Here is a 230686-nt window from a genome sequence, read left to right as displayed (position 1 = left end):
TTCCAAATAATAATGTAGTCAATGGGTATTGGAGTGGTTCCTATAGAAGGGTTGCCATAGCCAATGATTTCCTAGAAAATATTGACTTGGTAAATATGCCACAGGAAAAAATTGACAGAATGAAAGCAGAAGCAAGGTTTATCAGGGCAACTCAATATTTTTATTTGTCCCAATTTTGGGGAGATGTACCTTTGATTACAAGTACATTGACGCCTGATGAAGCCAATAATGTGGAGAAGTCTGATAAAGCTACAGTTGTTGATTTTGTAGATACTGAATTGAAAGCCGCGATAGAAGATTTGCCCCGATTTTCATCTTTAGGGGCGGCTGAAATTGGAAGAGCTAGCAAACAGGCAGCCATGGCCTTTTTAGGAAGGCTTTACCTTTCCGAAGAAAGATTTGGTGAGGCCTCAGCTATTTACAAACAAATTATTGATTATGGAGACAATGAGATAGCTGCAGATTATGGCACCCTTTTTACACCTCAAAATGAAAATAGTTCGGAGAATATATTTAGTTCCCAATTTGTTTCAGGCCTGGCACCAAATGCCTTGCCACAGCACGCTTTTCCTGCAGCTTCGAGTGGATGGCATATTGTAAATCCAATGGGAAGCCTGGCAGAAGACTATGGGTTTGATGACGGATCTGATTTTTCTTATGATGATTCCAAATTTATTCAAGAAGACATGGGAGCAAACAGAGATCAGCGATTTAGGGATACTTTTATTTGGAATGAATCGACTTTTCAGGGCAGAAGATATGTTTGCCATCCTGATTCTACCCAGTCTGTTGATCAACTGACCTATTCCAAGCAAGCCACAAGAACGGGGTTTGGTTTAAGAAAATTTTTCGATGAGTCTTTCAGCGGCAACCTTAGAACTGATTATGGCGGCAATATTCCTATTATTAGGTATGCAGAGGTTTTATTAAGCTATCTTGAAGCAGAGTTGGAGGCAGGGAATGTGATAACTCAGGAATTATTGGACCAAAGCATCAATCTGGTTCGGGGAAGAGCATCCGTATCACTACCACCCATTACAGAAACTGACCCATCTAACCTGAGAGAATTGCTTAGAAAAGAAAGAAGGATTGAACTTGCCTTTGAAGGTACAAGACTTTGGGATATATTTAGATGGAATATTGGAGCTGAGGTTTTGACCGGTGACTTTTGGGGTGCGCCATTTCCTGAATCTGAAAGGTATCCTACTACCTCGATAAAACTTGATCCGAAGTTCCGGTGGTATGTTACATCTAAAAATTTCAGGGCTGGTCAGGATGATAAATGGCCGATACCTGAATCCGAAACTAATATAAATCCAAAATTAGCTGACTAATTCGTATGAAAAGAAGAAAAGCCATCAAATCAATTGCCTTAGGAACAGTGAGTTCATCATTGGTATTCACAGAAAATTGGGCTGGATCAATGCCCAAATTGCCTATGAAAAAAGGCAGTCCCCTTAAAAGCCAATGGGGAAACTGGCCAGACATGTCGTGGGTCGGGCCTGAATACTGGGGCAACCGGCTACAAGATTGGGAATTGAGAGACGGCAAAGCTGTTTGCAACCTAAGTGCTAAGAACAGAACGCTTCACAGCCTTACCCATCAACTCAGCAGTAAAACAGGTACTTTCAAAAGTCAGGTGAATCTAATATGGCTAAATGAAAATAAAATTGGTGATCCTACCTCTTATGTGGGATTAAGGATAGGAGCGAAAGGCAAATTTGAGGATTACCGCTCTGCAGCTGTTTTTGGTAAAGGCCTGGATGCAGGTATCAATGGGGAAGGGTCATTGTTTATTGGAGAGCAGGTGGGGACTGAGAAATTACCATTGGATAATGAAATCAATCTGGTGGTGAAAGGAGAGAAAGGTGCTTTAACAATAGAAGCTTTTGACCCTGAAAGTAAGAAGCTGTTAGGAGTATTAAAAATTGAAAATTACAGTGAGGACCTAGGTGGAAATATCGCATTGGTGTCCCATTTTCCTGATGAGGCGCTTTTCGAAGCCTCAGTTGCTTTTTCGGATTGGGAAGTAACAGGTGACAAAGTGATATCGGCAGATGGGCAGTCTTTTGGCCCTATCTGTTTTGCTCATTATACCCTGCATGATGGGGTTTTGAAGCTTGGTGCCCAATTGGCTCCAATAGAAAAAATAGAGAAGAATAAAATTAGCCTTCAGGTAAAGAAAGGCAATGCCTGGACCACTATACAAGACGCCAAAATAGAAGCCTTGGGAAGAGTCGCCCATTTTCGAATAGAAAACTGGAAGGAAGACAGTGCAGTCCCTTACAGAGTGAAAGTGGATTTGCCTTTAAAAAGTGGTGTTGAGCATTTTTATTATACTGGCACCATCGCTGAGGAACCAAAAAATAAAGATGAGGTAAAATTGGCCGTATTTAGCTGTAATGCCGATTACGGATTCCCCGACAATGAAGTAAGCCTTCATTCCCTAAAACATGCACCAGATCTGGCCGTGTTTTTAGGAGATCAGTTTTATGAGGGCACGGGTGGTTTTGGCATCCAAACTTCACCTTTGGAAAAATCAAGCCTGGATTATCTACGCAAATGGTACATGTTTGGCTGGTCTTACCGGGAAATATTCAGACATATACCTGCTGCTTTTATCCCGGATGACCATGATGTTTACCATGGCAATGTATGGGGAGAAGCGGGGAAAGTGGCGCCTACAGATGAGGGCTGGACCTATGTAGCCCAGGATCAGGGTGGCTATAAAATGCCAGCAGAATGGGTGAACATGGTGCAATTGACACAAACAGGCCACCTTCCGGATGCCTTTGACCCTAGACCTGTAAAGCAGGGAATTGGCGTTTATTATACGGATTGGGTGTATGGCGGCATTAGTTTTGCCATCCTTGAAGACAGAAAGTTTAAGTCAGCTCCCAAAAATGTATTGCCGGAGGAGGCCAAAGTAACGAATGGCTTTATTCAAAACAGGGAGTTCGATATTAAAGAATATTATGACATTGATGCGAACCTGCTGGGTGAACGGCAGTTGAAATTCTTAAATCACTGGTCTACAGACTGGAGCAAAGGGGCAGAAATGAAGGCCGTTTTATCGCAAACCAACTTTTGTACCGTAGCGACCCTCCCGGAGGGTAGTATTATCGACAGTATTGTACCTAAATTACCCATTCCAGAATTGGGCGAATATGTACCTGGTGATGCACCTACTTCTGACATGGACTCCAATGGATGGCCACAAAAAGGAAGAGATGAAGCGCTTAGAATAATAAGAAAAGCCTTTGCTTTACACATTGCCGGTGACCAGCATTTGGCCTCGGTAGTGCAATATGGGGTGGATGAATTCAAAGATGCTGGCTATGCTTTTGCTGGGCCGGCATTGAACAATTTATTCCCCAGACGCTGGTGGCCTCCCGTACCAGAAAGCCACGATCCTTTACCTGGAAAACCAAAATATACCGGTAATTTTAATGATGGATTTGGCAATAAGGTGACCGTTCATGCAGTAGCCAATCCTAGAAAAACGGGCGTTAAGCCAGCATTGATTCATGACCGAGCAACTGGCTATGGAATAGTAACCTTTGATAAAAAAGGCAAGAAAATGACCATGGAATGCTGGCCTAGGTATGTGGATCCAAAAGCCAACCCAAATGGACAATATGAAGGTTGGCCTGTTACAGTTTCTCAGAAAGAAAATTATGCAAGAAATGCCACAGGCACCCTTCCTCCTTTGGATTTGAGCAATTGTAATAATCCTATAGTAGCCGTAATTGATGAGCAATCAGGAGAATTGGTATACTCTCTGAGAGTCAATGAAAAGGTTTTCCATCCTGAAGTTTTCCATGAGGGTAGCTACCTGGTTAAAATCACAGATGACAAAACAGGCAATTACATGGTTTTTAATCATTTGAAAACGACTTCTGATCAATTGGCCTTGCTCAAAGTAGATCTTGAATCTACAAAAGCGTAAAACAGTTAGTTTTGAATGGGAAATTTCCTTTTCAACTTATTAGATATAGATAACCTCAAGCTTATCAATTTAAAATGAAAAAGAGTTTATTATTTTCAATACCTGTACTCATCCTTTTTGTGGCTGGCTGCCAGCAAGAAAAACAGGAAGTGGTTCCACCCAATATTATCTATATTCTGGCTGACGATTTAGGCTATGGAGATTTAGGGTGTTATGGGCAGGAAAAAATTGAAACACCAAACATTGATGCTTTGGCAGCATCAGGGATGATGTTTACCCAACATTATTCTGGTGCGCCAGTTTGTGCACCAGCAAGGGCGGTATTGCTTACGGGACAGCATTCAGGGCATTCTCAGGTAAGAGGCAACGATGAATGGGGTAGCAGAGGTGATGTTTGGAACTACCATGCCATGCTAGCTGATTCTACGCTCGAAGGTCAAAGGCCGATTGCCACAGGAACAGTTACGATTGGGTCCATGCTTCAAGGTGCAGGGTACACGACTGCAGTGGTAGGCAAGTGGGGGCTAGGGGCACCCCATACAGAAGGTGTTCCCAATCAACAGGGCTTTGATTATTTCTTTGGTTACAACTGTCAAAGACAGGCTCATACCTTGTATCCTGTTCACCTTTGGGAGAATGACCACAGGGTTTACTTGAACAATGATACCATCGCTCCTAATAAGAAACTTCCCGAAGGGGCTGATCCCTATAATTTGGAAAATTATGGTGATTATTTTCTTACAGAATATGCGCCTGAGGTAATGTTTGATAGAATTACCAATTTTGTAGACGAGCAAAGCAATGATAAGCCTTTCTTTTTATATTGGGCAACACCTATTCCTCATGTGCCCCTTCAGGCACCTGAAAAATGGATTGATCATTATGTAGAGAAATTTGGGGATGAGGAACCCTATTTGGGTGAGCGCTCTTATTTTCCTTCCCGATATCCCAGAGCTACTTATGCAGCCATGGTCAGTTACCTGGATGAACAGGTAGGTGAACTTGTTGCCCAACTAAAGAGCAAAGGGCTTTATGACAATACCTTAATCATTTTTACTTCCGACAATGGCCCCACTTTCAATGGGGGAACGGATTCCCCTTGGTTTAACAGTGGAGGAGCGTTCCGGGAAGAGCGGGGTTATGGTAAAGGGTTCCTATATGAAGGCGGTATACGGGTACCCATGATCGCATCCTGGCCAGGGAAAATCAAAGAGGGCTCAATTAGTGATCATGCCTCTGTTTTTTATGATGTAATGCCCACTTTGGCCGAAGTTGCTGGAGAATCACTGGATACAGCGACTGATGGCACAAGTTTTTATCCTACCTTAATGGGACATGACCAGCCTCAGCCTGAATTTCTATACTGGGAATTTCCTTCCTATGGCGGCCAAATTGCAGTTAGAATAGGAGACTGGAAAGCCTTGAAACTTGATGTTCAAAAAGGAGGATCTTCCTGGTTATTGTTTGATTTGAAAAGTGATCCTTTGGAAATGCATGATGTGGCCGGGGAAAACCCAGATGTACTAAAGAAGGTCAATGAAATTGTAGCAAGAGAACACACAACTTCACCCAATGAAAGGTGGAGATTCGAGGAATTGGATGGGGTTTAATTACAATTAGAGGGACAAGGTCCTTTTTAACTGAAAATACTTTTGGACCATTATCGACCTTTTTCTAATATTCTTAGAAAAAGGTCGATAATGGTTTTTTTTGTTGGCTGAATAGGGGTTAGTTAAGCAAAAATTACATAAATAAGTTTTTTTTTATTTTTTGCTGCAATAGATATGTTGTCAATCTGCTTGATAACCATTAAATTAGAAATGTAATTAATATAAACCCGATAGGATTGAAAAATACAGTCGTTTTGTCGTCAATTTTTATGGCATTATTTATAGCCGCAATGGCTTTGAATAGTTGCTCCAACGAGAATGTCAAAAAGGAAGCCTCAATTCCTGATCAAGTCAGTTATAATTTCCATATAAGACCCATTTTATCTGACAACTGCTTCGCCTGTCATGGGCCAGATGCCAATAAAAGAGAAGCCGGGTTAAGATTGGACAATGAGGCTGGTGCTTATGCCGCATTGAAGGAAAATCCTGATCAGCATGCCATTGTTCCTGGCAATTCCAATAAGTCTCAAGTAATTAAAAGGATTTTTTCGGAAGATGTTTCTGAAAAAATGCCACCGCCTGAATCCAATTTATCAATTTCCGATTATGAAAGGGAATTGATAAAGAAGTGGGTTGATCAGGGAGGAGTTTACGAAAACCATTGGGCTTTTGAGCCTCCGACCAAAAAAACCATTCCAATACCAGACAACGATGAATGGAGTCATAACCCAATTGATGGTTTTATTTATGCAAAAATGGAGGAAAAGGGATTGTCGCCCAGTCCAAAAGCGGATGATAGTTACCTTCTAAAACGATTAAGTTTGGACCTTACAGGTTTGCCTCCTACTTCTGAAGAAGTCAAAAGTTTCTCATCTGGTGAGAAATCGTGGGAGGAAATGATTGATCTTTACCTTGATAAACCAGCTTACGGCGAAAAATTAGCCCTATTATGGCTGGATATTTCCAGATATGCAGATTCTTTTGGCTACCAGAATGACAATATTCGAACCCAATGGCCATACCGGGATTGGGTGATTCACGCCTTTAATCAGAATTTCCCTTATGATAAGTTTTTAACCTGGCAGTTTGCTGGGGACTTGCTTCCTGAACCAAATAGAGAACAACTTTTGGCTACAGCCTTTAACAGAAACCATAAGATTACCGAAGAGGAAGGGGTCATTCATGAAGAGTACAGGATGGAATATGTGTTGGACAAAACCAATACTTTTAGCAAAGTAATTCTTGGTATAACTATGGAATGTGCCCAATGTCATGACCATAAGTATGATCCGATTTCTCAAGAGGATTATTACAACCTTTATGCTTTTTTTAACAATACACCTGAAAAAGGTTTTGAAGGGGGAGCTGGATCTGCAGTGCGGGCCAAGACACCTCTTATGTGGATTGATACAGATGATACGGAGGGAATTTTGGACTTTATTAATCATCCAGACACCAATAAAGTGGCTGTTTCCATCATGCAGGATCTTCAAGATTCTATTCGCCCTACCTTTATTCTGGACAGAGGTTTGTATGATGCCCCAAAGGGTGAGGAATTAACAGCCAAAACCCCGGATGTAATCAAACCTTTCTCTAGCGAACTTCCAAAGAATAGGTTAGGCTTGGTGGAATGGGCTTTTGCTGATGACCACCCCTTAACTTCAAGGGTTTTTGTTAATTTAATATGGCAGGAAATATTTGGGGTCGGCCTGGTGCCTTCTTCAGGAGATTTTGGGATGCAGGGGAAATTACCTACACATCCTGAGTTATTGGATTGGCTGGCAGTGGAATTTCGGGAAAGTGGCTGGGACATCAAAAAGCTTATTAAATTAATAGTTAGCTCTTCCACCTATCAGCAATCTTCTGCTGTAAGTAAGGAAATGCTGGCTATTGATCCGGACAACACTTACCTGTCGCGGTATCCCAGATTAAGATTACATGCTGAATTGATTCGGGATATGGTACTGGCTAGTAGTGGCTTGCTTGCTCCGGAATTAGGTGGTCCAAGTGTGAAACCCTATCAACCTGAAGGCTTATGGGAAGCTTCCAGTTCGGGAAGAGGTGAACTCAATGTTTACCGACAGGATAAGGGAAACAAGCTGTATAGAAGAGGGATTTATACCTTTATTAAACTCACTCTGCCTCCTCCTTCATTATTGATTTTTGATGGAAGTAACCGAGACATTTGTCAAGTAAATAGAAACCGAACCAATACGCCTTTACAGGCTTTGGCCATGCTCAATGATCCATTGGTGCTAGAGGCTTCGAGGGTGCTTGCAGAAAAATTGGTGGTTGAATTTGAGGATGAGATAGCAGCTATAGATGAAGCCTATATTCGAATTCTAGGTCGGCTTCCCAAAGATGATGAAGAGAAGGTGTTGGAAGAATTTTATGCTGAGGAATTGGCAAGATTTCAGAAAGTACCTGATATTGCTGTAAACACTTTACTGGTAGGAGAATCTCCCTCCGTCAAAAGGGAAGCGATAAGGGTAGCCGCTTTAATGCAGGTCATTGTAGCCATTTACAACTTGGAGGAAACCATCACAAAAACCTAAATGTTGCTATTACCCATTACATTATTTCGAGATCAATTGTCTTGGTGTGATTTATTAAGTCCCACAAGGTACTTCAGGAGAAGCATTTATGAATGCCAATTCCACTACCTGAAATGCAGAATAATCCCAACATTATCCTTAATAATCCGGGTTATTAATATGAATGTAAATGTTTAGCAATTAAAACTTTAATAATGAAGAAGGACAATAATTCTTCCAGAAGGAAATTTATATTGAACACTGCGGCCATTGCCCTGGCTCAACCTCTTTTATTTAATGTACCTGGTTTTGCCAAAACAAATAGGAAGAAACTTAGGCATGCCTGTATAGGTGTTGGCGGGATGGGTGGACATGATCTCAGTCGATTTAATGCACATCCTGATGTGGAAATCGTAGCCATTTGTGACATTGATGAAAATCATTTGGCAAAGGCAGCTGAGATCTTACCCAATGCAAAGAAGTTTACAGACTGGCGGGAGTTATTTGCCCAGGAAGCCGATAATTTTGATTCTGTCAATGTAAGTGTACCTGACCACAATCATTTTCCAATTGCCTACACAGCGATCAGCAAAGGCAAACATGTGTATTGTCAAAAACCGATGTGCCATGACGTAAGTGAAATCAGAGACCTTACAGAGGCTGCCGCTAAAGCGGGAATAATTAGTCAATTGGGAACGCAACACGCCTCTGGAAAAGGAGATCGAACAGCCGTACAATGGATTAAAGAAGGGCATATAGGGAAAATCAAACAGGTTTACCTTTGTTCCAATAGGCCAGGGGCTACCGAGGCCTATAGGTTTGTAGGGCCAAGACCTGAAAATGGAGAAGCGGCTCCTGAGTATGTTCACTGGGATCAATTCATAGGCACAGCTCCAATGCGCCCTTATGCGCCTAAAATTTACCATCCTGCCAAATGGAGAGCATGGCAGGATTTTGGAACAGGCTGGTCTGGTGACATTGGCTGTCACATTTTGGATGCGGTTTGGAAAGGAATGGGTTTAAAAGCTCCTATTTCTGTTGCCGCCAAAGTTCAGGAGTCATGGAAAAATTCCACTGAAAGAAATGTAGATACCTGGCCACAGAGTAACCACATTACCTGGGTGTTTCCAGGAAATGAGATGACTGCTGAAAATGAATTGAAAGTGGAGTGGTTTGATGGGGAGTTTTACCCGCCTGAAGAAGTCAGGGCCTTGTTTTCTTTAGAAAATTATCCTGCAGAATCTGCCATGTTAATAGGGACAGAAGGAGCGCTACTTATTCCCCATACCAAAATGCCGGTGCTTTTACCGGAAGCTAAATTTAGGGACGTCAAAAACCCTGTATTAAAAGATAGAGACCATTACCATTATTTTGCAGATTCCTGCCTAAACAATGTAAAAACAGAAAGCGATTTTTCGATTTCCGGACCAATGTCTGAAACAGTTATTTTAGGCACTGTGGCCATCCGGGAACCAGATACTGTTCTGGATTGGGATGCAAAAAAAATGTGTGTCACGAATGTTAAAAAGGCCAATCAGCATTTGTCTAGAAAATACAGGAAAGGCTGGAAAGTTTAAGTTTTGCCAAATTGATTTTTAGGTTCATTTCAATGTGGCCCGATAGCAAATCAAAACGCAATTCATAGGGTTATTAAATGAAAAAGTCCAAGATAAGGTGTTAAGCACGCTTTTTTTTGGACTTTTTTTTTGCCATTTTTTTATTGAGAAGAAACTGATTTTGAAGTGATTTCAACGCACAAAAGATTGCCTATTGCCCATTACGGGTTTAATTTCTTAGCACTCCTGCCATTAAAAGTAGCGCAGCTTGGGGGTTTTTAGGTTAAATTTTTCCAAAAGAAGCAAATCCCCGGTTTTTATATGAATTTGGTTATAGTACCACCCATTGAAATAGGTATAGGTTTAATACATAAAAATCTTTTATTACAACAAATAAATATTTATGTTGTGTTATTATTCAAAATAATATTTGAATAAAATAGAATAGTTTCATATGATTTGATTATGAATCATATTAATAAGTCCATAGTTAAATTTTCACCCAATTAGGAAAATTTAAAATGAATTATTCTGATAGGTGATCAAGAATTCTGAACTCGTTACCTGCAGATGAGGAGGTTCGGAAATAGGATGAAATGTATTAAAAATGAATAGATGAACTTTAAGTGATTCCAACTTTTAATCGTTCAGCTTATACTCATTTCAGCCAATTAAAATAGATTTTACTAAATATCAATTTCTTAATAACCCCAAAAAATCATGAAAAAACCAATACGCTACCTTTTTCAAAAGGTACCTAAAACCCTGCTTATCGGAGGGCTCTTGCAATGTTTTGTCTCGACAAACCTTCTGGCAAAAGGAAGTCCTGATTTACCAGGGATTGGCTTAACAAATGCTGAATTTAACCACTCAATCGCTGAAAATATAAACCTGAAAAATGTTTCAGGAACAGTAACCGACAGTGATGGTGAACCAGTTCCGGGAGCAACTGTAGTCATAGAAGGCTCGACTACTGGTACAGTAACAGATATTGATGGTAAGTTTAGCCTGGAGGTACCTGATAATGCTGTTCTTTTGATCTCCTTTATTGGTTATCAGACCCAAAGGATCAATCCTGGCAATCAAAGCAATCTTTCCATAACTTTACTGGAAGACGCTACCTCATTGGATGAAGTGGTGGTAGTGGGCTATGGGGTTCAGCAAAAAGTGAACCTTACTGGTGCTATTTCTACGGTTGACTTTGATGATGAATTGTCTAATCGACCATTAACCAATGCTTCACAAGCCTTAGGAGGTACCGCTTCCGGTGTTTGGGTAAGTCAAAATTCAGGCAAACCCGGCAGTGATGGTGCACAGATTAGAGTAAGGGGATGGGGGACCCTTAATAATTCCAACCCCTTGATTATTATCGATGGTGTTGAAGGTTCCTTTAGCCAGCTGAATCCAAATGATATCGAAAACATCTCTGTATTGAAAGATGCTGCAAGTGCTGCCATTTATGGATCTAAGGCGGCCAATGGAGTGGTTTTAGTGACCACCAGAATGGGAAAAAAGAACGAAGCAATGCAAGTGAATGTCAATTCCTATTTTGGTATTCAGTCCTTGGGTAGACGATATGATGTAATCAACAACAGTGCTGAACACATGGAACTCACCAACACAGCATTGTTGAATGAGGGGTCTACCCCACTTTTTTCAGAAAGTTTAATCTCAGCATTCAGAAATGGAACCGATCCTTACAAATACCCGAATACGGATTGGTTTAAGGTAATATTCAATACTGCCAATATTCAGGAACACAATGTTTCCATTAGAGGTGGTTCGGAACAATCTTCCTCATTTATATCCTTCAATTACCTCAATCAAGAAGGGATGGTGCCTAACACGAGTTCAGAAAGGTATGGACTAAGGGCAAACATTTCTTCCAATGTCAAAGATTGGTTGACTGTAAGTGGACGGTTTAATTATATCCACAAAGACTCGGATGAACCTTATGCAGATGTCACTTATGGCTCTTTAGGTAGGGTTTTTGAAATGCTAGGTGGTTCAGCGCCTTATATAGCTCCGTATACAAGGGATGGACGATTTGGTTCTGTTCAGGCGATTATTGAAGATGGTAACTTATTGTTTGACAATAGAAATGCACTCATAGACGCTGCCAATGGGCTGACAAATACAGAGGAGAATATATTGACACTGAATTTAAGTGCTGACATTAAATTAACCGATTACCTATCTTTTAAGACCACAGTTTCTTCCAATGGAAATTGGAACTTGATAGACAGGTACAATACCAGCGTTTTTGGGTACACGGATACAGGGATTGAAACCACCACAAGGAATTACAACAGAGAAGGCTTAGAAATCAATAGAACACAAATTTCCAGCATGCAAAACAACCTCTTCTCCACAATTAATTTCAACAAAGAATACAATGATATACATAGTATTTCGGCTATTGGAGGCTTACAATTAGAGACCTTTAAGGTTCAAAACATGTTTTCAAGAAGGTCAGAACCTCCGAAAGAAGGCTTGACTCAGGTGGATGCAGGTACTTCAGGAATCCAGGGGGAAGGAAATATGAATGGTTTCCGCATATTCTCCTATTTTGGAAGAGCAAATTACACCCTGATGAGCAAATATTTATTTGAAGCGAATGTTAGGGCTGATGCTTCTTCCAGGTTTAACAAAGCCAATCGTTGGGGCGTATTCCCAGGCTTCTCTGCAGGTTGGCGATTGTCTGAAGAAGATTTCATCAAAGATATTTCAGCGATTTCTAATCTGAAAGTCAGGGCTTCCTGGGGTCAGTTAGGAAACCAGAATATTTCAGGATATTGGCCTTATTTAACCGTCATCGGTCAAAACAACAACCTTAGCTATAGCTATAATGGTAGTTTTTCTCCAGGAGCAGCAGTAACTGCTTTGGTTGATCAGAACATTACCTGGGAAACTTCGGCTTCTTTGGATATAGGTTTAGAGGTTGGTGTTTTAGACGACATGATTACGCTGGAAGCTGACTATTTTCAAAAAACCACCAAGGATATTTTGGTTCAACTACCTATTCCATCTGTAATGGGTGGTATTTCCTCACCCTTTGAGAATGTTGGTGAAATGTCCAATAATGGAGTGGAGTTCATACTCAATTACAACAATTTGAAATTTGATAGAGATCAATTGGGCTTCAATATGGGGCTGAACATGACGTATATCCAAAATGAAGTCACCAAATTCAGGGGAGGAGATTCTCCCGATCAATTGTACCTATTGCGGGAAGGGTATTCCTTCAGAACCTTATATGGTTACAATGCCATAGGCATTTATCAATCTGACGATGAAGCAAAGGAACACATGCATTCCAATCCATTTACACCGACAGCTGGGAATTTAAAATTTGAAGATTTAAATAACGATGGAAGGTTGAATTTTGAGGATAAGATGGGGCTTGGAAATACACTTCCAAAGTATACTTTCGGAATATCGTCGGGCTTAAAATACAAAGGTTTTGATTTAAATCTTCTGTTTCAGGGAATATTGGGTGTGAACATGTACACGCAGAACAATTTTACGGACCTGGATTGGGAAAACAGGATGATATCTACCCGATGGAGAGATGCATGGTCACCTGAGAACCCAGATTCAGAAAATCCAAGTTTGAAATTTAATAATCCATGGGATGGTTCCCAGTCCTCTTATTGGGTAAATGAAGTGGACTTCATAAAATTAAAGAATGTTCAATTGGGCTATTCTTTCCCTGCCTCCGTTGCAGAAAAATTGGGCTTGCAGAAAATTTACCTTTATGTAAACGGGCAAAATGTATTTTCGATTGCCAGCAAAGGCTATGAAGGCTACGATCCGGAAAGAAATACTTTCGATGCTGGTTACCAGTTGTATCCTACCCCTAGAATTTTATCAGCAGGTATCAATTTAAATTTCTAAGAACATGAAGACCAATAAATATATTCTATACTTTCTATCGATAGTGTTGTTGTTTCCAATGGCAAGCTGCGATGATGATTTTCTTGAATTTTATCCTGAAGATAAAATCACCTCTGCCAACTTCCCTCAAAACGAGGAGGACATTAAGTTGTTGCTCAACGGGGTGTATGCGCTTTTGCGTGAAAATTCAATTTATAATGAAGGCCTTTTTGGGTTTGGTGTGCTGGATGGAGCTACGCCAAATGCTTTCAACTGGGGCAATACGCCTATCGCCAGGGCCGGAAGTGGTCAATTGAATTCAAGTGATGGCAGCATAGTCAATTTCAGATGGACCAGATCTTACGGGATTATTTTCAGGGCAAATTATCTCCTACAAGCTTTGGATCAGATAGATTTGACTGAGGGAGATAAAGTTGTTTACCGCGCTGAGGCGAGGTTCTTGAGGGGGCTGGCCTATTCTATACTTGCAGAAGGTTTTGGCGGTGTCCCTATTATATTAAATGCCATTTCCACTGAGGAGGCAAGGTCTATTTCCAGAGCAAGTCAGGAGGAAACCTGGAATCAGGTGATGGCAGATTATAACATGGCGATTGATAACCTTCAAGAGGACGCACCCGAATTGGGAAGGGCAACAAAAGGAGCTGCTTTGGCCATGAAAATGAGGGCTTTATTGTACCAGGGGGAATATGATCAGGTACTGTCAGTAATTGATGAAATTGATGCGTTAAATAAATACAATCTATTCCCGAGTTACGAAGGGCTGTTTAAGCTTGAAAATGAAAACAATGCGGAAGTGATTTTTGATATTCAATACATTTCCGGTGAGAATTCCCAAGGTTCATTGCATGACCAATATTGTGGGACTGGTACTGGCAGTTGGACCCGAGGAAGTCGGTATGTACCTACTGACGATTTGGTAAATGCTTATGAAACAATTGATGGTTCAGCAGTTGACCCAAACAATCCTTATGAAGGACGTGACCCCAGGCTAGAGTTTACTGTGGTAGTGCCAGGAGCCTATATATTGGGATACAGGTTTCCAAATTACACCTATCCGGGCGGAGCATTCAATCATCCAGGGAATAGGTTAAAGCACTTGAGTGCGAGAAAATACCGCATAGAACCGGAAGCAGATTTACCTCCATCCGGCCAATCTGGCCTGAACAACATCGTCATCCGGTATGCTGATGTGCTTTTGTCAAAAGCGGAGGCGATTATCGAAACCAATGGCGATATAGATGAGGCCATCAACCTTATCAATCGAATTCGTACGGAAAGAGATGATGTGAAGATTACCTCTTTGCCAATGGGGCTTTCTCAGGAAGAAGCACGTGCCAAATTAAGGCATGAAAGAAGGATCGAGTTCGCCTTAGAGGGATTGTATTGGGCAGATATTAAAAGGTGGGAAATTGGTGATGAACTTTATCCATTGGAGATAAAAGACCACAATGGGGATGTGATTGAAACCAAATTCCCGAATGGATACCTCGATTTTTATCGCTTGCTTCCTATCCCTGATAGTGAAATATCCTTAAATGGGAATTTAACACAAAATCCAGGTTGGTAAATAGCGTTTTTATTCCCGGACCATGAAAAAGTATAGCTCATGGTCTGGGTTAAAACCAATAAATACTTGAATTGTAAGTTAACAACAATCAAATGAATGTTTTAAAAAACGCTACCTGGGTATTTTTATTGGCTGGGATTTTAGGCAGTTGCAGTAACTCAGCTACCAAAGAAAAAGTGCCACCTAATTTCGTGATCATTATGGCCGATGACCTGGGCTATGGAGGTCTTGCTTCCTATGGTGATAACCGTCTTCGTACCCCAAATATTGACTACCTGGCAGCAGAAGGCATTCGGTTTTCAGATTTTCATTCCAATGCACCTGTTTGTTCACCCACACGGGCAGCATTGCTGACGGGGAATTACCAGCAAAAAGCAGGTTTAGAAGGAGTTATTTACGTGAGAGGGGAGACAAGAGAGGTAGGCCTAGACAGCAGTCAGGTATCAATAGCAAAGCTATTGAAAACGGCAGGCTACCAAACAGGGATCATGGGTAAATGGCACCTGGGTTATCAACCGGAATTTAATCCTGTACATCATGGCTTCGATACTTTTTATGGGTATTTGAGTGGCAATGTAGATTACCATTCTCATTATGACAATGCAGGCATTTATGACTGGTGGCATAACTTAGATTCAATATATGAAGAGGGCTATGCGACTGATTTGATCAGTGCGCATGCAGTAGATTTTATTGCTGAGAATAAGGAAAAACCATTCTTTTTGTATGTTTCTCATGAAGCACCACATGTACCTTTTCAGGGTAGAAATGACCCTGCCTATCGATTTCCTGGAAAGCAATTTAGCTACCATGGACCCGTGGAGGATACGGTAAAAGTGTACAATGAAATGGTGGAAGTGATGGATGAAGGAGTTGGAGAAATTTTAAAAGCTTTACGGGAAAATGGTCTCGAGGAAAATACCCTGGTATTGTTTATTTCTGACAATGGGGCAGAGGTCTTTGGAAACAATGGCAAATTGAGTGGTCAAAAAGGGAACCTATTGGAAGGAGGGCATCGCGTTCCAGGTATCGCTTACTGGAAAGGAAAAATAACACCGCGGGAGTCTTCCGCCACTGTACTTAGTATGGATGTATTGCCAACACTGCTGGCAATGAGTCAGGGTTCTTATCCTGAAAACCTACAATTTGACGGGGTTGATCTGTCGAAGCACCTTTTGCAAAACGAATTGCTCAAAGACAGAAGGCTATTTTGGAGGTACAGAAACCAAAAAGTAGCCCGACATAAAGAATGGAAGTTATTGCTGTCGGACAAAGATACCATGCTGGTGAATTTAGACAAGGATGCTTTGGAATTACACGACCTGGCCAAAGACAGGCCAGAAATTGTAAAAGATCTCCTCGAAAAACTGGAGGCCTGGGAAAATGAGGTAGGTCCGGTTACAGCTATGAAAACCATTTAATGAACAGAAAACCATACAAACACATGTCAGCAAGAAATTTTATAGGCTTGCTTATAGCCTTATTTATATCCAGTTCAGGACTGTTTGCTCAAGGCGAACAACGACCGAATATAGTACTTCTTCTAGCAGACGACCTGGGATACCGGGATCTAAGCTGCTATGGAAGTACACAGGTAAATACGCCAAACCTGGACAAATTGGCTGCTAAAGGAATGCGGTTCACTGACTTTTACGCCGGGTCTGCAGTATGTTCGCCCTCACGGGCCGCTTTAATGACCGGGCGTTCTTCAGTAAGAGCGGGCATTTACAGTTGGATTCATACTTCGCATAAAATGCATTTGGCCAAGACAGAATTTACCACGGCTGAATTATTAAAACAAGCAGGGTATGCTACCGCGCATATTGGCAAATGGCATTTAGGCTATGACCTGGAAGAGGGTGCCGGACCAGGACCAAATCCAGGAGACCAGGGTTTTGACCATTGGATAGCAACAGGGAATAACGCGATCCCTTCTCACCACAATCCTGACAACTTTGTTCGCAATGGCCTTGCCTTGGGAGAGGTAAAAGGCTACTCTTCCCATTTATTGGCCGATGAAGCCATAGGCTGGCTTGAAAGAAGACCAAAGGATCAACCTTTCTTCATTAACATGTGGTTTCATGAGCCCCACCAAAAAGTGGCGGCACCGGATGTATATTTGGAAAAGCACCAGGACACCGATTTGCCAGCCTATTATGGGAGTATAGAAAACATGGATGCAGCAATTGGTCGGGTTTTGAAGGAGCTGGAAAAACAGGGACTTACAAATAATACACTCATTGTATTTATGTCTGACAATGGAAGCTATAGAGGCAGCAATGGCAGTAATGGTGAGTTGACCAAAGGTAAAACAACCCTTTGGGAAGGTGGTATCCGGGTGCCTGGAATATTTAGCTGGCCAGGCGTAATAGCAGCGGGTACCATTGAAAATCGACCTGCAGGAGTTGTGGACATTTTCCCTACCATTAAAGAGATCATAGGGGAGGAAATAGACCCTAAAATCACAATTGATGGATCAAGCCTATTGCCCATTTTTGAGGAGAAGAGTTTTGAACGGCAAAAACCACTTTACTGGTTTTACCCTCCCTCTCGGCCTATAGCTGTGATCAGGGAAGGGCCTTGGAATCTCATCGCAGATCCGGAATTGGACATTCCTAGAGGGAATATGTTTCAGGAAGCGTATATTGGAATGATCAAGGAAACAAAGTTGCAAAACTTTAGATTGTATAATTTAAGAAATGACCCCAAACAAACAAAAGATGTTTCGGTTGAAAACCCAGAAGTGTTTGAGAAAATGAAAAATGAAATGATCAAATTGAACCAGGAAATTGTAGAAGAAGCGATGGATTGGAGAGATTTTTCATGGACAAATAATTAAAAAATGAATTCAATTAGACTGAGAATGAGATTATTTAAATGGAAGAATTTATGCTTAAGTTTCCTGTTACTAGGAAGTGCATTAGTGCAGGCACAAACCAATAAAAAGTCTGATAAACCCAATATTCTGATCATCTTTACAGATGATCAGGGATACCATGATGTGTCCTATTATGGCACCAAAGATATCCAAACCCCGCATATAGACGCCATCCGAAATGATGGCATGCAGTTGGATTTTTTCTACGCCAACTCTCCTGTTTGTGCACCCACCAGGGCTTCACTGATGTCAGGTAGATACCCCGATCACGTAGGTGTTCCTGGCTTGGTACGATCAAATCCCGCCAACAACTGGGGCTATTTGAATCCAGAAACGATCCTATTGCCTGCTATGCTGAAAAAAGGTGGATACCACACAGCACATATCGGAAAATGGAACCTGGGTCTGGAGCACCCCAACCTGCCCAATGACCATGGCTTCGATTACTTTCATGGGTGGTTGGAAGACATGATGGACGATTACCTGACCCACAGAAGGCATGGTAAAAACTACATGCGATTGAACGAGGAAACAATAGATCCCAAAGGTCATGCCACAGACCTTTTCACCGAATGGTCCGTGAATTATATCAAAGACAGGGGAGAAGAGGAAGACCCATTTTTCCTTTATTTAGCCTACAATGCCCCTCATTTCCCGGTTCAACCTCCAAAGGCTTGGCTTGATAAAGTGAAAAAAAGAGAACCTGGTTTGCCTGAAAAACGCGCCAATCTGATTGCATTCATCGAGCACCTGGATGATGGTATCGGGCAGGTAATTAATGCCCTTAAAGAATCCGGGCAATATGAAAATACCTTAATCATTTTCACAAGTGACAATGGTGGACACCTACCTGATTTGGCCAATAATGGCCCTCTGCGTGATGGGAAGCAAAGCATGTATGAAGGGGGGTTAAGAGTGCCTACGGCAATTTCATGGCCAGGTAAAATACAAGCGGGGAGTTCCTCAAGCCAGGTAAACCTTTCCATGGATATTTTCCCAACCCTCACTGAAATTGCAGGTGTTCCTTTAGATCATGAAATCAATGGAAGAAGCTTTCTGCCCACACTTCTTGGACAAACCATGTCGGAAGAAGCCAGGCCCTTGTATTTTGTCCGTAGAGAAGGCGGTACCAGGTATGGAGGGAAGGCTTATCATGCACTTAGGTTGGGGGATTGGAAATTACTTCAAAACAGCCCTTTTCAACCTATGGAACTATATAACTTAAAAGAAGACCCGTCCGAAAAAGACAATATTATCGCAGAAAATCAGGAGGTTTTTCAAAAATTAAATGCTTATTTAATGTCTCATATTCAAGAAGGTGGCAAGGTACCTTGGCAGCAGCCCGAATAGCATTATAAATTTTAATACATCTCAGAAAAGATAAAAATATGAAACTGTTAAATCCCAAAATAGTCTTAGGTTTAATACTCAGTTGCTTAATGAGCTCAATTTTGCAATCTGAGGCCAGGCAAAAAAACGATCAGCCAAACATTATTGTGATATTTGCAGATGATTTGGGCTATGGAGACCTGGGCGTTTTTGGTCATCCTTCCATCAAAACACCCAATTTGGATAGGATGGCCTACGAAGGACAAAAGTGGACCAATTTTTATGTAGCAGCGCCGGTTTGTACGCCAAGTAGGGCAGGACTTCTTACAGGTAGATTACCCATCCGATCCGGTATGAGTAGTGATAAACGAAGGGTACTTTTCCCAGATTCAAACGGAGGTCTTCCTCAATCTGAAATAACCATTGCCAAGGCATTGAAAGGAAACGGTTACCAAACAGCTGCAATAGGAAAGTGGCATTTAGGGCATAAATCTCCTTTTTTACCTACAGACCATGGTTTTGACAGTTATTTTGGAATTCCGTATTCCAATGACATGGACAAGGTGGAGAAGACAGATCATTTTACCCTTACTGAAAATGAGCGCTATGAGGGTTATAATGTGCCTTTGATGAGAGACGCAGGTATTGAAGAGCGTCCTGCTGATCAACGTACCATTACAAAAAGATATACGGAGGAAGCGGTATCCAAAATTAAGGCCTTTAAGGAAAAGCCCTTTTTCATTTATTTGGCTCACAACCTTCCTCATATTCCATTGTTTAGGTCTTCAGCATTTAAAGATCAATCCCTGGGAGGTATCTATGGGGATGTGATTGAGGAAATTGACTGGTCGGTTGGCCAAATTCTAGCTGCCTTAAAAGAAGAAGGAATTGCCGACAATACCTTAGTGGTTTTTACTTCTGACAATGGACCATGGCATACTTTCAGAACCCATGGCGGAACGGCGGGCTTACTAAGAGGAGCCAAAGGAGGTACTTTTGAAGGGGGAATGAGAGAGCCTACTGTATTTTGGTGGCCAGCACAAATCAAACAAGGTGTGGTTAGGGACATGGCCACTACGATGGATTTATTGCCCACCTTTTGCGCTATATCAGGGACTGAATTGCCTGATGACCGTGTTTATGATGGGTTTGATATCTCTGGGCTTATCAAAGGCACTGGAAAGAGTGAGCGAGAAACTGTTTTTTATTACCGTGGCCAAAAAGTTTTTGCGGTAAGAAAAGGGGATTATAAAGCCCATTTCATTACTCAGCTTGAATATGGAAACCCAACCGCACATCCGGTGACCTTTCCTGCGGTGACCGTAGAGAATAAAGCTTCGGTTTTAGATACTCCTTTATTGTACAATGTGAATGTAGATCCTGGGGAGCGATTCAATATTGCTGAAGACCATCCTGAGATTATTGCTGAAATAAGGAAGGTGATGGCTGAACACCAAGCTGGAATTGTGCCTGTGGAAAATCAGCTTGAAAAGTATTGATCATCAAAGCTTGTCATTGATAAACCTTAAAAAAATGAGAATTTTCAATACCTTTTGTTTTCTCTTTATTGCGCTCATCAGTACTTCGGTGCATGCCAGTCTGCAGCAAAAAAAGAAAGATCCTCCCAATGTAATTTTAATAATTACTGATGACCAAGGTTACGGTGATTTTGGATTTACAGGTAATCCGCATGTAAAAACCCCTGTGATAGATAATTTAGCACAGGAAGGTGTTCGGCTAAATAATTTTTATGTTTCCCCAGTCTGTGCCCCTACCAGGTCGAGTCTAATGACAGGCAGGTATTCCTTGCGAACAGGAGTTAGGGATACTTACAATGGTGGTGCCACCATGGCTACCGAAGAAATCACCCTGGGTGAAATGCTTAAGGATGCTGGGTATGAAACCGGAGCATTTGGGAAATGGCATTTGGGAGACAATTACCCTTTCCGTCCAGGAGATCAGGGTTTTGATGAATCGTTGATTCACCTTGCCGGAGGTATGGGGCAACCTGGAGATTTCACGACTTATTTTCAGAAAGACCGCAGTTATTTTGACCCTACCCTTTGGTACAATGGCAAGCAGAAGTCATTTGAGGGGTATTGTTCAGATATTTTTACCAATGAAGCGATTCGTTTTGTAGAAAATCAAAGTCCCGAAAAGCCATTTTTCTTGTACCTATCTTTCAATGCCCCTCACACTCCTTTGCAGGTGCCCGATGAGTATTACCAAAAATACAAGGACATTGATCCATCTTCGGGATTTGAAGGCAATGGAATGCCTTTACCGAAAATGAGTGAAAAGGACAAAGAAGATGCAAGAAAAGTCTATGCCATGGTTTCCAATATTGATGACAATATAGGGAAGCTAGTGCAGAAATTGGAGGATATGGGCATCTCAGAAAATACCATCCTAATTTTTATGACAGACAATGGACCACAGCAATTCAGGTATGTTGCTGGCATGAGAGGCAAGAAGGGGAATGTTTACCGTGGAGGAGTGAGGGTTCCATTTCTTATCAAATATCCCAAGGGCTTAAAACCAAACCAAGAGGTAAATGCTACTCTGGCGCATATTGATGTATTGCCTACTTTGGCTGAGTTATGCCAGGCAAAAGTGCCAAATGACAGGGAAATTGATGGACTTAGTTTTGCTGGATTATTAGAGGGGAAAAACGAAAATGAAGCGGCATTTGAACAAAGGCCTTTGTTTTTTTACTGGACACGAAAGCTGCCCGAATTGTATGAGAACATAGCCATTCAAAAAGGTCCGTATAAATTGGTGGGGAATATTGGCTATGATGCAGCGCCAAAAGACTTCGAGTTGTTCCATTTGGTAAAGGACCCTTATGAATTAGAGAACATTGTAGCTAGTCATCCTGAGAAGGCAGAAGAACTAAAAAGAGCTATGGATCAAATGGTAGATGAGTTGACGGATTCACCAAACCTGATGGAGGACCATATGCCAATAATTGGAACAAAACATGAGAATCCACTAATATTGAATCGCAATGACGCTTCCGGACAAAGAGGCATCTGGACACAAGAAGAGATTTATGGTTATTGGAATGTTGAAATACTTGAAGGGAATTACAATATCAGGTATAAGTTTATTGAACCGCTGAAAAAGGCAGGTAAAGTAATGCTGGAAACCAAAACACAAATCATCCAATCTCAAATGAGCCAAATGCCAACAGACCTTATAGAATTGAAAAATGTTCATTTGAAGAATTACAAAGGCAGTGTTACGCCCCACTTTATGAGTGGAGGAAAAAGCATTTTCCCTTTGTGGGTGGAATTTGAAAGGTTAGATTAAAAAAGTAAAGGACTTGTTTTAAATCCCAAATAGGCTATAGATATTGAGTAATTATAGAAAAATTGGGGGAAGTCCCTATTATATCAGTTCTGAAGGGGCGAAATATAACAGCCACGGGTGTAGCCGTGGTTCAATGAATGCACGTTAAATGATTTTGGCGGAATTGTTGCTTTTTTTCTGCAACAATACTGACAAATTCTCTCAAGTTAGCTTCATCACGTTTCTTCATTAAAGCAAAAAAGGTCAGCATTAAAATGCTGACCTTTTTTGCAATCTATTTTATGTATTTCTAAGCATTGGCACTTTGAGGCGCCCAATGGGAACAAAGCATTCCTGGCGCAGCTTTTTGAGGATGGGCGCAATCATCCGTTTCATACCTTAGGCAGGAATTACAGTTTTTGTTGTCTTTTAATGCTGCTTTCATTTCGAAGGTATCACATGTATAGCTCTCATTGACTTTCACACCATGAACTTTGCAAACACCACTGGAATCTAAATTTTCACAGTTATTACAGTTACTCGCTAATCTGATAGACATAATTCTTTTGGTTTAAGATTCAATATAAAATTACAATGGAAGTCAGTTAGAATCAATTTAAATAGTTGAAAACCAATTCTTTGTATTTAGACTTCTTAAAAATAAGCTAAAAATGGACCATATTTTTAGGGTTGTTTTTTATTGTAAGCCTTTGAATATTATCTGCTTTAGGGAGTGTGTTTTTATGGAAAAAAATGAATTTGACTTGTGACTTTTTGCGAATAACTTAAACTTCACGGAGTCTGTCAGCAAATTTAAGAAGAAATTAAGCCTAAGGATTCATCGAATAGTCTGACACTACAGGTAACCCAGTGGTTTATACAAACCAAATTTCAATTGTTTTATCTTTTAATTAACAGTTTTTGAATTAATAATATTTTAATAATATTATTTTAACAAATTAATTTGATGCTTTCGTAATTTTTTGCAAAATTTATTATCCAATTTTGGTCGGCTATAAATCTATATCTAAACTTAAGATCGGATAGGTAGAATTTTGTAAATGAGTTACATACAAATTTTTGATCCTTAAACCCGAAATATGCAATAGACAATCTATTATGTGTTGAAATCGCTTCAAAATACCCAATCGTTGCTGTTTTCAATTCTACCGTCAGGTAGAATTGAAAACAGCTTGATTTTCTTGCGATTGCAATACTTCCCGTAAACAGGGGAAATTCTATACATAATAAGGGTTAAATAAATCGATTTATTGACATAATCCAGAAATAAGTATCCCATGCGAATTGATAAAAAAAATTAAAATTGTCTTTCAGTAAAGCCAAAGAATGAGACTATAAATCCAGTTACACTTAAAGCTTAATACATACCCTATGAAAAAAACTATTCCTAAAATGAGCATCCATCGCATTATTTGGGTGCTTGCCTCACTTCTATTTTCGGTAATACTCGTTCGGCCTATTTCGGCCGCTCCGGTGAATCCTGAAAATATTGTTATAGCAGACCTTAAAGGAACTGTTGTGGATGAAACGGGAGCCCCTTTGCCTGGGGCCACCATTACCCTACAAGGAACGACAAAAGGGACGGTGTCTGATATTGATGGTAATTTTTCCATTGATGTACCGGAAAATGGCACCTTGGTAATATCCTTTATAGGGTATAAAACGCAAGTCATTTCGATTGGAAATGAAAGCGTACTGAACGTGCAATTGGTTCAGGATGAATCCTCTCTCAATGAGGTATTGGTGGTGGGATATGGTACCCAGGAAAAACGAGATGTTACCGGTGCTGTATCTTCAATAAAAGGAGACAATATTCAAAACCTCCCTTCATCTGGTGCCGCACAGGCCTTGCAAGGAAGGGCTGCAGGTGTCAATGTGGTTCGAAATGGTGGCGCTCCTGGAAACCAAGGGTCCATAAGAATAAGAGGAACGGGCACACTCAATAATGCGGACCCTTTAATTATCATTGATGGGGTCCCTGGTGGAAACCTTAATGACGTAAACCCAAACAATATTGCATCCATAGAGATATTAAAAGATGCTTCTGCTTCAGCGATATATGGGACAAGAGCAGCCAATGGCGTAGTAATAGTCACTACCAAGCGAGGCGATTTTAACCAACCGCTGAAAGTTGAGTTGAATGGTTACACCGGCGTTTCCAATGCCATCAAGACCATCGATGTCTTGGATGCACCGACATTGGCCAGCCTGAAAAGGGAGCGGTACACCAATGATGGATTAACGATTAACCCCATTTGGGAAAATTCAGCTTACCAAACGCAAAAGACCAACTGGCAGGAAGAACTTTTGGGCCAGGGCACAACGCAGAATGTGGACCTTACCCTCCGTGGAGGAAACAATAATTCTTCCTTTATGCTTGCAGGTGGATATTTTAAGGAAGAAGGGATGATTTCTAATTCTGACTTTAGACGTCTAAGCTTTAGAATAAATTCAGACCACAAGATCAGTGATAAGTTTAAGATTGGCCAGAACCTGCAGCTTGTATCGATCAATCAAAGGAGCCCGAATACTCTTTCGGCCCAAACGGGGGTCCTATGGAGTGCGATACGTTTCCATCCTGGATTGCCGGTGATGAACCCTGATGGTTCTTACAGTTCTTCTCAGATTTCAGGAGAATTTGGAGACATTAACAATCCCATTTTTACACAAAATACACAGGACAATAACAGTACCTCTCACAAAATATTAGGCAATCTTAATGCTGAATATGAGCTAATGGAAGGGCTTAAATTCCGTGTTAATTTTGGTCTCGATGGTTTCATTAGTGATGGTTATAATTTCAATATCATAGTCAATGATCAGATAAGGGCCAATTCCATGAACTCCCTTTCAAGAAGCTATAATGAATACTATTCGGTATTGGCAGAATACTTTGTTTCGTATGATAAAGTATTCAATGACTTGCATAAATTTAATTTTGTAGGTGGCTATACCACCCAGACCTTTAATTCAGACGGATTCAGTGCCAGCAAAAGAGATTTCCTGGATGAGTCATTTGACCAAAGGTTTTTAAGTGTGGGGCAAACCTTGAACGGTATTGATGGTGGTAAATCGTATGATGCCCTTGCTTCCTATTTTGGCAGGGCAACTTACAATTACGACGAACGCTATTTGCTGACTGCCACTTTTAGAAGTGATGGTTCCTCTAAATTTGCACCAGGAAATCGCTGGGGTTATTTCCCTGCCTTCTCACTTGGCTGGAGAATCTCAGAAGAGGATTTCTTTCAAAATGTTGGTTTTATTTCCAATATGAAACTGACCGGTGGTTGGGGAAGTTTGGGAAATCAAAATGTTCCCGGCTTACAATACCTGGCGCTCATTAGCTCGGGAAGAAGGTATTCATTTGGGGGTAATCAAACCGTAGGCGCCGCACAAACCAGGGTGCCAAATCTTGGGATTACCTGGGAAACAGCCCAAATGACAAATATTGGCTTGGATTTAGGCTTTTTAGACAATCGATTGCTAGCCAATTTCAATTACTTTATAAAAGACACCAAGGACATGCTTATAGCTCCTCCCACCATTGGATCCATAGGTACTGCACAGATACCCAACCAAAATCTTGGTGAATTGAGAAATAAGGGACTTGAAGTGGAGGTTTTATTTAGAGAAACCCAGGGGAAACTTACCTATACGGTGAGTGGAAATGCTTCTTTTATCCAAAATGAAGTCACCAAATTGGTAGATGGTAATTTTATAGGTTCAAGATTATACGGCAGGTCCAGCCAGGAATTGTCCAGAACTTATGAGGGTTCACCTATCGCTAGCTTTTATGGTTGGAGAGCGGATGGATTGTACCAAAGTTCCGAGGAGATTCAGAATGATCCTAACATTGCGAATGATCCACGAAAAAGCGGAGGGTTAATACAACCCGGGGATGTGAAGTTTCTGGATTTAAACAGTGACGGAATCATTGATGAGTCAGACAGGGAAATCATTGGAAATCCCCACCCTAAAGTGGTATATGGTTTAAATGCCCAGTTAGGATATGGCAATTTTGACCTAAGTTTATTTTTCCTTGGCAATGCCGGGTTCGATATTTACAATGCTGACAGGATGCAGGGAATAGACCCAACTTACCCTTTCAATATGTATGCAGAAACAATGGACAGATGGAATGGCCAGGGGACAAGCAATGAAATCCCTAGAATGACGACTAAAAGAGATAACCTCAACCACAGGACTTCTGACCTGTTTTTGGAAAGTGGGGATTTCCTTAGGTTAAAAAATGTGGTACTTGGTTATACTTTACCCACACCAATTACCGACAGAATTGGGATTTCAAAGGCCAGGTTTTATGTCACGGGACAAAATGTATTTGTCCTTACAGGCTACTCGGGAATGGATCCTGAGTTAGGATATACAGATGGCAACCTGCAATTGAATGCAGATTATGCGCAATATCCACAAGCCAGAAGCTGGACCATTGGTACAACGATAACTTTCTAATGTAAGAATATGAAAAATTCAATTCAACTTCTTTTGTTGCTGGTATTAATTACTACAGCTTGTGAAGACAATATACTCGATACAACGCCCTATGGACAATCTACTTCTTCACAGTTTTGGAGAAATGGAGAAGATGCTGTAGCAGCAGCGAATGCCATGTATGAGCCACTAGTGGTGGAAGACTTTTACGGACACGCTGAACACACCTTTGACATTCCTTCTGACGATCAGTTCAGGGCGGGAGATCATGGTGAAGACCAGGCCATAGAGTCTTTTACTTTTGATGCAGGTAATCCTCAATTGTATTATAGCTGGAGACACAAATATGAGGTAATCTCCAGGGCCAATGCCGTTTTAATAAACGTTCCAGATATCAGCATGGACCAATCACTCAAAGACAGGACCTTAGGAGAAGCTTATTTTCTGAGAGGATTTATGTATTGGAGATTTGCTGTGATCTATGGTGGTGTGCCTATAATTCTTGAGGAGGATGTCATCGCAAACAATTACAACAAACCCAGGTCTACATTGGAGGAAACCTATGCACAGATTGAATCTGATTTAATAAAAGCTGCCGATCTATTGCCTATTTCTCATGATGCGGATGATTTGGGTAGACCGAATAAAGGTTCTGCCAATGGGTTATTGGCCAAGTTGTACCTGTACCAGAAAGCCTTTGACAAAACCATTTCCTTCGGTCAGAAGGTTTTAGATGGTCCTTACCCATTGGCTGATAATTATCAGGACAATTTCCGGGTGGAAACGCAAAATAATCCTGAGGTATTGTTCTCTATACAAAGTTTGCAAGGATGGCAGGACAATACCCATATTATTTACACCACACCAAGACCCTGGGGTGGTTGGGATTTTCATGAACCAGTGCAGGATTTGATTGAGGAGTTTGAAGACGGTGATCCCAGACTGGATTACACGGTTTATAAGCCGGGAGATATGGTGGATTTGGGTGGAGACAAAGGGGTGACTGAATACACCGAAGACCTTTCTTCTACAGGCTATCACTTCAGAAAATACTCTTCTTGGAATCCTCAGGGAGGGCTTAATATGAGTCATAACAATCCGATTTTAAGAACAGCAGATGTCTTGCTTATGGTGGCAGAAGCCAAAATAAGATCAGGTCAAAATGGAGATGCTGAAATCAATGCGGTCAGGGAAAGAGCAGACAGAGCGGAACTTACTAATGCCACTATGGAAGACCTGATCCATGAACGAAGAGTAGAATTGGCTGGAGAAAATCAGCGTCACCAGGATCTTATTCGTTGGGATAAAGACAATTTGGTAGATATTGTGGCCTTGTATAAAAAAGACCTGGGACCATTAAAGCCGCCAAGAAATTTTGAAAGGCCTAAACATTATCTTTTTGCCATTCCCCAAAGAGAGATCGATTTGAGTAACGGTGTATTGAGTCAAAATTCCGGATACTAATGCTTAAAACAGGATTAATCTTTTGCCTTATTCTTGGTTTGACCCTTTCATGTAATAGCAGTTATGAACAAAAAATAATAGGTGAATGGAGATTGGATTCTGCCTATTACCATTACAATCAATTCAATTTCTCCAGCCAAGGTTGGCATCAGGAAGAAACCTATAGGTATTTACCCACTGGTGAGGCGATCACCAGTGCGGTTAAATCTTCTGTTAGTAACAAGTACTCCATTGAAGACAAACGTCTTAAGTATTTTGATAGCAATGGGGAGCTGGTAAACGTCTATGAAATATTATCCATTGATGGGGAAAACATGGTGTTAAGAACGGACAAAAAGCCAATATTTAAAGGGAAAAACCAAAACAGATTTGAGGTGCGTTACTTTTCGAGGATGAATTAGTGAATAATATTAACCAGAAATATTAAAGGTTATTTTATCTATATTAATCCTGACAATAGTTTGATCCTTAGTCACTAAGGGGTTTATCTTAAAAACTAAATTAAAGATGGTGCTCCTTTATTGGAGTACCGTCTTTATCATAATAGATAACCTTAACAAGGTTAGGCTCAGGAAAAATATGGTTTGTATGTTGACTTAAATAAGCCGATCCATAATAAAATTCCTTTGCCCTTAACCGACCATTTTTAAAGTAAAGCATGGCTTTTTTAGCTCCATGAACCTCTGGCAAGGGGGAATCCATGGCTTTTTTCCCATGAAAATTGATCCATTGGGTAGGCTGGTTGTTTTTAGTGGCAATATGAAAAAATTCCCTTTTTGCGCTTAAATAAACAGGAGCAACTGCCCTGATATCTCCACCCAGCCCAAGCAATTGCTCTTTTACCCGGATTTTATCATCCGCTTCAAATTCCATCAATAAGCCGTAAGCGGCATCATAGGACCCAGTGATCACTTCCGCCTGGTGAAAATTGCCAGCCAAAAAAACTTCCATCAATCCATCCCCATTAAAATCCCCTGCTTCAATGCCAAAGACAGGTGAAATTTGGGCCATATTTGGCAATGCGATGCTTTCAAACCCTTTGTCTCCTTTATTTATTAGAAGGGCTGATGCAAAAGTATTTATGGTTAAAGTGTTTTCGGTTTTTTCTACAAAATTTTTACCTAAAAGAGAAGACAGTTCAGCCTTTCCATAACTGTGAAAGTCGGGAAATTTCTTTTTTAATTGGGGGATTTGCTGGAACAAATCATCCCGTGGGTGGATGGGAAATCTTTTCCCATTTTCAACAAAGGAAATGATGGATTCCAAGTTGCCATTCTTGTCAAAATCTCCCCAATGGATCTTAAGAGGACTTTCTACGCTGGTTTTATACCTGCTATTCAAGCCGAGGTTTCCTATGATATAATCTGTCAATCCATCTTGGTTTATGTCTGCAGCTGTGATACTGTTCCACCAGCCTGAACTCGATTTTATTCCTGGTAGGCCTTCTTTCAAAACCAATTTCCCCAGTTGATTTTCAAAAAGCGTGATATCCATCCATTCACCTACCAAAATCAAATCCGGCCAATTGTCTCCATTGTAGTCCGTCCAAAGGGCGGCTGTTACCATGCCTATATTTTTCAAACCTGGTGCCACCAGATCAGCGACTTCGGTAAAAGTGCCACCCTTATTTTGAAGCAGCTGAGAAGTTCCGGGTAATGGGTAGGAATTGGGTGACAGTCTACCTCCAACGAAGAGGTCCATATCGCCATCTTTATCAAAGTCTGCAGCTGTCACACAGGAGCCACTTGCTGAAATTTCGGGTAGTACAGTTTGTGCCCGTTCATATTTTCCCTGACCATCGTTTAAATACAACCGGTCCTGATAGTGCGCTGATCCAGCTTCAAATTCATTCCCGCCAGAAACTACATACAGGTCCAGGTCCCCATCTGAATCCACATCGAAAAACAAAGCGCCCATGTCCTCAAAATTGCTGTTATCGTCTGGTAGTGGGGTCACATCAAAACCTGAATCCTCTTGTTGGGAAAAGATCACTCCAGATTGCCCAAAGGCTCCGCCGATAAAAAAATCATCCAATTGATCCGCATTAATGTCGGCAACCGCTATGCCTGGCCCAAGTTGCGAGTGTTTGTGAGGCAATAATGGCTGTAGGTTGAAATCAGCATAAAATTTTTCCTGGTGATTAAAAATGGGCAGTGTTTCTGGCCGTTCTTCTGCTACTTCTAATGGATGCGAATGGGATGGCACTTTAGCTTTTTCCTTCTCCAATTCCTTTTTGTTGAGGGTGAGGACCTGCTTACCAGGTAGGGCGTACAATTGATTCACTTGTCCATCCGGCCATTGGATTTGCAGCGAATCAATTTGTTGCTTGTCTCCAAGTCCGAAATGTATGGTTTCGGTTACAGAGGACTGGTAACCTCTTGTTAGATAATGCTCATAATATTGCAATTGGCCATGGGCATAAAGTTTTATTTTTGTTCCCAATGCCTGCAGGTTTCCTTTGTTTCCTACCAGTTTAATTTTTAAATATTGGTTTTTACTGTTGTCCTGGCCATTGTTTTTATAAACCGTAGCCCTACTGTAGGTATTGTTGATGACAAGGTCCAATTGGCCATCGTTATTTAGGTCGGAAAATACCATGCCACTGGAGTATCCAGGTTTGTCGAAGCCCCAATCTATTGATACATCTTTAAAAGTGAGGTCTTGGTTGTTTTGAAACATGAAATTTCCAAGGTGTGCCCCTTCCAATTTTTTAAGCTCTTCAAAAATTGCTTTACTATTTAATTGATGAAAATTAGACCTGTAATCAACGAAATCTCTATTGGTGATGTCACGGGGGTAACCATTGGTAATGAATAAATCCTTCCAGCCATCATTGTCCCAATCAGCCCATAAAGGAGCCCAGCTCCAGTCGGTAGCAGAGACGCCTGCCAGAAAGCTGATTTCAGAAAACTGTGGCAAAGCTTCCGCATTTATTCCCCGGTTCAACTGAAGGGTATTGCGCATAAATTGGGGTTCATAGCCACTTTTAATTTCTGAAGTAAATCGATCGTGCCCCGTTTTGCCAAACATCAATTTTTGACGGTAATTAGTAGGAGGGAGCATGTCCACTTCTATAAGATCTATTTTCCCATCATTGTTAAAATCAGCAACATCGTTGCCCATGGCGGAATAACTGGTATGTTGAAATACATTTCCTGCCACATTCAAAAAAGTACCGTCTTTTTGGTTCAGGTACAAAATGTCATTGGAGAGGTAATCATTGCTAACCATAATATCTGGCCAATTGTCTTCATTGAAGTCCGCAATGGCTAAACCTAAGCCGTATCCCTCCAGGGTAATCCCACTTTCTTTTGAGACATCACTGAAAGTTCCCTCTCCATTGTTTTGGTAAAGCTTGTCGGTATTTAGCATTTCACCATTGATCCTTTTGGGACGAATAATATTTGGCCCTGTTACGTCAGTCATGTTATTCATCAGGTACATGTCCAGGTCTCCATCCCTGTCATAATCAAAAAAGGCAGCTTGGGTGCTAAACCCATTGTCTGCCAGGCCATAGTCTGCTGCTTTTTCAATAAATTTAAAATCCCCAACATTGATGTACAATGCGTTCTTTCTTTTTATTGCTCCATAAGGGCCTGAAAAGCAAATGTAAATGTCTCTTAAGCCATCCTGATTGATGTCAACAATGGTTATTCCAGTAGCCCATTTTCCCTCAGTGGCTACCCCTGAACCTGGTGTTTTATTTTCAAACGCAAAGTCACCTTTATTGGCATAAATCTCACAATTCCCCATATTGGAGGTGAATACAAGATCATCTAGACCGTCATTGTCAAAATCTGCAGCAGCCACGCCTGCTCCGTTATAAAAATATTCAAAGGTAAGTATATTGAAAAATTCATCCTCCAGCAGTGTGTTTTCAAATGCAATGCCTGTGTGAGAAATCGGTAAAGCTGTAAAGCGGTTTCTTTCCTGACATGAATTAAGACCCAATAGAAATAATACCAGGCATGAGCTTGCAATAAGGGAGGGGCTGTTTTTCATTCACTAAATATTGGCATAAGCCGTTTACATTGAAGTAAAACTTCATTTTTTTAATGCCTAAATTTAATGATTAAGGTATAATTTGGTTTGTTTTTGATCGAAATATAAGGTACAATATTTGTGGCAAATGATGTTTAGCGTTATATTTAAACATTAACCACCTTAAAACCATAATTAAACATGAAATATTCAAATTTAATTTTATTTACTCTCCTTTGTGGAGGCCTGCTTTCGGGATGTGGCGGCCCTACAGAAACTGCTTCAGAAGATCCTTACTTTACAGCAGATGACGATCAGGGTGGATTGAATCTGGGTACTGGATTTCAGTCCTATGTAATTGCCGAAGATCTGGGAAGAGCCAGACACCTGGCCGTAAGGGAAAATGGAGATATCTATGTAAACCTTAGGGAAGCGAATGACCAAGGTGGAATTGCTGCAATTAGAGATACTGATGGAGATGGCAGGGCGGATGAGATTGAGTATTTTAGCGATTTTGGCGGTACCGGAATGGCTTTCTACGATGGAAATCTATATGCTTCCAATGACAGCACTATATTTAGGTATTCTTTTATTGGAGACAATTTATTGCCCGAAAATGCAGATGCTCCAGACACAATTGTTTCTGGCTTGCCTGTACAAACTTCACATGCAGCAAAATCCTTTACCTTTGATGATAAAGGGAACCTTTATGTGAATATTGGTGCCCCATCCAATGCTTGTCAGGAACAAGACAGGACCAGGGATTCTCCCGCCATGGACCCATGTCCTCTTCTAGAAAGGCATGGTGGAGTATGGCGTTTTGATGCAACAAAAGTCGGTCAGACACAATTGGAAGATGGCCATAGATTTTCTACTGGTATACGAAATGCTGTAGCATTACAATTCAATCCCCTTGACGGAAATGTGTATGCAGTGCAACATGGTCGGGACATGTTAAACGGATTGTTTCCGGACATGTATACAGAAGAGGAAAGTGCTGAACAACCTGCAGAAGAGATGTTCAGGCTAAGCGATGGGGCTGATTTTGGCTGGCCTTATTGTTATTTTGATCCATCACAAGACATCCGTGTGACTGCCCCAGAATATGGTGGAGACAGAAAAAGTACCGACAGATGTGAAGGAACTGAAGGACCTATTGCTACTTTCCCTGCACATTGGGCACCTAATGACCTGTTGTTTTATACAGGAGATCAATTTCCTGAAAGCTTCAAAGGAAGCGCACTTATTGCTTTTCATGGTTCCTGGAACAGGGCTCCTCTGGGACAAAAAGGGTACTTCGTGGCCATTCAACCTTTTGAGAATGGAGACCCTGCAGGAGAATATCAAAGCTTAGCGGAGGGCTTTGCAGGTGTAGATACAATAGAAGCGCCAAGCGATGCCAAGCACAGACCAACAGGCCTTGCAATGGCCCCTGATGGCACCGTAATAATCTCAGATTCTGTCACCGGAAAGATCTGGCGTGTATTTTATAAGGAAGACAAATCCATGGCTTCAAGATAGATTTCTGCCTAACTTTAGCCAGTACATAAAAAGGGAAGTGTTTTCAAACACTTCCCTTTTTATGTTCCTATCCTTCTAAAACTTCTCAAATCTCCCCACCCAACCCGTCATTGCGAACCTTTTCTGGAGGCTTTGAGGGTGGGAAAAGGTGTGGCAATCTCGCTATTCTGGGATCAGAATTTAATCGTGTCTTCCTTCTGGATTTTTTATCTACTCCCTAAATCTATAAATTGGCCCCGAATTAGAAATGGGATTAACACCAATAAAAATGACTATCAAATTTTATGCTCCACTGTGGGGAAATACCTTGCCTTTTGAAGCGTTTTGTAAAAATGTCAAAGAAGCAGGATACGATGGTGTGGAAATGGATCTTCCTTTGGAGAACAAGCAAAAGGATAATTTGCTGGATATCCTGAAAGATCATGAACTAGAGTTGATTGGCCAATATTTTCAATCTTTTGAAACCAACCCAAAAGCCCTTTTAAATTCTTATGAAAGGTACCTCAATCATCTAATAGCAGCAGCACCAGTCCTTATCAACTGCCAAACAGGTAAGGATTACTTCGATTTTGAAGACAATTTGCCTCTTTTCCAATTGGCCGATAGGCTTTCAAAAGAGTCAGGAATTCCCATTACCCATGAAACCCACCGGGGGAAATGTTTGTATGCCGCTCCAATTGCTAAGAAGTACTTAGAAAACATTGCGGAATTTCGCCTTTGTTTGGATATTTCCCATTGGTGCAATGTGCATGAATCGTTGCTTGAGGACCAGGAGGACATTGTCAATTTGGCAATTTCCAGAACAGATCATATCCATAGTAGGGTAGGGCATGCAGAAGGGCCACAAGTAAATGATCCTCGGGCACCAGAGTGGGAAAATGAATTGTCTGCTCATCTCAATTGGTGGGATAAGGTTGTCCAAAGGCATAAAGAACAAAATACCACGTTAACCATCAATACAGAGTTTGGACCTTTTCCTTATATGCCGACACTACCGTTTTCCGAAATGCCAGTTGCCAATCAATGGGATATCAATGTTTATATGATGAATTTACTTAAAGACAGGTATAATAAATAGCGGGGCTACTTCATTTATTCCAATCACTAAAAACCATTCCTAATATTACCGGTAGATATTATTTTTTGTAATTAGCGGTTTTGGATGTAATTTCAACGCTAGATAACCAAATGGGTCGATCGGTCGGGGAAAATACTGTAAAACCGGCGAATACTAATTGGTGGAATTGCACAAATAACCCAAATTGAAATGGCAATGAAAAACTGATTTTATTATTTTTTCAGCAGCTGTCTTCAAGCCCAATAACCTAAATTTAACTTGAAAACCTATTAGCTAAATTGTATAACTTAGAAATGAAACACACTGAGACTGTTGCCATGTATTTTTTTCAATGGCCGAAAACAAGAAATTTTTTTGCTACACTTTCCATAATATTATTGATGCTATCGGCATGTGGTGAAGCTGAAAAGGAAAACTTGATAACTTCAGTAAATTTTGAAGATCAAAGTTTTGCCCCATTTGTGGAGCCTTCCTTTCCCTACATCACAACATCTTTTGATGGAAGGGATTTGGGAGCCGGTTTTCCTGAAGACAATATCTCTGCCCGCGTTTTGGCCATTAAATTAGGGAATGATGCTTACGCATGTTTTGATACGGATATGTTGCGTTGGTCGGTGGCCTGGACTGGAGACTTTATGCCAATGGTAACCATGGCTCAGGTTTCCTATGCTGATTTTCACAATAAAGGGAACCAAATCCCAAAAATAGGAGGAGATCCTAAACTCGCCACGGGCGTTTACCCAGGTTGGTCCATTGGTGAGCCATCGGTAAAAGACCCAAGAAAACCATCACCTCATCCTGACAGTCCTGCATGGGGAGCCGTACCTGCTGAAATAGGCAGGTATGAAGGTGTTTATCCAGTTGAAGACAAAGTTATACTTTCTTATACAGTAGGGAATACCTTAGTTTACGAATTGCCGGGCAGCCTTGTTCATGAGGGACTTCCCGTTTTCAGCAGAAGATTTGCCATGGCAACTTCTGACAAAAAGACTTTTCTAATGGCTGCTGAAATAACCGATATCACCAATGTAGAATTGACCGACAACCAGGTTTTGGTGTATCATGGGGATAAAGTGACATCCATGGGACTAGCCAATGGCAGTGAAGGGGTTACCCTTTCCGTTGAAGACAATAGGTATTTGGTAGTGGAAGTTGCAGCGCATACTTCAACAGTAGATTTTGAATTATTGCTTTGGAATGGTGAAGCTTCCGAAAAAGATAAATTTAAAGAGGTATTGGTTAATGAATTGTCTACTCTTCCTGATTTTGAAAAAGGAAGCAAGCCTTATTGGGAGGATGAAGTACTGACCAAGGGCCAGATTTCACCTGATACAGCAGCATTTGTAACAGACCGATTGACATTGCCAGTGCCAAATCCCTGGAAACGAAATGTTAGAATGGTTGACGTAAGTTTCCTTAACGAATCTGAGGCAGCCATGGTCACTTTTGAAGGGGATGTATGGAAAATAGCAGGGATAGATAGGTCTTTGGACCGTTTGGTGTGGACCAGAGTTGCTTCCGGACTTTATGAGCCCCAAAGTATAGAAGTGGTAAATGGTGAAATCTATGTTTACGGTAAGGATGGCATCACCCGACTACATGACCTGAATGGTGATGGGGTGGCTGATTTTTATGAAAATTTCTCCAATATCATGGCACAATCTATCGAAACCCGTGAATGGGCCAGCGATATGATGGCTGATCCAAAGGGAGGTTTTTATGTGGCCAAGTTTGGAGCCTTGGATATGGGACCTGAAGCCTCCTCACCTAAGGCCCTAATGGGGTTTAGATCAGCCTCAAATGACGATGGATCTGTGCTAAAAGTTTCAGCAGATGGGAGAAGTATTAGTCAGTTTGCAACTGGATTTAGAGGGCCTTATCTTGGGATTCATCCTGAAAAAGGTTGGTTAACAGGTTCTGACCAGCAGGGGCATTATATGCCATCTACCCCCATTATGCTGATTAGAAAAGGGGATTATTTTGGGGTTCCTGCTACTGCTCATAGGGCGCCTATTCCTGAAACGACTCCTCCTATCACCTGGATTCCCCACGGTGAAGACCGTTCAGGTGTAGGTCAAATTTGGGTTACTTCGGATCAGATGGGCCCACTCAATGGTCAAATGCTTCATTTGTCATATGGTAGACCAGGATTGTTTTTGGTGAAAGTGGACAGTGGTTCATCCGTAGTACAAGGAGGAGCATCCGTGATTCCCGGCATTTTTCCGGCACCTACCATGAAGGGTACGGTTAACCCTACTGATGGCCTTGTTTATTTTGCAGGATTCTCCCTATGGGGACACAATTCTGATGCTTTAAGCGCCTTTCTGAGATTGAGGTACACGGGTAAGGAAAGTTTATTGCCTGTAGATTATAAAGTTCGTGATGGAGGAATATTATTACGATTTGGTCAGGAATTGGATGAGGCGACAGCCAGCGATTTGGCAAACTATCAGGTCAAAAGATGGAACTACCTGCGAACAGAAAAATATGGTTCAGGGCATTACCAATTGGATGGAGAAGTAGGTGAGGAGAACTTGCCAGTATTGGCAGCCCACCTGTCCACCGACAAAAAAGCCGTTTTTCTGGTTGTTCCGAATATTGCTGTTGTCATGCAAATGGAGGTAGCCTTTGACCTTAAAACAGTATCCGGCACCTCTTGGTCTGACAAGGTTTGGATGACCGTAAATGCGGTTAACGAAGCAAATCTCAAGTCGGATGGATTTGAAAACCTTAATCCTGCAGACCTGATCGAAAACTTTGATCCGACCTTATTGGCAGGTGAAGAAGAAGGAAAAGCAGATGCAATCAAAGGAAAAGAAATATTCTTGAAATACGGTTGTATTGCCTGTCATGCGATTGACGACAATGTAGCGGGCAAAATAGGTCCAAGTGTAAAAGGACTCTATGGCGCCAAAAGAGAGTTTAAAGATGGCACAACTGCTATTGCAGACGATGCTTATATCAAAGAGTCCATCGTTGACCCAGGTGCGAAAGTAGTAAAAGGCAGAGAAGGGGAGATGCCTTCCTTCCTGGGCTTACTTTCTGATCAGGACATCGAATCTGTTATCTTGTATTTCAAAACCTTAAAATAATTTGGTAAAGATTAGCTAAAACAGTTTGCGAAAAGCAATCGTAGTTTTTTTAGCTCTCTATCCTATTGCAGAAAAAGCGCACATAAATTTATATGTGCGCTTTTTTTATGATAAATTTAGTAGCTCATTTACTTTTAGTAGTTTGTTGATTGTCAATCGGTTCTTATGAATAAAAAGGCAGAAATTCTATAGCTTTATATTTTAAAACATTAAAGTAATAATGTAAATTGGAAGTAAAAATTGATATGAGACCATTGTTCTACTTAATATTCCTTTGTTTGCCAACTATAATTTTAAGTTGCCAATCTGCTCAGAAAGAGGAGCAAAAATCCAATGCTGTAAGTGAGGTAAAAACGGTATCAGTTAACCTAAGAAAAAAAGTAAAGTCAGAGAGTGAAGCAAATAGCTGGGAAGCGGTTGACTATACTGAATCCTGGGACCCTAAAAAGACGGCAATCATTGTGACCGACATGTGGGACAGGCATTGGTGTGAAAGTGCTACGCAAAGAGTGGGCGCTTTGGCTCCGGTCATGGATAAAACCTTGCGCAATGCCAGGGAGATGGGAGTGACCATTATTCATGCTCCAAGTGGAACCATGGATTTTTATAAAGATGCACCGCAAAGGAAGGCAGCAATGGAAATTCCAAGTCATAAGGCTCCAGAAGGTTTTCCTATCAATGATTGGTGCTATCTGGATGAAAACAAAGAAGCTGCCCTACCCATAGACGATAGTGATGGAGGCTGTGATAAGCCATGTGCGGATGGGGAGCCTTGCGAAGAGATGACCGCATGGACCAGGCAAACAGCCGATATCAGTATTGAAGACGAAGATTTTATCACCGACCAGGGACAGGAAGTTTACAATATTATGGTTGAAAACAATATAGACCATATTGTGGTAATGGGGGTGCATTTGAACATGTGTGTGCTGGGAAGGCCCTTTGCTATCCGGCAGCTGGCCAATCTTGATAAAAATGTGGTGTTAATGCGGGACATGACCGATACCATGTACAATCCGGAAATGCCTCCTTATGTAGACCATTTTGAGGGAACTCGTTTGGTGATAGACCATGTAGAAAAATACTGGGCCCCTACAATGGTAAGTACCGACTTTACTGGAGATACTGCCTTTGCCTTTAATGAGAATTAGTGGAGAGGTAAATGGGAAACTTACCCTTTTTGATAGAAACATCAATCCCCAAATAGTTTAATTCACACGACAATAAAATTAAAACCAAAATGAAATTTACCCCAATTTCAATTGAAGAATATGTAAAAAAGCACTTGAAAAACAACCCAAGTGAAAATGAAAAAGATTTAAGGAAACGGCTTGAAACGGCATTAGCTGATTATAAAAAAGGAGTCAAATGTTCCTGTGGAAATGACATTTGGGTAATCGGTTCTGCAACCCTTGGGAACAGTTGTTTTACATGTATTACTGGGGAGAGCCAGCCAAATGATGATTATGAAATTGAGTCAGCCATTGTACCAAAAAAGGACGCCAAAGGGCGAAGGCACATCGACGATATCCCACCAACCGAAATAAATGGCTTCTTTGATGATGATGGGTATGAAATTAATATGGATTTAATTCAAAAACCATCTTTATGTATTTCCTGTATCAATAACGATAACCCTCATGAAGAAATGCTATGTAATATGACCCGACATGACCAAGAAAACAAGAAGGAATTCATTTGTTTTGCCTATAAAGAAAGGAGTGGATGATAATAATATAGATATTAAATATTTAATGAGCAAGCGGGGGGAGTCCCACTCAAGTAATGTAGTTTTAACTTCATTCAATAACGATTAAAAACATGTTCATTTCCCAAATTGCTCTTACTTATATTTGCCATCATAAAGTAAACCTTAACCATTTCAACCACTGTTTTTGGCTATTGGGGTGCTTGTTTTTATTTATTATAAGCGGTTGTAATAAGAATACGCAAACTGAAAAACAAGAGGGGGGAATAGAACTGGTTACTGTAGATATTTCTCAATCCCGAGCCGGGAAATTATCTGAATTTTTTGCGCCTGAAATCTCCTATATTTGGTTGGAAGATGATTCGGAGAAAGCACAACTTAATGCAGGATTACAACAAATACTATTTCATGGAGATAAAATTTATACCCTTGATGTGTACGGTTGCAAGTGCATTTCAATTTTCAATAAGTCAGGTAAGTATTTAGGAAAGATTGATGCTTATGGGGAGGGGCCTGGTGAATACCTTATGATTGATGGTTTGACAGTTGTAAACGAGGAACTGGTCTTGTTAGGGGTTTATCCCGGAAAAATAATGTGGTTTAGCCCGGAAGGGGAGTTTCTACGTGAATTGACCTTAAAAGCTCCCTTTGGCCCGGGTGTGTTTTCTGAATTTGAAAACCGCTATTATTTGTACAGCTCCGCTAGGAATACAGGAGCGTTTTTTGTCCAAACATTGAATGAAAATTTGCAGGATACCATCAATTTCTTGTCATACCACCCCGAAAGACTTGAAAGTGAGATGTCTGGTAGGAACTATTTTCAAAAAAGCAAGCAACATCTTTATTTTGGGATGACTTTTCTCGATACGATTTTTCAATTCCAAAATCAACAAATGGTCTCCAAGTTTACTTTTGACTATGGGAATTATGGTCAAGATCTTGAACAATTAAAGGGCTTGGAATTAGGAGACAGACTTAAGCTTATTAATAGTCGTGCAAAACTATACTTCCAAGGTCGATACCATGTTTCCGAAAAACAGCTTTACACCATCCTCAGTTACGAAAAGAAAGTTTACAACCTCTTTTATGACCGGGAGGAATCACAATCCCATTTGATTGAGGGTAATCTAATAAATGATATCGATGAAGGGAATGATCTAAAGTCAATAGGATATGGTTTTGAACCGGGGAAAGTGGGGACAAGAATAGCTGGTAAAGACCTTTACCAGACATTGGTAGAAAAGAAAAAGCAAATGGGGAGGGCTGATTTTGAAAATTGGGCTAAAAGTAAAGGTAGAAACTTTGCAAAAACAGCCATGGCTGCAAAAACTTCCGAGAACCCAGTGCTTATTGTTTATACGCTGAAGTGATATTTCTTTAATTGATAGGATATGCCGCTATTGAAAAAGTGAACCCGTAAGTATCACGAGAACAGGAAACCCTGGAAGGGTGAAAATTATTTTTACACGGGCCTGAGCCCGTGTAAAAATAAGATAAGTGCCAAAGCACTACCAGCTTCCGCCTGCACCGCCGCCGCCAAAGCCACCGCCACCGAAGCCGCCGAAACCACCTCCGCCACCACCGCCGAATCCTCCTCCTCCAGAGGAGAAATCTCCGTATTTGCCACTGCTACCTCCGAGCATATTGGCAAGCATTAAGGTGGTGAAGAGCCCTACACCACTACGTTTTCCACCCATATGGTTGTTGTTGTCGTTTCGGTTTCTGATTAAGGAGAGAATCACAAAGCCTACGATCAATATCAGAAACAGTGGCAAGCCTCCTCCTGGTTTGTCCGCGGAGCCCATGTCTTCTGCCTTGTACTCGCCTGAAGCAAGCTTAAAGATCATGTCGGTGGCCTGATCCAAGCCGGTATAATAGTTTTCCGTTCGGAAGTTTGGTACAATCAGCTGATCAACAATTCGCTTCGCCAATGCATCAGGAATCGCACCTTCCATGCCATAGCCGGTGGCGATAAAAACCTTGCGGTCTTTCATCGCTGCCAATATAAGAACGCCATTGTCCTTGTCTTTTCTGCCTATTCCCCATTTGTCACCCAGTTGGAAAGCATAATCACTGATGTCATAAGGCCCAACAGAACTGATCAAAACGATGCTGACCTGCGAAGAAGTGCTGTCGTTATAAGCCACAAGCTTGCTTTCCAGCTGTCGAACTTCATTGTCAGAGAGGGTCTTGGAAAAATCATTCACCAGACGAGGTGGGTTGGGTTTTTCAGGAAAATCCCCTTGCGCCCAGCTCGTAAATGAAAGTGCCAGTAATAAAATCGAAAAGAAAAGGTTTTTTTTAATCATAATGGCTTATTCAAAGGAAATTTCATCAGGGAGTTCATTGATGTCTCCTTCTTTGTCGTAAGGAAAATGTTGTTGAAGTTGTTGACCGGACATTTCTATGCCTTTTCTAAGTCCTTCAGTGAATGCATGTGATTTGAAATGAACGAGCATTTCTTCTTTGATATTTTCCCAGAAGTTTTCGGGAACCACCTTGTTGATGCCTGCATCTCCGAGAATGGCAAACTTATGGTCCACCACTGCAAGATAGAAAAGCACCGCATTGCGCTGGGCAGTTTTGTGCATCTTGAGTTTCTCAAATACTTCAGCAGCCCGGTCAAGCACATCGCCTTTACAGCTGTTTTCGATGTGCACCTGAATTTCTCCTGAAGTTTCCATTTCTGCATTCCTAATGGCATCTGTTATAATGGCACGGTCTGCTTTACTAAATAATTTTTCGGCCATAATAAGTGTATTTAAAATTCTACGGTTGGTGCATTTTCAGATCCTGCGGAAGCTTCAAAATAGCCTTTGCGCTCAAACCCATACCATCCAGCAAATATATTGTTTGGGAAAATCCTAAGATTTGAATTGTAGCCCTGTACGGATTGGTTGAAGTTTCTTCTTGCTACCGCAATCCTGTTTTCTGTTCCTTCCAGTTGCGCTTGCAATTCAAGAAAGTTTTGATTGGCTTTCAGGTCAGGATACCTTTCTACGGCTACAAGCAGCCTGCTAAGTGATCCGCTCAATTGATCCTGTGCACCTTGGAATTTAGCGATGTTTTCGGGTGTAAGGTCATCAGCCTGCAAGGTGATAGAAGTCGCTTTAGCGCGCGCTTCGATAACACCCGTTAACGTTTCTTGTTCAAAGTCAGCGTATCCTTTTACCGTATTGACCAAATTGGGAATCAGGTCAGCTCTTCGTTGGTATTGGGTTTCTACTTCAGCCCACTGACCGTTGATGGTTTCTTCGGTTTGCACAAAGGTATTGTACACGCCTACGGCTTTGGAGTAAACAATGAACCCGATCACTGCGATGATGGCAATAGGAATTAATACTTTTTTCATGGTAAGGATATTTATAAAAACAATGAAGTTATATGACGTAAATTTTGGCCTGAGGTTTCCCTGATTGGGTTTGTTTTCAAGAAAATCAGTACAAAAGAAGCAGATTTTGCCATTTAAGACAAGCTTTTTCGTTCGACAGCCAAGGTGATTTTCCTCCCAAACTTTTTAAAACATTTGGATAGGCAAATTTTGCCACCAAATTTGAAAACACAGGAAAGGCTGTGATAGTTTCCTATCCTACAAATGTTGTGTAACAAAACAAAGCTACTTCAATTATTTCATAAAAAAGCCAATGCCAAAATTAGCGTTTTTGAAGGGTAGTAGCGAATTATAGGAAAAGGCTATGTCTTAAGTGGTTAGCGTATTTACTGATTCTTGTGTTGGATGTCTTGTCTCTGGCCGGTGTCTTCATTTCTTTCGCTGGTGTCTGAGCCTGTCGAAGACAGCGGAACCGAAATATTTATAACCCCACACATAGGGTTCTGAGCGGAGCCGAAGCAAGCGGAGGCGATGACAGCCATTACAAATGGCCACTTTAAGAATCCTTTTCTAAATTCAATTGAACATTGATATAAAGGTGTAATTGCAAATTACACCTAGTAGGGTTTGTAGATGACGTTGACTCGTCATTGCGAGGGGTAGGATTACTTATTTCGGTTTATTAATGTGAAATATCCCGAAGCAATCCACGACCAGAAGAGATTGCTTCGTCGTACCTCCTCGCAATGATGGATTGCGTTTGCATTGTCGTGTTTTCTTGCAATGACGTATGGCGTTTACATCGTTTCACTTTCTTGCAGTGACGTTGACTCGTCATTGCGAGGGGTAGGAATACTAATTTCGGTTTATTAATGTGAAATATCCCGAAGCAATCCCACGACCAGAAGAGATTGCTTCGTCGTACCTCCTCGCAATGACGGATTGCGTATGCATTGTCGTGTTTTCTTGCAATGACGTATGGCGTTTACATCGTTGTACTTTCTAGCAGTGAGGTTCACTCGTCATTGCGAGGGGTAAGATTGCTTATTTCGGTTTATTAATGTGAAATATCCCGAAGCAATCCCCGATCAGAAGAGATTGCTTCCTCGTACCTCCTCGCAATGACGGATTGCGTATGCATTGTCGTGTTTTCTTGTAATGAAGTATGGCGTTTACATCGTTACACTTTCTTGCAGTGAGGTTCACTCGTCATTGCGAGGGGTAGGATTACTTATTTCGGTTTATTAATGTGAAATATCCCGAAGCAACCCCATGATCAGAAGAGATTGCTTCGTCGTACCTCCTCGCAATGACGGATTGCGTATGCATTGTCGTGTTTTCTTGCAATGACGTATGGCGTTTACATCGTTGTACTTTCTAGCAGTGAGGTTCACTCGTCATTGCGAGGGGTAGGATTACTTATTTCGGTTTATTAATGTGAAATATCCCGAAGCAATCCCACGTCCAGAAGAGATTGCTTCACTCTGAAGTAGCCATTTTTAAATTGCCCCAAATGTTTTTGGCCTTTTCGATGGCCTTTTGTTGGATTGATTTGTCTCCGCCAATCTGCAGAATTATTACCCTTCCATCTACTACTAAATATTACGTTAAAAAGAACTGCAAAGATTTTGTAGGATTACCCATAGATGCTAATATCTACACCCCCTAAACCTTATAATACTCCACCGACTTTCCATCAAATCCGGAAACACGGCTTATTAGTTCCTGGCGTTTTTTCTCGTCAAAGGCTTTGAATTTTTTGGCGAAATCAATCTTTTCTGTGAGCATGTCGGCATGGTCGGCACCTGTCACCAATACACTGATGGGTAGGGACCAGGAGAAATAAATGGCTTCTTCTACTGTCAATACATTCGGGACAATGCGTGGCTTGTCGCCACTGTTGAAATGGGTGGTACCCCCAAAAAAACCACCATTGGCCAGGGTTTTCATGGCACAAGGAGCCATTCCTTTTTCTATTAATTTTGGCATCACATTGGTAATAAAGCTCTTGTAATTTGGATCAAAGGCATTGATGGGCATTTGGCAGGCTTCCAGTTCATCCGTGCTTTCCAACATTCTCAGGTGAGCATTGTAATCCGAGTGGCCCGAGAATCCTATATGCTTTACTTTTCCGCTTTCCTTAGCCTTCAAGACATAATCCAGGACCCCATTTTTTAACCTGCTGTCCACATCACCGGGACTGGTCACCGCATGAATCAGCCAAAGATCGATGTAGTCTGTTTTCATCCGACTAAGAGTGCCTTCAAGATGCTCCTGAGCAGTTTTTCCATCTCTTGCTGTTGACTTGCTTTGGATAAAGGCCAGGTCTCTGTATTTGGGTGTAAGAAATTGTCCATACCTTCTTTCCCCAGTTCCGCCTCCATAGGACTCTGCATTGTCGAAGAACCTTATGCCTCCTTCAAGTGCGCGTTCTATGGTTCTTTGCGCTTCACTTTCCTTCATGCGGGCAATATGGGCACCTCCCAATCCAAGCATGGTGACCGACAAACCAGATTTGCCAAATTTCCGCTTGGGAAGTAAATCTCCCAGCCTGTCCCGCATATAGGGACTGGGGATGGCTTTTCCTTCTGCATTGATACTGCTTAGGGGCAACATCATTCCGGCCGTCAATCCGGCCAATGATTTTAAGAATGCCCTTCTTTGGTTATTTTGCTTGTTATTTTCCATGATCGTTTGGGTTAGAATTTAAGATGGATGCCAGTCATTACATTTATTCCCGGCATAGGGAAACCTTTTTCGAGTTGATAAGCTGTGTTAAGGAGGTTTTTGCCTGTGACATAAGCTTTTATCTTGGGGCTTATGGCATACATTCCCCTAAGGTCCAATAAGGTGTAATTTTCATTTTTATCCGTTTCTAATAAGCTGTTTCGAAGTCCTCCAATGACGCGCATGGAGGGTATGATGGTGAATTTTTTCATTTGTAGATCAGCCTGAAAGCTCAGGTTGTGCCTTGGGGCAAACAAGATATTCTTGCTGGCATCCACATAGGCGTAATTGAGCATAACTTTCCAGGACCCCGAAGATTGGTAGCGAATTTGACTTTCCAGGCCTTTGTTTTGGAAGCTATCCGAATTCCTACCTATGGGAGGAGTGTCCATTGGGTTAATCTGAATTAGATTGCTGCCTTTGGCCAGAAATGCCATGAGCTCAAGGCTTAGTTTGCTATCCAGTAAGAGGGTTTGAAAACCTGCCTCATGGTTCCACAATTCTTCTGGTTTCAACAATTCATTGGAAGGTGGGAAAAGGAATAGGTCTACCACAGATGGGCTTCGAAAGGCTTTGGATGAGGAGGCTTTAAGTGTGAAATTCTTACCTGCCTGGTAGGCAATGCCAAAACCGGGAAGCAGCTTTTTTCCATACTGGGAATTACTGACTTGACGAAGGCCTGCATTGATGCTTGTTTTTTCTCCCAGCTCTTGTTGTGCTTGCAGATATAGGTCAGTCTCATGGATCGTATGTTGCGTTCCCAAGCCGGTTCGGGCGGGAGGAGGAAGCGTTTCATTGAAAGCCTTTCCACCAAAGCGCTTGTAATCTATGCCTACGGTAAGGACTTGCTTGGGGAGTAGACTAAGGTTTTGGTAAAAGGTAATGCCCTGATTTTGGTCTTTGGAGGAAAAGCCGGTTTGAAATTCATGGTCGCCAAAATTATGAAAGAGCAGCAATGCTCCGGAAATATTTCCCCAATCATTGCGCAGGGAAAGCGCAGCCCTGCCCCGCAAGTATTCTCGTTTGTCTTCTTCCGACGGGGCTGCAATAGGTCCCGGTTGGTAATAGGAGGCATCAGCCAATTGAAGGTCTCCGGAAAGTGAAAGGGCAGGAGAGAAGGCATAGCCGATTTTGAAGTAGCCTGTGGTATTTTCAAAGCTGTCTGCCGCATCGGCCCGAAAGCCAGAAGTGCTATTGCGGTTGATGGCCACCATGGAATGGAATTTGTCCTGCTTGTAAGCAGCATTGACAGTTCCCATAAAGGTTCCATAAGATCCATAGCCCAGATTGGCTGATCCCTGCCAGCCTTCTATGCTTGCTTTTCGGGTAATCAGATTGATGGCACCACCCATGGCATTGGAACCATAAAGAACCGATGCTGCTCCTCTCTGGATTTCCACTCGCTCTATATCGGAGGCACTGTAGGCATCTGCTATGGGGTGTGCAAAAATGCCCATGTACTGGGGCTGACCATCAATCAATACCAGCACCCTGTTATTGGGGGTTCCGCTAATTCCGCGAATGCTGATATTTCCTCCTGATCCCGGACCTACGCCAAAACCGGCAATGCCCCGGTCATTCAGTAGAAAGCCCGGCACCTGATAAGCCAGCAGGGGTAGCACGTTCAGTTCTCCTGAGCGTTCTATGGTTTCCCTGGAAATGGTGGATATTGAGGCTGCTACTTTACTTTTTTGCCGCGCTATTCTTGTGCCGGTGACTATTGCCTCATCCAGGGATATTATCAGGCTGTCGTTTTCCTGTGCCATCAGCGATGTGGCGCAACAAATAAACAAGAGTCCTATAATGCAACTAATTTTCATTAGTGAGGGATTTAGTGGTGGGGCTCCATGGCCAGTGAACACAAGTTTTAATGTCTGGAAAAAGAACAAAATCGGCTTTTCCTTTCAAGACAAAAGTGTTGACCGAATAATCCTTCAATGTTTTTTTTAACAGGGCTATGGTCTTTCCAGTAACGGCTACATCATCGACCAGTAGCACCCTGCTGCCTTTTGGAAAGGAAGCTTGAAATACTTCTAAAAATTCTGGTGATTCCCTATTGGGTTGATTTTTGTCGTCTCTATAGTTAACCGAAGCAATAAAAAGGGGGCGTTCAAGCTGATGGGCCACCAGGCTGGCAGGCACAATTCCACCTCTACCTATACCAACGATGATATCTGTCGGAGGAAAGGTGAACCCTGCCAGTGCTTTGCTTATCTTAACAAAAGAAACGGGTACTTTAGTATCCATGCTTGTTTGATTTTAGCCGCAGGTTTTATCTTAGGCCCTTGGGTATAATATATTATTTAATCCATTCCCTCTTGACTGGGGAGGAACTTCAAGCTTAGAATATTGATCACCAATAAAATCAAAATACCTGCCGTTGCATTGCTTAGTGAAGTGCTGAAAAATTGAAAAGGGGCAACTTCAAGCAGTGGAATTACAAGCAATAAAGTGGATGAAATTATTTTTGCTCCGGTATAGGCCATGGGAGCAGCAATCCATTTTAATCTCCCCTGAAGCAATACATTTGCCAGGAGGGTAAAAAAGACCAGTTCCACAGTAAGGATACCCATCAAGCCCCATTGTGGATTGCCGGTTATAAGAAAGTTTATCAGCGGTGCCAAAGCGGCAACGATAAGAGCCACACGAAGTCGATAAGCCACTAAAGCCACAAACGGGATGTAGAACATGGGTAACAAATAGGCGCCAATAGGAACACCATTAATAGGAGGGGCCAGGTGCACAAGGATTGGGAATACAATGGCTATAGGCAACAACCAGCCAGCTGTTTTCAAAGTAGACCTGTGGTCAGTTTTCAGGGTTATTTGCATGGTTTCTATGGGGTTTATTACAGATCATGGATAAAGCAACCATTGAATTTGTAGAAATCAAAAGTGCCCATCTTTAATCTGTTGATTTGTAGCATTAATTTAATGAATTCTTTTTGGTTCTCCAATACTGAAGAATTAATTACTGTGTAAAGACAAAAATACATGTAAAATTAATGGTTGGATTGTTGGTCACGGTAGCCTATGTGGGTGTATTTCTACCTGCTTTAAACGTTGGTTCAGTATTTAGTGAACGTGAGCAAGGAATTTATTCCTCGATTTAGGTCTATGAGCATACAGGTCTTGTTCTTGGGTATCTTTTTATAGCAAAATACCAAAAGGATAGGGATGTTGTACAATTCACAAATACTACTGATTTTAAAGGGTACAACTGGAATTTATCGGAAATTCTATACCTCCGTATGGTGAAAAGGCTATAAAGGCAAAAAAGCGTCTGGCACAGGAACATGTCATCAGGTTAAACATCCAGACCTTTGAGTTTAATGATACACAAGTATTAATTTACACAACACCTTTTATTATATAACAGGCATCTCTATCTCTTGTAAATAAATCGCTTTTTTGATTTTATTGTAAAGTTCATCCTTAATCACCGGCTTGGTCATGTAATCGTCCATGCCCAGTTCAAAGACCTTGATCTTGGCTTCTTCAGTAACGTTAGCGGTTACTGCGATTATCGGTACATTGCTTATTGCTGACCCACAAACTCCGGCACGAATGGCCTTGGTCGCCTCAAAACCATCCATTACTGGCATTTGTAAATCCATTAATATTATGTCAAAAGGTTTTAGCTTAAGCAATTCCACTGCCTCTAGTCCATTATTGGTTACCGCGACATTTGCATTTGACCAACCACTCATTATCTTTTTCAACACCAATTGGTTGATGATATTGTCTTCTACGATCAATACACTTTTGTTCTCCAGGTCATAAATACCCGACTTCGCAAAATCAAAAGGGTCTTTTCCCTCACCGTTTATAGGTAGGGTATTGTTTAACTCCAGGCTAACCTTTGTTCCTACTCCTTCTACACTTTGAATGTCTATTTTGCCTTTGTGCAAATCTACCAATGCCCTTACAATACAAAGTCCCAGGCCAAAACCACCAAACTTCCGCTTATTATCATTCTGTCCCTGAATAAAGGAGACGAAAATGCTCTTCAATTTTTCCTCTTTTATTCCCACACCGGTATCCGTCACTTCCACCTTTAATAGCACCTTATCCTTAGGTAGCACTACCGCCTCTACTTTGAAGCCTATTTTGCCATTTAAAGTAAATTTCAAAGCGTTTTTTAGTACGTTTTGGATCAGTTGTTCTGTTCTTCTTCTATCGCCAATCAAAAGCTCTGGAAGTGTACCGACCACCTCGAATGTGAATTCGAGATCTTTGTCACGAGCTTGTTTTTCAAAAGAAGCGGCGATTTGATTTACCAATTTTTTCAAATCGAAGGGCATTTCCTCCAAGCTCAATTCCCCTTTTTCAATTTTCGAATAATCCAGGATGTCATCAATGGATCCCAGCAGGCCCAAGGAAGAATATTGGATTACATCCAGGTTTGAATTTATCGTTGTGTCCTTACTACTCTCTCGGATAGATTGGGTTAAACTAATAATGGCATTAAGCGGTGTCCTTAGCTCGTGGCTGATATTAGAAAGAAAAAATGATTTGATTTCATTGGATTCTTCGGACTTCTGCAAGGCCGTCTCTCTGAGTTTTCCTTTTTCTGATTTTAACAACCTGATACGGTTAGACATGGCTAGAGATAGAAAAATAACTTCCATACCCGTTCCGATTTTAGAACCATTTTCTGTAAAAAAGGAATTGGGAATTAAATTGAAATTATGGAAGATCAGAATAAAAAATCCTACAGTAAAACTAAACATGGCAATGGTGAAAAAGAAATCAATTTTTTCACCTTTTGCATAACTCCTCAAAACAGTAGTGACCAAAAGCATAAGGAAACTAAGTGAATTTACTGCTGGATAATAGATAGTCTTTCCATTGGGAAATAATACTATGCATCCTAAAAGCAATACCAAGACTCCTATTAGAAATTTAATACTTTTATCCAATGTTCGGCTCCATTTTTTTACACCGGTATAAATCTGTACATACCGGCTAAATGCTATCCCTGAAAGAGTGGCAGCAATCAATATCCCATTTTTGTTAAGCCAACCCGATGCCGGATCGATGTATTCGAAAAAGTAGCCATCAAATGACATGTGTAGCAGACCTATAGAAATCACATAAATACTGTATAATAGGAAACTTTTTTCTCCTATCCCAAAATAAAAAAACAAATATACGGCTCCTGCCAAAATCAAAATTCCATAAAATATCCCATGAAACAATTGGTTTTGATAGGAGCTTATTACGAGACTTGTTGGGGTATACAATTTCAATGGAAGGTTGATAACTTCTCCATCACTTTGGTAATTAATATAAATTTTATAGGTTTCTCCAGGTTTCAAATCCAGGGGAAAAATAATTCCTCTGTGAGGAAAGCTTTTTTCTTTAAAAGGGATCAGGTCGCCATTTCTAAAAACCTTGACAGGCTCCCGTTCTGATACCATATAAAGATCCACATGATCGGTAATTGGTCTTCCTGTTTCAAAAAAATAATGAAGCAGGTCTTCTGTGGTGTTTTCAATGGTAAACCTCAACCAAAATTCACTTTCCGTAAAGCCAAGGTTGGTTGATGGGCCTTCGATTGATTTAAATTTCAGGTTCTTTTCCTGAGCCAAAAATTCCTCAAAACTATAATGGCTGTCGCCAACGTTTGTTATTTCCGCATATTCATGAAGTGACACGGAATAGTGTGCATCTTGATCCTTTGCCTGAAATGGTTTTAATCCATAGGAAAATGTATTAACAGAATAAAAAAAATGTTATTAACAAAAAAAGTTAATTTTTATGACGTGAATCATCTTAAATCGAATTAAATGAGTCGTAAATTCAGCTAAAATACAGTCATAACCTACTAATTTTTTTTATTCCAATAGGTCTTTCTTATATAGGTCAGTGATCAAAGTAGTGTTTTTATTAGCAAAAAACTTCGGTTTTGACAAGGTTCATAATCATGGGGCAGCTTGTCAGGATTGGAGCAGCTGTAGGTATCGCATGTTTTTTGGATGGTAAACTTCTTATTGGAGATTCAGGAGGGGCAGGAGAATTTGGCTATTTTTCGCTTATAATTAACCAAGAGACGAAGCGAATTTACCAGTTTTATGAAAATTTTTCTTTGCCAGATACTTAAATCCAGATTCTAAGACATCGGTAAAAAGTAACCATAATTGGCTAACTTTTCCTTATGATTTGATATTGCCTATAGGATATGGAATTCAAAAATCTCCTTTTGTTGTTGGTGCTTTCTTACTGTTGTAAAGGCAAGTGGGAATTCCTATGAATATATTGCAACATAGTTGCATTAGTATTTATTTTGTTTACATTTGTCGAAGGCATAGAGCAAAAGTGGGAAGGAAGATATATTAAAACCCGTTTGAATGCTAATTACTTCTATGCTTGTATGTTTACCCGGTTTTCTTTCAAAAAATTCAAACATATGAAACCTACAAAAGATTTTGAAGTAATCATCATTGGCGGTAGTTATTCAGGACTTTCCGCAGCAATGGCTTTGGGCCGTTCCCTTAGGAATATTTTAATCATAGATGCCGGAACACCATGCAACCGTCAAACACCATATTCCCATAATTTTTTAACACAGGATGGGAGCACCCCACAGGAAATCACGGAAATTTCCAGAAAGCAGGTGGCCAAATATGAAACTGTAAAGTTTTACGAAGGATTGGCAATTGGTGGTAAAAAAGTTGCTGAAGGATTTGATATTACAACAAATCGGGGAGATACTTTTTACACAAAAAAACTAATACTTGCAACAGGAATAAAAGACCTAATGCCTGGAATAGAAGGTTTTGCCCAATGCTGGGGCATATCAGTTGTGCATTGCCCTTATTGTCACGGCTATGAAATAAGAAATAAAAAAACAGCCATAATGGCCAATGGGGACATTGCTATTCATCTCTCTTCATTGGTCAACAACCTAAGCAAGGACATAACGATACTTACTGCAGGTGATAAAACATTTGATGATCAACAGACGCATAAATTAAGTAAGCATGGCATTAAAATACTAGAAAAAGAGATTTCAGCTATTGAGCATGAAGCTGGATATATGAAAAACATTCAGTTTAAGGATGGAAGTAAGGAGACATTTGATGCCGCTTATGCCGCCATTCCATTTGAACAAAATGCTATACCTGTTGAATTGGGTTGCAAACTTACAGAACACGGGCACATAGAAGTGGATCCAATGGGAAAAACTTCTGTGGATGGGGTTTTAGCCTGTGGGGATAACAGTTCTATGATCCGTTCCGTGGCCATGGCTGTATACAGTGGAAACATGGTAGGTGCTGTTATCAATCACGAGCTAACCCAGGAAGGATTTTTATAGGATTGGAGGATTTATTGGCAATTTAAAAGCTGAATTTCTTTTTTTGGAACCTGAATGGCACTTATTTTTTCAATTGAAATCCATAGCTGACTAAAATGAATGCTTTAAAGTTTGCCTTTTTTGTTCAAAACCTTCGCTTATTTATGGGGCATTTCAGGATCTCCTAAATAAATCGCTTTTTTGATTTTATTGTAAAGTTCTTCTTTATTAATCGGTTTGGTCATATAATCATCCATGCCCACTTCCAAAACCCTGAACCTGGCCTTTTGTGTCACATCAGCGGTAACCGCAATAATCGGCACTTTGCTCAAGGATGTCCCAGCTGCTCCGGCACGAATGGCCGTTGTGGCCTCGTACCCATCCATTACAGGCATTTGTAAATCCATCAAAACCACATCAAAAGGTTTGACCTTTAGCAAGTCGATTGCCTCTTGCCCATTATTTGCGATCTCAAAACTTGAGTTTTTCCAATTGCCTATTAAAACTTTCAACACCATTTGATTGAGTGCATTGTCTTCTACGATCAGTATCCTTTTGTTTTCCAGATCAAATACACCTGATTTTGCGTAATCAAACGAATTGGCTCCATCTCTGTTTTTTGGAAGGGTTTTGTTTATCTGTAGGCTCACCGTAGTACCAACCCCTTCTTCACTTTGAACCTCTATTTTTCCCTGATGCAAATCTACCAAGGCTTTTACAATACATAGTCCCAGCCCTAAACCTCCAAATTTTCGTTTATCGTCATTCTGCCCTTGCGTAAAGGACGCGAAAATGCTTTCCAGCTTTTTCTCTTTAATTCCAACACCGGTGTCTGTCACCTGTATATTTAACAAAACCTGTTCATTAGGCATCTCAATGGCTTCTACTTTGAAGCCGATTTTACCTTTTAGGGTAAATTTTAAAGCATTTTTGAGCAGGTTTTGAATTATTTGCTCCATTCTTCTTTTGTCCCCAATCAAAAGCTCCGGAAGGTTACCAACCTCTTCAAATATAAATTCGAGCCCATTGTCCTTTGCTTGTCTTTCAAAGGTGGCAGCAAGTTGATGTACCATTTTTTTCAAATCAAATGGTAATTCCTCCAACCTTAATTCCCCTTTTTCAATTTTAGAATAATCCAGAACATCATCAATGGCTCCAAGTAAACCCATGGATGAATATTGGATTACATCCAGGTTTGAATTTATTGATTCTTCCTTATTTATTTCCCTAATTGACTGCGTCAAACCTATAATGGCGTTTAAGGGCGTTCTTAATTCATGACTAATATTAGAAAGAAAATAAGATTTAATTTCATTGGATTCCTTTGACTTCTGCAAGGCAATTTCCTGAAGTTTTCCTTTTTCTGATTTTAGAAGCCTGATTCGATTAGACATGGCCAATGAGAGAAAGATTATTTCAAAACCAGTACCTATTTTAGAACCGTTTTCTGTAAAAAAGGAATTAGGGATCAAACTGAAATTGTTGAAAATCAGGATGAAAAAACCTACGGTAAAACTAAAGATGGCTAAGGTGAAAAAGAAATCCAGTTTTTGGCCTTTTACATAACTGAGCAAAACAGTAGTAATCAAAACCAACAACAATAGGAAACTAAGCAAATTTACGGCAGGATAATAGATCGCCTTTCCATTGGGAATAAATACTACACAGATTAAAAGAATCACTAAGGCACTCAGCAAGAGATTTAACACTTTGTTTGACCCTTTGCTCCATTTCTGTACATTGGTATAAATCTGTGCATACCTGCCAAAAGCCATTGCTGAGAGGGTGGCAGTAATGAGTATGGCGTTTTTGTTGAGCCAGCCCGATGCTGGATTGATGTATTGAAAGAAATAACCATCTAATGACATGTGAAGCAAAGCCACAGAAAGCACATAGACACTGTATAAAAGAAAACTTTTTTCTCCAATCCCAAAATAAAAAAAAAGGTAAACTGCTCCAGCCAATAGTAAAATCCCATAAAATAAACCATGAAACAACTGTTTTTGATAGGAACTTTGTACCAGACTTGTTGGGGTATGTAATTCCAGTGGCAGGTTGATTACCTCTCCATCACTTTGGTAATGTACATACACTTGATAAATTTTACCGGGTTTTAAATCCAGCTGAAAAATAATTTTTCGGTGTGCGAAGCTTTTTTCTTTAAAAGGGATCAGATCCCCATTGTTCAGTACTTTAACGGGTTCCCCCTCTGTTACTAAATAAAGGTCCACATGGTCTGTGATTGGTCTTCCTGTCTCCAGAAAATAATGAAGTAGGTCCTCAGATGTGTTTTTAATGGAAAGCCTTAACCAATAGTTGCTTTCTGTAAAGCCAAGATTGGTAGATGGCCCTTCGATTGGTTTAAATTTGAGGGTGTTCTCCTGATCCAAAAACTCTTCAAAGGTGAAATAAATGTCCCCTACATTTGTGATTTCCGCATATTCATAAAGGGAAACAGCAAGATTTGCATGCTGATCCTTGGCCTGGAATGGTCTTGATACATAAGAAAATGAATCAAAAGAATAAAAAAATGCAATTAGTCCTAAAAAAATGAGCTTAATGATGTTATTCATAGTTTAAGCAATATAAATATTGGTAAAAGTACGACCAAAAATATTAATTAACCAATGGTTTTATATTTTTACATAAAGGTGCATTTTGTTGTAAGTACCATTAATTCAGTAGTATGAGGGTATTCCTCACCTTACCGGACTTAGGGTTCAAAAACGATAATTAGTCGGGCAAGGTTATAAGTATTCCAAATTCCATGAGGAACGAAGAGGCAGGAGTAAACTATACCTGAATGGGTAGGAGGAAATTGATATGTTATTTCAAATTAAAAAATAAAGAGGTGTAGTTTTTAACTACACCTCTTTATTTTAATTGCTAGTTTCATTCTATTCTCTTCTATATGTTATTTAACATAAGAGATTCTTCTTGAAGCTTTTCTCATAAGTACATTGATTAAATCCTCTGTTGAGCTTCCCATCGATCCAGAAACGGCCTTATTGTAATTTATCAAAAGCTCCCCCTGTTGTGCATTGAAAATTGACATGTTAACTATGGCCTTATTGGTAGAACCATAAAATCCCACTAACACCCCTAAAGCTAACGAAGCACCTTCTGACATGGGTTTAGTGGTTTCAAAGGTTCCCATAATAACCGCATCAACACCAATGATTTGAGCCAACTCTTCGGGTGTATAATCTACCAGATTTTCTGTAAATATTCCATTTCTTCTTAATAAGGCATTGGTGGTGTTGGTGTCTTGAACCTTTACCTTTAATTTATTCTGTTTTTCACGCTTAAGGAACCAAGAATACATGGCTGATTGAATACTTAAACCTTCGGATTCTTCCATTTTCGCCAACTGTTCGGTACTAATATCTTTCATTTGTTTAGGCCTTAAGTTTACAGAAGCACTAAAGGGAACTATCGCAATGATTTCATGTCCTGCTGTTAGTTGATCAAAATCCGGATTTTCATAAAAATGGGTTTGCGCCGGTGCCACAAATGATAAGCAAACCATAAAAATAAACATAAAAATTCTTTTCATTTCAGTACAATTAAATAGTTTAAGATAATTTTTAAAAAGATGTCATAACCAAAATTCAAGCTTACACACTTTAAATTTTGGGTGATGTTAAATAATTTTGGACAAATATGTAGTATTATTTTAGTTAAAACAATTTAATAGATAATGTTTGTAAATCAGGAAGTGAATTACCTATTCTATGGGATAGAGAGGAGTAGTTACAAACGACGCCTGAATGGGGTAGAGCCAATCCACTTGATTTTCAAATGACTCACTGATTTATAATATATCAAAGGAATATAGCGTCCCATCCTTTAGCGTAAACCGAAGTCGTACCATTTCCCCTTTTAAGTCACTTAATTTTTTATTGCCCCAGCGAATCCCGATGTTTAGCCCCGACCCTGTAAAAGGAGTACATTCATCAGCAGTCCAGCCCTCCAGTGGTTCATCACGAATTGCTGAACGCACCTCAACCCGAATTTCTCCCCCTGCATCGGCATTGATGAATAAGTCGCCATCCACCTCAAAAGGGCGTGTAAGAATTCTGCCGAGCGTACCTGCTTGTGAGCGAGCACCGAATAATCGATCCACTTTAGTAGTGGCAATGCCAATGGCTGGGCTACCAGGGCTGTCATGATTTGACTTGTTGCCAGAATAGTAAAACAGCATTTCATCCCCTTTAATGACGGGTTCTGAAATACGTATTTGTCCCGCATCCCACTCATTTTCCTTACCCAAATTTAAAGGACTCTTTTGGGCATTGGCAGGTAATCGGTACCATTGATAGGCATCATCACTCCAGACCAATTCTGCAGTGACTTTTTCTGTTTTTCCAGGGGCGTAGAGTTGAAGAAATCCAAAGAATAAATCCCCCCTTCTAATAACAGTGATACCATAAAAATCGGTCACATCTCCTTCTTCAGGAACCATTACCGTGCGTTCATGCGTCCAATTCACCAAGTCTTCGCTTTCCACGACCGCAATGCGCCGTCTATTTACCTGTTTTATGCCTTCACCTGCATAGGCTTTTGGACGCACAAACACAAACCATCTATTGCGCACTTCATCAAATACAAAATTGTTTCGGGTATCACTGTGGTACCAGACCGCAGGATTTTTAAATGAACTATTGAAAGTCTTTCCATCAGCAGAATAAGATACAAATACACCTCCAGCCTCATTGTGGATAGCAACAAATCTATTCTCAGCTGCATTTGATAAAGGATTAAACTCAACATCTATGTCCTGGGTTTTCTCCCTTCCTAATTTGACCAAGTTTGTTTTTTTATAGGAAGCATCTTTCCGATCAAATACGTTTAAAATTGGTTTTTCCCATTTGATGCCATCCTTTGACTCTGCGTAAGCAATATTGTAGGAGAAAGGAAGTTTGCTATAATAAGAGGCAGAATCCCATACACTGTACCACAGTTTGTACAATTGATCTTGTGGATCAAATAAAACTTTCCCACCCAATAAAGGCCCTGATCCTTCCCAGGAATGTTCTTTCACAACAACTGGATTCCCTGCGTATTTTTCAAGTGGAACAACAAAACGCTCAACCATCCATCGGTCCTCAATTATTCGGTCGTCTATAACAAAATAGGGGCCTTTAGCAGGAAGCTTGTCTAGTTGTTTGTCCGATATGCGCTTTTCCCAAGGTTCCAAATTACTTTTTTGACCAAAAACTTCCGTCAAAGCAAAAAGGCTTAATGCCAAACATCCTATTTTATACAAATACATATTCACCCTTATTAAGTCTTTTAGATAAAATGAAAATACAGTTATAATAAACAACAATAAAATCAATATTTCTGCATACAAGTAGGATAAATCATTCTTTTTATTTGATTTTATGTTAGCTCTTTTGCCTTATGCCTTATTTTGTTTGCCAAGCTAGTTGACCTTATTATAAAGCTATATAAATAAATATAGGTATTTATTCTGGCAACAAAAGCTACCAGATTGTGCATTAAAACATGAGCAGCGTTCTGTTAAAATTTATGTTGAAATTCAGGTGTTCCAATGGTCAAAAAGTCCATTTTATGTCAAATCGACTTTAAAATTCAGTCAGATTGTCATTCTTCAATTGCGCTTCAATTATTTAAAACAACAATCAAATTTATGGCACAAGGTTTGGAGAATTGCTTTTAGCCATATAAAAAATAAAAGTTCGGAATGATAACATTATTGAGTGGTAAACGTAATATTATTCACTATTACGGGATCATACTTGGTTAATGAAAGGTTTTGATTATTTGGGTTTTATCGTCATAATTTTAATTCAATTGTTATGGAGACTTCTTATTTAGATTATTACAAAAGGATTATTAAAAATGTGCGTTTTGATTTGGGTAGGTTAAAAAACGAACTTAACAAAGCCAATCAAATCTTAACACAGCAAGAAAGAGATGCCTTAAAGAAGTGGATGCTTCGCAATGGGCTTTATTCTGAAAAACTGAAAGGAAATGCCTTCTAGTAAAGAAGGCGGTGCTTTATTTTAAAAATCCGAGCTCTGAGACCAAGTGATAACACTGTTATGGTGATAAAAAAATAGTATCCAATAGATAAATTTGATGCCACTCCATCAAAAAATATAATGGCAAGAGAAATTTTGGGCTTAATCCAACCAAAGGAAGAGAAAGTAGTTGGTCATTTCAAGCCTACTTTCCCTTCTTTTTTTCTTTCAGGAGGAGGAAAATGTTTTTTGATTATTTGATTTATTGCCATAGAGATTTTTCTTATCCTATTTTAAGAAGAGAGGATAGCGCCTATTATTCATCCTCAATTTTACTTGAGACCATTGCCGCCAATTTCCATTTACCTTTTACCTTGTGCAGGTTCCCTACTTCATAGCTCTTGTATTTTTCGCCATCGAACGTTATGTTTTGTATATAAACTACAAAAGCCTGTTTTCCATTAACCGAAAAATCAAAATCAGAGGTCTATAAGGTAGCTTTTATTAGATTGGAATTGTTTTCCATATCATCCTTCGTAGACTTGCTAATCTCTTCCCAGTTGTTGGATCTATAACCTGCATTTGTTACTAAAAAGGATACTTCGTTTTTAGAATCCCAATGAGCCGCCCCCGCATCATAATATGATTCATATAGGCCGTGGTTTTGGCAGTTAGCACATTTTTTATGGATGCCTCCTCTGGTGTTTGTGCATAAATCATGGTCACAAGGAACATAAGGAAAATTGTGAGTGTAGTTTTCATGTTTTTTGTTTTTGAATTGAATTATTTCATTTATAGGATACTGGTCCGAACACCTGTTTTTTACAGGTCCTTAAAGACAGGTCGATAGGTTGGCATTCACTTTGTTTTTGACGCAAATAATTCAATAGTAGGAATTAAGGCAGGGACATCCAGAATAAAGTCCATTATTGCACTTTTCGACATCGCTATCATTATCCAGTCAGATCAAACTAAATATTATAAAATTTGTTTAATAAAATATTTTATTCATTTTATATCAAAAATATAGGAGTAATATTTTGCAATATAAATGAATCACCAAATAAAAAAGAATAAAGCCCCTCAAATTTATAGTAAAACTATTTAGCATAAAGGAAAGGTAGATACGGAAATAAGAAATATAGATAACTAAGTTCCTCATCACAATCTGAATTTTGGAGGTAGGGTTTAGAAATTAGATATTATGGATTCGCTCTTAAATAAGATGGTTAAAATTTCAAAAAAAATATGTATATTCATGTTTACTATTGAATCCAAGTAATCAGAGACAATAGATAATGGTAATGATATAAATTCAAGGACCCTATTTATTTTTTTAAGATTAAAAATCGGATAGTCAGTATCAAAAAAATGCAGAAAAAATACCCTGATCACGGTATTTTTAATCTTCCCAACATTTGTACCTTTGAAACAGGTGATAAATACACTTTTCAAGATGGAATTTTTCCATTGTAAATGGTGGGTAATTTTTAAATTATTTTTTTACCCACTATTTTAATTCTTTCTTCGCCGCTATAAATATTGAAGCTTTCTTTTTTTAAAAATCCAATCAATGTCATCCGTTTGTCCTTGGCAAGTGCTACTGCTAAATGGGTAGGAGGCCCGAAAGCCAATACCACAGGAATGCCTGCATTGATGGCTTTTTGAGCCATTTCATAGCTTACCCTGCCACTTAACAAGACAATTTTATCTTTGCCTAAATCAATTTTGGCTTTCAAGCTAGCGCCAATAAGCTTATCCAAAGCATTGTGACGCCCAATGTCTTCCCTAAGCAGTAATAACTCTCCACTATGATCATACAAGGCTGCTGCATGCAGTCCACCGGTATATTTGAACGCTGTTTGGGAGGACTGTAAGTTTTCAGGAATGGCCAGTATGGTTGCAGGATTAATCTGCCATTTTTCATCCAATGGCAAAGCACCGTTTTCACATTTCACGGCTTCAATGGCTGTTTTTCCACAAACACCGCAACTTGAGTTGGTGTAAAAGTTCCGCCCAAGTTTCTTGAGGTCTATGGCATGGCCTTCTACAAATTTGATGATCAATACATTGCCTTTTTCCTCTGGTTTCACTTTTTGACAATACCGCATCAACAAGATGTCCTTGTCACTTTCGACAATTCCTTCTGCAAATAAAAAGCCCAGGGCCAAGTCAAAATCATTTCCCGGACTCCTCATGGTGACCAGCAAATCCTTTTTGTGCCATTCCCCATTGTGCTCAAATTCCAGACGGATTTGCAAGGGCTCTTCCACGGCAATCAAGTCTTGCAACTCTGATATTTCAGAATTGCTGTACTTGTGTATCCTGCTAAAACTTACCAGACTATTCGTCGCTCCCATTGTCCACTTTTTCCAAAAATACTTCTATATATTTAGAGGCAGGGCAATGGCTTTCTTCTGAATTATTCCCCAATGCTACCAGTACATTTCCTTCAGGGAAATAAACGGAAAGGCATCCTGGAGAGATGTCATAGGGTACCACCTGAAATCCTTCAAGAATCCGCTTTTCTCCCTCAAAAATACTTGTCAACTTCACCAGATCCCCAGCTTTGCATCCATACTGATTCATGTCCTCTTTATTCATCATCACTACTTCACGGCTGTTGCTTATTCCCCTGTATCGGTCGTCATAGCCATAGATGGTGGTGTTGAATTGGTCGTGACTCCTAACCGTCATTAATATAAAAGGAGTCTCAGGATTTTTGTTAAAGTTGACAGGGTTTATGGTTAGTCGGGCTTTTTTGTCAGGAGTATTGAAATTCCTTTCTCTTGCACCATTGGGCAGGTAAAATCCGCCTGCTACTTTTACTCTCTCATTATAGCCTTCAAACCCAGGTATGACTTCGGCTATCTTATCCCGAATTAGGCTGTAATCTTGGCTCATTCCTTCCCAGTCGGTAGCGTTTTCTTTACCCAATACCGCTCTGGCCATGTCGCAAACAATGGCCACTTCACTTTTTAAATCAGGGGAAACAGGCTTAAGGTCACCGTGCGACCTTCTAACCCTCCCCGCAGTATCCTCCGTACTGACAAACTGAGCACCATGGCTGCTGAGGTCTTCCTCTGTTCTGCCAAGGCAGGGTAGAATTAGGGCTGTCTTGCCATGGATAAGATGGCTTCTATTGAGTTTGGTGGAAACATGAAAGGTAAGCGCACATTGCTTCAATCCCTCAAAAACTTTCACCGTATCAGGAGCAGCCAGGGCAAAATTACCTCCCATACCCATAAAAACTTTGCCCTTACCATCGACCATGGCCTGAATGGCCCCTACGGCATGCACCCCATCTTTGGTTGGCGGTTTAAAATTGAAAGCATTCCCAAGTCGCTGCATAAAGCTTTCAGGCATTTTTTCCCAAACCCCCATGGTGCGGTCACCTTGTACATTACTGTGGCCCCTTACCGGCAAGGTGCCAGCACCAGGTTTACCTATGGCTCCTTTTAATAAAAGGATGTTCACAATTTCCCGGATGGTATTTTCCGCATTTCTATGTTGGGTGATGCCCATCGCCCAGGCGATGATAATGTTCTTCTTTTCTATAAGAAGTGAAGCCGCTTCCCTAATTTGCTTTTCAGGAACACCACTTTCTAAAATCATTTCAGGGAGATCTGTTTCGGCTATATGTTGACAAAGGGCTTCAATTCCTACCGTTTTTTCGGTAATAAAAGCAGTATCAAACACTTTTCCAGGAGCTTTTTCTTCTGCCTCTAAAAGCATTTTAAGCAAGGCTTTTAATAAAGGAAGATCCCCATTGACTTTTACCTGCAAGTGAAGGTCATGAATGGAAGTTGGCTTTCCGATCCATTCCCAGGGTTTTTGTGGATGGCGGAATTGTAACAAGCCAGTTTCCGGCAAAGGGTTTACTGAAATGATCTTTCCTTCATTATTTTTTAATTCCTCCATTGCTGTCAGCATTCTGGGCGCATTGGTTCCTGGATTTTGCCCCATCACGATCAATAAATCTGCTTTAGGAATGTCATTGAGCACTACAGAAGCTTTACCAATTCCTACGGTGTCTGTTAGGGCTTTACCTGATGCCTCATGGCACATATTGGAACAATCTGGCAGGTTGTTGGTACCAAATTGCCTGACAAAACACTGGTAAAGAAAGGCGGCTTCATTACTTGTGCGACCTGAAGTATAGAATATGGCCTGATCTGGATGGTCAAGGGCATGAAGTTGCGTTGCAATAAGGGAAAAAGCAGCTTCCCAGGTAATAGGGGAGTAATGGGAATCACCCGCCTTCAATACCATAGGCTGGGTAAGCCTGCCTTGTTTTTCCAGCCAATGATCAGATTTTTCCAATAAATCATTGATGCTATATTGCTCGAAAAAAGTAGATTCAATTGTGTTTGCACTTCCTTCCCAGGCAACAGCCTTGGCTCCATTTTCACAATACTCAGCAATTTTGGAAACTTTATCGGCATCAGGGTCTGGCCAGGCACAGCTCGGACAATCAAAGCCATTGGGTTGGTTAAGTTTAAACAGTGTTTTAACCCCTTTACCCACATGTGTTTCCTCCCAAATGCGATAAGCAACGGTCTGTATGGATTTTAGCCCTGCGGCTGTTTCTGCAGGAAGACTGATTTTAACTTTTCTTTTTGGAAGCATCGGCATTTTTGAAAATCTCAGGGGAGTTTGAAATTTATTTATTACAAGGTAAAAAGAATTATAATTTTAAGCTAAAACGAAGTGAATTGTTCAAAATGGGGCTACTTTTCTCAATCCCTTTAAAATATCTATGGTTTTTTATTATTACCGATACTTCCATTTATTATTACAGGATTTTACCACTTAAGAAAAGTATGTTTTTATTTACATGATTAACCTTTATATTTAAATTGCTTAAATCTGAATTTAATTAATAATTAACCTACCCAATGACTCCAAAACTGTTTCCAGTCCTTTGTATAATTTTTATGATTTTCTTTCAGTCCTGTGGAACGGATGTTCAAGAGAAAAAACCTTATAATATTTTATTTATTGCCATTGATGACCTTAGGCCTGAACTGGGGGTTTACGGAAATGACATCATCAAAACGCCCAATCTGGATGCCATAGGTAATTCAGGGACAATTTTTGAAAACCATTATGTTCAGGTGCCTACCTGTGGTGCTTCGCGTTGTAGTATATTGACAGGGATGCTTCCAAGTAGCAGGGAGCATCTGAAAAATTCAGCCATTGAAAAAATGATGGCCGATGTGCCTGAAGGAGAACGACCGGAAAGTTTTGTTCATCACCTGAAAAGAAATGGTTACTATACGGTAGGAATAGGCAAAATCAGTCATTCAATAGAAGGACTAGTATATGGTTATGAAGAAAGCCATGTAGGAGCTAAGGCGGAAATGCCTTTCAGCTGGAATGAGATGCTTTTCGATGCAGGGAAGTGGGGGAATGGCTGGAATGCTTTCTTCGGTTATGCAGATGGCTCCAACAGACAAGGTAAAAAGAAACAGGTCAAACCTTACGAGGCAGGAGAGGTGTCTGATGAAGGCTACCCAGATGGCCTTTCTACCCAATTGGCTATAAAAAAGCTCAGGGAATTGGCCGAAAAAGAGGAGCCATTCTTTATGGGCTTGGGTTTATTTAAACCACACCTGCCTTTTACCTCACCAAAAAAATATTGGGATTTATATGAGCGTGAGGATATTCCCTTATCGCCTTCCCCTGATATTCCTGAAAACATTGATTTGAGCAGTTTACAAAAAAGTGGTGAGTTCAATCAATATGCGCTGGGAGAAGAAAAAGCAGGCTTAGACCACCAATTGTCAGATGAATATGCCAGAAAGCTAAAGCATGCTTATTATGCAGCAGTGAGTTATAGTGATGCATTAGTAGGCAAAGTAATGGCTGAATTAGAAGTGCTAGGACTGGCTGAGAATACCATAATTGTGGTTTGGGGAGATCATGGCTGGCACCTGGGAGACCAAAGGGTGTGGGGCAAGCATACCATTTTTGAAACAGCAGTAAGAAGCCCATTGATAATCAAAGTTCCTGGTATAGCTGCCCGCAGAATTTCTTCGAATATGCCTGTCAGCAGTATTGATCTTTATCCAACATTAATGGAACTAACCGATATCCCTACTAATTTCCCATTGGATGGACAAAGTTTGTTGCCATTGATTAAAGAGGGGAAAGATGAGAACAGAGAAGCGCTTGCTTTTAGCTATTTTAATAACGGCATTTCTATGCGAACAGACAAGTATCGCTTGATGAAATATTTTAGAGAGGAAATGCCAATAGTTGAATTGTATGACCACGTCAATGATCCTTTGGAAACAAAAAATATAGCTACTGAGCAGCCTGAATTGGTTGAGCAGCTCTTGGCTCAATTAGAAAAAGGAGACACTGGACTGTATTCGGAAAAGAACAATTAATCATAAAAGCCAAAATGAAATTTATTCAGAATCGCCTACCCATTTATACGCTACTTTCGACCATTTTTTTAATGGCTGCAGTATCTTGTACCAAAAGCAAGGAAGAAGAAGTCGTTGAAAAGCCAAATATCATTTATATTCTTGCTGATGACCTCGGCTATGGAGACCTGAGCTTTTTAGGCCAGACCAAATTTAAAACGCCAAATATTGATAAGCTGGCAGCCGATGGAATGGTTTTTACCCAGCATTACGCAGGTACCACAGTTTGCGCACCCTCGAGATCGGCACTGATGACGGGATTACATACCGGTCATACTCAAGTAAGAGGTAACAGGGGTTTAAACGGAGGCCAGTTCCCATTAAAAGCAGGAACACAAACCTTGGCGACCTTATTGAAAGAGGCTGGATATGCAACCGGTGCTTTCGGGAAATGGGGCTTAGGTTATCCAGGATCGGTGGGAGAACCACTAAATCAGGGTTTTGATGTGTTTTTCGGTTTTAACAGTCAGACAATTGCCCATAATTATTATCCTAGAGAGTTGTGGGACAATGATAAAATTATAACACTTGAAGGCAATCAAGGGACAGCGCAAGGGCAATACGCACCAAACCTTATTCAGGAACAACGATTGGCCTTTATTGAGAAGAATAAAGACAATCCTTTCTTTATGTTTGTCCCGACCATAATCCCTCATGCAGAGCTTTTTGCTCCTAAAAAATACATGGAAAAATTCCTTACCAAAACAAATCCTGAACCACCTTATCAATATGAAAGTAAACTGGGGCCTGAAACCTATTATAATGGGGTAGATGATCCCGAACACCCACGGTACAAGGAGGGCGGTTACGGTTCTCAGCCTTATCCTCACGCTGCTTTTGCTGCCATGGTAACTTTATTGGATGATTATGTTGGACAGATAGTTAGCAAATTGGAGGAATTGGCTCTTCTGGACAATACAATTGTTATTTTCACATCAGATAATGGCCCACACCTGGAAGGAGGAGCAGATCCTGATTATTTCAATAGCAATGGACCGTTTCAGGGATACAAGAGAGACTTGCATGAAGGGGGTATTCATGTGCCAATGGTTGTAAGTTGGCCTGCAAAAGTTAAAAAAGGAAGTGAAACCGATCATATAAGTGCCTTTTGGGACATTTTGCCTACATTTTCTGACATTGTAGGAATTGAAACGGTAGGGACCTTGGATGGCATTTCATTCCTTCCCACCCTTTTAGGAGCCGATGACCAACCTACTCATTCTCACCTTTATTGGGAGTTTCATGAACAGGGAGGTAAACAAGCGGTGAGAAAAGGCAAGTGGAAAGGAATTAAATTGGACGTATTAAAAGGAAATGAAACGATTCAACTTTATGATTTGGAGCAGGATCCTGGAGAAACCAAGGATTTGGCGGCAGACTTTCCTGTAGTGGTGAAAGAATTAAAAGGCTTGATGCAAAGCTCCAGAAATGAAGACCCTGAATGGCCATTTGAAGTGAAAATTGAAAAGAATGATAAGAACAACTAATATTATTCTCGTTTTAATTTGCCTTGTTGCATTCTTTTCTTGTTCCCAGGAAAACAATTCCTCCAAAGCAAAAGATTACCGAACCTGGGAGCATTATCGTGCTTCAAAAACAGCCGCTCAGTTCTCAGGGTTGGACCAGATAAACAAAGAGAATGTTCATCTCTTAAAACCCGCATGGACCTTTCATACGGGAGACAGTAAGGAAAGAACTCCTATGGAATGTAACCCTATGATCATAGGTGATATTATGTATGTGAGCTCACCCCAGCTGGATTTGATAGCATTGGATGCTGAAAAGGGCAAGGAGCTTTGGCGCTTTGACCCTGAGGTTTACGGTCAGTCAGGGGGGGTAAACCGAGGGTTTTTCCACTACAAAGAAAGAGAGGATTTACGTATTTTTATGGCGGTTGGGCATTACCTTTTTGCCATAGATGGTCATTCAGGAGAATTGGTCACCGAATTTGGGGAAGCAGGTAAGCTTGATTTGCGCAAAAACCTAGGCGTTGATCCCGAATCTCTATCGATCTCTTTGAGTACACCAGGACTTGTTTTTCAAGATTTGATAATAATCGGTTCTGCAACAGGGGAGGGCTACGATGCTTCTCCAGGACATATAAGGGCCTATAATGCCAAAACAGGAGCCTTTAAATGGATCTTTCACACCATTCCAAAAGAAGGTGAGTTTGGACATGATACCTGGCGTTGGCAGGAAGGTGAAAATTATGGAGGTGCCAATAACTGGGGAGGATTGAGTTTGGATGAAGACCAGGGCTGGGTGTATGTTTCTACAGGTTCTCCAGCTTATGATTTTTATGGTGGCAATAGGTTAGGAGAAAACCTTTTCGGTAATGCCATAGTTGCCCTTGATGCAGCTACAGGAGAAAGAAAATGGCATTATCAGGCAGTTACCCATGATATTTGGGATTATGACCTGCCTTGTGCTGCTACTTTAGTAGATATACCGACGGAAAATGGTATTGTGAAAGCACTGGTACAGCCAACGAAGATGGGAGAACTGATCCTACTGGACAGACTTACAGGAAAGTCCTTAATGGACATGGAAATAAAAACTGCCCCACCTTCCTATGTGCCAGGTGAAGTAGCTCATCCCACCCAAAAATTTAACCAGGGAATAACTGTTGTCAGGCAAGGTTTAGACAGCGCAACGTTGACAAATATTTCCGCTGAAGCCAATGCTTATGCCAAAAAAGAGTTTAAAAAATACCGCAATGAAGGCTTGTATACTCCTCCAAGTTTAGAAGGTACCCTTACCAATCCAGCCACAAGAGGCGGCATGATTTGGGGTGGAGCCTCTTACGACCCTGTCAACCAAATGCTCTATGTGAATGCCAATGAAATCCCCATGATTTTACAGCTCCGTAACATTTCTGAAAATCAGGATGGAGAGGGTGAAATTAGTAGGCATTCTGGAAAAAGCACCTATTTGTCCAATTGCTCCAACTGCCATGGTGCAGACCAGCAGGGCTTGGGAGAGGCATTTCCCTCTCTAAAAGGGGTAAAGGAAAGACATACCAGAGAATCTTTAGCTAAAATAATCACGCATGGAAATGGTTTGATGCCTGCATTTCAGGGCTTTGATAAAGACAAATTATCTGCTTTGATGGATTATCTGCTCGAGGTAGCCGCACCTTCAGACCCAATTCATGATATAAAAGAGGAAGCTGGTGCCACAGATCGGTATGTCCTGCAAGGCTTTCGACTTTTTACAGATGAAGAAGGCTTTCCTGGTAGTAAACCACCTTGGGGTACTTTGAACGCTATCGATTTGAAAACCAAAACGATTAAATGGAAGGTGCCTCTGGGGGAATACCCAAAATTAAGAGAACGGGGAGTGCCTGCGACAGGCACCCAAAATTTTGGTGGTTGTGTAGCTACAGCAGGAGGATTGGTTTTTATGGGAGGGACACCTGATGAAATGTTCAGGGCTTTTGATGCTGCTACAGGAGAGATTTTATGGGAATACAAACTCCCTTTTGGAGGCTATGCCGTACCTGCTGTCTATGAAGTTGGAGGAAGGCAATATGTAGTAATAGCAGCTGGAGGAGCGAATAGATTGGGTACCCCAGCAGGAGATGCCTATGTGGCTTTTGCCCTGCCTGAAATGTAAAGTTTATTGGGTATTAGGCCTGTTGCTTATTCCCCTAATAATTCCACATCGAGGGGGGAATTGCTGATTTGAAAATTTAATGCTGATTTGGTGGCAATGAAACTGGCTGAGGAAATTCAAATGGGATAACACCCGTCAATCCTGAAAACTCGAAATCCCCCTTTTCTCCAAAGGGGGCAGGGGGATTTTTTTACGTAAACTTTGAATATTTATAAAATAAATTCAAGCAATTTAAGACTTGTGCTTCGTTTGGAAATGACTCAAGCGATACAGCAAATAGAATAGCCATTTCCTGTTTAAGTTTTGAGAAATTAAAATGGGGTCACCTCCTGAAGCTTTTCAAGAAGTGACCCCATCACATTTAGTATCTATTCACCTATTTAGGTAAACCTATTCCAATATATTCCCCTTCTCATCAATGGTTACCATCGTCCTTTCTCCATTTCTTTCCAAGCGAACACTGAAAATCAATAGACCTGTATCCGTTTTGGAGGCATTTACTCTGGTAATTTCATTTCCAGGGTGTTTTGAAAGCAATATGGTTTGAAGATTTTCCGGCAATGGATCTTCATAAGGGATGGTGTTTGAGAATCTTTTTTCGTCTCCTGCTTCAGCTTTTCTTTCGATGAACGCATTGATCCCATTTTCTTGTTTTACCAAATCGAAAGCATCGTATAATTCACCTATAGCCGTATAGGACTCAAAACTTAGCTTATCCCCATCTATTTTAATCACCTGAAATAATTGGGTGTTTTCAGCTTTACGATCCCTTTCTGCACCTAAGGCGTCCCATCCTTTTTCACTCACACTGTACATTTTTCCGCCACTAACAGAAACTACATAAACAGTTCCTGTTTTGTCCCTTGCATTCATTCCATTCATGACATTGTCCTCTGGGGATACACGACCCCTTGCATAGCTGTGGTCATGCCCTTGTAGTGCCAAATCAACTTTGTATTTGTCGAAAATAGGCTTCCATGCTTTTCTTAATTCATCATTGTCCCTACCTGCTGAGGCAGAAAACAAGGGATGGTGATAGGTCACGATGGTCCATTTTTTTGTGTTTTCTGAAAGTACTTTTTCCAGCCATGGGATTTGTTCTTTTTGCAAAACATTGCTATTAAGGGAGATGATTCGCGCATCCTGGTAATCCATGTAGTAAACAGTTTCCTCTAGACCTGGTACTTTGGGTCCATTTTCAGGAAGTGTAAATTGAGGGCGCCATTGTAAGGAAAGTCTTCTTTTCGCATCTTCTCCATCTAGTTCAGGAATGTCCCCATATTCATGATTTCCTGGTGTAACCATTGAAGGGACCATGCTATGGATAAAGCCTCCGGCCGTAAACCATTCATGCCAATCCTGCTCTCTATGGGCTCTATTGATCAGGTCACCGGCATGAATGATGAATTTTGCATCCGGTGCTTTTCTATAACCTTCTCTGATTAATCTGGCCCAAAGCTCAAGAACATAATTTTGTGCATCTCCTACATATAGGAAAGAAAAAGGCTTGTCATTGTCTCTGGAAGCGGTAGTGAATTGTATCCATTCAGTCCATGACTCACCATCTCCCACCCGATAGCCATACATGGTGTCTGGTTTTAGGTTTTTAAATTGCACAGAATGGTAGTGGGCTTTGACTTTGGCATCCTCTACCTTCAATCCATCCAATACTTCGGTTTCTGCCTCGACAGTTATACCATTCCTCCAGAATTTAGGTGCTCCATCAGCTATGGCAATTTCAGCATATCCTGAGGGAATGGTAGTATCTGTTCTCCAGGTAACGTTTGCTTCAGTTGCTGGGTCTGCACCGAAGTTTAATACAACTCTGTCCGGGTAGTAGCTGGGTTTGCTCCATTCTTCTCTAAAAGTAGGGGCTTTGTAAACCTTGTACTCCTGAGCAATTGAGACATTAATTAGGAAGAACAAAAAGAAGGAAAAAAACACTTGTTTCATTGCGGATGGGTTATTGGTGTAATGCTGTAAATCTAGCTAATTCAATATAATATTTCAAGTTGTATAATTATTATATTTTTATCAAATGAGGAAGAGAATTAATGGTGATTTTATCTGTTTGATTGGTTGTATTAAAAGTATTCATGCAAGTGGGATTCCCTATATAGGTTATAATAGTACGGTTTCCATTCGGTTAAGGCTTACCAATCTTAAACATTTGGCGCGAATTTCTTTATTTTCGCTTAACTCCTTTTACTGCTTGCGCTTCCCATGGGTTTTCAGGCCAGTGATGCTTGGGGTACCTTCGTTTGAGCTCCTTCCTAACCTCATGATAAGTATTGTCCCAGAAACTTTTTAAATCCTGTGTTACCTGAACTGGTTTAAAGCCAGGTGATAATAAATGAATAAGTAGAGGAATTTTACCATTATTGACCTTAGGGGTTAGACTCCAGCCAAAAAGCTCTTGAAGTCTTGCTGCCAACACTGGTGGTTCGCCTTCCATTCCATATTTAATGGATAAAGCGGATCCACTTGGGAGGCTTATTTTTTCTGGCGCTAGCCGTTTAATTTCTTCCTGTTGCTCATAGGAAAGACAATCTCTTAGAATATTGCCCAAGGGTAATTTTTTTAATTCATTGCCGGAACTTACATCCTTTAAGTAAGGTGATAGCCAATTTTTAACTGTTTTGAGCAAATGGGGCGTACTAAAATCGGGCAATGATTCAGGGCCATTCCAGATACGAAGACTCATTATCCTATGTTGTAATTGTATGAATTTATCATCAAAAGTTAGCCAGTTTTCCCCCTCTTGCACAAGCATGTCCAAGAGGGTTTGAAGCATCAATTGTGAATCTGGGTTTTGTAGGCGTTTTTTTTGTAGGACGATTTGCCCGATTTTCCATTCTTCTAGTGCCTGGATCTTGGCTTCCTCCTCATCCCAAAAGACCCTTGGGGTGGATTTTACCATAGGCCTAAGATCTGTGGGAGATAAAGGTGCTGCCATAAATATTTTACCCATGCCTTTTCTTTCATCCATTTGGGCAATAGCCAGCCAGGGTTCATGGGCCAGGTCATCCTTCCTGTCCATATTGGCGATTTTACCATTTGCCAATTGAAATTGAGCCTGATTGCCAGGTCTGGCTGAAGCGATTCTCTCCGAAAATGCCTGAGCTATCAACATCCCTGTGGCATAAGGATCTATGATGGCATTTTCAGCTTTTATACCAAGTATTTGTCTATAAGCTTTGGCCACTTGTTCAATTTTTTTATAATTAAAATGGCTGGACGAAGTAGACCTAAATCTGCGAAGCCCTTCTATTCTCAGGTTGATATCCAAACTTTCTCCTGGGGGTAGGGGGTCTTTTTCTTCTAATACCGCCGCAAGGTCTGTTGCCAGGCCCTCAAGACCTATATCCTGACTACACACAAGTAAATGAGCGATTCTAGGGTGGCAGGGAAAATTGTGTAAGGCAATACCATGAGAAGTGATTTTTCCATCTGCGATAGCTCCCAGGTGCTCCAGTGTACTTACCGCTTGCGACCAATTGCCTTGTGGGGGAGGAGTAATCCAACTTAATTTTGATGGGTCATTGATACCCCATTTATATAGTTCCAGGGCCAAAGATGTTAAGTCAGTTTCTACAACCTCAGGTTGTCTGAAAGGAAGTAATCTTTCCTGACTCCCTTTGGACCATAACCTGAAACAAACGCCGGGGCTTAATCTACCTGCTCTTCCTGCTCTTTGGGTAGCCGTATCCTGTGTTACAGGTATGGTGACGAGCCTGTTCAATCCTGAGTTGGGATTAAATCTACTGGTTCGCATAAACCCGCCATCTATTACGATCTTTATCCCCTCAATAGTAAGGCTGGTTTCAGCAATAGCTGTGGCCAAAACAACTTTTCTCTTTCCTTCGGGGTGGGGGAAAAGCGCTGCTTGTTGTTGGTTGAAAGCCAATTGACCATAAAGCTTGTAAATAGCAAGGTTGTGATACCTTTGACTTAATATTTGTGCGGTCTTATTTATTTCTCCCTGTCCGGGTAGGAATACAAGCAAATCTCCATCATGCACTAAAATGGCTTCTTTGATTGTGTGGGCTATACTTTCGGGTAAGGCGTATAAATCAGTTCCTTCACGATAATTGATGGTCACAGGAAATGCCTTCCCCATACTTTCGACTAAAGGTGCCTTAAGATTGGTCGAAAGGTCTTTGCTATCAAGTGTAGCAGACATTATCAACAATTTCAAGTCAGGCCTGAGTACTTGCTGAATTTCTCTGCTTATGGCCAATCCTAGATCTGCATGAATGCTTCGTTCATGAAATTCATCAAAAATGATTAAACCTACCTCTTCAAGCGCATTGTCTTGTTGCATCATTCTGGTCAAAATTCCCTCAGTAATGACTTCTATCTGAGTATTTTTTCCCACACAAGAATTGAATCTTACACGATAGCCAATTCTTTCTCCGACAGGTTCATCTAGGATTTGAGCCATTCGCTGCGCAATACTAATGGCAGCAAGTTTTCTGGGTTCAAGCATTACTATTTTCTTTCCCTGAAGCCATGGTTCCTCCATTAAAGTCAATGGCGCAAGCGTACTTTTGCCAGCACCTGGTGGGGCATGCAATAGTAGGATAGGAAATAACTGAAGTTGTTTTTTTAATTGAGGGATTACCTCTAAAATTGGGAGTTGGGGAAAGGCCTTCAAGTGTACTTGTTTTTTATCAAAGGTAAAAAAAACAAGGCGGTCTGGAAAGATAATTGCAGCAGGTAAACCAAGTATTGTTGAAATGAGGGTTTACAAGGATAAAAGTGATAAAAAAACTTAGCAATACTGGATTTTGAGCGGATTTAAAGCAAAAAAAAGAGGTTGTTTCTACTGTAGAAACAACCTCTTTTTAAATATTATTTAATGGATGCCTTTGCGCGTCCATATTCCCATTTTACTTCCAAACCATCCTCTAAAACATTATAAACAAGGTTTTCAGTCAGGCTATTGGTTTCACTAGAACTTACAGATACTCTCAAAGCGTCTTTGCTTTCATCGTATTTGGTTCCCCATTGTCCAGTTTGGTTATTGAAAATAAAAGTACTTGAATTTTCTCCTGGGATAATAAAGAAACTGTATTTTCCAGCAGGTAATTTTTCACCTTCAATTTCAATATCTTTACTGGTTTCAAATAACGTGGCCTCATTTGCTCCAGCTCTCCAAACCTTTCCCAATGGAACTAGTTCCCCAAAGATAACACGTCCTTTAACGCCGGGGCTACTGTAATTGACAGTGATTTTGGCGCCATTAATGGTGCCTTCAGCTGTTTTAGCAGGACTGGCTTTTTCCTGAGCAGTTGACATAAAAACTACTGAGAGCAGCAGTAAAGTGGATAAGCCAAACATTTTAATAGTTGATGATTTCATTTTTTGGTTGTGATTTAGGTTATAATAATCGAATAACTAAATGAACGTACAAAATCGCAATTTGTTTTTACACCATTAAATTTTCACCCATGCCTGTTTTTTGTGGCTTTCAATTATTCGCTCACAAATTAACAATTCCCTGTGTCCGTCTGCAAAGGTAGGGAAACTTGGGTTTTCTGGTTGTTTGCCTTCTTTTACGGCAGCATATACCTCCTTAAACATTTGCTTTGAAGTGTCAGGAAAACCCTCATTGTGTCCACCTGGGAATCCTATAAGTTTAGCTGCCTCAGGACTGAATAAAGAAGGGTCTTTCATCAGTTGTTGGTTGGCAGTTTCTCTTTTGCCAATCCACATTTCATTTGGCTTTTCGCTACACCATTCAAAATTGGATTTAGATCCAGCTATTTCAATGTTTAACCTGTTCTTTCTTCCAGCATTTACCTGACTGACAGTTACAGATCCTTTATTGCCATTGTCAAACCTCAACATGACGGTAGCATGGTCTTCCGTATTGATAGGAACCTCTGCGTAATCAGATTCATCGAGGCTTTTCCCGCTATAAGTTTCAATGGCCTTAAGGGGTTTTAACCGGGTTTTATGGACTGTTGAGAAATCAGCCATCACTTCAGTAATTCGTAAACCAGTGACATATTCGGTTAAATCCAAAAGGTGAGACCCTATGTCTGCAATCGCTCTTGAGTCGCCAGATTTATCAGGCTCCAATCGCCAATTGTAATCAGTTTTTAAAAACAACCAATCCTGCAAATAGGAACCCATGATGGAGTAGATATCTCCTAGTTCACCGCTTTCCCTCATGGTTTTCATTTGTCTAACCATCGGATAATACCTAAGGTTAAAATGCACAGCATTGACCAAACCTGTTTTTTTAGCGAGCGCGACTAGTTCTTCAGCATCTTCGATTTTGGTGGCAAGTGGCTTTTCACAAACCACGTGTTTACCTGCTTCTAACGCAGCTTTTGATTGGCGATAATGGAGGAAATTTGGAGTGCAAATGTGGACCACTTTAATGTCCTTATCCTTTAGCATGTCTTCGAAAAGCATGGCCTTTTCTATGCCTAATTGAGCTGCCTTTTCCTTTGCCAGTTCCTCACTAACCTCACAAAGGGTAGCGACTTCAATATTAGGGTTTCTTCTTAGGGCTTCAATATGGGCAGGGCCAATAAATCCTGTGCCTACAACCGCTACTTTGATTTTTTCCATAAGGTTAATATCTTCGGTTTATTTAAAAGGTTAGCCATAAAGATAGAAGGTACATTTGTATTTTTCAATGGTTGCCTGCTTTTACCTGTATTGTTTTTTACCCCAGATGATGCAATAGGCTCGTAGTAGCCTGTTTTGGCCTTTCTCAGAAAGTGATTTCAGCGCAAAATAGAAGGGCTGTTCCATAATAGGGATTCATTATAATAGATTTATATGGAGTCAAAAGTTAGTCCCCAAATGAAACAAATGCACAATAAAATTTTGAATAAAACTTGCGTATTTGTTACTATCGAGTAATTTTGTTACTCCCACTATGTGTGTTACGTGGCGAAGCTATGAAGGATTATTCGGGCCCTCCGCGTAAGTATTGATGATTATGTTTTTTGTTTCTATTAATGTGTATTTTGTACCATTTTGAACCTTTTTATTTATAATTTTTTGATTTGTTAGACGCCCTTATTACCTCCAAAACGCGCATTAAGTTATTGGTGAAATTTTTTTCAAATGCCAAGAACCGAGGATATTTAAGAGGTTTGGCAGAAGAATTTGGTGAATCAACAAATTCAATTAGAATCGAACTTAACCGCCTTTCAAAAGCAGGCTTACTTAGCTGGGAAAATGACGGGAAAACCAAAAGTTACCAAGCCAATGAGATTCATCCCCTTTATCAGGAACTCAAAAGTATCGTAAGCAAATATTTAGGCTTTGATACCTTGATTGAGCAAGTTGTTCAACGGTTGGGCAGTGTAGACAAAGCAATTATTCAGGGGGATTATGCAGAAGGTAAAGATACAGGTACCATCGAACTGACCATAATTGCAAGTTCGATTGATTTGGACTACCTGGAATTTTTAATCACCAAAACGGAGGAAAAGATCAATAGAAAATTAAAAGTGAAAGTCTTGGAAAATGAGCCTGGTAAAGGTGTTCAAGGGCTGATAGTTTACGAACAAGAGCAAGAATGACGGATCAAAAGAAAATATACCTTTCCGTTGTAATTCCTGTATTTCATTCTGAGGCTGGATTAAAAGAATTGATTGTTAGGCTCAAAGGGGTATTGTTTTCGATTAGTGCAGAAGTTGAATTGATCTTGGTGGATGACGGAAGCAGTGATGGGAGCTGGGAAATTATTGCTAATGCCGCTTCAGAAGAATCGTTTATAAAGGGCCTGCGGTTTAGCAGGAACTTTGGACAGCACCATGCTATTTCTGCAGGTCTCAATATGGCTCGTGGTGAATGGATTGTTGTAATGGATGCAGACCTTCAGGATCTTCCTGAAGAAATCCCTATGATGTTAACCAAGGCCCGATTTGGTTATGATGCGGTTTTGGCCAGAAGAACTGGAAGAAAAGAGGATTGGCTTACTAAAATTTTATCCGTTATTTATTATAGGATATTTTATTTTATGTCTGGGATCAAGCAGGATCCAAGGGTTGGGAATTTTGGTGTTTACAATAAAAAAGTGATTGATAGCATCCTAAAGATGAAGGAAACCAATTGGTATTTCCCTACCATGGTTCATTGGGTGGGCTTTAAACAAAGCACTTTTAATGTATCGCATGGTGTTTCTACCAACATAAAGTCGAATTATATTTTCAGCTCTAAATTTCGATTGGGGTTAAATACTTTGCTTGCCTTTTCGGATAAGCCTTTGCGATTAACAGTTAAATTAGGCCTGTTGGTGGCTTTTATTGGGTTTTTGTTTGCATTGATCACTATGTTCCGTTATTTTTCAGGAGCCATTGAAGTTCAAGGTTATACAAGTATGATTGTATCGCTTTGGCTACTTTTTGGCTGTTTATTAACGACCATTGGAATAGTTGGACTGTATGTTGGGAAAACTTTTGAAGGAGTTAAAAAACGTCCCCGTTATATTATAGATCAAAAGACCTAATATGATAAAATTCCTACCTTTTGACACTTCTTTATTTGGATACAGAGTAGGCAAACTTCAGTTGGGTAGATGTCTTCCGGATTTGGATAGCGTAAAAATTCAAGCTGAAGAGTTTGATTTAATTTATGTAATGGGAAAGCCTGGATTGGTGAAATTAGGTGGATGGTCTCCCATAAGTACGCGCATTGATTTAGTGAAAAATATTTTAAAATCGGATTTAGTTAAGGTACCTGATCTCTATGGAAAAGTTGAGCTTTCAGAAATGATTATTTCCGGAAATCTTTCTTCTACGGATCAAAATGAACTGAGAGAGCTAGTTCTTACTAGCGGGCAGTGGTCCAGGTTCAAGCAAGATTTGCTATTGGCAAATCAAGAATACGAAAAATTGTACAGCACTTGGTGGGAGACCATCGTGCTGCAAAAACATAAAGTAATTGTTGCCAGAACCTCTGGAAAACTAGTGGGGTTCATCACTTTTAAATTACTTCGGGGAAGAGGACATGTGGGTCTTTTTGCCGTTAAAGGCAGCGAGCAGGGAAGAGGAATTGGCAGGAAATTGATGCGCGAGGTGTTTTATAAGCTTAATACCTGTGGATTTAATTTGATAGGGCTTTCTACTCAAAAAGCCAATAAAAGAGCCATGGATTTCTATAAAAAAATTGGCTTTCATCCAATAAAAGAAACTTTGATCGCACATTGGCGTCCAGGTTTAAAACCTAAAAAGGTCCATTAACCCTTGCTTGCTAATTTTTACGAGGTAAAGCATTATTCTTCTGAGCTGAAAAGTGACTGGAAGAGGGTTCTTCTAAAGGCGACCAATGCCACCTTGATGCATGATAGGGAATTTTTAACGTATCATTCTGCTGATAAATTTCAAGATTGTTCGGTAATTTTGTACAAGGACAACATTCCAGTGGCCATATTTCCTGCCCACAGGGAAGGAGATCTGGTTTATTCCCACAAAGGCTTGAGTTATGGAGGATTGATTCTTACACCATGCTCTTTCAATCAAAAGCTGGAATGTTATAAATTTTTATTGAAGTACTATGATTCAGTGGGCATTAAATGCCTACAGATAAAGGAAACCCCGTCCATGTATGATGTGAACCATGATGAGTCTACGGCTTATATAATGCATTTGGCTCAGGCCGAAATGATTCAAATGGAGCTTTCTTTGGCCATTAAATTACCTTTAAGAGTGATTAATAAAGGAAGAAAAGCCAATATTAAACAGGCAATTCAGGCAAATCTTGAGGTTATTAAAAGCAAAAATCCTGATTTATTTTGGGAGGAATTACTCTTGCCCAATCTTGAAAACAGGTACAATACAAAGCCCACCCATTCTAAGGAGGAGATGGCATTTTTAATGAAAAAGTTTCCTAAAAATATAGGCCAATTCAATGTCTTCAAAGACAATCAAATTATAGCAGGCGCCACCGTTTACTTTTCGCCAAATTGTCTACATACCCAATATTTAGCCAGCAATAAACAAGGGAGAGACCTGCATGCGTTAGATGCGCTGATCAAATATCTTTGTGATAATTTTGCAGCTCAAAGACAATTCCTTGATTTTGGTCACTCGAATGAAAATAGGGGGTTAAATATCAATAGATCCCTTTTTCGGTGGAAGGAAAGATTTGGAGCAAAATCATATATCCATAGACATTTCCTGGTTCCAACGAAGGGCTGGGGTGCTTTGGATAAGGTTTACACCGAATCTGATGCCTAAGAGGTCATATATCTCAAGTGACAGGTTAAAACAGTTGAAGCAAAAAAATGCCAAATACATTGTCACCTGTTATAAAGATGAATTTTTTTGTGAAAATCATCCCGATGGAAAATGTACCCGTGGTTTCTTTTCTTTGTTTCTACAGGTTGTTTATGGTATAGCTTTTGCCAAACGGTATGGCTTGCCTTTATATGTTGACTTTGGCAATTTAAATTACCCCTATTCACAGCCTGAGGGAAACAATGAATCCAACAACTTTTGGGAGGCCTTAGTTTGTCAACCATCACTTAAATCAACAGATATACTGGTCGTAAATAGGCAGTTTGAAGTATACCCTTTACGTATCTGGAACAGAAACCATCTTCGCCATTTGCATCAATTAATGCGTTCTGGAATCGAATTTAATACAGCCTTAAAAGTTAAATTAGATGAGGTCAAAATTAAGATAAATAAAGTGAAGACTTTAGGCGTTCACTTTAGAAAAACAGATCATTTTTTAGAAGTGCCGCCAGCCAGTGATGCAGCGTTTTTTCGGCAGATAAAAAATAAAATAGATGCATTTGACCAATTGTTTGTGGCTACTGACGACAGCGATTTGCTAGCCAAATTAGAAGAGAAATTCCCAGGGAAAATAATGGCATTTGACTGTGTCAGGTCCACAGGTTCGCTTTCAGTCCATCACAAAGAGGAGTATAAAGATGGGCTACGATTAGCCAAAGAAGCCTTGCTGGATTGCATAAGCCTATCCTATTGTGATGAACTTATTTTGTCCCCCTCCAACCTCTCTTATGCTGCATTGGTATTTAATCCTGAAGTTAAATATACTATTGTCGAAAGTAAAGCCGCCACCTGGAATCGGCTAAAAACATTATTGGCTTTTCATTTGGACAAGTTGGGGATAAGAAAATGGTAGGCAATGATTGAAATTTATCCGGAAATAGTCAATAGTAAAAGCTATTGTCCCCGATGTTTGGAACTGGATAATTCAGGAGCAGGGCTTTATTTTCAAGGAATTTATGTATTGGGTAAATATACTTGTAACGCATGCCAATTAGAATTTTTTGCAACATTACCTTCAGGCCATTCATCACTTTTTCCCATAGCTTTTTCATTGGACAAAATTCACCAACACTTTGATAAAGAGAATGCTAGTTGGATGGCCACTCCACTCATTGATTGTATGGGGGACAATTTGAGTATTGAAGGTAGTTTTCAAATTCATAATCAAGGAGTAGGTAAGGACTTAATTTTGATTAATTGCTTGGATGATTGTTTTGGTCATGTGTTTACCAAGATTTGGAATGTTTATTTAGAGAAAGGCAATCATCAGAATAGTACGATTGCTGTTTTAATACCAGAACAGTGCAGGTGGTTATTGCCTGCAAAAGGGGTGGAAATATGGGCAGTAAATTTAGACCTAAGTCAAATTCAGTTCGGGGTTAAAGGGATGGACATTTGGGTAAAGAAGCAATTTAGCAGGTTTGGTAAAGTATACTTGCATCCTACACCCATACATCAAAATCATCAGCACCTGAATTTTGAACAAATTTTAGGCGTGGTACCATTTAAACTGGATCAATTTTACCAGACTTCTCCGCTAATAACTTTCGTTTGGAGGGATGATAGATATTGGTTAGCAAACCGATTTCTCTATTTTTTGCGTAAATTTTCAAGAAAATATAAGCTTGATAAGTATTTTGCGCCACTTTTTATATGGCGACAAGCTTTTTTACTAAAGAAGCTGACCAAAAAGATCAAACAAAAGCTCCCTGAAACAAACTTTACGATTACTGGTATCGGTAAATCCGGTAATTTCCCATCTTTTATAAAGGATGAGAGAAATAGGGTAATAGACTTGCAGGTAGAAGACAAATGGAATCATATTTACAACAAAAGTCATGTCATCATTGGTGTCCATGGGTCCCATATGTTGATACCTTCTGCATTAGCGGCTGGTTTTATAGAAATCTTGCCTCGATATAAAATTGACCATTTGACTGAGGATATTGCTCAGTCTCATAACAGTAGATTAAGTCACTTTTTGGGGAGATTTATGGATGAATATGCAACTCCCGAATTAATTTCAAAGCATGCAGTGAGCATGGTAAAAAAGTTTCGCTTTGTGAAAAGCAATATGGATTCAGAATTAGCTTAAGCCTTTTAGGGATTAATTATCAATGAATATACTCAAGACTTTTATTAAAAAATATTTTTATTACTTCTCTTACTTCTATCAAATAGTTCGAGGAAGGCTTTTTATTGCTTTTGGGCTAAGTATGTTGGTAGCCTTGATGGATGGACTAGGTCTTACCATGTTTTTGCCTTTGTTGGAAATGGTAGATGGTGGGGATGCCAGCGGTGAAGGCATGGGCCAACTTGGATTTATACTGGAAGGCATGGGAAGTTTAGGAATTCCAATTACGGTTTCAGCTATTCTTTTGATAATGGCCTCCTTTTTTATACTTAAAGGTGTTTTAAAGTTTTTCGAACAGTATTATAGTGTTTTAGTTAGAAGGTTTTTTGTAAAAAAAATGAGGCTTTCTATTGTAGATTTATTTGAAGGTTATTCCTTCAAAAATTTCATTAAACAAGATTCTGGTAGGATTCAAAATACTGCGACTGGTGAAATAGAAAGAATTTTAATAGCTTTTAATAGCTATATGTATGTATTACAGGCTTTTTCAATGATTTTCATTTATGTAGCAATGGCCTTTAGCGTAAATGTGCGATTTTCACTTTTCGTGATGATTGGAGGAGTGCTTTCAAATTTTCTTTACTCTGCCATTTATAAAAGAACGAAAAAACATTCCGTTGACGTTTCGAAAGGGAACCACTATTTTCAAAGTCTCTTAATCCAAAAAATAGCAAATTTTAAGTATTTAAAAGCGAGTGGACTTCTTATTACCTATGGCAATAAGCTTAGAAGTCAAATCAATGCTATTGAATACCATTATAGAAAACTAGGTTTATTTTCCTCAATAATAACGGCTATTAGGGAGCCGATTATTATTGTAATTATTGTTGCTGTTATTCTTTTTGAAGTCAATATAACGGGGGGGAGTATTTCCGGAATAATATTGAGCTTGTTATTTTTTTACCGGTCATTAACCTATTTATTGGCTTTGCAGGCTTATTGGAATTCAGTTATGGCAAATTATGGTTCTCTAGAAAATATAAAGGAGTTTTCTAAAGAATTAAAAGAGGGAAGTGAATCTCATGGTAATACCAAGGTCAAAGGCTTTCAAAACGAAATAAGGTTAGATAAGGTTAGTTTTGGCTATGGGGAAAAGAGGATCTTGGATAGTATTTCATTTTCGGTATTTAAAAATCAAGCCATAGCAATTGTAGGTGAAAGTGGTTCAGGAAAGTCTACTTTGATGAATATTATGGCTGGTCTTTTTTTGCCAGATACTGGGGCAATTACCATAGATGGAAATGATATGAATGAGATCGATAGAAATCATTTCCAGAAGAAAATAGGCTACATTACTCAAGAACCAGTGATTTTTGACGACACCATCTTCAATAATGTGAGTTTTTGGGACAAAGATACTATCGAGAACAGAAAGAAATGCCAGGAAGCATTAAGCAAAGCCTCAGTTTTAGCGTTTGTTGAGACCTTGGACAACAAAGAGGACAGTCGACTTGGTAATAATGGAATTATGGTAAGTGGTGGTCAGAAACAAAGAATTTCTATTGCCAGGGAGTTGTACAAGGGAATTGATGTACTGCTTATGGATGAAGCTACATCTGCTTTGGATTCTGAAACTGAATTTGGAATTCAAGAGAATATAGACAAACTAAAAGGACAAATAACTATAATAATTATCGCCCATCGCTTGTCGACAATTAAAAATGTTGATCGCATCTTTTTATTGAAGGGTGGGAAAATACAGGCATCCGGTGATTTTGAAGAATTGGAAAAAAATTCTTCAGCATTTAAGAAGATGGTTGCTTTACAGGCTTTTTAAAAAATAAATAAATTAATAATGATTCCGGTAACCAAACCTTTTCTACCCCCAATTGAAGATTATGAGCAGTACCTTAAAGGCATATGGTCAAGAAATTGGTTGACGAACAATGGACCTCTAGTCAACGAATTCGAATTAAAAATAAAAGATTTACTAGGATTAAATCATTTTTTGTTTTTAGGCAATGGAACACTTGCACTTCAAATTGCACTAAAAGCTTTGAAAATTAAGGGAGAAGTAATTACCACTCCATTTTCTTATGTTGCTACTACGAGTAGCCTGGTTTGGGAAGGTTGTACGCCTGTTTATGTAGACATTGATCCAAAAACTTTAAATATTGATGCCAATAAAATTGAAGCAGCAATAAGCCCCAATACTTCAGCGATTTTGGCTACCCACGTTTTTGGAAATCCCTGTGAAATAGATGATATAAATAGAATTGCCAAAAAGCATGGATTAAAAGTGATCTATGATGGAGCACATGCTTTTGGTGTTAATTTTAAAGGGAAAAGTATTTTTAGCTATGGTGATATCAGTACCACTAGTTTCCATGCAACTAAAATTTTTCATACAGTAGAAGGGGGAGGAGTTTTTAGCGAGAACCAGGAATTTATTAAGAGGATGGGGTATTTGCGTAATTTTGGGCATGATGGTTTTGATAAATTTAATGGACCAGGTATAAATGCCAAAAATTCTGAATACCACGCAGCAATGGGCTTATCAAACCTACCTTATTATGAATCGATAATCAGGCACAGGAGGGACTTAACTATCAAATACAATAAGTTCTTCAAAAATACAGTCCCCCTAAAAGATAAAATTCAAATTATTCCCTCTGAAAATTATTCGTATTATCCCGTAATCTTTGAAAGTGAGGAATTATTATTAAATATAAAAAATAAATTGGGTCAACATGAAATAGGCTGTAGGAGGTATTTTTATCCCAGTCTCAATGAATTGGATTATGTAAACGGAGACGCACCGATTTCTCAAAATTTAAGTCGAAGAATTTTATGCCTTCCTTTGTATTATGACTTAAGCTTTTCAGAGCAACAGCTTATTTGCGAATTAATAAATGATCAATTTAAAGATTAAAATAGCCAGCTTTATTAATAGGGCTAAGGTTTTTGGTAAACCTAAAATCTTTTGTATAGGGTTTAATAAAACAGGAACTACCTCATTGAAAGTCCTCTTTTCCAAATTGGGTTTTGTGGTAGGTGAACAAAGTGAAGCTGAATTCCTGCTTTCAGAGATTCAAATGGGTAATTTGGAAGGCTTGTTGAAACATATAGAGAAAGCCCAGTTCTTTCAAGATTATCCTTTTAGCACCCCTAATACCTATAAGGTTTTAGATGAAAAATACCCCAATGCGAAGTTTATTTTAAGTGTTAGGGACTCACCAGAGGATTGGTACAACTCTTTAGTGAAATTTCATTCATTAAATTTTAACAATGGAAATTTCCCTACAGTAAAGTCCCTAAAAGAATGTGCTTATATTTATAAAGGATGGATATGGGAGTTTTTAAGCCAGGTTTATGGTTTTGAGGAGGATGAGGAATTATATAACAAAGCATTTTTGATCAACCTCTACTTAAATCATATTGAAGAGGTGAAAGAATATTTCAAAGGAAGAGAGGATAGGTTAATTGTCATTAACCTCCAGGATGAGGGTGGAATAGAGAATTTGTTTCAATTTTTAAATATCAAGGCTTCAATTTCTGAATTTCCTTGGGTAAATAAATCTTAATATATAAAATGGTAATAGCAGGTGCTGGTGGACATGCCATGGAGGTTTTAGATGTATTAGTTGCCCAAAAAAAAGATCAGGGCGCTATTTTCTATGATGATTTTACAGAAAAATTAATTTTTCAAAATGCCTATTCCATTATTAAGAATCAAATCGACATAAAAATCCAATTTGGTAATGACCCTAGGTTTATTCTAGGAGTTGGAGAGGGTAAAACCAGAGCATATTTCACTGAAATGTTTTCTACTTTGGGAGGAATACCCACTGAAATAAGAGCAAAATCTGCAATAATAAGTAGTTATGCAAAACTTGAATTGACAGATGTTTTTAATTTTTGTTTTATAGGCGCGAATGTTGTCTCAGGAAAAGGAACTTTAATTAATTCAGGAAGCCAGATTCATCATGAAACACAAATTGGACAGTTTTCATCTATTAATCCAGGAGTACAACTACTTGGGAAATGTACGATAGGTAATTTTTGCTCCATTGGAGCAGGAGCAATTGTTTTACCTGGAGTGAAAATAGGGGATAATGCTATAATTGGGGCAGGAACCATTGTGACTAAGAATGTCCCTGACAATTGCACAGTCGTAGGTGTGCCAGGAAGAGTAATAAAAATAGCCTGAACTTTTTAATTTATGAAATTAAAAGATAACAACCCCTTAGTAAGTGTTTGCATGATTAGTTATAATCATGAACAATTTATAAATAAAGCAATAGAAGGAATAGTTAATCAGAGATGTTCTTTTGATTTTGAATTTATTATATCGGATGACTGCTCATCAGATAATACACCTTTTTTAATTGCAGAGGAAGTTGGTAAATTCAATAAAAAAATACCAATAAAATATTTTTCCCAAAAATCAAATTTAGGTATAATTAAAAATTTCGTATTTGCCTTAAATCAATGTTCTGGAAAATACATTGCAATTTGTGAGGGAGATGATTTTTGGGTGGACAATGAAAAATTATCAAAGCAAACTGATCTACTTGAAAATGATAGTACATTGGTTGGGAGCTTCCATTTTGTTAAAGTTGAATATGAAGATAAACCTCATCTATCTAATATATTTAAACCTAAGGTTCCTGAAATTATAGGGACAGAGGAGTTAATTGCCCAAAGTTCTTTAATGCATACCTCTTCTTTGTTTTTTAGAAGGACTGCCTTGATTTTTCCAGAATGGTATTCAACTATGCTAAGTGGCGATTTTGCCTTAGCATCAATTCTATCAAAGCAAGGGAATTTTAAGAGAATTAATGATGTAATGAGTGTTTATAGAGTTCATGATAATGGAGTTACTAACTCGAAACGATATAATAAAGAAAAGAAAATTCTCAAAATTTCAATTCTGGAAAAATTAAATGATTTTCATGATTATAAGTATAATGATAAATTTCAGAATGTTATTTATGATTTAAATAATAATAATTTAAATAGTAATTTTTTTATTAAAATAAGAAGAACATTACGGATTGGGTTGATAATAAAGCGTATTAGATTTTGGTTGACTAGAATTTGATATTTAATTTTTCATAAAATGAATATAGATATAAGTGTTTGTATGATAACATACAATCATTCAAAATATGTTAAGAAAGCTATTCATGGAGTGCTTCTCCAAAAAACAAATCTAAATATAGAATTTATAATTTCTGATGACTGTTCTACAGATAATACTGTTGAAATAATCAAGGAAGAATTAAAATTTGTTCCAAATGGATTTGTGATAAACTTTATAGAAAGACGTGAGAATGTAGGAGTCAATGAAAATTTTATCAATGCACTTAATGTTTGTAGAGGGGATTACATTGCAATTTGTGAAGGGGATGATTATTGGTGCGATGAAAATAAATTACTTATTCAATATAATTTTCTTTCAAAAAATAATCATTTTATAATGAGCTTTCATGATGGTTTTATTGTTAATGATTTAGTTGTGACTGATAAAATGATTTTGAACCAATCCACAAAAAGAGATATAAATTATCATGATTTAGCAACAATTTGTTTTACTTTACCAACATTATCTGTTTTTTTTAAAAATATAATAACTAATAAACTTCCCAAAGAAATGTATTTTGTCACAAATTGTGATAATTTTTTATTTTTATATTTAACAAATAATGGTGATGCTCATTATCACAAAGAAATTAATGAAGTATATCACGTGTATCATGAAGGAGGAATATGGAGTATGAAATCTAAATTGGATAGGTCTATTAAGAGTTATAATACTTATAGGCTAGCTTATCAATGTTTCAAGGACAGAAGATTGTTGATTCCGATGTATAATTTTTCAACCTCAATTATTATTTATTCTTTTAAGGAGAAGAAATATTTAATATCAGTTAAATATTATTTTAAAATAATATTAATAATATTTTTTTATCCTAAGGTAATTGTTTTATTTTTATCTAAACAATTAAATTTTTTATTAAAAAAATTTAATATTAAATATTAATAATGTTAGTTTCTATAATAATGCCTGTTTTTAACAGGAGTGAAATTATATTACATTCGATTAAAAGTGTTGTTTCTCAAAATTATCCGTTTTGGGAGTTAATAATTGTTGACGATGGCTCTACAGATAATACTGTTGCTGTTTTAAAGGAAGTATCTAAATCTGATAAAAGAATTTCGTATTATATAAGACCAAAAGAAATGCCTAAAGGTGCCAATTCTTGTAGGAATTATGGATTAGAAATGGCAAATGGAGAATTGATTAAATGGTTAGATTCTGACGATCTATTATTAGACTTCTGCCTTGAATCTCAAGTTAATGTTTTTGTTGAAAATCCTGAAATTTTGCTTTGTCTAGGTTATAGTAAATATTTCAATCATTTAGATGGTTTACTTTGTGAAGATTGGTCAAGACAAAATTTTTCACACAATTACTTTTCTGATCACTTAATAAATAAAATTCGGTGGAATGTTGGTGGACTAATGTGGAAGAAGTCATTGTTTAAATATCCTCCCTATAATAATTTCCTAAAAAATTCCCAAGAATGGTTGATGCACAGTGAATTTCTATATATTCTCGATGAAAAACATATTTATAATTATAGAACTATAGTCTGTTTAGTTAGAAGAGGGAATAGCAGGATGAGTAATTCTAGAACTACTTCTTATTATTTCCACCAATTTAAAGCTAGATTTATCTTGTTGAAAAGATTTTTAGATTTCAGTTTATATGATAATTTTCAGTTGTTAAAACAATGCATTGTTTATCTTTATTATGTTATCACATCACGTAAAAATTAAAATAGTTTGGGATTTAAATATCATATTCTTAATGATGAGAAATTTACCGATTGGGTAATTAATACTTTTAATAAGTTAGATGATAAATCTAATAAGTTTTTATTAATATCAGAGATCCCTTCTTCTAAATATTTTAAAGATGACAGTGTTAAATTTATGTCAAAAAATTATTTTTTAAATCATTTTATTCCTAATAATGAAGATGTAGTCATTTTTTATTTCTTGCATATACATAATATTTCCTTTTTACTAAGACGAAAAAACTTAAAATGTAAAAAAATTTGGATAGGATATGGTGCCGATTATTATTATTACTTATTAAACTCGAGTTCTTTTCAGTCTCTATATTTAAAAAATACACAAAATCTATTTTATTCATTTAATGGGCATTACTTGTTTAAACGAATAGCTTTAGCTATTTTTCAAAAAATATTTCTATATGGAAAAGTATTGCCTGCACTTAAAACTTTGACTCATTTCGCACCAATTATACCAAATGAGTTTTCAATTATTAAGGACAAGTATCCCTCTTTAAATTTTAATTATTTAGATTTTACATTTGGTGATGTAAGTTACCTTAATCAAAACAATAAGTTTCATAAGGGTGAAAATATTCTCTTGGGCAATAGTGCCACTTTTTCTTGTAATCATATTGATATTTTGGAGTCCCTTAATCATTTGGAAATTACAAATAAAATTGTAATTCCTCTTAGTTATGGTCATGCTAAATATAGGGACTTCTTAATTGATTATATTCCTAAAAATTATTCTAGTTTGAATTTTGAAATTCTGGGGAAGTTCCTGCCTTTAAACGATTACAATCAAATACTTAATCAATGTGGTTTTGCCATAATGCCTCATTTGCGGCAACAAGGAATGGGTAATATTTATTCATTATTGTATTCAGGAACCAAATTATTTCTATTTAAAAAAAATCCTGTGTATGAATTTTTAAAAGGTATAGGTGTGTGTTTTTACGCTATTGAGGATTTAATGTCAAATGCTCAACTTTTAACGTCACCTTTAGCACAGTATGAAAAGGAGCAAAATAGAAAGATTATTATTAACCATTATTCAAAAGAAAAGTCCTTTGAAAGGATTCAAAAGATTGTTAACATTTGAAAATTTGTAGAATAGTTAGTCAATTGGATTTTGGAGGTGTTGAACAAAGACTGAAATTAACCACTGGCTTTTTCATTGACAAAACCGATCATGAATTAATCATTCTTGTTTTAGGGAATGGTGGAAGGGTTTGCCGAGAAATTGAAATTATGGGTATTTCGGTAAAAGTATTAAATGAAAAGGTTAAAATTCCAAATGTCAAATTAATATATAAGATTTTAAAATTTTTGCGGTTTCATAATCCCGATGTCATTCATACTTCAGGTGCTGAGGCCAATTTTCATGGCTTATTGGCTGGCTTTATTGTTCAAACCCCTGTCAGAATAGGGGAGGAAATTGGTTTCCCCAATCATGGTTTAATTTTCCGTAAACTTTTTAAGTTTATTTATCTCACTTCTCACCAAGTAATTGCTATTTCCAAAGCTGTTGGCAAACGATTAATTGAATTAAGCGAGGTGAGTAAAATGAAAATAACCGTAATTTACAATCCTGTTGCTATTTTAAATAGAGAAAAGGCCTTAGAAAATGATGATTTTGTTGATAATGTTAATTTAAAATTAGAATGTAACAAAATATTTGTTACTACCTGTCGGCTAGTTCCAATTAAAAATCTTCAACTTTTAATTCAAGTTTTTCATAAATTCTTAAATGTTCAAGGCAACGAAAATTCTGTTCTTTGGATTATTGGAGAAGGACCTGAAAGAGATGAATTAGTAAAATTAACTGAACGGTATCAAATTTCTGATAAGGTTGTGTTTTTCGGATTTATAAAAAATGTCATCCCTTTTTTAATGAAATCCCATGTTTTTATTTTACCCTCTTTGTCTGAAGGATTTTCAATTTCTTTGGTTGAGGCCATGCTTTGTGGTTTACCCGTTATTTCCACCCAAGTAGGAGGACCTTCAGAAATCATTACTTCTGAAAAAAATGGATTTTTGTTTGATCCAAAAAATGGTTCTCAATTACTTTCTTTAATGGAGATGGTTTGTCATATGACCCATGAAGATAAGGAAAGATTAATAAAATATGCAATTGAAAGAGGTGCTGATTTTACAGTTTCAAAATATGGAAATAGTTTATTGAAACTTTATTTTAAATTACGTTCTTAACCAGTTAAGCAAAAGAGATTTTGAATAGGATAAAAATTTTACATTGCGTTGAAACTATTTCTTCTGGAGGAGTTGAACAAACTCTATTGACCGTAATTCGAGGTTTAGACAAATCAAATTATGAACATAAAATTATATGTACAAGGAAAGGTGGTGCAGTTGCTGAAGATTTAGAAAAGGAAGGTGTAGAGTTAATTTCAATTGGTTCCTTTAAACATCCTTTTGAATGGAAGAAGCATCAAAAAGTATTAAGAGTTATTCGAACATTTAAACCTCATATTATACATGGAGCTGTATTTGAAGGGATGACAATGGCTTCAATTGGTGGTTTTTTGGGAAATGTTCCAGTAACGATTCTTGAAGAAACCTCTGACCCACAAAATAGAAGATTTAAAGCAAACTTTCTATTAAAGCTTTTTTCCATACGGGCAGATGCTTTTCAGGCAATTTCAAATGATGTTGGGAATTATTTACAAATGAAAACTGGTGTAAAATCTAAATATATCAAAGTCATTCAAAATGGTGTGTCAATTCCTCAAATTACATCCATGGAAGAAAGGAATCAATTAAAAACACAGTTATTTATTAAAGATTCGGATTTTATTGTTGGTTTCGTAGGTAGATTGTTTAATAACCATAAGCGATTTACAGATTTGCTGAAAGCAATTAAGCTTGTTAATTTACCAAATTTGAAATTATTGTTAATAGGGGATGGTATAGATAAGCAATTGCTTTTAAACGATATAGAATTGCTAAGGATCTCAGCAAACGTTATTCATGTTGGGTACCAATCAAATCCGCATCCTTACTATGACATAATGAATGTATTTTGTGTGCCCTCCTCAAGAGAGGGGTTTGGATTGGTAGCGGCTGAGGCCATGATGCACCGTTTACCCGTCATTGCAAGTAAAGTTGGAGGTTTAAAAGATGTGATTTTGGATGAAGAGACCGGTTTTTTAGTGCCTCCTTTTTCTCCACAAGAGATTGCATATAAAATCCAAATTTTAATAGAAAAACCTGAACTTAGAAAAGAGATGGGAGAAAAAGGAATTATTAGGGCCATGGAAAAATATTCTGCAGTTCGCTATGTCAAAGAAGTGGAAGGTTTATATTTAGCTTTATTAAAAGCCAAAGGGATCTGCATTTAATTTGTTATTATTATATGAACCTTTATCAATCGCAAATTAACATTAAAATTTTCCGAGGGTGTTAGATGTAATCGTCATACTCTTCCTTGCCATTGTCTTGGTAAATTCCAATGCCTCAATGTCCAAGCGGTTTGGTTTACCCTATAAATATGAACTACATTTACATTATTTGTTAGCCTATCATATTTGTTTTAGTGGTGTTTTTAATTGGTACATTATTAACAATGGTGGAGATTCAATAGGATATTGGAAATTTGCGATGGAGCAAGTTGTAATAATAGGAGAGAAAAACTGGTTTCTATACTTCGGAGAAGGTACCACATTTATACTTTGGCTTTGTTATATTCCAAGTAAGTTAATGGGGCTTTCATATTTGACAGGAAATATTCTATTTGGTTTTTTAGGTTTTATTGGAATTAGGTACGTTTTTTTAATGGTTTTTAAATATTTTCCAACCAATTATGAGATTTTAGGAATATCACTCTTTCCAACTGTTTTTTATATTTTAAATTTGCATTTTTGGACTTCCGGGGTTGGCAAAGATGCCATCGCTTTTTGGGCTATTGCCTGGTTTTTATTTTCCATTCAGCAATACAAAGAGAAATGGTGGCAAGCTTCCATTGCCTTTTTTTTCGTTTACATGTGTAGACCCCATATGGGGCAGGCACTTATTGGTGGGGCAGCAATTGCTATTATTTTAGGTACTGATATTAATAGAGCGTATAAGTTTGGTTTGGCCTCACTTGCACTTATTGGGTCAATTTATATGAGTACCTATACTTTGGAGGCACTAAAAATGGAAGATTTTGATTTGGCAACCATAGAAGCATTTTCTGCAAGTAAATCTGGGAATTTAAATACAATTCATGTTGGGTCTGGAGTAGATATTTCTTCGTATTCCTGGCCTATGAAATTGTTTACTTATCTTTTTAGACCTTTATTCATTGATGCACATAATATTGTTAGTTTCATTAGCTCCTTTGAAAACTTGCTTTACTTGTGGTTGAGTCTCTTTATTTATAAAAACTGGTCTGTTGAAGCATTGAGAGACATGCCCTTATTTTTGAAAGCAGCCATGGTCACTTTTATTCCAGTGACTTTTGCCTTTATGAATGCACTAAGCAACTTAGGAATTGCCATGCGCATGAAAAACATGTTGATGATCTATTTTGTGCTTTTTTGTTTTTATTTAATTGTTCACAAAAAACACACGCTTCATCTAAGAAGTATGGATAGGAAGAAGTTCTTTCAACGAAGACAAGCAATTATTGATGCAAAAAAGCAAGAGGCAACCTGAACTTAAAATTGATCAGTTAATGTTAAGCAACTTTTGAAAACAAAAAAACTTCTTTTTCTTCCTAAATATCCCAGAAAAGGGGCAAGTAGTCGTCTGAGAACATTTCAGTTTTTGCCGCTGTGGGAAAGGGAAGGGTATTCCGTATCAGTTAGTCCATTTTTCACTGAGGAGTATCTCTGCAAAATATATAGTCATCAATCTCCAGGATATTTTCATGTTTTGAAATGCTATTTCAGAAGATTTTTTATTCTTTTTTCAGTCTGGAAATATGACTTGATTATTATTGAAAAAGAAATCTTCCCCTATTTGCCTTCAATTGCTGAATGGATACTTTCCAAAATGAAAGGGTATTGGCTAGATTTCGACGATGCCGTTTTTCATAATTATGACCAAAAGAGCAATCGTTTGGTAAGTCTATTGATGCCTAGGAAAATTGATCATGCCATGAAAATGGCTGATATGGTAATTGCAGGCAACAGCTACCTAAAAGCCAGGGCTGAATTGGCAGGGGCACGTAAGATAGAGATTTTACCTACTGTGATTGACCCTAAAAAATACAAAGCAAAGGTTTCAGGGGATTGCAAAATTATCACTATTGGTTGGATAGGGTCTCCAAGTACCTTGAAATACCTGGAATCAATGGAACCTATATTAAACTGGCTCCACGAGCATTATCCCATTAGGGTTTTGTTGGTAAACGGAACAAACAAAATTAAATTTAAAGGTGATATTGAATCAATAATATGGACAGAAGAAGGTGAAGTGGATGCGATACTGAAAATGGATATTGGGATCATGCCTTTACCAGACAATCCTTGGGAAAAAGGCAAGTGTGCTTACAAATTAATTCAATATATGGCCTGTGGTTTACCGGTTGTGGCCTCACCGATTGGAATGAACAAGGATGTAGTAATTCACGGAGAAAATGGATATCTGGCCGGTTCAAACGAAGAATGGATAATCGCTTTGGGAAAACTAATTCAGAACGTCCAATTAAGGATGGATTTTGGAGTAGCTGGAAGAAAGAAAATGTTAAAGGAGTTTACCGTGGAAGGCAATTTTAAAAGGTATAAAAATTTGGTTGAACGCGAATTAAATAAATAAATTCATAAAAAATGTCTGATAGCCATTTTTTATGAATTCCACACCTATGAAAGTACTCTTTATTTCTTGGGATTCTGACCAAACCAATTACCTTGAAAATCTTTTTTTTCCTATTTTTAAAGGATTACAAGAGAGGATGGCTTGTCAATATTATGTTCTTCAATTTTCCTGGGCTGATGCTGTCGAAATTGAAAGGATTTCAAAACTGGCATTGCAATTGAACATTACTTATGAACACCATCCTGTATGGCGTAAACCACATCCTGTCATAGGTAGTTTTTTAACGACACTAAAAGGAGAAAAAGCTATAAAAAAGCTGGTGCATAAATATGGAATTACCCACCTAATGCCTCGATCTACCATGCCAGCCATGATGGTTAACTCAATTTTGGGATGGCTTAAAAAAAGAGGTGTTAAAACTATCTTTGATGCTGATGGATTTCCCTTGCAAGAAAGAATAGATTATGCAGGTTTAAATCAAAATAGCTTGCAGTATAGATGGTTCAAACATATAGAAAATAAGCTATTACAGCATGCTAGCGTTGTTTTAGTACGTTCCGTTTTGGCGAAAAATATCCACTTGGAAAATATTGGGATTCATCACAAAAATAAAATCTTTAAAGTAAGCAATGGACGCAACAAAGCCTTCTTCAAACCCGATTTGGCATTAAGGGAGAGGATCAGGAAGGAACTTTCAATATCTCCATCAACTGTTCTTTGGTTGTATTCAGGAAGTTTAGGGCCTCAGTACCTTTTAGACGAAATGTTGCATTTGTTTGAGACCTATCACAATCAGAACACAGACAGCAAATTTCTTTTTCTTGTTAGGGATAAATCAGGTGTAAGGTCCGCTATTCCGGCTCATTTGAAGGCGGAGATTATCATTAAATCTGTAGATTACAATTTACTTCCAGCCTATTATGCAGCAGCAGACTTTGGCCTTAGCTTGAGGAAGCGTGCACCAAGCCTTGCTGGAATAGCGCCCATTAAAGTAAGTGAGTATTTACTTTCTGGCTTACCAATATTGCTATCTGCTGGAATAGGTGATCTGGAAGAATCAATTGGTAGGGAAAGCTTTTGCTTTATGCACCATGAATATGAAGAAGAAAGGTTTTATAATTGGTTGAACGCAGCGAAAAACATTTCCAGGGAAGAAATTCGGTCAAAAGCCATCCCTTTATTTGATTTAGAAAATAGTCTAAAGGAATATGAGTTGGCTTTTAAGGCTTCTAACGCATAAGTTGATTGGTAGGAGACATAGCTTTTATTGGATTTTTATTAATAGCTTCTTTTTTAATTAATAAAAAATGGGCTAAATATCGAGGCTATTCATCCTTACAAACCAAATGGTTAATTGCTTTATGGATTTATCACCTGGCGATCTGCCTTGTTTTTTACCGATACCTTTTATTTTATGGGGGAGATAGTTATAGGTATTGGAACATTCTTCAAAACTATGGAGATTCATTAGAACCCTGGTGGAATTACTTTGGGACTGGGACTTACTTTATGTATTGGATCAATTATCCCTTTTCTCAAATAGCAGGGTTGGGATATTTATCAGGAACTTTTCTTTACGCATCGCTATCCTATATTGGGTTTTTATTGGCCTTCGATTTATTGAATGCATCTTTTACTCAATCCTCAAAAAAACATTTTCCGCATACCGCGGTGTTCATCTTATTTTTGCCAAATGTACATTTTTGGACAGCTGGAGTTGGAAAAGAGTCATTGTTATGGTTGGGCTTAATAGTGGTGTTGGTGGGGGTTTATCAATTTCCTAAAAAGATTATTTTAATAGCCATTGGTTTATTGTTAACCCTTATGGTGAGGCCTATTCAGGGTTTGGTTTTAAGTGTTTCAGTATTGATGATACTTCCTTTCCATAAAACATTAATTCCTTACCGTAAAAAATTGATTCCTATTTCGATATTCTTAATTGTTTCAATTTTTGCCTATCGCTATGTATTGGGAAGTTTAATTTATGGTTTTAACTTAAAATGGATAGGTGATATATTGGATTGGCAGACCCAATACCTCGCATCCTTTGGTGGAGCCAGTACGATAAACATGAGCGATTATAGTTGGTTTGAAAAGTTCAATACAATCATTTTTAGGCCTTTTATCTGGGAGGGTAAAGATTTTTGGACTTTTGCTGCAGCCATGGAGAATACCATAACCCTTGCGTTTTTTATTCTTGGATTATGGAGTCTTTTTCAGTTAAGGTTCCAAATTAAAATACCATTGTATCTTTGGACAGTTCTGGTTTATGGGATACTGTTATCTTTCCTATTTAGTCTTACCTTAAATAATTTGGGTATCATTATGAGAATGAAAAGTATTTACCTACCATTTTTTAGTATTATTTCACTTCATTTATATTCTGAAGTAGCCAAGAAAAAGGTAAAGAAATGAATCGTCCAACTTTAGTTATCTCATTAGATTTTGAACTTCATTGGGGTCGTTTTGATAAAGTTTCTCTTCAGAATTGGGAAACCTACTATCAAACCACAAGAGCGGTTATTCCTAAATTGTTGTCCTTATTTAGGCAATATGAAGTTGAGGTTACTTGGGCCACTGTAGGAATGCTAATGGCTGAGAGCCCAGAAGAATGGTTGCATTTTTGTCCCACATCAAGGCCGAAATATAAGGACCCGGGCCTATCCGCTTACAATTGGTTTAAAGGAGCTGCTAAAAACAAAAATTGTCTATTCGCACCAGAACTGGTTCAACGTATTATTGAAACGCCTGGTCAGGAATTAGGCAGTCATACTTTCTCACATTATTATACGATGGAAAAAGGACATCTCGATCATGTATTCCGAGAGGATTTGCTGGCTTCAAAAAGGATTGCTCAGGAGAAGTTTGGAGTAGACCTTAATTCCCTTGTTTTTCCTAGAAACCAGTACAACTCAAGTGCCATTCAGGTAGCAAGAGATTTGGGATTTACCGCAGTAAGGACAAATCCTGTAGATTGGTTTTGGAAAGCTCCTGAGAAAAGAGATTTATTGAAGAAAATTTGGAGGACTTCAGATTCAGTGCTGTCATTGGGTAAAAGAACATCTTATCAACTCGATAAAGAGAAGGTCTCCAATCCCGTTTTACTTCCTGCATCACGTTTTCTGAGGCCTTTTAATCCAAAGTTAGGTAGAATCAATAAATTAAAAATTGACCGTATTATTAACGAAATCACTACTGCTGCCAAAAACAATGAAATTTACCATATTTGGTGGCATCCTCACAATCATGGTCACTATCCCGACCAAAGCTTAAATGAAGTTAAACAAATTCTGGAACATTTTTCTGCTTGTAGAGACCAATATGGAATGCAAGCCCGATCCATGAAAGGCATTGCTAAAAGCTTAATTCCCTCCCAATAATACCTCTAATTGTTAATTCTTTTAAAGGATAATTGAGTTTTTTGTTAATAAACTATAGTTTAACCCGGATTCGAAGACATAGAAAAGTATTAAGGGTTGAAGCTAACCTGATAGATTTTGGCAGTATTGTCTCAAAACAGACAATGCTGTCAAAATCCACTCTTAAATTTTTTTTTCTAATCCATGGGGTAAAACCCCATAGCCGTCAGGCTAAGTGTATAAACGTTTGATTTTGAGATAGTTTATCTTTTTTCTTTTCAAGAATAAATTCCATGGGGGCTATTTTCAACACCCTAATAAGGATTTTTTCCATCTGAACGGGATCTTTCAGTGCCATTCTGAGTCTTTGAGCAATCCGGGTTGCATATTTGTAAAACTTCCAGACACTGCAGAGTATTCTTTCCCTTTTGTAGATCTCATTTCCCATCCATTTAAAGATCCTCCAGTTTAGGAGCAGCCAGATCAGTTTGCTATACAATTGACACTCAAAACGTTCTATTTTCATTTCCTTGATCTGGTCTATTTTCGCCTGAGATTTCCAGACCTTGAAGAGGAGTTCCAGCTGCCATCTTAGTGTATAAACTTCCCGTACTTTTTCTGTATCCAGGTCCTTTTTGTCCACATTGGTGATGAAGAAATTGAGCCTACTCTTTGCCCTGTACTCTTGGGACACCTTGTACTTGTAGTGCTTACCCTTTTCTGTTGCCTTTCTTATCCTCTTTTCATAGGTTGCATTATCGACAGGCATGATGACAAGCCGGCAGGGAAGTTTGGCTTTTTTACCCACCAACACGTTCAGTTCCATGTGTGATAAATTGCGTTTTTTCATTATCGCATATAAATTCTTGAAATCCATTTGTTCGCACCCGTCTTCGGCGGTATATACTACAGTCTTGGCGGGAAGTCTGTTGAGGAAAAAGGCCCCTCCCTCGGCAATTTTTTCTAGGTAAGGGAGGCTACAATAGCCAAGATCCCTGATGAAAAGGTCGTTCTCGCGGATGTCATCAGTAAAATCTCTGGAATCCGACAGGTCGTTTTTAAGCCCGTCGGTCAGCCTGAGATCCATTGTTTCTCCGCTGAGCATGTCATATTCGTACTGGACGCTGATCAGGGACTCGCAATTGTCGGACTTGCCCCCGTTGCCACCGCCCCCGTGTCCCTTGTATTTATGGGTAAAGGCTTTTGGAAGAGGAAACTTCGTTGAATCTTTTATCCTCACCCTGTTGAAACGGGAAAGCAACCCCCCAAAATCTTTACAAGTATTAAATTCGGCGGAAAGTAGCCGGTCTAGTATCCGGCGGAAGAAAAGTACGGCTCGGTCATTGAACCTGTCATCAATTGCCTGTTTTGTGATCCCCAGCTCGTATTCCTCCATAAGATCCGAACACACATCCATGAGGCTGAAAGATTTTCCTAAATGATGGGAAAACATCAGGCTCTCGAAAAACAGGTGGGGCTTAAGTTTGGATTTTCTTTTGGAAAAACCTGTTTCCTTGGCAAGACAGTCAATAATATCCGGGTTGAAAGATAAATTAAATTTTTCCGCTAAAACTCTAAATTTTACTGGTAATTTTCTTTGATTTTTGGTCTTTTAGATGGAAATTATATGTATATTTAACTAGGAAAAACAGGGGGGTCAGTGGGGATTGCATTTTTCTGAATTAATAAAAAAAATACCAATTGATATGAAAAAAAGGAACAAAGATCCCAAGGGGGATCTACGTTTTTATTTAATTAACTCATTGTCAATGATTTAACCCGTTAACTTGACGGCTATGGGGGTAAAACCCTTGGCTATTGATTTTATCCTTGTTTCTAGAAGGAGTTAGATGAAATTATGTGATAGGGTTTACTTACTTCATCATGTAATAGAATGGCTATTGCCTATTCCGGTTTTAAATATTAGCATCTATTTATAAAATAGGCAGTAGCAAATCTACTTTGATTCGGCTTTCCATTCAAATCGCTGGATTTTCAAGTGATTAAGCCTCCCAATACGAAATCCTATTATTATTATCCGTATGAAATTAAGCATATAATTTGTAGGCTTGCCTAATATGTATTTATTTTGGTCTTCCTTAAACAGACAACATTATGAACCTATCAGAATTCAAGGCGAGTATACAGAAAGGACAAATGCCGGAGGGTTTAACGGTATACTTGCGTTCGTTATGGCTGGATCAAAATGGCGACTGGAATAAGGCCCACGCATTGATAGATCAAATGGAAGACGCCGATGCTGCATTTTTACATGCTTACCTTCACAGGAAAGAAGGGGACTTGGGAAATGCCTCCTATTGGTACAATAGGGCTGGGAAAACAAGACCGAATATTGGCCTAGATGAAGAATGGGAGCAAATTGTTTTGTATTTTTTAGATAAAAAGACCAAATAAAGAACATTATTTTTTGGACAGGTAAACTTTTGTTTGTCTTTTTTTTGTTATTCGCATAATAATAGAATTCAAATTAGAATTAGATAATGAAAATAGCATTGATTGCCCACGACGGGAAAAAAGCAGATATGGTTCACTTTATAGGTGGATCAAAAAAAGAGCTGGAAGGAATTACGCTTGTAGCCACTGGTACTACAGGTTCACATATAGAGAAAGCAGGCTTCGTAGTTGAAAAATTGCTGTCCGGGCCTTTAGGAGGAGATGCTCAAATTGGTGCAATGGTAGCACAGAAAGAGTTGGATATGGTGATTTTCTTTAGAGATCCTTTGGGGAAACATCCCCATGAACCTGATGTGCAAATGCTAATGAGAATATGTGATGTTCACAATGTTCCCCTGGCCACCAACCTCGCTGGTGCTGAGCTAATGATAAAAAATTTCGATAGATAAGTGACGAATTCTTAGAGTAGTAACATGCAAGACCAAACTATCAACATAAAAAAAATTGGAGTACTTACCTCAGGTGGGGATGCTCCGGGGATGAATGCTGCCATTCGTGCCGTGGTACGTGCAGGATTTTATTATAATTTAGAAGTATTTGGGATATACCGAGGCTATGAAGGTATGATCAATAACGATATCAGAAAGCTGGACAGTAGATCCATTGCTCATGTGCTGGAAAGGGGAGGTACCTTTTTGAAATCCGCGAGAAGCGCAGAATTCAGAACTCCTGAAGGAAGAAAAAAAGCCTACGAAAATCTAAAAAGCCATGGTATTGATGCCTTGGTAGTAATAGGGGGAGATGGTTCCCTTACGGGAGCACATTTGTTTTACAAGGAATTTGGTATTCCTGCTGTCGGACTCCCAGGGACTATAGACAATGACTTATTCGGCACTGATTTAACAATAGGTTTTGATACGGCATGTAACACAGCGATCCAAGCCATTGATAAGATAAGGGACACGGCTACCTCTCATGACCGTTTGTTCTTTGTAGAAGTGATGGGCAGAGATGCAGGATTTATTGCTATAAATGCCGGTATAGGTAGTGCAGCAGCCGCTATTTTGATTCCCGAAAAGAAATTCCCTGTTGAGAAATTAATTGACAGATTAAAATTTAGGGAAAAGGCAAAAAAAGAGAGTAACATCGTCATAGTCGCTGAAGGAGGGAAAAGTGGGGGCGCACAAGAAATTTCAGAGAAGGTAAAAAAAATCTTGCCTTCTTATGATATAAAAGTGACTATTTTAGGACATCTTCAACGAGGTGGAGCACCTTCCTCTTTTGACAGAATTTTGTCCAGTAAATTAGGCGTATCTGCAGTTGAAGGGCTTCTTAAGGGTAAGTATGATGTGATGGTAGGTATCATAAATAATGAAATTGTCTTTACGCCCATAAAAAGAGCGATAATAGATGATAAAAAAGTAGATGAAGAGGACTTACGGATTGCAGGTATACTATCCACCTGATTTACAATTCGCTAATAGTAGTGAGAATATTTTAATCTCTTATTACTGCCCTATTTTATTTTGTTTTATAGCCACTTTCAGGTTAGGGAAACAGCAGAGGTTTTAAGATTTTGCCGTCGTTTCCTAGGTGGAATAAATATTTTGAAGTCAAATTATTATAGACCTACTTTTATTACATGTATTATTAAGTAAAAACAGCCACTGAATTTCAGTGGCTGTTTTGGTTATAAAAAATTTTCATTTGCTATCAATTTTAGTCATATTGTAAGTTAATATGTAATTATATTTAAACAATACCCAAAACAAACCTATCAAATATGAAGAAAAGTACCCAGCACCTACAGCAACGTTATCATGATGAGAAAAGCGCTAAAACTAGCACTCCGGAACGATTCCAGCCATTGTTTGAAGAACCTAAAAATGAGAGACGGTCATTCTTTAAAAAAGCTGCATTAGGAGGGTTAAGTTTAGGAGGAATGATGGCTTTACCGATGGAGGATACCTTGGCACACACCACCTCCAAGGTGAATCGTTTATCTAATCCCTCCGATTTAAGGATTACTGATATGCGCATCGCACAATATGGCAATGTACCTTTACTTAAAATCTATACCAATCAGGGAATTCATGGCTTGGGAGATGTAAGGGATGGTGCTGATAAGCGATATGCCTTGATGTTAAAGAGTAGGATTTTGGGAGAAAACCCCTGTAATATTGAAAAAATCTTCAGAAGTATTGAACAGTTTGGTTGGCATGGCAGGCAAGGGGGCGGTGTTTCAGGTGTAGAAATGGCCCTTTGGGATCTTGCAGGCAAAGCTTACGGCGTTCCCTTGTATCAGTTATTGGGAGGTAAATTCAGAGACAAGGTGAGGATTTATGTGGATACCCCTACTGTACAGGATCCAGATGAGTTTGCCAATAAAATGAAGGGCAGGGTTGACATGGGATACACCATGTTAAAAATGGACATTGGAATAGGCTTGATTAAGGATCAAAAAGATACTTTGACGAATAAGTCACCATGGGGCCCAATGAGAGGTTGGTCGGACAAAGATGTGATGAGTTATACCCAAACTCCCCATCAGTTTACCCATGTTCAAATCACGCCCAAAGGTTTGGAGAAAATGGTGGAATATGCCGCGAAGGCCAGAGAAAAGGTAGGCTTTGAAATACCTTTGGCAATCGACCACTTTGGCCATATGGGATACAATGAGATGATCAAATTGGCCAAGGCGTTTGAACCTTATAATATAGCTTGGTTGGAAGATTTGATACCATGGCAAAATACCGAACAATGGAAACGAATCACTGAATCCATATCAACCCCTACACTTACAGGTGAAGATGCCTACCATAAGAAAAACTTTAAGGACCTTATAGAGAACAGAGCAGTAGATTTGGTACACCCAGATCCGGGAAGTGCCGGAGGTTACCTTCAAACCAAAAAAATTGGCGATTATGCTGAAGAATTCCAAATAGGAATGGCACTTCACCATGCCGCTTCACCCATTACATTTATGGGGACGGTACATGCAGCAGCGGCCACCTATAATTTTATCGGGCTTGAGCACCATTCAGTGGACAACCCTTGGTGGGAAGATTTGGTTACAGGAGTGGATAAACCATTTGTGAAAGATGGATACGTGACGGTACCTGAGTCTCCAGGTATAGGTTTGGAACTCAATGAGGATGAAGTTAAAAAAAGGTTGAGAGAAGGAGAGAAGTTTTTTGCCCCTACAGACGATTGGAATGAAATCAGATCATGGGACAGAACCTGGAGTTAAGCCAATAATTTTCAACCCGGTATATTTTACCGGGTTGAATTTATAAGGTTTGCCTTTTTAATCTCAAATAAGTTTTGTTAATCTTGTAAGAAGAAATGGCCTTGTGGATTTAATCGTTAGCCGCCTACTTCATTGGATTTATCTCCCAATAGCTGGCCTTGGAGGTTTGAAGGCTCTATTGTACAGGAAAGTACTTGTTTTTAAAAAGTTAATTTTAATTAATGGATAATATAGTATGAGATCAAAACAAATTCTTTCGATACTTCTACAACTTGCTGTTGCGGGGCTTGTAATCATTTTCACGGCCTATTTACTACCAGGTATAATGGTCGATGATTTCTTTACAGGTATTCTAATTGCGGCTCTTTTAGCCTTGTTGAATATAACTGTAAAACCAATTTTGATATTTTTCACAATTCCGATAACAATAATGACTTTAGGTTTGTTTTTATTGGTCATCAATGCCTTAATGGTAATGCTTGCGGCTGATATAGTAAATGGATTTTCCGTAGGAAACTTCTGGTGGGCACTTCTATTTAGTTTAGTGCTTTCGTTGGTGAACTCTATCTTAGGGATTTCATTAGGAAGCCGCTTAGGTAGTTGATTTTCAATTATTAATGGCAAATTGGAATCAATTTAAAAGCTGTTTGTATTTGCAAAAGCGAAAAATGTTTCCCATTTTAAAGGTTAATACGAATAACTTGTAATGAACCAAGAGTTTATTCATGGTATGTTAGTAGCTATTAAGTTCAATGAACAATTTTTTTAAGTGAAAACATTTTTTTAAAATGGAAAAGATTGTAAATTATTGAGTAGATACTATGAAGCAGTATTTAATTTTTATTTTATAGTAACAAAAATGCAGCAAAACCGATACTATTAACCCACCTTACAAAAGATGAAATACCCAAACGATGGTTTTTTACCTGAAAATATTGAAAAGTTAAAGCAAGAACTTATTTCTACCAATAAAAGCTTTAAAATTATTCCTAGTGAGGACAATACTGATGAGTATGTCAATTTTTATTTCATAGGAAAATATGAAGGAAAGGAAGTGATTTACGACGCCGTACTTTATACCTTAAGGCTTCATTATCAAAGTGAACTCTATGAATTGGCAGAACATGAGGTGGCTAAAAAATTTCCAAATTATAAAGGAATTAAATATGAGGAGGATGAGAATGGAAACCTTACTCCCTTGAAAACCGAAGAAGAAGAAATAGGTTGGTTCATTACAGAAATGATAATGGATATGGAAGAAGAGGGGACGGTAAGGGTCCAGGAATTTTTAGGCTTGGATACCCATCATGATTTTGGAATAGGTTTAGATGCAGCACTCAACATTGAGTCAATTGATGAAGCGGAACTCGAAAAGTTTATTGAATCATTCAATGACGACACCCTTAAATTAGATGAAACTTTTTACACCTTCGAATCAGAAGAGGAAGAAGAAGAAGATTAAGCGTTGCCAAAAGGGATTTTACCTATAGAAAATTAGATCTGTTTATGCTGAGAGTAGCCTGGTCTACCAAATATGCGCACCAATTACCAAAGGGGCATAGATTTCCTATGGAAAAATATGAGCTCCTCCCAGAGCAATTGGTATATGAAGGTACTTTATCGAATAATAATTTCTTTGAGCCAATTCTATTAGGGGAGTCATTAATTACTTCAGTACACGATCCAGCATATTTCCAAAAATTAAAGCAACTTACATTAAGTAAAGCAGAAATCAGAAAAACAGGCTTCCCATTAAGCAAAGACTTGGTAGAAAGGGAGGTTCTCATTATGAATGGCTCAGTGATGGCCGCATTAAATGCTTATGATGATGGTGTTGGGATGAATATTGCTGGCGGTACGCACCATGCTTTCAAAGATAGGGGGAAGGATTTTGCTTGCTTAATGACATTGCCATTACTGCAAAATACCTATTGGTCCAAAAAAGGGCAAAGAAAATATTGGTTGTAGATCTGGACGTTCACCAAGGCAATGGAACGGCTTCTTTATTTGTAAATGACCCACAAGTTTTCACCTTTAGCATGCATGGTAAACACAATTACCCCATGCATAAAGAACGCTCTGACCTGGACGTTGAGTTGGAAGATAAAATGGATGATAAAACCTATCTTAATTTATTGGATAGTCATTTTAAAAGACTGCTGGATGAGGTTACGCCAGATTTTATAATTTATCAATCTGGCGTAGATGTTTTGGCTACTGATAAACTTGGAAGGCTGGCATTATCCATCGAGGGTTGCAAAGAAAGGGACAGGTTGGTGTTGTCTGTTGCAAAATCCAATAAAATACCCGTAATGTGTTGCATGGGAGGTGGCTATTCCCATAAGATAAGTGACATAATAGAAGCACATGCCAATACTTTTCGATTGGCGCAGGAGCTTTTTTTTTAGGACTAGAATTGGTTGATTTTGAAACAATACCTATGAAAGGGAGGTGATTTGAACAAGGATTTCAGGATTTAAATTACCTTGTATATAGAAATTCAGCTAATTTGTATTTATTACTGTCCTTAGAATTTGTAAAAGATTTAGAATTCTTATATTTGCCTCATTCAATTTAAAATTCATATCAAGTGAGAAAAAATACGACATTATTCAGTGCAATTGCGTTTTTAGGGCTTCTTATCGGAGCTTGTAACCCTTCTGCCACCAACGAAACAGTTTCGGGAGAAGAAAGTAAGACAGATATCGCCGATATTAAAATAGCCTATATCGTTACAGATAGCGTAATCAACAACTTTGAATATTTTAAAGAAAGGTCTGCTGAAATTGCCGAAAAAGGCAATAAATACCAAAGTGAATTGACCAACAGAGCCAAAGGTTTTGAGCAGGAAGTTGCTAGTTTTCAGAGCACAGGTGGCAATATGACCAGAAATCAAGCGCAAGCAAAGCAGGAAGAGTTGATGAAAAAAGAAGAAAATCTAATGACTTACAGACAGAATATAATGGCTGAATTGTCTGCGGATGAAACTGCTTTATACAATGAGGTATACGATAAGATCCAGGTTTACTTGAATGATTATGCTACAGAAAATGATCTGGAAATGATCCTATCCTACACAAGAGGTGGTGGTGTTTGGTATGCAAAGAAAAACTTTGATGTTACCGATGACGTTATATCAGGTATCAATGAAGATTACAAAAATAAAGAAAACAGTAGCTCGGAAGAAAAAGTAGAAGAGCCTGCAACAGAAAAATAAGGGTATTTACACTGATATATTTTAAAGAGCCCGGGTTTCCGGGCTTTTTTATTTAAATTTTGTCCCATTAGCATAGAAGCGTACTTTGCTATTCAATGCTGTGATGTTTATATTCGAAATTATTAGTACCTATTTATTGGCCAATTAATTTTATTTTAAAAATGGAAATTACCAATTTTCTAAAACATCATTTTAGACATTTTAATGCTGCGGCTCTAATTGATGCTGCTGAAGGGTATAAATCTCATTTAGATGAAAATGGGAAAATGATGATTACGCTAGCCGGAGCCATGTCCACTGCCGAGCTAGGTATTTCTTTGGCTGAAATGATCCGTCAGGATAAAGTACATATCATCACCTGTACTGGGGCAAATTTGGAGGAAGATGTGTTTAACCTGGTAGCTCATGATTATTATGAGCGAATCCCCAACTATAGAGACCTGTCTCCCCAGCAGGAACAGGATTTGGTTGACAGACACATGAACAGGGTAACAGATACCTGTATTCCAGAAATGGAAGCCATGAGGAGAATTGAGCATGTGATTCTTGAAGAGTGGCAAAAAGCAGACAAAGCAGGTGAACATTTTTTTCCTCACGAGTTTTTTTATAAAATATTGTTGTCAGGAAAGCTGGAAAGTGAATACCAAATTGATCCTAAAAATAGCTGGTTGCTAGAGGCTGCAAAGAAAAACATACCCATAGTAGTTCCAGGTTGGGAAGATTCTACCTTGGGCAATATGTTTGCTGGGCACGTGATAGCTGGAGACATTAAAGATGTGCATACTGTAAAAGGAGGGATCCAATACATGATGTATCTGGCAGATTGGTATACCCAAAATGCGACAGAAGAAAGTACGGTTGGGTTTTTTCAAATAGGAGGAGGAATTGCCGGCGATTTTCCTATCTGTGTGGTGCCGATGCTTCATCAGGATTTGCAGCGTGATGGAATACCTCTATGGGGCTATTTCTGTCAAATTTCTGATAGTACTACCTCTTATGGTTCCTATTCTGGGGCAGTACCAAATGAGAAAATCACTTGGGGAAAACTCGGTATTGATACACCAAAATATATTATTGAATCAGACGCTACGATTGTAGCTCCGCTGATTTTTGCTATTGTATTGGGACAATGAAAAGTTTAATATGAACAAAGTATTGGTTATATTTTTAAGAGCAAGCACAATTTTGGTGCTTGCTTTTTTCGTTTTCCATAAATCTGATGGACAAACAACGGATTTAAAACGTGTTTTTTCTTTTGAATATGACGAGCAACAGCCACTTTTAGCTCCAGATGGAACCCTATATTTCACCTTGGCATTTCATCCGAATAATATAGGAGGTAAAAGAGATCCAGGTGATGTTTGGTTTGCACCAAATAATGATGGCGTCTTTGGGGCTCCTCTGTCTGTTCCTGAACTGTCTACTAGATATTATGATTTGCTTATTGGGTTTATTGACCAAGCTTCAGCCCTTGTTTATCACGCCAACCTAAACAATCAACAGGTAATTCAGCGATACATATGGGACGGCGCTAGCTGGAGTAGAGAGGAAGTGGTGCAAATACCTGGTTTTAAAACCGAGGGAGATTACTTTAGTGCTGTACTGGATCCTAGTGGATCCTATATGCTTTTATCAATGAACTCCTTTGGAAGTTATGGGAATGAGGACATCTATGTTTCCAAGGGAAATGGCAATACATGGACAAGACCATTAAATCTCGGGGCGACCATTAATACAGTTAGCCAGGAACTAAGTCCCCAGATTACCATGGATGGTGATACACTGTATTTCTCCACCAATGCTTCTGATAGCGAAAAGAGCATGGAGATCTATTGTAGCAAGCGATTGGATGATTCCTGGCGAAATTGGAGTCAACCAAAACTGTTGAAATTGTCTGAAATGGAAGGAATGGATATGTACTATCTTCCAGACACCAAAAATGGAAGGTTCTTTTTTACCAATACGCAGACCAGCGATGGTTTTGGGAATATATATTTTAATGGAGTGGCGTCCATGCAAAGCACCAATTCCCTCCGCCAACAGCGCAATAAACTGGATAATGAGCCAGATTCAATAATTATTGATAGTTCAGCTTTTGCTAAAAATGAAGACCTATTGTCCACCGATAATGATTTTAATAGCACAAATGAATCGCCATTGGAAAATACAAATATTGGAAGTTTAAGGGAAAATTTGGATAGCCTAACAACTGGAAAAGGACTTGTTTTGAAAGGTTTATTGTTTCAAAGAGGTTCCGTGGAGTTGGTTAATAAAGAATCTTTGACGACTTTGGATGAGTTATCTGCCTATTTAATGGAAAATCCTAAAAAGATTATATCTATAGAAGGGCATACGGATAGTTATGGCAATGAGGTTGTTAATGCGCGATTGTCATTGGCGCGGGCAAATAAAATAAAGGAACTCTTGTTGGAAAAAGGGGTTCCTGAAGTCAGGTTGTTAACAAAAGGTTGGGGAGGAAAAAAACCAATAGCAAGCAATTCGAATTTGGCTGGTAGAATAATGAATCGAAGAGTTGAGATATTTGTGCTTTCTAAAGAACAATAAAATGACTTATTTAAAAAAGTTTAATGTATGCTTATCCATTTTTTTACTAATTATTGCGACCATATCATGTAATGAAAAAACAAAGGACAATGCGGTCGCTAAAGATTTGTCCACCAAGCCTTGGGAAATGCGTCCCTTTGTGAAAATAGATGATAAAAATCCTGTGCTTAATCCAGGGAACCTGACCTTTACATGTCCTATTTTGGAAATGCCTGTAAAGTGGGAGGAAAAGGATGTGTTTAATCCTGCAGCCGTTGTTAAAGATGGTTTGATTAACCTTCTTTACCGGGCAGAGGATAGTATTGGCAGTAATAACGGGACTTCTAGAATTGGGCTTGCATTAAGTGATGATGGCCTAAATTTTAACAAGTTACCTGAACCGATATTTTATCCTGACAATGACAGCCTAAAAACATTGGAATGGGATGGGGGAGTAGAAGATCCAAGGATTGTAGAGGCTGAAGACGGAAGGTATATCTTGACCTATACTAGCTATGATGGGGAAGTTGCTCGGCTTATGTTAGCTACTTCATTAGACCTAAAAAACTGGAAAAAATATGGCCGGGTTTTGAAAGGAAAATGGAAAGATACCTGGAGTAAAGCAGGTGCTATAGTGGCTGAAAGAAAGGGGGACAAGGTAATTGCAAAGAAAATTAACGAGAAATACTGGATGTATTTTGGAGATACAGACCTTTTTCTTGCCTATTCTGATGACTTGATAAACTGGAGCCCATTATTGGAAGAAGGGAAGCTTAAATCGGTACTTAAACCTAGACCCGGATATTTTGATAGCAGATTAGTAGAGTCTGGTCCCTATGCTTTGCTTAGAGAAGAAGGGGTTTTACTATTGTACAATGGTATGAACCTGGGAGAAAATGAGAACCGTGACACTACCCTCGCTCCGGGTACTTATTCGGCAGGGCAAGCTTTGTTTGCTAAAGACAATCCAGGTAAATTGATTGACAGGTCAGAAACTTATTTTTTGACCCCTGAAAAGCCCTATGAAACAGAGGGACAAGTAAATTTGGTTTGTTTTATAGAAGGAATGGTTCCTTACAATGGAAAATGGTTTTTATACTATGGAACAGCAGATTCCAAAATTGCAGTCGCAGTTTATGAGGGAGATTGATTTCTAAAGCTCCGTGTATTTCAATTGTCATGGTTAATGCCGTTTCCATAAAGATGGACCTTGGCATAGGTTTAACCCGGATTCGAAGACGTGGAAAAATGTAACGTAATGAAGGTAACTTGAGCTATTTTGGTGATATTAAGTATTTTACTTTTCCATGGTAAAACCCATGGCTATGGATTTCATTGTCAAATAAAAGGGCTATTGCCTATTTCGGGTTTAACCCGAAATAGGCAATAGACATTCTATTACGTGCTGAAATCGCTTTAAAATCAGCCACTTCGTTGCTGTTTTCAATTTCACCATAGCGGTGCTATGCTAAAATCTCCAAACAGCCTGATTTTCTTGCGATTGCAACACTCATCACGAATTCTATTACATAATCCGGGTTTAACTTTCTGACAATTAAAAACATAAAAAAGGGAAGGCTTCCTATTGGAAACCCTCCCTTTTTTATGTTTAGTCCCTATTAAAATAGAGGACCTTAGTTCATCATTGCTGGTGACCCTCCTTCACTTTCTTTTAAATCTTCATTGGTAACCCCTCTTTTCTTCCTTCTTCCTCCATCAACACTCAATTTACCGATTCTGTAAGAGAAGTTTATTTTGAAATTCATGAATTTCATTCCCGTTACACTACTTTGAGTGATGGTAGGTGTTACTAATTCATTTCTCATTTTAAACTCAGGAGTAAAGAAGTTTTCAGCTCCAAAACCAATGCTTCCACGCTTTTCGGCAAATTGCTTGTTCAAACTTAGGCTATAGATACCGAAACCTCCTGCTGAACCTTGAAGTTGTACTCTCCTTCCACGGTAAAAACTAAAGGCTTGAATCTGCCAGTCTCTCGGTAAGGTGTAATTACCAAATAACCTTCCACTTATTACAAACCCATCATTTTGAGCTCTCAATTGTGGATCTGATAGTCCATTGTCCAATTGAGAAAAATACCCATCAATGGATCCATTCAAAGAAAACTTACCTGAAATATTAACATTTGAAAAAATACCCAAACCATAGGCCCTTTCATTGCCAATATTATCGTAAGTGGTAAAGATAACATCATCATCCTGGATCGTCCTCACTGGCTGAATTGAACCTGTAGTATTCCTTAGATAAGAGGTGAAGTTTAGGGAAGTTCCCTTAATAAATGTACTGTAGGACAATTCATAATTGTCTGTCATTTCAGGATCCAATAATGGGTTTCCCTGAGTGATTTGCTGTGGGTTTGCAGCCTCTATATTGGGGTTAAGGTAATTCAATGATGGTCTTTGAATCCTTCTGTTATAGGCGGCTTTCAACATATTGCCATTGGCCAATTTTCTTCCAAAGTTCATGTTTGGTACCACTGTTCCGTAGGAAGGAATGTCAGCAGGTAAATCGGAAGAAAGAAAGTCTGCATCTATATTTGTATACTCATATCGAACACCAGTCTTTAAGGTGTAATGCTCTAAAAATCCCAAGGTATAAGACAGGTAGCCAGCAGTTACATTTTGGTTGTAATTAAACTGATTGGACAAGTCAACATCCTCATCTTCTATGTATTCCCCATCAGCACCTTCCGCACGGAAATAAGCAAAATCACTGGTCGCTTTTCTAAGGATGTTTTTAGCACCATATTCAATGATTTGTTCATCTTTTGACCCAAGAGGTGTTACATAATCAACCTGGACTGTAAACTCCTCGTTGAGGTTGTCATTGTCATTTCTTATTCTACTCATTATTTGATCAAAAGACTCGTTGTATATACTATTGACAAAGTCGTTTGTACGATTGCTTCTGGAATAGAGGCCTGAGAAACTAATCTCTTTTCCTTTCTTTTCAAACGATTTGGTGTAATTGTAACTGACATCTACATTGTTTGACAGGTTGTCAGTTCTTACGTCGCTTAATGAGATACTGTCCAAAAGGTCCTCAATATAAGTCTCTGTATAACGGTCATCTTGATTAGTTCTCATATTTCTTAGACCGAAACTGACAGAGGTGGTCATAAAATTATAAGTGTTTATCTCATAATCCCAGCCAAAATTATACCTTCCAAACATCATGTTGTTTCGAGTGTCTGCCTCTTGAAGAACTCTTTTGTTTGGACCATCTGAAGAAAGAAGTGTTTGCTCATTTTCGAAGCTACCCAAAATATTGTAACCCATACGGCCAAACCCACCTAAGGAAAAACCCATTTTTCCTTTTTTCAATGCTGCATTTAAACCAAGATTTGATCCTCTCAAACCAGCACTAGTGTTGATGTTCAAAGAAGCTCCTTGTAATTTGTTCTTTTTGGTGACAATATTAATCACACCACCGGTACCTTCAGCATCGTATTTGGCAGAGGGAGAAGTAATTACTTCTACCGATTTAATTTCCTCAGCAGGAATTTGCTTTAAAGCATCTGCAATATTGTTGGCAACAATTGCAGACTGTTTGTTATCAATCAATACCAAAATATTGCTACTGCCCCTCATGGATACATTTCCATCCAAATCTACAGTTAGCATTGGTACCCTTCTCAATACATCGGAAGCATCACCACCAGCGGTAGTTTTGTCATTTTCTGCATTGTAAATGGTTCTGTCTACCTTTTCTTCTATCAAATTTCGTTGACCTTGTACAGTGACTTCTTCAAGTGAAACAGCTGACTCACTAAGTCCAAGATTGCCTAAAAATAAGGATGGGGTACTTGGTCCTACTTCTACACCCTCCCTTACAAAAGAGTCATAGCCAACGAAACTAAGTTCTACTCTATATTTCCCCGCTGTTTTTACATTAAAAAAGAATTCTCCATTGTCATCAGCAACCCCTCCAGCAACCGATGTCTCAGACGCTGCGTCTTTTAAAAGGGCTGTAGCATAAGGAATAGGTTCTCCTGTGGCTTTGTCAATGACTTTACCAGAGATTTTAAATTCCTTCTTTTCATTAGCCTTTTGGCCAAAGCTATCTATGGATTCCACAGACAAAAATATTATCGTAATTAGTAATAGTTTGGTTAGCCTTTTCATTTGTATGATTTTCCCAATTTGGTGTATGTCGTTAAATACCTCAACAAAGAAAATTTTTTCCTTTTACATTAAAAAACCAAATAGATAAGTAGGGTTGATCAATCGACAAAAACCGCTTTTTACCGGACTAAATAAAATCTGAAAATTTTCTTTGTAGTTTATAGATGTAATCTGCCTATTAAGCGGTTACTTTTCCCATTTGGTAGATTCGCCCATTGCATTTAATATCTTTCTTTTATGTTTACATCGGATTATTACATTTTAGGAGTGAAAAAACTCCAAATTTATATTTTATGACAAATTCAATTAAGCCAAGAAAGATCACACTCCTCATCCATGTTTTGGTTTGGTTATTTATAGCCATTGTGATTTTTGTAGTTAGCCCGCTTTCATGGAAAGTGGACTTGCCTATAGAGTATTGGTTCAAACAAGGGCTTACCCTAACTTTCCTAATGTTGGGATTTTACCTCAATATGTATTTATTGGTCCCCAAATTACTTTTTAAAGGTAAAATTTGGGTTTTTGTTGTTGTTGGTATATCAATCACGCTATTGTTTTTATTTTTAATCATTCAGTTTGAAAATCTTTTTAACCTTCCTGAATTGATGCACAATGCTTTCAGACCTGAAAAACCTTATTTGCCTAAGCCTAGAAATTTCAGTTACGATTTGTTTACCATACTACTTTTGTTGTTTGGTTTAGGAATTAGTACAAGTATAGTGGTCGTTGAAAAGTGGCAAATAGACGCAGGTTTAAGGAGGCAAATGGAGCAAGAAAAAGTTTCCTCTGAACTGTCTTACTTAAAAGCCCAAATTAACCCTCATTTCTTTTTTAATACCCTAAATAACATTTACTCACTCACTAATATTGATGTTGAAAGAGCCCAAAAAGCAATTTTAAAACTTTCAAGAATGATGCGTTATGTGCTGTATGAAACAGACAAGGATACAACCTATTTGAGTAAAGAACTTGATTTTATAAGAGATTATGTAGATTTAATGCGCTTAAGGCTGTCAGATAAAGTGAATTTGAATTTGGATATTCAGGAAAAAACCGAAGACATACCTATTGCACCGATGCTTTTACTGCCTTTTATTGAAAATTGTTTTAAGCATGGTGTCAGTGCCAAAATGGAGAGTAAAATTGAGATATTTATAAGCCAAAAAGGAAAAGTCCTCGAACTTAAAACTGTAAATTTGAAATTTCCAGCAAATCCTAAAAGCAAAGAAGAAATAGGAAGTGGTATAGGCCTAACCAATACCAGAAGACGATTGGATTTGATTTATGGAAATAAATGTAAATTGACAATTGATGAGGATAATCCTGAAAATGAATACCGAACTCAATTAAGAATAGATTTGTCATGAAAATCAAATGTGTCGTTGTAGATGATGAGCCATTGGCATTGGAATTGGTTTGCAACTTTGTGAGCAAAACGGGTTTTTTGATTCTCGAAGAGAAATTTGACAGTGCCCTTGACGCTTTGTCTTATATCAATGACAATCAGGTTGATTTGATGTTTCTGGATATACAGATGTCTGATTTAACAGGCATGGAATTGGCCAGAGTACTTGAGGGAAGAAAAGGAAAGCAATCGCCTAAAATAATTTTCACTACCGCCTACAACCAATTTGCCATAGAAGGGTACAAGGTAGATGCACTTGATTATTTGTTAAAGCCATTTGGATATGAGGAGTTTTTAAGTGCCAGCCAAAAAGCCCTGAAGTATTTTGAAAAACAATCCGATAATAAAAATACCATAGCCGAAGATTATATTTTTTTAAAAGTCGAATACCAATTGGTCAAAGTGATGCTAAAAGACATCGTTCTGGTAGAAGGGTATAAAGATTATGTTAAAGTTCATTTGGTAGGTAAAAATGCACCACTGCTTTCCTTGACGACATTAAAAAGCATGGAGGAATTGCTTCCTGAAGGACAGTTTATGCGGGTTCATCGATCTTTTATCATTTCACTTGACCAAATTATCAGTATTAGTAAAAGCACTGTGAACATGGGTATTATGAATATAAGTGTTAGTGAAGGGTATAAAGAGGGCTTTTTGCAGTTTATTAATAAATGGATCAATTGATAATCGACACTGTTTAAATCCTGATTGCGAACATTTTTATTTGGGGAATTTGTTATGCAAATGGGTGTGGCAATCCCTTTTTGCCGAGAATTCCAATGATTTCTAGAGCTCATAGTCTTTCTTAAACCTCCTGATTACAATGGTATTTTGGAATTTGGTCTAAATCAGGTCAATAAAAGATCTATTTTCTATATCGGTTAAAAATGAAAAAGGCTTGAAAATTACTCTTCAAGCCTTTTTACGGTAGTTGTTGGTTTACTTTTCTATTTTACTTTCCACAGGTATTGCCCATAGCCAGCAGCTTTCATCTCATCCTTAGGAATGAATTTCATGGCCGCAGAATTCATACAATACCTTAAACCTGTAGGCTCAGGACCATCGTTGAATACATGACCAATATGGGAATCACCAAATTTACTTCTTACTTCTACTCTTACCATTCCATGCCCCCTATCGGTAGGTTTTTCCAGATACCTGGCATCTAAAGGTTTGGAGAAACTTGGCCATCCTGAGCCAGATTCATATTTGTCGCTCGAACTGAATAACGGGGCACCTGAGACGATACATACATATATACCTGATTCCTTATTCCCGTTGTAAACATTATCAAATGAACGTTCTGTAGCATTTTCCATGGTTACCTGATATTGAAGATTGGTTAATCTTTCTTTCAGGTCTTTATTAGACGGCTTTGGATAGTTACCAGCTTTTGGGATTTCCCAATGTTCACCTATAAATCGGTCTCTTCCAGAACCTACCCTGTAGGATTTATATGCGGCAGGTTCTTTTTTATAGTAATCTTGATGGTATTCTTCGGCAGGATAAAAATTAGTATACTTAACAATAGGAGTAGCGACAGGTTTATCAAAGATTCCAGAAGCATCAATGTCCTCTTTTAGAGATTCTGCTACTTTCTTTTGTTTGTTGTCATGATAAAAAATTGCAGACTGATACTGGCTTCCTCGATCATAAAAACTTCCTCCTTCATCAGTAGGGTCATATTGTTGCCAGAAAATATCGATGATCTCGCTATAACTTATAACATCTGGATCGAAGGTTACCTGAACGGCTTCCTTATGGCTGGTTTGGCCAGAAGAAACCTGCTTATATGTTGGGTTTTTTTCTTTGCCTCCCGCATAACCGGAAACCACAGAAAGAATGCCGTCTATTCCCTCAAAAGGGGATTCTATGCACCAGAAACATCCGCCGGCAAAGGTGGCTTTTTCCGTGTTTCCAGGATAGGAATCTAAATTAACTGTTTTAATCGCTTCAGCCGATTTCTCAGAGCCATTACAAGAAGTAACAGCGATTAAAAGTAGCGAAAAGGCCACTACCATTGATTTTATAGGATAATTCATAAATTGATATTTTTTAATCCAAATTAGAAACGGGAATTGTTCTGGAATTGTTCAAATTTGATTTTACATGTGCCAGTAATGGGTTATATGCTTTTCTTGTATTTGCTATTTTACCTCCTTAAAAGCTATCCATCAATATACGCTAATCAATGCCCATTAGGTTTGAATTACTTGGTAAAACTTTATTAATCCCTTTGCTACGTTACTAATTCCACTTCCAATACTAAATGATAAGTATTTTGGAATTAGATTCAGGCAAATTGTTGATATTAAATACCCTTAATGGCATCGTTTTTGACCCCTATTATAGTACGATTAACTTCTTTGGGTCAGCCAAATATATGGCTAACCCAAAGTGAAAATTTAATATTGAAATTAAACCAACAACAATTATGAAATTTAATGCAATTTATTTCGGTACTGGAGCAGCATTATTCCTAATGTTCTCCTCATGTAGTGAAAACAAAACTGCTGAGAATCATTTGGAAAGAACTAAAAATGAAGTGGAACAAAGGAGCGCTGAGGCCAAAGAGGAATTGAACGAGACCTTTGATTCCCTCAAAAGTGAAATAGTCAAAGAAAAAACAGAATTGAAGGAAGAGTTGGAAAAACTGAAGCAAGAGATAAAAGAAGAGCAGATTGATCCTGCGAATTCCTCAATTGACAAGTTTCTGGCAAGGGCAGATAAAAGTATAAAAAACCTCGAAGTGAAAGCCAGAGAATTTGAAAAAGCTTCAGATAAACGAAAAAGTCAAATAAAATCTGAATTCATAAAATTAGAAAAAGAGGCTGAAAAAAGTCTTGAAAAGCTAAAGGATGAACTTAAGGAATTATAAATAGAAATTGTATCTATTCAATATTTCGGGGCTATTCCCTCTCAGTAAGGAGGGAATAGCCCTTTTTTATCGGAGAAGGATGAAGGGATTATTATGCCAAAAAAAACACTGATATTTCGTTTATCGGGAATGTACATGGCCTGATTTTTCTTAATGAATCACGTTTACATGCCGAAAGGTAAATAGCAATCATACCCATGTTGATCCATTGCAATTGCCTGATTTGATAGAGGAAACCAATGGAATTTGCTATAGCGTGACCTGGCAGAATTTAATTGAATTATTTGGTTTATCTTTAAACCTAAATTACTGGCTCAAAACTTGGTATCAGAAATAGCACATCTATGAAAATTAAGAAAATTTTTAACCTTGAAATTCTTTTGCTTATCACGGTGATAATTAGTTTAATCTCCTGTACAGGTAACAAAGATTTACCAACCTCCGATGACATTACTTTTGAACAGGTTTATGTTCCTGTAATTCAAGGAAAAACTACAGCTATAGCCAAGCTTCATTTGAAATTAGAAAAGCAGGATATTCTAAATAGCCTTGAAATAGCTGTAGAGACTGATACCGATTTTACGGATTTGTCAATAGATATGGTGAATGAGGATGGGATAGAGGAATCACTTCAAGGTGAATTTATCAAAGGTGAAAATGTTTGGAAGTTGCTGGAGGAGAAAAGTTTTCCAGCTGGAAATATCGATTTTACAATTCACGTAAGTATCCCTGAAGATACTCCTTTAAAAAGTAGGTTTAAGCTTCAGATACCAATGTTAGAGATCTCTGGGGAAAAAGTAAAACCTAGAGGGCAGGAAAATGCATTGGCCTATAGGATTGGTAAAGCACTTCGAAATGAAGGTGATGATGGGGTTGCCGCATTCCGAATTCCTGGCCTTGCCACGAGCAATTCTGGGACAATATTGGCTGTTTATGATGTTAGGCATGATGATTCTTCTGATTTACAGGGGGATATTGATGTAGGTTTGAGCAGAAGTGTAGATGGAGGTAATACATGGGAATCCATGCAGATTATTATGGATATGGACGAATGGGGAGGGCTACCTCAGAACCAGAATGGGATAGGGGATCCATCCATTTTAGTTGATGAAGCTAGCGGGGATATTTATGTAGTTGCCCTTTGGTTGCATGGAAAACCTGGGACAGCAGCATGGAGAAGTTCAGAACCTGGTCTGACGCCTAAAGAAACAGGGCAACTGATGATTGTGAAATCAGAAGATGATGGGCTGACTTGGTCTGAGCCTTCAAATATTACGCAACCGATGAAGGATTCTTCCTGGCAATTGTTTTTCAATGGACCTGGAAAGGGCATTAGCATGAAAGATGGCACCCTTGTCTTTGCTGCACAGTATAAAGACCATGAAGAAATTCCACATAGTACCATTATCTACAGTCAAGATCAAGGTGAAACCTGGCAGGTTGGGACTGGAGCAAGATCAAAAACTACTGAAGCTCAGGTCGTAGAATTATTGAATGGCGAGCTAATGTTAAACATGAGAGATGATAGAGGTGGTTCAAGAGCAGTATATACGACAGCTGATATGGGTAAAAGCTGGCAAGAGCACCCTTCCAATAGAAATGCTTTAATTGAGCCAATTTGCATGGCAAGTCTTATCAGGTACAATAAGGATTGGTTGTTCTTTTCTAACCCTGCAGCCACTGATGGTAGGTATAATATCACCGTAAAAGCAAGCAATGATGAGGGACTAACCTGGCCAAATGCCAATCAAGTTTTATTGGACGCTCAAAAAGGCTGGGGGTATAGTTGCATGACCATAATAGATGAGGAAAATCTGGGGATAATATATGAAGGTAGTCAAGCACATATGACTTTTCAAATTTTACCAATTTCTGAAATTATTTCAATTGATTAATAATAAAAAGTAACTTTAAATATATCTAATTATAAATAATTACGTTAATATTGGTTACAATTTTATTAAGTTCCAAAATGTTAAAAACAGCGTTCTTAAAGAATTAATTGTTTAAAATATAGAAAAATATAAAATTCTGTTTCTTTTTTTTATAAATTGTTATCTTTGATAGTTATGCCTTTTTTATGTAAGGGTAATAATATAAAATTAATAGATATTAGTAAGAAAATAGTGCTAGACGCAGATTTTGATTTTGATGTGTTTTTTAATTTATCGCCGGAATTACTTTGCGTGGTTAGTTTTGATGGTTGTTTTGAAAAAATCAATCCTGCATTTCAAAAGGTTTTGGGCTACACAGAGGAGGAACTAATAGGAAATCCCCTAGGTAATTTTATTCATGAAAATGATAAAGAGTCTACTCATAAAATCAGGGAGAATTTAAAAATAGGCTCTAGATTAAATAATTTTGAAAATCGATATTTGTCCAAATCAGGAGAAGTATTATGGCTATCGTGGACATCTAAACTTGTACCTGATAAAAAGTTAATTTTCGGAATAGCCAGGCTTATCAATCCAAAAAAGGAAATAGAGGCCAAAAGGAATGAATTGATCAAAGAGCTTTCAAGTACCAACGAAAAACTCAAACAATTGACAATCACTATTTCTCATGATCTAAGGTCCCCTGTCAATAATTTACTGGCTCTTTTTGAACTTTTGGAGATGGATAAAATTCAAGACGAAGAAAATTTAGAAGTCGTGGACCTGCTTCAACAATCTACAATGGGGTTAAAAACCCACCTTGATGATTTTCTTACTTCACTAAAGAAAGATGAGTTACTGGTTATTAAAGTTGAACAGCTTTCTTTTCAAGAATTGTTAAACCAATCAACAAGCGCCATCAAATCTTTAATAAAAAATTCCCACGCAAAAATTATTTCTGATTTTTCGGAAGCTCCAACTGTTAGTTTTAATAAAGCCTATTTAGAAAGTCTTTTTTTAAATTTAATATCTAATTCCATAAAGTATACCAGGCCTGATATAGAGCCAATAATTAAAATTCGTTCCTTTTCTAAAGCCGGTATTACCAGACTTTCTGTTAAAGACAATGGCATAGGGTTCGATATGGAGAAAGTGGAAAAGAAGATATTTGGATTTGATCAGAAGTTTCATGACAATGAAGAAAGCCAAGGCATAGGTTTATATTTGGTGCACAATTATGTTACCGCTCTTGGGGGTAGAATAGAGGTCAAGAGCAAGCCTGAAAAAGGAACTGAATTTATTGTTTATTTCAAAAACCAATAATTGATACTTAAGTAAGAAAATCAATTTCCTTTTTATTATTGTGACGCATATTTTTTTGATTTTTTTGTATCAAAATGATTTATTTTCTCTTTACATCCGTTACCTAACTATATTGTAATGTCAATTTGTACAGTATCACCATAATTGTGCAATTGGTGTGGTTCTTTTTGAAGCAATCAAAAATAGCAACGAAGCAGCTAATTTTAAACTGGAATTTTCTCTATCTTCTCAGAAAGTGATTCCATTGGGTAATAAAAAGGACAACGTACATTACGGGGTCAAGCAGAAATTTTGTCATTAATTGATTTATGAAAGCATCTAATCAGATTGTTATTCTAGGAAATGGTATTTCAGGGGTTACTTGTGCAAGGCACATTAGAAAAGTAGACAGTCAAGTGAAAATTACCATTGTTTCTGGTGAAACGGATTATTTTTTCTCACGTACAGCCTTGATGTATATCTACATGGGCCATATGAAGTATGAACATACCAAACCTTATGAAGATGATTTTTGGAGTAAAAACCGAATTGAATTAAAATCTGGATGGGTTAAAAAGGTGGATTTTGACCTTAAGTCTTTGTTATTTGAAAATGGAGAAAAGCTTTCCTTTGATAGATTGGTTCTAGCTACTGGCTCCAAACCCAATAAATTTGGATGGCCAGGTCAGGATCTTTTGGGCGTCCAGGGATTGTACAGCATGCAAGATTTAAACAGCATGGAAAAACGTACAAATGTCATCTCTCGAGCTGTAATTGTAGGTGGTGGTTTGATAGGCGTTGAAATGGCTGAAATGTTCGCCACTCGAAAAATACCTGTTACTTTTTTAGTCAGAGGAAAATGCTTTTGGGACAATGTATTGCCTCCCGAAGAAGCGCAATTAGTCGCCAGGCATATTAAAGAACACCATATAGACCTAAGGTTAACTACCGAATTGTCAGAAATTTTGGATAATGGCAATGGAGAGGTAAAAGCTGTTAAAACCTCTACTGGAGAAATTATCCCTTGTGAATTCGTTGGCTTAACAGCTGGGGTCAGTCCTAATATAGATTTTTTGAAAAATTCAGGCTTAAAAACCAATAGAGGAATAGTCGTCAACAAGAAATTTCAAACCAATATTCCTGAAGTTTACGCCATAGGAGATTGTGTTGAATTTACCGAAGCCCCTGGGCCTGATAGGAAAAACATTGAACAAGTATGGTATACGGGAAGGATGCATGGGGAAACACTGGCCTACAACCTTACACATGACAGACGGGTAGATTACCAACCAGGGATTTGGTTTAACTCTGCTAAGTTTTTTGATATTGAGTACCAAACTTATGGGTTTTTACCAACTTCCTGGGGTGAGGATAAATGGTCGTTTTACTGGGAGAATGATACAGGGAAAATGGCTATAAGATTGCTGTTCGATGCAGAAGACCGCATTCTAGCCATCAATGTATTCGGTTGGAGGATGAGACACGAATTTTTTGATACCGCCATTAAGGAAGGATGGAGTGCCGATAGGGTTATGAAACAACTGGGAGAAGCCAGTTTTAATCCGGAATTTTATAAAAACCACCATATGGAAGTGGTCAATAAATACAACCTAGAAAAGGGCAGAGATGTGCAACTTGCAAAAAAATCAATTTTTCATAAATTATTTGGATCCAACTCATGAAAATGCTACAAAAAATAGGAGTGTTGCTTACCATATTAGGTTTGGTGATCTTCACGGTAATTCCTTTCCTGGGCAGTTACCAATTGGATGAAGAGACCACTATTGCAGCCACAAAAGACATTCATAGCGAAACCATGGTAGAAGTCCTTAAACCCATGTTTGGGAAACGGTATACTTCCAATTTTGCTTTTATTTCTTCATTTAAAGATTACTTTAATTCCTATAATGAGACCTTAAAGAGTAACCAGGAATGGGATAAGGTTATTTGGGATGATTATGCTTTTTCAATCACTAAAGCAGCATCAATAGGACCAGTAAATGAGCATCCTTTAATGTTCTTATCCTTATCCATTGGACTTACAATTTTGGGAGGTCTTTTATATATTTTGCCCTTGTACCGTGGAGTTCCGGAAGGGATAAAGAATAACGGTATATTCTTTTCGTCCATGATGGCCAGAGGATGGCTAGGCATGATTACAGGCTCTTACCTGATCCTTTTTTACATCCTACTTTACTGGTTTCCAGAATACCTTACAAATTTAGTTTTAATGGTGGATCCTATAAGTCAGTTTCTTTCAGGAGGGCCTGCCAGCCAATGGTTTTTATATGGCTTTATTTATTCATTTGCCATTTTGGTGATGGGTATCAGGATGTTCAGAAAATACAAAGGAAATAATTACCAATTGATTCGAACGACTTCAGTAATGTTTTTTCAATTGTCATTTGCCTTTATCTTACCTGAAATTTTGGTTTTATTCAATAAACCCTGGCATGATTTCAAAAACATATGGCCACTAGATTATTCTTTTTTCTACGAATACCGATTGGATGGAATGATCAATTCCGGTGCTCTGGGAATGTTTATGCTTATTTTTGGGATCCTTTTAATAGTAGTTGGCGTTCCATTGTTCACTTATTTATATGGCAAGAGATGGTATTGCAGCTGGGTGTGTGGCTGTGGTGGATTGGCAGAAACTTTGGGAGACCCTTACCGTCAATTGTCCGATAAATCTTTAAAATCCTGGCAAATAGAACGGTACCTTATTCATGGTGTTTTGGTTTTTGCCGTTGTAATGACTGCATTGACCATTACAAATTATTTTATGAGTTTTGAACTATTAGGCCAAGCCACTGACCAATTGCATTCCATTTATGGATTTGCCATCGGTTCCATTTTTGCGGGCGTGGTCGGAACTGGTTTTTATCCTTTCATGGGGAACCGAGTATGGTGTAGATTTGGTTGTCCTTTAGCAGCCTATCTTGGATTGGTGCAAAGATTTAAATCCAGGTTTAGGATTACCACCAATGGAGGTCAATGCATTTCATGTGGCAACTGCTCCACTTATTGTGAAATGGGAATTGATGTTAGGTGGTATGCCCAAAGAGGCCAAAACATTGTCCGTTCTTCTTGCGTAGGTTGTGGGGTCTGTTCTGCAGTTTGCCCACGAGGAGTTTTGAAGTTGGAAAACGGTAAAGAAGAAGGGAGGATTAATGATATGCCGATTATTATAGGCAATGATTCAGTTAAAGCAAAAATTTAGAAATGTTGATAAATTTGTTTTTGGGGATATATGGCCTTGCCATGTGTTTTATATTATTTTACAGTTTTGCGCAAGCAAATTTATTATGGCATTTTTTTAGATTTAAAGACATTAAAATGCCCTTGGCTACCATTGAAAACAAATCACTTCCCTTTGTGACGATTCAGTTGCCTGTTTTCAATGAAAAATATGTGGTGGAAAGACTTATTCATGCCATTGCCAAAATGCAATACCCCATGAACAAGCTTGAGATTCAACTGTTGGATGATAGTACGGATGAAACTTCAGACATTATTAAAGAATGTTTGAAAAGGTATCCCGAGGTTGACTTCAAGTACATTCACAGGATAGATAGAGCTGGATTTAAAGCCGGAGCATTGAAAGAAGGACTGGAGGTTGCGAAGGGGGAGCTTATAGCCATTTTTGATGCTGATTTTGTCCCAGATCCTCAATTCTTATTAAAAACAGTTGCCCATTTTGAAGATGAAAAAGTTGGGATGGTTCAATCCAGATGGGGGCATCTTAATGAGGATTACTCACTTTTTACCCGCCTTCAGGCTTTTGCTTTAGATGCCCATTTTATGGTAGAGCAAATGGGAAGAAATGCACAGAAAGCCTTTATAAACTTTAATGGAACAGGTGGCATTTGGAGAAAGTCCTGTATCCTAGACGCGGGTAACTGGCAAGCAGACACACTTACAGAGGATCTTGACCTCAGCTACAGGGCACAGCAAAAAGGCTGGGAATTTGTATACAGACCAGATGTGGTTTCTCCAGCTGAGTTGCCACCGGTGATGTCAGCCATAAAATCCCAACAATTTCGCTGGACAAAGGGTGGTGCCGAATGTGCGAAGAAGCATTTAGGCCACGTATTAATGGGCACTTTTCCAATGAAAGTGAAATTACATGCGGTAGCCCATTTATTGAATTCAATGATTTTCATAGCGATACTATTGGTAAGCTTGTCAAGTATTCCAGTTTGGTGGGGTTTTTATAAAGGCATGATGCCATTGGAATATTTTAAACTTGCCGCTTTTTTCCTCTTTGGTTTTGTGATCATTGCATCCGTTTACTTTTTTGCCAATCTCAACCTAAAGAATTTTACCATTAGAAGTTTCTTTAGATTTCTATGGGAGCTTCCTGTTTTCCTAGCTGTTTCAATGGGACTTTCCGTCCACAATGCACAAGCGGTTTGGGAGGGTTTGACGGGAAAAAAATCTCCTTTTGTTCGTACCCCCAAATATAACTTAACAGGAAAAGGAGAAAATTGGGTAGGCAATACCTACAATCAATTAAAGATACCACCTACGGCTTATTTTGAAGCTGTTTTAGCTTTGGTGTTTATCGCAATGGTTATCTTCTCGCTTTTAACAGCTACCTATGAAATGCTAGTTTTTCACAGTATGCTGGCAGTGGGATTTACCTTGGTAAGCATCACCTCCTTTAGAAGTTATTTAGCAAGCGCCAGATAACATTATTTGAAATAAAACAGTTTGTTAAAGAAGTCTCAAAATAGATTTTTAGATTTAATTTATGTTGATAGATGTAATTATTCCAGCTTTTAATGAAGCCAATGCTATTGGTAAAGTAATTGCTGATATCCCTGATTTTGTAAGAAACATCATCGTGGTAAACAACAATTCCAAGGATGACACTAAAAAGGTCGGGCTGGAGGCTGGAGCTATAGTCCTGGATGAACCTCAAAAAGGTTATGGAAAAGCTTGCCTTAAAGGTTTGTCTTATTTGGAGCAGATGGATTCTCCTCCCGAGCTGGTCGTTTTTCTGGATGCCGATTACAGTGACTTTCCTGAAGAAATGGAAAAACTCATTCAACCTATTTTAAATGATGACATGGATATGGTCATTGGGTCAAGAGCCAAAGGCAATAGGGAAAACGGGTCAATGACCTTGCCTCAGGTTTTCGGTAACTGGTTGGCAACAAAATTAATGTGTAAGTTATTTGATGCGGAATTTTCCGATTTAGGGCCATTTCGTGCCATTCGCTGGGAGAAATTGAAAGCCATAAACATGCAGGATGAAGATTATGGATGGACCATAGAGATGCAAATAAAAGCTGTAAAAAGTGGTCTTTCTTACACTGAGGTGCCCGTAAATTATAGAAAAAGGATTGGTGTATCTAAAGTTAGTGGAACAGTAAAAGGCGTTTTTGGTGCTGGTTATAAAATTCTTTACACCATATGGAAGTATAGATAATAGCTATAAATTCCTCTTAAAATACAGATGCCAATTTCGGTTATTTTCCTTAAATTAAACCAGGATTATGCAATAGGGATTTCCAACTTCATCTGGTGGTGATTTCATTACCTAACAGATTGTCTTTTGCCTATTTTGGGTTAAACATTAAATTAAAGGTTATGAGAGGTTTAATAGGTTTGTTTGTAGTATTGCTAGGGTTTTCTTGTAATAGTAGGTCACAAAGGGAAAATGTTGATTTTAAAGAATGGGGGGATTATTGGTTTCAAGGCCAGGCAGAAATCAATAGCTATAACCTTACCCAGTACCGTTATGGAGAAGCCAGAGAAGGTGAAGCAGTACTTATTTTTGTAACCGAGGACTTTTCAAGAAAAAAGCATGTGAAGCTGGATGACCCTGATGCTGCAGGAAGGGATAAAATTTCGGTGCTCAAAATGAATCAAACAAGGGAATTTGTTACGGGTATTTACCCCTACCACATGATGCTTTCGGCTTTCACGCCTATTAAAGAGGCTTCCCAGGGATTGAAATTCACTTCCTCCTCTCAGGAATGGTGTGGACAGTCCTTTACCCAACTTAACTTGAAAAGCGGGGATAGCTACAGCGGGGAATTGTTTTCTTATTTTGAAGATGAGGGTGAAACGTCCTTTTCGCTAAATGGCATTGCTGAAGATGACCTTTGGAATCTGATTAGAATAAACCCAAATCAGGTCCCTATTGGTAGTGTAATGATGTGGCCTTCACTCATTCATCAACGTTTTACCCACAGGGATTTTATCGCTGAAGAAGTCTTTATTAGAGCTGTTGATATTAGTGAAAACAGAAGCCAGCTTGAAGTGACCTATAGTTCCGGAAACCGCGTATTGCGCATCAATTATGAAAAAGAGTTTCCTTACCAAATATTGGGATGGGAAGAAGAATTCACGAATAAAAATGGTAAAAAAGAGGTGACCAAGGCGGAGCGAAAAGGCACGAAAGTCATTGACTACTGGAATAGAAAAGCATTGGAAGATGAATTTCTTCGCAATGAGTTGAAACTTAATAACTAAGCACAGATTTTTGAAAACCTATTTCTCTCTTTTATTATATTCCTTGGCAATAGTGGGAATGGGGTATTTTTTACCTCGTACTGCATTTATTCCGCAATTGACTTTGTTTTCGCTAAGCTTTGGTGTGTATCTGTTTTTGGTTCACTCGGCTAAAAAACACAAGTATTCTTTTGGTTTTATTTTCCTAAGTGCACTCGTATTAAGGTTACTATTGATAGGGGCCTGGCCGGTGCTTTCGGATGACTTTTATAGGTATTTTTTTGATGGGCAATTAATTGGCAATGGAATTAACCCCTACGCCGCCTTACCAGGAGAATTGCTAGCAAATGGCGCAATTCCGAAAAATGTTTACTGGGAAACATTGCTGAATAAAATGAATTCACCCAATTACTTTTCAGTTTACCCACCATTACACCAATTGTTTTTTTGGATCTCCACTTGGGTTGGGGAGAATGTTTTCCTCAACATCGTTTCTTTAAGAAGTATATTGCTGATTTTTGAAATGATCAATTTGTGGTTGATAAAAGAAATATTAACCAGTTTAAAACTACCCAGATACCGATTGGCTTGGTTCGCGTTTAATCCACTTGTAATTATGGAGGTAACGGGCAACCTTCATTTTGAAGGGATGGTATTGACGGGACTTTTAATGGCGCTGTTTTATTATAGCCGTAAAAATGAAAAAATGACAGCCTTAGGATGGAGCCTGGCGATAGGTCTTAAATTAAGTCCACTGCTTACAACCCCAGTCTGGTTAAAGGCCTGGAAGAAACCTGATTTCATAAAATTTGCATTAATTACTAGCGGATCGCTATTGGTTTTGTTTGCCCCGCTGTTAATTGGCGGGCATTTGAACAATTTCTATACCAGTTTCCGTCTTTACCAAAGCACTTTTGAGTTTAACGCCTCCATATATTATGGAATAAGATGGCTTTCAGGTTTTTTTATAGATTACAATCCCATAGGTACACTTGGACCAAGCCTCAATTTTTTAGCAGCAGTCTTGCTATTGGCGATTGGTTTGATTAAAAAGAACACAAGTACTTCCGATTTAGCCACCAAAATGGTTTGGATGTATCTGGTCTTTTTACTGGTTCAGACCACTGTTCACCCTTGGTACTTGATTCCTGCCCTGGGCATCAGTCTATTTACTGCCAACTACCTATTTATTGTTTGGAGTGGTTTGGTTTTCTTGTCGTATCATGCTTATATGGAACATACCTATAATGAAAACTTATGGCTGGTTTTTATTGAGTATTCCTTATTACTGATCTTTGGTCTGCTTATTGGATATCGCTATTTTAAGAACCGACCAAACCATTATTCATCAGTTGGGTAGCCAATTTAGGTCGATATTTTATCAGCATTGTTGCTGGAAAAGTTAAGTAAAATACTATTGGTAAAACAATACAATTAAGCGCCCTCTATATGCTCTTTGAGTTCAGATTCCTCGTCTATTTTCTTTAACAATTCCACCACGTTGTTGACTTTTAATTTTTTCATAATATTAAATCGGTGGGTTTCTATTGTCCGAATACTTTTTCCTAATTTTTCGGCTATTTCCTTATTACCTATACCACTTGCGATCAATTTAAGGATTTGTTTTTCACGTTTGGTAACATCATAGTGATTGACAGCTGTGGCTTTTTTGCTGTATTTTCTATCTTTTACATTTAAATAGTTATTCACCAGTACCTGGCTGATATCACCGCTAAAATATTTCCCTCCATGATGGATGGTTTTGATGGCTTTTATAAATTCTTCCTTGCTGGTGTCCTTTAGTAAATAGCCTGAAGCACCACATTCGATAGATTGTAAAATATAATCTTCATCATCGTGCATTGATAGAATTAAGATTTTTATGGAGTTATCGGTATTTTTCAGTTCTTTTGTAGCGTCCAATCCATTCATTTCTGGCATACGGATATCAATTATCAGCATATCAGGTTTTAGATTTTCAACGACACTTATTGCCTCTTTCCCGTTCGAGGCTTCTCCTACTACTTCTATATCCCCCTCATTTTCTAAAAGGTTTTTGATGCCACTACGCACCACTACATGATCATCTGCTAATACAACTTTTATTTTTTCCATTGCCGAAATATAAAATATTTAATCCAAAGGTACATTAATGCTAATGCTTGTCCCTTTACCTTTCTCCGAATGAATTTCACATTCGCCATTGATGAAGTTTGCTCTTTCACGAATATTGAAAATTCCATGTCCTGAAGTAGAAAAATGTCCTTTCTCTTCAAGCTTTTTTATGTCAAACCCTTTCCCATTGTCGCTGATTTCCAGATTCAGGAATTGTGAATTATGGGAGAGGGTTATTCTTACCTCTTTTGCTTCAGAGTATTTGATAGCATTGTTCACTGCCTCCTGGCATATCCGATAAATATTATTTTCTATTTTTCCTTCTAACCGCGTTAGGAAACCAGTTTTATTTTCAAATATTACAGTAAGATTAGAGATTTTAGTGATTTCCTTGGCAAACTTGTTAAGTACAGGCACAATGCCATAATCAGAAAGCACACTAGGGGTGAGGTTAAAAGAAATTCTCCTTACTTCTTTAATTACATTTTTAAGTATATCTTTAACCGTATTGAGTTTCTCCTTTTCAAAGTCCAAATTTACAGAATGTATGGCTTCCAGGTTAAACTTCATTGCCGATAGCATTTGACCAATGCCATCGTGCATGTCTCTTGAAATCCGCTTACGTTCCTCCTCCTGTCCTTCAAGTATCAAAGCGGAACGGAATTGTTGTTCCTTCACCTTCTGTTCAATTTTTTCTTTATTGATTTCACGCGAAATGGTCTCTGCCTCTTTTTTCTCCGTTTTGTCAGTACATACCATGAGTACGCTGTCAGGTTTACCCTTTTCATTTTGAGTTGGGATGAGGTTTACCTTAAGCCAAACAAAATCGCCTACCTCGTTGACTACCTTGATTTCCCCATTCCATGGATGGCCAGTCAGGATCATCGTTTTTATTTTTTTTAGGTAATCCGCTCCATATCCTTGTTGCTGAACCCAATCAAAGAAATTTTTGGGTCGATCATCTTCAAACTCCATCAACGAAATGAATTTGTCAGAAAAATCAATAAAATCTCCGTCTACTTCACATTTGGCATATACAGTGCAATCATCTACGGCTACATCTACTTCCAAAAGATCCTGATAGGCCTGTTCCAGAGAACTGTACAAAGAACCCAATTCAAGGGTCATTTTCTTTGACTTCTGTTGAGACCTTTCCTGTATTTCGAAAGTTTTTCGTATGGTTTTGGCCGAAGGAATGAAAACAAATAATATTTCAAATAAGATAACTCCCAGCGAAAGTGTTAAGAATAAAGCTTCAATGTTCTTTAGATTCATTACCCTTGTCTTGGCTTCATCATCGTACTGAAATACGATCAAATCCATTCCTTTTAGGAAATTGGCTTCATGCGCTATCACAATTTCAGCCCCTTTAATAATCCTTTCTTTGGGCGTATTGATATCTTTTTGGAACAATCTAATAATGTCCTCCGTGGTGCTTACAATGATCTCAAAGTCTTGTTTGATTGTATTATATAGCGCAGCGACTTTTTTGCTGTTTTGAGCATTCTCTCCAATTGAATTGTCCCCAAATTGCAGTGCTTGATGGACGTCTTTCCATTCTTCCAATGCCCCCTCAAGTTCTTTCAGGGTTTTTGTGTTTTTTGTAGGGTTGGAAGTGTTCGCCAATAATAATACACATTTACTTATCTTTTGGCTGAGCATGCGCTGTCTGCCCGATAGGTTAATCACCCGGGAGTCATTTTCCTGTTCACTGATAAATTTTTGAATCAGAATTTGACTAACAATGATACTTAGTGCAATAGCACATAGTGCTACAAGGTAATACTTACCAAGTTTATTGAATTTTGGTTTTCTGGACAATTCTTGATTTTCCATTGCGGGTATTGCTGGTTAAAAATACGTAAAACCACTTAGAATTCCCATCTGCTGGAAGAGAAAGAAAAAATGGTAAATAGGATACATTTTTCAAATCCTGTTTACCATTTATAAGAGCTTGTTTAATAGGTAGTTTAATCCTCGAAGCCAATGTAAACATATCCGTCCTCAACCTTGATAGGGTAGGTGGCGATATCGCAATTGTCTCCATTAAGGTTTTTTCCAGATTTAAGCGAAAAAGTTTTCTTATGGAAAGGACAAGCTACTTTGGGTTCTCCTTCTTCAGAGCCAATCATGCCGCGTGAAAGGGCCATTTGCATTTTGTGAGGGCAAAGGTTCTGACAAGCATACCATTCGTTTCTTCGGGTAAAATTATAAATGGCAATTTGAAGGCCTTTGTATTTTACACAAGCCCCTCCATTTTCTGGTAGAGCAGATACGGGTGCAGCCTTGAACCAAGTTGTAATTTTTGAATGGTCTGCTGTTTTATACATTTCCTGAAGTGGTGTCATTTTTGTCAATTTAGTAATGAAAGAAATTGTAGGTAATGAATTTAAAATTACTACCAGGTAGCAGGTATTTTTTGATTGCGTAATTCTTTGAATTCCACAGAAGGATCACCTTGATCATCATTGATAAAATGTTTGAATTTTGCCCTTAATTCTGGGTTATTGACTACTTCTTTCCACTCACAGGAATAGGTTTGTATCAGAAAACCCATCTCCTTTTCCAATTCTTCTCCGATCTCAAGGGAATCATTGACAACTACCTCGCGAAGATAATCTATGCCTCCTTCTAATTTGTTAAGCCAAGTTGAGGTTCTGGTTAAAGGATCTGCTGTTCGGATATAAAACATAAGGTATCGGTCTATATATTTTAAACAAGTGGCACTATCAACATCATTGATAAGTAATTTAGCGTGTTGCGGTTTTGTACCACCATTACCTCCTACATAAAGGTTCCATCCTTTTTCAGTGGCGATGAGACCAAAGTCTTTGCTTTGTGCCTCAGCACATTCTCGTATGCAACCAGAAACTGCCCCTTTCAATTTATGAGGGGAGCGCAAACCACGGTACCTTTCTTCTACCTGGATAGCAAAGGAAACAGCGTCCTGCACACCGTAACGACACCAGGTTGACCCAACACAGCTTTTTACTGTTCTAAGAGATTTTCCATAGGCATGGCCACTCTCAAAACCTTCAAGAATCAGTTCTTCCCAAATGTCAGGTAGCTTGTCTATCCTTGCTCCAAACATGTCTATTCTTTGGCCTCCTGTAATTTTAGTATAGAGGTCATATTTTTTAGCGACCTGTGCGATCACAATTAATTTCTCGGGACTGATTTCTCCTCCTGGAATTCGCGGAACGACTGAATAGGTTCCGCCTTTTTGAATATTGGCTAAATACCGGTCGTTAGAGTCTTGAATGGTGTCTTGCTTGGTGATAAGCTCATTCCAGGTACTGGCAAGAATGGAGGCTACGGCTGGCTTACATGTCTCACATCCATCTCCATTGCCAAATTGGTTTAATAGTTCATCGTATGTTTTGATGCTTTTTATTTTCACCAAATCCAATAGTTCTTGCCTGGAATAATTGAAATGTTCGCAAAGATTGTTTTTGACATGTTTCCCCATTGCCTTTAGTTGGCTTTTTAACAAGTCATTGACCATAGGCAAACATCCACCACAACCTGTTCCTGCCTTGGTGCAGGATTTTATTTCCTCCATTTTGGTTACCCCATCCTGGTCAATAACCTTACATATTGCCCCTTTGCTTACATTCTCACAGGAACAGATTTGGGCTTCCGGTGGAAGATCGCCAACTCCTGCACCAAGGGATTCCTTGCCACCTCTTGCACCCAGAATCAGGTCTTCAGGATCAGGGGGCAAGGGCATTTTGTTTTGAGTTAGCTGCAAAAGCATCCCGTAAGAAGAGGCATCGCCTACCAATATACCTCCCAATAGCCGTTTGCCATCTTTTGAGATGTTTATCCTTTTGTACTCACCAGAGTTTTTATTTTGGTAGACAATTGGTGTTGAAGGTTCAAGAGTCCCAAAGGCATCTCCAAAACTGGCGACATCTACACCAATAAGCTTTAGTTTGGTAGACATGTCAAAACCGAGGAATGGCCTGACTTCTTTTCCAGTAAGTTGGTTTACCACTTGGGTGGCCATTTCATAGCCTGGCGCTACAAGTCCATAAACCATTTCCTGGTAAGAGGCTACTTCACCTATGGCATAAATATCTTTGTCTTCTACAGTCTGAAGGAATTCATTTACTACTACTCCTCCCCGGGGAGCAAAAGAAAGGCCACATGTTTTTGCCAATTCGTCTCGGGGCTTAATCCCTGCCGAAATGACCAACATGTCCACAGGTAAATCAGACCCATCTTTAAAATCCAATCCACTGAGTTTTCCATTTCCTTTAATCTGCTGGGTATTTTTACTGAGGTGAATATAAATACCCAAGTCTTCCAGCTTGGATTTAAGAATAGAAGAACCCGCTTCATCCAATTGCCTGGGCATCAACCTTGGTGCAAATTCTACAACATGGGTTTCCAGTCCCATGTCCCGTACAGCTTTTGCTGCCTCAAGTCCCAGAAGTCCCCCGCCAATTACTGCTGCTGATTTGATGTTTTTACCAAAGTCCATAATTGCATCAAGATCTTCTAAGGTCCTGTATACAAAAACACCTTTCTTTTCAACACCTTCTATATTAGGGACAAATGCAGCTGAACCAGTTGCCAGAACCAACTTGTCGTAAGGCAATACTGTACCAGTATGGCTGGTTACCGTTTTTTGCTCTCGGTTAATTGCTACAACGAGTTCATTTCTGCGTAGCTCAATGTTGTTCTCTTCATACCAGGAAAGTGGTGCCAGTATCAAGTCGTCAGCGGCAGATCCGGTAAAATAATCACTTAAATGAACCCTATCGTAAGCAGGCCAGGGTTCTTCCCCAAAAACAGTGATTTCAAAGTCACTTGCAGGAGAGGCTTCTCTGAGTTTTTCGCAAAACTTGTAACCTACCATTCCGTTTCCGATTACTACTATCTTTGTCATACTTATTTTATTATGGTTGGATAAATGCCTTTCTAAGTAGCCTGATTAAATTTTACCGCTTAATTAGATCGCTAAGTTAAAAGTTAATTTTTAAATTACGTATAAATACGTAAAAAAATACTTAAATTTGTTTTTGAAAATAAGTAATAAGACTTAATGAAAAATTTAGAAGCTAGATTGTCCATAGTAGGAGCAGGGCCAGGTGACCCTGAATTGATCACCCTAAAAGCCATTAAAGCACTGGAAAGTGCTGACATTGTATTGTACGATGCCTTGGCAAATGAGGAATTGTTAGCTTATGCTCCATCAACTTCCTTAAAGATTTTTGTAGGTAAGAGGGTTGGTTACCATTGCGTCCGTCAGGAGGAGATCAATGAGATGATTGTTAATTGGGCCAATAGCTACGGGCATGTTGTGCGGCTCAAAGGTGGGGATCCCTACGTATTCGGCCGTGGTCATGAGGAACTGGAATATGCTGAAAAGCATGGTATACCGACTACCTATATTCCTGGGATAAGTAGTGCCATGGCTGTGCCTGGTTTATGTGGTGTTCCCCTTACAAAAAGAGGAGTAAATGAAAGTTTTTGGGTAGTGACAGGTACATTAAAGGACCATAGTACAGCCAAAGATTTGTTTTTTGCTGCCCAATCTTCTGCTACGGTGGTTATTCTGATGGGGGTAAATAAGCTTAGGGAGATTGTAAGTATATTTACAGAGTACCGGGGAGTAGAAGAGCCAATTTGTATCATACAAAATGGAAGCAAAGAAAATGAACGTTTCATTTCTGGAGATTTAAATAGTATCCTTTCCTTGCAAGAAAAAGCTGGTTTGGCTTCTCCTGCCGTAATTGTCATTGGTAAGGTGGTAAAGGAAAAGCGAATGAAAGAATTTCTGCAACAGGAATGTCTATTGGATATTGAGGGGAAGGTTTCAGTAATTTAACCTCAATTCTATGAAATCGTTAAGTAACGTTATGGTCCTAACTGGCTTCGCGATTTGGTCAGTATTCTTGCAAAAAAAACAACTATACCGCCAAAATCGTGTCTAATATAATTCTCGAATCCACGGGTTAAAACGTATGGCTACTGATAATGTCCATTTTCTGGTAAGAGTATGATGCTTATTTCCTATTCTGGGTTTAGTTAGCTTATAATTCCTTTTTAGAATAAAGCATCAACTTTCAATCAACTTGAAAGCTGATTTCGGGCTGTCACAAATGGGGCAGGAGTAGCTTTCCGGAAGTTTTATAAAAGAAGTAAATGGCTCTATATTGGATTCAGGATCTCCGTATTTTTCATCAAATATGGAAAGACAACTTGTACACTGGTATTTTTTATGGTTCTTCTTAACCTCTGTAGCTTTAGCATCTTGGTGTTCGGGTGTTTTGTGCATTTCCAGTTGATCATAGTATTTGTAACTTAATTCTATTAGCAAGGGTGGAAGTGTTTCTAAAGGTACTTTTTTGACAAAATAATAATACTCAGAAAGGTTGGGGTTGAAATTTTTTGAATAAAGAATGTTAAAAGTATCAGGATCATTTTCTTTGTCCTTTTCTGCTTTCTCTATGCCCACGGTAGTGAATAGAGCCATAGGCTTGGTTTTGACAGAGAAGCTTAGACCGTAGGTACTTATGTCTTGCTTATCCAGCGCCCGTACAAGGTAATTTTTTAATTCAAGTGCCTCTTCATCCAGCACAGGTAGGTGCCAATTAAGTTCAATTGAACTGTGTCTGATGTTTATTCCATATTTTCCAAGTAGTTTCTCCCAACTTAGCCGGTCCTTTTCAGCTATACCCTTGACAATTATGGATTTCCATGGACTTAAACATATTTTCCCGATGTTGGTCTTTATACAAAGTTGGCAGAGTGCTATTAAAAAGTTGATTGAAAATTTATTGTTTCGCCAATAAAGTCCCAGCCAATATTTTCCTCCAACAATGCGGTTCATTCCTTCATAATAAGGGGTTGTACCTTCAGGATAATCCAGCTCCTGCTCGACTTTCTGGGTGTTGGGTGACACTGTCTCTTCTGCTTTTTGGTAAATTTCATGGTATTTTAAATGGCCTTTCAGTGGGTTTAATTCCTCTATCTCTTTTGCCATTTTTGCCAGATCATAGCCGTAAATGAGGTCTGGAGCACACCAGGGTTTCGTATCAACTGCTGAAAACCTTAAATACAAATACCAATAGTTTTCGACGGAAGATGCCACGAAATTAATGTTGCCTGTAAAAAGGGGTACCAGACTCTGAACTGGGTCAGTGATATTGATTTTTAATTTTGGCCTGTAATCAAAGGTGTCTAAAACATAATGGTACGTATGAGAAGCCAGCCAGTGAGTGGTAGGCATTACATCTATGGCAGGGTAGGAGGATACAATATTTTGAAATTCTTCTCCATCAGTATCGTATGGGGTATCGATTGTGTTAAAAGTGCTGTCAAGGGATTTCAGGTTTTTGATTTTTAATGGAAACAGCACATCCTGGCGAGAACCAAGGTGAATATGATTGGTACCAAGTGAATTGACCGTTTGAATCATTTTTAGAAAATCTCCGGGAGAAATAATTCCACCTTTGACAAATACCCTTACTAAATCTTCTTTTTGCATCTTGTTTTATTATTTTTTACCGTAATGGATGTAAAATATTGATCCAAACAAACGCTCGCCATTTTTTTAACCTTCCCAATAAGTAAATTTATTGGGTTTTATTTATTTACCAAGGCAATGACTCATTCTTCAGAAATACCGATTAGCCAAATGTGCCTGTATTGTCATTGCCTAAATCTCAATAGTTGAAAGCAATGCTTCATCTAGAATTTCCTTGACTTCTGGTTTGCAACTTCCACATCCTAACCCTGCTCCAGTTTGTTGGCAAAGCGCCCTAAATTCCTGGCACCCTGCCTGGATGGCTTTGGTGATGTTTCCTTTTCCTACCTGACCACAAGAACAGACCACTTCTCCAATCATCTCTTCTTTTGAAGTTTTACCTCTTAGGAGTTCTTGACGTTTGGTTGACAATTCGGTCTTCTCTTCAATTAAATTTTTAAATTCTGCAAACTCAGACTTGTCTCCCATCAGTATTGCACCTACCAACCGATCCTTAAATACGATACATTTTTTATAATAAGTTTGAGCTGTATCTATCAAAAGAATTTCTTCATAGCCTTCTGCATGGGCAGGTATTTCTGGTGTTCCAATAGAGCACAAGTCAAGATCTGCAAATTTTAATATATTCATAGGTACACTACCCTTATAGCTGCTAAGCAAATCTCCTGTGATAAATCTTGAAGCGGTATCGGCCTGCAATTCAGCAGCAGCTGTGATCCCATTGAGTTTTCCTTTGTGTTCAGCAATTTCACCCATAGCGAAAATATCCGGATCGCTAGTCTGAAGGTAATCGTTAACTTTAATTCCTCTTCCACAGGCCAATCCCGCTGATTTACCCAATTCAATATTAGGCCTTGTCCCAATTGCATAAACCACCGCATTGCAGTCAATGCTTTGCCCACTTTTAAGACTTGCGGTAATGTTTTTGGTATCCCTATGGGACTCTAGAAGAGACAACTGATTATTCATAAATAGTTGTACGCCCATTTCTTCAAGTCTCTCTCTCAGCAGTGAACTTGCCAAAGGATCCAATTGTCTCTCCATTAATCGGGATCCTAATTGGACGATGGTTACTTTCATATTTATTTCCCGGAGCGCCGCCGCCAGTTCCAGGCCAAGTAAACCGCCTCCTGCTATCAAAACATGTCCCTTATAGTCCAGGTATTCTTTTAAATCATCAGCGTTTTCTCGGTTTCGCATGGTAAATACCCCAGGTAGGTGCATGGGAGCATCTCCCGGGATAAAGGCCCTGCTACCAGTAGCCAGGATTAAGGTTCCATAATGATGCACTTTCCCTTTTTCGTCTGTAACCGTTTTATTTGAACGGTCTATTGATTCAATCCCGTTTTCAACAAATAGCCTGATATTCAGCTTGTCCATTGCTTCTGGTGATTTGAATTTCAATAGATCTTCCCAGTTCTTATGTGCGTTTACATAATCCGGAAGTAATACCCGATTGTAAAAAGGATGCTTTTCCTTAGAAAAAACGTGGATTTCATCTTCCTGATTGAATTCTCGATAGGAATTAATAAAGCGATAAGCAGCAGCACCTGCACCTACAATTACAATTTTTTGCTTTGGTTTTTTATATAGACCAACTTGAACGACTGAATATTTAAAATCAGGTTGTTTGGAAACCGGATCGATTGCGTTGCCTGTTAGGTTATTGGCTCGGGCGAAATCGTTTCCTAATATTTTACCCCAATGCATGGGAATAAAAACCATTCCCTTTTTTATTTTATCAGTGACCTGTGCATGAATCCTTACTTCTCCCCGGATTCCGGAAACCAGCACCGTGCTGCCTTGTTTTATTCCTCTTTCCAAAGCATCGTCTGGGTGAATCTCCACAAATGGAGTTGGAATGTGGGTGTTGAGTTTATTGACTTTGCCAGTACGCGTCATGGTGTGCCATTGGTCCCTAACTCTTCCTGTGGTCAGTACAAGCGGGAAATCCGGTGAAGTTCTCTCAAAATCATTTTTTAAACCTGATACCAATATTTGGGCGCGTCCATTTGGAGTATAAAATTTATGGTCCGTAAATAGTCGTTTTGTGCCTCCTTGAGCCTTATTGAGAAAGGGCCACTGTACAGAACCATGACTTTTTAAATAGTCATAATCTAAGCCGGAAATATCGATGTTGGTATTTTTGGTCAATTGGCAATATTCTGAATAAACCTCAGCCATATTGTTGAAGTCAAAACCTGGAAAATTCATCCTTTTGGCAAAGCGAATTAAAATTTCCGCGTCAGGTAGTGCCTCCCCTGGGGCCTCTTTAAATTGACTTAAGTGACTGATTCTTCTTTCAGAATTGGTCATTGTACCTTCTTTTTCTCCCCAACCGGCAGCAGGCAGCACCAGATCGGCATAGGGAATGGTTTCAGTTTTGTTGGAGATGTCCTGCACCACTACAAACCTGGCTTTTTTTAGGGCGGCCTCTATTTTTCTGGCATCAGGCATACTTACCAAGGGGTTGGTGCAAATGATCCATATTGCTTTGATGGTCCCTTCTTCGATTCCTTCAAATATTTGAGTAGCGGTTTTTCCTGGTGTGGCCGAAATTTCATCAACGCCCCAAAAGTTGGCAACTTCTTCCCGGTGTTTTGGGTTGTTTAAGTTACGGTGACAAGCAAGCAATGTAGCCATACCCCCCACTTCCCGGCCACCCATGGCATTGGGCTGTCCTGTCAAGCTGAAAGGGCCTGATCCTGGCTTTCCTATATTCCCGGTGATTAAATTGAGGTCTATTAAGGCCAGATTTTTATTGACCCCATCGGCGCTTTGGTTAAGCCCCATTGTCCAAAGGGATAAAAATCCTTTGGCATTGCCAATATAAGATGCTGCAGTTTTTATGTCCTTCTCTGGGATGCCACATATATCTGCTGCGTCTGTCAGAGAGGTTTTCATCACCTTTTCCTTATAAGCATCAAACCCGTCAGTATGTTTTTGGATGAATTCCAGATCGATATCTCCCTGCTCGATTATGTACCTGCCCATAGCAAGAAATAGGACTTCATCGGTACCAGGATGAAGTTGTAGGTGGAGATCGGCAATGGAGCAACTTTGAGTGGCACGCGGATCTGCTACAATGATTTTTACATTAGGATTTTCTTCTTTGTGTTTTTCTATCCTCCTCCAAAGAATAGGATGGCACCAGGCTGGGTTCGCACCAGCCACAAAAAAACAGTCTGCCAGCTCTATGTCATCATAAGAGACCGGAACACTGTCTTCTCCCAGGGTTTTAATATAACCCATTACAGCAGAACTCATGCAAAGCCGGGAGTTGGTGTCAATATTATTGGTTTTAAGAAAGCCTTTGGTTAGCTTATTTACCAGGTAGTATTCTTCAGTCAAGCATTGTCCTGAGACGTAAAAAGCTACTGAGTCAGGTCCGTGTTTTTCTATTATAGAGGAGAAAACAGCACTTGCTCTATCCATGGCAGTATCCCAATCAACCCTTTCCAGAGGATGAGATTTTCCCCATCGCATTTGGGGATGAAGAAGCCTGTCCGACTTGTCTTCTACCACGTAATGTAAATTCATGCCTTTGGAGCAGAGCATTCCCTTGTTGACAGGATGATCAGGATCACCCTTGAGGGAAATCCCACCTTTTTTATCCTTACTGACAACAATTCCACATCCTACGCCACAGTATGAACATGTACTTTTATAACTTTTTTCTTCTACTGCTGACATAGTTAATAGTGGTTTGGTGATAATTTAGATTCGGAATAATTAAAAGTCATTTTATTAGGCGATTATATTATTTCAAATCCAAGGCTCGGGTTTAACCCGGATTATGTAATAGGATTCGTAATGAGTGTTGTAATCGCAAGAAAATCAGGCTATTTGGAGACTGAGTCATAGCATTGCTATGGTGAAGTCGAAAATAGCAACGAAGTGGCTGATTTTGAAGCGATTTCAGCACGTAATAGATTTTCTATTGCATATTTCGGGTTTAACTGTTTACCATTTCAGGTTGCAGTGCAGCTTTTTGTAGCAGAGATTTCTCTAAATCTTCCCGAGCCACTTTTTCATCTACTTTGGAGAACCTGATTAAAAGAGAACAGGCACTGACGGCAGTTACCGTAATCCCCATGATGGAAAGCGATTCACTGTAGCTTAAGCCTTCCATTTTGAACAGAAAACCAGCCATTACGGCTCCTACATTGCCACCCGCACCAACGATTCCTGAAACCATTCCGATGGATTTTTTATTGACAAAGGGAACCACAGAAAAGGTTGCCCCCTCTGCCATTTGAACGAAAAGACTAAATACTACCATGGAACCAATTGCCAAAGGCAAAATGGTCATCTGTGAAAATATTACAAGGGCAATGCCTTCAACCAGCAAGACAATTCCCAAAAAGGCTACTCTTCCTCTAAGTCCCCATTTGATGCCTGCTTTGTCTCCAAAAAAGCCACCCAAAGATCTTGCGAATAAATTCATCAAACCGAACAGTCCGGCTATCAATCCAGCCTTTTTCAAGTCAAGATCAAAGAAGTCATGGTAATATATTGCAGCGATATTGTTGATGGTAAGCTCAATACCGAAACAGGCACCGTAAATAAGGAATAAAGCCCAAACTCTTTTGTCTGAAATAGCCTCTTTTAAGGCGCCTTTTTGATTGGCCTTTTTATTGATTTTAAAATCTGGATCATTTTTCCTTAGGTCCTTTATGTTTCCTTCTGGAAAATCTGTCGTCCAGTTGTAATAAGCAAAGGCAGTAAGAATCATTGCAAACCCAGGCACCATCATGGCATATCTCCAGGCGCTGGCTTCCATAAATCCCAATGAAACAAAAACCCCAAAAATGACAGGCATTACAATTTGTGTAACACCCCCACCCATATTTCCCCAGCCAGCTGAAGTAGCGTTAGCTGTCCCTACCACATTGGGGGCAAACATAACAGAGGTGTGGTATTGGGTGATCACAAAAGAGGCACCTATGACACCTATGGCCAATCTAAAAAGCAAAAAGCTTTCATAACTATTGCTGAGGCCAATTAAAATCACCGGAATGGCCCCAATTGCCAGTAGGTAGGTGTAGGTTATTCGTGGACCAATACGATCTACCAGCCAGCCGATAAATAACCTGGCCAACACTGTTATGGATACTGAGGCAATAATAATGTTGCCTATTTGGGATTTGGTTAAATTCAATTCATCCCTTACAATAGCCATCAAAGGAGCAATTCCAAACCAGCCGAAAAAACATAGGAAAAATGCAAACCATGAAAGGTGGAATGCACGCATCTGAGGTGATTTAAAATCTAAAAGATTGATGGTTGTCGCTTTATTGAATTGTGGTTTCATAAGTGTATTTTTTATAGGATCAATAAAATTATGATAGTGTAATAATGGATCATTTACCAGGGTTGAAGTTTTCCTGAATATTGGTGTAAACATTTGCCCCTGCTAAGTGGAAGGTTAATGTCATTGCTTTCGGAAACCTTCCTTGTTGCGCTTTTCTTCTATTTTTTGATTGTCTTGGAAATGGGAGGCCTTCAAATAATATTTCATCCAAATAATTTAGTTAATTTTACGTATTAATACTGAAACATTTTAGTGTTGACAATTTGCTTGTTTGGGGTTACTGGAATGGTTTATTTTCGAATTCTTTTGCAGCCATTTTAACTCTTACAATCAATTAATTATAGTTAAGGCTTGATTCTACCAATGGCTAAGTTTTGTAAGCCTTCTTATTAGCACTTGACTTAAGGAAACGCTAAGATATATTATGTTTTTTAAAATTAAGTAAAAATACGTAAAAAAATACGTAAAAAATTAAAAACACGTAGAATTAAAAAAGGGTCATATTAGACAAGAGCGGCTTTCTGTCAAATGGACACTCAAAACCTAAGCATTGATCTAAATGTAGTAGGGAGAGAATTGAAACCAATAAACTGGAATAGCGTAAGGGAAGACTTTTCCGTTTTTAGTACTTTATCTAAACCCAATCACCTGTCTTTTGGTCTATTTCCAGTCTTCCCTGAGAAGATGGGATTGTGATTTATGTTGAATTATTTGGCATTTCTTACCGTTCTTGTTTCAGAAATCGAATTAAAAACACCATTAATTCCATTCTTCAATTGTTTCTAAAAAAGGGAATCGTTATGATTATTGCAGGTAAAAACTTAATATTAAGATTAATTACAGGAAGTGAAAAATTGAGAATTGTCACCATGAAAAAAATATTGTGTTATCTCTTTTTGGCGGTGTTAATGGTAGCATGTAGTGAACCCGATGAATCAGGAAAAATCATCAATCAGTCGATTGAAGCCCATGGGGGGGAACTTTTCAAAGCTGCCCAAATAAGTTTTACATTCAGAGACAGGCAATACGAAATATTCAAATCACCGAATTCATTCAGGTACTCCCGCTCCTTTGTAGAAGGTGCTCACATTGTAGTGGATGTCTTAAATGAGAAAGGTTTCTCACGAACAATAGATGGGGTGATAGTAAACCTTTCTGAAAAAAACAGTCTCGCTTATACCAATTCAGTAAATTCTGTAGCGTATTTCACCTTTTTGCCCTACGGATTGAATGATGAAGCTGTCATAAAGGAATATTTAGGGGAGGAGGAAATTGAAGGAAATAATTACCATTTGGTAAAAGTAACTTTCAAAGAAAATGGAGGTGGTGAGGATTTTCAGGATGAGTTTTTGTATTGGATTCATCAGGAAACTCACCTTGTTGATTATCTCGCTTATTCCTATCATACCGATGGTGGAGGGTTAAGGTTTAGGAAGGCCATTCATTCCCACGAAGTTTCGGGTCTAATATTGCAGGATTACGAAAATTATAAACCAGAAGATGAGTCCATTTCGGTGGAAGAGCTTTCCGGATTATTTAAAAATGGAGAACTGGAGCTTTTGTCTGAAATTCTATTAGAAGATATCAACGTTCAATTTGTTAAATGATTTATTTCAAGTATTAAAGAATGGATAATAAAAGAGCGTTGGTAATATCTGGAGGGGGAAGCAAAGGTGCCTTTGGAGGTGGAATTGCTGAATACTTAATCAGAGAGTGTAATTTTGACTATGACATATTCGTAGGGACATCCACTGGTAGCTTACTAGTGCCTTTGCTTTCAATTAACGAAATTGAGAAAATAAGGGCGATATATACCTCGGTGACACAGGATGCCATTTTTAGTACCAATCCCTTTATTATTTATAAGGATGGTGGTGTGTACAAAACCCGAATCAATCACTTTGGGACGATAAAAATGTTTTTAAAGGGTAAAAAGACATTTGGAGAGAGCAAAAATCTTTTTAAGCTGATAAAAAAAATCATTACACCTGCCGACTTTGAAAGGATGCAAAACAACAAAGCGGAAGTTTATGTAACAGTATCTAATTTGAGTACCAATACCGTAGAGTACAAAAGGTTAAAAGATTGCTCTTATATAGATTTTTGTGAATGGATTTGGGCTTCTTCCAATATTGTCCCATTTATGAGTTTGTTAGAGAAGGATGGTTGTGAGTATGCAGATGGAGGCTTTGCAGATTTGGTGCCGATTTCGGAAGCCATTTATCGCGGTGCAACTGAGATAGATGTAATCGTTTTAAAAGCCAGGGCAGGTAGGGAACTTAAAAGACCTGTGCGAAATGCCTTGGAGTTGACCACCAGGGCATTTGATTTTATGCTTGATCAGATCAGCAGTGATGATATCAAGATAGGAGAGCTTTTGAGTCATAAACGAGAGGTGAAATTAAACTTTTACTATCCTCCTGCAGCACTCACAGAAAATTCACTTATTTTTGATCCCTACCAAATGAAGAAGTGGTGGCGCCAGGGAAAGAATTTTGCCAGAGAGCAAAATCCTGTTTGCAAATGCATAAAAGTAGGACAAGAAGAGTAAACCTTTTATAATATGATATTGCTATCTAAAATTTTATCCGTTTTTGTGATCGGAATTCTCTTGTTTAACTTGAATTTGAACCCAAAACCCAAGTTATTTGTAATTGGGGACAGTATTTCTATCCAATACGGCCCTTATCTGGAAAAATACCTTAAAGGTATTTATGAGTACGATAGAAAGAGAGATGAGGGAGCTGATTCTGGGAATTTGGATGTGCCTCAAGGTGCCAATGGAGGAGATTCTGGTATGGTTTTGGCGTATTTGAAGACAAAACTTAAATCTCCGGATTTTCAACCCGATATCCTGTTAATCAATTGTGGATTACATGACATCAAAACCAATGTGCAAACCGGGAAAAAGCAGGTAGCGTTAGCAACCTATAAAGAAAATTTGGAACAAATTCATGCCCTACTGAAAAATAAGAGCATTCCAATGATTTGGGTAAGAACCACTCCTGTAGACGATGAACAGCACAATTCCAAACAGCAATCCTTTCACAGGTATGCTGCCGATTTGGCCAAATATAACGAGGTTGCTGACAAGGTATTTGGGGACCGAGGTGTTCCCATAATAGATTTACATCAGTTTACCTTGAACTTAGGAGGTGATCTCTATACTGATCATGTGCACTTCGGTGAGGACACCAGGGCAAAGCAGGCTGCTTTTATTGGCGGATTCATACAAGGAATGGCTTTTAAGATACCTAATAATTAAGACTAATTCGTAGGTAGATTAACCTTTGGAGTGCTTATTTTAGCCCATATTTAAATAGGAAGCGCACTTAAAATTACGTGTTTCCCTAGTGTTACGAAGATAAAACGCAAACCCTTGACAACCACTTTGCAGTAATAAAATGTATTTTTCAATAAGAAATGACAATACTTTTAAAACTACTCAGTGGACTGAATAGCATATATTATTTCAACAATAAATTAATTTTAGTTATTATGGAAAATTATAAGTTGCCCCACACTGATTTTGAAATTTCAAGATTGATTTTTGGTTGTTGGGCCGTAGTTGGAGGTTTTAATTGGGGACATCAGGATAAAAAGGACTCATTGGACGCCATGCGCGAAGCATTTAACAATGGGATTACTACCTTTGATACTGCTGAAGCCTATGGAAATGGCGCATCTGAAAATCTTTTGGCAGAGGCTTTGGGGGACAAAAGATCTGAGATGATTATCGCTTCAAAGGTAGGTCCTCAGGATTTTCTTCCTGAGAATGTGATCAAGGCCTGCGAAAGAGGATTAAAAAATCTTAAAACAGATTATATAGACCTGTACCAACTTCATTGGCCCAATCCTGAGATTCCTTTAGAGGATACCTTGGGTGCACTTCAAAAGTTAAAAGACGATGGTAAAATAAGGGCTTATGGCGTTTCAAATTTTGGAAACAAAAACCTGGATATTTGCAAGCAGTCAGATTTTACCATCAGTAGTAATCAGATGGCTTATAACTTGATTTTTAGAGCGATAGAATTCAGTATTCTCCCTCAGTGTATAGAAGATAATGTACCGGTTTTGTGTTATTCTCCGATAATGCAAGGCTTGTTAACAGGGAAGTTTGATTCTGCCGAGCAGGTGCCTGACGACAGGGCTAGGACCCGACATTTCAACAAAAGCCGTTCTCAATCCAGACATCAGGAAGAAGGTTGTGAAGTGTTGACATTTCAAACCATTGCAAAAATAAAAAAGTTTGCTGAAGAGTCGAATATTGCCATGGGCAATTTGAGTCTTGCCTGGCTTCTGGCACAGAAAGGCGTTGCTGCTCCTATTGTTGGTGGTAGAAATGCAGATCAAGTCAGAAAAAACTTAAAGACCATGGATGTTAAGCTTACTGCTGACATGGTAAATCACTTGAATGAGATTACTTTACCTTTAAAAGAAAAACTAGGTGGTAATGCTGACCTTTGGCAAACAGGTGGACGTGTGATCTAATTTTCCGGCACACAATTTAATTGATAATTTTACTGGTCAATAGAGATCCTTTAGAGGATTTTATTGACCAGTTTTTTTTAGGAATTTAGTAAATGACCAATGTAGATATCCTGATAGAAAAAATCAAAACCAGTCACTTTCTTTCTATTAATAACACCTAATTTTTTGATACATAGGCAAAGTTTCAATGACCCACTATTTTTTTGATTTTTACCATTCCCAATGAGTTTTTGTTGAAAATTGCTCAATAAAGAAGCGAACCCTTATTTTTCCATTGCTCCCTTTATTTGCGTTAAAATTAAGGTTTAATGACTAATTGGGTATTAAATATAATTTTTTATGTTAAAACATTGTGAAAGTTAAAATAAGTTAATTAATATTCGTAATATTTAGGATAGTAACGAATAATAAGTTTTTAATCATTGAACTTGAATTATTAAATTGACAGGTGGAATTGAGTAGCTGAATAGGGGATTTTTTAATTTGCTAACAATAGAAAAGAGATTTCCATTCTTTAGGAATGAATAGCTTTCAAAGCTTTATATAGAATTAGTTGTAAAAAAACGAATTAACTTAAAAATAAGCCCAATGAAACAACCCAAGATGGCCAGAGGAGAAGACTCTGACTGACAATCAACTAATGCAATACACCCAATAGCCAAGGTTTTGAAGAATTAACTTTCTTCAAAACCTACTTACAGATTTCATTCATTGCCCAAATAAAAACATAGTTTAGGTAGAATTCCATTGATTTTCCTGGCCTCATGTAAATGGATTATTGAGTATTGCTTTTTGCATCAAAAGTAAGGTTTGTCTCTTTAAAGAGTTGACTAGATCTTTTTTTAGTTTACTTCTTTTTAGAAGCCGAGTGCTCATGTTAGTAAATACTTAAACTATTTTAAAAATGACAAAGTACCTATTGAGGAATTTCAATCTACATTCCCATCGCTTGTTATTGATTTTTTTGATTTTATTAGTAGCCAATGCTAATGCAATGGCCTTGGATGAACTACCAATCAAAAATTCCCCAACTGCGAAACATGTATTTGACATCAATGTTTCAGGAACTGTTTTGGATGAAAGTGGACAGCCAATTCCCGGAGCCACCATTTCTGTGCCAGGAACCACGATAGGTACTGCCACAGATTTGGATGGGAAATATTCCATTTCAGTTCCAGAAGGAGCATCGTTGGTGTTTTCATTTATTGGGTTTCAAACCCAAACAATAGCGGTAGCCAATCAAACAACATTAAACATTGTGCTTTTAGAAAATACCCAGGCATTGGATGAGGTGATTGTGGTCGGTTACGGAACAGCAAAAAAATCAGAATTGACCAATGCTGTAGTCCAGGCCTCAGGAGAAGACATTAAAAAGTCTTCGGCAGTTTCACTCTCCAATGCACTCTCTGGTAAACTGGCAGGTTTGTATGTTAACCAACGCAGCGCTATGCCTGGATTTGATGACGCCCAAATTTTGATTAGGGGATTCAACACCACTAGGGATAACTCTGCATTAATTGTAATTGATGGTGTTGCCAATGCGGATCCAGATGGGTTAAATCGGCTGGATCCCAATGATATAGAGTCTATCTCTGTCCTGAAAGATGCTTCAGCAGCAATCTATGGTGCTCAGTCTGCAGGTGGTGTGATTTTAGTAACTACAAAGCGGGGGAAATCAGGAAAACCAACCTTTAATTTATCTACAAGCCATTTGTTCCAGTCCCCTACTACTCGTGTTAGGACCGCCAATGTTTTTGATTACATCAATGTTTTAAATCAGAGCAGGGCATTGGACGGTACTGCACCGGATTTTCCAGATGAGTTAATTCAGGCATTTAGAAATGGTGACAGAAGGGCAGAGGACTGGTGGGAAGCACTGGTAGACCCTCCAGCAGTAATTGGAAGACAATCACTCACCATGAGAGGTGGCTCTGATAAGATAAGGTATTTTACTTCTGTAGGAACGGTTTCCCAAGGTGGAATACTTAGAGCTGATGACATTACTAAATTGAAACAATACAATATAAGAGCAAATCTGGATGTAACCGTAACGGACGATTTGGAGGTAGGTCTTGATCTTTCCTTACGAGAAAAATTTACCAGGTCACCTCAAGGAGGATCGGGAGCAATTGGAGCATTTGCTTCTACCAGTCCACTTCAAGAAGCATATATTGATGGAGATTATAGGTATCCGGGAGAAGGGTGGTCCCATTTAAATCCGGCGGCCAGATTATTGAGTCCTGGCTATCGGAAGTATACCAATGATGTGATTAATGGAACCTTCAGATATGACTACAAAATTCCATTTCTTGAAGGACTTAGCATTGATGGATTTGCTTCCATTGTAAAGACGTTTAATTACAATAAATCCTTTGACTTTGTTTGGGATTATTATGAGAAAAATTCTCAAGGGGAAATTGTTAAAAGAACATCACGTACAGTAGAAGACATTGGCTTAAGGGAAGATTTTAACCAAAGTTCAAGGATCACCCTCAACTCAAAAATCAAATACCTGACGACCATAAATGAAGTGCATAAAATCAATGGTTTTGTTGCCTACGAACAAATGTCTTATGAAGACAATTTTTTCTGGGCACAACGACTGGGTTTTGACTCACCGCAAATAGATCAACTTTTTGCAGGAAGTGAAAACCGGAGCAATTGGAACAACAGTGGTGGCGCTGGACAGAGTGCGAGAAGAAACTATTTCGGTAGAGTAAGTTATGATTACGCCAGCAAATATTTATTGGGTTTTAATTTCAGGTATGATGGATCTCCCATTTTCCCTAAAGAAACAAGATGGGGCTTTTTCCCCGGTGTATCGGCAGGTTGGGTGATTAGTAATGAATCCTTTGTTTCGGATGAGCTTTTTAGCAATATAAAGCTTAGGGCTTCCTGGGGCCAACTGGGAAATGACCGGGTTAATCCCTTTCAGTACATAGGAAGATTTGGCTATGGTACCGGCTGGGTAGTGGATGGAAATGATGTCCGTGGAATAGCAGCATTGACCACACCCAACCCAAATATAACCTGGGAAGTTTCAGAAACTACAGATATAGGACTTGAGCTTGCTTTTCTGGAAGACAAAGTAACTTTCGAAACTGACATTTACAAAACCAAGACAAGCAATATCCTTGGTGCGCGACAAGCATCAATACCTCAATATACAGGTTTGGTTTTACCCGATGAAAACATAGGGGAGATGGAAAGCAAAGGCATAGAGTTTCAATTGGGCTACCGTCAATATCTTGGGGAAGTAAGCTTTAGGGTAAGTGCGAATTATTCTTACAATGACAATAAAGTGATCTTTTTTGATGAAGTTCCTCAGGCCGAACCCTATCAAAAGCAGGAGGGCAGGCAGTTTGGCTCGGAACTGGTCTACAAAGCGATCGGTATATATAGAAACCAGTCAGATTTAGACAATAACGTCAACTATCCCAATGCTTCTTTGGGAGGGTTAATTTTCGAGGATTTAAACAACGACAATGTTATCGATGGGAATGACAGGTATCGATACAATACGAACCCATTTCCCAAATCACAATTTGGGCTGACTTTTGGTTTCGACTACAAGACCTTTGACCTTACCTTTTTGCTACAAGGGCAGGCTGGAGGAAAGTTTCGGCTTGACAATGGGTTTGATTCTGGAGCCAATGGAAATGGACTCGAATATGTTGCTAACAACAGCTATGATTTAGACAATACGAATGCATTATTACCCAGGATAAGGCCTGTTGGGTTTGCCGCCAATAACAATGATTTCTGGTATCATACTTCCACCTGGATACGTTTTAAATCTGCTGAATTGGGTTATAGCATACCTAATAATATTTCGGATAAAATCGGTATTTCCGGGGCCAGGCTATACTTATCAGGCGAAAATTTATTCCTTATTTATAACAGTTTGGAAAAGTTTGGTGCAGGGGATCCGGAATTTCTTAGTGGTAAGGGAGGGATTTACCCCAATATGCGCTCTCTTGGATTTGGACTTAACCTAACTTTTTAAATATTATGAAAGATAACATATATAAAATCGATATGATTAAGAAGTTAGTTGTTCTAATTGTTACCGGCTTTATTTTCACTTCCTGCAATGAAAATCTTCTGGAACGCCAGCCCTTAGATGCAATTTCAGAAGAAAACGTATTTACGGATCCGGTGTTCTTACAAAATTATGTTTACAATATATACAACGGAATTAAGCCCCACTGGAGCCCGGGAACAGGTGGGTATATTGGCATGACGGATATTGCTGCATCTGCACCTGACACCCACAATAGATCAGGAGGAATCAGACAATACCTGGAAGGAAATATAAATTCTGATAATGTTACGCAACTTACCAATATTTGGGCGGAGGAATACGACTACATTAGGAGGGCCAACATATTTTTTGAAAAGGTAGAAGATTCTCAAATCGATGAGCAGGCATTGAATAGAATGAAAGGGGAGGTGCATTTTCTGAGAGCTTGGATGTATTTTGAGCTGGTTCGCACCTTTGGTGGTGTGCCAATAATTACCAATAGCTTCAGCCTGAGTGACGAATCCTTTGACGTCAGTAGAAATAGTTATGAAGAGTGTGCGAATTTTGTTTTGTCTGAAACTGAATTGGCCATTGGACTACTGGATGGGTACTCTCAGGAACCTGGCAAGATTAGTAAGAATGCTGCCTTGGGATTAAAAGCCAGAATGCTGTTGTACATGGCGAGCCCTTTGAACAATCCATCCAATGACATGTCCAAGTGGCAGGCTGCTGCTGCAGCCAATAAGGCGGTGATAGATGCTGGCTATACCTTGCATCCTACCCATGAAGATTTGTTCAAGCAACCAGTTAAAACAGATGAAACTATCTTTGGGCGGTCTTTTACAGCAGGATCAAGGATTCCTGACTGGGGCTACAACTATGATTTTTGGCCCAGTGGCTTCGATGCAAGGCAGAGAATAATGCCGACTCAAACATTTATCAATATGTTCCAGATGGCCAATGGAGAGTATCCATATCTTGAAGATGGCACCACAGTAAATCCTGCTTCCGGTTATAATGAGCAAGAGCCCAATAAAGACAGGGATCCAAGGTATTACAGTTACATTCTTTACCCTGGGGCAGGTCCTGTCAATATCATTGATGGATCTAAAAGTACCATGAGGTTGTACGAGTATTGGGAAGATGCCAACCCAAACCCTGATAATTTACCTCCCTACCAGAACCCTAATAAAGTGGATCCCAATAACAATCAGGAATTGTTTGACTTTGGTAGAGATTCTGAGACCTATTGGGTCAAAGGGCTAACGCCGTTTCATTGGAGGGTTCAAACAGGGTATACCTTTAGAAAACTTCTGGATTTTAATGGGCCAAGGGCAAGTTTTGACTTCGATTATAGCCAGTTGATGGTATTTATGAGACTTCCTGAATTCTATTTGAATTATGCCGAAACCCAGATTGCTTTGGGAAATGAGGAAGTCGCCAGAGAGTACATCAATAAAGTTAGGCGTAGGCCTTCTGTAAATATGCCTGATATTGCCAGTTCTGGAACTGAGCTGATGAGGGATTATAAAAACGAAAGAGCTGTTGAATTGCATCTTGAAGACATTCATTTTTGGGATTTGCTAAGGTGGAAAGATGCACCTGGAAAAATAGACTTGTTCCCAATAAGAGGTTTGAGTAAAGTTACCATGGATTGGACAAATGCCCAGGAGGGAGATTTGTTAGGGGAATTAAATTTCACCTATGGCCCAATAGATGAAGTAGATCCAAGATTTCCATGGCCTGGTGATTATTACTATTTGTTTCCTATTCCAAGAGAAGAAATCCAAAGAAGTAACAATAGCATTACCCAGAACCCTGGCTATGGTGACTAAGATTTAATTAATTTTAATACTATGAAACCACAGATTCAAATCAAATAATTACAGATTTGAATCTGTGGTTATTTTATAATTTCTGAATATTATTTATCCTTAATCATTTAACCCGAATTAGTCAAGAGGCTTCCTATTAGTGATTTTAGTAGGTGTTCAAATAAAATATATATTCTGGGGTTGGTTAATATTGGAACAAGAATTAAAAATGAGTAAGACAATTATAAGTACTTCCTTTTTCCTAATGCTAAGCAGAAAATTTAAAACAGGTCGATTATTGTGCATTACCCTTGGTTTTTTAGTGTTATTCAGTTGTAACAATACGACGGTAAAAAAGGAGGCACATTTATTCAATCAATTATCAAGCAAGGCATCAGGCATTGGTTTCCAAAATATTTTGACAGAGAATGATTCGGTAAATTATTTCAATTACATGTACATCTATATGGGAGGAGGAGTGGCCATTGGCGACTTGAATAACGATGGCCTACAAGATGTTTATTTTACCGGTAATATGGTAGAAAACAAGCTTTACCTGAACAAAGGAAGCATGCAATTTGAAGACATAACCGAAGAGGCAGGAGTGGGAGGAGATGCCAGATGGGCAACAGGTGTGACCATGGGGGATGCCAATCAAGATGGCTGGCTTGACATTTATGTAAGTGTTTCGGGAAAATGGGAAACGACCAAAAACCTCCTATATATCAATGATGCAAATGAGGGAGGGGTACCGACTTTTACAGAGTCAGCAGAAGCCTATGGCTTAGCAGACGAAGGCAATAGTACACAGGCTGTCTTTTTTGATTACGACATGGACGGGGACATGGACCTTTATGTGATAAACTATCCAATAGTTTCCTCTAGGACCAATATATTGGAGTTTTTAAGTTATAGGGACCTGGCCCCTTATCATCGCAGCGACAGGTTATACAGAAATGAAGGCAACCAGAAGTTTACGGATGTTACGATTGCTTCAGGATTGGCCAAATATGGCTTATCCCTCGGGGTTTCAGTAGCTGATTTTAACCAGGATGATTGGCCGGATATTTATGTTTCAAATGATTTTAGCACTCCGGATTATTTTTTAATCAATAACAAGGACGGAACATTCACCGATGAAAACCTGAACCTAACCAACCATACCTCCTATTTTGGGATGGGGCTTGATGTTGGGGATTTCAATAATGATGGTTTATTGGATATTTATCAGGTTGACATGATGCCTAAGAGTTACCGTAGAGCCAAGGAAAATATGGACAGCATGGATCCGGAACGGTTTTATAATATTGTGGACAATGATATGCACCATCAATATTCTATAAACACCTTACAAATGAACCTGGGGAATAATCCTTCGGGCTTGCCATTTTTTGCAGACATTGCCAAGTTTACAGGCTTGAGTGCTACAGATTGGAGCTGGGCTTCGCTGTTTGCGGATTTTGATAACGACGGTTGGAAAGATGTTTATGTCACCAACGGGGTTAGGAGAGACATCAACAATAGCGATTATTTCAGAAGTGATGAAGTGAAGAATTTTGAGTCAGAAAATACCTTGAAATTAACATTGGAAATCCCCTCCGAGAAAATTGATAATTTTGCTTTTAAAAACAATGGAGATCTCACTTTTACAGATGTCTCTAAAGAATGGGGAATCAATTTTAATGGCTTTTCAAATGGTGTTGCCTATGCTGATCTTGACAATGATGGAGACCTGGACCTGGTTGTAAATAACCTGGATGATAAAAGTGCATTGTATGAAAACACTACTAGTGATCAGGACTTAAATAATTATTTAAGAATAAAATTGAAAGGTCCAGAAGGGAATGCCTTTGGCATTGGCTGTAAAATATGGATTGAGGATGGATCGGAAATGCAGTTTCAGGAAATGTCTATGACACGAGGCTTTCAATCTTCTGTCGAACCTATTGTTCATTTTGGTGTAGGGAAGAAAGAAAATATTGCGAGGTTAAAGGTGCTATGGCCGGATGGGAAAGTACAGGTGATAGAAAATCAACCAGTTAACCAGGTACTTGAGCTGGCCCATCAAAATGCCAGTAAAAGCGGTGAACTTCAAGTTGAAAATCCGCCGAAGTATTTCAAAGACATTACCAAAGAAGTGTTGCTAGACCATAAACACGAAGAAAATAAATTCAATGATTTCCAATACCAGGTATTGCTACCTCATAAAATTTCAGAATATGGTCCTGCTTTGGCTGTAGCTGATATAGACAATGATGGTTTGGATGATTTTTATATTGGAGGGGCACACAATTTTGCAGGAAAGCTGTACCGTCAAAATGTCGACGGCACTTTCTCAGAAGTGTCTGAAAATCTTTGGAAAGCAGATAAAATGCAGGAAGATACCGGAGCCGTGTTTTTTGATGCCAATGGAGATGGACTCTTGGATTTGTACGTAGTGTGTGGAGGGAATGAGTACAGTTCCGGAGATCCTTATTATCAAGATAAATTTTACCAAAATAAAGGGGATGGTGTATTTGAGAAAATGGCACAAGCGCTCCCGGAAATGCGTGCAAGTAGTGCTGTGGTGGAACAAGCTGACTACGACAATGATGGTGACTTGGATTTATTCGTTGGAGGAAGGGTTAGTCCACGAGCCTACCCGAACGCGCCAAAAAGTTATATTCTGAAAAATGAAAGCAGTTTATCCACGGTAAAATTTATTGATGTAACGCAGGAGATTGCACCGGTTTTAGGAGATTTGGGAATGGTCACAAAGGCCAAATGGGTAAATCTCGATGGGGACGAATTTCAGGACTTGATGATAGTAGGTGAATGGATGGGAATTACTTATTTAAAAAATAAAGAAGGTAAATTTATCGACCAAAGCGACGCAATGGGGATAGGGGAAGCCACCGGATGGTGGTCTGGACTTGTGATGGATGATTTTAATAAGGATGGTCTGGATGATTTTATTGTAGGGAATTTAGGGAAAAATTATAAATACCAGGCTTCAGAAGAATCTCCATTTAGCTTATTTGCCTACGACTATGACAACAATGAGCAACAAGATCTGGTGCTAAGTTATGTGGATAAAGAACAAGGTATAAATGTGCCTGTCAGAGGCAGAGAGTGTTCCTCACAACAGATACCTGCCATAAAGGCAAAATTTAAAGATTACCACTCTTATGCAACGGCTAGTTTAGAAGACATATATACGACAGAACATTTAGAAAAATCCACCCATTATCAGGTGAAAAGCTTTGCCCATTATTATATGAAAAACCTTGGGGATGGACGCTTTAAATTATCAATGTTAGACCATTTTGCTCAGTTGGCTTCTATAAATGCCATGGTGCCCATGGATGTGAATAAGGATGGGAATTTAGATGTTGTGTATGCTGGTAATCTATATGGGTCGGAAGTCGAAACTCCTAGAAATGATGCTTCTTATGGTGGCCTTTTGTTGGGAGATGGGGAAGGAGACTTTAAAAGCCAAATGCCCTATGAAAGTGGATTATTTGTAAAAGGAGAAGTGAAAGATGCGCAGAAAATTAGATTGGCTGGAGGGGCAGAAGGGATTCTTTTTGCAAAAAATAACGGTTATCTTCAACTAATTAAAGTAAATCTTTAAACAGATCTTATCCGAAATGTATAATAGAATAGCTATTGCATAAATTGGTTGTAAAAGCTTATTGAAGAGATGGATGCGCAAATTTAAAGTTTCGAATTTTCACCCTTTTGGTTACACAAAAACAAGTATGGTTAAGGATTGTCCTGTGCTGACAATTCTTTGTATACTCTTATTTTTAGGGCTAGCTGCATGTGGCCAATCCAAGGTTGAAAATGACAACCATGCACATACCAATGCCTTGGTAAATGAAAGTAGCCCATATTTATTGCAGCATGCCCACAACCCCGTAGACTGGGTTCCCTGGAGCGAAAAGGCATTAAGTATAGCAAAAGAACAAGACAAACTTGTAATTGTAAGCATTGGTTATTCCTCTTGCCATTGGTGCCATGTGATGGAGGAGGAAAGTTTTGAGAATGAAGAAATCGCAGCATTCATGAACGAAAACTTCATCAACATTAAAGTAGACAGAGAGGAAAGACCTGATGTGGACATGGTGTACATGACAGCACTTCAATTGATGAAGGGGAGCGGAGGATGGCCGCTAAATGTGGTCACTTTGCCTAATGGAAAACCATTGTATGCTGGCACTTATCATAGCAGAGAGGAATGGCAGGAGGTGTTGACGCAGGTAAGGGATTTCTATCTAGAGAACCCAGTCAAGGCAAATGAATATGCAGAAAGGGTTGCCAACGGGGTGCAGGAGGCCAATCAGATTCAAGTAGTGCATGGTCTAGAAGAATTACCTAAGGAGATAGCAAAGGACATAGTGAAGCAATGGAAGCCTTTGTGGGACACTGTCCATGGAGGAGATCAGGGGCAGCAAAAGTTTATGATGCCTTCCAATCTTGATTTTTTAATGAATTATGCTGCATTGGAAGGAGATGAAGAAGCCCAGGCACATATAAAAAATTCGCTTGACAAAATGGCTATGGGTGGGATCTATGATCAGATAGGGGGAGGATTCTTCCGATACAGTACGGATGAGGAATGGAAATATCCACATTTTGAAAAAATGCTGTATGACAATGCCCAAATGATAAGCATCTATTCAAAAGCCTTTCAAATTTTTAAAAGCCCGCTCTATGAGGAGGTAGTTATAACCACTATTGATTTTCTGGAAAGAGAAATGAAAAATGACGCAGGTGGATATTATGCCGCATTGAATGCGGATACGGATGGCGAAGAAGGTAAATATTATATTTGGGATCAAGAGGAATTATCCCAAACCCTTAGAGAGGATTATAGGCTATTTTCCTCTTATTATGCCATCAATTCAGAAGATGTAGGAGAAAATGGAAATTTGGTATTGTACCGCCAAGAGGGTGATTCGCTATTTTCGGAACGCAATGGACTGACTAAAGATGATTTAATTGTTTTGAAAAATCGTTGGAATACATTGTTGCTGGATAAAAGGGCGCAAAGAACCACACCCGATATTGACGATAAAATTATTACTTCCTGGAATGCCTTACTAATTAATGGCTATTTAGACGCTTACTTCGCTTTTGAAGACAATCGTTTTTTAGCGCGTGCAATTGAAATTTTTAACTTTATCAATAAAAACTCCCTAGAGAACCTGAAATTGATACATTCTTATAAAAAAGGAGGTCGGAAAGTAGAAGGTTTTTTGGAGGATTATTCCTTTTTGGTAAATGCTTTAATAAAATTATACAGTGCTACCATGGATGCTAGTTACCTGAAAAAGGCTGAAGCACTTCACAAAGCGGCCAATCAGCTTTTTCAGGATGAAGCCTCAGGTTTATACCGCTACAATCAAAACAATGCACTTATTTCAACACTGATAAATACGCATGATGGAGTCATTCCTTCACCAAATGCAATAATGGCAGAAAATGGCTTTTACCTTGGTCATCTGCTATATGAGCCTAAACTTATAATAAAGTCAAAAAATATGAGCTCAACCATATTGCCCTTGACAACGGAGAATCCTTCGGGTTATGGTAGGTGGAACAATCTTTTGATGAATCAAACCTATCCATTCTACGAAATAGCTGTAGTTGGTGAAAATGCAAAGGATTTGTTGTCCTCTTTTCAAAAGGTCCACTTGCCCAATACTTTGGTAGTGGCTAGTCCTTCAGAAAGTTCACTGCCTTTGTTTTTAAATAGGTATGTTGAAGAGGAAACTTATATATATGTTTGTCAAAACAACACCTGTAATTTGCCGGAAACAGCTCCTGAAATTGTAATAAACCAATTGAAAACATACTAGTTTTTTAGTGAAATAATTAACAATCGGTTTGTGGGTAATTGATTCTAAATTGATGGCAAATCTAATGTCTGATCAGTGTTGAAATCAATAGTGATCCGATTAGTGAAATTTTAATTTCTTTTATTAAACAAATCGCGGAAAATGAATTTTAGCAAACGAATATTTGATCTGGTTTTTGACTTTCGAACGTTTAAATTGTCCCGTGTTTTTTTGCCTTTTATGGTCATATGTTTGCTTATGACAGCCTGTACAGTTTACCAGGTGAAAATCAAATCAGCCCCACCTTCCATAAGTGAAATAAAATATTCAGTTTCAGAAGCAGCGGACTGGAACAACTTGTTTGTACGCAATAGTGGGTGGTTTGGCGGAGATGGAATTTTCACCCTTCCACTAGACGGTGTGGATACCGTAAATACTGATGCCGATAGCCAAACACTTGTGTTATTTAGTGACAGTTTAATAGGCGAAATCAAGGATGGAAAAGTTGATTCAACATTTCAGATGATCAACAATTCTGTGGCAATGATCAAAGGAACAGCACCATTGGACAGTGCGGTATCTTTTCATTGGGCAAAAGATGAAAATGGTATGCCCAGGTCTATTTTTATACCCAATACCATTGCTTCAAAACCTGGAGAATATTTCTGGCTCGGAGATGGGTTTGTAAATTATGAAAAGGGAAATGATATTTATCTTTTTGGGTACCGGATCCAAACAACAGATGCTGAAGTTTTCCCATTCAAGGAAGTTGGGAATGTATTAATTGTTATTCCTCAGGGGAGTAAGCCTCCTTTTTCGGATCATCGTCAAATTGATACTCCTTTTTATATGGAAGGGAGTCCTGAGGCCACAGGCTCTTTCGGTGCAGGTGTCTTGGTGAATACCCACAATTCTGGATCAGTTAATCCTGATGGATTTGTGTACATATATGGTGTAAAAGGCGTAAAAAAGGAAGTTCTGGTGGCCAGAGTAAGACCAAAGGACATTGAGAAATTCTCTTCATGGAGGTTTTGGGATGGAGTCGATTGGCAAAATGAAATGCTAAAGGCGAGTCCTATCGCTGACCGTGCCTCCAATGAGCTCAGTGTTACGCCTCTAAAAGATGGAAGGTACGCTATGGTTTTTCAAAAAGATGCCATTGGGACTGAAGTTGGGTTGAGGTTGGGCTTGTCTCCTGTAGGCCCTTTTGGTCCTATTATACCTGTTTGGGATGCTGCAGATGACCTAAAAGATGGCATTCAATTGATTAGTTACAATGCCAAAGCCCATCCCCATTTGTCCCGACAAAATGAGTTGTTAATAAGTTATAACATCAATTCATTTGATTTTTTTCCAGCAATTAAAAAGCAGCCACATCTTTACCGCCCACGATTTTTTCGGTTAAAATTTGAGTAACCCAGGATTTTGATTGAGTTCATTGAAAACGGTGGTATAGAATAACCAAGCTACATCTTATTCCCTGAATGGGCTTAGTTCAATTTTTAACCCAATCTGAGATAGCTAACAACTTAAACAATACCTTTCAGCTAATATTAATAGTACAATAGCTTAAATTTTTTTAATAATACGTAGTATTAATAAGCAATTAGGTGAATATTTCCTTTGTTTTGTAGCAAAATATTTAAAATATACATTGAAATGTAGTTTTATTGTTTTAAATTTATTAGGATTCAGGAAAGGTGAATTTATATCAATTTCCTTATTTAAACCATTTGATATTGTAAGCGAATGGTTTAAGTAGATTTATGGAAATTTACATTCCCATATGCTGAATAATTAGATTTGAAACTATAGTATAAAATTAAGATTTAGTTTTATTAAAAGACAAAGAGAGCAATCAACCAATAATGGAAATCGCAATATTAATTTGAGTCAGGGAGGGATAATTCGGGGAAGCACCAGTATTGATTTGCTTTTTATATTGAATTCAAGGCAGGAATTTTGGGTTTTGAGGCAATTTGTTTTGGCATCAAATAAAAATTGACTCCTTTACTGATCTGGTATTGCTAAGGTTTTAAGCGCAACGATTGCAGTGAGAAAGCAAGTCCCAATGGATAGGTAGGGTTCTTGGATGAATAATGGGCTTTCATCGCCACATTAATTTTTTTTATAAAACAGAAACAGAGAAATAGATCATTATATAAGAATTGATATCTCCATTTGAAAATAATTATTGGTTGTCTAATGGTTTTGGTGTTTATGAATATGGTTTAAAGCCTTTTATTTCGCTTCAAATACGGTTTTACAGTAAGTACAAATATGTAAAAAAGAGGCTTTATCACTAACAAATTCACTTACCATAATCACCAATTAGCTATTGTTTAAATATTATCATTTTACTCCGGATTGTGGAATAGGATTCGTTGTGGGAATTGCAATTACCAAAAACAAGTGAATTGTTAGTTGGGACAGTGGGTCGCCATGCCTTAAAGGAGATAGAAACGATTGACTGCTTTTAAGTGATTCCTTCGCAAAATAGAATGGCTATTGGCTATCTCGAGTTTAACCAAACCCCGATTGTATGGAAAAGACAAATACTAGTTAGCCGCATCTCAAATGGATCTAATCTGGATATAATAGCGTAGCAGTATTACCTGTTTCTAATTTCAGGGTTGCGTAATTCGAAGGTATCCAAGTTTTCCATTTGTGTATCTGAATTCACTTAATTAATAACCCAAAATAAACCTGTCGTATGAAAAAAGTACTACTTAGGCTGTTCTATGCCTTATTGATTCCTTTGATAATAGGTTCTCAATTATTCGCCCATCCAGGATTTCCTGGAATTGAAATAGCAAATAATAATTTTAAAGAAACGAATGCTGACTTTTCGTTTCCACTTATCAACCCCACAATGAGTGCGACGAAAAATTACTCAGTGCTTTCTGAAAACGTGCTGTCAGCATCCTCTAAAGAGGAAAAGGCCTTTCGGCTAATTGACAATTTGAGGATTGAAAAAAAGGTAGACAAAGCGTTTAAAAAGATTACCGGTCAGGTGAAAGATTCGAATGGTGAACCAATTCCTGGAGTCACCATCACTGTTCTGGGTACCAATGTCGGAACAGTCACCAATTTAGAAGGAAGGTATTCTATTGATGCTGAAGAGGGGGGCACATTGGTTTTTTCCTTTATTGGTTTTAAATCCCAAAATGTACTTCTTACAAATCAGTCCATTATCGACTTGACTTTGGAAGAAGATGTAGCAAATCTTGATGAAGTGATAGTAGTAGGATACGGCACCCAGAAAAAAGCCAATATGACAGGTGCTGTTGCTACAGTGGGAGGGGACGAGATCATCAAGAGGCCATTAAACAATGTAGCAGGACTGCTACAAGGAAAAGTATCAGGCCTACAAGTTTCTTCCCATTCGGGTAAACCAGGAAGTGAGAACAATGCCTTAAGAATAAGGGGTTTGGGGACTTTTAGTGCTGCAGGAAGTGAGCCACTTGTTTTGATCAATGGCATTGCGGGCGATATGACAAATATTGACCCGAATGATATTGAATCCATTTCAGTTCTAAAAGATGCTGCTTCCAGTGCGATTTATGGTGCGAGGGCTGCCAATGGTGTGATCTTAATTACTACAAAAAGAGGTAGTGCAGGAGAATTGTCTGTAGAAATCCATAGCAATGTGCAGGTGCACACTGCTACCAGATTGCCTGAGTTACTAAGTAATTCAGCTGACTATATGATGTATTGGAACCAAGGTAGGGCACGAAGTGGTCAAACTCCTTATTTTACGCAACAGGAAATTGATGCTTTCAGAAACAACCCCAATGACCCGATAAATTACCCTAATTTTGACTGGGTAGACCATTCATTTAATTCTGCTGTTGCCCAAATGCATTCTGTCAGAATAAGTGGAGGTAATGAAAAAACATCCGTTGGACTTTCGCTAGGTTATTTTGATCAGCCTGGAATTACCAGTCTTTATGAGTTTAAAAAATACAATGCCAGGTTAACTGTCGACACCAAGATAAACAATTGGTTAAAGGTTGGAGGTGACATTCAGCTGGTCAATAAAGACATACAGCGTAGTAATTGGGACAATGGAAACGTGGATTATCAGGTGTTGGCAATTTATGGTGCAGCGCCTAATTACACGCCTACCATGACCTTAGCAGACGGCTCTACAGGATATGTGGCCAGGTACAGTTCAAATATAGGAGAGTGGACTGTTCGGAATCCGGATGCGCAAAATGTTAGTGGTATTCAGACAGATATTAATATGAACGTTTTGCCTCAGTTTTATGCGGAGATCACACCTGTGAAAAACCTGACCTGGTATACCAAAGGTGCCGTAACCTACGATTCCAGAGCATATAAAAATCATGAAAACCCTGTAGACAATTATTTCTTTAAGGATGGGGCCTATGCACACAATAATTCCACCTGGCAATTGGGGGTGAGGGAAAACTGGTATTCAAGCATGTGGACCACCTTATACTCTACTTTGAATTATAAAAAAATATTTAACGATGTTCACAATGTCAATATACTAGGAGGTTACAATCAGGAATACAACCTAAGTCGGCAATTGAGGGGGAGCAGGGTTCATTTTCCTACCAATGACCTTAAAGAGTTGGATGCCGGAGCACCTTTGGATCAAAGTACCGGAGGAAGTTCAAGTGAGTGGAGCATCATGTCCTTTTTTGGAAGGGCAATGTATGATTATAAGGAAAAATACCTGGTAGAAGCCAATGCCAGGTATGATGGTACCTCCCGAATTACGCAGAAAAATAGATGGGGATTCTTTCCTTCTGTTTCTGCTGGCTGGAGAATTTCTCAAGAGCCTTTCTTAATGCAAAGTAACTGGGTGGAGAATTTTAAGATCAGGGCTTCCTGGGGCCAGTTGGGGAATCAGAATATTGGTCTTTATCCTTATCAAGAAGTATTGTCAACCACCTCCTATGCCTTTAATACAGCCTATCCAGGCGCAGTATTAAATCGTTTGGTGGATCCATCCCTACGCTGGGAGACCACCACGATGACAGATATTGGTTTTGATTTGACTTTAAAGGAAGGATTGATCCATGTTACCTTTGATTGGTTTGATAAGGTCACAGATGATATTTTGTACAATGTGCCAATTCCTGCAAGTGTTGGGCTTTCTCCTCCTACGGTAAACTATGGTAAAATGAGAAATACCGGCATCGAGGTAGAACTTGGGTCTCGAAAACAATTTGGAGATTTCGGTTACGACCTGAGTGTTAATTTCTCGACGTATAAAAATGAGGTGTTAAGAATATTGTCTCCTGTGTACGGAAATTATACCATCCAGGAAGGCCTGCCTTTCAATTCTCACTACATGGTGGAATGGATAGGAATTTTCCAAAATGAGGAAGAAATTGCCAATAGCCCTACGCACCAGTTTAATCCAAAACCTGGGGATTTGAAATTTAAAGACCAAAACAATGATGGGGTCATCAATGCAGAAGACAGGGTTGTGATGGATGGGGCTTATCCCAAATTCTATTACGGCGCTTCTATTAATTTATCCTGGAAAAACTTTGATTTAAATGCATTCTTCCAGGGAGTGGAAGGTTACAAGCAAAGTACTCAGGGATTGACCTGGGGATTGGTTCCTTATATTCAGGGATCTCCTCCTCCGATAGATTTTATTAACAATATGTGGACTGGGGAAGGTTCAACCAATGCTCATCCTGCCATGTATATTTCAGGATATGCTCCAGTGACAGGGACTAGGAATTCCTACTGGTTGTTGGATGCCTCTTATCTCAGGCTGAAAAATCTCGCAGTGGGCTATAATTTACCTTCCAGCTTATTGCAGGGAATAGGGCTAGAATTTGCCAGGCTTTATATATCGGGAGACAACTTGTTTACCATAACTGACTGGCCGGGTTCCGACCCTGAGAGGGCCAATACCAATTGGTTTCAAGCCTACCCTCAGATTACCAGTTATACTTTGGGATTAAAAGTCAAACTTTAATAAACCTTATCAACATGAAAAAGATAATCAAAAATCATATTAAGGCCTTATTGTTTGTAGGTGTTTCTTTGGCCTTTTACTCCTGTGAGGAGTTTCTGGATAGAAATCCAACCACTGAAATATCAGGCCCGACCTTTTGGAAAACGCAAAATGATGCTGACATGGCCTTAGCGGGTTGTTATTCTAGATTGAATGTCAATAGTTTCAATTATGAAGGGATTTACTCTCTTGATATCATGGCAGGGGATGCCAACGAAGGAGGCCAAAGTCTAGGAGCATCCTCTACAGGTACTTTTGCCATGGGAATAATGGAATCCACTTCTGGCGGGCTGTTGGCCAATATATACAACGATTGCTATAGGGGAATAGCTTCCTGTAATTATTTTCTGGACAATATTGACAGGGTAGACATGCCCCCTTCCACAGTCACCAGGTACAAAGGAGAAGTTCGGTTCCTCAGGGCCTTGTTTTATTTCAATCTGGCTGATTTTTATGGGGGAGTTCCTTTGTATACCAGCCCAGTATCAGCTGAAGAAGCGAAAGTAAAACAAAGTTCCTATGATCAAGTAATAAATCAGGTGATAACAGATTTGGATTTCGCGATTGACAATCTCCCAAATACGGATTATAGTACAGGTGGTCATGCAGTAAAAGGAACGGCTTTGTCATTAAAAAGCCGGGTATTGTTGCATCAAAGTGACTGGACAGCTGCAGCTGCTGCTGCCAAACAAGTGATGGATGATGGGCAATTCTCATTGTACCAGGGAAAATGGGGGGACATGTTCATTGCCAAAGGCCAGAATAACAATGAAGAGGTGATATTTTCTACCAGATACCTAAATCCAGACAATTCCAGCCAGCAGGATATTAGAATATTATGGCATGGCATATGGAACCCCAGACAAGAGTTGAGAAATGCATTTGAATGTGTTGATGGTTTACCCATCTCAGAATCTCCACTGTATGATGCAGACAATTGGAAAGAAAACAGGGATCCCCGATTGGGACAGACCATGCGAAATTTTCTGGATCCTGCAGTAAAGGAATCTGGGGAGGTCGTTGAGTTTGCATACAATGGTGTTTCCATGACAGGTTTAATGCCCGCCAAGGGAGGGGATATTGAAACCCTCCCGATTGATTATTCTACCAAAAGTGATCATGACGTGATCCTTATCCGCTTTGCCGAAGTATTGATGAATTATGCGGAAGCTACCAATGAAATCAGCGGACCAACTACCGAAGTATATGAAGCAGTGAATAGGGTGAGAATGAGAGAAGGTGTGAATATGCCACCCTTACCAAGCGGACTTAGCAAAGAAGAAATGCGGGAGAGAATAAGGAACGAAAGAAGAGTGGAATTTGCTTTTGAAGGGATGAGGTACCGGGACATTAAAAGGTGGAAAACAGCAGAGGTGTATATTCCTACTTTGGTGGAACCATCGTCTCAATTGAATAGAAGCTTTGACCCAAACAAACATTATTTATTTCCATTTCCACAATCAGAAATTGACATCAATCCAGAGTTGGTGCAAAACCCTGGATATTGATTAATGATGGCATGAGCATAGGGTAAAGACAAGCTCTATTCAACCAAAAGGTTTTGGTTGGTCATGGTAAAAATCTACAAATTATAAAAGGGGTCTGGCCAGTTTCAGGTCCCTTTTATGTTTATGCCCGAAAGGTGCAATAGACAATCTATTGCGTGTTGAAATCGCTTCAAAAAACCCAATCGTTGCTGTTTTCGACGCTACTTGACGGTAGCTGGGTTTACCATAGCGGAGCGATGCTAAAATCTTCAAATAGCCTGAATTTATTGTAAGTGCAAGACTTTCACTGAAATAAAATCAGGACAGGCTTAGCAAAGTCTGGAATTCCTTTTGACTATTTTATCTAACTCTTTTAACGAAATAATATTTTCATGGTGTTTTGAAATTAATTTGCTAAGGATTTAATCCTGAATTTGAGTATGTTAACCCATATTTAGTTGTCCTAAGTCACTTTTTTCCGAGGTCTTGAGGAAATAATAGAAACGATTTTGTCATTATTGTTGCTTTTTCTGCAACAATAATGACAAAATCTTAAGCTATCATCATTACTTTATTTTTTTAGCATGTCTTAGAATACGGGTTTAAACCTTCTATAATTGCCGGAATTGTTCCCTTAGGTAGTAACGCTACTGATTAAATCCCAACCCAAATTGGCTTCCTAATATCACTTATCTATGTTTTAGAATCTGGTTTAACCTTAACAAAACCTTAGCAGGGTTAGGACAAGGCGGAAAAAATAAAAGATTCGTTGAATTTGACATAATCCCTCAAAGTTTTAGACATGCTGAGAGCTTTATTAAGTAAATCCATGGATTTGGTTTTCCTTTCTCCTATAAATATTCGGTTAATAAAGTAATACTTCATGATTTAAGTTTAATTTAAGCCATAATATTGATTGATTTTTTATGGTTTATTTATTAATAGTTGTAATAAGATTATAGAAAAAATGTTTATTATTATATATAATAAATACTCAACCCAAAATACCTAGATTATGAATGAAAATATACCCAAGCAAACAGGACACTTGCTGCAGTTTTTTTTAAATGTAGTTTACTCATTGATTGTTTGCCTGATGATCTTAATGTTTCCCTCCTTAGTTGTTCAGGCGGAATCAGCTAAAAAGGAAGAGAATATTGGCAGTTACTGGAATTCCGTAGATATATCCATCGAAGGTACTGTCACTGATGCAAATGGACAACCTCTGCCAGGAGTTACAGTATCCATACCTGGTACCTCAATTGGTGCGGCCACGGACATAGATGGCAAGTACAAATTAACAGTATCCGAAGGAGCAACATTATTGTTTTCTTTTATAGGATTTGAATCACAAACTGTACGTGTTGGAAATCAACAAATAATTAATGTTACGCTTTTAGAAGATACGGCTTCCTTAGATGAGGTAGTAGTCATTGGATATGGAACAGTAAAAAAATCCGATTTAACGGGATCTGTTGGATCAGTAGATTCGGAATTAATACACAGTAGACCCCTTACCAATGCCGCAGATGCGCTTCAGGGTAGGATTCCCGGTGTTCAGGTAATGAACAACTCTGCCGCTCCGGGAGGTAATTTTTCTATAAGGATCAGGGGAAGCAATTCCATAAGTGCGACGAATGAACCACTATATGTGGTAGATGGTATTATAGGTGTTGGAGGGTTACAATTTATCAATCCAAATGATATTGCCTCAATTGAGGTATTAAAGGATGCCTCCGCTACCTCTATATATGGTTCCAGAGGTGCCAATGGAGTAGTTATCATTAGCACGAAAAGAGGAAAAGAAGGAAAAGCTCAAATTACATATGACAGTCAATTTGGTTTTTCAAAAATGGCCAGAAAAATCCCAATGTTAAATGCTTCCCAGTACATGCAAATGGAAAATGAAGCGTATGCATATTCGGGATTAACACCTCAATTTACTCAGGAACAAATCCAAAATCCTGAATTTGACACAGATTGGCAGGAGGAGGCCACGAGAACAGCATTTCGTCAAAATCACCAAATAGGTATATATGGAGGCAGTGAGCAAAGTAGGTATGGGATATCAGCCGGCTATTTGAACGAAGAGGGGATAATGCTGAATTCTAAATTGGAGCGAGGAAATATTAGGATAAATCTTGATAATAAACTTTCTGATAAATTAATTGTGGGAACCAGCCTGACAATCAATCATTCCAAAGACAGAAGAATAGATACTGACAATGGAGGATTGAACGCAAGCAGGGCCATGCTGGAAATGTTTCCATTTTTACCAGTAAAATATGAAGACGGCACCTATTCCAACAGTGCGGATCACCCTGGTGGAGAAGGTACTGATAATCCAGTAGCCATTTTAAATGAAATTGAAGATTATTATACCATTACCAGAACCCTTGGGAATCTCTTTATTGAGTATGAATTAATGAAAGACCTTAAACTAAGAATTAGTGGTGGAGCAGACATTAATTATGAATCTAGAAATTATTACAGTCCAAGAACGCTAAGGAGAACCCGAAATACCAGAGGATTGGCTTTAAGATCCAACACCAGAGAGGTGTCGTGGCAAAATGAGAACACTATCAGCTACAAGAAAGTCATTAATGACCGACATGATATCAATGCTTTATTAGGGATTACTTGGCAACAATTCAGGCATGAAGATTTTGTAGCCTCTACCAGGGGTTTAAATGACGATTTCTTTAAATTTAATAACCTTGGAATTGGAGATACTCCCCAACCACCATCTTCCAATACCTATGAGTGGGCTTTAAATTCCTATTTGGGAAGGATCAATTATATTCTGGACAAGAAGTACCTCTTCACGGTTTCTGCCAGAATGGATGGGTCTTCGAAATTTGGAGAAAGCAATAAGTATGGCTTTTTTCCTTCCGGAGCATTTGCCTGGCGAATTTCAGATGAGGCCTTTATGGATAGTCAGGAAGTTATCTCTGATTTTAAATTGAGAACTAGTTATGGCATTACTGGAAATCAGGAAATTGGGGTATTCAATTCGATCTCAAGTTTGTCTACTTATACCTATATTATTGGTGGACAACGTTCCATTGGATTAGGCCCCGGAAGGATACCCAACCCAGACCTTAAATGGGAAAAAACCTCTCAGGGAAATATAGGATTAGATCTTGGTTTTTTTAACAGCAAATTGTCATTGACAATGGATGTTTATTACAAGCAAACCAACGACTTGCTTTTGAATGCGCCCCTGCCTTATACCACGGGATATGAATCCATATTCAGAAATATCGGTAGGGTAGAAAATAGGGGGATCGAATTCATGGTCAGTTCAGTCAATATCGATAGGGACTTGCAATGGATTACAGATGCCAATATTTCTTTTAATGACAACAAGGTGTTGGAATTGGGTGCAGAAGGAGATGATATTTTTCCGGGGCCGGGATTTGTTACACAAACCAATATTCTCCGAGTGGGTCAGCCAATTGGCTCTTTATGGGGTTGGACAAGAATGGGGATTTTCCAAAGTGAACAGGAAGTCTCAGATCATGGGGCCCAACCCAATGCACGGCCAGGGGATATCAGGTACAAAGACCTAAATAACGATGGGGTTATTGATTCTCAGGACCAGTCAATTATAGGCAATACTACTCCAAAGTTTAATTTCGGATTCATCAATTCCTTTACTTATAAAAACTTCGATCTGATCATTGAATTGCAAGGAGTTCAGGGAAATGATGTCATGAATTTAAATCCGATTGTGCTGGAGGACAGGCAAACACAGGCCAATAGTTTTGCTACAATTTTGGACCGATGGACCCCTGACAACCCTAGTAATACCATTGCACGTGTTAGGAAAAACAGTGACCTAAGACTTTCAACCAGACATGTTGAAGATGGATCGTTTATACGAGGAAGAAATATTTCATTGGGGTACAATTTCAATACTGACGAAATTAACTGGGTCAATAGGGTCAAAGTCTTCGCAAGTGCTCAGAATTTCTTTTTGATCAGTAACTATGGGGGGTATGATCCTGAAGTAAGTACCTATGGAGGGAATTTCGGGCAGGGAATTGAATTCAGTAGTTACCCTACGCCCCGTACTTTTACTTTGGGTTTAAGTGTTGTTCTTTAATTTAATTCTGGTATTAAATTCAAAATCATGAAAAATTATAATTTGATAACCATCGTTTTAATCTTGATATTTTCGCAAGTACTGGTTGGTTGCCATCAGTTTCTGGAAGAAGAACCAGAAACCTTTATTAGTCCGAATGCTTATTATAGAAATGCAGAGGATGCTGTCAGTGCCATCAATGCCGTATATGCTATTTTACCTAGGTTTTATCAGGGGATTGCTTACGGAGAGAGTGTATTTTTTACTTTGGAAATGCCTTCCGACCAGGCCGATTCCGGTACAGGAGTTTCTGTGATTGATCAGGATAGATTGGATGCCTATATTTATGATCCAGCCATCAGGCACCTTAGACTTTGGTGGCAATATTCCTATCAAGGAATTAACGCAGCCAATGCTGTGCTTTATTATGTCCCGGAAATCGACATGAATGAAAATGCCAAAAACAGAATTTTAAGTGAGGCGTATTTTTTAAGAGCGTATTTCTATTTTGACTTGGTGAGGCTATTTGGAGATGTTCCACTGACTGTTGATCCAACTTTGAATGTAAACAATGTAAATGTTAGTAGAGTGGATAAGAACCTCATTTATGAGCAAATTATTAATGACCTTCAAAATGCAGAAAACCATCTCCCATTAGGCAATTCTATTGAGGCGGAGACAGGTAGGGCTACAAAAGGAGCCGCATCAACGCTATTGGCTAAAGTTTACCTTACAATGGAACGTTGGGAGGATGCCTCAAAAAAAGCGGAAGAAGTGGTCAACTCTGGAGCATATGAACTGTTTGATGATTATGTAGATGCTTTTAAAGTGGAAAGTAAAAATGGTAAAGAGCATGTGTTTTCTATTCAATTTGAAAGAACCATTAACTCGAGCAACTTTCACGCTTGGTTTTTACCGAGATACCGTGGTATTCAGGCAAATACAGAGGAATATGGGGCGATTTTACCCAATATGGATTTTTATAATTCCTATAGCGATGATGATTATCGCAAGACTGTTAATTTTTATACCAGTTATCCTGCTGCGGACGGATCTGGAACGGTTGAATTTGAACCTCACATCTTCAAATATTTTGACCCCACAGTAGATTTGGTAGGAGGATCGAGTATGAATTATCCTCAAATGAGGTTTGCCGAAACCCTTTTAATATTGGCGGAAGCTGAAAATGAATTAAATGGTCCAAATACCAAAGCATTGGAAGCCATCAATGAGGTGCGCAATAGGGCTTCCCTTTCTAATTTGGAGAATTCTGTAGAATATCAGCCCACAAAGGAGTTTTTTAGGAGCGCAGTACTTAAGGAACGTTCTTGGGAACTGGCTTATGAGGGGAAGAGGTATTTTGATATGTTAAGGACAAATACATCTCTAAATGGAGAGCTAATAGGTTATGATAGTGGTACAGGGGTTTTTAAATCTTTCAATGTACTGTTTCCAATTCCTCAGAGAGAGATTGATAACAATACGAGCTTGGTCCAAAATAGTGGCTATTAAACTTAGATTGACCTTGGGTTTTGTCTAATAATGCACCAGCAGCCATTGGATTAAGGTGTAAAGGTTTTGTAATTCAAATTCCAAGACATGGCTAAACCACTTTAGCCAGCTAACTGTGGTTGGTATTTCGGCGGTATTGTTGCTCCTTTTCGGCAAGAATACCGCCAATTTCAAGGGTTTATATCCCCTAATCCATGGGGAAAGATCGGGGGTATAGGCTTTTCCCCTTAAACCCGGATTATATTATAGCGCTAGAGGCGCCAGTCTCGCCAAAAATTGTGTTTCTATCGCGCAAGAGAAGTTCCATTTCATCTAACGTGTTTTACATGCCAAATGTAGTGCTGTCAATTTTTTACGCTTGGCACTGGGTTTTTAAAATTCATCAATAAAGGCAGATTAAAACTTATATTATACAATAATATCCAAAAATTGAGTATATAAATCTAAATTATACATTGTATTACTTAGATTTTCGAGAACGTTATCGCTATTATATTTACTTAACCTCTTTCTAATCCAGCAAAATTTAGATAATTAGAGTTATCTTCTATTTTTAATGATTTTATTAATAACCTATACCTAATCATATTATGGAAAACACAATTACCAAAAAGATGATCCTCTTACTGTTTGTAATGACCATAATGATTACAGCAGGATTAAGAGCCCAAAGTGCCAGGGAAATTTCAGGAAATGTTACCAATGGCGAAGGGATTACTATGCCAGGAGTGACGATTCTGGAAAAAGGAACAACCAATGGGACTGTTACAGATGTAGATGGAAACTATTCATTTATGGTAAGTGAAAATGCAGTGACCTTGGTCTTTTCATTTGTAGGAATGGAAACAAAAGAAATCACTATTGGCAACCAAAGCAAAATCAACGTTTCCCTTGAAGGGGATACGGCTGATTTGGAGGAAGTAGTAGTCGTAGGCTATGGAGAGCAGAGAAAAGCAACTTTAACTGGTGCGATTGCCAGCACAGATGAAAAAATGCTCAAAAAAGCCCCTGTAACCAGCCTTTCCAATTCATTGTCAGGATTGTTGCCAGGTCTAACTACGCTAAACCGATCAGGGGAACCAGGACAAAACAATGCCCAAATTTTCATAAGAGGTCGCAGTACCACAGGCAACACCAGCCCTTTGATTGTGATCGATGGTGTACCTGATGAAACAGGAGCCTGGCAAAGGATTAACCAGAATGACATTGAACAAGTTTCTATCTTGAAAGATGCTTCTGCGTCTATTTACGGCGCACGGGCCGCAAATGGTGTCATTTTGATCACTACCAAAAGAGGCTCAATAGGAAAGCCCGTTTTCAGTTATACTTTCAATCAGGGGATCACACAGCCCACCAGGCTCCCTGAAATGGCCAATTCATGGGAATTTGCAGATTATGTAAATCAATACAGGACTACGATACAGAATTTACCGGCACTGTATTCCGATCAGGAAATACAGACCATGAGAGATGGTACGGATCCACTAAATTACCCCAACACCGATTGGGTAGGCACTATTTTTAAGAAATTCACGCCCCAAAGTATGCATAACCTTAATGTTCGGGGAGGCACAGAAAAGGCACGGTACTCCATGTCCGGTTCTTATATTGATGAAAACAGTATTGTTAAGAATGGATCGCATGAAAGCAATGCCTTTACCTTGCGGACAAATGTAGACGTGGATATTACTGATAATTTCCGTTTTGGCCTGGATATAAACGGGGAGATGGACAATAGAAAAAGACCAGTATTGGGAGGATTCGGTACAGAAGGAAGTCCTCTGATTCCCGCATTTTATCCCAATGGTTTACCAGCCTCTCTCCCAGGAGATGCGGGTGAAAACCCAGCCATCAATTTAGCTGGAGAAGGAGGGTACTTCTCAGACAAAATTTTCAGGACTTTCGTAAAACCTTCTTTTAACATAAACATTCCGCAAGTGGAAGGATTGAGTTTGGATGGCTATGTTTCTTATAGGCAGGAGTACACAGAAGGTAAACGATGGAGAGATACCTGGCTGGTTTATAATTATGATGCCGAAAACGATGTGTTCCTGGAGAAGCAAGGAGGTCAGGTTAGTCAGCCAGATTTACAGGAAGTATTCAATAAGCAAAAGGATTATTTGATGCATTTCAAAATCAAATATTCAAAAGCCTTCGGAGACCATCTGTTGGAAACTTTTGCGGCGTTTGAACAAGCTGAAGGAGAATTCAGAACGATGACTGCCTATAGAAGGGGATTTATTTCTTCATCCATAGAGGAATTGTTTGCAGGTAGTGGAGAAAATATGGTGGCAGATGGAACCAGAAGACAATGGGGCCGACAAAATGTTTTTGGAAGAATCAATTATAATTATAAAGAAAAATACCTTTTTGAAACCAATTTGAGGTATGATGGTTCCTATGCCTTTCCACAAAGTGGAAGGTGGGGATTTTTCCCAGGATTTTCTGCAGGATGGAGGATTTCTGAAGAGGGATTTCTTAAGAGTTCCCCCAATGTGGATAATTTAAAATTGAGGGCGTCTTATGGGCAAATGGGGAATGACCAGATCAATCCATTCCAGTTTATGTCAATGTATAACCTCAACCCAATAGGTACTCATTTTGGAGGTGGGACTCAGGCCATTTTAACGCCTGGAGTGGCACCCAATGAGGCCATTACCTGGGAAGTATCCGAGAATGCTAACCTTGGGCTGGACGCCACCTTATGGCGTGGAGGCTTGGACCTAAGCGTGGATTTTTTCAAACAAAGAAGATCCAATATCTTAACTGCAAGAAGTACAGAAGTCCCCATTTATACAGGACTTGTGCTACCAGACGAAAATATTGGAATCATAGAGAATCAAGGGTTTGAGGTGATCCTTACCCACCGCAATAATGTTGCCCCTACCAACGGCCTCTCCTATACCTTTTCGGGGAATATGGGCTATGCCAAAAACACCATTGTTGATATCAGTGAACCGCAGGATATGCCAGATTATCAGAAAGCAGAAGGCACCATGATAGGTACCCAATTGCTGTATGAGGCCATTGGTATATTCAGAACCCAGGAAGAAGTTGATGCCAATCCCATAATGGCCAATACCCAAGTAGGCGATTTGCAATACAGGGATGTCAATGAAGATGGCACTATAAACGCTGCGGATAGAGTAAGGCAAAATAGGGGTGTAATTCCAGAAATGACTTTTGGATTCAATGCGACCCTTGCTTACAAAAGGTTTTCTCTATTCGCCAATTTTGCTGGGCAAGCCAGGGCTTGGACTTATTTTCACAAACATGCCAGAACTACCCAAAACAGTTTGAGAGAATTATTGCTAAATCGATATACCCCGGGAAGTATGGATTCTAAATATCCCATCCTACCTCAGGAAGATGGTGCTGGCGAAGGAGAAGTCAGTGGCATGCCAAGTACATTTTGGCTTCAGAATGCTTCCTTTCTTCGGCTAAAAACCTTACAGGTTGATTATGCAGTGCCTGAGGAATTTCTTAGCAAATTCAAATTGAGCAGTCTTATGTTGTTTGTGAATGGAAGCAACCTTTTTACACTATCGGATATTAAATGGTTCGATCCTGAAGGTACTCCTGAATCCAGTTCTCATGCAGGATTCAGTTATTCCACGGGAAATTTTTACCCACAAACAAGGGTTTTCAATATTGGTCTGAATGTTACTTTTTAAATCTCCTTTGTATTTCTAAATAGAAAAGTTATGAAAAATACTATCCTACCCAGCATCTACAATAGATTAAGAAGGACAATATATTTGTTAAGCCTCATTTCTGTGGTTATTCTCAGTGCATGTTCAGAAGTTTTGGAAAAAACCCCTATAGACAGCTATTCGGATGCGGCTGTTTGGAATGATGCCGCCTTGATCCAGGCTTTTGCCAATGCCGCTTATAAAGACATTCCTTTTGGGTTTCAAAACGTGAATGGTTGGCGCTTTATGCCTTATGCGAACATGACCGATGAGGCAAATTCTAGAAATTCTGCCTCCAATATTCAGATTATAATTAATGGCAACGCATCTTCCTCTTATTTAGGTCCAATGGACGTCTGGACCGGACCTGATGACTGGACTTATTGGAAACCGATTAATCAAGCCAATATTTTCTTGGATAAAATTCAGGAATCTTCAATTAGTGAAGACCTAAAATCCGAATTATCTGCTGAGATGAAGGCTGTGAGGGCATATGCTTATTTTAAATTCATTAGCCATTATGGAGGCGTTCCCTTGATCACAACTCCTTTTAATTTGGGTGATGAATTCAGGGTTGCAAGGAATACTTATGATGAAATAATGGATTTCATTGTGGCTGAATTGGACGAAGCTATTCCAGATTTACCTTTAGATTATGACGCTTCCAATGATGGCAGGATCACCAAGGGTGCTGCCATGGCCATTAAAGCGAGGGCCTTATTGTATGCGGCAAGTCCATTGAACAATCCTGAAAATAACATGCAGAAATGGCAAGCAGCAGCAGATGCCTCCAAAGCCATTATTGATATGGGAATGTATTCATTGCATGATGATTATAAAGCATTATTTACAGTCGACGGGGGATACAATACAGAGGAAATAATTTGGGGAAGACCCCTAAACATCAATGTGGACATTGAAGCCAGGGTAGAAAGATTGCTCTACCCTAATGGATGGTTGGGTTTTGGACATTCTCATCCCTTGCAGAACCTGGTAGATGATTTTGAAATGGAAAACGGGTTAAAAATAGAGGAAGATGGTTCTGGATATGACCCTCAAGATCCCTATGTAAATCGTGATCCGCGGTTTTATAATACTATTTTATACGACGGCGCACCTTTTAAGGAAAGAACCATCGAAACGTTTACCCCAGGAGGACAGGATTCACCAGATGGCTTTGAGTCGGCTTGGAATGCAAGTGAAACCAGTTATTATATCAGGAAATTTGTAGACGAAGCCCAATGTGGATGTACCAGCAATGAATCGGGAAGCAGCTCTCCTACCTGGATTTGGTTCAGGTATGGAGAAACATTATTGAATTATGCTGAAGCGATGTTTATGTTGGGGGATGAAGCCAGTGCCAGAGAATATGTCAATAGGGTGAGGTCACGGCCAGGAGTTGGAATGCCTTTGATCACAGAAAGTGGAGATGAGCTATGGGAAAGAATCATGCAAGAGAGAAGAGTAGAATTGGTTTTTGAAGAGTTTAGGTTTTTTGATGTCCGCCGTTGGAAAACGGCAACGGAGGTTTTGAGTAAAGACAGAATGAGAATGAATGTTCACAGAAACCCGGACACTGGAGAGAAATCCTATACGGTTGAGTTTTTTCAGCCGGCACAATTCAATGAATGGAATTATTTAGCTCCCATTCCTCAGATTGTTATCGATCAAAATTCCTTAATTGAACAGAATCCAGGGTATTAATAGTAAAAATGGAAATTGTATTGCTTTTGAAACCTTAGGGCATAGAAATTATCCTGAGTACCCTCATGGAGTTTTTAGTCTCAGTAATAGACAAAGTTGTACAATATGAGGTTATAAGAAAGCTATTGATTTATTAATTTTAGCCGCTGGGATTTGCCAGCGGCTGAAATTTCAACGATCAACAAGCCTTTGGGTAGATGATGATCCCATTGATCCAGGTAAAGTGGAAGACCATTCCATTCGGTTTCAACTATAAGGGAGTTCTCTGGTGCAGTAATTTTTATCTTTACTTTCGTATTGGGAGGAAATGCAGTACCGCTGTAATTTAGGTTCACTGATTCTCCATGAGAAGGATTAGGGTAAAGTTTCCACTTACCTATTTCCTCCGAGATTTCTGGAATTTGTAGGGCTATGGTTTTACTGTATTCATAGCTACCATCAGCGTTATACATGCAAATGCGGTAATAGGCGCGCAGATCAGCACCCGGTGTTAGTTGGTGCTCAAATTGGTAAAAAGAAAGTTGACTGCTGTTTTCTTTACTGGATATTTTGCCTAATGTTTCAAAGTGTGAAATAGATTCAATAGCCCTTTGGATTTCAAAATGGCTGGATTCTTTTTCCTTATATGTAGCCCATTTTACAATTACTGAAGAGCTGTCCGGATGAATTTGCGCTTGTATTTCTCCCAGCGTAATGGGTAAGGCACCAAAATATTGCACGTTAAATTCATAATTACTGGTACAGGCAAAGGAATCGGTCACGCTTAGGTAATAATCCCCTTCTATTAATTCGCTGATATCCTGCTCAGTACTGTTAAAATCTCCTGGACCAGTCCATGCAAAGGAAAACTCCCCACTTTCCTGGATGTCCAGACTTATTGCACCATTTGGATTTTCATCATCAGTTTGATGGGTGATATTTTCATTTGGATCTATTGTTACTGGAACCTCTACTGCCATATTGAAAGTGTTTTGTGTTCCATTGGCATCAGTAACAGTCAATTCAGCTGATCCGGAGGCACTGAATTGGACAATTGGTTGTGCAATTGTAGCACTGGTACTTTCGGCATTGGTAAAGGCCCATGCATACTGATAAGCTTCTCTTCCTCCATTTGTGGTACTGGTAAAGCTTACCGAACTGCTTCCATTTTCTGGACAGGCTGCACTGTATTCAAATTGAACTGCCAAAGGAGAATCCACAACAATATCTTCTGAAACCTGACATTGGCCGGAAGGATAATCGTTACAGATATAGCTGTTGGAAAAATCATGGTTATTCGTTGTCCAGGTCAGGAGAGGGTCTTGAAGAACAACCTCATTTCCGCAAACCCATGACAGTGGAAATTCGGTAAGGGTTAGGGTATCTGAATTGATTTTAGCGGAAGGAATGGAGCCAAAATAATAATTCAAATACACATTTGATTCCCCCACAATCAAGTTGGCAAACAAGCGACCATTATTTACCGTACTTGTGGAGCTGGTAGTGTACACAAAGGAAACGAAAGTGGTTTGTTCTTCTCCTGAAGTACAGGTTAACAGGGAATTGGTCATGGGAATTCCTGTAGAATCACTAAGGTAAACGGCGTCAATGGTGTAATTTTTAGAGCTGCAACTCTTGTCGCATCCTCGCATGTCCAGAAGATGGGTTTGGTTTTGGGAAATTGCCGTGACGGAAATCCCCAAAAAAGTAACAACCAAAAGCATTATTCCCCTCACTAAGAACATTTAATATAGTGTAAAAAACTATTTTATAGAGAAATACCTCTATTAATTTTTATTAAATGTAAATATACAAAATATAATTTTATAATCTATAGATATCTAAGAAAGAGGTAGAAGTATAGATAGGCTAATTTTATAGTTATTACAGCAGGTCGAGGTCTCTTAGCTCTTTCAAAAGATGGAGGGTGAAAGGATGAAATTGGAGGGTAAATAAACAATGATCCTCAATCCCGTCTATGGCAAAATGACCAAAGCTGGATTGAGGATCTTTTTAATTATTAAATAAAGTGCCTACACACTAAATTAATTTGTCTCAGAATTTAAGCCTACCAAATATGCGGTAAGGTTTGAAATATCTGCTTCGTTCATTTCCAAATCAGAAGGTTTGGGCATGATACTGGTCGCAAACCTTTTTCGGGAAGCAATATCACTGGCTTGTATGTTGTAAACTTCATTTTGCAAGCCTTCCAATACCACAATTGGTCCATCTGCCTGAAGGAAACCAGAAGCTACTGTGCCATCCTTTAAGGTGATCAACCACATCTCATAACCAAAAGCCAAACCCGCACTAGGATTGGTGATGGCATCCAACAAGCCATTTTGATCAAGTTTCGCGCCAATCATGCCTAAGTTCGGACCAATGTTTCGGCCCTCTTCCCCAACTCTATGACAGGTAGCACATTTCCCTTGAAAAACAAGTTTTCCTTTGGCAGCATCTCCTTCCAAAGCGGTAATATTGGCAACTGATAAAGCGGTTGGTTGTGAAGGATTACTGAAATAGTCTCCAGCAAGTACACGGATGGCTTGTTCAGGATTTTGGAAAATCACTGTACTGATTTCTGCTGTTAAATCTGCAGAAAGCGCTTCTTTTTCTGCCAGACCGAGCAACATAAAGCCTCCGGTTTTTTCTTTGGCCATGGCTTTGATAGCATTGATTTTATCTGCTTTTGAGCTGTTTTTGCTTTCTACTGTGGCTTTGAAGGCCAACATATCTTTCTGGATTTCTGGACTGAGATTGGCTTTCAATTCAGGAATATCCATTGTAAATTCATTCCAATCATTGTTTCTTCTGTATCTTAACCACCACAAAGCTTGGTCTTTAGCCCCTGCTATTTCGCTGGCAGCAATTTCCTGCATGGCATTAACGGCCGCTTGGTCATTGATAAACCCAAGGGCAGTTACAGCTTTTTTGCGCTGTGTATCTGTTAACTGTTGGGACATGGCCCTGTCCTTCAATCCATTGATGGCTTGATTTGGATGCAAACGCCAGGTAAGGTCTTCAAATCCTGTACTCCAGTCTAGTGGTTTTGCTCCCAATTCCTGACTAAGGACAGTATAGATTTCTTCTTCTTTTCCATCCATGGCCAAACCAAGCGCTTCAACATAAAAACGATCCTCGCCTTTATGTTGAGATGCCAATTCAATTAAAATGTCTTTCACCTCATTCATAGGCATGTCCCGCATGGCCACAGCCACCTCACGACGTACCGCTGCAGACTGGTCAGAACTCAATTTGCTAGCATAAGGTAAGATATCCGTTTTAACCTGTCTCAATGCCCTGAAAGCGGTTAATCGCAAGTCAGGATTGTCGGCTTCCAATTGGTCTTCTACCACTTGAATACCTTCAGCCCCCATATTGGATAGCAACCAAATTGCCCTGGCCTGGTGGTAAGGGTTTTTATCCTTTAAAACTTCTTTCACTTCTTCAACGGCCTGGCTGCCTTGTTTTGCGAGTAAGGCAAAGCCCGCATTACGTATATTGACAGCAGGGTTTATCAATGCAGCTATTTGTCCCTGGGTAGTGGATAGGTCGATTGTAGGCTTAGGTAAATTTTTTCCCTTAGGAGTAATTCGGTATATTCTTCCGTATCCGGTGCTATCGATCATTCGATGGCCACCCACCATACCATCGTACCAATCTGCAACATAAATGGCACCATCTGTCCCAACTAGCACATCACTAGGGCGAAACCATTTGGTTTTATCAGCATCTGTGGCCCGACTTTTGGCATCTTCTACGTCCTCCTCTTTTAGAGAGGTGATTAAATTATGGCGTTTCATAATAAAGCCAGCACCTACTGGTTCTGGTTTGTAGGCCAATATTACATTTCTACCTGCTTCACTTGCCAGTAAGGTTCCACGGTATTTCTCTCCCATTAAATCACTTTCATAAAAGGTAATACCGGTAGGGGAACCTGAACCTGTATTGTCCCCAAAGGGGATTACACCTGGATCTTCCTGATGCCAATGAGCCATTGCCGTAGTTTGGCCAGGACGACGATCTGCCTGCCATTTTCTGGATCCATCAGTATTGAAATAACCCATATTTCCGCCTTCCATTAACCAGGAAACCCTGACTCCTTTATTGCCATCATCGTCATTGTCATTTTGCCACATATTCCCGTAGGAGTCTAAAGTCAATTCATAAGAATTTCTAAAGTTATGACCCAATACTTTTAGCCCGGTACCATCCGGATTGATCCGCATGGCGATACCACCTACCCATACTTTTCCATCGTCACTGACCATGCCAGGTTCGTTGTCAATCATATGGGGAGATCCTCCATTGTAAAGGCTACCTGAACGCAATGTCCAGCCACTTTTATCTGTAACTATATGGGGTCCGGCATTGCCTGCATTAAAATAATACTTTCCATCAGGTCCTGCTATCATAGCGTGCAACCCATGGTCATGGTCAAATCCACCAAAACCTGTTAAAAAGACTTCTTTATTATCAGGCTTGTCGTCTCCGTCCGCATCCGTATATATTATGACAGAGGGACCACTTGAAACGATAATTTTGTTGCCAATTACAGAGATACCCAAAGGGGCAGTCAAGTCTTTGTCCTGCACAAATACCTTGGAGGTTTCTGCTACTCCATCACCATCTTTATCCTCCAGAATGACTACTCTGTCGCCTTCTTCATGGTGTTTAAATTTTTCCGGATCATTGCGAAACAAACGATAATTGAGCGCTTCTGTAACCCAAATTCTTCCTTTCGCATCTACATCCATGTTGGTAGGATTGAAAAATTGAGGGGATTCAGCCCATAGCGTTGCTTCCAAATCATTGGGTAGATAAAGCTGGGTATTTTCCGAGTAATATTTCTCATCTAGAGAAAACGGCTCTTCCTGAACCTCTTTTTTACAACTTAGGGTAAGCAAAGAGAGGCAGAGTATCATCATACCAAAAAGTCCTTTTCTTAAATAGACAGGAGTTAGATTTAATAATATTTTATGCATTTTAATTTAAAATTATGGGTTATTTTGTTACTTCTATTGATGTATTCTTTTGATTATATGAAATTTTACAGAAGACACTAAAAGTATAAAAAAAAGTTATCAATCGAAAGTTTTGCTTGCTTACATAAAACATATTTTTGTTTTTGCTAACAAATGAAAATAGATGACTAGAGAGAAGCTTAAATGGTTTGAGGAAAGTTTTACTCTACTAAATGATTAAATCCTGATTTAGGAATAGCTTTCTCAATATTTATTCCTGATTTTTTTCAAAAAATGGCAACTTCATGTAATAGCGGGGCATTGCCGATTTTAGATTTAAGGCCGTTCACAAATCCCCTTTAAATTAGATGCGAAAACTCCTCCTTGGTGTTGTGTAAAGCCTTACTATTAATACTCCACTAATTAATTTTTGATTGAAAATCATATAGAAGACTTGGGTGAATGCTAAAAAAACCAATTTTAATTTTAATTAATTAAAATTTATGGTTAATATTCTGTTTATCCAATTCTTATATTTATCCATTATGACAAAACGAAGAGAATTTATAAAGAAAGCAGCTTTAGGTTCGGCCGGAATGACCATAGGAGCAATGGCGTTTAGTGCTAAAAGTTATGGCGCAATAATTGGTTCGAATGAACGTATTAACTTGGCCCAAATTGGCATCAGAAATCAAGGTACCGTACACATAAACAACTATTGTAGTTTGAAAGACAGTCACAATGTGGTTTTGAAGGTGCTTTGTGATACAGATGAGAACCTTTTTGAGGCCAAATCAAAAATAGTAAGCGACAAAACGGGGGTAAAACCGGAAGTGGAATGGGACTTAAGAAAAGTGCTTGACAACAAAGAAATAGATGCAGTGTCCATTGCTACTCCAAATCATTGGCATGCACTGGCTTCGATTTGGGCTTGTCAGGCTGGGAAACATGTGTATGTAGAGAAACCAGCTTCGCATAATATATGGGAAGGAAGGAAAATGATTCAGGCAGCCCAGAAAAGTGGGTTGACGGTGCAGGTAGGATTGACAAACCGTTCCTACAATAACGTCCGAGATGCGATGCAATTTTTGCATGAAGGTGGAATTGGCAAGTTATACATGGCGAGGGTCCTTACTTATAAATTCCGAAATTCATATGGTACAGCGGCAAATGGCACCCCTCCTGCGGGTTTTCATTACAACCAATGGCTCGGCCCCGCTACCTACCGTCCTTATAATGAGAAGAGAAGTCACTACAATTGGCATTGGTACTGGGACACTGGAAATGGTGATTCAGGCAATACCGGTACCCATCAATTGGATATCGCCCGTTGGGGACTTCAGAAAAATGAACACCCCGAAACCATTTATTCTATGGGAGGAATTTATGGCTTCAAACAGGATGATTGCGAAGCTGAAAACTGTACTCCAGCCACCAAAGTTTATGGGGATGTGAATACTTATGGCCATGACAAATCAGGTCAGGAAACCCCGAATATTCAATCTGGCTTATTTAAATATGCCGATGGGACCATGCTTGAATATGAAGCCCGTGGAAGGTATACCAACCATGAAGGAAGTGATGGCAAGGAAGTCGGTAACTTGTTTTATGGGGAAGATGGATGGTTAGAAATCAGCGGCAATACCTGGAGGGCTTTTCACCACCGGGACACGAAACCTTTTGCAAGTTCCAAAGAAGGCGGAGCGGAACAAAAGGCAACCCTCTTTTCCAACTATATTGAAGCAATACGTTCTGGAGACCATACCATGCTCCAATGTGACATGCGAGAAGGCTTTTATTCTACAGCCTTGCCTTTATTGGCCAATATTTCCTACCGAGTCAAAAGAGAACTGAAGTTTATGGGCGATTATGAGAAGTTTGCCAACGATCCTGAAGCTGACACCATGCTTTCAAGGGTTTATCGTGAGCCTTTTGCTGTTCCTGGTCAAATATAAAGGAAAAAAAATTCCCTAATCAAATGCATTGGAGGAGAAAGGTTCTGGGAACAAGTCTTTGTATTTTATAACACTTGGGCTTGTTCCTGATTTTATTATGTCATTAGATTTTTAAACCATTGAAATTTACCGGCAGCAGTACCGTTTTCTTCCAGGCTTATTTTTTTCCTACAATGGTACTATGAGGGCTTACAATTTTTTTTATGGTTTACTTCTAAGCTCTTATTCTTTTGAATATTTTGAAGCTTAATATATAAGGTACACACAAGCATTTAATAAATCCTCCAGATTGCTATTTTGAAAAGACAGGTTGTCATCATTTTATAGCGTCAGGGAATTCATTGCATCTATTGGTCAAAAGGAATAGCTTCAATTTTTTTATCCTAATGAATGATCACGACTTTATTGATAGTGTGTCAGTAGTCAGGATTTTCTGTTTATCAATATAGGTTTTTACGATTAATTAGGTTTTTTTGGTAAAAAATAAAGTTTAAGTGAAAGTACCAGGGCATATAGGTGCCTTTTGGCACATGATAAAATTATTAATTGATAGAAAAATGAGAAAACTTGCGATTTCAATTGGCATCCTCCTTGGTTTATTCTCTTGCAGTGAAAAGTCAAATGAAAATAAAGTATACTTAAGTGATGCTACAGAAAAAATCAAAGGGGAGAGAATAACTGCAATCAATGATGACAACGGACTTGTTGATATTTATTTAATTGATTCTTTGCTTCTTCTTAATGATCAGGCAAGTGAAGAATTTTTTCAAGTTTACACCCATAAGGACTTTAAAAAGGTATTTAGCTTTGGCAAATTTGGAGAGGGACCTGAAGAACTTAGCAGCATGCCACTTATAGTTCCGAGTAGTATTAAAAAAATGGGGAAAGATGGATATAGTTTTTCAGTACATGATGTAAATAAAAGGGTTATAAAGAACTATTCATTAAAGGATATATTTCAAAACAATGATGTTCCAAAAGAAACCTATCGTGTAAATGAAAAAATACTGGGAGGATTTGAACTGTCTTTTTTGCCAAACAATAGGATTATTGGAAAAGACCATTTAAATGGAGAAGGTAATTTTTTCATTTTTAATGAAGATTCACTAACAAAAAATTGGGTTAATTATTTTCCAGACCTGCCAAATGTCAATTTTGATAAAAAGAAACCTATAGCCTATGACAGCTTTTTGAGTTTTAATGAAGAAGCTGGAGTAATTGTTCAATCGATGAAATACTTTAACAGATTGAATTTTTTTGATTTGGATGGAGTGTTCAAGAATTCCATATTAATTGGTGATGAAGTATTGCCAAATTTTTCGAATGATTCCAATTTGTTGATACCCAGTGGGGTGATCACATTTACTGTGGATATGTTTCTGTGCAATGATTACATTTACCTGCTATATGCAAATATGGAAACAGGTAAAATGTTTCAGGGTGATACTGATGATAGTAATCCCTTTAAAGTGCTGCAATTTGATTTTGAAGGAAGGTTAATCAATGCCTATAATTTAGATAGACAACTGTTTTCTTTTGTTATTGATGATCAGGAGAATCTAATGGGCTTAAGTTTTGAAGAGGGTGTTGTAAGGCTGATCAAATATAGCCTGTAATGATTTCATCTAACTTTTTATAGCTGAACATTGCTTTCTATATTGATGTCATTAGTGAATTTTCATGGTGCTAAAAAAACCTAAAAGGATGAAATTTTGTAATTGATATTGTTGAATTTTAGGTATATTACCTAAAACTGTAACCATGAAACTTTTCCAATGCGGCCATTGCCGGCAGCTAACTTTTTTTGAAAACATCCATTGTAGCCATTGTCAGTCCACCCTGGGTTTTGACCCAAATAGTCTTGACCTGCTGGCTCTCGAAGAATCCAATGGCCATTTTACCACAAGGGATGAAGCCAAAGTTCCCTTTCGCTTTTGCGAAAACAATAAGCTAGACGCCTGCAACTGGTTGATACCCCATGAGTCCAATGATCGATTTTGCAGGGCTTGTTCGCTAAATAGGGTTATACCGGATTTGGTTAATTCTGCTTATAAGAAAAGGTGGATAAAAATCGAACAAGCCAAACACAGATTGGTATATGCCTTATTGCGTTGGAATCTTCCCTTTTTTCCGTGGGAAGAATCTTCTGGTAAAGGGCTGGGCTTTGAGTTTAAAGCCAGTCAACAGCAGGAAAATGTGTTGACAGGTCATGCCTCCGGTATTATTACCATGAACATCGCAGAGGCTGACGATGTAGAACGTGCCATGGCTAGAAAACAAATGGACGAAGTTTACAGAACCGTTTTGGGGCATTTCAGGCATGAAATCGGTCATTATTATTGGGAGGTATTGATCGCAGATACGGAATGGCTGGAAAAATTCAGGTCTGTTTTTGGAAACGAAAGCATATCCTACTCCGATGCGCTGGATACACATTACAGTAAGGGAGCTCCAGACAACTGGCAGGAGAACTTTATTTCTTCGTATGCCAGTGCACACCCATGGGAAGATTGGGCAGAGTCTTGGGCGCATTACCTTCATATGGTGGATACCCTGGAGACTGCTTATGCCTTTGGCTTGTCCATAAACCCCAAACTAACGGGGATTCCAGATATTGTTACCACTCAATTTTCGGAGAATGCCTATGGTTTTGTTGATTTCTCACAGCTCCTCAATCAATGGACTTCTTTGTCTTTGGCCTTAAACAGCTTGAATAGGAGCATGGGCCTTCCAGACACCTATCCTTTTGTCATTTCATCCCCAGTTAGCAAAAAACTTGCATTCATCCATGAACTTATCCATAGTTTGGATATGGATACTCAACAAAAAGCTTAAGCCATTTTTTCCTTCATTGGTGTCAGAAATAGGCGATTCCACCTATTTCTGTTAAACCCAGATTTTGTAATAACCTGAGTTCGATTTGAAACCGTCCTAAATAAACAACTATATCGTCACTGAGAACCCTTTTAGTGGGTTTTCTGAGGTGGAAAAGGGAATCGCAGTCTCGACTTGTTCGGGATTCTCACAGCTTTTTCCACTAAAAGTCCTCACTAAGCCTACCAATGACAGATTTTTATAAAACTGAATTAGGTTTAGGTCATATGATAAAATAATTTCCGCCTTGTAGATTTTCGGCGTTATGAAATTTAAGCAGGGATTAGCAAGGACACAGGCATGTTTGACCAAGGTTTATAGAATGAGTACTGGGGAAGCAAGTGGGCAAGTACAAACCTAAAAATCAGGTGTTTGCCTGTGTGAGGGTAGCCTTAAATTTTAGCCAAAAAGATACTCAGCGGTGGGGTTTTCCCTGAGGTCTCAGGACAGGTTGGTTACTTTTTTGATCCCGATTCGTTTCACTGCTCGGGACATGCACTGCAGCAAAAAAGTAATAAATGCAATAGTAAATGTTTTGGCGTAGATATAGGGAATTGAGATGCTGGGCATATTATTAAAGTTTTTGGCAAAGTTAAAGGCATATTTAATATTTATCCGTTCATTTCTTTTCCATTGATGAAAAGAAACGAACCAAAGAAAAATCTAGCCAAAACTAATCTTCCCCCCACAAGGCCCAACGCCGCCTCGTAGTTTTGGCCCGGCCACCGCGCCCCAATATTAATAATTCCGTTAAAAATTACTATCTACCTGAGTTCTATTTTAATATATGGCAATTTGGTTAGTTTGGACGGTTTCATATTTGATTACAGGCTTTTTAGGGAAAAAAGTATAAGCAATCAAGCCTGAGATAATTTTGTGATGAAATTATTAAATGAACGGTGTCGGGAATGTTCAATCTGGCACATATTTTTGAGCTCATCATGCACCGTTTCAATGACAGATCTTTTTCTGAGCATTATCTTATCTTTTAGTTCCATCAGGGTATTTTTCATATTATTTCTGATATTGGTAATCAGGTGAAGGTTATGCATAAACAAAAATTCCGTCAATACTTTGAATATATATCCTTTGTCAGCATAAAGTTTTCCTTTTAATTCATTCACAAATCTTTTATTCTTCAAGGGCTCTCTGTCATCAACATTTCCCTGAGTAATTACAAAATTCAATAGCTCCCCTTTGTCATTGATTATTAGATGAAGTTTAAAGCCAAAGAAGTATCCCATGGTGGATTTACCCAACTGGGCAATGTCTTTGAATACCCTGATTCGCTTGGTCCACTTGTTATTACAAACTCAAATAGGCGTAGAATCAATAAAGGCTATCCCTGTACTATCTCCTAAACAAAAGGTTTTCAAGAATATAGCCATTGGGAATGAGGCAGATTGCATTAGTTCTACAAACCTGTTGTATGAAACTGTATCCTGAAATAAATGTACCATATGAACCTGTACATAATTGATATAAAAGTGTTTCATATTCCTGAAACCTCCGGTATGAAACAGGGCTCATTTCCGAGGTCCTCTTGGGTTTATTTCCTAAAATGTGTTATTCAACGGAATTGTAAAATTCAATGCAAAATTCATCTATAAAATAGAAAATTCCGGTAATTTTGTCATCAGTTAAAGTCATGTCTGAGTAGTTAAGTTGTTGTTTTTCAAACCATTAATTTTACAAAAAGACATGGCTTTTTCTATTTTCTTCAGTAATATTTTTTAAATATTATATAGATATAATATGGTTAATAGTATAAATATTAGTAGTTAAATAAATATTCAAATTAACTTCAAAATTAATTAGGTATTTACCAGAAACACCTCTCATTCATCGGATTTCGTAGATTTTATTAATCGAACTCAGGTTAATAGGATTTCTCCGCCCTGACAATAGTCAGGGGTATAGCCTGTCCCGTGTTTAGGGGAAGTATTGCAATCGGAAGAAAATCAGGCTGTTAGGAGAAGGTATTTCAGCATGTAATAAATTGTCTATTGCATATTTCGGGTTTAAATAAGGGGCACCAATGTGGCGAAGCCTAATGTTAATTTAGTGCTGTATTTCTGAATTTTTTAATATTAACAAAGGGCCATTAAGTTTTTTAAGTTCTTCTGAAGGATTGACTTTATTGTAGTATTTGCCATTAGATCCAAGTAGCAAATCCAAGTCTCCATCTAAATCAATATCACCAATTTCAAAAGTAATCCACCTGGCATCCATTTTGGTATTTAAAATTTTAGGCTGATAAGCATAGGTGCTTTCTTGCTTTAGGTATACGAAATCCTGCCTGCCTGGTAAATCAAAGTCCGGGAAATAGGCTACTGCCACAATTTCAAGTTGGCCATCTTGGTCAAAATCTGCTGCAGCACATTTATTGACACCATTCATTGGAAAAAAATATACCTGCTTGAAGTTATTTTCCCCATCATTTTCAAATATTCTTAGCCCATGGTAGGGTTTTGAAATAGGTGGATAATCCCCATTGTCTCCATTTCCATAAAGAATGTCCAGGTGTCCATCTTGGTTAAAGTCCACTAAATCAAAATGAACAGACCCATAGGTAGGAGGGAACCGGAGAACTCTTTCTTCACTAAATTGACCTTCTCCTTCATTGTAAAAGATAGAAATCCCTTCATCTCCTTGCGCAAAGAGGGCAATAATGTCCTTTTTCCCATCTCCGTTCATGTCTTTTACAACTGTATGAATGGCTCCAGCAACATTTTTTAAGGTGGTTTTTTTATAAGGTTGTTCCGTATTACCTGTGTTTTCGAACAAAGTAAGGGCTCCGGTATAATAGCCAAATTCTGCTACCAGAATGTCCGTGAGCCCATTGCCATTTATATCTTCAAAAACAGTTTGAACAGGTCGGTTCAATTGGCTCAAAAATTTCCTAAAGGAGGAATACTGAAGTTCTCCAGGATTTCTGAACAAGGTGATCAAATCTCCAAATTTATTTTTCCCGGGGGAGAGCCTGAGGGAACCAGCCAGTGTGATGGAGAGCTCGTCCTTTCCAAATGCTACATCTGTGGGGGCAGAAGGAAGAGGGATCATTTGAGAAATTTTGTTGGCATTATTTAAAATGGCCAATGAACCCCGCTCCCCAGAAACACCCCCAATATAGATGCCTTTATGATTGGGAGCTGTTTTTAAGAACGTAATGTTTTGAAGCTTTCTATTTTCTTCTGGTTCCACCATTTCAAAACCTTCCAAATGGCCCATTTCACTTTCTTCCCAAATGGTTTGATTCAAGACTTCGGGCGCTTCTGCTAAATAATAATCTTTGATTTTTTGCCAATCTTCGGAGGAAATGCTAGGTGTTTCAGGAAACATATTGCCTTCCTCAATGGCCTTTCTGTTAATAGCTCCTTCGAGGATTTTACTTCTTGGTACCTCGGCCTCATAAACCCCAAACAACCTCCCCATCAAAGGCAATACCGACCGCTCCCAGGTTTTTTTATCCAGTTCAGAGGGTTCTGGATACAAATGACAGGTTTGGCAATGTTTTTCTGACAGTTCTTTCCCTGAGATGACATTCCTTTCCAGCTGCTTTTGGGTAGCTTCCTTTTCCCCTGTACTCCCACAGGAAGAGTGAAGCAAAAGGCACAAGAAAATTACCCATAGCGATTGGATTTTATTATTTTTCATGAAATACGCATTACCAAGGCCTTTATACTAAATTGGTGTTTCCACCTTCTTTTAGGCTGATATCCATTCCTCTTTTATTTGTTTTCCAGGCACCTGAGGTAAAGTCAGGAACTTTCATGGTCTTCCCCTGTTGGGCTACTGATTGTTCACTCAAAGGAGTAACAGCAGTCCACAATGCAGCATCATACACATCCATTTCCAAAGGCAATCCATTTCTTAGACAGTCAATTAGGCGCCAATCACTGGCCGTTACCCTTTCGTAGGACCTGCTTCCCTTGATTCCACCAGCTTGTGATACTTTCTCCTGGAAGGTTCTAGTCATCTTTGGGGTGTATTTCTCTACAAGTGCTTTGAATTCACTTTCTTCCATATAATCCTCACTAACCGCTATTCTAGGTGGTCGGGCTTCATAGATCCCTTTAGAGCCACTGATCAATTGGAATCTGGAACCTGGTCTGGGTGAGCTTATATCATGTTGCAACATGATGGTTCTCCCTTTAAAAGTACGAATCAGGGTAGTATTCATATTTCCTCTGTATTTAAGCCCCTCATAAGGTTCAAAATAAGGATCCTTTTCTGCCAGCTCTTTCATTTTTGGTCCCATGGTAAAGTCTCCACTGGAGAAGGAAACCAAATATTCCATTTGATCCCCGTAATTAAGGTCCATCATCTGAGCCACTGGTCCAAGACCATGTTGAGGATAAAGGTTGCCATTCCGGCCAATGTTTTCTTTTAAGCGCCAAGGCCGGTAACCGAACCAATTGTCGGCATCCCGTTCCCACCTGTCTGGTCCATTTACCCTATCATGAATGTAATTGCCTTCGCCATGAATCAATTCCCCAAAGAAACCATCTCTTGCCATATTTAAAATGGTGGCTGCCATGCCGTCATGACAAGACCCACAACCCATAAAGCAATGCTTTTTTGTCCTTTCTGAAGTTTCCACCACCTGCCAGCATTCTTCAAGGGAAATACCTACTGGCAATTCGGTATAAACATGCTTGTCTCTTTCCATGGCATATACGGCTATGGGAGCATGGAACTTCCATGGGGTTGCAATGTAGATCAGGTCTATATCATTGCGGTCACAAAGCGCTTTGTAAGCTTCTTCACCATCTGTATAGGTGTCCGGATTATGTCCATAACCTTCTATTGTTTTAAGTGCTTTTTCAATATTTCCGGGAAGAATGTCGCACAGCGCAATAATGTCTACGTTTTCTATACTTGCAAAACGGTTTAATGTTCCTGAACCACGACTGCCCACGCCAATTAAACCCATTCGAACCCTGTCCATTTTTGGTGCAGCATAACCATGCATGTTAAAAGATTGCTTGTGTAACTGCGTTTTTGGGGTTTCAGCCTGTGACCTGCTAGCGCCTACAACAATACCGGCACTAGCCATACCGGCAACTTTGATAAATTCTCTGCGGTTATTTTTCATTTTTCAAGTTCTTTTGAGGTCAAAATAAGTTGTAAAAATTGGAATGGTAAAGAGGATTCCTTCTGTCAATGAAATTTCTTCGTATGCGTTAATCCCTTTACTATATAGTCAATACAAGAGAAATAAAGAAACAATATTCTAAAAATAGTAACGGAAACGTTATCGAAGATTTGTAGAGATTTTTCCAACAGTCACCCAAAATTTCAATCCCTATTCTAAGAAGTTAGGATAGTTGGTGCGCATGGATCAATGCCAATTATAATTTATCCAGGCCTTACAGAATTTTGTAAAATGGATTTCTCAATGTTGTTCGGGTTTAAGCGTTTTTGTCCTAAGCCAATTCAGTTTCCTGATACAATTGGTACATGGCCAAGCAGGCTTCCCCTCGTAAAACATTGGATTCAAGTGCTCTATTTTCATATAACCAGGATTGCGGCTGCAGGTTTCTTCCATCGGATTTATTCATGGTTTGAAGGATTTTCTGTAGGACTGAAATTGACACAATTTGGCCATTATTGTTCAGCTCGGCATTGATGGTGATTTCTGGATTATTGGTAATGTCTTTGAAAATACCCAGCCACAGCTTACAATCTTCAGTTGATAAATGCTCCTGTGTCCTTGCCAAATAGGAATCAAAAAATCCTTTGGTACCCCAAAACTGTACCGCATCAAAAGCTTTATCAGCCCTGTCTATGTCCTTAAAGTAAGTCAGGATTTGATGGTTCTTAATTAAAATGTCCTGGAGTTGTAGCACAGGTACATCCTTAATTTCTACCTGCAATTCCCTGGACAAATGGGCAGCGATACCTGCAACCTGTCCAATTCCCATCCATAAGGGTTCCATTCTTACAGTAGAATAGGCAACATGTGTAGTGGATGCCGCCACCGGAACAATCAATCCCAGGACTTTTTCAGGAACCAGAATCCTGTATGGAATCTGGTAAGGAGAGATTTCATACATCCCTATATAGCCCTCCAATACCTTATTGTCTTTTGATGGAACTTTGGAAACTGGAAAGCTGTCAATTGGAAATTCACCTGTGATAATGGTGTCTTCAAAAACAGTGGTTCTTTGGGCATTCCCGCGCAGGGTAACATCATTTTCGGTGAGGGTGTACATTCCTTTTAGTCGCCTTGCCTCACGAATATACAATTGCCATGGAAAATGTTCGTTGTCTGTAAATTCATCCTTCGGCAAGTGGTATTTCATGGCCAAATTTCTATGTTCTTCCGGAATTTCCGGATCATTCTGAACAAAATAAATCAAGCCTAGGGTCAATTCTCTATGCCTCTTGAATATTCTTTCTCGAGCAGCCCAGTTGGATTCAGGGTAGGAGTAGTTTTCTCCCACAAATGGAAATCCCAATGGTCTTGGATTGATGTTGACATCATACTTCCGGTTTGGTATTTCGGTGAAGGAAAAAACCCGGACCATTGTATCAAAGTGATCTGAATAATAACCATGTCCTTCTTTAAATACCTTGGGGGCACTTAATCTTCCGTCCTTTAAATCATTGAAATATTCCACATAGTTGTTTCTATCATAGCCATGAGGAGGTTCAGTAAGTACATAGCTATTTTCAGGGTCATCCGTCATGCACAAGCGATAGGTATAAGCAGGGAACCTGTTATCTTCTTCACCACTACCTCCTTCCAAAAATGCTTTTTCATTGAAATCAAAGAATATATGGCCTGCATGTGCTTCATTAAATTCCTCTTTTCCTTCTCTACCCAATCTGAATGCCGCACCCGCAAGAGCAAAAACATCCCCTTCATAGGTAGCATCTACAAATACTTCAGCTTTGAGGTATTTATTGGCTCCAATGCTACGGTCCTTGAATCGTAACCTGGAAATTTTTCCGGATTTCATCTCGGCTTCTTCTATTTGGTAATTGAATAGCACCTTGATGTTTTTTTCTTCCGCCACCATTTGGTTAAATACCAGTTCGGCAACCGATGGTTCATAATAATAGCCTTCTTTGCAAAGCAGTACCTCTTTGGCGTTTTCGCCGTATTTATCGGTATAGTATCGTAGCACCTTTTCGGTAAACTCCTTAAAAAGACCAGCAATGGCTTCTTTGTTTTCTATATCACTTTTACCTAACCCACTAGTGGTCATTCCTCCTAAATGGGAATGGTATTCTGTAAGGATTACTTTAGAACCCATTCTTGCCGCTGCAATTGCCGCCATTATTCCGGCTGGGGTTCCACCTATCACAGCAATATCAGCAAAATCTTCCCCTTCCGAATCGGCGTTTTTATATACACATGAAGCAGTTATTCCACTACCCGTAATTAAGGTTCCTAGTGAACTTAATCTTATAAAATTTCTTCTATCCATTTTTAATTCAAGGTTTTAACAAGTGGTGAAACTTGAAGTATTCATTAGAGGCTTTAGGTTATAACCGGAATTTTCAACAATGTATGCCTTAATTTATCAGCTGCAGATTGCTAAAGGAGGCAATTTTGGTTCATATTTTAATGGGCAATAAGGATTTGGATAATTGCATCCAGGGCATGGCTTAAAAACGAAGTGGACCAGGGTAATCGATTAATTTTCGATTAATCGTACTCCCTAAACAAAGCAATAAATAACCATTTACTTTTTCAAGGGAGGCATTTCCAACTTATCCAGATCGGAGATTTTAACCTTTAATACTTCTATTTTTTGCTTTACTGAGCCAGCGAAGGCAATAAGCAAATGGCCATCTTGCTCAATCACATGGGGATAATCGATGTGTCGGCCTCCAGTCAGGTAACCCATCTTGGTAAATACCATTCCATCATCGCTAATGGCCAATGTGAGAGGGTCTCTTCGTTCAGGGTGAGGGTTAGAGACCAATACATACCTGCCATCACTCATTCTTAAGCCATTGAATTTTGATCTTGCATCAGGGAAATTTGTTTTCACGGGATTGCTCCATGTCCTTCCATTGTCTATGGAGAATGCCCTGTAGAGGTAACCACTTTTCCTATTGTCTCTAAAGAGTGCCATAAGGCTTTTTCCGTCAGGAAGCACCCACCAGTAAGGCTCTTCAGGATCCATTTCTGTGGTAGAGCCTGTTACGGGATAGGATTCCCATTGATCAAATCCCTTTATTCCACCAAGCAAAAACTCAATACCAGATTCTTTATAATCATAAGCTCTCCTGGACATTAACCATTCTCCAGAAGGCAATAGTTTTGGAGGAAAATTGTTGATGGCATTTTTATAAACCACTCCTTTTTCTTCCCACGAATTAGATTCTACGTCCCACTTGAAAGCCCAAAGCTCCAGGCTTGGACCAAAAAAGCCTGCTGCCTCATCAAGGGATGCCAGGGCCAGAAGTTCCCCATCTCTATGCCAAAAACCGCGTGAAATCCAACGTTTTCCTTTTTCAGTCCGGGTATTGTAATGTTCTGATTCCGGGCCCGATCCTTCTGGGTAGGAAGTAAGAAAATCAGGTTTAGACCAGCTAAGTCCATCTGGACTAGTAGCAAATTTCACTACCTGTCCAACCCTGTCTTCGACACCTGGGCCATCGCTCCACATCAGCCAGTATTTGTTATCGTAAAAAGTGATATAGGAATGTTGGTTGACACCCCCACTTGTTTTTGCTTCCGAGAAAGTGGGTTGGTTTACCCCTTGAGCCGTCACATCACTTACGAGTGCATGTTCGGATGGAATTTTTGGGAGGTTATCAAAATCAATATCATGGGGATGCTCAAACCAGTCTCCCATTAGCATTAATTTGGAGCTTGGATTTGTTACCGGGTCAGGGTAATCCTCAGGTTTGCTGTTTTCAATTTTTTGAGAACAGCCAATAATTTGAAAAAAAAACAATGCTATTAATATTTTCAAATACTGTTGTTGTATGCTTTTCATGTTTACCGTTGTTACTTTGATATTCTTCACAAGTTTCCACTTTGGGGCAAACGTTATTGGGTTAGGTATCAAAGGTTTACCAATAATATTATTGTTGTTTTGTGATTATAGATCACAAAATAGCTAATTTATATAGGAGTCACAATATAATGTTTCTTCTGTACTTTGTGGAGAGAAATGCGTTTTACCCTACCTGTTTTTCACTGATCCCGTTGAAAAGGGTGAGCCCATTCCTGTCATTAGAAGAATAATTCATAGGACTTTCATGAAGGCACTTTAATGTTCTTAAAACCAAATGTCAATTCAAAAAGTAAAATGTTTTTGTGAAAAATAGCTTTAATATCTTTTGTAAAATGTTTTTTGAGGTTTTAACTGATAGAAACTATTGTTCTCATATATTATAATATTTTATTATTTTAAATAAATATTTTAAAAATTCTGTAAATACTATTTTTAGTTATAATATATTTTTTATTAATAAATAAACATAAAAAAATATATTATAGTGGGGTCGTTTTTCGGTTTTTATTGCTCTTCTTTTAAAGGACCTAAATTAAGCTTTTCCACGAACTAGAAATGAACAGAATAATTAATAAAACCAATTATTCTGTTCAGCCTAAGGTGTCGCTAAGTCATCTGGAACCTCTTGAAGCAATAAAAGGTAAACCTGACAGAGAGATATGGATGTCTTTTGATAAGGGAGATGAATTGGCCTTTAATTTTATTTATCGCACCTATGTCAAAAGGATGTTTCATTATGGTTCACAGATCACCAAAGATGGTGAACTGATAAAAGATTGCATTCAAAATATCTTTATTTACTAACGGCGAAGAAGAGGTTCTTTGGGTGAGATATTATGCATTAAAGCATATTTGTTTAAAATCTTAACCAGAGAAATTGTTAAAAATTTAAAACTTGAGAAGCTTTCAGAAACAAGATATGATGAAATAAAGGAGCAATTTTTCCCCATTTCGATATGCCCTGAGTCCATTTTGATTAAAAGGGAAAATGAGTTGGCCAATAAGGAAATGGTCAGAGAAGCCCTTCAAAAATTAACGTCCAGGCAGCGTCAAGCGATACTATTGTTATATGAAGAGGAGATGACCTATAAAGAAGTGGCCGAAACGATGGAATTTAGCGACGTGAAATCAGCCAGAAAAATTGTTTATAGGGCAATGGCCACGCTAAAAGAGATCCTTGTTGATCAAAAATAAATTCAGAAGAGCGATAGTAATAGGATGAAGTATAAAGATTTTGAATTAGTAGATTTTCTTGCAGATGAATTTTTTATCCTTTGGGTAAAGAATCCTGACAAGAATACCCAACATTTTTGGGAAAAATGGCTAACAGAACATCCAGAGAAACGAGATATCGTATTCAAAGCCATTTCTATAATTAGAGCAATTGGTTATGATGAGGGTGAAAACATGAGTGACAGTACCTATATAGATATTTTTGAAAATGTAATGAATGCTGACAAGGATCACTCACCAAAAAGCAGAAGTTTTTTATCTCCAAACAAAAATAACTACTTAAAAAATATTGCAGCCATTTTCATTTTCGGTTTTTGTGCATGGATGGGATATTACCATACTTTTATTTATTCTGAACCTTCCTCGGTATTAAACGAGGCTTTTATAATAAAAAGGGATACGAGTTTAGGGAATCGTTCCGTCATTACTTTGGCAGATAGCAGTAAGGTTTATCTCAATTCCTCCAGCGAAATCACCTATCCTTCAAATCTTGCTACTGGAGATCGTTGGGTGAAGTTAAAAGGAGAGGGTTTCTTTGAAATAAAGAAAAATGGTAAGCCATTTACAGTTTTAATAGAAAATACCAAAATAGAGGTTTTAGGAACCTCATTTAATGTCAAGGTGGAGGAAGATAAGTTGTCAGTAGCCTTATTGACAGGGAAGGTAATGGTAAAAGATGAAAGGGGAAATCAAGTAGCCCTAAGTCCGGATGAAATGCTGGTAATAGAAAAAAGTGGCGATTTGTTTAAAAGCGAATTCAATAATCTTGAGGTGACAGGATGGAAAAACAATGTGCTTGTTTTTAGCACAGACAATTTCGAGAATTGCAGAAAAAAAATTGAAGACTGGTTTGGTGTAGAATTAATATTATCTGGAACAATACGGAAAAGTTGGGTCTATTCAGGTACCTATAAAAATGAATCCCTCGAAAATGTATTGAGGGGAGTAAACATTACTTCTGGTCTAAAATTTAGAATTGAAGATAGAAAAGTAGAACTGTACAATTAAAACAAAAGACATGGCAAACATTGATTCAAGTTAGTATTACAAATTGCAGGGCCCATTCTGGGGGGAATGAGACCCTGCTTTGAACAGCCTTCCACCAAAAGAGGAAGGCAATAGTTAAGTCGTCTAAAACTTAAACCACACAATATTATGAATAAAGATATATTGAGACAACTCATTATGGTGTCCAAGAGATTGTTTTATGGCTTTGCCATCCAATTGATTTTCTGTACTGTACTGCTGGCAAATACCGGAATTGCGCAGAGAAAGGCAATTGATGAAGTCAAGGTATCACTTGACTTAAAGGAAAAGACATTGTTGAGGTTTTTCAAAAACATAGAATCAAAGACTGATTTTAAGTTTACTTACAATGATGACAGGATCAATTTAAAGCAGAGAGTTTCCATTAGCCAGGAAAACATTTCGGTTTACAAAGCTCTTGAAAATATTGCCAGACAGACACAACTAGGTTTCACACAGGTAAATGATAATATTCATGTCAAACTTAACCCTAGAGAAAGCGTCAATCTTGCGGAATTTGCTGATGTTAAGATTAGCGGTAAGGTAGTTGATCAAGATGGAGAACCCCTACCTGGAGTTACCATTGCTATTCCGGGTACTACTTTAGGTACAGCCTCTGATATTGATGGCAATTATTCGTTAACTGTTCCTGAAGGATCCACATTGGTGTATTCTTTTATAGGTTTTCAATCTCAGCGTATAGTTGTAGGGCAACGAACAATCATTAACATCACACTTGAAGAAGAGGCTGGGGCATTGGATGAAGTAGTGGTTATAGGGTACGGCACACAGAAAAAAATCAATATGACTGGAGCCGTGGATGTTATTTCCAATGAAAAAATAGAGAATCGGCAAGCTTCCACAGTATCTCAGATTTTGCAGGGCCAGTCTCCCGGATTGGACTTTTCGGTAGGCAATAGTGGGTTCGAACCTGGAGCCTCAATGAATATAAATATTCGAGGAATGGGATCCATTAATGGGGGGAGCCCTTTCGTATTAATAGATGGATTTCCGGGTGATATGGATAGGTTAAATCCCAATGATATTGAAACCATATCTGTTTTGAAAGATGCTGCGGCTTCTGCGATTTATGGGGCTAGAGCTCCTTATGGCGTAATTTTAATTACGACAAAAAGTGGGAAAAAGAATGAGAAAATGACCATCTCTTATTCTGGAAATATGTCATATAATGTACCAGATAGGCTTCCACAGCAATTGGATTCTTACACCTTTTCAAGAGTAATCAATGAAATGGGGAGCAATGGAGGAGGAAGAACTTATACTAATGAAGCTATAGACAGAATAGTTGCTTATCAAAATGAAGATTGGGATTTCCTGAAACCTTTATATCCTGCAGATGCCACCCATTATGAAACCTTACCACTCTCCAGTGGTAGATGGGGTAATAACCAAAACAGTCATGCTAATTATGATTGGTATGACGAGTATTATGGGCATAGTCTTAATCAACAACATAACGTATCTGTCCGTGGAGGAGGTGAAAAATCCTCATATTACCTATCAGCAGGCTATGTAGAACAGAATGGAGTATTGAATTATGGGACTGACAACTATAAACGTTACAATTTAATTGGTAAAATCAATACCTCGATTACCGAATGGTGGGATGTAAGGTATGAGGCCAGGTTGATGAAAAGTCCAAGAGAATTGCCTAGCATTTTACCCAATTGGGATTACACCATGATTTTCAGGCAAATTCCGAGAACAGTTCCTACTGAAGCTAAATACACTGGTTATGGAACCTATCATCTCCAATCAAAAATCCCTTTTATTCAGGATAGTGGATCTGATAAGCAAGAAACAACAGAAAATTGGCATACACTCGCGACAGAAATACGACCTGTGAATGGTTGGAAAATTAATGGGGAATTTGCCTACAAAACTGTTGATATCAATCGCACCAATTTATTTTTGACTTTTTACGAACATATGGTGGATAAAAGCTATGTTGCAAATGCCCAGTCCGTTCCCAATAGCATTCAAAGAAGTCAGTTGATCAACTCTTATTGGACCACAAATCTTTATTCTTCTTATGAGCATAGTTTAGGTGGACATAATTTTCTAACCATGTTTGGTATGCAGTATGAGTTGGACCAAACTAGCAGGATTAATGTGAACAAAACAAATTTGATTGTTCCTACTATACCTTCGCTGCAAACTGCCAATGGAGATGCTGTTGCTAGTGAGGTATTAGGACATTGGGCTACTCAGGGGTATTTCGGTAGGATGACATATAATTATAATGAAAAATATCTTTTCGAGGCCAATGCAAGGTATGATGGCACTTCCCGATTCCAAGAAGAAAGTCGTTGGGGATTTTTCCCTTCTTTTTCTTTGGGTTGGAATTTGGATCAGGAACTTTTTTGGGAAGGAATAGAAGACAAGATCAATTCCTTTAAAATCAGAGGGTCCTGGGGACAATTGGGGAATCAACAGGTTAATCCTTATCAGGATATTGCTTTAATACCTCTTCAAACTGGAAGACTAAATTGGTTGTTTGACTATGGGGAAAATAGACCATTAGGCTATACTTCGACACCTAGTCTAGTGAGTCCAAATCTAACATGGGAGACCTCAACGACTTTGAATTTAGGAGTGAATACCAGTTTTTTAAACAATAGATTACAGTTTGATTTTGATTTGTTTGAAAGAATTACGGATAATATGATTGGTCCGTCAGAACCAGTACCAGGTGTCTTAGGTTCTTCGGTGCCCAAATCCAATAATGCTACGCTTAGAACCAGAGGCTGGGAAACATCTGTCAGATGGAATCATGATTTACCCGGTTCGGGGATATCCTATTTTATTAACTTAAATTTATTTGATACCAAGTCTGTTGTGACTGACTATTTGAATCCATCAGGTATTGTAAATGATTGGTATGCAGGAAAAAACGTAGGTGAAATCTGGGGATATACTGCCCATGAATTATATCAGAATCAAGATGAGTTGGATGCTTATTTGGAAAACGTTGATTTATCATTTATAAATAATTCCTGGAATCCCGGTGATTTGAAGTATTTGGATATTAACGGTGATGGAAAGGTCAACACAGGTTCTTCCTCATTGGATGATCCTGGTGATCTGTCAGTGATTGGTAACAGTTCTCCAAGGTATCAGTGGGGGGTAAATGTAGGATTAAGTTTTAAAGGGTTCGACTTTTCTTTTTTATTCAGAGGCACAGCACGTCGAGATTTTTCGGTCGCTTACGGGGGAGAAAATTATATGTTTTGGGGAATTAGAAATTGGCTTTTCACAGGGCTTACCCCTGAACATTTGGACTATTACAGAGATCAACCAGGAGATTCATACACAGGATTGAATGAAGGGCAGGCAAATATTAATTTGGATGCCTACTGGCCAAAACCATATTTGGATCTCAATCAGAACAATAAAAATAGGCATCCTTCAACAAGGTATCTTTTAAATGCTTCATACATAAGGCTCCAAAATGTTCAAATGGGGTACAATATTCCCCGAGGTAATTTGGAAAGGATCGGTTTGCAAAAATTAAGATTGTTTATTTCCGCAGAAAACCTCTTTACCCTTACTGATTTAATTAAAGGACTAGATCCTTCTGCATTAGGCGACCCAAGCAAAATAGGTATGACTTATGGCTCGGATAAAATGATTTCTTTGGGTATCAATGCCTCGTTATGATAGTTAAAAATTATAATTTAAAATTTAAAGCTATGAAATATATAATATATCTAATATTTATTGTTGCCTTAACATCGTGTCAAGATTTTTTGGAACGACCGCCTCGAGATGCCATTGGTCCTGATAGTTATTGGAAAACAGCTACGGATCTTGAAAATTATGTCCTTCAATTTTATCCCTCGTTTCCAGGTCATGGATCTTGGTATGGTGGATATGGCTATAATATAGTCAATGCTGATAATGCAATTAATTTAATTCCAAGTGTCGTTTTAAATGGAGAAAGAGGTATTACCGGTGGCAGATGGACTAGCAATTGGTCAAGTATAAGAAGTGTAAATATATTTTTTGATAACTATGAAAAATGTGAGGATGACATTGATACTTATAAGCACTTTCTTGGAGAAGCACACTTTTTTCGTGCCTGGTATTATTTTGAACTTTTAAAACAATATGGTGATGTTCCCTGGTATGAAACAGAGCTTAAACCAAATTCAGAAAGTGAATTGATGAAAGCCAGGGATCCAAGAACCCTTGTTGTAGATGAAATTTTAGCAGATTTAGATCAGGCAATCGAACACCTCGATTTTAGAAATGATATTGGAAACAACCGGATCAATAAAGAGGCTGCCTTGGCGTTCAAGTCAAAGGTAGGACTGTTTGAAGGAAGTTGGCAGAAATACCACGCAAATACAGTTTTTGGTACCTCGGGTGCAGATCCTAACAAGTACTTTCAAGCCAGTGTGGATGCAGCTATAGAATTGATGAATGGGGATTACTTAGTCGGTTTGCATGAAAATTATTATGAAATGTTTGGATTGGATGACATGTCAGATGTCAATGAAGTGTTGATGTACCGAGCATATAATATTAATGATGGCGTTTTTAATGATGTCCAATATGTGACAACTTCTATGCCGGTAGGAGTCGGCATCACCTGGTCTTTGGTGACTAGCTATTTGGACAAGCAGGGCCTTCCGTTAGATTATATGTCTTTGGCGGGGAATTTCAAGGGAAATGATTTTTTGTTACAACTCGGCAATTTGATTGACCCGCGGTATAGGGCCTCCATTTGGACTCCAGATGATTTGGTAGTAGAGAGAGACGGTACTACTTTTGATAAACCTAAAATTGATCAGGTGGATATTGAATTGAACCCAACTGGGTTTCAATTGAAGAAAAGTTCGAACCCCACCTCACCTGGTGCAGGAACTGGTGGAGGAGGTAATGGGGAAACAGGTTATATTTTGTTCAGGTATGGAGAAGTTTTGGTTAACTATGCCGAAGCCCTCTACGAATTGGAAGGTACTGTAGCCTATGAAGCGCTAAACAAACTAAGAGCAAGAGTTGATATGCCCGAATTCAAAGTTCATAACCAGGAGGATGATCCCAGTCGTTTAGACTATGGGTACCCTGTCAGTGATGAATTGTATGAAATTAGAAGGGAGAGAAGAGTAGAGCTGGCTTTGGAAGGGCATCGCGAAGATGATTATAAAAGATGGGCTGCACATAAACTTTTTAAAGATAAAAGGCCAAAAGGATATCCATTTAAGCCTTCGGAATTCCCTAATTATAACCCACCTTTAGATGAAAATGGACTGATCGATTTTTTTCAGAACAGATTGCCTAATGGTTTCCAGTTCAGGGAAAATCAGGATTATTTGAATCCTATACCTGTCGTGGAATTGACACTCAACCCTAATTTGAATCAAAATCCAGGTTGGCAATAAAAAATCCCTCTGATGGCTTGAATGGAATCAAACCATCAGAGGTTTTGAAAATCAAAAAATATTGTAAACCTTATCTCAATTTTAAAAAGCTAACACTTATAAAGTAATGTTGAAAAGACATATCATCCTTATTTTTATCATTGGAGGGATATTCATGAAGGCTCATGGGCAGTCGACAAATAAACCTTTAAATCAACCCAATATCTTATTCATAATGGTTGATGACCTTAGGCCGGAATTGGGCTGTTATGATCAACCGCATATTAAATCACCAAACATTGACCGACTGGCCAGAATGGGACAATTATTTACCCAAGCCTATGTCAACTATCCAGTTTGTGGACCTAGCAGGGCCATTCTCCTTTCTGGTTTATATGGAAGTCCCAATCGCTTCAATGGCTGGAATTGTTCTCAGGACAAAGATGTGCCAGGACTGGTAAGTTTACCCATGCATTTCCAAAACAACAATTATTCTACTGTTTCCTTAGGGAAAGTTTATAACAATTTTGAAGACGGAAAAGGTAGTTGGGATGATATATGGAGACCTGCCTTGACCACAACAGCATGGGATTACCAATCAGGGGAAGGGATTAGTATTTTTAAAAGGCTGAATGAAGACAGGCAATACAATACCCAAGCCAGAAACAATCAAAATTTACCAAACAGGGGGCCTGCCTTTGAAAATCCGGAAGTGCAAGATGTTGTTTATGAAGATGGGAGAATAGCCAGCAAGGCCATGGAAAAACTGCAAGAGTTTAAAGGTTCTGGAGAAGCGTTTTTTATGGCTGTAGGTTTTAAAAAGCCTCACTTACCTTTTAATGCCCCCAAAAGGTATTGGGACCTTTATGATAGGGAAGAAATTGAATTGCCGGATAATTTTTATCCTCCTAAAAACGCACCAAAAGAATCCCTTCATAACTACAGTGAACTCCGGGCCTATTCCAATATCCCAAATGAAGGTCCATTTTCCGAAGATCTTTCCAAAGCACTTATTCATGGATATTATGCCAGTGTGAGCTATGTTGATTCCCAGGTGGGTAGGGTTTTAGATGAATTGGAAAACCTTGGACTAGATGAAAACACCATCGTGGTACTTTGGGGAGACCACGGTTGGCAATTGGGAGAACATGAACTTTGGTGCAAGCATTCCAATTTTAATACCTCAATAAGAATCCCCCTTATCTTTAAAATTCCAGGAAAATCAGCCAATATAAAACAAGAAGCATTGGTGGAAACAGTGGATTTATATCCTACGCTTTGTGAGTTGGCAGGTATCAATCCACCCCTCCATGTGCAGGGTAAAAGCTTTGTAAAGCTTCTAGACGATCCTACATCAGAAGGAAAAAAGGCCATATTCAGTAGGTCAAATTTAGGAGGAGAAACAGTCCTCACTAAAACACACGCTTACACTGAGTTTTATGACAAAGACGGTGAATTAAAATCAAATATGTTATTTGATCTAGTCAATGATCCTGATGAAAATGAAAATACAGTTGACAAGCCCAAAAACCAGTATATTATAATCGAAATGTCTGAGATGTTAAGAAATCACATGGTCAATAGGAATAACATCCCATTGCCTTAAAGCCCTAAAAAATGAATTATCGCCAATTTATTAAGAGAATACCAATAGCAAGAGTTTTCTGTTTTAACGTATTACTGTTTTTGATTGTGGGCTGTGGGTATGGTGAAAAAAATGAAAAGGACTTGACACATCAACCTCCCAATATCGTGGTGGTCTTGGTGGATGATTTGCGATGGGATGAGTTTGGGTTGGCTGGTCACAATTATATCCAAACGCCCAACATTGATCGCCTGGCAAAAGATGCGGCCTATTTCAAAAATGCCTTTGCTACCACACCGCTTTGTTCACCCAGCAGAGCTAGTTTTTTGACGGGGAAATATGCTTATTCCCATGGCATTACAGACAATACAGATAGAAGTGTTTTGAGCCACCAATTGAAAACCTTTCCTATAAAATTGCAGGAAGAGGGTTATGAAACCGCATTTATTGGCAAGTGGCACATGGGCAATGACAATACACCTAGGCCCGGTTTTAACGAATGGGTTGCTTTAAAAGGGCAGGGGAAGGCCATTGATCCAGACTTTAATGCAAATGGAGAAGAGGTACAAAAAGAGGGTTATGTGACCGATATTTTAACCCAATATTCTCTTAATTTCATAAGTCAAAAAAGGGACAAACCTTTTTTATTGTACCTCTCTCATAAAGGATTGCACCCAAACTTACACCAGGATGCGACTGGGAAGGTGACCACTATTGGAGGTGGAGGTTTTGTTCCTGCAGAAAGGCATAAAAACAAGTACGAAAATGAAACCTTCAATCGCCGACCCAATGCCTACATAAGGCCTCAAGACAAGCCTGCTTTAATGCGGGAAATCAACGGATTACCTGAACTTGGAGAGTCGACAGGCACTCCCGAAAAGGTTATAAGAGACCGAGCCGCAATGTTAATGGCCATTGATGAAGGACTTGGAGAGCTCCTTAATCTGCTGGAAAAAAGAAACCTGGACAACAATACGGTTGTGGTCTTTGCCAGTGATCATGGGTATTTTTATGGAGAACATGGCTTGAATGAAGAAAGGAGGTTGGCTTATGAAGAATCCTTACGAATTCCACTCCTTATCCGATATCCACCACTTACAACAGGAGGTTTTGAAATTGATCAGCTGGCACTTAATATAGATTTGGCCCCTACATTGCTTGAGTTTTCCAGGCTTAATAAGGACAGTTTGATGGACGGAGAATCTTTACTTCCTCTAATAAAAGGAGAGGAGCCAATAGGGTGGAGGAGCTCTTTTTTCATGGAATACTATTCCGATAAGGTATGGCCTAGAATGGTCAATATGGGCTATAAGGGAATCAGATCAACACGCTATAAATACATACAATACCGTGACCTTGAAAATATGGACGAACTGTACGATTTGGAAGAGGATCCATTTGAGTTAAAAAATATTATTGACCATCCTGACTACCAGGTAGTGTTGGAAGAAATGAAACTTAATTTAAAAAACCATTAATTATGATTAGAATCACCGTATTGTTTATGGCCCTTTGGACTATGGCTTTTTATAATCCGATACCTACACAGGCACAATCTGAAGGGCTTAAAATTGGTGCTGCCACCAAAATTATAACACCCGAATTAGACAGTTGGGTGCAAGGGGCAGGAGTCCCTAAAAAAGCTTCTTCCGTTAGAGATGAACTTGAAGCAAACGGAATCTATTTTTCAAAGGGCGATTTTCAATTGCTTATGGTCAGTTGTGATTTTGCTGGGATCGAGCCAGATCTTAATGTTCGATTGCGCGAAGCCATGGGGGCTGCAACTGGAATTTTGCCTAGAGACATCCTGATCTCATCCACACATACTCATGGAGGGCCATCTTTGTTAAAGACCAATTATCTAATGCCTCTGGATAGGGCCTATATGAAAGATTTATTGCCATGGATGGTAGCATTGGCAAAAGAAGCTGTTGCTGCTGCAAAACCAGGTAAAATTGGCTGGGCAGAAGGTGAAGTCCAAATTGGTTACAATCGCCGGCTAACCTGGGCAGATGGCACCCATTCTATGCATGGAGATGCATCCAGAAAGGATTTTGCAGGGCTAGAAGGGCCAGATGATCCCCAACACCTGGCCATGTTTGCCGCTGATTTAAAAGGGAACCTTTTGTCTATCCTTTACCACAACACTACCCATCCCACTATCTTTTATGCAGATGGTATTTTCTCAGCTGATTTCCCTGGAGAGGTAAGAAAAACTTTCCGCAAGGAATTTAAGCAAAACCTTCCTGTGCTGTTTTTAAATGGAGCCCAAGGAGACATCAGCATGGAAAATATGCTGGATAGAAAATCGGAATCCGATGAGGAAAAGATAAAGAAAATAACTGATTTGGTTGTCAAGGAGACAATGAGGCTTTACAAAAATATTGAATACCAGACGGACCCAATATTGGAACATCAATACCATGATTTGAAGGTAAGTGTCAGATTACCAGAAACCGGAACCCTGATCAGGTCCAAAGAAATCTTGAAGAGAATTGATGCTGGAGAGAATATACGTGGGATGGAGATGATCATGGCTTTCGGCTCCGTGCACCTGCAAGAAACATTTGGCGAGAATCCATTTGATATTTTACCTGTGCACGCCATCAGGATAGGAGATTTGGCCATGGTTACCCAGCCTTGTGAATTGTTTAGTCAGTTTGGTTTGGATATCAAAAGGAGAAGCCCTGGTAAAAGTACCATCGTAGTGGGGATGACGGATGGATACAATGGCTATTGTCCCACGATATATGGGCTTCTAGGAGGCGGATATTCCGGTTCTCCTATCAGTTGGACACGTTTAGCGCCTGAAGCAGGATACAAAATAGTAGAAACCTCCGCCGTATTACTCAACAAGGTTTGGTCAAAATAAATAAGATAGTTTGATGAAAATTTCTTTTAAATATGTTTTCAGGTTTACGATATTGATCGTGGGATTGACTATGAGAAATCATAGCATTCAAGCCCAATCTCATTTTAATGCATGGCTAACTACTTGTTCTCATCTAATAGGACCAACGGGCAATCCAAATGCTTTAAGTCGAGTCATCAACCAATCCAAAGGAATGGACAAAAATGCCCCTGGTTTCAATTGGGATATTTTGGTTGACCTTGGTGACTGGACAGCCAGCCAAGAGCCCCCAGGTCATGATGAAGGGGAGGCTTTGAAAAAGCAATTAAATCAAACTTTAGGTTCCGATAGAGGTAATTTTTTTACAATTAGTGGGAATCATGATGGGGAGCAAAGAGGTTGGAAACCAGGCGAATTTGCTCAAAAGTATGTAAACCCCTTGGGAGCGCAGGAGTATGCCGAAACTTCCGGGTTTGAATACAATCAAAGACCTAATAGAGAGAAATTCAGACAGCTGATCCATTACCCCGGAACCCGATGGGATCGATACCTTGTTCGTACAGGAAATGTGATTTGGATCATGCTATCAGATCGCAATGAATATGATGAGTGGGCAGAGAAAAGAAATGATTTTAGCGGGAAATTTCAAGCGGGTAGAGGCAGTGATTTCGGTATGCCCAAAGGAGGTTATCCATCCGGTGCGGTTACTATTGATACTTTTGAATGGTGGAAAAAAGTATTGGAAGACCCTCAGTTTTCCGATGATATCTTCATTACTGCCCATCATTTGCTACCTGCCAATACTACGATTACTACGGATGATGGTGAACCAGGAGCTTATCATGGTAAATCAGGATCAATGGGCCCAAAAGGTGAAATCGGAGGTCAGCTTTACTGGATCAGAGAATATTCTGAAGATGGGGAGGAGATAAACCAATATGCTCAAACCCGACCCTTTCTTAACTATCTACAAGACCACCCGGGAGCCATTGCAGCTTGGATTGGTGGTCATAGTCATATTCATGGTCCTGAAGCAATGATCAATGGGAGAGGTATTTCTGTAAAAAAGTTTGGCGTCAATTTTTTAAGTGTAGGAGCCTTGACAGACTCTCATGCTGGTGGAATAAACCAAATGAGCAGACTTTTATCTTTTGAAGAAGGAAATGAGGAAGCAATTGCTAATGTATACGTTCACAAATCTAAAGATGGAACACCTCTGGGCTGGCATACGGCTTCAGCACGTCGAATTTCCCTAGGTAAAAAGTTTCATAGCCTAGGTAAAAAGTTTCATAGTCCGGATTCTAGCTTGAATATGAATAGTCCAGTTTCATTAATTGATGCCAAAATGATTGAAAATGCTCCGGAACCAACAAATAAACCTCGTTTTCAATGGGACCTTAACAAGGACAAAGATTATGATTTCAATAATGAAAAGCTGATTGTAGGTAAGGATGGAAGCCCATATGGTGTTTTCATTGGTGAAAAGCCATTGGATTTCACCAATGATACTCCTATGGGCATAGGTAAGGCTGCAGATTTAAGAAATAATAATGGGGGAATTCAAATAGAAGCCCCATTTGTACCAGAATTGAATTGGGAAAACTTGACAATAAGCTTTTGGTTGAAAACCTCAAATTCCAACCCCCAAACGCTAGTACATTACGCCTCAAAAGACCATGGAGAGAAATTTAAAATTTGGTTTGATGGGGAGTTTTGGATTTGGCAAGTAAATACAGGAAATAACATAAAAATGGTAAAATGGAAATCTCAGTTGTTGACTACAGGGAATAAGTGGTATCACATCATGGCTTCAGTTGGAAAAGAAGAGGGAAAAATTAAAATGTATATCGATGGTAAATTAGTGGACGAAAAACCTTGGCGGGAAGAAATATTGAATACGGTGACTGAGCCAAAGTTTGTTTTCGGAAATGAAATTAACCATCAATTCTCAAAAATCAATTCACTAAAAAGTCCATTTGGTGGTTTAATAGATGAAATCGCAATTTACGATAGGATGATTATACCTAAAGATGTTTATCCGGAATTATATTAAAAACAAACTGTCATTATTGTGTTCCGTACAAAATGAAATGTCAAAAAATATGATCAGAATAATATATTTTATAGCTAGTTTAATACTTGTGTTTGCACTTTCCGGACTTAAGCCCGTTATAACTCAAGAACTACCCGAAAAGCCTAACTTCATAGTGTTTTATGTGAATTACCTGGGGTATGGTGATATTGGTCCATTTGGGTCGGTATTAAACCGTACGCCTAATCTGGATCAACTGGCCAAAGAGGGGACCATATTTACCCATTTTTACTCCACGTCGGGTGTCTGTTCACCTAGCAGATCCAGTTTACCATACCACAGGATCAGTTAAACAGCGCACTGACCACTACTAAGGATTTGTAAGTTACGTTTACCAAATGGGCTGGTGGAAAAAATCCGGATGACCGAATCATTGATGGTAAAGACATTAAAGAACTTTTGCTGGGATCACCGGATGCGACGTCACCTTATGAAGCCTTTTATTATTATGATGGACCGCAATTGCAAGCCGTGCGGAAAGGTCCATGGAAACTATATCTGCTCTTAGAGAAAAAAGTCTTTTCCAATGGAGGACAGGATATACAACTTTTCAATGTGGAAACTGATCCGGGAGAAACAAGTAAGGTGATTGTATCCCATTCTTATCTCAAATCTGAAATGATGGCTTTGGCCGAAACGGCAAGAAAAGATTTGGGTGATGGAGATGGAGTTGAAAATCAAGTTGGTCAAGGACAAAGGTCAGTTAGTAGAGTGGATCATCCGGTCCCTCAGTAAATGATTTTACAGTAAATAGTTTAAAAAGAAAGATAGAAGCCCTGGAGAAATAGCATAAATTATTGATGAAAAAATAGGTCTAAATTGGTATTTATTAAGGATGAGTTTTTAGCAACTGAGGAGTTGTGGTCTGGTGCATAAATATTGGGAGCAAAATCATTTTGATAAACTGACTCCCGAAAATCCACATCAAAAGGCATAAAATTTTTTATCAATATGTCAAGTTTTTTTTATTTTTTACCAATAAGATTGTAGTTGATATAAAATTTATCGGGCACGTACACTATAATATTTCATTATTTTATATAAATGTTTATAAAATTTTATAATATCGATTTTTTTATATGTTTTATACTTTTTTTAGGAGTAAATGAAAAAAATAATTTTTTAATGGGGTTGTTTTTCGCCTTTTAATGCTCTTCTTTTATAGAGGACTTCGATCAACCTTTACCACTAACTAGAAATGAAATCAATAATTAACAAAAATAATTATTCCGTTCAGCCCAAGGTCTCGCCTAGTCATCCAGAACCTCTCGAAGCGATAAAAGGCAAACCTGACAGAGAGATATGGATGGCCTTTAATAAGGGGGATGAATTGGCCTTTAATTTTATATATCGCACCTATGTCAAAAGGATGTTTCATTATGGTTCACAGATCACCAAAGATGGTGAACTGATAAAAGATTGCATTCAAAATATCTTTATCTACTTAAGGCGAAGAAGAGGTTCTTTGGGTGAGATATTATGTATAAAAGCTTATTTGTTTAAAATTTTAACCAGAGAAATTGTTAAAAATTTAAAAGTTGAAAAGCTTTCTGAAACAAGATATGATGAAATAAAGGAGCAATTTTTCCCCATTTCAATATGCCCTGAGTCCATTTTGATTAAAAGGGAAAATGAGTTGGCCAATAAGGAAATGGTAAGAGAAGCCCTTCAAAAATTAACGTCCAGGCAGCGTCAAGCGATACTGTTGTTATATGAAGAAGAGATGACCTATAAAGAAGTGGCCGAAACGATGGAATTTAGCGACGTGAAATCAGCCAGAAAAATTGTTTATAGGGCAATGGCAACGCTAAAAGAGATCCTTGTTGATCAAAAATAAATTCAGAAGAGCGATAGTAATAGGATGAAGTATAAAGATTTTGAATTAGTAGATTTTCTTGCAGATGAATTTTTTATCCTTTGGGTAAAGAATCCTGACAAGAATACCCAACATTTTTGGGAAAAATGGCTAACAGAACATCCAGAGAAACGAGATATCGTATTCAAAGCCATTTCTATAATTAGAGCAATTGGTTATGATGAGGGTGAAAACATGAGTGACAGTACCTATATAGATATTTTTGAAAATGTAATGAATGCTGACAAGGATCACTCACCAAAAAGCAGAAGTTTCTTATCTCCAAACAAAAATAACTACTTAAAAAATATTGCAGCCATTTTCATTTTCGGTTTTTGTGCATGGATGGGATATTACCATACTTTTATTTATTCTGAACCTTCCTCGGTATTAAACGAGGCTTTTATAATAAAAAGGGATACGAGTTTAGGTAATCGTTCCGTCATTACTTTGGCAGATAGCAGTAAGGTTTATCTCAATTCCTCCAGCGAAATCACTTATCCTTCAAATCTTGCTACTGAAGACCGTTGGGTGAAGCTAAAAGGAGAGGGTTTCTTTGAAATAAAGAAAAATGGGAAGCCATTTACAGTTTTAATAGAAAATACCAAAATAGAGGTCTTAGGAACATCATTTAATGTAAAGGTGGAAGAAGATAAGTTGTCAGTAGCCTTATTGACAGGGAAGGTAATGGTAAAAGATGAAAGGGGAAATCAAGTAGCCCTAAGTCCGGATGAAATGCTGGTAATAGAAAAAAGTGGCGATTTGTTTAAAAGCGAATTCAATAATCTTGAGGTGACAGGATGGAAAAACAATGTGCTTGTTTTTAGCACAGACAATTTCGAGAATTGCAGAAAAAAAATTGAAGACTGGTTTGGTGTAGAATTAATATTATCTGGAACAATACGGAAAAGTTGGGTCTATTCAGGTACCTATAAAAATGAATCCCTCGAAAATGTATTGAGGGGAGTAAACATTACTTCTGGTCTAAAATTTAGAATTGAAGATAGAAAAGTAGAACTGTACAATTAAAACAAAAGACATGGCAAACATTGATTCAAGTTAGTATTACAAAATTGCAGGGCCCATTCTGGGGGGAATGAGACCCTGCTTTGAACAGCCTTCCACCATAAGAGGAAGGCAATAGTTAAGTCGTCTAAAACTTAAACCACACAATATTATGAATAAATATATACTGAGACAACTTATTATGGTGTCCAAGAGATTGTTTTATGGCTTTGCCATCCAATTGATTTTCTGCACTGTACTGCTGGCTAATACCGGTAATGCACAAAGGAAAACGATTGATGAAGTCAAGGTATCACTTGATTTAAAGGAAAAGACATTGTTGAAGTTCTTCAAAAACATAGAATCAAAAACTGATTTTAAGTTTACTTACAATGATGACAAGATCATTTTAAACCAAAAAATATCCATCAGTCAGGAAAACATTTCGGTTTACAAAGTTCTTGAAAATGTTGCCAGACAGACACAGCTGAGTTTCACGCAGGTGAATGGCAATATTCATGTCAGAACCAACCCACGGGAAACCACAACCGAAAGGGTGGGCATTGCAGAGCTAGCTGATGTAAAAGTTACAGGTAAAGTAGTAGATCAAACGGGGGAGCCCCTACCTGGAGTTACTATCGCTATTCCAGGCACTACTATAGGAACAGCCTCTGATATTGATGGCAATTATACGCTCAATGTTCCTGAAGGATCCACATTGGTGTATTCTTTTATTGGTTTTCAGTCCCAACGTATAGTTGTAGGACAACAAACAATTATCAATATCACTCTAGAAGAAGAAATTGGAGCCTTGGACGAGGTAGTCGTAACTGGCTTTGGTACCCAGAAGAAAGAAAACCTTACTGGAGCCGTTTCCAGTGTTAGTAAAGAAGTACTTGAAAATAGACCTATAACCAATATTGGTCAGGGGCTTCAAGGGCAAATCTCCAACCTAAATATCACCCAGAATACAGGAACACCCGGAGGAGGAGCAACTTTCAATGTCCGTGGATTTACTTCCATAAATGGCGGCTCACCACTTATTTTGGTAAACAATGTGCCAATGGATGTAAATCTTATCAATCCCAATGATATAGAGAGTATATCTGTACTTAAAGATGCTGCCTCAGCTGCTATCTATGGTGCAAGAGCGGCATACGGTGTAATATTAATTACGACAAAGTCAGGAAGTAAAAGTGATAAACCGGCTATCTCACTTTCCTTTAATAGCGCGGTAAATACACCTGTTGTGAAATTTCAAACCATGGATGCCATGGAAAGAATGAACTACATGAACACGGCTAACATTGCTAGAAACGGTGTGCCTTATTACCAGTTTACAGATGTTTATCAAGACAAGATCATTGCACATTACAATGATCCCACCCAACCTTCAGCCTTTCCAGATCCACAAAATTCAAATATTTGGTTGATGAGTGGCAACACCAACTGGGCCAAAGAATTAATGAGGGACAGTTATCCTATGAGCCAATATACTGCTAGCATTACTGGTGGAGATGATAAATTTGATTACTATACTTCACTAAATTATCTCTATCAGGAAGGGATTAACAATCAGTTTGATGAGAAATACAAGCGTTACAATTTTATGACAAATCTGAATTACAAAATTACAGATTGGGCAAAAATTGGAACAAAAATTTCCATGAACAACAGCAACCATATTTTTCCTCCCAATAATTCCACCAATCATTTCCCTGAAGGAAATAGCCCATTCCAATGGCACCAATGGGCCAATTGGCCTGTATATTTCCCTGATGGCAATTATGCCTCAAGTGGCTCTGTTCCCAATACTGTGCAGTTTTACAATGAAGCAGGTCATAGGAAAAGAGAAATTCAAGACAGTTGGATTACAGGTACCTTACAACTTACCCCTATAAAAAATACCACCATCAATTTTGAATATACTTCCAATATAAAGAATACTCAGGAAGAGGAATATTATAAAAAATTGCCAATGTATTTCGTAGATGGATCTGTAAGTGGGTATTATCCTTTTACGAATCCCAGCCAGGTTACGAAGAGTAGTTACAATGATAAATACTATGTACTCAATGCCTATGCAGATTATACGAATACCTTTGGCAAGCACGACATTAAAATAATGGGTGGTTTTAATCAGGAAAACCTCGATTCCAGGTATTTCTATTCGAAAAGAGAAAACCTAACGGTTGAATCTATTCCATTTATGAATTTGGCCTATGGAGAGCGTTATGTGGGTGATGCGGCCTCACAATATGCGATTAGAGGTGCTTTTACCCGTTTTAATTATAATTACGATGGCAGGTACCTTTTGGAATTCAATGGGCGCTATGATGGTTCTTCCAAATTCCCAAAAGCCGACAGATTTGCCTTTTTCCCTTCGCTTTCTTTAGGATGGAGAATTGATAACGAAGAATTCTTTGGTAATCTCGATAGCACTTTTGACATGATGAAAGTACGACTTTCCTATGGTAATCTTGGCAATCAAAATGTCCCTGGAAATTACCCATACATAGCAACGTTTAGTGCTGGAACAGTCAACTACTTGTTGAATGAAAATAGACCATTGACTGTATATGCACCTGGCCTGGTAAGTCCCACTTTAACTTGGGAGACTGTTACGCAAAGAAACTTTGGTATGGATTTCACCCTTTATCAAAACCGATTGAATGCTTCTTTCGATGTGTACCGTAGGGATACTAAAAACATGCTGACAAGGTCTCAAACACTACCTGCCGTACTAGCAGAAAGTGAGCCAAGAGAAAATGCCGCTGATTTGAAAACAACTGGATGGGACATGACGATAGGTTGGAGACAACAAAGCAATGACTTAACATGGGGAGTTAATCTTATTTTCTCTGATTATACTTCCGAGATCACCAGGTTTAGTAATCCTGTAGGCTTAATTTCTGATTATTATGAAGGAATGCAAATCGGAGAAATCTGGGGCTATACTACAACAGGAATTGCTCAAACAGATGCAGAAGCCCAAGAATTGGATCATAGTAACTTGGTAGGAATTGAAAGAAAAGCAGGCGATTTATTATTTGCAGATCTTGACAATGATGGAAAAATATCTCCTGGCAATGGCACCTTAGATAACCCTGGTGATAGAAGGATTATTGGCAACAATACCCCTAGATACAGCTTTGGAGTGAAGACAGATCTTCAATGGAAAAATTTCGACTTAGATGTGTTTTTCCAAGGCGTAGCCAAACGTGATGTGTGGTTAAGCAATAACTTCTGGCTTGGTGGCTACACCAGTGAGTGGAATGCCCATAACAAATTATTGTCAGATTTTTGGACGCCTGAAAATCCAGATGCTTACTTCCCAAGGCCAATGGTTTCGGGTGGATCTGATGTTACCGCCGTTCAAACGAGGTTTTTGCAGAATGCTTCTTATTTAAGACTAAAGCAGTTGACTTTGGGTTACACACTTCCTAAGGCTTTGACACAAAAAGCCAAAATGGAAATGGTAAGGGTGTATGTTTCTGGAAATAATATCTGGGAGGTTACAGGCATTCACGAGTACAAGAATTTATCTGATCCTGAAATGAATGGGGCCCAATATTATCCCATTTACCGTTCATTTTCTTTAGGTGCTAATATCAATTTCTAAATAATACTGTCGTGAAAAAGATAACTATATATATTTCTGTTTTATTACTCGTGGTAACTACTGCTTGTAACGATGAATATTTGGAGAGGTATCCCCTGGATCAAATAAGTGATGCCCAGTTTTGGACCACCTCCACAGATCTTGAGCTTTATGCCAATCAATTTTATATTGATCTTAGAGATCCTCAGGTCAATTGGCGAAAAGATGATAAATCAGACAACAATGCGCCAGGTGACAGAAATTCTTATGTCTGGGGGGAATATGTAATCCCTGCTACTGGCGGTGGCTGGGGCAAAGGGGATTGGCAACCGATAAGGCGCTGCAATTATGCTTTGGCAAGAATAGCTGAGATGGAAAAAGATGCCTTGGTTTTGAGGTACGAGGGCGAAATAAGGTTTTTTAAATCCTTTTATTACCAAAAAATGATCGAACGTTTTGGAGATGTTCCTTGGTATGAGACTGATTTGCAAACAGATTCAGAAGGATTGGTTAAAGCACGGGATTCCAGGAAGTTAGTATTTGATAATATGCTAGCAGATTTGGACTTTGCAATCGCAAACCTTCCCGAGGAATCCGGGGAAAACAGGTTGACCAAATATGTAGCCCTTGCTTTCAAAGCGGATGCTTGCCTTTTTGAAGGCACCTTTAGGAAATACCATGGTTTAGGTGACCATGAAGTGATTTTAGCAGAAGCAGCAGAAGCTTCAGAAGCCGTGATCAATTCGGGTAATTTCAGCCTTTATTCTACTGGTAATCCAGAACAAGATTATTTTGACCTCTTTGTTCAGCAGAATCTCACTGGAAATCCTGAAGTCATCTTTTTCCAGAGATTTGTGGAAGGAATTCGCATGCATAACAATGTGAGGTCATTAGGTGAACCACATACCGGTTATACCAAAGATTTCGTACAATCTTACTTGAGTAAAGATGGACTTCCAATAGCCCTAAGTCCATTGTACCAAGGTGATCAAAATTTTGAGGATGAGTTTATAGACAGGGATCCTAGGATGAAGCAATCCATCTATGTACCAGATCGTCCTTATAGAATATACTCTGATGGAAGCGTTGATTACCGTGCCATGCCTGAGTTTGACAATAACTATGTGACCACAAGTTATTACATCACGAAGGGATATTCACCCTACGAAGTGGACAGGTTGCAAAATCAAACCACTATAGATGTGTTTACTTATAGGTATGGTAAAGTATTGGTTACCTATGCAGAAGCCAAGGCAGAACTTGGAGAAGCTACCCAAGAGGTATTGGACAATAGTATCAATCTACTTAGGGATAGGGTTGGAATGCCTCATTTAATGGTTGATGTAGGCTTTGAAGATCCTAATTGGCCAAATTGGGAAGTTCCAGTGACGCCTCTAATCAATGAAATCCGTAGGGAAAGAAGAATTGAAACTGCCGGAGAAGGTACCCGATGGGAAGACATTGTGAGATGGAAAGCAGGTAAACTGTTGGAAAATCCTTTGACTTATGTAGGAGCTGTAGATCCTGAAACAGGAGAATACAGGGTGATTTATCCTGGCAATACCAGAACATGGAATGATAAATTGTATATGTATCCTATACCAGTTCAGGAGCTCTCATTAAATCCTCAACTTACTCAAAATCCGGGTTGGGAGTAGGAAGAGTTTAATTTAAATAAGGATAATAAAACAGTGTGGCAATAACTGCTTAAGTTCTTGCTACACTGTTCTTTGAAATTAATCAAGCCTAAAATGATTTGTTTAAAACACCAATTTTTCACCCTGCTTTTTTTATCTGTTATCTCCCTTCAAGGATATGCACAATTAGAAAATAAAGATAACCTGAAAGTGGGCTGGTCTACAGCCGACATTACCCCGGATTTGCCAGTACTGGTTGCAGGCCAATTTCATGCAAGACTTTCTGAAGGGGTAATGGATCCTGTAACAGCCACTATTCTAGCGCTAGAGTCAGGGAAAGGAGCAAATTCTGAGAAAACAATTTGGATAAGTTGCGACCTGGTGGGAATTAGTGATGGAATGAGGACTACAGCCAATTTCCGAGATGAAATAAGAAATAGAGTGGTCAAAGCCGTACCTTCAATCTTGCCAGAGCAAATAATTGTTAATGCTACCCATACTCATGCGGCTCCTTACGTAGCATCAACTGCTTCTGTAGAAAATATTTACGGGGTAAGTTTAGAGCAGATGGCAGATGGCAAGCCAGCATTGTCACCGGCAGCCTATATTCCATTTGCAGCAGATCGAATTGCGCAAGGGGTTATCAATGCCTGGGGTAAAAGAAAACCAGGGGGAGTGAGCCTCGGACTTGGCCATGCAGTCGTTGGATTGAATAGGCTTCAAGCCCTCAAACATGGTAAATCACGCATGTATGGCAATACCAATTCACCAGAATTTAGCCATATCGAAGGCCATGAAGATCACAGCTTGAACCTCATGTATTTATGGGATATAAATAAGCAATTGACCGGTGTAATTATCAATGTCGCTTCTCCTTCACAGGTAAGTGAACATTCGTATAAGTTGTCTGCGGATTTCTGGTATGATACTAAGCTTGCTTTGAAAAAGAGTTTGGGTGATTCCATCTACGTTTTGGCGCAGGCCAGTGCTGCAGGGGACCAATCTCCGCATGTAATGGTAGGTTCAAAAGCTGAAGAACGCATGCAACACCTCTTGGGTTTTGATGAAGATGGAACAGGTAGGGGAAGCATTGGGCAACGCAAGCAAATTGCCAAGCGTATAGCCGATGAAGTTGTCGATTTATTTCCCGTCATGAAGGCCAATATTGACTGGCAGCCTGAATTTAATCATGAAATGAAAATAGTCCCCCTTTCAAGGAGGCTACTCAGTGCAGAGGATGTAGCTAAAGATACAGAAGAGGCAAAAACCAGGCAGGCAGAATACGATAAATTAAAAGCTGAGCTGCGGGACAACCCAGCGATGATTAAAACCCCAAGATGGTACAGAGACATTACCGTAAGCTATAGCAAATTAAGAAGAGGTTTGGTGGTGTCTGAAAGGTATGAATTGGAAAAAGTTCAGCCTAAAATGCCGATTGAAGTGCATGTGGTTAGATTGGGTGATGCCGTTTTCGCTACCAACCCATTTGAGTTGTATGTGGATTATGGAACCCAAATGAAAGCCCGAAGTCCAGCCATCCAAACGTTTATTGTGCAACTTACCGGATCAGGTTCTTACTTACCAACCAAGCGTTCCATCGAAGGCGGCGCCTATGGTGCTGTTCCAGCGAGTACACTTATGGGGCCGGAAGGAGGGGATGAATTGGTGGAGGAAACACTTTCCATTATTAATACCATGTGGTAACCCAAGTATTACCACTTTAATCAGTAAAATTACTACCATGGATATAATTCATGGCTTCGTATAAAAATGGATCTGATAAATAAAATAAATCATTAATTTATCATTATGGAAAAACAAAAACTTATCGATTATCGAGTTTCAAAAATTAAGAATAACCTATTTTTAGCCATTTTATCCTTCACTTTATTTGTTGCTTTCCAGTTATTGCCAAATACCGTTTTTGGCCAGGACTTGTACATCGGTGCAGCTACTGTGGACATCACACCGAAGCTACCTGTAGCCGTAGATGGCCAGATGACAGTTCGTATTGCAAAAGTTGCTGAAACACCATTGACAGCCAATGTCATTGTTTTGGAATCAAAAGGGGCAAACACGACAGTATTGGTTTCCTGTGATATGGTCACCATCCCCACAGAATTAAAGGAAATGATTCAAAAGGAGGTGAAAAAAAGCCTGCCTGAATTAGATACAAAAAAAATTATAATAAATGCCACCCATACCCACACAGGTGGCGTTGTGAGAGACAATCGATACAATATTCCTGAAGGAGTTACACAGGTTAAGGATTATTTGAAATTTGTATCAGATCAGGTAGCTAAAACCGTTGTGACTGCCTTTAACCAGCGAGAACGGGGCAGTGTATCTTGGGGCATTAGCCATGCAAAAGTAGCCTACAATAGAAGAGCTGTTTATGAAGACGGCTCCGCTAAAATGTATGGACGTACCCATGAAGCCAATTTCATTAAAGTAGAGGGTTTTGAAGACCAAGCCATTCAATCTTTGTTTTTTTGGAATCAAAAAGGAGAATTTGTAGCCACTTGTATCAATGTACCAAGCCCAGCTCAAATAGTGGAAAATAGGTCTACAGTAAATGCAGACTACTGGCACCCTGTTCGAGAGGGACTTAAGGAAAAATACGGTCAGCAATTGGTAGTGGCAGGCTGGATAGGGGCAGCAGGTGACCAAACGCCTAGACCAAGATATGACGAATTTGCAGAATGGAGGATGATCGCTTTGCGCAGTGAAAAAAAGAGTCCTGATTTTGCTGCTCATTCTGGTGAAGTAAATTTTAGAAATGAATACCACCTAGATGAGATCGCAGGTAGAATAATACGTGCTGTAAATGAAACCTATGAAACGGTAAAAATTGACAAGCATGATGCTCCTGTTATGAAGCATGAGGTGAACAATATTGAGCTCCCAATGCGAGTGGTAACCGAAACAGAATACAACCATGCAATTAAAATGAGGGCTGAGGACATGAAAGATGCCGAAAGTGCTCAAAAATTCAGCCGTAGAATTGTCTGGTATAGTAAAGTTGTAGATCGTTATGAAATTCAGAAATCAAATCCACAGCCGATGTATCCGGTAGAGCTTCATGCATTGCGAATTGGTGATGTTGTGATCTGTACCAACCCATTTGAGTTATTTACTGAATATGGTATACAAATGAAGGCCAGAAGCAATGCCATGCAGACCTTTGTGCTTCAATTGGTGGGACCAGGTAATTACCTACCGACAAAAGAAGCCGTTCGTGGTGGGCATTATTCTGCGATTGTGGAAAGCAATGAAGTAGGGCCTGAAGGAGGACAGATTTTAGTGAACTGGTCTGTAGCAATGATCAATAAGCTTTGGCCGTAATAATCGGGATACTTATTGGGATTAAGATCCTTCATCATTGAACTGCAATAACATGTTAAAGAAAATTTTCAAAAAAATAGCAACAGTCACTGGTTTAACCCTTTTTCTAGTTGCTCCTGTTGTGGCTTCACAACTTTATATAGGGTCTCGGACGGTAGACATTACGCCAGAATTGCCTGTTGCGGTAACTGGTCAGTTCCATCTGAGGATTGCGGAAGTGGCAGAAACCCCTTTGGCAGCAACTGTTTTGGTGATGGAAACCAGGGGTACCTCTGGAGATCTTGCTATCATCGTTTCATGTGATGCCCTATATATTCCTACAGATTTGGTTGCACTTGTAAGGCAGGGTGTGAAAAGTCAACTGCCTGAAATCGATGAAAATAAAATTTTCCTTAATGCGACCCATACCCACACTGCTCCCGTTTTGGCCCTGGAGGGAGAATATTTGATTCCTAAAACAGGGGTTACTCAGGTCAAGGATTATCGCAAATTCTTTGTGGATAAAGTGAGTACCGCCATTGTCGATGCCTGGAAAAACAGGGCCCCAGGATCTGTGGCCTGGGGAATGGGTTATGCTGTGGCTGGTTACAATAGACGGATTGTATATGCGGATGGTACTTCAGGCATGAGCAGTAAAACCAATTTACCTGAATTTAGAAGTTTTGAGGGTTCTGAGGACCATAATATCAATACCTTATTTTTTTGGGATGAAAAGGGTAAACTAGTATCCATGGTTGTTGGTGTGGCCAGCCCTTCACAGGAAGTGGAAGGCCGCTATGCCGTCAATGCAGATTTTTGGCATCCAGTACGGGAAGGTCTCAAAGAAAAATATGGTAAAGACGTCAATGTTTTGGGCTGGGCTGCGGCCGCTGGTGACATTACTCCGCATATGAGGTACAGAAAAGATGCCGATGACAGGATGCGAAACCTTAGAAACCTAAGTAGAACAGAAGAATTGGCTCGAAGAATAATTCTTGCAGTAGATGAATCTTATGACGCAGTAGCAGAAGAGAGGCATTCATCCCCCGTGTTTGAGCACTATGTAGAAGAATTGCCTTTGCCTGAGCGATGGGTCACTGAAAAAAACTACTTGGAAGCCAATGCTTTTGTCAAGAACGCTAAAGAGCAAATAGCCGAGGATCCTAAAGCGGCAGACGCCCTTTACCGCATGATGAATTGGCAGGAAAGAACGGTGAAACGCTATGAAAAGCAATTGGAAAATCCAAAACAATTGTACCCAATGGACCTGCACGTAATCAGGTTGGGAGACATTGCCATTTGTACCAATGAATTTGAACTGTTTTCGGATTTTGGCATTCGGATGATTGCCAGAAGCAAAGCTTTGCAAACCTTCGTGATCCAGCTCGCAGGTAGTTCAGATTGGGGTTCTTATCTACCGACTCAGCGTGCTGTAAATGGTGGGGCTTACAGCGCAATTATACACAGCAATATAGTAGGACCTGTCGGAGGACAGGTTTTGGTAGACCGAACTGTGGAGGTGATTGATCAATTATGGAACAAAGAAGTTAAACAATAAACAACAAATATTATGGTGAAATTATGTATGTTATTGGCCATGACCTTTTGGTTAAATGTGCCTTTGCAGGCCAATGATTTATACCTGGGAGCAGCTACAGCCGACATTAGCCCCGAGTTACCGGTGGCACTTATGGGACAGTTTCACATGAGAATTGCAGAAACGGCGGATACCCCTTTGTATGCAGGTATAGTGGCCATCGAATCAAGAGATGGCCAGACTGGATTGGATACGGCAGTTTTTGTTTCTTGTGACCTGGTGTATATTTCCGCCCGCTTGCGACAGGAGCTGAGGGATGAGGTAGCCAAACGAATTCCTGGCTTTAATGTAAATAAAATCATCGTCAGTGCAACACATACCCATACCGCTCCGGTCTTGGAAGATGATTTGGAAGAGTCCTCTTTTATCTATCCGATTCCAGAAGAAGGCGTAACCAAGGTAAAGGATTACCGGGCATTATTTGTTAGAAATGTAGCAGATGCCATTGAAGATGCATGGGCAAACCGTAGCAAAGGAAGTGTGACCTGGGGAATGGAACGTGCTGCGGTTGGTTACAACAGACGTACGGTCTATAAAGATGGCACAAGTGTAATGTATGGCAATACCAATAAAGAGGAATTTCAAAACCTTGAAGGTTATGAAGACCACGACATGAATGCCTTGTTCTTTTGGAACGAAGCAGATGAGTTGTTGGCCATGAGTGTAGATGTGGCCTGCCCTGCACAAGAGTTTGAACACAAGACCACTGTCAATGCTGATTATTGGCATCCAGTAAGAGAAAAATTGAAAAACCGTTTTGGGCAGAAAGTAAGTATTTTGGGTTGGATTGGAGCCGCAGGCGACCAATCTCCACACAGCATGTACCGAAAAGCTGGATTGGCCAGAATGCAGGAACTTGCTCAAAAGACCCGTATGGACGATATCGCTGAACGAATCATAAGAGCGGTAGAAAACACCTACGAAATTGTAAAAAATGACCGCCATTCCAATGTGGTTTTCCATCACGAAATGGAAAACCTGGAACTTCCAATGCGAATCATTACCAAAGAAGAATACATTGAATCAGAAAAGGTAGTCAAAGATTGTCAGGAACAAATAGCTGCAGACCCGGATAAAGCCCCATTGCTATATGCCAAAATGACATGGTTTGGAGATGTTTTGAAAAGGTACAAAGCACAACAGAAAAACCCTGAAGCCACTTATTCTTCAGAAATTCACGTGTTGAGAATTGGCGATGCAGCAATCGCCACCAATCAATTTGAATTGTTTACGGATTACGGAATCCGCATTCAGGCCAGGAGCAAGGCTTTACAAACTTTTGTTGTTCAGTTAGCAGGTCCAGGAACCTACTTGCCTACAGAAAAAGCCATTGCAGGTGGAGGGTACAGTGCCGTCTGTCAAAGCAATGTGGTAGGTGCAGAAGGCGGACAGGTTCTGGTGGATAGAACGCTGGCGATTATTGATAGGTTTTGGGACGAAGAAAATGCCGTTCGCTTAAAGAAAAAATTGTAGCTCCAATAATATTTATACAAAAATACTGGAGATTTTAGTCAAATAAATAATGAAAAACACACGATTGAGTTACCATCTCATTTTTTTATACCTTTCTGCCATTTGCTTTTTACAAGCCTGTGGAGGGGACAGTAGCGGACCTTCTACGGATGGGTCGTTTGCCCCCAAAGATGCCATTGCCACTTTCGAGCTTGCGCCAGGTTTTCAAATGGAATTAATTGCCAATGAACCATTGGTCAGTGATCCGGTGGATATGGAAATTGATGAGTTTGGCAGGTTGTATGTAGTTGAAATGCCCGGCTACCCAATAGACAAAAGCGGTACTGGTCGGATCGTATTGCTGTCAGATTCAGATGATGATGGGGTGATGGATAAAAGCACGGTTTTCGCAGACAACCTGGTTTTGCCAAATGGTATTTTGAGATGGAAAAAAGGGGTGTTGATTACAGATGCTCCAGATGTATTGTACTTAGAAGATACTGATGGAGATGGAGTAGCAGATGTTAGGGAGGTCATGATGACAGGTTTTTCCCTTTCGAATCCTCATGTAAATGTCAACAATCCGGTGTATGGGTTGGACAACTGGATTCATTTGTCCCACCTGGGTCACATTGGCACTAGAAAATATGAGGAAGAGTTTGGGGACAAAGGTACTACCATTGTTTTTCCCAATCATCCTGGGAGCACCGAATTGCCCAAAAATGCCAATGGACATTCTGTTAGGTTCAGACCTGATATTCATGTGGCGGAATTGGCTTCGACCCGTTCTCAATTTGGCCATACTTATGATCGCTGGGGCAGGTATTTATTGACACACAATCAAAACCATATATACCACGAGGTCATTGCAGCACCTTACCTTTCCCGAAACCCAGGCTTACTTGTATCCAATGCAAGTGAATCCATTTCGGACCATGGAAAGGAAACAGAAGTTTTTCAAATAACCACTAACCCAGATCGTCAGCTTTTTACCCCGGTAGGGTTGACGACTTCTTCTAGTGGTATAACGGCCTATCTTGGTGGTACTTTTCCGGCCCCATTTGACAACGCCGTTTTTGTGTCTGAATCCGTGAGTAATCTCGTGCACGTGGACATTTTAAAGGAAAAAGGAGCCACTTTCGTTGCCGAAAGATTAAGGGATAACAAGGAGTTTTTGGCCTCCAAAGATTCCTGGTCCAGACCCGTAAACATGTATGTGGGACCTGATGGAGCATTGTATGTGTTGGATTATTACCGCAGGATCATTGAACATCCTGAGTGGATGTCTGATGAAGCTGTATCTGCCGGTGGGCTTTCTGATGGGGTAGGCATGGGGAGAATATATAGAATTACCCCTAAAGGTACCGGTAAAGCAGATTGGACTTCAGGACTAACTTTCGGAGATGAAAGTCCTCAGGAATGGGTCAAGCACCTTGCCAGTAAAAACAACTGGTGGAGAAACAATGCACAGCGACTACTTGTCACAGTCCAAAGTCAGGAGGTGATTCCGGACTTGGAAAAAATGGCGAAAAATCAAGAATCTGCCGAAGGACGATTGCATGCTTTATGGACTTTAGAGGGTTTGAAAGGCCTAAGTACCGACCTTATCATCGATGCGCTAAATGATACGGAAGCTGGCGTCAGGGAAAACGCTATCAAGCTGGCCGAAATGCACTTAAGCGAATCCAATGAATTGGTTGCTGCGTTGCTTGAATTAAAATCGGACCCAAATGCCAGAGTAAGGTTTCAATTGCTCTGCACTCTGGGATTTATAGAAACACCTGAAGCGGCACAAGTAGCTGAAGAATTGTTGTTTCAAGACTTGTCAGATGAATGGGTACAGATCGCAGCACTTTCTGCGTCATCTTCCAAAAACACCCCCTTGTTACGAACAGTGCTCAAGCGCTATGACAAGGAAGTGCCAGCCTATGGCAGTTTGATCCGTAGATTAACAGCCATGATTACAGCAAATGAAAATGAGGGAGAAGCAGAAAAACTGCTTCAATCTGCCCTCAATTTATCCGGGAATAAGGGATGGGAAGCCCCTGTCCTGGACGGAATAGCTGATGGGATCAAACGGAATGAAAATAATGAAGAAGTACTTTCAATTTACTTGGATAAAATAGTTTTAGCCTTCTTTGAGCATCCAGATGCCAATCTAAGAAAGTCTGCCTTGAACCTGATTAAAACCATGGACTTTAAGGATGAAGCCTTACTGAAATCCAGCATGGACAAAGCCATGGCCATCGCCACAGACCAATCCATTCCGGAGGGCAGGAGAGCAGAGGTTCTTAGGTTTCTTCCAGAAGGTGACGTTGCACCTTATGCGGAGCAGTTGAAGGGTATGATTGCTACCACTGAACCAATCGTTCTTCAAATTGCGGCCATGCAAGCGCTGGGAAATATCAAAGGAACCGATGTTCCGGAGTATGTCCTTACGAAATGGAATTCCCTGACCCATGAAATTAGAGATGTGGCCCTAACTACATTTATGAGTGATATCGAACGGGTAAAACTATTGTTGGCCGCCATACAATCAGGAAAAATCCCAACCGAAGCAATTGGCTGGAAAATGCGGGTGCAGTTAATGAACAATGGAGACGAGCCTACCCGTAATTTGGCCAGGGAACTCCTGACCAAAGATGAAGGAGAAGAGATCAATAAAAACTATCAAAAAGCACTGGAAATAAATGGTGATCCGATTGCTGGAAAATCGGTGTACATCGAAAATTGCGCTCTCTGCCATCAATTTAGAGGTAAGAATGGAGTGGCTTTTGGGCCTGACCTGGGTACTTTGCACAACTGGCATCCAAAAGACCTTATGGCCAATATTTTGGATCCCAATTTATCAATAGCGCCTGGCTTTGATTTATGGGAAGTGACATTAAAAGATGGCGAAACAATTCAAGGAATGATCATGAATGAAACTTCCGCTGCGATAAGCCTTAGAACTTCTCCAGGAGTTGAAAAAACAATTAACAGACAGGATATAGAAGCCATTAATGGGATGAATATGTCCCTTATGCCTGGCTTGGCAGGACAGCTTGACCAGCAAAAAATTGCTGATTTGATGGCCTTTATACGAAATTCAGAATAAAGAAAAATTTAATACATCGAAAGCAAAATAGAAGACTATGTTAAAGAAATATTGGGTGTTTATAGCTTTGCCAGTACTGTTGCTTGGTTTGGCAAGTATGGTGAAAAGTCCTACACATGAATTGTCAGTTAAAAAAAGTGACTGGAATATTGGTGTAGCATTGTATTCCTTCAATAGGTTTCCTTTTCCGACCACTTTGGAAAAAGCAAAAACAACTGGAGTGAAATACGTGGAAGGCTTTGATTTTCATAAGTTGGGTGGAGACTTTGGTGACAAGACCATGTCAGACCTCAGCCCTTCAGATGCAAATGCGGTAAGAAAGCTTTTGAAAGAAAATGGCTTAAAAATGAAATCCATGTATGTGGGCAAAGCGAATGACAAGGAAAGTTGGCAAAAAGCTTTTGAACTGGCCAAATCCCTAAAAATTCAATACCTGGTAGCGGAACCCAAAAGAGAACATTGGGACATGGTTGACCAGCTTGCTGGAGAGTATAAGATCAAGATCGCCTTACACCAGCACTCCAAAGAAGCCGGTAGTATTTACTGGCATCCGGATTCTGTACTGTCAGCCATCAAAAACCACCCCAACTTTGGAGCATGTGGAGACTTGGGGCATTGGACCAGAAGTGGGCTAAACCCAATAGAGAGCCTTAAAAAACTTGAGGGGCATTTGATCAGCCTTCATCTCAAGGACCTGGATGCTGCCAAGCAATCCGCCAATGATGTGATGGTGGGTGAAGGTATAATTGATTTTGAAGGAGTAGTCAAAGAGCTTAAAAGACAGCAATTTGATGGTGAGATTTATGCAGAGTGTGAACACAAAATGGAGGACAATCTTGAAGATGTCAAGCATGCTGTCAAGTATTTTGGAAACCTGACTCCTTGATTTAAACCCAAAATAAACCAATACTATGAAACGGAGAACTTTTTTTAAGAATAGCCTTGTTGCAGGTGCCGCTACTTTTGCGGGGCTTAGTTTGCCATTAGGGAGAGAGGCAGTAGCAAAGGCCAGCCCTTTTAATATGAAATTTTCACCTGATTTTGGGTTGTTTGCTGACGTTGCTGGAAAGGCACCGGAAGACCAGATAAGGTGGGGTCATGACAATGGATTTCACGCTTGGGAATGTACCTTTTTGCAAAGACGTCCATTGGAGGAACAAAACAAGATCAGCAACACGCTCCAAAAACTGGGAATGGATTTCGGTCAGTTTGTAGGTACAATGGATTTTAAGCAGGTAACTTTTGCGGGAAGGGATGAAAGCATCAGAGACAATGTACTCAAGGAGGTAAAGGCTTCTGTGGAAGTAGCCAAGCGGATGAATACCAAATTTATCCACAATGTACTAGGAATGGCTGATCCTCGCTTGCCCTGGGATTTTCAACTGGCCAATGCCACGGAGCTTTTAAAGCGGGTTGCGGAAATCTATGAGCCTCATGGATTGGTGATGGTAATGGAAACCATGAACCATAAAATAAATCATCCGGGCATGTTTTTGCATTCTCTGCCTCAGTCTTATGCCATGGCCAAGGCCGTGGATAGTCCAAGTGTAAAATTACTGTGTGACGTCTACCACGTGCAAATCCAGGAAGGCAATTTAATGCCTAGCATTGATTATGCCTGGGATCAAATTGCCTATTTTCAGATTGGGGATACTCCCGGTCGTTTTGAGCCCATGTCTGGTGAAATCAATTACAAAAATTTATTGCAACATATCTGGGACAAAGGATACCGTGGCTTTTTAGGTCTGGAACATAGTTCCAGTATGCCAGGAAAAGCAGGTGAGTTGGCTGTTTTGGAAGCATACAAACAAGTTGACCCATCCTAAATCCGAATACGCAATAGCAATTCTATTGTATAACCCGAGTTAAATTTTAAAAATAAGCTATGAAAAAGATGCTATCAAAAAGAAATAGGCTGTCCGCCAAAAACATAAGGCTGCATGGAATGACCATTTGTATGGTGGTTCTTGCCTATCTGGTTTGTATTCCTGCTTTTTCTCAAGAGGACAAAAGGTTTTTCCAGGCAGGAGCACACAAAAGCAACATTACGCCAAAATTAGGTGGACCGATCATTGGCAACTGGAATTCTCCTCCTGCAGAATACGTTCATGACGAGCTGTATGCACGAAGCATTGTATTGGATGATGGCGAAACAAAATTGGTCTTGGTGACGGTGGACAATGTAGGCGTCGATCAGGATGTATTTGATGCTGCCAAGCAAACCATTGAGGAAGCTACGGGCATTCCTGCATCTCATGTTTTAATTGCTTCTACCCATACGCATTCGGCCACTAGTGCCCGCGGGGTAGGTAATAAAGGAAGAGAATGGCACAAAGGAGAGCCATTGGATGAGTACCAGGCTTTTATGGCGAGCAGAATTGCCGATGGGGTGCAAATCGCCTTAAGAAACCTGGAACCTGCCAGAATTGGCTGGGGATCCGTGGATGTACCACAACATGTATTCAACAGAAGGTGGAAAATGAAACCAGGTACACCAGTACCAAATCCTTTGGGTGGTACTGATATTGCGAAAATGAATCCAGGCGTAGGGAATCCTGATCTTTTGGAACCTGCTGGCCCTACAGATCCGGAAGTATCCTACCTTTCCATTCAAGCAATAGATGGAAGACCATTGGCCTTGTTGGCCAATTACTCTTTGCATTATGTGGGAGGCGTTCCTAAGGGGGATATCTCAGCAGATTACTTTGGCATGTTTGCTGATAAAATACAGGAATTACTGGGCGCAGACCGCCAGAACCCTGGCTTTGTGGCCATGATGTCCAATGGTACCTCAGGAGACATTAACAATATTAACTTCCGTGGTCCTAATGTAAAACACCCTCCCTATGGTAAGATGAAGGTGGTGGCTGATGATGTTGCCAATGCAGTGATGAAAGGTTACAATGATATCAGTTATCACGACTGGGTTCCTTTGGGCGCCAGACAAGCTCAATTAAACCTTAAGGTGCGTAGACCAAGTCCAGAACTGGCCAAATTTGTCAAAGAAGTTGATGCCAGACCAGAATCAGTTAAAGGAAGACATAGCCTTGAAAAAACCTATGCAACAAGGATCAAGCAGATGGAAACCTTTCCAGATGACATTGATGTAATCATACAAGGTTTTAAAATTGGTGATTTGAGTATTGGTGCCATTCCTTTTGAGACTTTTGTTGAGATTGGTTTAGAATTAAAGGAAAAAAGCCCAATGAAGGACCACTTTACCATAGCCTTGGCCAACGGGCTCTACGGTTATCTACCAACACCTGCCCAACATAAATTGGGTGGTTATGAAACCTGGTTGTCTACGAATAGGGTAGAAGAAGTTGCTTCTGACAAGATAATCGCCCAATTGTTAGCTCTTTTTAACGATTTGAATTAAGGGAAGACTTTCAATAGTCATTTTTACGTACTGAATTAGCCATTAAATAATGGTGTTTGACTTCACCATGGAGAGGATTTGACTCTTTGTGGTGAAGTTTTT

The 230686-nt window shown here is 39.0% G+C and carries 147 protein-coding genes and 2 pseudogenes (1 of these 149 cut by a window edge); 112 read left to right on the top strand and 37 right to left on the bottom strand.

Annotated features, from left to right (window positions below; genetic code table 11):
* From AC0L7T_RS18050 to AC0L7T_RS17995, 12 genes are all read left to right on the top strand, one after another.
* Positions 1 to 1334 carry the 3' portion of a RagB/SusD family nutrient uptake outer membrane protein gene (locus AC0L7T_RS18050; protein WP_473337226.1) on the top strand. 304 nt of this gene lie to the left of the window's left edge, so 1334 of the gene's 1638 nt are visible here — the last part of the coding sequence; its start codon lies off the left edge, out of view; the stop codon is at positions 1332 to 1334.
* A 5-nt stretch (positions 1335 to 1339) separates the two neighbouring features.
* Positions 1340 to 3949 (top strand): alkaline phosphatase D family protein, encoded by a 2610-nt coding sequence (locus tag AC0L7T_RS18045; RefSeq protein WP_473337224.1) that lies wholly within the window; start codon positions 1340 to 1342, stop codon positions 3947 to 3949.
* A gap of 74 nt (positions 3950 to 4023) precedes the next feature.
* Entirely contained in the window at positions 4024 to 5559 is a 1536-nt protein-coding gene (locus tag AC0L7T_RS18040; protein WP_473337222.1) for an arylsulfatase, read from the top strand.
* A 269-nt stretch (positions 5560 to 5828) separates the two neighbouring features.
* Positions 5829 to 8114, top strand: a complete 2286-nt coding sequence (locus AC0L7T_RS18035; protein WP_473343381.1) for a PSD1 and planctomycete cytochrome C domain-containing protein — start codon at positions 5829 to 5831, stop codon at positions 8112 to 8114.
* A gap of 194 nt (positions 8115 to 8308) precedes the next feature.
* Complete coding sequence (locus AC0L7T_RS18030) at positions 8309 to 9670, top strand: Gfo/Idh/MocA family protein (protein ID WP_473337220.1); 1362 nt, start codon at positions 8309 to 8311, stop codon at positions 9668 to 9670.
* A gap of 699 nt (positions 9671 to 10369) precedes the next feature.
* On the top strand, positions 10370 to 13546 hold the full coding sequence (locus AC0L7T_RS18025; protein WP_473337218.1) for a SusC/RagA family TonB-linked outer membrane protein: 3177 nt from the start codon (positions 10370 to 10372) through the stop codon (positions 13544 to 13546).
* Between the two features lie 4 nt (positions 13547 to 13550).
* Entirely contained in the window at positions 13551 to 15113 is a 1563-nt protein-coding gene (locus tag AC0L7T_RS18020) for a RagB/SusD family nutrient uptake outer membrane protein (protein ID WP_473337215.1), read from the top strand.
* Between the two features lie 92 nt (positions 15114 to 15205).
* Positions 15206 to 16534, top strand: coding sequence for a sulfatase-like hydrolase/transferase (locus tag AC0L7T_RS18015; RefSeq protein ID WP_473337213.1), 1329 nt, complete (start codon positions 15206 to 15208; stop codon positions 16532 to 16534).
* Positions 16534 to 17952 (top strand): sulfatase, encoded by a 1419-nt coding sequence (locus AC0L7T_RS18010; RefSeq protein WP_473337211.1) that lies wholly within the window; start codon positions 16534 to 16536, stop codon positions 17950 to 17952. The genes AC0L7T_RS18015 and AC0L7T_RS18010 overlap by 1 nt, the downstream gene beginning before the upstream one ends.
* Positions 17953 to 17976: 24 nt before the next feature.
* On the top strand, positions 17977 to 19341 hold the full coding sequence (locus AC0L7T_RS18005) for a sulfatase family protein (RefSeq protein ID WP_473337210.1): 1365 nt from the start codon (positions 17977 to 17979) through the stop codon (positions 19339 to 19341).
* A gap of 89 nt (positions 19342 to 19430) precedes the next feature.
* The gene (locus AC0L7T_RS18000; protein WP_473337208.1) at positions 19431 to 20819 is read left to right on the top strand and encodes a sulfatase family protein; all 1389 of its coding nucleotides are present in this window, start codon (positions 19431 to 19433) and stop codon (positions 20817 to 20819) included.
* 34 nt (positions 20820 to 20853) lie between these two features.
* Positions 20854 to 22632 carry an arylsulfatase gene (locus AC0L7T_RS17995; protein ID WP_473337204.1) on the top strand — a complete coding sequence of 593 codons (1779 nt, stop codon included), beginning with the start codon at positions 20854 to 20856 and terminating at the stop codon, positions 22630 to 22632.
* Between the two features lie 289 nt (positions 22633 to 22921).
* Here the strand turns inward: AC0L7T_RS17995 and AC0L7T_RS17990 are convergent, their stop codons facing one another.
* Complete coding sequence (locus AC0L7T_RS17990) at positions 22922 to 23170, bottom strand: hypothetical protein (RefSeq protein ID WP_473337201.1); 249 nt, start codon at positions 23168 to 23170, stop codon at positions 22922 to 22924.
* Positions 23171 to 24003: 833 nt separating this feature from the next.
* Between AC0L7T_RS17990 and AC0L7T_RS17985 the strand changes: the two genes are divergently transcribed.
* From AC0L7T_RS17985 to AC0L7T_RS17975, 3 genes are read left to right on the top strand one after another with little or no spacing between them, the layout of a single operon-like run.
* The gene (locus AC0L7T_RS17985; RefSeq protein WP_473337200.1) at positions 24004 to 27102 is read left to right on the top strand and encodes a SusC/RagA family TonB-linked outer membrane protein; all 3099 of its coding nucleotides are present in this window, start codon (positions 24004 to 24006) and stop codon (positions 27100 to 27102) included.
* Positions 27103 to 27111: 9 nt separating this feature from the next.
* Positions 27112 to 28545, top strand: coding sequence for a RagB/SusD family nutrient uptake outer membrane protein (locus AC0L7T_RS17980; RefSeq protein WP_473337198.1), 1434 nt, complete (start codon positions 27112 to 27114; stop codon positions 28543 to 28545).
* Entirely contained in the window at positions 28545 to 28946 is a 402-nt protein-coding gene (locus AC0L7T_RS17975; protein ID WP_473337195.1) for a hypothetical protein, read from the top strand. Before AC0L7T_RS17980 ends, AC0L7T_RS17975 begins: the two co-directional genes overlap by 1 nt.
* Before the next feature lie 100 nt (positions 28947 to 29046).
* On the opposite strand, the gene AC0L7T_RS17970 is transcribed toward AC0L7T_RS17975, so the two are convergent.
* Entirely contained in the window at positions 29047 to 32547 is a 3501-nt protein-coding gene (locus AC0L7T_RS17970; protein ID WP_473337193.1) for a VCBS repeat-containing protein, read from the bottom strand.
* Positions 32548 to 32727: 180 nt separating this feature from the next.
* On the opposite strand from AC0L7T_RS17970, the gene AC0L7T_RS17965 reads away from it, so the two are divergent.
* The 6 genes from AC0L7T_RS17965 to AC0L7T_RS17940 all read left to right on the top strand — a co-directional run bounded on the left by AC0L7T_RS17965 (position 32728) and on the right by AC0L7T_RS17940 (position 41295).
* Positions 32728 to 34047, top strand: coding sequence for a PQQ-dependent sugar dehydrogenase (locus AC0L7T_RS17965; RefSeq protein WP_473337190.1), 1320 nt, complete (start codon positions 32728 to 32730; stop codon positions 34045 to 34047).
* Positions 34048 to 34315: 268 nt separating this feature from the next.
* Positions 34316 to 35125 carry a sugar phosphate isomerase/epimerase family protein gene (locus tag AC0L7T_RS17960; protein WP_473337189.1) on the top strand — a complete coding sequence of 270 codons (810 nt, stop codon included), beginning with the start codon at positions 34316 to 34318 and terminating at the stop codon, positions 35123 to 35125.
* Positions 35126 to 35418: 293 nt separating this feature from the next.
* The gene (locus AC0L7T_RS17955; RefSeq protein WP_473337187.1) at positions 35419 to 38217 is read left to right on the top strand and encodes a DUF6797 domain-containing protein; all 2799 of its coding nucleotides are present in this window, start codon (positions 35419 to 35421) and stop codon (positions 38215 to 38217) included.
* Between the two features lie 278 nt (positions 38218 to 38495).
* Positions 38496 to 39368 carry a cysteine hydrolase family protein gene (locus tag AC0L7T_RS17950; RefSeq protein ID WP_473337186.1) on the top strand — a complete coding sequence of 291 codons (873 nt, stop codon included), beginning with the start codon at positions 38496 to 38498 and terminating at the stop codon, positions 39366 to 39368.
* Between the two features lie 89 nt (positions 39369 to 39457).
* Positions 39458 to 39946, top strand: a complete 489-nt coding sequence (locus tag AC0L7T_RS17945; RefSeq protein ID WP_473337184.1) for a hypothetical protein — start codon at positions 39458 to 39460, stop codon at positions 39944 to 39946.
* 92 nt (positions 39947 to 40038) lie between these two features.
* Positions 40039 to 41295, top strand: coding sequence for a 6-bladed beta-propeller (locus AC0L7T_RS17940; RefSeq protein WP_473337182.1), 1257 nt, complete (start codon positions 40039 to 40041; stop codon positions 41293 to 41295).
* 138 nt (positions 41296 to 41433) lie between these two features.
* Here the strand turns inward: AC0L7T_RS17940 and AC0L7T_RS17935 are convergent, their stop codons facing one another.
* The 8 genes from AC0L7T_RS17935 to AC0L7T_RS17900 form a co-directional block, all read right to left on the bottom strand.
* The gene (locus AC0L7T_RS17935) at positions 41434 to 42234 is read right to left on the bottom strand and encodes a TPM domain-containing protein (RefSeq protein ID WP_473337180.1); all 801 of its coding nucleotides are present in this window, start codon (positions 42232 to 42234) and stop codon (positions 41434 to 41436) included.
* Between the two features lie 6 nt (positions 42235 to 42240).
* Positions 42241 to 42675 (bottom strand): TPM domain-containing protein, encoded by a 435-nt coding sequence (locus AC0L7T_RS17930; protein WP_473337179.1) that lies wholly within the window; start codon positions 42673 to 42675, stop codon positions 42241 to 42243.
* Between the two features lie 11 nt (positions 42676 to 42686).
* Positions 42687 to 43277, bottom strand: a complete 591-nt coding sequence (locus AC0L7T_RS17925) for a LemA family protein (protein WP_473337178.1) — start codon at positions 43275 to 43277, stop codon at positions 42687 to 42689.
* A gap of 1644 nt (positions 43278 to 44921) precedes the next feature.
* On the bottom strand, positions 44922 to 45944 hold the full coding sequence (locus AC0L7T_RS17920; protein WP_473337176.1) for an aldo/keto reductase: 1023 nt from the start codon (positions 45942 to 45944) through the stop codon (positions 44922 to 44924).
* Positions 45945 to 45955: 11 nt separating this feature from the next.
* Complete coding sequence (locus AC0L7T_RS17915) at positions 45956 to 47803, bottom strand: TonB-dependent receptor (RefSeq protein WP_473337174.1); 1848 nt, start codon at positions 47801 to 47803, stop codon at positions 45956 to 45958.
* Complete coding sequence (locus tag AC0L7T_RS17910; protein ID WP_473337172.1) at positions 47793 to 48230, bottom strand: phosphoribosyltransferase; 438 nt, start codon at positions 48228 to 48230, stop codon at positions 47793 to 47795. Before AC0L7T_RS17910 ends, AC0L7T_RS17915 begins: the two co-directional genes overlap by 11 nt.
* Before the next feature lie 56 nt (positions 48231 to 48286).
* Entirely contained in the window at positions 48287 to 48814 is a 528-nt protein-coding gene (locus tag AC0L7T_RS17905) for a hypothetical protein (protein WP_473337170.1), read from the bottom strand.
* Between the two features lie 536 nt (positions 48815 to 49350).
* Positions 49351 to 51642 (bottom strand): hybrid sensor histidine kinase/response regulator, encoded by a 2292-nt coding sequence (locus tag AC0L7T_RS17900; protein ID WP_473337168.1) that lies wholly within the window; start codon positions 51640 to 51642, stop codon positions 49351 to 49353.
* Between the two features lie 251 nt (positions 51643 to 51893).
* On the opposite strand from AC0L7T_RS17900, the gene AC0L7T_RS17895 reads away from it, so the two are divergent.
* Positions 51894 to 52088, top strand: coding sequence for a hypothetical protein (locus AC0L7T_RS17895; protein WP_473337165.1), 195 nt, complete (start codon positions 51894 to 51896; stop codon positions 52086 to 52088).
* 306 nt (positions 52089 to 52394) lie between these two features.
* Entirely contained in the window at positions 52395 to 53303 is a 909-nt protein-coding gene (locus tag AC0L7T_RS17890; protein ID WP_473337163.1) for an NAD(P)/FAD-dependent oxidoreductase, read from the top strand.
* Positions 53304 to 53440: 137 nt separating this feature from the next.
* On the opposite strand, the gene AC0L7T_RS17885 is transcribed toward AC0L7T_RS17890, so the two are convergent.
* The 3 genes from AC0L7T_RS17885 to AC0L7T_RS17875 form a co-directional block, all read right to left on the bottom strand.
* Positions 53441 to 55855, bottom strand: coding sequence for a hybrid sensor histidine kinase/response regulator (locus tag AC0L7T_RS17885; protein WP_473337161.1), 2415 nt, complete (start codon positions 55853 to 55855; stop codon positions 53441 to 53443).
* A 341-nt stretch (positions 55856 to 56196) separates the two neighbouring features.
* Positions 56197 to 56838 carry a hypothetical protein gene (locus AC0L7T_RS17880; protein WP_473337159.1) on the bottom strand — a complete coding sequence of 214 codons (642 nt, stop codon included), beginning with the start codon at positions 56836 to 56838 and terminating at the stop codon, positions 56197 to 56199.
* 258 nt (positions 56839 to 57096) lie between these two features.
* Entirely contained in the window at positions 57097 to 58557 is a 1461-nt protein-coding gene (locus AC0L7T_RS17875) for a hypothetical protein (RefSeq protein WP_473337157.1), read from the bottom strand.
* Between the two features lie 550 nt (positions 58558 to 59107).
* On the opposite strand from AC0L7T_RS17875, the gene AC0L7T_RS17870 reads away from it, so the two are divergent.
* The gene (locus tag AC0L7T_RS17870) at positions 59108 to 59293 is read left to right on the top strand and encodes a hypothetical protein (protein ID WP_473337155.1); all 186 of its coding nucleotides are present in this window, start codon (positions 59108 to 59110) and stop codon (positions 59291 to 59293) included.
* A 567-nt stretch (positions 59294 to 59860) separates the two neighbouring features.
* Here AC0L7T_RS17870 and AC0L7T_RS17865 read toward each other — a convergent pair.
* The 3 genes from AC0L7T_RS17865 to AC0L7T_RS17855 all read right to left on the bottom strand — a co-directional run bounded on the left by AC0L7T_RS17865 (position 59861) and on the right by AC0L7T_RS17855 (position 63901).
* The gene (locus tag AC0L7T_RS17865) at positions 59861 to 60034 is read right to left on the bottom strand and encodes a hypothetical protein (protein WP_473337153.1); all 174 of its coding nucleotides are present in this window, start codon (positions 60032 to 60034) and stop codon (positions 59861 to 59863) included.
* 728 nt (positions 60035 to 60762) lie between these two features.
* The gene (fdhD, locus tag AC0L7T_RS17860) at positions 60763 to 61632 is read right to left on the bottom strand and encodes a formate dehydrogenase accessory sulfurtransferase FdhD (RefSeq protein WP_473337151.1); all 870 of its coding nucleotides are present in this window, start codon (positions 61630 to 61632) and stop codon (positions 60763 to 60765) included.
* Positions 61616 to 63901: an FdhF/YdeP family oxidoreductase gene (locus tag AC0L7T_RS17855; RefSeq protein WP_473337148.1), complete on the bottom strand. Its 2286-nt coding sequence runs from the start codon at positions 63899 to 63901 to the stop codon at positions 61616 to 61618. Before AC0L7T_RS17855 ends, fdhD begins: the two co-directional genes overlap by 17 nt.
* Before the next feature lie 308 nt (positions 63902 to 64209).
* On the opposite strand from AC0L7T_RS17855, the gene AC0L7T_RS17850 reads away from it, so the two are divergent.
* From AC0L7T_RS17850 to AC0L7T_RS17840, 3 genes are read left to right on the top strand one after another with little or no spacing between them, the layout of a single operon-like run.
* Positions 64210 to 65667 carry a sulfatase gene (locus AC0L7T_RS17850; RefSeq protein WP_473337146.1) on the top strand — a complete coding sequence of 486 codons (1458 nt, stop codon included), beginning with the start codon at positions 64210 to 64212 and terminating at the stop codon, positions 65665 to 65667.
* Positions 65668 to 65681: 14 nt separating this feature from the next.
* Complete coding sequence (locus AC0L7T_RS17845; protein WP_473337144.1) at positions 65682 to 67193, top strand: arylsulfatase; 1512 nt, start codon at positions 65682 to 65684, stop codon at positions 67191 to 67193.
* A complete protein-coding gene (locus tag AC0L7T_RS17840; protein ID WP_473337142.1) occupies positions 67177 to 69321 on the top strand; it encodes an outer membrane protein assembly factor BamB family protein in 2145 nt (714 codons plus the stop codon). Before AC0L7T_RS17845 ends, AC0L7T_RS17840 begins: the two co-directional genes overlap by 17 nt.
* A 390-nt stretch (positions 69322 to 69711) precedes the next feature.
* On the opposite strand, the gene AC0L7T_RS17835 is transcribed toward AC0L7T_RS17840, so the two are convergent.
* The 4 genes from AC0L7T_RS17835 to AC0L7T_RS17820 form a co-directional block, all read right to left on the bottom strand.
* A complete protein-coding gene (locus AC0L7T_RS17835; protein ID WP_473337140.1) occupies positions 69712 to 71274 on the bottom strand; it encodes a purple acid phosphatase family protein in 1563 nt (520 codons plus the stop codon).
* A 232-nt stretch (positions 71275 to 71506) separates the two neighbouring features.
* Positions 71507 to 73978 (bottom strand): ATP-dependent helicase HrpB, encoded by a 2472-nt coding sequence (gene hrpB / locus AC0L7T_RS17830; RefSeq protein WP_473337138.1) that lies wholly within the window; start codon positions 73976 to 73978, stop codon positions 71507 to 71509.
* A 197-nt stretch (positions 73979 to 74175) separates the two neighbouring features.
* Positions 74176 to 74685 (bottom strand): DUF2911 domain-containing protein, encoded by a 510-nt coding sequence (locus AC0L7T_RS17825; RefSeq protein WP_473337136.1) that lies wholly within the window; start codon positions 74683 to 74685, stop codon positions 74176 to 74178.
* A gap of 75 nt (positions 74686 to 74760) precedes the next feature.
* A complete protein-coding gene (locus AC0L7T_RS17820; protein ID WP_473337134.1) occupies positions 74761 to 75906 on the bottom strand; it encodes a Gfo/Idh/MocA family protein in 1146 nt (381 codons plus the stop codon).
* Positions 75907 to 76349: 443 nt separating this feature from the next.
* Here AC0L7T_RS17820 and AC0L7T_RS17815 point away from each other — a divergent pair, with 443 nt between their 5' ends.
* From AC0L7T_RS17815 to AC0L7T_RS17715, 21 genes are read left to right on the top strand one after another with little or no spacing between them, the layout of a single operon-like run.
* The gene (locus tag AC0L7T_RS17815) at positions 76350 to 76871 is read left to right on the top strand and encodes an ArsR family transcriptional regulator (protein WP_473337131.1); all 522 of its coding nucleotides are present in this window, start codon (positions 76350 to 76352) and stop codon (positions 76869 to 76871) included.
* The gene (locus AC0L7T_RS17810) at positions 76868 to 77800 is read left to right on the top strand and encodes a glycosyltransferase family 2 protein (protein WP_473337129.1); all 933 of its coding nucleotides are present in this window, start codon (positions 76868 to 76870) and stop codon (positions 77798 to 77800) included. The genes AC0L7T_RS17815 and AC0L7T_RS17810 overlap by 4 nt, the downstream gene beginning before the upstream one ends.
* 1 nt (position 77801) lies before the next feature.
* Positions 77802 to 78533: a GNAT family N-acetyltransferase gene (locus AC0L7T_RS17805; RefSeq protein ID WP_473337127.1), complete on the top strand. Its 732-nt coding sequence runs from the start codon at positions 77802 to 77804 to the stop codon at positions 78531 to 78533.
* A gap of 3 nt (positions 78534 to 78536) precedes the next feature.
* Positions 78537 to 79529, top strand: coding sequence for a hypothetical protein (locus AC0L7T_RS17800; RefSeq protein ID WP_473337126.1), 993 nt, complete (start codon positions 78537 to 78539; stop codon positions 79527 to 79529).
* A complete protein-coding gene (locus AC0L7T_RS17795; protein WP_473337124.1) occupies positions 79522 to 80442 on the top strand; it encodes an O-fucosyltransferase family protein in 921 nt (306 codons plus the stop codon). The genes AC0L7T_RS17800 and AC0L7T_RS17795 overlap by 8 nt, the downstream gene beginning before the upstream one ends.
* Before the next feature lie 3 nt (positions 80443 to 80445).
* Positions 80446 to 81684: a hypothetical protein gene (locus AC0L7T_RS17790; RefSeq protein WP_473337123.1), complete on the top strand. Its 1239-nt coding sequence runs from the start codon at positions 80446 to 80448 to the stop codon at positions 81682 to 81684.
* Between the two features lie 22 nt (positions 81685 to 81706).
* A complete protein-coding gene (locus AC0L7T_RS17785; protein ID WP_473337121.1) occupies positions 81707 to 83500 on the top strand; it encodes an ABC transporter ATP-binding protein in 1794 nt (597 codons plus the stop codon).
* Positions 83501 to 83518: 18 nt separating this feature from the next.
* On the top strand, positions 83519 to 84595 hold the full coding sequence (locus AC0L7T_RS17780; RefSeq protein WP_473337119.1) for a DegT/DnrJ/EryC1/StrS family aminotransferase: 1077 nt from the start codon (positions 83519 to 83521) through the stop codon (positions 84593 to 84595).
* Positions 84576 to 85247 (top strand): sulfotransferase, encoded by a 672-nt coding sequence (locus AC0L7T_RS17775; RefSeq protein ID WP_473337117.1) that lies wholly within the window; start codon positions 84576 to 84578, stop codon positions 85245 to 85247. The genes AC0L7T_RS17780 and AC0L7T_RS17775 overlap by 20 nt, the downstream gene beginning before the upstream one ends.
* Positions 85248 to 85255: 8 nt before the next feature.
* The gene (locus tag AC0L7T_RS17770; protein ID WP_473337115.1) at positions 85256 to 85873 is read left to right on the top strand and encodes an acetyltransferase; all 618 of its coding nucleotides are present in this window, start codon (positions 85256 to 85258) and stop codon (positions 85871 to 85873) included.
* A 12-nt stretch (positions 85874 to 85885) separates the two neighbouring features.
* Positions 85886 to 86767 carry a glycosyltransferase family 2 protein gene (locus tag AC0L7T_RS17765; RefSeq protein ID WP_473337113.1) on the top strand — a complete coding sequence of 294 codons (882 nt, stop codon included), beginning with the start codon at positions 85886 to 85888 and terminating at the stop codon, positions 86765 to 86767.
* Positions 86768 to 86785: 18 nt separating this feature from the next.
* A complete protein-coding gene (locus AC0L7T_RS17760; RefSeq protein ID WP_473337111.1) occupies positions 86786 to 87709 on the top strand; it encodes a glycosyltransferase in 924 nt (307 codons plus the stop codon).
* Between the two features lie 2 nt (positions 87710 to 87711).
* Positions 87712 to 88509, top strand: coding sequence for a glycosyltransferase family 2 protein (locus tag AC0L7T_RS17755; RefSeq protein WP_473337110.1), 798 nt, complete (start codon positions 87712 to 87714; stop codon positions 88507 to 88509).
* Between the two features lie 6 nt (positions 88510 to 88515).
* On the top strand, positions 88516 to 89631 hold the full coding sequence (locus AC0L7T_RS17750) for a TDP-N-acetylfucosamine:lipid II N-acetylfucosaminyltransferase family protein (protein ID WP_473337107.1): 1116 nt from the start codon (positions 88516 to 88518) through the stop codon (positions 89629 to 89631).
* Positions 89628 to 90740, top strand: a complete 1113-nt coding sequence (locus tag AC0L7T_RS17745; protein ID WP_473337105.1) for a glycosyltransferase — start codon at positions 89628 to 89630, stop codon at positions 90738 to 90740. The genes AC0L7T_RS17750 and AC0L7T_RS17745 overlap by 4 nt, the downstream gene beginning before the upstream one ends.
* A gap of 20 nt (positions 90741 to 90760) precedes the next feature.
* Complete coding sequence (locus AC0L7T_RS17740; RefSeq protein ID WP_473337103.1) at positions 90761 to 91888, top strand: glycosyltransferase; 1128 nt, start codon at positions 90761 to 90763, stop codon at positions 91886 to 91888.
* A gap of 58 nt (positions 91889 to 91946) precedes the next feature.
* Positions 91947 to 93185 (top strand): hypothetical protein, encoded by a 1239-nt coding sequence (locus AC0L7T_RS17735; protein ID WP_473337101.1) that lies wholly within the window; start codon positions 91947 to 91949, stop codon positions 93183 to 93185.
* 33 nt (positions 93186 to 93218) lie between these two features.
* A complete protein-coding gene (locus AC0L7T_RS17730; RefSeq protein WP_473337099.1) occupies positions 93219 to 94289 on the top strand; it encodes a glycosyltransferase family 4 protein in 1071 nt (356 codons plus the stop codon).
* A 31-nt stretch (positions 94290 to 94320) separates the two neighbouring features.
* Positions 94321 to 95529: a glycosyltransferase gene (locus AC0L7T_RS17725; RefSeq protein WP_473337096.1), complete on the top strand. Its 1209-nt coding sequence runs from the start codon at positions 94321 to 94323 to the stop codon at positions 95527 to 95529.
* Positions 95530 to 95534: 5 nt separating this feature from the next.
* Positions 95535 to 96704, top strand: coding sequence for a hypothetical protein (locus AC0L7T_RS17720; RefSeq protein ID WP_473337095.1), 1170 nt, complete (start codon positions 95535 to 95537; stop codon positions 96702 to 96704).
* On the top strand, positions 96701 to 97669 hold the full coding sequence (locus AC0L7T_RS17715; RefSeq protein WP_473337093.1) for a polysaccharide deacetylase family protein: 969 nt from the start codon (positions 96701 to 96703) through the stop codon (positions 97667 to 97669). Before AC0L7T_RS17720 ends, AC0L7T_RS17715 begins: the two co-directional genes overlap by 4 nt.
* Positions 97670 to 97874: 205 nt before the next feature.
* On the opposite strand, the gene AC0L7T_RS17710 is transcribed toward AC0L7T_RS17715, so the two are convergent.
* Positions 97875 to 99179 carry an IS4 family transposase gene (locus AC0L7T_RS17710; RefSeq protein ID WP_473343380.1) on the bottom strand — a complete coding sequence of 435 codons (1305 nt, stop codon included), beginning with the start codon at positions 99177 to 99179 and terminating at the stop codon, positions 97875 to 97877.
* 584 nt (positions 99180 to 99763) lie between these two features.
* On the opposite strand from AC0L7T_RS17710, the gene AC0L7T_RS17705 reads away from it, so the two are divergent.
* The 11 genes and pseudogenes from AC0L7T_RS17705 to AC0L7T_RS17655 all read left to right on the top strand — a co-directional run bounded on the left by AC0L7T_RS17705 (position 99764) and on the right by AC0L7T_RS17655 (position 110224).
* On the top strand, positions 99764 to 100063 hold the full coding sequence (locus AC0L7T_RS17705) for a hypothetical protein (RefSeq protein WP_473337092.1): 300 nt from the start codon (positions 99764 to 99766) through the stop codon (positions 100061 to 100063).
* 86 nt (positions 100064 to 100149) lie between these two features.
* Positions 100150 to 100512 (top strand): methylglyoxal synthase, encoded by a 363-nt coding sequence (locus tag AC0L7T_RS17700; protein ID WP_473337090.1) that lies wholly within the window; start codon positions 100150 to 100152, stop codon positions 100510 to 100512.
* A gap of 24 nt (positions 100513 to 100536) precedes the next feature.
* The gene (pfkA, locus tag AC0L7T_RS17695) at positions 100537 to 101529 is read left to right on the top strand and encodes a 6-phosphofructokinase (RefSeq protein ID WP_473337088.1); all 993 of its coding nucleotides are present in this window, start codon (positions 100537 to 100539) and stop codon (positions 101527 to 101529) included.
* Between the two features lie 317 nt (positions 101530 to 101846).
* A complete protein-coding gene (locus AC0L7T_RS17690; protein WP_473337086.1) occupies positions 101847 to 103313 on the top strand; it encodes a mandelate racemase/muconate lactonizing enzyme family protein in 1467 nt (488 codons plus the stop codon).
* Between the two features lie 235 nt (positions 103314 to 103548).
* Complete coding sequence (locus AC0L7T_RS17685; protein WP_473337083.1) at positions 103549 to 103917, top strand: phage holin family protein; 369 nt, start codon at positions 103549 to 103551, stop codon at positions 103915 to 103917.
* Between the two features lie 294 nt (positions 103918 to 104211).
* Positions 104212 to 104775 (top strand): hypothetical protein, encoded by a 564-nt coding sequence (locus AC0L7T_RS17680; RefSeq protein WP_473337081.1) that lies wholly within the window; start codon positions 104212 to 104214, stop codon positions 104773 to 104775.
* 44 nt (positions 104776 to 104819) lie between these two features.
* A pseudogene (locus tag AC0L7T_RS17675) lies at positions 104820 to 105721 on the top strand (histone deacetylase family protein).
* A gap of 182 nt (positions 105722 to 105903) precedes the next feature.
* Entirely contained in the window at positions 105904 to 106530 is a 627-nt protein-coding gene (locus AC0L7T_RS17670; protein ID WP_473337077.1) for an OmpH/Skp family outer membrane protein, read from the top strand.
* Between the two features lie 161 nt (positions 106531 to 106691).
* On the top strand, positions 106692 to 107663 hold the full coding sequence (locus tag AC0L7T_RS17665) for a deoxyhypusine synthase family protein (RefSeq protein WP_473337075.1): 972 nt from the start codon (positions 106692 to 106694) through the stop codon (positions 107661 to 107663).
* 10 nt (positions 107664 to 107673) lie between these two features.
* Entirely contained in the window at positions 107674 to 109095 is a 1422-nt protein-coding gene (locus AC0L7T_RS17660; RefSeq protein ID WP_473337073.1) for an OmpA family protein, read from the top strand.
* Position 109096: 1 nt separating this feature from the next.
* Positions 109097 to 110224 carry a glycoside hydrolase family 130 protein gene (locus AC0L7T_RS17655; protein ID WP_473337071.1) on the top strand — a complete coding sequence of 376 codons (1128 nt, stop codon included), beginning with the start codon at positions 109097 to 109099 and terminating at the stop codon, positions 110222 to 110224.
* A 484-nt stretch (positions 110225 to 110708) separates the two neighbouring features.
* Here the strand turns inward: AC0L7T_RS17655 and AC0L7T_RS17650 are convergent, their stop codons facing one another.
* Positions 110709 to 113216, bottom strand: a complete 2508-nt coding sequence (locus AC0L7T_RS17650) for a TonB-dependent receptor (RefSeq protein ID WP_473337068.1) — start codon at positions 113214 to 113216, stop codon at positions 110709 to 110711.
* Between the two features lie 293 nt (positions 113217 to 113509).
* Here AC0L7T_RS17650 and AC0L7T_RS17645 point away from each other — a divergent pair, with 293 nt between their 5' ends.
* Complete coding sequence (locus tag AC0L7T_RS17645; protein WP_473337067.1) at positions 113510 to 114583, top strand: sensor histidine kinase; 1074 nt, start codon at positions 113510 to 113512, stop codon at positions 114581 to 114583.
* Positions 114580 to 115305 (top strand): LytR/AlgR family response regulator transcription factor, encoded by a 726-nt coding sequence (locus AC0L7T_RS17640; RefSeq protein ID WP_473337065.1) that lies wholly within the window; start codon positions 114580 to 114582, stop codon positions 115303 to 115305. The genes AC0L7T_RS17645 and AC0L7T_RS17640 overlap by 4 nt, the downstream gene beginning before the upstream one ends.
* Positions 115306 to 115568: 263 nt before the next feature.
* Here AC0L7T_RS17640 and msrA read toward each other — a convergent pair whose 3' ends face one another.
* The gene (gene msrA / locus AC0L7T_RS17635) at positions 115569 to 116663 is read right to left on the bottom strand and encodes a peptide-methionine (S)-S-oxide reductase MsrA (protein WP_473337063.1); all 1095 of its coding nucleotides are present in this window, start codon (positions 116661 to 116663) and stop codon (positions 115569 to 115571) included.
* A 392-nt stretch (positions 116664 to 117055) separates the two neighbouring features.
* Here msrA and AC0L7T_RS17630 point away from each other — a divergent pair, with 392 nt between their 5' ends.
* From AC0L7T_RS17630 to AC0L7T_RS17590, 9 genes are all read left to right on the top strand, one after another.
* A complete protein-coding gene (locus AC0L7T_RS17630; protein WP_473337062.1) occupies positions 117056 to 117499 on the top strand; it encodes a hypothetical protein in 444 nt (147 codons plus the stop codon).
* A 344-nt stretch (positions 117500 to 117843) separates the two neighbouring features.
* Positions 117844 to 119394, top strand: a complete 1551-nt coding sequence (locus AC0L7T_RS17625; RefSeq protein WP_473337060.1) for a sialidase family protein — start codon at positions 117844 to 117846, stop codon at positions 119392 to 119394.
* Positions 119395 to 119625: 231 nt separating this feature from the next.
* Complete coding sequence (locus AC0L7T_RS17620; RefSeq protein WP_473337058.1) at positions 119626 to 120696, top strand: PAS domain-containing sensor histidine kinase; 1071 nt, start codon at positions 119626 to 119628, stop codon at positions 120694 to 120696.
* A 308-nt stretch (positions 120697 to 121004) separates the two neighbouring features.
* Entirely contained in the window at positions 121005 to 122357 is a 1353-nt protein-coding gene (locus AC0L7T_RS17615; protein ID WP_473337055.1) for an NAD(P)/FAD-dependent oxidoreductase, read from the top strand.
* Complete coding sequence (locus tag AC0L7T_RS17610; RefSeq protein ID WP_473337053.1) at positions 122354 to 123898, top strand: 4Fe-4S binding protein; 1545 nt, start codon at positions 122354 to 122356, stop codon at positions 123896 to 123898. The genes AC0L7T_RS17615 and AC0L7T_RS17610 overlap by 4 nt, the downstream gene beginning before the upstream one ends.
* Positions 123899 to 123900: 2 nt before the next feature.
* Positions 123901 to 125370: a cellulose synthase family protein gene (locus AC0L7T_RS17605; protein WP_473337051.1), complete on the top strand. Its 1470-nt coding sequence runs from the start codon at positions 123901 to 123903 to the stop codon at positions 125368 to 125370.
* A 61-nt stretch (positions 125371 to 125431) separates the two neighbouring features.
* Positions 125432 to 126112, top strand: coding sequence for a glycosyltransferase family 2 protein (locus AC0L7T_RS17600; RefSeq protein ID WP_473337049.1), 681 nt, complete (start codon positions 125432 to 125434; stop codon positions 126110 to 126112).
* Positions 126113 to 126273: 161 nt separating this feature from the next.
* Positions 126274 to 127161, top strand: a complete 888-nt coding sequence (locus tag AC0L7T_RS17595; protein ID WP_473337047.1) for a hypothetical protein — start codon at positions 126274 to 126276, stop codon at positions 127159 to 127161.
* Positions 127162 to 127171: 10 nt separating this feature from the next.
* Positions 127172 to 128500 carry an MptA/MptB family glycosyltransferase gene (locus tag AC0L7T_RS17590; protein ID WP_473337046.1) on the top strand — a complete coding sequence of 443 codons (1329 nt, stop codon included), beginning with the start codon at positions 127172 to 127174 and terminating at the stop codon, positions 128498 to 128500.
* Positions 128501 to 128574: 74 nt separating this feature from the next.
* Here AC0L7T_RS17590 and AC0L7T_RS17585 read toward each other — a convergent pair whose 3' ends face one another.
* From AC0L7T_RS17585 to nirB, 4 genes are all read right to left on the bottom strand, one after another.
* On the bottom strand, positions 128575 to 129255 hold the full coding sequence (locus AC0L7T_RS17585; protein WP_473337045.1) for a response regulator transcription factor: 681 nt from the start codon (positions 129253 to 129255) through the stop codon (positions 128575 to 128577).
* A gap of 18 nt (positions 129256 to 129273) precedes the next feature.
* On the bottom strand, positions 129274 to 131091 hold the full coding sequence (locus AC0L7T_RS17580) for a sensor histidine kinase (RefSeq protein WP_473337044.1): 1818 nt from the start codon (positions 131089 to 131091) through the stop codon (positions 129274 to 129276).
* Positions 131092 to 131225: 134 nt separating this feature from the next.
* Entirely contained in the window at positions 131226 to 131603 is a 378-nt protein-coding gene (gene nirD, locus AC0L7T_RS17575; RefSeq protein WP_473337042.1) for a nitrite reductase small subunit NirD, read from the bottom strand.
* A 50-nt stretch (positions 131604 to 131653) separates the two neighbouring features.
* Positions 131654 to 134149, bottom strand: a complete 2496-nt coding sequence (gene nirB, locus AC0L7T_RS17570; RefSeq protein ID WP_473337041.1) for a nitrite reductase large subunit NirB — start codon at positions 134147 to 134149, stop codon at positions 131654 to 131656.
* A gap of 156 nt (positions 134150 to 134305) precedes the next feature.
* Here nirB and cobA point away from each other — a divergent pair, with 156 nt between their 5' ends.
* A complete protein-coding gene (cobA, locus tag AC0L7T_RS17565) occupies positions 134306 to 135091 on the top strand; it encodes a uroporphyrinogen-III C-methyltransferase (RefSeq protein ID WP_473337039.1) in 786 nt (261 codons plus the stop codon).
* A 231-nt stretch (positions 135092 to 135322) separates the two neighbouring features.
* Here the strand turns inward: cobA and AC0L7T_RS17560 are convergent, their stop codons facing one another.
* The 3 genes from AC0L7T_RS17560 to AC0L7T_RS17550 form a co-directional block, all read right to left on the bottom strand.
* Positions 135323 to 136753, bottom strand: a complete 1431-nt coding sequence (locus AC0L7T_RS17560) for a rubredoxin (protein ID WP_473337038.1) — start codon at positions 136751 to 136753, stop codon at positions 135323 to 135325.
* A gap of 171 nt (positions 136754 to 136924) precedes the next feature.
* A complete protein-coding gene (locus tag AC0L7T_RS17555) occupies positions 136925 to 140446 on the bottom strand; it encodes a molybdopterin-dependent oxidoreductase (protein WP_473337036.1) in 3522 nt (1173 codons plus the stop codon).
* Between the two features lie 262 nt (positions 140447 to 140708).
* Positions 140709 to 142067 carry a NarK family nitrate/nitrite MFS transporter gene (locus AC0L7T_RS17550; protein WP_473337035.1) on the bottom strand — a complete coding sequence of 453 codons (1359 nt, stop codon included), beginning with the start codon at positions 142065 to 142067 and terminating at the stop codon, positions 140709 to 140711.
* Positions 142068 to 142936: 869 nt separating this feature from the next.
* Here AC0L7T_RS17550 and AC0L7T_RS17545 point away from each other — a divergent pair.
* The 15 genes from AC0L7T_RS17545 (at position 142937) to AC0L7T_RS17475 (ending at position 176707) form a co-directional block, all read left to right on the top strand.
* Positions 142937 to 143674, top strand: coding sequence for a DUF6503 family protein (locus AC0L7T_RS17545; RefSeq protein WP_473343379.1), 738 nt, complete (start codon positions 142937 to 142939; stop codon positions 143672 to 143674).
* Positions 143675 to 143694: 20 nt separating this feature from the next.
* Complete coding sequence (locus AC0L7T_RS17540; RefSeq protein ID WP_473337034.1) at positions 143695 to 144618, top strand: patatin-like phospholipase family protein; 924 nt, start codon at positions 143695 to 143697, stop codon at positions 144616 to 144618.
* A gap of 12 nt (positions 144619 to 144630) precedes the next feature.
* Complete coding sequence (locus AC0L7T_RS17535; RefSeq protein ID WP_473337032.1) at positions 144631 to 145332, top strand: SGNH/GDSL hydrolase family protein; 702 nt, start codon at positions 144631 to 144633, stop codon at positions 145330 to 145332.
* Between the two features lie 233 nt (positions 145333 to 145565).
* Positions 145566 to 146558 carry an aldo/keto reductase gene (locus AC0L7T_RS17530; RefSeq protein WP_473337031.1) on the top strand — a complete coding sequence of 331 codons (993 nt, stop codon included), beginning with the start codon at positions 145566 to 145568 and terminating at the stop codon, positions 146556 to 146558.
* Between the two features lie 904 nt (positions 146559 to 147462).
* Positions 147463 to 150564, top strand: a complete 3102-nt coding sequence (locus AC0L7T_RS17525; protein WP_473337029.1) for a SusC/RagA family TonB-linked outer membrane protein — start codon at positions 147463 to 147465, stop codon at positions 150562 to 150564.
* A gap of 5 nt (positions 150565 to 150569) precedes the next feature.
* The gene (locus AC0L7T_RS17520) at positions 150570 to 152417 is read left to right on the top strand and encodes a RagB/SusD family nutrient uptake outer membrane protein (protein ID WP_473337028.1); all 1848 of its coding nucleotides are present in this window, start codon (positions 150570 to 150572) and stop codon (positions 152415 to 152417) included.
* A gap of 208 nt (positions 152418 to 152625) precedes the next feature.
* Positions 152626 to 156009, top strand: a complete 3384-nt coding sequence (locus AC0L7T_RS17515; protein ID WP_473337027.1) for a VCBS repeat-containing protein — start codon at positions 152626 to 152628, stop codon at positions 156007 to 156009.
* 127 nt (positions 156010 to 156136) lie between these two features.
* Positions 156137 to 158239, top strand: coding sequence for a thioredoxin domain-containing protein (locus AC0L7T_RS17510; RefSeq protein WP_473337026.1), 2103 nt, complete (start codon positions 156137 to 156139; stop codon positions 158237 to 158239).
* Between the two features lie 141 nt (positions 158240 to 158380).
* Positions 158381 to 159634, top strand: coding sequence for a DUF4185 domain-containing protein (locus AC0L7T_RS17505; RefSeq protein WP_473337024.1), 1254 nt, complete (start codon positions 158381 to 158383; stop codon positions 159632 to 159634).
* Between the two features lie 1297 nt (positions 159635 to 160931).
* Positions 160932 to 164186: a SusC/RagA family TonB-linked outer membrane protein gene (locus AC0L7T_RS17500; protein ID WP_473337023.1), complete on the top strand. Its 3255-nt coding sequence runs from the start codon at positions 160932 to 160934 to the stop codon at positions 164184 to 164186.
* Positions 164187 to 164200: 14 nt separating this feature from the next.
* Positions 164201 to 165733, top strand: a complete 1533-nt coding sequence (locus AC0L7T_RS17495) for a RagB/SusD family nutrient uptake outer membrane protein (protein ID WP_473337021.1) — start codon at positions 164201 to 164203, stop codon at positions 165731 to 165733.
* Positions 165734 to 166727: 994 nt separating this feature from the next.
* The gene (locus AC0L7T_RS17490; protein WP_473337018.1) at positions 166728 to 169820 is read left to right on the top strand and encodes a SusC/RagA family TonB-linked outer membrane protein; all 3093 of its coding nucleotides are present in this window, start codon (positions 166728 to 166730) and stop codon (positions 169818 to 169820) included.
* Positions 169821 to 169847: 27 nt separating this feature from the next.
* A complete protein-coding gene (locus tag AC0L7T_RS17485; RefSeq protein WP_473337016.1) occupies positions 169848 to 171311 on the top strand; it encodes a RagB/SusD family nutrient uptake outer membrane protein in 1464 nt (487 codons plus the stop codon).
* A 590-nt stretch (positions 171312 to 171901) separates the two neighbouring features.
* Positions 171902 to 174985: a SusC/RagA family TonB-linked outer membrane protein gene (locus AC0L7T_RS17480; protein WP_473337014.1), complete on the top strand. Its 3084-nt coding sequence runs from the start codon at positions 171902 to 171904 to the stop codon at positions 174983 to 174985.
* Positions 174986 to 175015: 30 nt separating this feature from the next.
* The gene (locus tag AC0L7T_RS17475) at positions 175016 to 176707 is read left to right on the top strand and encodes a RagB/SusD family nutrient uptake outer membrane protein (protein WP_473337012.1); all 1692 of its coding nucleotides are present in this window, start codon (positions 175016 to 175018) and stop codon (positions 176705 to 176707) included.
* 122 nt (positions 176708 to 176829) lie between these two features.
* On the opposite strand, the gene AC0L7T_RS17470 is transcribed toward AC0L7T_RS17475, so the two are convergent.
* Both AC0L7T_RS17470 and AC0L7T_RS17465 read right to left on the bottom strand, forming a co-directional pair.
* Entirely contained in the window at positions 176830 to 178431 is a 1602-nt protein-coding gene (locus AC0L7T_RS17470) for a hypothetical protein (protein ID WP_473337010.1), read from the bottom strand.
* A 300-nt stretch (positions 178432 to 178731) separates the two neighbouring features.
* Positions 178732 to 181671: a PVC-type heme-binding CxxCH protein gene (locus AC0L7T_RS17465; RefSeq protein ID WP_473337009.1), complete on the bottom strand. Its 2940-nt coding sequence runs from the start codon at positions 181669 to 181671 to the stop codon at positions 178732 to 178734.
* Positions 181672 to 182195: 524 nt separating this feature from the next.
* Between AC0L7T_RS17465 and AC0L7T_RS17460 the strand changes: the two genes are divergently transcribed.
* From AC0L7T_RS17460 to AC0L7T_RS17450, 3 genes are all read left to right on the top strand, one after another.
* Complete coding sequence (locus AC0L7T_RS17460) at positions 182196 to 183605, top strand: Gfo/Idh/MocA family protein (protein WP_473337006.1); 1410 nt, start codon at positions 182196 to 182198, stop codon at positions 183603 to 183605.
* Positions 183606 to 184162: 557 nt separating this feature from the next.
* Positions 184163 to 185221, top strand: coding sequence for a BF3164 family lipoprotein (locus tag AC0L7T_RS17455; RefSeq protein ID WP_473337004.1), 1059 nt, complete (start codon positions 184163 to 184165; stop codon positions 185219 to 185221).
* Positions 185222 to 185366: 145 nt separating this feature from the next.
* Positions 185367 to 186440, top strand: coding sequence for a zinc-binding metallopeptidase family protein (locus AC0L7T_RS17450; RefSeq protein WP_473337003.1), 1074 nt, complete (start codon positions 185367 to 185369; stop codon positions 186438 to 186440).
* Between the two features lie 819 nt (positions 186441 to 187259).
* On the opposite strand, the pseudogene AC0L7T_RS17445 reads toward AC0L7T_RS17450, so the two are convergent.
* From AC0L7T_RS17445 to AC0L7T_RS17425, 5 genes and pseudogenes are all read right to left on the bottom strand, one after another.
* Positions 187260 to 188129 (bottom strand): annotated as a pseudogene (locus tag AC0L7T_RS17445) (IS982 family transposase).
* A 411-nt stretch (positions 188130 to 188540) separates the two neighbouring features.
* On the bottom strand, positions 188541 to 190136 hold the full coding sequence (locus AC0L7T_RS17440; protein WP_473337001.1) for an FG-GAP repeat domain-containing protein: 1596 nt from the start codon (positions 190134 to 190136) through the stop codon (positions 188541 to 188543).
* A 22-nt stretch (positions 190137 to 190158) separates the two neighbouring features.
* Positions 190159 to 191577, bottom strand: coding sequence for a Gfo/Idh/MocA family protein (locus tag AC0L7T_RS17435; protein WP_473337000.1), 1419 nt, complete (start codon positions 191575 to 191577; stop codon positions 190159 to 190161).
* Positions 191578 to 191908: 331 nt separating this feature from the next.
* The gene (locus AC0L7T_RS17430; RefSeq protein WP_473336998.1) at positions 191909 to 193918 is read right to left on the bottom strand and encodes an FAD-dependent oxidoreductase; all 2010 of its coding nucleotides are present in this window, start codon (positions 193916 to 193918) and stop codon (positions 191909 to 191911) included.
* A gap of 258 nt (positions 193919 to 194176) precedes the next feature.
* Positions 194177 to 195472, bottom strand: a complete 1296-nt coding sequence (locus AC0L7T_RS17425; RefSeq protein ID WP_473336996.1) for an exo-alpha-sialidase — start codon at positions 195470 to 195472, stop codon at positions 194177 to 194179.
* A 546-nt stretch (positions 195473 to 196018) separates the two neighbouring features.
* On the opposite strand from AC0L7T_RS17425, the gene AC0L7T_RS17420 reads away from it, so the two are divergent.
* From AC0L7T_RS17420 to AC0L7T_RS17310, 23 genes are all read left to right on the top strand, one after another.
* Positions 196019 to 196267, top strand: a complete 249-nt coding sequence (locus tag AC0L7T_RS17420; protein WP_473336994.1) for an RNA polymerase sigma factor — start codon at positions 196019 to 196021, stop codon at positions 196265 to 196267.
* Between the two features lie 48 nt (positions 196268 to 196315).
* A complete protein-coding gene (locus AC0L7T_RS17415; RefSeq protein ID WP_473336992.1) occupies positions 196316 to 196657 on the top strand; it encodes an RNA polymerase sigma factor in 342 nt (113 codons plus the stop codon).
* Between the two features lie 24 nt (positions 196658 to 196681).
* Positions 196682 to 197704: a FecR family protein gene (locus tag AC0L7T_RS17410; RefSeq protein WP_473336990.1), complete on the top strand. Its 1023-nt coding sequence runs from the start codon at positions 196682 to 196684 to the stop codon at positions 197702 to 197704.
* A gap of 147 nt (positions 197705 to 197851) precedes the next feature.
* Positions 197852 to 201403 (top strand): TonB-dependent receptor, encoded by a 3552-nt coding sequence (locus tag AC0L7T_RS17405; RefSeq protein ID WP_473336988.1) that lies wholly within the window; start codon positions 197852 to 197854, stop codon positions 201401 to 201403.
* A 32-nt stretch (positions 201404 to 201435) separates the two neighbouring features.
* Positions 201436 to 203130: a RagB/SusD family nutrient uptake outer membrane protein gene (locus AC0L7T_RS17400; RefSeq protein ID WP_473336986.1), complete on the top strand. Its 1695-nt coding sequence runs from the start codon at positions 201436 to 201438 to the stop codon at positions 203128 to 203130.
* Between the two features lie 106 nt (positions 203131 to 203236).
* Positions 203237 to 204715: a sulfatase gene (locus AC0L7T_RS17395; RefSeq protein WP_473336985.1), complete on the top strand. Its 1479-nt coding sequence runs from the start codon at positions 203237 to 203239 to the stop codon at positions 204713 to 204715.
* A gap of 11 nt (positions 204716 to 204726) precedes the next feature.
* Positions 204727 to 206172 carry a sulfatase-like hydrolase/transferase gene (locus AC0L7T_RS17390; RefSeq protein WP_473336984.1) on the top strand — a complete coding sequence of 482 codons (1446 nt, stop codon included), beginning with the start codon at positions 204727 to 204729 and terminating at the stop codon, positions 206170 to 206172.
* Between the two features lie 2 nt (positions 206173 to 206174).
* Positions 206175 to 207566 (top strand): hypothetical protein, encoded by a 1392-nt coding sequence (locus AC0L7T_RS17385; protein ID WP_473336983.1) that lies wholly within the window; start codon positions 206175 to 206177, stop codon positions 207564 to 207566.
* Positions 207567 to 207579: 13 nt separating this feature from the next.
* Positions 207580 to 209598 (top strand): LamG domain-containing protein, encoded by a 2019-nt coding sequence (locus AC0L7T_RS17380; protein WP_473336982.1) that lies wholly within the window; start codon positions 207580 to 207582, stop codon positions 209596 to 209598.
* Between the two features lie 49 nt (positions 209599 to 209647).
* Positions 209648 to 209929, top strand: coding sequence for a sulfatase-like hydrolase/transferase (locus tag AC0L7T_RS17375; RefSeq protein ID WP_473336980.1), 282 nt, complete (start codon positions 209648 to 209650; stop codon positions 209927 to 209929).
* 107 nt (positions 209930 to 210036) lie between these two features.
* A complete protein-coding gene (locus tag AC0L7T_RS17370) occupies positions 210037 to 210372 on the top strand; it encodes a hypothetical protein (protein ID WP_473336979.1) in 336 nt (111 codons plus the stop codon).
* Positions 210373 to 210835: 463 nt separating this feature from the next.
* Complete coding sequence (locus AC0L7T_RS17365; protein WP_473336977.1) at positions 210836 to 211474, top strand: RNA polymerase sigma factor; 639 nt, start codon at positions 210836 to 210838, stop codon at positions 211472 to 211474.
* 24 nt (positions 211475 to 211498) lie between these two features.
* The gene (locus AC0L7T_RS17360; RefSeq protein WP_473336976.1) at positions 211499 to 212521 is read left to right on the top strand and encodes a FecR family protein; all 1023 of its coding nucleotides are present in this window, start codon (positions 211499 to 211501) and stop codon (positions 212519 to 212521) included.
* 148 nt (positions 212522 to 212669) lie between these two features.
* Positions 212670 to 216119, top strand: coding sequence for a SusC/RagA family TonB-linked outer membrane protein (locus AC0L7T_RS17355; protein ID WP_473336974.1), 3450 nt, complete (start codon positions 212670 to 212672; stop codon positions 216117 to 216119).
* Between the two features lie 11 nt (positions 216120 to 216130).
* Positions 216131 to 217756, top strand: a complete 1626-nt coding sequence (locus AC0L7T_RS17350) for a RagB/SusD family nutrient uptake outer membrane protein (protein ID WP_473336972.1) — start codon at positions 216131 to 216133, stop codon at positions 217754 to 217756.
* A 93-nt stretch (positions 217757 to 217849) separates the two neighbouring features.
* Positions 217850 to 219439: a hypothetical protein gene (locus AC0L7T_RS17345; RefSeq protein WP_473336971.1), complete on the top strand. Its 1590-nt coding sequence runs from the start codon at positions 217850 to 217852 to the stop codon at positions 219437 to 219439.
* Between the two features lie 105 nt (positions 219440 to 219544).
* Positions 219545 to 221080: a hypothetical protein gene (locus AC0L7T_RS17340; RefSeq protein ID WP_473336969.1), complete on the top strand. Its 1536-nt coding sequence runs from the start codon at positions 219545 to 219547 to the stop codon at positions 221078 to 221080.
* Positions 221081 to 221132: 52 nt separating this feature from the next.
* A complete protein-coding gene (locus AC0L7T_RS17335; protein WP_473336967.1) occupies positions 221133 to 222617 on the top strand; it encodes a hypothetical protein in 1485 nt (494 codons plus the stop codon).
* Between the two features lie 12 nt (positions 222618 to 222629).
* A complete protein-coding gene (locus AC0L7T_RS17330) occupies positions 222630 to 224129 on the top strand; it encodes a hypothetical protein (protein ID WP_473336965.1) in 1500 nt (499 codons plus the stop codon).
* 49 nt (positions 224130 to 224178) lie between these two features.
* The gene (locus AC0L7T_RS17325; RefSeq protein ID WP_473336963.1) at positions 224179 to 227205 is read left to right on the top strand and encodes a PVC-type heme-binding CxxCH protein; all 3027 of its coding nucleotides are present in this window, start codon (positions 224179 to 224181) and stop codon (positions 227203 to 227205) included.
* 37 nt (positions 227206 to 227242) lie between these two features.
* On the top strand, positions 227243 to 228091 hold the full coding sequence (locus AC0L7T_RS17320; RefSeq protein WP_473336961.1) for a sugar phosphate isomerase/epimerase family protein: 849 nt from the start codon (positions 227243 to 227245) through the stop codon (positions 228089 to 228091).
* Positions 228092 to 228116: 25 nt separating this feature from the next.
* Positions 228117 to 229031, top strand: coding sequence for a hydroxypyruvate isomerase family protein (locus tag AC0L7T_RS17315; protein ID WP_473336959.1), 915 nt, complete (start codon positions 228117 to 228119; stop codon positions 229029 to 229031).
* Between the two features lie 59 nt (positions 229032 to 229090).
* Positions 229091 to 230584, top strand: a complete 1494-nt coding sequence (locus tag AC0L7T_RS17310; RefSeq protein WP_473336958.1) for a neutral/alkaline non-lysosomal ceramidase N-terminal domain-containing protein — start codon at positions 229091 to 229093, stop codon at positions 230582 to 230584.
* Positions 230585 to 230686: the final 102 nt, after the last annotated feature.

Source organism: Cyclobacterium sp. 10D3-21 (assembly GCF_055809755.1).
The sequence above is the reverse complement of the archived record's forward strand: the minus strand, read 5'-3'. Positions and strand labels throughout refer to the sequence as shown.

Excerpts from the sequence above, each read along its gene's own strand:
- AC0L7T_RS17920 (WP_473337176.1), bottom strand. The coding sequence starts at position 45,944 with ATGGAAAATAACAAGCAAAATAACCAAAGAAGGGCATTCTTAAAATCA.
- AC0L7T_RS17835 (WP_473337140.1), bottom strand. The coding sequence starts at position 71,274 with ATGAAACAAGTGTTTTTTTCCTTCTTTTTGTTCTTCCTAATTAATGTC.
- AC0L7T_RS17995 (WP_473337204.1), top strand. The coding sequence starts at position 20,854 with ATGAGAATTTTCAATACCTTTTGTTTTCTCTTTATTGCGCTCATCAGT.
- AC0L7T_RS17535 (WP_473337032.1), top strand. The coding sequence starts at position 144,631 with ATGATATTGCTATCTAAAATTTTATCCGTTTTTGTGATCGGAATTCTC.
- AC0L7T_RS17650 (WP_473337068.1), bottom strand. The coding sequence starts at position 113,216 with ATGAAAAGGCTAACCAAACTATTACTAATTACGATAATATTTTTGTCT.
- AC0L7T_RS17385 (WP_473336983.1), top strand. The coding sequence starts at position 206,175 with ATGATTAGAATCACCGTATTGTTTATGGCCCTTTGGACTATGGCTTTT.
- AC0L7T_RS17715 (WP_473337093.1), top strand. The coding sequence starts at position 96,701 with ATGAATCGTCCAACTTTAGTTATCTCATTAGATTTTGAACTTCATTGG.
- AC0L7T_RS17625 (WP_473337060.1), top strand. The coding sequence starts at position 117,844 with ATGAAAATTAAGAAAATTTTTAACCTTGAAATTCTTTTGCTTATCACG.
- nirD (WP_473337042.1), bottom strand. The coding sequence starts at position 131,603 with ATGACACCACTTCAGGAAATGTATAAAACAGCAGACCATTCAAAAATT.
- AC0L7T_RS17455 (WP_473337004.1), top strand. The coding sequence starts at position 184,163 with ATGAGAAAACTTGCGATTTCAATTGGCATCCTCCTTGGTTTATTCTCT.
- AC0L7T_RS18025 (WP_473337218.1), top strand. The coding sequence starts at position 10,370 with ATGAAAAAACCAATACGCTACCTTTTTCAAAAGGTACCTAAAACCCTG.
- AC0L7T_RS17960 (WP_473337189.1), top strand. The coding sequence starts at position 34,316 with ATGACTATCAAATTTTATGCTCCACTGTGGGGAAATACCTTGCCTTTT.
- AC0L7T_RS17885 (WP_473337161.1), bottom strand. The coding sequence starts at position 55,855 with ATGAATAACATCATTAAGCTCATTTTTTTAGGACTAATTGCATTTTTT.
- AC0L7T_RS17510 (WP_473337026.1), top strand. The coding sequence starts at position 156,137 with ATGGTTAAGGATTGTCCTGTGCTGACAATTCTTTGTATACTCTTATTT.
- AC0L7T_RS17470 (WP_473337010.1), bottom strand. The coding sequence starts at position 178,431 with ATGTTCTTAGTGAGGGGAATAATGCTTTTGGTTGTTACTTTTTTGGGG.
- AC0L7T_RS17435 (WP_473337000.1), bottom strand. The coding sequence starts at position 191,577 with ATGAAAAATAACCGCAGAGAATTTATCAAAGTTGCCGGTATGGCTAGT.
- AC0L7T_RS17440 (WP_473337001.1), bottom strand. The coding sequence starts at position 190,136 with ATGAAAAATAATAAAATCCAATCGCTATGGGTAATTTTCTTGTGCCTT.
- AC0L7T_RS17465 (WP_473337009.1), bottom strand. The coding sequence starts at position 181,671 with ATGCATAAAATATTATTAAATCTAACTCCTGTCTATTTAAGAAAAGGA.
- AC0L7T_RS17585 (WP_473337045.1), bottom strand. The coding sequence starts at position 129,255 with ATGGAAAAAATAAAAGTTGTATTAGCAGATGATCATGTAGTGGTGCGT.
- AC0L7T_RS17485 (WP_473337016.1), top strand. The coding sequence starts at position 169,848 with ATGAAAAATTATAATTTGATAACCATCGTTTTAATCTTGATATTTTCG.
- AC0L7T_RS17685 (WP_473337083.1), top strand. The coding sequence starts at position 103,549 with ATGAGATCAAAACAAATTCTTTCGATACTTCTACAACTTGCTGTTGCG.
- AC0L7T_RS17615 (WP_473337055.1), top strand. The coding sequence starts at position 121,005 with ATGAAAGCATCTAATCAGATTGTTATTCTAGGAAATGGTATTTCAGGG.
- AC0L7T_RS17495 (WP_473337021.1), top strand. The coding sequence starts at position 164,201 with ATGAAAAAGATAATCAAAAATCATATTAAGGCCTTATTGTTTGTAGGT.
- AC0L7T_RS17825 (WP_473337136.1), bottom strand. The coding sequence starts at position 74,685 with ATGAAATCATCAACTATTAAAATGTTTGGCTTATCCACTTTACTGCTG.
- AC0L7T_RS17645 (WP_473337067.1), top strand. The coding sequence starts at position 113,510 with ATGACAAATTCAATTAAGCCAAGAAAGATCACACTCCTCATCCATGTT.
- AC0L7T_RS17610 (WP_473337053.1), top strand. The coding sequence starts at position 122,354 with ATGAAAATGCTACAAAAAATAGGAGTGTTGCTTACCATATTAGGTTTG.
- AC0L7T_RS17480 (WP_473337014.1), top strand. The coding sequence starts at position 171,902 with ATGGAAAACACAATTACCAAAAAGATGATCCTCTTACTGTTTGTAATG.
- AC0L7T_RS17955 (WP_473337187.1), top strand. The coding sequence starts at position 35,419 with ATGAAACACACTGAGACTGTTGCCATGTATTTTTTTCAATGGCCGAAA.
- AC0L7T_RS17880 (WP_473337159.1), bottom strand. The coding sequence starts at position 56,838 with ATGAAAAGAATTTTTATGTTTATTTTTATGGTTTGCTTATCATTTGTG.
- AC0L7T_RS17345 (WP_473336971.1), top strand. The coding sequence starts at position 217,850 with ATGATTTGTTTAAAACACCAATTTTTCACCCTGCTTTTTTTATCTGTT.
- AC0L7T_RS17925 (WP_473337178.1), bottom strand. The coding sequence starts at position 43,277 with ATGAAAAAAGTATTAATTCCTATTGCCATCATCGCAGTGATCGGGTTC.
- AC0L7T_RS17850 (WP_473337146.1), top strand. The coding sequence starts at position 64,210 with ATGATTTTCTTTCAGTCCTGTGGAACGGATGTTCAAGAGAAAAAACCT.
- AC0L7T_RS17560 (WP_473337038.1), bottom strand. The coding sequence starts at position 136,753 with ATGCAAAAAGAAGATTTAGTAAGGGTATTTGTCAAAGGTGGAATTATT.
- AC0L7T_RS17945 (WP_473337184.1), top strand. The coding sequence starts at position 39,458 with ATGAAATTTACCCCAATTTCAATTGAAGAATATGTAAAAAAGCACTTG.
- nirB (WP_473337041.1), bottom strand. The coding sequence starts at position 134,149 with ATGACAAAGATAGTAGTAATCGGAAACGGAATGGTAGGTTACAAGTTT.
- AC0L7T_RS17965 (WP_473337190.1), top strand. The coding sequence starts at position 32,728 with ATGAAATATTCAAATTTAATTTTATTTACTCTCCTTTGTGGAGGCCTG.
- AC0L7T_RS18020 (WP_473337215.1), top strand. The coding sequence starts at position 13,551 with ATGAAGACCAATAAATATATTCTATACTTTCTATCGATAGTGTTGTTG.
- AC0L7T_RS17665 (WP_473337075.1), top strand. The coding sequence starts at position 106,692 with ATGGAAATTACCAATTTTCTAAAACATCATTTTAGACATTTTAATGCT.
- AC0L7T_RS17980 (WP_473337198.1), top strand. The coding sequence starts at position 27,112 with ATGAAAAATTCAATTCAACTTCTTTTGTTGCTGGTATTAATTACTACA.
- AC0L7T_RS17365 (WP_473336977.1), top strand. The coding sequence starts at position 210,836 with ATGAAATCAATAATTAACAAAAATAATTATTCCGTTCAGCCCAAGGTC.
- AC0L7T_RS17550 (WP_473337035.1), bottom strand. The coding sequence starts at position 142,067 with ATGAAACCACAATTCAATAAAGCGACAACCATCAATCTTTTAGATTTT.
- AC0L7T_RS17700 (WP_473337090.1), top strand. The coding sequence starts at position 100,150 with ATGAAAATAGCATTGATTGCCCACGACGGGAAAAAAGCAGATATGGTT.
- fdhD (WP_473337151.1), bottom strand. The coding sequence starts at position 61,632 with ATGGGAGCGACGAATAGTCTGGTAAGTTTTAGCAGGATACACAAGTAC.
- AC0L7T_RS17505 (WP_473337024.1), top strand. The coding sequence starts at position 158,381 with ATGAATTTTAGCAAACGAATATTTGATCTGGTTTTTGACTTTCGAACG.
- AC0L7T_RS17460 (WP_473337006.1), top strand. The coding sequence starts at position 182,196 with ATGACAAAACGAAGAGAATTTATAAAGAAAGCAGCTTTAGGTTCGGCC.
- AC0L7T_RS17770 (WP_473337115.1), top strand. The coding sequence starts at position 85,256 with ATGGTAATAGCAGGTGCTGGTGGACATGCCATGGAGGTTTTAGATGTA.
- AC0L7T_RS17360 (WP_473336976.1), top strand. The coding sequence starts at position 211,499 with ATGAAGTATAAAGATTTTGAATTAGTAGATTTTCTTGCAGATGAATTT.
- AC0L7T_RS18040 (WP_473337222.1), top strand. The coding sequence starts at position 4,024 with ATGAAAAAGAGTTTATTATTTTCAATACCTGTACTCATCCTTTTTGTG.
- AC0L7T_RS17820 (WP_473337134.1), bottom strand. The coding sequence starts at position 75,906 with ATGGAAAAAATCAAAGTAGCGGTTGTAGGCACAGGATTTATTGGCCCT.
- AC0L7T_RS17690 (WP_473337086.1), top strand. The coding sequence starts at position 101,847 with ATGAAGAAAAGTACCCAGCACCTACAGCAACGTTATCATGATGAGAAA.
- AC0L7T_RS17580 (WP_473337044.1), bottom strand. The coding sequence starts at position 131,091 with ATGGAAAATCAAGAATTGTCCAGAAAACCAAAATTCAATAAACTTGGT.
- AC0L7T_RS17500 (WP_473337023.1), top strand. The coding sequence starts at position 160,932 with ATGAAAAAAGTACTACTTAGGCTGTTCTATGCCTTATTGATTCCTTTG.
- AC0L7T_RS18005 (WP_473337210.1), top strand. The coding sequence starts at position 17,977 with ATGAGATTATTTAAATGGAAGAATTTATGCTTAAGTTTCCTGTTACTA.
- AC0L7T_RS17420 (WP_473336994.1), top strand. The coding sequence starts at position 196,019 with ATGAACAGAATAATTAATAAAACCAATTATTCTGTTCAGCCTAAGGTG.
- AC0L7T_RS17395 (WP_473336985.1), top strand. The coding sequence starts at position 203,237 with ATGTTGAAAAGACATATCATCCTTATTTTTATCATTGGAGGGATATTC.
- AC0L7T_RS18015 (WP_473337213.1), top strand. The coding sequence starts at position 15,206 with ATGAATGTTTTAAAAAACGCTACCTGGGTATTTTTATTGGCTGGGATT.
- AC0L7T_RS17410 (WP_473336990.1), top strand. The coding sequence starts at position 196,682 with ATGAAGTATAAAGATTTTGAATTAGTAGATTTTCTTGCAGATGAATTT.
- AC0L7T_RS17755 (WP_473337110.1), top strand. The coding sequence starts at position 87,712 with ATGTTAGTTTCTATAATAATGCCTGTTTTTAACAGGAGTGAAATTATA.
- AC0L7T_RS17400 (WP_473336986.1), top strand. The coding sequence starts at position 201,436 with ATGAAATATATAATATATCTAATATTTATTGTTGCCTTAACATCGTGT.
- AC0L7T_RS17875 (WP_473337157.1), bottom strand. The coding sequence starts at position 58,557 with ATGTATTTGTATAAAATAGGATGTTTGGCATTAAGCCTTTTTGCTTTG.
- AC0L7T_RS17760 (WP_473337111.1), top strand. The coding sequence starts at position 86,786 with ATGAATATAGATATAAGTGTTTGTATGATAACATACAATCATTCAAAA.
- AC0L7T_RS17780 (WP_473337119.1), top strand. The coding sequence starts at position 83,519 with ATGATTCCGGTAACCAAACCTTTTCTACCCCCAATTGAAGATTATGAG.
- AC0L7T_RS17905 (WP_473337170.1), bottom strand. The coding sequence starts at position 48,814 with ATGCAAATAACCCTGAAAACTGACCACAGGTCTACTTTGAAAACAGCT.
- AC0L7T_RS17520 (WP_473337028.1), top strand. The coding sequence starts at position 150,570 with ATGAAAGATAACATATATAAAATCGATATGATTAAGAAGTTAGTTGTT.
- AC0L7T_RS17985 (WP_473337200.1), top strand. The coding sequence starts at position 24,004 with ATGAAAAAAACTATTCCTAAAATGAGCATCCATCGCATTATTTGGGTG.
- AC0L7T_RS17775 (WP_473337117.1), top strand. The coding sequence starts at position 84,576 with ATGATCAATTTAAAGATTAAAATAGCCAGCTTTATTAATAGGGCTAAG.
- AC0L7T_RS17975 (WP_473337195.1), top strand. The coding sequence starts at position 28,545 with ATGCTTAAAACAGGATTAATCTTTTGCCTTATTCTTGGTTTGACCCTT.
- AC0L7T_RS17805 (WP_473337127.1), top strand. The coding sequence starts at position 77,802 with ATGATAAAATTCCTACCTTTTGACACTTCTTTATTTGGATACAGAGTA.
- AC0L7T_RS17475 (WP_473337012.1), top strand. The coding sequence starts at position 175,016 with ATGAAAAATACTATCCTACCCAGCATCTACAATAGATTAAGAAGGACA.
- AC0L7T_RS17785 (WP_473337121.1), top strand. The coding sequence starts at position 81,707 with ATGAATATACTCAAGACTTTTATTAAAAAATATTTTTATTACTTCTCT.
- AC0L7T_RS17810 (WP_473337129.1), top strand. The coding sequence starts at position 76,868 with ATGACGGATCAAAAGAAAATATACCTTTCCGTTGTAATTCCTGTATTT.
- AC0L7T_RS17765 (WP_473337113.1), top strand. The coding sequence starts at position 85,886 with ATGAAATTAAAAGATAACAACCCCTTAGTAAGTGTTTGCATGATTAGT.
- AC0L7T_RS17310 (WP_473336958.1), top strand. The coding sequence starts at position 229,091 with ATGAAAAAGATGCTATCAAAAAGAAATAGGCTGTCCGCCAAAAACATA.
- AC0L7T_RS17355 (WP_473336974.1), top strand. The coding sequence starts at position 212,670 with ATGAATAAATATATACTGAGACAACTTATTATGGTGTCCAAGAGATTG.
- AC0L7T_RS17915 (WP_473337174.1), bottom strand. The coding sequence starts at position 47,803 with ATGAAAATTAGTTGCATTATAGGACTCTTGTTTATTTGTTGCGCCACA.
- AC0L7T_RS17450 (WP_473337003.1), top strand. The coding sequence starts at position 185,367 with ATGAAACTTTTCCAATGCGGCCATTGCCGGCAGCTAACTTTTTTTGAA.
- AC0L7T_RS17490 (WP_473337018.1), top strand. The coding sequence starts at position 166,728 with ATGAATGAAAATATACCCAAGCAAACAGGACACTTGCTGCAGTTTTTT.
- AC0L7T_RS17380 (WP_473336982.1), top strand. The coding sequence starts at position 207,580 with ATGAAAATTTCTTTTAAATATGTTTTCAGGTTTACGATATTGATCGTG.
- AC0L7T_RS17555 (WP_473337036.1), bottom strand. The coding sequence starts at position 140,446 with ATGTCAGCAGTAGAAGAAAAAAGTTATAAAAGTACATGTTCATACTGT.
- AC0L7T_RS17605 (WP_473337051.1), top strand. The coding sequence starts at position 123,901 with ATGTTGATAAATTTGTTTTTGGGGATATATGGCCTTGCCATGTGTTTT.
- AC0L7T_RS18030 (WP_473337220.1), top strand. The coding sequence starts at position 8,309 with ATGAAGAAGGACAATAATTCTTCCAGAAGGAAATTTATATTGAACACT.
- AC0L7T_RS17930 (WP_473337179.1), bottom strand. The coding sequence starts at position 42,675 with ATGGCCGAAAAATTATTTAGTAAAGCAGACCGTGCCATTATAACAGAT.
- AC0L7T_RS17870 (WP_473337155.1), top strand. The coding sequence starts at position 59,108 with ATGGAGACTTCTTATTTAGATTATTACAAAAGGATTATTAAAAATGTG.
- AC0L7T_RS17530 (WP_473337031.1), top strand. The coding sequence starts at position 145,566 with ATGGAAAATTATAAGTTGCCCCACACTGATTTTGAAATTTCAAGATTG.
- AC0L7T_RS18000 (WP_473337208.1), top strand. The coding sequence starts at position 19,431 with ATGAGCTCAATTTTGCAATCTGAGGCCAGGCAAAAAAACGATCAGCCA.
- AC0L7T_RS17405 (WP_473336988.1), top strand. The coding sequence starts at position 197,852 with ATGAATAAAGATATATTGAGACAACTCATTATGGTGTCCAAGAGATTG.
- AC0L7T_RS17890 (WP_473337163.1), top strand. The coding sequence starts at position 52,395 with ATGAAACCTACAAAAGATTTTGAAGTAATCATCATTGGCGGTAGTTAT.
- AC0L7T_RS17595 (WP_473337047.1), top strand. The coding sequence starts at position 126,274 with ATGAGAGGTTTAATAGGTTTGTTTGTAGTATTGCTAGGGTTTTCTTGT.
- AC0L7T_RS17970 (WP_473337193.1), bottom strand. The coding sequence starts at position 32,547 with ATGAAAAACAGCCCCTCCCTTATTGCAAGCTCATGCCTGGTATTATTT.
- AC0L7T_RS17935 (WP_473337180.1), bottom strand. The coding sequence starts at position 42,234 with ATGATTAAAAAAAACCTTTTCTTTTCGATTTTATTACTGGCACTTTCA.
- AC0L7T_RS17865 (WP_473337153.1), bottom strand. The coding sequence starts at position 60,034 with ATGAAAACTACACTCACAATTTTCCTTATGTTCCTTGTGACCATGATT.
- AC0L7T_RS18035 (WP_473343381.1), top strand. The coding sequence starts at position 5,829 with ATGGCATTATTTATAGCCGCAATGGCTTTGAATAGTTGCTCCAACGAG.
- AC0L7T_RS17845 (WP_473337144.1), top strand. The coding sequence starts at position 65,682 with ATGAAATTTATTCAGAATCGCCTACCCATTTATACGCTACTTTCGACC.
- msrA (WP_473337063.1), bottom strand. The coding sequence starts at position 116,663 with ATGAATTATCCTATAAAATCAATGGTAGTGGCCTTTTCGCTACTTTTA.
- AC0L7T_RS17325 (WP_473336963.1), top strand. The coding sequence starts at position 224,179 with ATGAAAAACACACGATTGAGTTACCATCTCATTTTTTTATACCTTTCT.
- AC0L7T_RS17725 (WP_473337096.1), top strand. The coding sequence starts at position 94,321 with ATGAATTCCACACCTATGAAAGTACTCTTTATTTCTTGGGATTCTGAC.
- AC0L7T_RS17790 (WP_473337123.1), top strand. The coding sequence starts at position 80,446 with ATGATTGAAATTTATCCGGAAATAGTCAATAGTAAAAGCTATTGTCCC.
- pfkA (WP_473337088.1), top strand. The coding sequence starts at position 100,537 with ATGCAAGACCAAACTATCAACATAAAAAAAATTGGAGTACTTACCTCA.
- AC0L7T_RS17940 (WP_473337182.1), top strand. The coding sequence starts at position 40,039 with ATGTTCATTTCCCAAATTGCTCTTACTTATATTTGCCATCATAAAGTA.
- AC0L7T_RS17840 (WP_473337142.1), top strand. The coding sequence starts at position 67,177 with ATGATAAGAACAACTAATATTATTCTCGTTTTAATTTGCCTTGTTGCA.
- AC0L7T_RS18045 (WP_473337224.1), top strand. The coding sequence starts at position 1,340 with ATGAAAAGAAGAAAAGCCATCAAATCAATTGCCTTAGGAACAGTGAGT.
- AC0L7T_RS17910 (WP_473337172.1), bottom strand. The coding sequence starts at position 48,230 with ATGGATACTAAAGTACCCGTTTCTTTTGTTAAGATAAGCAAAGCACTG.
- AC0L7T_RS17855 (WP_473337148.1), bottom strand. The coding sequence starts at position 63,901 with ATGCTTCCAAAAAGAAAAGTTAAAATCAGTCTTCCTGCAGAAACAGCC.
- AC0L7T_RS17680 (WP_473337081.1), top strand. The coding sequence starts at position 104,212 with ATGAAATACCCAAACGATGGTTTTTTACCTGAAAATATTGAAAAGTTA.
- AC0L7T_RS17430 (WP_473336998.1), bottom strand. The coding sequence starts at position 193,918 with ATGGATAGAAGAAATTTTATAAGATTAAGTTCACTAGGAACCTTAATT.
- AC0L7T_RS17315 (WP_473336959.1), top strand. The coding sequence starts at position 228,117 with ATGAAACGGAGAACTTTTTTTAAGAATAGCCTTGTTGCAGGTGCCGCT.
- AC0L7T_RS17340 (WP_473336969.1), top strand. The coding sequence starts at position 219,545 with ATGGAAAAACAAAAACTTATCGATTATCGAGTTTCAAAAATTAAGAAT.
- AC0L7T_RS17600 (WP_473337049.1), top strand. The coding sequence starts at position 125,432 with ATGTTGATAGATGTAATTATTCCAGCTTTTAATGAAGCCAATGCTATT.
- AC0L7T_RS17335 (WP_473336967.1), top strand. The coding sequence starts at position 221,133 with ATGTTAAAGAAAATTTTCAAAAAAATAGCAACAGTCACTGGTTTAACC.
- AC0L7T_RS17375 (WP_473336980.1), top strand. The coding sequence starts at position 209,648 with ATGATCAGAATAATATATTTTATAGCTAGTTTAATACTTGTGTTTGCA.
- AC0L7T_RS17660 (WP_473337073.1), top strand. The coding sequence starts at position 107,674 with ATGAACAAAGTATTGGTTATATTTTTAAGAGCAAGCACAATTTTGGTG.
- cobA (WP_473337039.1), top strand. The coding sequence starts at position 134,306 with ATGAAAAATTTAGAAGCTAGATTGTCCATAGTAGGAGCAGGGCCAGGT.
- AC0L7T_RS17515 (WP_473337027.1), top strand. The coding sequence starts at position 152,626 with ATGAGTAAGACAATTATAAGTACTTCCTTTTTCCTAATGCTAAGCAGA.
- AC0L7T_RS17795 (WP_473337124.1), top strand. The coding sequence starts at position 79,522 with ATGCCTAAGAGGTCATATATCTCAAGTGACAGGTTAAAACAGTTGAAG.
- AC0L7T_RS17705 (WP_473337092.1), top strand. The coding sequence starts at position 99,764 with ATGAACCTATCAGAATTCAAGGCGAGTATACAGAAAGGACAAATGCCG.
- AC0L7T_RS17390 (WP_473336984.1), top strand. The coding sequence starts at position 204,727 with ATGAATTATCGCCAATTTATTAAGAGAATACCAATAGCAAGAGTTTTC.
- AC0L7T_RS17990 (WP_473337201.1), bottom strand. The coding sequence starts at position 23,170 with ATGTCTATCAGATTAGCGAGTAACTGTAATAACTGTGAAAATTTAGAT.
- AC0L7T_RS17630 (WP_473337062.1), top strand. The coding sequence starts at position 117,056 with ATGAAATTTAATGCAATTTATTTCGGTACTGGAGCAGCATTATTCCTA.
- AC0L7T_RS17320 (WP_473336961.1), top strand. The coding sequence starts at position 227,243 with ATGTTAAAGAAATATTGGGTGTTTATAGCTTTGCCAGTACTGTTGCTT.
- AC0L7T_RS17525 (WP_473337029.1), top strand. The coding sequence starts at position 147,463 with ATGACAAAGTACCTATTGAGGAATTTCAATCTACATTCCCATCGCTTG.
- AC0L7T_RS18010 (WP_473337211.1), top strand. The coding sequence starts at position 16,534 with ATGAACAGAAAACCATACAAACACATGTCAGCAAGAAATTTTATAGGC.
- AC0L7T_RS17540 (WP_473337034.1), top strand. The coding sequence starts at position 143,695 with ATGGATAATAAAAGAGCGTTGGTAATATCTGGAGGGGGAAGCAAAGGT.
- AC0L7T_RS17545 (WP_473343379.1), top strand. The coding sequence starts at position 142,937 with ATGAAAAAAATATTGTGTTATCTCTTTTTGGCGGTGTTAATGGTAGCA.
- AC0L7T_RS17640 (WP_473337065.1), top strand. The coding sequence starts at position 114,580 with ATGAAAATCAAATGTGTCGTTGTAGATGATGAGCCATTGGCATTGGAA.
- AC0L7T_RS17330 (WP_473336965.1), top strand. The coding sequence starts at position 222,630 with ATGGTGAAATTATGTATGTTATTGGCCATGACCTTTTGGTTAAATGTG.
- AC0L7T_RS17655 (WP_473337071.1), top strand. The coding sequence starts at position 109,097 with ATGACTTATTTAAAAAAGTTTAATGTATGCTTATCCATTTTTTTACTA.